We start from the raw sequence: 230686 nt of genomic DNA, 5'->3' as shown, positions 1-230686 counted from the left end.
CGATCGTCAGCTCCAGCGGGCCGCCCCGATGCCACAGCCACACCTCGTCCGAGCGCACCCGGTGCGGCACCGACTCCTCGCCCGGCTGCAGCAGGAAGTAGATGCCGGTCGCGCTGGCCCGCGTCCCGCCGTAGCCCTCCGGCCGGAACTCCACCCCCGACCGCCACGTCTCACGGAACCAGCCACCCTCGGGATGCGGCAGCAGGTCGAGCGCCCGGGCGATCGGCGGGCGCGCCACGAACCCCACGGGCGCGCCGGTGACGTCACGCCGCAGGAACCGCTCACCGTCGAGCACCAGTTGCCCGTCCAGGCCGCTCGCCAGCGCCTCGGCCTCGTCGGCGACCTCGACGACCGGGCCATCGGGATAGATCTTCAATTCCACCCGCCCGATCTTACGTACCCCGCTCTGCCGGCCGCCCCGGATCACCCTCACCACCGGAGTGGATCACGTCCCCGACCGGGGCGGAAATGTCGGTCCGAGTGGCTAGTGTGCTTCAGGTGATCGAACGGTGGAGCCGTGATCAGGTGCTCGCCCTCGCCCCCGACGCGCCCTCCCGCAAGGCCGCCCAGGAGGTCGCCGCACCCGGCTCGTGGACGTCCCGCGGCGTGGCGGGCGACGTGCTGTTCGGAGCCTGCGAGGGCAGCGGCCCCACGCCCTACGAGGCGCGCGTCGACCTCGCCGAGCCCGCCTACCGCTGCACCTGCCCCAGCCGCAAGCTCCCCTGCAAGCACGTGCTCGGGCTCCTCCTCCTCTGGTCCGCCGGCCACGTCCCCGCGACCTCCACCCTCCCCTCCTGGGCAGCCGACCGGCTGGCCCACCGCCCCGCACCCCCCACCACCCGACCGCAACCCCCGACCACCGCCCCCGAGGCCGCATCAGGGGCGGTGGCTGCAGCTGGCCCCGCGTCTGGGCCCGCGCCCGAACCTGGGCCCGCGTCCGGGTCTGCGCCTGATCCCGGGATCGCATCCAGAGCTGGCGCTGGGGCTGCGGCTGCGTCCGGAGCTGTGCGGCAGGGGCGGGTGGCGGCCGGGATGGCGGAGCTGGAGCGCTGGCTCGCCGACCAGATGCGGCAAGGGCTAGCCGGCGCCGGGGAGCACGACTGGGAAGGCGTGGCCAAGCGGCTCGTCGACGCCCAGGCTCCCGGAGCCGCCGGGGCCGTCTCCCGGCTGGCGCGCGTCAGGGCCATGGACGACTGGCCGGGGCGTCTCCTGGAGGAGTACGCCCTGCTCCACCTGCTGGCCGTCGCCTACCGCCGCCGCGCCGAGCTGCCGCCCGACCTGGCCGAGACGGTGATGATGCGCACCGGCTTCCCTGTCACCCGCGAGACGGTCCTGACCAGGCCGCCCGTCCGTGACCTGTGGGACGTGCTCGGCCTGCGCGACGAGACGCAGGACCGGCTCACCGCCCGCCGCGTCTGGCTGCGCGGCCGCGAGACGGGCCGGGCCGCCCTCGTGCTGTCGTTCGCGCCGCCGGGCCGCCCGCTGGACGACTCCCTGGTCACCGGTTCCACGATCGACGCCGACCTGGCCTTCTATCCGGGCGCCGCCCCCTTGCGCGCCCTGGTCGCCACCCACCACCCGGACGTCGCGGCCCCGGCCGAGCGGGTGCCGCCCGGGCTGACGCCGGACGAGGCGATGGGCGAGGTGGCCGCCGCCCTGGCCGCCGACCCGTGGACCGACTCCTGGCCCCTGGTCCTGGCCGGTGTGGTGCCGTACGCGCCCTCGGCAGGCACGTCGTCAGCAGGCACGTCGTCAGCAGGCACGTCGTCAGCAGGCACGTCCTCTGTAGGCACGTCCGCTGCGGGCGCGGCCTCGGTGGGCGCGGCCTCGGTGGGCGGCTTCCCGCTGCGGCGGGTCACCCGCGCCTGGTGGCGGCTGCTCGCCGTCTCCGGTGGCCGGCCGGTGACCGTGGCCGCCGAATGGACCCCGTACGGGCTCAACCTGCTCACCACCTGGGACGACGACGGAATGGCGGTGATCCTGTGACCTCGCCGGCAGATCGGGTGCACTGGGACGCCCTGACCTCCACCGCCCTCGTGGGCACCGACCGCAGGCCGTACCAGGGCGACCTGCTGGCCGACGCGGCCGTCGAGACAGCCCGCCGCCGCGCCGGCCGTCGCCCCACCCCCGAACCTCACACCCCAGAAACCTCCACCCCCGTACGGCCCGCCCCCGGAGCCTCCACCTCCGGCAGCCTCACCCCCGGACGGTCCGTTCCCGAAGCCCCCGCTGCCGGACGGCACGCCCCCGCCCCCGCCCCTGTACGGCCTGCCACCGAGGAGGAGGGACAGTCTCTCATCGGACGGGCAGCGGACGAGGGCGAGGCGGCCGGCGGGCAGCCCGCCCCTGAGGAGCAGGGCGTCGTCGGACGGCCAGCCCCGGAGAAGGGGCAGCCGGTCCCTATGCAGCAGGCCGCTATCGGGCCGCCAGCCCCGGAGGAGGAGCAGGCTGTCATCGGGCGGGCGGCGGCGGGGCGGTTGGTGCGGATCATGGGAGGTGAGCAGCGCAGGCTGCTGGGCGAATGGCTGGAGGCGGCGGCCGCCACCGGCCGCAGGGTGCCGCCTGCGGTGCTGCCCGAGCTGCTGGAGCACGGCCTGTCCGACCGGTCGATCCGCGCGCACATCGGCAGGCTCGCCGGCCGGCGCGGCAGGTGGCTGGCGGAGCGGGCCGAGCGGTGGGCGTACCTGCTGGAGGAGCCCACCGGCGAGACGTGGGAGCTCGGCAGCGCCGCCGACCGGCTCGCCTACCTGCGGCGGCTGCGGGCCGCCGAGCCCGGTGAGGCGCGGCGGCTGCTGGAGAGCACGTGGGAGCGCGAGACGCCGGACGACCGGGCGGCGTTCATGGCGGTGATGGCCACCGGGCTGTCGATGGACGACGAGCCGTTCCTGGAGGCGGCGCTCGACGACCGCAGGCGCGAGGTGCGCCAGGAGGCGGCCAACCTGCTCACCCGGCTGCCCGGCTCGAGGCTGGCCGGGCGGATGGCCGAACGGGCCCGCCGCTGCCTGACCGTCGGCCCCGCCGTCATCCACGTCGAGGCGCCCGAGGCGTGCGACAAGGCGATGGAACGCGACGGCGTACGCGCCAAGCCGCCGCGCGGCATCGGCGAGCGGGCGTGGTGGCTGCAACAGGTGATCGCCCGGGCGCCGCTGTCGACGTGGGAGCTGCCGCCGCACCGGATGCTGCGCAAGCGCATGCCCGAATGGCACGACGAGGTGCGGGCCGCCTGGGTACGCGCCGCGGTGCTGCAGCGGGACCCGGAGTGGGCGCGGGCGATGTTCGCCTGGGACCCGATCGCCGACCTGCTCGAGGCGCTGCCGCCGGACGAGCAGCAGGAGCTGGCGGCCGGGTTCGTCAACGACCATGACCCCGACGGCCAGCTGATCATGGTGCTGGGCGGCGTCGCGCCGTGCTGGCGGGAGCGGCTCGCCACCGCCGTCCTCCGCAAGATCGTCAGGGTGGCCGCCACCCAGCCGTGGAACCTCGGCGAGCTGGTCAGGCTCGCCGGCGAACGCATCGACCCCGCGCTCGCCGCCCTGGCCGAAGGGTTCTCGCCGGTGCCGCCCGTCCAGGAGGTCGCCGCCCTCCTGCGTTTCCGAGCCGACATGCTGAGGGAGCTCTCCCCATGACCGTCCTGCGCCCGCACGCCGAAGACCAGTACGCCGACGAGCTGGCCCTGCTCGCCAAGGAGGACGACCGGCCCCGGCCGCCCGGCTGGAAGCTGTCGCCGTGGGCCGTCACCGCGTACATCCTCGGCGACGGCGACCGCGTCACGCCCAAGTACGTGGGCGCCCGGCGGATCGTCGAGGTCGCCGTCGCCACCCTCGCCACCGATCGGGCGCTGCTGCTGCTCGGCGTGCCCGGCACCGCCAAGACCTGGCTGTCGGAGCACCTGGCCGCCGCCATCAGCGGCGACTCCACCCTGCTCGTCCAGGGCACCGCCGGCACCGCCGAGGAAGCCATCCGCTACGGCTGGAACTACGCCCGGCTGCTGGCCGAAGGCCCGTCCCTCGACGCCCTCACCCCGTCGCCCGTGATGCGCGCCATGGCCGAGGGGCGGCTCGCCCGCGTCGAGGAGCTCACCCGCATGCCGTCCGACGTGCAGGACGCGCTGATCACCGTGCTGTCGGAGAAGACGCTGCCGATCCCCGAGCTCAACCGCGAGGTCCAGGCCGAACGCGGCTTCAACGTGATCGCCACCGCCAACGACCGCGACCGCGGCGTCAACGAGCTGTCCAGCGCGCTGCGCCGCCGCTTCAACACCGTCGTGCTGCCGGTCCCCGCCACCGCCGAGGAGGAGGTCGACATCGTCACCCGCCGCGTCGCCCAGCTCGGGCGGTCGCTGGAGCTGCCCGAGACCGGCGCCGGGCCCGCCGAGATCCGCCGCGTCGTCACCGTCTTCCGTGAGCTGCGCGCCGGGGTCACCGAGGACGGGCGCACCAAGCTCAAGTCGCCCAGCGGCACGCTCTCCACCGCCGAGGCCATCTCCGTCCTGACCAGCGGCATCGCCCTGGCGGCCCACTTCGGCGACGGCGTCCTGCGTCCCGCCGACGTGGCCGCCGGCCTCGTCGGCGCCGTGGTGCAGGAGCCGGTGTCGGACCGGGTGGTGTGGCGCGAATACCTGGAGACGGTGGTCCGCGAACGCTCCGACTGGCGCGACTTCTACCGCGCCTGCCGCGAGGTGTCATGACGCCGACTCCACACCTTTCCCGAGACCCGTTCCCCGCCCCACGGGCGGCCCGAGGGCTGGCCGACCTGGGACCGGCACGGCTCCACGAGACGGCGCACCTTCCGAGGGGGACGCGACCCCGAGGGCCGGGGAGCCCGCCGAGGGGCCCGCAACCTCCTGGGGTGGCACGCCTGCCCAGGCCGGAGTGCCTTCCGAGGGATCCACGCCCTCCTGGGGCGGCGGGCTTTCCGGAGGTTGCGTGCCTTGCGGGGGTGGGGCGCTCGCTGGCGGTGGCTGGCCTTGCGGGGGTGGCGTGCTCGGTGAGGGGGTTGTGGGCTTCGGGGGTGGGGTGGTGTGGCGAGGGGGTGCCGGGGGGTTGGGTTCCGGGGGCGGTTCGGTGTGGGGAGGTGGGGGAGCGGTGGGGGTGACGGTTCTCGGGGTGCGGCATCACGGGCCGGGGTCGGCGCGGGCGGTGCGGGCCGAGCTGGAACGGCTGCGGCCCGGCGTGGTGCTGATCGAGGGGCCGCCGGAGGCCGACGGGCTCGCCGGGCTGGCGCCCCAACTGGAGCCGCCGGTCGCGCTGCTGGCGCACGTGCCGGGCAGGCCCGACGCGGCTGCGTTCTGGCCGTTCGCTGCGTTCTCGCCGGAGTGGCAGGCCATGCTGTACGCCGCCGAGGCGGGCATCCCCGTACGCTTCTGCGACCTTCCGGCGGCCTGCAGCCTGGCGGCGGACGAGGACGAGCGGCCCCGGGAGACCGATCCCATCGGCGCGCTCGCGGATGCCGCCGGGTACGACGATCCGGAGCGGTGGTGGGAGGACGTCGTCGAGCACCGGGGCGACACGCCGTTCGAGGTGATCGCCGAGGCGATGGCGGCCGTCCGGGAGGGGTACGTGCCGGCCGGCCGGGAGGCCAGACGCGAGGCGTACATGCGCAGGACGCTGCGCGCGGCCGTCAAGGAGGGGCACGAGCGGATCGCCGTCGTGTGCGGCGCCTGGCACGTGCCCGCGCTGACCGGGCCGCTGCCGCCGGTCAAGGACGACGACGCGGTCCTGCGCGGGATGCCGCGGGTGAAGGCCGCGCTGACGTGGGTGCCGTGGACGTACGGGCGGCTGGCCTGGTGGAGCGGCTACGGGGCGGGGATCAGCTCGCCCGGCTGGTACGACCATCTGTTCACGGTGCCGGACCGGCCGGTGGAGCGGTGGCTGGCGGGCGCGGCGGCGGTGCTGCGCGAGGAGGGGCTGGCGGTGTCGCCCGCGCACGTGATCGAGGCCGTACGGCTCGCGGAGGGGCTGGCGGCGTTGCGCGGCAGGCCGCTGGCCGGGCTCGGCGAGGTCACCGAGGCGGTCAGGGCGGTGCTGTGCGAGGGTGACGAGCTGGCGGTGGAGCTGGTGCAGCGGCGGATGGTCGTCGGCGACCGGCTGGGCCGGGTCACCGACGGGACGCCGATGGTGCCGCTCCAGCGTGACCTGCGTGACCAGCAGCGGGTGACGCGGCTGCGGCCGGAGGCGGCGGACCGGCGGCTCGACCTCGACCTGCGCAAGGCGCTCGACCTGGCGCGCAGCCGCCTGCTGCATCGGTTGCGGCTGCTCGGCGTGGGTTGGGGGGAGCCGGTGGAGGCGCGGGGGAAGGGGACGTTCCGGGAGTCGTGGGCGTTGCGGTGGCGGCCGGAGTTCGACCTGGCGCTCATCGAGCGGGCGGCCCTGGGCACGACCGTGGCGGCCGCCGCCTCGCGCCACGCCCGCGACCAGGCCACCACCCCCGGAGCCACCCCAGCCCCCGGGCGCGGACAAACCGGGCCCGCTCCCGGGGCTTTCCCCGCTCCCGCTCCTGGGCTTGGGGGGAGAGGAGGCGGTGGGCCCGCCCCCGCTCCCGGGCTCGCAGCCCGGGGAAGGGCTGGGGGCGTTGGGGGTGGGTTGTCGCTGGCGGGGTTGACCGGGCTGGTCGAGCAGTGCCTGCTGGCCGATCTGCCGGAGGCGTTGCCCGAGGTGCTGGGGGCGCTGTCGGCCAGGGCCGCGGTCGACACCGACGTGACGCACCTGATGGCGGCGCTGCCCGCGATGGCGCGTGCCCACCGTTACGGGGACGTGCGGGGGACGCCGGCGGAGGGGCTGGCGGTGATCGTGCGTTCGATGCTGGACCGGATCTGCGTCGGCCTGCCCGTATCGGTGGCCGCGCTGGACGACGGGGCCGCGGCTGCCCTGCTGGAGCATGTCGATGCCGTCCATGCCGCCGTGGCACTGCTGGAGGAGGACGGCGACGGGCAGGGGGAGGGGCCGCGGGGGCGGTGGCTGGCGACGTTGCGCGGCATCTGTGACCGGCCGGAGCTGCACGGCCTGGTGGAGGGCCGGTTGACCAGGATTCTGCTGGACGCGGGGGAGCTCGGCGACGCCGGTGACCGGATGTCGCGGGCCATGTCGCGGGGCGGGCCGCCGGCGCGGGCGGCGGCGTGGATCGAGGGGTTCCTGGCGGGCGGCGGGCTGCTGCTGGTGCACGATCCGCGCCTGCTGGGGCTGGTCGACGCGTGGCTGTCGGGGCTCGGCGACCAGCAGTTCGTGGAGGTGCTGCCGCTGCTCAGGCGGACGTTCGGCGGCTTCGCCGTACCGGAGAGGCGGGCGATCGGGGAACGGGTGCGGTCGGCGGGGGCGCCCGGCGGGCCGGAGGGGGAGCGGGAGCTGGACGCGGAGCGGGCGGCGGCGGCCGCCACGACGGTGCTGGCGATTCTCGGGAGGCGGCATGGATGACGAGCGGCTGCGCAGGTGGCGGCTGGTGCTGGGCGGCGGGGAGGCCGACGGGACCGGTCACCGGCTCGGGGGCGCCGACCTGGGCATGGACGGCGCGCTGGCGGCCGTCTACGAAGGGCGGGAGGGGCGCGGCGGCGGGCTGGGGGCGTCGGCGCCGAGGGTGGCGCGGTGGCTGGGCGACATCAGGACGTACTTCCCGGCGCCGGTCGTCCAGGTGATGCAGCGTGACGCGATCGAGCGGCTCGACCTGACGCGGCTGCTGCTGGAGCCGGAGATGCTGGAGGCGGTCGAGCCGGACGTGCATCTGGTGGGCACGCTGATCGCGCTCAACCGGGTGATGCCCGACCGGGCGCGGGAGTCGGCGCGGGCGGTGGTGCGGTCGGTGGTGGCGGAGCTCGAACGCCGGCTCGCGCAGAAGACCAGGGCGGCCGTGACGGGCGCGCTCGACCGGGCGGCCCGGACGCGCAGGCCGAAGCGGGTGGCCGACATCAACTGGAACCGGACGATCCACTCCAATCTCGGCAACTATCTGCCGGAGAAGGGCACGCTGGTGCCGGAGCGGCTCGTCGGGCACGCGCGCCGGCAGCGGGCGGTCGGGCGGGAGGTGGTGCTCTGCGTCGACCAGAGCGGGTCGATGGCGTCGTCGGTGGTGTACGCGAGCGTGTTCGGGGCGGTGCTGGCCTCGATGCGTTCGCTGAAGACGTCGCTGGTGGTGTTCGACACGGCGGTGGCGGATCTGACCGACCGGCTGCATGACCCGGTGGAGCTGCTGTTCGGCACCCAGCTGGGCGGCGGCACCGACGTCAACCGGGCGGTCGCCTACTGCCAGGGGCTGCTGACCCGGCCGGCGGAGTCGCTGTTCATCCTGATCAGCGACCTGTACGAGGGCGGGGTCAGGGAGGAGATGCTGCGCCGCGTCAACGCGATGACGCGGGCGGGCGTCCAGGTGGTGGTGCTGCTGGCGCTGTCGGACGAGGGCGCGCCCTCCTACGACCGGGAGAACGCGGCGGCGCTCGCGGCGATGGGGGTGCCCGCGTTCGCCTGCACCCCGGACGCCTTCCCCGGCCTGATGGCGGCCGCGATCGAGCGGCGTGATCTCGGCCGGTGGGCCGAGGTCAACCTGAGCGCCCCCGGGGGTGGGGCCGGGCCCTGAGGGGCAGCCCGAGCGTCGTCGGGCCGGTCGACGACGACGGCAGGGCCGCCCTAGGGCGAACGGCCTACGCCCTGCGCCCGATGTGCTGAGCAGGGGGTTCGCTATAGCTTCCGATCATGACTACTACCGTTGAATCGCCTCCCGTGAGCGTGGTCTCAGCCCGCTACCGGGCCGTCAGCGTCGGGCTGGTCGCGCTGGTGATGCTGGTGGCGTTCGAGGCGATGGCGGTGGCCACGGCCATGCCCGTGGTCGCCCGCGAGCTGGGCGGCATGCACCTGTACAACCTGGCCTTCAGCGCCACCCTGGCCGCCAGCGTGATCGCCACCGTGCTCGGCGGCCGGTGGAGCGACGTGCGTGGGCCGATGCAGCCCATCGCGACCGGCGTCGTCGTCTTCGTGGCCGGGCTGCTCGTCGCGGGTTTCGCGCCGACCATGGAGGTGCTGGTCGCCGGCCGGTTCGTGCAGGGGCTGGGTGCCGGGCTGATCCAGGTCGCGTTGTACGTGCTGGTGGCCCGGGTCTATCCCGGGGAGATGCATCCCAAGGTGTTCGCCCTGTTCTCGGCCGCGTGGGTGGTGCCGTCGATGGTCGGCCCCGCGATCGCCGGGCTCGTGGTGGAGAACGCCGACTGGCGGTGGATCTTCTGGGGCGTCACGCTCATCGTGATCCCCGCGGCGCTGCTGCTGTGGCGCGGCGCGGCCGGCAAGGCGGGCGGTGACGGCGCCGCCGGTCCCGCCCCCGGCCTGGGCGGCAAGCTCGTCTGGGCGACGGTCACGGCCGCGGCCGCCGCCCTCATCCAGTACGGCAGCGCGCTCCAGCTCACCGGCGTCCCGCTGCTCGCCGCCGGTGTGGTCCTGCTGGCCGTCGCCCTGCCCCGGCTGCTCCCGGCCGGGGCGCTGCGGGCCGCCCGCGGGCTGCCGACCGCGCCCGTGCTGCGCGGCCTGGCCTACGGCGCGCTCATGGCGGCCGAGGTGCTGATCCCGCTCATGCTCATCAACGAGCGCGGCCTGACGCCCACCGGCGCCGGGATCGTCCTCACGATCGGCGCGCTCGGCTGGTCCACCGGCTCGTGGATCAAGGGCCGCGGCACCATCAGCAACCTGACCGCGCTGCGCGGCGGCGCGCTCATGGTGGCCGCCGGCATCACGCTCGTGTCGTTCGTGCTCGTGGACGCGGTCCCCATCGCCCTGGCGTACGTGGCCATGGCCATCGCCGGGCTCGGCATCGGCGCCCTGCACCCGACGGTGTCCGTGATGGTGCTGGAGATGTCCAGGACCGGCGAGGAAGGCCAGAACAGCGCGGCGCTCGGCGTCGGCGAATCGGTGTTCACCGTCGTCGCCGTCGCGGTCACCGGCGCCCTGTTCACCGCGGCCGGAGAGGCGTACCTTGTCGGACTGGGCTTCACCGTCGCGCTCGCCCTCCTGGCCGCGATCCTGGCCCCGCGTTTTGCCCAGCCTGCCGGGGCGGGCACACTGGAGGGGACCGCGTCATAAAGGGGGGTACATGCCGCGAGTGCGCGAGCTTGAGGTGTTCCGTGTGGTCCTGCCGTTCGGCAGGCGCACGGAGAGCCTCCTGGTGAAGCTCACGGATCACGGCGGCATGATCGGCTGGGGTGAGGCCGTGAGTCCCGCCCCGAAAGCCTGGTCCCGCCTGGAGGAGACGCTCGGCGCCGAGCTCGTGGGCGTCGACTGGGAGCATCCCGACAGCGTCCCCGGCGACGATCCGGCCGTGGACCTGGCCTGCTGGGACCTGTGGACCCGGATGCGGGGCGTGCCGCTGGCGGACGCCATCGGCGGCACCCGCACCTCGCTGATGGCCACGGTCCGGCTCACGCCCGACGCCTCCCTGGAGAGCCTGGTCACCCGGGTCAACCAGCAGGTGTGCGCGGGCTACGGGCACGTCACGCTCGACGTGCGGCCCGGCTGGGACGTCGAGCCCGTCCGCGCCGTGCGCGCCGCCTATCCGGCGCTCACGCTGGCCGTCGACTGCGCCGGCTCCTACACCGACGACGCCCAGCTCGTGGCGCTCGACGCGTACGGGATCGAGGTCATCGAGCGGCCGTTCGCGGCCACCGACGTCTTCGCCCACGCCGCGCTCCAGGACCAGGTGACCGCCTCGGTGGCGGTCGAGCTGCGCACCACCGCCGACCTGGACGACTACCTGACGGTCCGGGCAGCCAAGGTGCTGCTGCTGCGGCCCTCGGCGTTCCCGTCGCTGAGCGAGGCGCGCCGCGCCCACGACCGCGCGTCGGCGGCGGGCTGGGACATCCAGTGCACCGGAGGCGAGGGCGCCGGTCCGTCGCGCGCCGCCACGGTCGCCGTCGCCGCCCTGCCCGGCTGCACGCTGCCGTGCGACGTGACGCAGCCGCCGCGCAACAACCAGATCGTCGAGCCGATCGTCGGCGCCAACGCCGGGGTGATCGCGGTCCCGTTCACCCAGCCGGGCCTCGGCCACGCGGTCGACGAGACCCGGGTGCGACGCCTGGCCAAGGACTACTTCCACGCCTGACCGCGGCCGGTTCAGCCTGACAGGGCGGCGTCCAGCAGGAGGGCGCCCGCGCCGAGCAGGGCGGCGTCGCGGCCGGCGCGGGCGGGGGCGATCTCCAGGTCGCGGGTGGCCAGCGGCAGGCACCGCTCGTAGACCGTGGCGCGGATCGAGGTGACCAGCGGTTCGGCGGCCGAGAGGCTGCCGCCGACGGCGACCACGTCAGGGTTGAAGAAGTTCACCAGCGCGGTCAGCACCTCGCCGATGCGCCGCCCGGCGCCGCGCACCAGGCTGGTGGCCTCCGGGACGGCGTCGTTGACCAGCGCCACGATGTCGGCGGTGCGCGCCACCTCGATCCCGGCGGCGGCCAGCGCCCCGGCCAGAGCGGCGCCGCTGGCGTGCACCTCCAGGCAGTCGGCGTGCCCGCAGGCGCACACGACGGTGGCGGCCGAGCGGACGGGGACGTGGCTGATGTCGCCGGCCGCGCCCCGGCCCCGGTGCAGGCGGCCGTTGACGATCATGCCGCAGCCGATGCCGGTCCCGGCCTTGAGCACCATCAGGTTCTCGCTGCCCGGCCAGGAGCGGGCCTCGCCGACGGCCATGAGGTTGGCGTCGTTCTCCACCAGGATCGGCAGGTCGTAGCGGGCGGCCAGGCTCTCGGCGACGGGGTAGTCGTTCCAGCCGGGCATGCGGGAGGGGTTGACGACGCGGCTGGTGGCGGGGTCGACGGGGCCGGGGATGCCGGTGCCGACGCCGCGCAGCGGCACGGTGGCGGGCACGTGCGCGGCGAGCAGGTCGTCGAAGGCGTCGGCCAGCCAGCCGAGCGTGTGCTCGGGGCCTTTGGCGATCTCGCAGGGCCGTTCCTCGACGACGAACGGCACACCGCTCAGGTCGAGCAGGCCGAGCCGGGCGTGGTGGGCGCCGAGGTCGGCGACGGCGAGCACGCCCGCGCCGGGGGACAGGCGCAGCCGCCGGGGCCGCCGCCCGCCGCGTGAGGGGCCGGAGCCCTCCTCGGCGAGCAGTCCCGCCTCGATCAGCTCCTCCACCCGCAGCGACACGCTGGAGGCGGCCAGCCCTGATAACCGGGCCAGGTCGGCGCGCGACTCGGCCTCGCCGAAGGCGACGAGCCTCAGCAGGTCGCCCTGCGCCCCGTGTACGGGCAGCCGCTGATCCATGAGCAGATGAATATCACGTGTCCCATAAGTTCGACAATCGCTTGACTTGCTCCGAAAAAGACCACTAGCGTCCGCGTTGTCTTCGATATCGAACGAAGATAGGAAGTGAGTTGGACATGAAGAGGATGGTCGCCGCGCTCGCCGTGGCCGTGTTAGGACTCGCCGCCTGCGGAGAGGCGAGCAGCCCCGCGGTGCCGGGGGCGTCGAAGAAGGCCGACGTGCTGGCCGGCGCGCCCGTGGCCGCCGCGGCCGACATCCTGCCCGGCTCCACGATGGAGAAGATCAAGAAGCGCGGCGAGCTCATCGTCGGCGGATCGCTGGACGCGCCGCTGCTCTCGCAGCAGAACCCGGTCACCGGCGAGATCGAGGGCTTCGACGCGGACCTGGGCAAGGCGCTGGCCACGTACATCATCGGCGAGCCCAAGGTGAAGATCGTCAACTCGGCGTCGGAGACCCGGGAGGCGCTGCTCGCCAACGGCACCGTGGACGTCGTCTTCCAGACGTACACGATCACGCCGGAGCGGGCCGAGCAGGTCTCCTTCGCCGGGCCGTACTACACCTCGGGCCTGACCATCGCGGTGAAGAAGGGCACCACCGGCATCACCAAGCCGGAGGACCTGAACGGCAAGAAGGTGCTGGCGGGCGCCAACACCCCGGCCATCCCCGCGATCAAGAAGCTGGCCCCGCAGGCCGAGATCATCACCTTCGGCAGCGACCCCGAGTGCATGCAGGCGCTCAAGCAGGACCGCGGCGTCGCCTACGTGCAGGACGAGACCCTGCTGGTGGCCAACGCGCAGAAGGACCCGTCGATCGAGATCGTCACCAAGCCGTTCACCGCGGACCCGTACGGGATCGGGCTCAAGCACGGGGACGAGGACTTCAAGAAGTTCCTCAACACGTGGCTGAAGAAGAGCCAGGACGCCGGGGTCTGGCAGCGGATCTGGAAGAACTCCATCGGCACCGTCGTCACCGGCGACGCGCCCGCGCCGCCGCAGATCGGCTCCGTGCCGGGGTCCTGATGTCCGTCCTGTTCGATCACCTGCCCGAGCTGTGGCGGGGCCTGATCGTGACGTTGCAGCTCACCGCCGCGTCCTTCGCGGGCGCGGCGGTGCTCGCCGTGCTCGTCACCGCGCTGCGGGTGAGCCCGGTACGCGTGCTGCGCGCGATCGGCACCGCGTACGTGGAGGCGTTCCAGAACCTGCCGCTGCTGGTGCTGCTCGTGCTGGCGGTGTTCGGCCTGCCCGAGATCGGCATCCAGGCCGGCCTGCTGACCACGGCCATCGTCGTCATCGCCGTGTACGAGGCCGCCTACCTCGCCGAGGCGCTGCGCTCCGGCGTGAACGCCGTGTCCAAGGGGCAGGGCGAGGCGGCGCGGGCGATCGGGCTGACGTTCTCCCAGTCGCTGCGGCACGTCATCCTGCCGCAGGCGCTCCGCACGGTCGTGCAGCCGATCGGCAACATCTTCATCGCCACCGCGATGAACACCTCGCTGGCCGCCGCCGTGGGCGTGGTCGACCTGACCGCCGCGGCCAACCGGGTCAACCTGACCGAGGCTCAGCCCATCCCGATCTTCGTCGGCGCGGGGCTCGCCTACGCGCTGATCGCCGCCTGCGCCGGATTCGTCACCGGGCGGCTCGAACGCAGGCTGGTGATCCTCCGATGAGCAGCACGGCGCTCTTCGACGAGCCCGGTCCCCGGGCCCGCCGCCGCATCCGCGTCGCCACCGTCCTCGGCGCCCTCGCCGCGATCGCGCTCGCCGCCCTGGCCGTGCGGCAGTTCGCCGCCAACGGGCAGCTCGAGGCCGCCCGCTGGCAGCCGTACGCGACCTGGCCCATGTGGCGCTACCTGCTCGACGGGCTGTGGTCCACGGCGCTGGCCGCCGTCGTCACCGCCGCGCTCGCCATGGCGGCCGGGATCATGCTCGCGCTCGGCCGGCTGTCGCACCGGCGCTGGGTGCGGCTGCCCGCCGCCGCCTACGTCGAGGTGGTCAGGACGATCCCGGCGCTGCTGCTGGTGTACGTGGTGCTGTTCGCGCTGCCCCGGTACGGGCTGGACCTGCCGCTGTTCTGGAAACTGGTGGTGCCGCTGGCGGTGTCGAACGCGGCGGCCTTCGCCGAGATCTTCCGCGCTGGCATCCTGTCGGTCGAACGCGGCCAGACCGAGGCGGGCCTGGCCGTCGGCCTCACCCGCTTCCAGACGATGCGCCTGGTCGTGCTGCCGCAGGCCGCGCGGCGCGTGCTGCCGTCCATCGTGAGCCAGTCGGTCGGCCTGCTCAAGGACACCTCCCTGGGCTTCGTCGTCAGCTACGCCGAGCTGCTCTACAGCGGCAAGGTGCTGGCCGCGTACAACGGGCTGCTGATCCAGACGTACCTGGTCGTCGCCCTCATCTACCTGCTGGTCAACCTGTCGCTGTCCAAGCTGGCCCGCACGCTGGAGGCCCGCCAGCGGCTCGCCGTACCGAAGAGGAGACTCGCCCGTGCCTGAACTCGCCGTCCTCGCCGAGGTCGTTCGCTCCGGCTTCACCGAGAGCGTCCACTACGGCGGCGCCGTCGGGCTGGACCCGTCGGGCCGCGCCGAGGTGGCGCTCGGCCCGGTGGAGGCGCCGGTGCTGCCGCGCTCGTCCGCCAAGCCGTTCCAGGCGCTGGCCTGCCTGACCGCCGGGGCGGCGCTGGCCGGGCCGAGCCTGGCGATCGCGGCCGGCAGCCACACCGGCGAGGACTTCCACGTCCGGCTCGTCGGCGAGCTGCTTTCCGCGTACGGGCTCGGCTTCGGCGCGCTGGCCTGCCCGGCGTCCTGGCCCGAGGACGAGGCCACGCTGCACGCGCTCGTCCGGGCGGGCGCCACGCCGTCACGCGAGCGGATGAACTGCTCCGGCAAGCACGCCGCCATGCTGGCCGCCTGCGTCGCCAACGGCTGGGACACCGCCTCCTACCTGGCGCCCGGCCACCCGCTCCAGCAGGCGGTCCGCGCGGTCACCGAGGAGCTGGCGGGGGAGAAGGCCGCGCACGTCGCCGTGGACGGCTGCGGCGCGCCGCTGTTCGGGCTGTCGCTGACCGGGCTCGCCCGCGCCGTGCAGGCGCTGGTGCGCGCCGCGCCCGGCAGCGCCCCGCGCCAGGTCGCCGACGCGATGCGCGAGCACCCCGAGTACGTCGGCGGCACCGGCCACCAGAACACCGAGCTCATGCGCGCCCTGCCCGGCGCGCTGGTCAAGGGCGGCGCGGAGGGCGTGCTGGTCGTGGCGCTCGGCTCCGGCCACGCGGCGGCGGTCAAGGTCATCGACGGCAGCCCGCGCGCCACCACCGTCATCGCCCTGGACGTGCTGCGCCGGATGGGCTGCGACGTGACGGGCGCCGCCGCGTTCGAGAGCGTGGACGTGCTCGGCGGCGGCGTGCCGGTGGGGCGGATCGTCACACCTTCCCGCACCCGTCCGTGAGCGCCCTGGCCGGGTCCTCGTCCTGCTGAGCCCGGGCGGTGCCGCGCTTCTTCGTCCTGGTGGGGGAGGGCGTCGCCGACGCCACGACCGGGGCGGCGCCGCTCGACTCGCGGATCTCCTTGCGCGTCAGGGCGCGGATCTTGTCCCAGTCGGGGTTGCCGGTGTGGATCAGCGGCGGCACGAACTGGATGCTCGTCACCTCGGCCTGCTGCACCTTCATCGCCAGCGGCACCAGGTGCGTGAGCATGTCACGCGGGATGTCGGTCTGGATCAGCTCCTTGGTCGCCGCCGCGACCTGGTTGAACCGGCTCAGCACGGTCGCCGGGTCGGCCTGGTCGAGCAGCGCGCCCAGCACGCAGCGCTGGCGGCGCATCCGCGTGTAGTCGTCGCTGTTGGTGCGCGAGCGGGCGTACCACATCGCGTCGGCGCCCTTCAGCCTGCGCGTGCCCGCCTTGACCAGGCCCTCGTTGTAGCGGCCGAACACCACGTCCTGCTCGACGGTGAGCGTGACGCCGCCGATCGCGTCGATCAGCCGGGCGAACCCCCACATGTTGACCAGCGCGTACCAGTCGACCTCCAGCCCGAGCGTGTAGCCGATGGTCTCCATCAGCACCCGGGCGCCCTGGTGCTTCCTGCCGCCGAAGATCTCCGGGTGCGCGTCGGAGTACTCCCACACGCTGTTGAGCAGGTCGCTGCGGCCGCCGCCGGGATCGGCGGGCAGCCGGAAGCCGTCGGGGAAGCGCTCGGCCATCGGCGTGCCGGGCTTGAACCGCACGTCCTCCAGGTTGCGCGGCAGGCTGATCAGCACCGTGTTGCCGGTGGCCACGTCGACGCTGGCCAGGTTCATGCTGTCGGTGCGCACGCCCGGCCGGTGGTCGTCGGCGTCGCCGCCCAGCAGCAGGATGTTGACCCGCTCCCGGCCCGCCCACGGGTCCTCGGGGCGCACCGGCTCGCCCTGCGCCCGGGGGTCGGAGGTGGGGTTCTTGAAGATGCTGTTGATCAGGTCGCGGGAGGTCCAGGCGTACTGCGCGGTCGCGCCGAACGGCACGATCACCGCCACGGCCAGCAGGCCGGCGACGGTGCCGGTGACGATCTGCTCGCTCTGGCGCAGCGTGCCCGGCCGCAGCACGACGAACGAGTGCACCATCATCGCGAACCACGCGACGCCCAGCACCGCGGAGCCGGCCGCGGCCACGGTGATCGAGGCGTCGTCGACGAGCGTGCCCACCAGCCCGGCCAGGCCGCCGGAGGTCAGCACCACCCACAGCAGGGCCAGCAGCAGCGCCGCGTAGCAGCTGAGCAGCACCAGGCCCGTCCTGCGCCACCCCGCGCGCAGGTGCGCGGCGCCCGGGGCCAGCGCGGCCAGCGCCAGCCACCCGAGAACCTTGACGGCACCCACCCGAATCCTTCCCTGGACCACACCATCCCCGCTTCCCCGACGGCCTCGCCGTAGGCCGAATCGAGGCGGCAGCCTACGGACAAAATACGAAATCTACGTTTATGAATGAGTGAACTTCTACGACCGAATAAGATTCGGTCCATGGCGTTCTCTGAGATCGAGTACGAGGTGGCGGACCGGATCGCGACAGTCACATTGAATCGCCCCGAACGCCTCAACGCGTTCACCTTGACCATGCGCGGTGAGTTGATCGAGGCGTTCGACCGCGCCGACGCCGACGACGAGGTGCGCGCCGTCGTCGTTACCGGCGCCGGCCGCGCCTTCTGCGCCGGGGCCGACCTCGGCTCGGGCGGCGGCACGTTCGGCCGCGTCAAGGACACGCCGGAGCTCGTCGACGGCCACCCGCGCGACGGCGGCGGCACCGTCGCGCTGCGGATCGCGAGCTCGCTCAAGCCCGTCATCGCCGCGATCAACGGTCCCGCCGTCGGCGTCGGCGTCACGATGACCCTCCCCATGGACGTGCGCCTCGCCTCCACGTCCGCGCGGTTCGGCTTCGTCTTCGCCCGCCGCGGCATCGTGCCCGAGGCCGCCTCCAGCTGGTTCCTGCCCAGGATCGCCGGCATCGCCCAGGCCATGGAGTGGGCCGCCACCGGCCGCGTCTTCGACGCCGACGAGGCGCTGCGCGGCCGGCTCGTCTCCCGCGTCCTCGCCCCCGGCGACCTGCTGCCCGCCGCCTACACCCTCGCCCGCGAGATCGCCGACCACACCTCCGCGGTCTCCGTCGCCGCCGTCCGCCGCCTCATGTGGTCCGGCCTGTCGGCCGCCTCCCCGTGGGAGGCGCACGCCGCCGACTCCCGCCTGATGGCCGAGCTCGGCCCGTCGGCCGACGCCGTCGAGGGAGTCACCGCGTTCCTGGAGAAACGGCCCGCCGACTTCCCCATGAAGGTCAGCCGCGACCTGCCCCCGGGCCTGCCCTCCTGGCCCGGCGATCTCTAGGCTGTCTGCCATGTACGAGACCACCGTCCTGCAGCTCCCGCCCGACTACGAGGGCGAGGTCGTCGCGACGCTGCTGTGCCGGCGCGCCGAGTCCTCCCGCAGGGCGGTCCTCTACGTGCACGGCTTCACCGACTACTTCTTCCAGGACCACCTGGCCGACCACTACGTCACCCGCGGCGTCGACTTCTACGCCCTCGACCTGCGCAAGTACGGCAGGTCGCTGCTGCCGCACCAGACCAGGGGGCTCATCAGGAGCGTCACCGAATACTTCCCCGAGCTCGACGAGGCCGTCCGGATCATCCGGCAGGACCACGACGAGCTCACGATCAACGCCCACTCCACCGGCGGCCTCATCGTCCCCCTGTGGGCCGACCGCGTCCGAGGCCGCGGCCTCGTGCAGGGCCTCGTGCTCAACAGCCCGTTCTTCGACCTCAACGTCCCGGCCCCCGTCCGGCTGGCCGCCGACCTGCTCAAGACCCCGCTGTCCTACGTCACCCGGCCGCTGCCGCTCGGCTCCAGCAGCGTCTACGGCCACTCCCTCCACCGCGACCACCACGGCGAATGGGACTACGACCTGGACCTCAAACCGCTCGGCGGCTTCCACGTGCACGCCACCTGGCTCGCCGCCATCCGGCGCGCCCAGCGGCGGCTGCACGCCGGCCTGGGGATCGACGTGCCCGTCCTCGTCCTGGCCGCCGCCTCAGGACTGCGCGTACGGGACTTCGTACCGGAGGCGCAGTCGGCCGACGTGGTCCTCGACCCCCGGCAGATCGCCCGCTGGTCCACCGCGCTCGGCCCGCACGTCACCTGCGTACGCTTCGACGGCGGCATCCACGACCTGGTGCTGTCGGCCGAGCCCGTACGCAAGCAGGTCTTCGCCGAGATCGACCGCTGGATGACCGCCTACGTCCACCAGGGGGATGCTCACCAGGGGAACGAGAACAGGCCGTAGTAGGCGGCGGCGACCAGCAGCAGGCCGGTGCCGCCCAGCACGCCCGCGATCGCCACGTGCTGCCAGCGGCTAGGCCGCATGCCCTCGCGCAGCCCCGACACCACCGCCGCCACGGCCGTGACCTCCTGGACGAGCATGAGCACGGCCAGCACCCGCACCACCAGCCAGCCGGCCAGCACCGCCGGCCACGCCCCGGCCTGGTTGATCGAGAACAGCACCAGCAGCATGATGAACGCCGCCACCGACACCAGCAGCCCGACGCCGGTCCACACCATCTTGGCCAGCCTGCGCCGGATCGGCGGCCACAGCCGGGCGTTCACCTCCGGCGTGTGGTGACGGCCGCGCAGCCGCACCACCATCGCCGCGACCGGCCCGGCCACGTACCCGACGGCCGCCAGGCAGATCGTCAGCCCCAGCATGGTGCCGCCCGCGTACCACGGAGCCGCCGGCACGTCGCTCGCCTCGAACCGCTGCACCGGCGTCGCGCCCGCCACGTGCACCGCCGGGACCGCCGTGCCCGGCAGGCCGAGGATCCAGTTGGCCATCGTCTCCAGGTAGCCGGCGGTGAACTCGCCGCCGTTGATCCGCATGGCGTGGTCGCCCCGGTCCATGAAGCGGATCGTGTACTGCTCGTTGCCCGCCGCCTTCATGGCCCGCATGAGCGCGTTGGTGGACTCCACGAACGGGATCGACGGGTCCGTGGTGCCGTAGAAGGCCAGCACCGGCTGGGTGATGCCGTTGAGCGCGGGCTGGGCGTCGTAGCGCAGGAAGTCGAAGCCGACCACGCCCATCGCCCGGGTCAGCAGGTCGCGTACGCCGATCGGGGCGCGCAGCCGCAGCAGCTGCTCGTTGAGCGCCCAGGCGACCTGCCGGAGGGGGGAGACGTTCGGCGACGACACCAGGATCACGAACCCGACGCTGTCGCTCTTGGCGGCGGCGATCGGCACCACCCAGCCGCCCTCGCTGACGCCCCAGATGCCGATCCGCGCCGGATCGACGTCGGGGCGGGTCTTCAGATACTCCACCATGCGCAGCACGTCGTCGGCCAGCAGCCCGAAGTCGCGGTCACGGAAGTTGTAGCCGACCGAGCGCTTGTCGAACGCCAGCGTCACCACGCCCGCCATCGACAGGAACTCCGCCTGCGGCTCGAACTCCGTCCGCGACCCGTTGCCCGACCCCGACACGAACACCAGCGCCGGATAGCGCCCCGGCGTCAGCGGCGCCCGTACGGTGCCCTCCAGCGTCTGCCCCTCCGCCGGGATCGCGATCGGCTCCTCGCCGTAGAGCGAGGACGCGTTCACGTGGCGCAGCTCCCCCTGGGGTTGCGGCGGCAGCGCCTGTAAAGCGGCATCGACCTTGAGCGGCGGCGGGTCGAACGCGGGAGGCAACACGTAACCCACCGACGCGAGAGCCACCAGTAACAGACCGGCGGCAACGCTCAAAGTGCCACGGCCAGTCCGCATCGGCCTCCCCATGTGCGTTGGTTTGCCCGCTGATCTTCCAGCCTACTCCCAGCCGGTGTGGCCACATGTGTCGGTGGGGCCTGTTAGCTTCCTGGGAATGCGGATCCTGCACACCTCCGACTGGCACCTGGGGCGCTCGTTCCACCGCGAGAGCCTGCTGTCCGGGCAGGCGGCGTTCGTCGACCACCTGGTCGAGACGGTGCGCGCCGAGGAGGTCGACGTGGTCGCCGTCGCGGGCGACGTCTACGACCGGGCGCTGCCGCCCGTCGACGCCGTGTCGCTGTGCAACGAGGCACTCGGCCGGCTGCGCGACGCCGGGGCCAGGACGATCCTCATCAGCGGCAACCACGACTCGGCGCGGCGGCTCGGGTTCGGCGCCTCGCTGTTCGACGCCTCGGGCGTCCACCTGCGCACCGACCCCGACCGGGCCTGGGAGCCGGTCGTCGTCGGCGACGTGGCCTTCTACGGCATCCCCTACCTGGAGCCCGAGCTGGTGCGCGGGCCGTGGGAGCTGGCCTCGCGCGGCCACACCGCCGCGATCACCCACGCCATGGACCGGGTGCGCGCCGACGCCGCCCGCCGCCGCCACTCCGTCGTCCTCGCCCACGCCTTCGTCACCGGCGGGCAGGCCAGCGACAGCGAGCGCGACATCAGCGTGGGCGGCGTCGCGCACGTGCCGCTCACCGCGTTCGACGGCGTCGGCTACGTCGCGCTCGGCCACCTGCACGGCCGCCAGCGCATGTCGGAGACGGTCCGCTACTCCGGCTCCCCGATCGCCTACTCCTTCTCCGAGGCCGGCCAGGTCAAGGGCATGTGGCTGGTCACGTTCGAGGACGGCGGCTTCACCGGCGCCGACTTCGTGCCCGCCCCCGTGCCCCGGCCCGTCGCCGTGCTGCGCGGGCGCCTCGACGACCTGCTCACCTCCCCGCGTCACGCCGACCGCGAGGACCACTGGCTGCAGGTCGTCCTCACCGACCCCGTACGTCCCCGCTCCGCCATGGACCGGCTGCGCGCCCGCTTCCCCCACACGCTCGCCCTGTCCTTCGACCCCGAAGGCGACCGCGCCGCCCCCGCCCCCGTGCGCCTCAGCGGCCGGCCCGAGGCGGAGGTCGCGCTCGACTTCGTCAGGGAAGTACGCGGCGAGCCTGCCGCACCCGACGAGGAACAGCTGCTAAGACAGGCGATCGAGGCATCCCGGGCAAAGGAGACGATGGCGTAGATGCGGCCGCACCGGCTCTCGCTGACGGCGTTCGGCTCCTTCCCCGGGTCCGAGACCGTCGACTTCGACTCCCTCGCGGAGTCCGGCCTCTTCCTCATCCACGGACCCACGGGCGCGGGCAAGACCACCGTTCTCGACGCGCTCTGCTTCGCCCTCTACGGGCAGGTTCCCGGCCAGCGCAACAGCGCCCGCAGCCTCCGCTGCGACCACGCCCCCGCCGGCACCGGGCCCTCGGTCGCCCTGGAGGTCACGCTCCGCGGCCGCCTCCTGCGCATCCGGCGCTCTCCCTCCTGGCAGCGCCCCAAGCTGCGCGGCACCGGCCACACCGAGGAGAAGGCCAAGGTCATCGTCGAGGAACGCACCGGCGCCGCCTGGCACGGCCTCACCACCCGCGCCGACGAGGCCGGCGACCTCGTCGGCGGGCTGCTCGGCATGAACGCCGACCAGTTCTGCCAGGTGGCCATGCTGCCGCAGGGCGACTTCGCCCGCTTCCTGCGCGCCTCCGGCGACGACCGCCACAAGCTCCTCGGCCGCCTCTTCACCGTCAAGACCTTCACCCAGGCCGAGACCTGGCTGGCCGACCATCGCAAACGCGCCTGGCGCGACCAGCAGGACCTGCGCCGGCAGGTCGACTACGCCGTCCAGCGCCTCGCCGAGGCCGCCACCGACCTGGCCCTCCCCTCGCCGTCCACCGAGGACCATGCGGCCCAGCTCGCCTCCTCCACCGGCGGCCACTCCGGGGCGGCCCCGGAGGACGCGGGCCGGGAGACGGCGCTGCCCGGACCCGAGGACGATCCGGTCGAGTGGGCCGGGGCGCTGCTGGCCGCCGCCCAGGCCGCCGTGCTGACCACCGCCGAACGGCATGCCGAGGCCGAACGCGCATGGCGTTCCGCGGGCGCCCGCTTCGAGGAGGCGTCCGCCCTCGCCGCCCGGCAACGCCGCCACGCCGAAGCCCTCACCCTGCGCCGCACCCTGGACGAACGCGCCGAGGAACGCGCCGAGCTCCAGGCGATCCTCGACGACGCCGCCCGCGCCGACCGCGTCGTCCCCCTGATCACCGCCGCCCGGCACCGCGCGGAGGCCGCCACCAAGGCCGCCACCCTCGCCGCCGACGCCCTGACCCGCGCCCACCCCCTCCTCCCACCCCCGAGCGCAACCCCCGCTGCGGGCAGCCGTGCCGTCACCGGGCCGCAGGTCGAGTGGCTTGCCGGGCTGGAGAGGCAGCGACGGGCCGAGAGCGCCCGCCTGTCGGAGCTGCTCACCGAAGAGGCCCGCCTGCTGGTCGTACGCCGTGACCTGGGCAGGGTCGAAACCGAGCTGGCCACCCTCGAACGCGACGACGAGGCCACCACCGCCCGCCTGGCCGAGCTGCCGCACCTCCTCCAGGAGGCCGAGACGCAGCTCGCCCGCGCCCGCGCCGACGCCGCCCGCATCCCCGCCGTGGAGGCCGTACGGGATGCCGCCGCCGACCTGATCGAGGTCGACGGCAGGCTGGCCCGCGCGGCTGCGGAGCTCGACGAGCTGGCCGAGCGGGAGGCCGAGGTGGGCGCCGCCGAGGCGGAGCTGCCCGCCCGGGTCGCCGAGGCCGCCGCGAGGCTCGACGGCGTACGGGCCGAGGCGGCGGCGATCCCGGCGGCCTCGGCGGCGCTCGACGCGGCGAGGGCGGCGCTGGCGGCGGCCCGGCGGCGTGACGCACTCGCGGCGGAGCTGGAGTCGGCGTCGGCGCATCACCAGACGCTGGTCGACCGGGCCCAGGGGCTGCGCGAACGATGGCTCGACATCCGGCAGGCGCGCATCGAGGGCATGGCGGCCGAGCTGGCCCGTGACCTGTCCGACGGGCTGCCGTGCGCCGTGTGCGGCTCCGACCACCACCCGCATCCGGCCTCCCCCACGGAGACCGCGCCCTCCCCGGACGACGAGCTGGCCGCCGAACGCGAGCACGAGGCGGCGCTGGCCGACCGGGAGGCGGCCGAGCGGACGCTGGCGTCGCTGGAGTCCCGCCTGGCCGACGCCGAGGACGCCACCGGCGGGCTCGACGCCGCCGAGGCGGAGGCCGCGGCGGCGCGGGCCGAGGACGAACTGGCCCGCCTGCACGCGATCGCCGACCGCGAGCCCGCGCTGGCCGCCGAGCTGGAGCGCATCGAGGCCGAACGCGACACGGTCAGGGACCGGGCCCGGGAGATCGGCGAGGCGCTGGCGGCGCACCGCTCCCACACCACCCACCTGCACGCCGAACGCGCCCGCCTCCGCACCCGCCTGGCCACCATCCACGTGCCCCTCGAACCCCCCGCGCCCATCCCCACCGAAACGACGGCAACCGACACCCACGACGGGCTCCCCACGCTCTCTTCGGAAGCGGAGGCGTATGAAGCGGTCGATTCGCCGACGCTCTCCTCGGAAGCGGAAGCGGAAGCGGAAGCGGAAGCGGAAGCGGAAGCGGAAGCGGAAGCGTTCGAAGGGGTCGAAGGGGTCGAAGGGGTCGAGCTCGATGCCGTGCGGGTGTTGGGGTGGGCCCAGGCGGAGTTGGGGCGGTTGCGGACGGCCGCTGCTGGGGAGGGGGAGCTGGCCGGGGCGGTGGCCGGGCTGGCGCGGGAGCGGGAGGCGTTGCAGGAGGACGCCCGGCGGGTGGCCGCGAGGCTGGCGGCGGGCCGGACACGGCAGGAGGAGCTGAGCGCCGACGCGGCCAGGCTGGCGGCGCGGCTGGACGAGGCGCGCGGCGGCGACGAGACGATCACGGCCCGCCTGTCGAGGCTGAACGACGAGGCGGAGCTGCTGCGGGAGGCGTGGGAGGCGACGCGGGCGGCGGCCGTGGCGGAGGGGGAGCGGTCCCGGGCGGCCGAGGCGGCGGAGGAGGCGGCGCGCGAGGCGGGGTTCGCGGACGCGGCGGACGCGGAGGCGGCGTCGCGCGGCGCCGCCGAGCGCGAGGAGAAGGCCGAGACGCTGCGCCGGCTCGACGCGGAGCATGCCGCGGTGACGAGCACGCTGGAGGACCCGGAGCTGGTGGCCGCGGCGGCGCGGCCGGCGCCGGACCTGGCGGGGCTGGCGGTGGCGCGGGACGAGGCGGAGCGCGTTCACACGGAGCTGGCCTCGGCGCGCGACCGCGCCGGGGCCAGGCACGCGCGGCTGCGGGAGCTGAAGGCGGAGCTGGAGGGCTGCGTGGCGCGGTGGCGGCCGGCGGCCGACCGGCACCGGCTGGCCGAGCGGATGGCGTCGCTGGCCAGCGGCACGTCCAGCGACAACCAGTGGAGCATGAGCCTGTCGTCCTACGTGCTGGGCGAGCGGCTGCGGCAGGTGGCCGACGCGGCGAACGAGCGGCTCGATCACATGTCCGGCGGCCGCTACCTGCTGCGGCACGACCTGGCGAAGACCGCCGGGTCGCGGGCGCGCTCGGGCGGCGGGCTGGGGCTGCGGGTGTACGACGGGTGGACCGGGGTGGAGCGCGACCCGGCGACGCTGTCGGGCGGCGAGAGCTTCATCACCTCGCTGGCGCTGGCGCTGGGGCTCGCGGACGTGGTGACCGCGGAGGCGGGCGGCGCGGAGATCGGCACGCTCTTCGTCGACGAGGGGTTCGGCACCCTGGACGAGGACACGCTCGACGGCGTGCTCGACATCCTCGACGGGCTGCGGGACGGCGGCCGGGCGGTCGGCATCATCAGCCATGTCGCCGAGCTGCGCACCCGCATCCCCGCTCAGCTCAGGGTCGCCAAGACCCGCACCGGTTCGACGCTGTCCGTCGTGGGGGGATAGTCACGAATCAGCAGGTGGTAGCGTTCACGTACCACTTCACAAGATGTAAGACCACATAGTGAGACGTACATGACGCAATCCCCCCGAAGTGAGGCCCCCAGCCGGACCCGGATCGCGGCCGCCAGCCTGGCCGGCACCGCCATCGAGTTCTACGACTTCTACATCTACGGCACCGCGGCGGCGCTGGTGCTGAACACCGCGTTCTTCCCCGAGATGGATCCGCTGGCCGGGAGCCTGGCCGCGTTCTCGACGTTCGCGGTGGCGTTCATCTCCCGGCCGCTCGGGTCGGCGCTGTTCGGGCACTGGGGCGACCGGATCGGGCGCAAGTCCATGCTGGTCGTGTCGCTGCTGGTCATGGGGCTGTCCACGATCGTCATCGGGCTGCTGCCCGGCTACACGGCCATCGGCGTCGCCGCGCCGGTGCTGCTGGTGCTGCTGCGGTTCACGCAGGGCATCGGGCTCGGCGGCGAGTGGGGCGGCGCGGCGCTGCTGGCCACCGAGCACGCGCCGCCCGGCAAGCGCGGCCTGTACGCGATGTTCCCGCAGCTCGGGCCGTCGGTCGGGTTCATCGCGGCCAACGGCCTGTTCCTGATCCTCGGCGCGACGCTCACCGACGAGCAGTTCGGCTCGTGGGGGTGGCGGGTGCCGTTCGTGGCGAGCCTGCTGCTGGTGGTCGTCGGGCTGTACGTGCGGCTGAAGATCTCCGAGACGCCGGTCTTCCAGGCGGCGATGGACGAGCGGCGGATCGCCAAGGTGCCGTTCGCCGGCCTCATGCGCCACCAGTGGCGGCGCGTCCTGCTCGGCGCCGGCGCGATGGTGATCGCGTACACGCTGTTCTACACGGCCACCACCTACTGCCTGGCGTACGGCACCGGCACGCTGGAGATCCCGCGCACGACCATGCTGGCGCTGACGATGATCGGCGTGGTGTTCATGGCGGCGGGCACCGTGGTGTCGTCGATCGTGTCGGACCGGCTCGGCCGCCGCCGCACGCTCATCACCGGCACGTCCGTGGCAATCGCGTGGGGGCTGGTGATGTTCCCGCTGATGGAGACCCGGTCGGTGCCGCTCGTCGGCGTCGCGCTGGCGGGCGCGCTGGCGCTCATGGGCCTGGTGTTCGGGCCGATGGGCGCCTACCTGCCGGAGCTGTTCCGCACCGAGTTCCGCTACAGCGGCGCCTCGGTCGCCTACAGCCTGGGCGGCGTGCTCGGCGGAGCGGTGCCGCCGCTGGTGGCGACCAGCATGCAGGCGAGCGGCGTCGGCGTGTTCGGCGTCGGCGTGTACGTCTCGGCGATGGCCGCGCTCAGCCTGCTCTGCATGATCGCCCTGCCCGAGACCGGCGACGAGACCCTGTAGACCCCCGGGAGACCCGGTCGCGTAGACCCCGGGAGACCCGGTCGCGGGCCGCTACACCGGCCCGCCGACCGGCTGGGCCGGCCGCTCCACGTAGGCGGCCAGCGCCCGCACCCGCTCGGCGTGCTCGTCGTGGCCGACGATCACCGGCGGCTCGTTGTACGGCATCGCGTCGGACGAGCGCCGCAGCTTGATGTACTGGCCGCAGGCGTCGATCGCGTACGGCTCCATGTCGTCCTGAAGCGCGCCGATCACCGTGATCCCGTACGTCTCGCCGATCCGCCGGAACAGCGCCACCGCCTCCCGGCGATGCTCCTTGCCCAGGTTGCGGCCCAGCTCGTCGAGCACCAGGCACAGGTGGCCGCCGCCGGAGGAGGCGATCGCCGCCGCGCACACCAGCTTGACCGCCTTCTCGTCCATGAGCGCGGTGTTGGCCCGCCGGTTGTACGGGACGAAGCCCTGCCCCTCGCCGCGCCGCCACTTCGGCGTCACCCGCCACTGCCAGCGCTGCTCCGGATCGGCCGGCGCGGGCGGCACCGGGAACTCCAGCGTCGCGCCGTAGCCGCCGTAGGAGGTGTCGAGCTTCTCGAACTCCTCCGCCACCCGCTGCAACCGCGCCTTGATCGCCGCCGTCAGCGCCGCCCGGTGCACCGCCGTCGACTGCGCCGCCTCCTCCGCGCCCTTGTCGGCCGCCGCCAGGTCACGCTGGCGGGACACGATCTGCGCCTCGATCTGCCGCCGCTGGTGCTTCTCGTACTCCTCCTGACCCCGCAGATAGGACGCCAAAGCACCGCACACCGCCGCGAACGTCGCCTGCTCGCGCGCCGTGCTGCCGCCCCGCTCGTCCAGCAGGAACCGCAGCTCCTCCGGGATCTCCGCGTCCTCCTCCGGGAACGTGTCACGCAACGCCTGGTCGAACTGCCGCTCCGCGGCCCGCCACCACTCGTCGGCGGTGCGGCCCCGCTCCTCCTCGGGCAGCGCCCGCACCCACTCGCCGGCCGTCTCGACGGTGCCGCCCCACTCGGCGGCCAGCGCGTCGAGCCGCAGCGCCTCCCGCTCGCCGCCGACCCGCGCCTCCTGCTCGCGGGCCTGCGCCCGCTCCGCCTCGTGCCGCTGCCGCCTGCCCTCCAGCCGCTCGATCTCCATGTCACGGGTGCGGGCCCGGAAGTCGAGCGAGGACGCCTGCCGCTCGGCCTCGGCGACCTGCGGCGTCAGCTCCTCCAGCGCCGCCGTCAGCTCGCCCAGCCTGGCCCGCCGCTCCGCCAGCCGCCCTTCGAGCTCGCCGAGCCGCACACCGGCCTTCGCCCCGTCGAGCCGCCGCTGCGCCTGCGCGACCGTCTCCTCCGCGTCGTGCACGGCCTGCGCGGCCGTCTCCTGTACGTCCATCGCCCGGTTCAGCCGCTGACCGGCGGCCTTGATGCGCGCCTCCCGGCCCGTCGCCACCCCGTCGAACGCCCCCACCACGCTCACCCCGGCGGCGCTGACCAGCACCGAACCGGGCAGACCGGACAGCGCCTCGGCGGCCTCGCCCAGCTTGGCGGCGTCGACGACCACCGCGTGCTCGCCCGGCCAGCCGCGCAGCTCGTCCACCCGCAGCGAGCCGCGGGCCTGCTCGGCCACGTCCAGCGCGTCCAGCAGGCCCGTCGCGCCCACGCCCGCCGCCGCCAGCGCGTCGAGCTGCGCGGCGGCCGGGCCGCCCTCGGCGTCGTCCAGCGCCGCCCGCGCCGAGGCCACCTCCTGGTCGGCCACGCCCAGCGCCTTGAGCGCCTCGTTCAGCCGCAGCCGCGCCGCCGCCAGCTCCCGCTCCGCCGCCGGCACGTCACGCCCGTCGGCGAAGCGCCGCGCCTCCTCCAGCGCCGGGATCATCCCGCGCAGCTCGTCGGCCGAGTTCTCCGCCACGGCCCGGTCGGCGTCGAGCTTGGCCGCCCGCGCCTGCAACGCCGCCAGCTCCCTGCGCGCCTCCGTCACGCCCCGGTCCAGCGAGTCGTCCTTCAGCGTCGCGATCTCCGCCTTCACCAGCGCGATCGCCTCCGCCGCCGCCTCACCGGCCGCCCGATGCCGCGCCAGCTCACCGGCCAGCGCCTCGTCCTTCGCGGCGGCGTCGGCCAGCTTGCGCGCCTGCCGCCCCCGCCAGCACCGCAACGCCTCGGCCAGTCGTACACGAGCCTGGTCACGCCGGTCGAACGTGGCCAGCAACGCCTTCGACTCCGCCTCGAACTCCGCCAGCCGCTCACCCGCCAGCACCGCCCGCACCCGCTTGGCGTGCTCGTCGCGCCGCGCCTCCCGCTCCTGCTCCAGCTCGGCGTCCAGCCCCGTCAGCGCCGCGATCGCCTCGAACACCCGCTCCGGCGAGATCTCGTTCAGCGGCTGCGACAGCAGGTTCGTCGCCACCTTGCTGCGCACGCTCGTCGACAGGAACGACACGCACCGCACCCGGTCGCCGTACAGCACCTTCGTCAGGTCACGCGCCACCACGTCCCGCCGCCCCGCCGACCGCGGCAGCGAACCCCACAGCTCGTCGGCCCGCGCCACCCGCTCCGCCTCCGACGCAGCCGCGGCCAGATGCACCCCGGCCCGCCACCGGATCTCCAGATGCGGAGCCTCCTGGTTGACCCGCAACCAGACCGTCACTGGCCCGCTGGAGTCGTCCGGCACCTCGAACAGCTCCCCGTCGTCCCCCGCCGCCGCCACCGGCTCGGCCGGAGCCGCGAACTCCCGCATCCCCGGCGGCCCGAACACGCCCACGATGTAGCCGTGATCGGCGCTCGCCCACTGCCGCGCCCCGGCCCCGCTGGCCAGCTCCGCGTTGAACAGCAGCTCCGACACCGCCTTCGCCCCCGACGCGAACCGCCACTGCTCGTCACCCAGCAGCGCCGTGATCGAGGCGATGAACGAGGACTTGCCCGCCCCGTTGGAGTCCTTCGGGCCCGCCCCCGCCACCACGATCAGCGTCCCCGGCACCGTCGGCACCGGATGGGTGGACAGGCGGGAGATGTTGACCGCTTGCACAGCGACCAGCACGCGATCCCCGACGACGTTCTCCACCTGCGCCACTTCAGCTCCCCGTAACCTTCCATGCGTCCTGATCCTCGACCTGACCCGCGCCCTGGTCCGCGTCCTGGTCCGCGTCCTGGTCCACGTCCTGGTCCACGTCCTGACCCACGGCCTGATCCGCGTCCTGATCCACGGCCCCGCCCGTCCGGCGGGCCGTCCCGCTCGTCACCTGGCCGTCCTCCGAGCCCGTACGGCCGCCGCCAGCGGGGTGTCGGGGCCCGCGGCCAGGATCAGCTCCTCCTGCAGCCGCCGCCGCGCCGCCGGGGTGAGCCGGTGGAACTGCGGGCCCGGAACGTAACCACCCGCCTCCTCACCGGCCTTCACCTGCGCCAGCAGCCCGGCGTGCCGCAACGTCCGCAACGCCGACTCCAGCTCGCCGATCGGCAACTGGGTGTGGCGGCGCAGCTCGTCCACCGGCGTCGGGTGCGGCGACAGCCACGAGTCCTCCGGCAGCAGGCCCTCGGCGCGCGGGATCGCCACCGAGTGCACCAGCACCAGCGTCAGCACCGCCCGCTCACTCTCCCCGAGCCCCTGTCCCGGCCCTTGCGCCCCGCTCCTGCCACCTCCGGCGTGCGCGGGCCGATCCGACCGCCGCCCGTCCACACCCGGCTCCGACGGCTCGGCGTCGGCGGGCTGCTCCGCAGCGGGGGCGCGGTGCAGCGCGGCGATCTCGTCGTCATAGCCGGAGATCCAGCGCTCACGGTGCTGGACCAGCACGCGACCCCGCCGGGCCAGCATCGCCGCCAGGGTGTGGCGCAACGCCGGATCGCGCAGGGCGGCGAACCTCGCCTCCTGCACGGGCTCGGCCGCATGCTCCACCACCATGAACGCGGCCACCAGCTCGGCCCGCCGCCGCTCGTCATAGGCGTCCAGCAGATCGCCGAACTCGGCCACCCCCGCCTCCACCCGCCCCCCGGCCCCGGCAACCCCCTCCACCAGAGAGCCCTCCGCCCTAAGCCGCACGTCCTGCGCAGGCTGGACATCCTGCGCGGGCTGGGCGTCCGGCACGGGCTGGGCGTCTCGCGCGGACTCCGCGTCCCGCACGGGTTGCTCATCCTGCGGAAGCTGCGGGTCCTGCGCGGGTTGTCCGGCCTGCGGAGGCTCAGCGTCCCGCCCGACCGGCGGGGACTGCCCGGCCCGCGGGGCCTGCGCGTCCCGTTCGGCCTGGACCGGGTGCTCGTCCTGCGGTTGTGTGTCCCGTACGGGCTGGTGGTCCTGTGGGGGGTGCCCGTCCTGCACCGCGTCCGGCTGCCCGGGCGGGGGCGGGTCGTGGGGCTCGGTCGTTTCGGGGGCGTCGTGGCCCGGGGTGGGGGTGGACGGTGTCCGCGCTGGTGGGGCCGTCGATAGCGGTACCGCTATCGACGGCGGCGCCGGGCGGGCGGCGGCGACGAGGTCGGCGTCGGCTACGACCGTGAGGGCCCGGCGTTCCGGCTCGGGGATGCGGCGGACCAGCTCCTGGAGGACGGCGTGGGACTCCACCGGCCACAGGGCGCAGCGCGGCCCCAGGGAGACGATGCCGTCGGACATCGACACCCAGGCCGAGTCGTGCAGGCGGCGCAGCGCGCCGATCGCCCAGTTGCGCATCAGGTCGTCGGTGCGGCCGATCAGCGCGCGGTAGGTGTCGAGCACGCGCTCCAGCGGCGCCGGGTCGCCCGGCCACGGGTCGGTCGTGTGGTCGTTCCAGCAGCACTTGAGCACGGCGGCGAGGACGCGGCGGGTCTCACCGGAGCGCTCCACGGGCATGGGCGGGACCTGGTGCTCCTCCAGCAGCGACGGCGTGACCCCGTCGGGCCAGACGGGGAGCGCCTGGCCGGTGGAGTCGGGCCTGGTCAGCCGGGTCATCCCGGCGGGGGCCGCCTCCGTGGCCCTCAACGTCAGCGGTCCCTCGACCCTGGCCCGCGCATGCGCCACCGCACCGGCTGTCACCTGCGACGCTGCCTTCAAGGCCGTGCCCCCAGCCCGGCGCCCCTCCCGAGGGAACGATCCGGCCGGCGCGCGGCGGCCGTCCTTGGAGGAGGGCCCCGCCAGGGGACGGCCCCCGTCCGGGGAAGGCGAGGGCGGCGTACGGCGCGGGTCCGCTGGGGAGGGGCCGGACGCGGAAGGGTGGGCCTCGGCGGCGGTGGGCGCGGAGAGCGTGCGGTCCGCGGCCGGGGAGGGCGGGTCCGACGGTGGGTGGTCGGCAGGGGGCCGGGGCGGGGTGGTCATGGGGTGCGCTCCAGGTGGCCGTGGGAGAGCCAGGCGGGCTCGCGGGACGGGTCGAGGGTGAGGCCGTCGGACCAGGCCAGCCGGTAGGGCAGTTCGGGACGCAGGTCGATGCTCGTCAGGTCGGCCAGCAGGCGCCGGGCCGAGGGCCAGTCGGAGTCGATGACGTCGGCCAGCGCGACCCGGGAGGCGCCGCCGAGCAGGGACTCGGCCAGGGCGGTCAGGCGTTCGGCGGCGGCCGTGGGTGAGGAGTCGAGCGAGCCTTCGGGGCCGGGGTCGGGCAGGGTGGAGCGCGGGGGAGTGGGCTGGGCGGGGGCGGGGCGCGGGGCCTCGTCGACGGCGCGGGCGATGGCGGCGGGGTCGTGCCAGGGCGCGGGGGCGTCGAAGAGGAAGCCGTCGAGCACGGCGGCGAGCCGCTCCCTGGACGCGGTCTGGGCGAAGGTGCGCCACGTCTCGGTGGGCAGGAGCGTGAGGTTGCGGGTGGTGCCGGCGGAGTCGGCGAGCCGGCCGGCGGCGCGGCGGGAGGCGTCGCTGTAGGAGTAGATGGCGGCGCGCAGGTCGGTGCAGACGCGGTCGAGCTCGGGCCAGCGGGTGAGGATGGTGCCGTGGAGGCTCTGGGCGCGGTGCGCGATCTCCTCGGTGCCCCACAGCTTGGGGGCCTGCTCGCGCAACTCCTCGATGGTGCCGGTGGTGAGCGTGATCAGCTCCAGCGCCCACAGGCGGAAGGCGCGGGCGAGGTTGACGGCGCTCTGCCGGGCTTCCTCCATGGTGGTGCGCGGGTCGGCGACGTTGAGGTCTTCGAGGGCGAGCAGCCGGTGCATCTCCGACTGGCCGCCGTCGTCCATCATGCGCCTGATGAACATGAGCCCGACGACGCTGGTGAACGACGCGCGGTAGCGCAGCTGGTTGGGTTTGGGGAAGACCTCGCGGATGGCGCCGAGCCCCTTGAGGACGCGCAGCCGGTTGTCGAACTGGTCGGCCGGGTGGGCGCGGCAGGCGAAGCGCATCTGGTCGTGCGTGAGCCATTCCTCGCCGGCTTCGGCGAACGCGGCGAACAGCGTCTCGGCGATGTCGACGAGCGCGGGGTCGTCGACCACGGCCCCGCTGTCGCGGGCCAGGGCCGCGAACATGCGGCGGTAGGTCGACAGCACCGCCTCGTCGGTGAGCGCGGAGTCGAGGGTCAGGGGCTGCTCTGGCACGCGCACTAAGGTACGGCCTCGCGCCGACATTCCTTGCCCGCATGCGCGTGCTACCGGGGCACGCTAGGGTGACCCCTGATACATACGGGGGCAAACGCACAGTAATCAGTACGACGGAGTGAGTAATCGCATGCGCGTACTCCGAGGCGATCGGGCGACGGCTCTGATCGCGGGGGCGGCGGCGGTCATCCTGGCTGGGGCGGCGGCGTTCTTCGGTGTGGGCGTGTCGAGCGCCAACCCGAAGCTGGCCGACGTCGGAGCCTGGCTGTGGACCGCCGCGCGAGGCAAGATCGTGCACGTCAACGGCCTCTCGGGGGAGGTCGACGGCTATCTCGACGACAAGGCGGGCAAGCAGCTCAAGGTTGTTCAGGACGGCTCGCACGTGCTGCTGGTCGACGAGCGCACCGGCTACGTGAGCCGGATCGAGCCCAGCCAGCTCACCGTCACGCAGTCGCGCGACTTCGGCGCGGCCGGCGTGCAGCTCGCGCTGTCGGGCGACACCGGTTACGCGGTGAACCCGAAGGGCGAGGTCCAGCGGATCGACCCGCTCACTCTCAACACCGTGGGCGCGCCGCTCGCGCTGCCCGGCCCGCTGGGCGCGGCCCGCATCGACGGCGCCGGCACGCTGTGGGTGCCCGTCACCGCGAAGGGCGAGGTGGTGCCGGTGTCCGGCGGCGTGGCCCGTACACCGGTGAAGGTCGGCGAGCCCGGCGAGGAGCTGGCCGTCACCATCGCGGGCTCGGTCCCGCTGATCGTCAACACACGCGCCGCCACGGCCACGCTCGTCGGCGCCGACGGCGGCGTGGGCGAGATCCTGCTGCCGAAGGAGGTCGCGCAGGCGGCCGAGGGCGGCGTGCTCACCCCGGCCAGCACCGAGGGCCCGCTGGTGCCGGTGCTGACGGCGGGCGACTCGGGGCTGCTCGTGGTGATCGACACCGCGTCCAACTCGGTGCTCACCACCCGGTTCGAGGCGTCCGACCCGGCCGCGCTCGGCGTGCCGCAGGTGCTCGGCTCCAAGGTGTACGTGCCGGACCGCAGCAGCGGCGCCCTGATCGTCTGGGACAGCGCCGACGGCGGCCGGCCCACCACCCTCCAGGTGGCGCAGGGCCCCGGCGAGGTGGACGTGTTCGTCAAGGACGGGCTGCTCTGGGCCAACGACGAGAACGGCGACAAGGCCATCGTCATCGACCCGGAAGGCCGCAAGCACGACATCGACAAGGACGACTCCGACGTCCCGGGCCCGACGAACACGCCCAGGCCCAAGACGCCGAAGCCGGAGCCCACGCAGACCCAGGAGCAGGAGCGGCCCGCCACGTCCGAGCCGGACCCGCGGCCCACCCGGACGGAGGAGGTGGAGGCCGAGCCGGACCCGGAGCCGACCCGTACGAGGACCAGGAAGCCGGTCGCGACGCCCACGCCGACCCCCACGCCCACGCCGGCGCCGTCCGCGACGCCGCCCGGCAAGCCGGGGGCCGTGACCGCCAGGACCGGGCCGGGCCGGGTGGACATCAGCTTCAGCCCGTCCGCGGGCGGCGAGGTGGAGCGCTACACGCTGAAGGTGGACGGCGGCGACGGCAGCGTCACGCCGCAGCAGGTGGACGCGGGCGGGCCGTTCCGGTTCGAGTTCACCGGGGGCGACTGCGCGGGCGAGTACACGTTCACCGTCGTCGCGCACTGGTCCGGCGGCGAGGTCGCGTCCGACCCGAGCGCCGGGGTCAAGCCGTGCGTGGCGCCTGGCCCGCCGTCGGGCTTCGCCGCCAAGGCCAAGAACCGGGGCGCCGACCTGACCTGGAGCGCCCCGGAGAACGCCGGCCAGGACGTCACGTACGTGCTGTCGGGCGCGGCGGACAAGGACGGCATCAGCGGCACCTCGTACGGGGTCGAGGGCCTGAAGAACAACCAGAAGCACACGTTCACGCTGAAGGCGAAGAACGCGGCGGGGGAGAGCCAGGAGGCCGTCACCGCCGAGGTGGACCTGGCCTACCCGAGGCACGCCTATCAGAACGCCTACAACGACGAGACCAACACCAAGATCAATTCGTGTGCCACGGGGAACTGCCAGATCGGCCAGATCGACAAGGGGAAGTACCTCAGCCTGACAGTGATCTGCCAGGTCAAGGGCATGTCGGTCAGCGAGAAGCAGTCCGGGGAGACCAGCGACATCTGGAACAGGATCGAGTGGAACGGCGGCGTCGGCTACATCAGCGACACCCTGATGAAGACGCCGCGCGGCGGCTTCCCGGCGGCCCCGCTCTACGAGTGCACCGACTGAGAAGGGGACTCGGTTGACGCATTACAGCCACCAGCAGCACGGTCACGAGCAGCCCGCGCAGCTCGCCGGCCAGTTCGCGCAGCGCTTCCAGCTGCTCGCGACCAACATCGAGCACGTCATCCGTGGCAAGCGCGAGGCCGTCGAGCTGGCGCTGATCTGCCTGTTCGCCGAGGGGCACCTGCTCATCGAGGACGTGCCGGGCACCGGCAAGACGACGCTGGCCAGGTCGATCGCGGCCAGCGTGGACGCCGAGTGGCGGCGCGTGCAGTTCACGCCCGACCTGCTGCCCAGCGACATCACCGGCGTGTCGATCTTCAACCAGGCGCACCAGAAGTTCGAGTTCCACCAGGGGCCGGTGTTCGCCAACATCGTGCTCGCCGACGAGATCAACCGCGCCTCGCCGAAGACGCAGGCGGCGCTGCTGGAGGTCATGGAGGAGCGCCGCGTCACCGTGGACGCCGAGCCGCACCCGGTGCCCCGGCCGTTCCTGGTGGTCGCCACGCAGAACCCGGTCGACATGGACGGCACCTACCCGCTGCCCGAGGCCCAGCTCGACCGCTTCCTCATGCAGATCTCCGTCGGCTACCCCGACCACGCGTCGGAGGTGCAGGTGCTCAAGGGCATGCCCACCGGCCCGCAGGTCGAACGGCTGCCGGTCGTCGCCCGCGCCTCCGACGTCGCCGGGATGATCGACTTCGCGACCCGCATCCACGTCGCCGACCCGGTCTACGACTACATCGTGGCGCTCTGCGCGGCCACCCGCACCAGCCCGCACCTGCGGCTCGGCGCGAGCCCGCGCGGCAGCCTGGCCCTGCTGCGGGCCGCCCGGGTCAAGGCCGCCGCCGCCGGACGCCACTACGTGGTGCCCGAGGACGTCAAGGCGCTGGCCGTGCCCGTGCTGGCCCACCGGCTGATCCGCACGCCCGAGGCCGAGCTGCGCGAGGTCACCGCCGCCGGGGTGCTCGGCGAGCTGCTCGCCGGGATGCCCGTGCCCCAGGCGGCCTAGTGCTGACGCCGCTCGGCTGGGGGACGCTCGCCGGCTCGGCCGCGCTGTACGCGGCCGGGTTCGCGCTCGGCTATCCGGAGCCCGTCGTGCTCGCCACCGGCGGCCTGCTCGCGCTGGCCGCCGCGCTCGCCTGGACCGCGCCCAGGCCCAGGCTGGAGGTGCGGCGCGAGGTGACGCCGCTGAAGGTGCCGCGCGGCGAGGCCGCCGTCGCCGTCCTGCACGTGCGCAACCTCGGCGGGCGAGGCCTGAGCGGGCTGCGCGCCCACGACCGGATCGGCGCGTCCGAGCACGCCGTGGACCTGCCCCGGCTGCCCAGGGGCGGCGCCAGGACCGTCTCGTACCCGCTGCCCACGCAGGTGCGCGGCGACATCCCGATCGGCCCGCTGACGCTCGTGCGGGCCGACCCGCTGGGGCTCACGCGCCGCGTCAGGGAGTACGGCGAGGCCGCGAGGCTCCTGGTCCGCCCGCGCACGGCCGCCCTCACGGTGCCGCCGTCCGGCAGGGCGCACCACCTGGAGGGCCCTGCTAGCGACAACGCGCCCAGCGGCACCGTCACCTTCCACACGCTGCGCGAGTACGTCGTCGGCGACGACCTGCGGCACGTCCACTGGCGCTCCAGCGCCCGCACCGGCACGCTCATGGTCCGCCAGCTCATCGACGCCAGCCTGCCCACGACCACGGTCGTCCTCGACACCCGCGACCTCACCGAGCTCGCCGTCGACGCCGCGGCCTCGGCGGCCGTCGCGGCGGCCGGGGCGGGGTTCCCCGTCCGGGTCGTCACCGGCGACGGGCCGGTGGCCGAGACCAAGTCCGACGGCGAGCTGCTGCTCGACCGGCTCGCCCTGGTCGGCCCCGGCACGACGGGCGTCACGGAGGCGATGCGGCTGGCGCGCGGTGGCGGCTCGCTCGTCCTCGTCACCGCCGACCCCGCCGAGGCGGGCCGCGTCGCCGGCGTCCGCCGCCGCTTCGACCGCGTCATCTGCGTGTACGTGGGCGCGGGAGCCGTCAGCGCGCCCGGCGTCACCGTGATCCCGCTGGCCGAGCTCGACGCGCTGCCGCTGCTGTGGGGGGCCAGATGACCCCGGCGACCGCGCGCACTTGGCACCGGCTCGCCGGTCTCGCGCTCGTCGTCGCCCTCGCCGGGACCGCCGGGTGGGGGTTCCACCGGGTGTTCGCCGGCACCGGGCTGATCCTCGCGATCGTGCCCGCCGCCGTCGCTCCCGCGCTGGTCGCGGCGCTCACCCGGAGCCGGCCGCTCTGGCTGGCGCTGCTGCTCGACGTGGTGCTGTGGTTCGCCGGGACGATCCCGCTCTACGGCGGCCCGGCCCCCGGGGTGTTCGCGGACGTGGCCAACGCCTGGCAGGGGCTGCTCACCACGCTGCTGCCCGCCCCGCCGGAGCCGCGCCTGCTCGTGCTGGCGCACACGCTCGTCTGGGCCGCCGCCGTCGTCGGCGCCGAGGTGCTCAACCGCACCCGCACCCGCCTGGCCGCCGCCCTCCCGGCCCTGGTCGTGTACGGGGTCGCGCTGCTGCTGGGCGTGGACGGCGAAGGCTCCAACCTGCCGGTGGCCGGCGCCCTCCTCGTCCTCGTCGTCGCCCTCGCGCTGGTCAGGGAGGGACGCCCGGCGCTCTGGCTGCTCGCGGGCGTGCCCGCCGGGGCCGCGCTGGCCGCGCTCGCCCTGGTCGCCGGGCCGCTGCTGCCCATCGCCGCCGAGCCGTACAACCCGCGCGAGAACGCCGAGCTGCCGCCGCCCCGCCGCGTCGACAGCGTCAGCCCGCTCGACCGCGTGTCGGCGTGGCTGCAGATGCCCGACCGCGACCTGTTCACCGTCAAGGCCGACAAACCGCTCAACTGGCGGCTGGCCGTGCTCGACCGCTACGACGGCGTCCGGTGGACGTCCGCCGCCCGTTTCCAGCCGACCGGCGGCCGGGTGCCCGAGGGCGAGTGGGACGGCCCGGCGGAGACCGTACGGCAGAGCGTCACGTTCAGCGGGCTGCCGGGCACCTGGCTGCCCGCGGCCGAGCGGCCGGTCGAGGTCACGGGGGTGCGCGGGCTGGCCGTCGACCCCGGCAGCGGCGCGCTGATCGCCGAGGTGAAGCCGGGCAAGGGGTTCGCCTACCAGGTGACCTCGCGGGTGGCCAAGCCGTCCAAGCAGGACCTGCTCGACGCCGCGCCCGTCGCCGACGCGTCGCTGACCGCCTTTCCCGCGGGGCCGCAGCGCAAGCTGTTCACGGAGCTGGCGCAGGAGGCGACCAAGGGCGCGGACGCGCCGATCAAGCAGGCGTACCGGTTGCAGAGCTACCTGCGGGCCAACGCCGGGTACGACGTCAAGGCGCCGCCGGGGCACTCGCTCAAGGGGCTGGAGTTCTTCCTGGAGACCACGCACCGGGGGACGTCGGAGCAGTTCGCGTCGGCGTTCGCGCTCATGGCCAGGACGCTCGGGCTGCCGTCGCGGGTGGTGGTGGGCTTCCGTCCCGGCGAGGCCGGTCCTGACGGCGTTTATCACGTTAAATCGGGACATGTGATGGCGTGGGCGGAGATCAAGTTCGACAAGCTCGGCTGGCGGCCCTTCTACCCCACACCCGGCCGGAGCGGCTCCAAGGACGACCACGACGTGGTGTCGTCCGCCATCCAGGAGAGCGAGAAGCTCGCGGGCGAGTTCACCCAGGGCGGCACCAGCAAGCCCAAGCAGTCGCGCCCGACCCGTACGGGGACCGGCGACGCGTCCGAAGGCGGCCTCCCGCTCTGGCTGATCGCCCCGGCGGTCCTCGCCGTGCTGCTGGTGGCGTACCTGGGGGTGGCGGCGGCGCGGCCGTGGTGGCGCAGGCGCGCCCGCCGCAACGCCCCCGCGCCGGGCCAGCGGGTGCTCGGCGCGTGGCGGCAGACCTGCGACGACCTGGGGCTGCGCGACGCGCGTACGCTGACCGCCGAGGAGGTCGTGGCCCGCTCCGGCGCCGTCAGCCCCGACCTCCGGCCGCTGGCCGACATCACCAACTTCGCCCGCTACGCCCCCGAGGACGTCGGGTCCGCCGCCGCCGACGAGGCCTGGCGGCGCAGCGACGCCGTACGCCTGGCCGTACGCGCCCGCACCCCCCTCACCGCCCGCCTCCGCGACCGGATCCTTCTACGATGACCGGCATGCGCAGCGTGGAAGCCCAGCTCCTGCACCGCCCGCCGGGACTCGGCGCCGGCGACGTCGTCCGGCACCTGCTCGCCGTGCAGGCCCAGGACATCGTCTCCGCCCTGCTGGCCTTCCGCGCCCGCTCGGCGACCCTCACCCGCGCGGACGTCGAGGCCGCCTGGCACTCCCGGGAGATCGTCAGGACGTGGGGGCCGCGCGGCACCCTCCACTTCGTCCACCGCGACGACCTGCCCTGGGTCCACGCGCTCACCCGCAACGACACCGCCGCGCGGCGCCGCCTGGCCCAGGAAGGCGTCACCGGCGACGACCTCCTCCCGCTGATCGGCCGCGCGCTCGCCGGCCAGGGCCCGCTCACCAAGGCCGACCTCGCCGAACGCCTGGCGGGCCGGGCGAGCGGCCAGGGCATCGTCCACCTGGTCGCGCTCGCCGCCCACCACGGCCTCGCCGTCCTCGGCCCGCCGCGCGGTGGCAAGCCCACGTACGTGCACGCCGCCGACTGGCTCGGCGCGCCCGTCACCCCCGAGCCGGACCGCGACCGCGCCCTCGCCGAGCTGGGCCTGCGCTACCGCCGCGCCCACCACCCGGCCGGGCCCGAGGACCTGGCAGCCTGGTCGGGCCTGTCTCTCGGCGCCGCCCGCGCCGCCTGGCGCGTCCCCGCGCCCGCCGCCCCCGCCCCGCAAGAGCCGGTGGTACGCCTCGCGCCCGCCTTCGACGAGTATCTGCTGGGCTGGAAGAGCCGCGACCCGATCCTCCCGCCCGAGCACGCCCGCGCGGTCTTCCCCGGCGGCGGCCTCCTGCGCCCCGTCGTCATCGCCGGCGGCCGGATCGCGGGCACCTGGACACGCAAGGCCGCCGCCGTCACGGTCACCCCGTTCGCCGGCCTCCTCGACCCGGGCTCCCTCGATGCGGAGATCGCCGACGTCCGCCGCTTCCTGGGCGCGGCGGGCTAGCTCGCCGGACGGGCGCCCCTGATGCAGGCGGGCTTGGACCAGGCCACCGTGCTGCTCTCCGCGATGTCCAGCGGGACGCCGACCACGAAGCAGTAGCCCTGGTCCGGGTCGAGGCCGCCGATGCGGGCCGAGGTGGCGCCCGCCTCCACCGGGGTGAGCGGCTGGCCGCCCTTCTCCACCGGCGAACGCTGCACCACCACCGGGTAGCGGCGGGCCTTGGCGGTCAGCGCCCACGACAGCTCGACCAGCGCGCCCCGGTCGGAGGTGACCTTCACCTGGCGGGGGGCCAGCGCGGCGACGCTGCGCCGGTCGATCGTGGGAGCCTCCGACTGTGACTGGGGCTCCGACGTGCCGGACCGGGCCGTGGGCAGCGTTGCCGGAGGGTCGGCGCGTTGCAGGGAGAGCCACACGGCCAGGACCGTGCCCGCCACGGCCACCGCCGTGACGCTCGCGGTCACCGCCACCTTGACGCCCAGCCGCGAGGTCCGCTGCGGGGGAGGGGGCTCGTACCCGGCGGGACGGGTGACGCGCGGGGCCGCCGACTGCTGCCACGCCGTCGCGCCCCCGGCCCCGCTCCCGGTCCCGGTTCCGCCCGGCGCCCCCGGACCCGCACCGGGCGGCGGACCGTACGACGCGAGCTGCGGGACGGTGGGCTGCGGGACGACGGCTTGGGGGGCGGCGACCTGAGGGACCGCAGGCTGAGGGACCGCAGGCTGAGGGGCGGCGGGCTGGGGCGCGGCGGGCTCGCCGAGCAGGTCCGTCACCGGCAGCCCGAGCTCCGCCTGCACCTGCCGCAGCCGCTGCCCGAACTCGCGCGCCGACCCGTAACGCAGCTCCGGCTGCTTGGCCATCGCGCGCAGCACCGTCCGCGTCACCACGGGCGGCACGTCGGGCCGGTCGATCGGCGGCGGCTCCGCGCTCAGCACCCGGTACATCAGCGGCGCGATCGACGGGTCCGTCGGGCTGTGGAAGGCGGGCTGCCCGGCCAGCAGGTGGTAGAGGGTCGAGCCGAGCGAGTAGACGTCGGTGGACACCGAGTGCGGCTGCCCGGTCAGCACCTCGGGCGCGGCGTGCAGCGGGGTGAACGCCTGCGAGGTAGCGGAGATCTCCGCCGAGTCGACGACCCGGGCCACGCCGAAGTCGGCCACGGCCGGCTCCCCGTAGCGGGAGATGAGGATGTTCTGCGGCTTGATGTCGCCGTGCAGGACGCCCGCCTCGTGCACGGCGGCGAGCGCGCCGGCGAGCTTGACGCCGGTGCGCAGCACCTCGGCCACCGGGAACGGGCCCTCGTTGCGGAGCTTGTCGCGCAGCGAGCCGTTCTCGAAGAAGTCCATGGCGATGTACGGCTTGCCGGAGCGGGTCACGCCGGTGTCGAAGACCGTCACCACGTTGGGATGGCCGGTGAGGCGGCCGGTGAGCTGGAGCTCGCGCTGGAAGCGGCGCATCGTGCGCTGGTCGACGCGGTCGACCGACAGCACCTTCAGCGCCACGACCCGGTCGAGGCGCTCCTGGTAGGCGCGGTAGACGACGGCGAACCCGCCCTGGCCGGCCTGATCGAGTACCCGGTAACCGGGCGCGTCCTCGACTGGCAGCACAACTTCCCCCCTGTCACGGGAGAGTTTAGTGTGAAATTTCGGGACGTCAGAGTGGATTCATCAAGTACCCGCCGGCCACCACCGACGCCCCTGCCACCAGGAGGAAGAAGAACACGTAGAACCCGCCGGGGAGGAACGTCAGCCGCGCGAGCTGGTCGGCGTCGGAGTCGCGCGCCTGCCGCCTGCGCCGCTTGCGCTGCAGCTCCACGATCGGCCGCACCCCGCCGAACAGCAGGAACCACGACACCCCCAGCGCCACGCCCTGCTGCACCCCGGCCGGCGCGTACATGACCAGCGCGAACACCGCCCCGCCCGTCACCAGCAGGATGAGCGCCCCGTACAGGTTGCGGACGAGCAGCAGCATGCACACCAGGAACGCGAGCATCCCCCAGACGAGCAGCGTGATGCGGCCCTGCTCGGTCAGCCAGGCGGCGGTCAGCCCGAGCAGCGACGGCGCGAGGTAGCCGGCCAGCGCGGTGAGCACCATGCCGGGCCCGGTGGGCCGCCCCCTGGTCAGGGTCACGCCGGAGGTGTCGGAGTGGAGCCGGATGCCCTCCAGCTTGCGCCGGGTGAGCAGCGCCATCACGGCGTGCCCGCCCTCGTGGGCGATGGTGATCAGCCCCCGGGACAGGCGCCAGGGCGCGGTGAAGGTGACGATCGCGAGTGCCGCCAGCCCGGAGACGGCCACGATCCACGGATCGGGGGCGTCCTGGACCTGGATCAGCTGAGCCCAGAGCTTGTCCATCGAGGAAAAACCCTATCCATGTATGGTCACGACTGTGCTCACAGAACATGATTCTGCGGTTCCGGGGTGGTGGCGGGCGCTCGGCCTGCCCGGCCTGGTGGACCTGCACGTGCACTTCCTGCCCGAGCGGATGGAGCGCCGGGTGTGGCACCACTTCACCCACGGCGGCCCGCTGATGGGGGACGGCTGGCGGATCACGTACGCCTGGCCGGTGGCCGAGCGGGTGGCCCGGCTGCGCGAGCTGGGCCTGCTCGCCTTCCCCGCGCTGGCGTACGCGCACCGCCCCGGCATGGCGGCCGACCTCAACGACTGGACGCTCGGCTTCGCCCGCCGCACGCCCGGCTGCGTCCCGTCCGCGACCTTCTACCCCGAGCCGGGGGCCGAGGCGTACGTGCGGCGCGCGCTGGAGGAGGGGGCGCGGATCTTAAAGGTGCACCTCCAGGTCGGCGGCTTCGACCCGCGCGCCCCCGAGCTGGAGGCGATCTGGGGGCTGCTGGCCGAGGCCGGAGTGCCGGTGGTCGTGCACGCCAGCGCCGTCCCGGTGCCCGGCGGCCACCTCGGCGCCGGGCCGATCGGCGACGTGCTGCGCCGCCATCCCCGGCTGCGGGTGGTGATCGCGCACCTCGGCATGCCGGACTACGCGGCGTTCTTCGAGCTGGCCGGGCGCTACGAGCGGGTGGCGCTGGACACCACGATGGCGCTGACGGACTTCGCGGAGTTGGGCATGCCGTTTCCTCGAAGACTTCTCCCGGCCCTGCGTGATTTCGGAATCGCTGGGAAGATTGTCCTCGGCAGTGATTTCCCGACCATCCCCCATCCGTACGCCCACCAGCTCCAGGCCCTCGACCGGCTCGACCTAGGCGACGACTGGCTGAGAGCCGTGTGCTGGAGCAACGGCCTGGCCATGATCTGATATCAGGGTGAACGATCCGCACGTGGCGCTGATCAGCGCTTTCTACGAGGCTCTGGGCCGCGCCGACTACGCGGCCATGCGACGGTGCTACCACCCGGACGTGAGCTTCGGTGACCCGATCTTCCAGGAGGTGGAGGGCCGCGAGCGCGTGATGGCGATGTGGCGCCTGCAGCTCGGCGTGCGCGACGGCCTGGCGTCCACCTACCGTGACGTGCGGGCCGACGAGTTCTCCGGCAGCGCCCACTGGACCGCCCGCTACACCTTCCACCGCACCGGGCGGCTGGTGGTCAACGAGATCGACGCGCTGTTCCGGTTCGAGGACGACCTGATCGTCCGGCATCATGACGAGTTCGACTTCAAGCGCTGGTCCAGGATGGCGCTGGGGCGGCCGCACGGCCTGCTGTTCGGCTGGACCCCCATGTGGCGCAAGACCATCAGGGACCGGGCCCAGCAGGAGCTCGACAACCTGCAGACCTAGGAGGTGGCATGGCGAAGGTGAAGGGGTTCAGACGCGGCGGGGGCCGCGAGGAGGCGCCCGAGCACTCCATGGACCCGCGAGCCGGGGAGGAGCCGCCCTACCAGCCCACGGTCATCAACAACACGATCTACCGCGACGGGCGGATCGTCGCCTGCCCGGCCTCGCTCGCCGACGCGTTCGCCCACCTCAAGGAGAACCCCGGCGACATGGCCTGGATCGGCCTGTACCGCCCGAAAGAGTGGGAGCTGGTCAAGCTCGCCGAGGAGTTCGAGCTGCACGAGCTGGCGCTGGAGGACGCCATCGTCGGCTCCCAGCGGCCCAAGGCCGACCGCTACGGCGACACCCTGTTCGTGGTGCTGCGCGCCGCCCGCTACCTCGACGACGTCGAGGAGGTCGCGTTCGGCGAGCTGCACGTCTTCGTCGGCCCCGACGTGGTGATCACCGTACGGCACGCCGAGGCGCCCGACCTCCAGGCCGTGCGCAAGCGCATGGAGTCCGACCCCGACCTGCTCCGGCAGGGCCCCCAGGCCGTGCTGTACGCCATCCTCGACGCGGTCGTCGACGGCTACGCCCCCGTGGTGGCCGGGCTGCAGACCGACATCGAGGAGATCGAGGCGCAGGTCTTCGGCGGCGACCCGGCCGTCTCACGCCGCGTCTACGAGCTGTCCGGCGAGGTCATCGAGTTCCAGCGGGCCACCGCGCCGCTGTCGCGGATCATCGACGGCCTCATCGCCGGGGCCGACAAGTACGGCCTCGACGACGAGCTGCGCAGCTACCTGGGCGACGTGAGCGACCACGCCATCACCGTCAACGAGCGGCTCGGCTCGTTCAAGCAGCAGCTCCAGAACATCCTGCTGGTCAACTCGACCCTGGTGAGCCAGGCGCAGAACGAGGAGATGGCCAGGATGACCCAGGTCAGCATCCAGCAGGGCGAGGAGGTCAAGAAGATCTCCGCCTGGGCGGCCATCCTGTTCGCCCCGACGGTGGTGGGCGGCGTCTACGGGATGAACTTCGACGTCATGCCGGAGACGCACTGGGCGTTCGGCTACCCGTTCGCGATGGCGCTCATGGTCGCCAGCTGCGTGACCCTCTACGTGATCTTCAAGAAGCGCGACTGGCTGTGAGCGCCACGGCGGCGTCGCGGCTGATCAGTCGGGGAAGGCCGTGAGCGCGCGCTGGGCCTCGGCCACCGTGCCGGCCAGCTCGGCCGCGAACACCGGCACCCGATCGGCGGCGAACCGCGTGGTCGGCACCGAGATCGACAGCGCCGCCACCGCCGTCCCGTTGCCGTTGCGCAGGACCGCGCCGATCGCCGACACGCCCTGCTCGGTGCCCTCGACGTTGAGCGCGTAGCCGCGCGCCCTGATCTCGTCGAGCTCCCGCAGCAGGGCGGCGCGCTCGGGCCCAGGCAGGTCCGGGTAGAGGCCGAGGACGTCGTCGCGGGGCAGCGTGGCCAGCAGGGCCTTGCCGCCGGACGCGCCCCGGGCGGGCAGGATCGTGCCCCTCCTGTCGCCCACGTGCAGGATCTGCGAGGACTCCACGCTGTCGAGGAAACGCGCCTCCGTGCCGATCCTGACCATGAGGTTCACCGTCTCCTGCGTCCGCGCGCACAGCGCCTCCATCGCGGGCCGCACCAGGGCGCGCAGCTCGCGCAGCGCCGAGTCGCCGGGGTGCGCCTGCCGGGAGGTGAGGAAGGGCCCCGGCAGATAGGTGTGATGCTCGTCCTGGACGGCGAAGTCGCGATAGACCAGCATGGCCAGCAGGCGGTGCGCGGTGGAGCGGGCGATGCCCAGCTCCCTGGCCACGTCGCTGACCTTGAGCCGCCCCTGGTCGCGCAGCATGTGCAGGATCAGCAGCACGTTGTCGACAGAGCCCAGCGGGTAGGCGGGCCTGTTCTTCATACCAGAATGCTAGTGCGGGACCCGGAATCCGGGGCCTAGCGTTGGGCCCGTTCGAGGGAGTGCCCCACGATCGGGAGGGAACCTGCGTGAAGCTCGCCACCCTGCGCCTGCCGCGTCGTACCGCCGCCGTGCGGATCGACGGCGATCTCGCCGTCGAGGTCGGCTCGCCCGACGTCGGCGCGCTGCTCGCGCACCACGACTGGCGCGAGCGGGCGTCGGCCGCCGACGGCGCCCGTCACCCGCTGACCACCGCCGACCTGGCGCCCGTCGTGCCGCAGCCCGGCAAGATCATCTGTGTCGGGCTGAACTACCGCGCGCACATCTTGGAGATGGGCCGCGAGCTGCCCGCGTATCCGACGCTGTTCGCCAAGTTCGCCGACGCGCTGATCGGCCCGTACGACGACATCGAGCTGCCGGCCGTCTCCGACGCGGTCGACTGGGAGGCCGAGCTCGCCGTCGTCATCGGCGCGGACGTCCGCCACGCCACGCCCGAGCAGGCCGGGGCCGCGATCGCCGGCTACGCGGTGTTCAACGACGTGAGCGTGCGCGACTACCAGAACCGCACGGCGCAGTGGCTGCAGGGCAAGACGTTCGAGGCCACCACGCCCTTCGGCCCCTACCTGGTCACGCCGGACGAGCTGGAGGGCGAGCTGGAGGAGGGCGGGCTGGCCATGCAGTGCGAGGTCGACGGGGAGGTGGTGCAGCAGGCCGACACCGCCGACCTGGTGTTCCCGCCTGCCGAGCTGATCGCGTACATCTCGGGGATCGTCACGCTGCGGCCGGGCGACGTGATCGCGACCGGCACGCCCGGCGGCGTGGGCCACGCCCGCCGGCCGCCGCGCTACCTGGGCGACGGCAGCAAGCTCGTGACCCGCATCGCCGGCCTCGGCGAGCAGGTCAACACCGCGCGCCGCCTCGGCTGACCCGGCGAGCCGGCGGCCGCGCGGCCGCCGGGGGGCGACGCGCTAGGGAACCGGGTCGCGGTCGCGGACGAAGCAGAGCAGGACCGCGCCCGCCAGCGGTCCCGCCGCCAGGGCCGCGAACGCCGCGCCGAACGAGCCGGTGGCCTGGAACACCGCGCCGATCACCACCGGCACGGTGACGCTGCCGAGCTGCCACAGCGCGTTCGCAGCCCCGGCCGCCGTGCCCGCCAGCCGGATGCCCGCCAGGTCGGGGACCATCGCCACCAGGAGCGGGCTGTAGAGGTAGGCGCCCAGCCCCAGGAAGGGCGCCGCCACCAGGAACTCCGCTGGCGTGCGCAACTGCCCGAACACCAGCAGCGCGACCACGAAGTACAGCAGCACGCCGATGGCCGGCTGCCTGCGCCCCTTGCCCATGAGGTCGGTGGCCAGCCCGACGAGCGGCTTGCACACCACGGCCACGACCGCGAACATCACGACCACGGTGCCCGCCGTGACCGGGTCGACCCCGCTGCCCTTGATCATGAGCGTGTTGGACCAGGTGACGAACCCGTACGTGCCCCACAGCGCGCCGAACCCGGCCAGCCCGAGCAGCAGCAGGTCACGGTCGGCCAGCAGCGGCCGGGGGTCCGGCCGCACCGCCCGCACCGCCCAGCCCGCCTGTCCCGCCGCCCCGTCGCGCAGGAACAGCGCGCACGCCACCGCCACCGCCATCGAGACGATCCCGAACAGCCGGTAGGAGAACTGCCAGTCGTACGCCCCGATCAGGCGCGGCACCACCGCGTTGGCGATCACCGTGCCGAGCGAGGTCGCCGTCAGGTACACGCCCACGGCCGTCCCGCGCTCCCGGCCGGGGAACCAGGTCGCGACGAGCTTCAGCCCCGCCGAGTAGTCGGCCCCGGCGAACAGCCCGATCAGCCCCTGGAGCGCGATCCCCGCGCCCGCCGACGGGCTCGACCCGAACGCCAGCATGCCGCCGCCGGCCACGAGCAGCGACCCCGACAGCACGGCCCGTGCCCCGACCCGGTCGGTCAGCGCCCCGCCCGCCACGTTGGAGATCACGTAACCGGCGTAGTAGGCGGTCGCGAACACGCCCAGCCCGGCCAGCGACACCCCCAGCCCCTCGCCCACCGCCACCGCCGCCGGCCCCCAGGCGGACCGGTCGAGCGACGTCATGGTGAACGACGCCCAGCACAGCAGGAGCACCACCCACCGATACCCGGGGGCGCGCGACAGCGAGCGGGCGATCACGCTGAGTCATTCTGCTATACCCGCAGGTCACAGGGGAGCGGCCGACCCGACGATCAGCTGAGGAGCTTGCGGGCCGCCTGTTCGATCTCCTCCTCCGACAGCAGGACGTGCCGGGCCGCGTCGCCGAGCGGGATGAAGCTGTCGGACGAGGTCACGCGGGCGATCTTGCCCTCGAAGCCGGCGTCGAGCAGCTCGGCCACGATGCCCTCCGACACGCCGCCGGTGTGCCGGGTCTCGTCGGCGATGAGCACCTTGCCCGTCAGCTCCGCCGCCCGCAGCAGGTCCTCCACCGGCAGCGGGGCCAGCCAGCGCAGGTCGAGCACCCGGCAGCTGAACCCCTCCTGGGTGAGCCGCACCGCCGCCCGCAGGCTCATCCGCAGCCCGTTGCCGAACGTGACGATCGTCAGGTCGCGCCCCTCGCCGTAGGAGCGGGCCCGGCCGATCGGCACGTGCGTCTCCGCCCAGCGCGACGGCGGCGCGTACGGGGCGAGCCAGCCGCCGTCGCCCTCGTCGAACAGGTCCTTGGTGTGGTAGAGCGCGATCGGCTCCAGGAAGACGCAGACCGATCCCTGGGTACGGGCCGCCGCCAGGCAGGTGCGCAGCATCGAGGCGGCGTCGTCGGGCCGTGACGGGGAGGCGATGACGAGCCCCGGGATGTCGCGCAGCGCGCCCACGGCGTTGTCGTTGTGGAAGTGGCCGCCGAACCCCTTCTGGTAGGCGTAGCCGGCCACCCGCACGACGAGCGGGTTCGGGAAGGCGCCCTGGGAGAAGAACGACAGCGTGGCCGCCTCGCCCCGGATCTGGTCGATGGCGTTGTGCAGGTAGGCCAGGTACTGGATCTCCGGCACCGGCAGCAGCTTCGACACCCCGGCGCCGAGCGCCAGCCCGAGCACGGCCTGCTCGTCCAGGTGCGTGTCGAACACCCGGGTGTGGCCGAAGCGCTTCTGCAGCCCCCGGGTGACGCCGTAGACGCCGCCCTTCTTGGCCACGTCCTCGCCGAAGACCATCATCTCCGGGTAGACGGCCAGCGCGTCGGCGAGCGTGCGGTTGATCGCCTGGCAGAGCGTCACGCCGCCCTCGGACTCCGGCAGCGTCCCGGCGAACGCCTTCTCGCGGATCGACGCCTCCGCCGCCACCGGGCTGATCTTCGCGATCAGGTCGGCCTGGCGGGGGGCGATCGGCGCCATGATGTCGCGGGCGGAGCCGAGCCGCGGGGTGCGGGTGGTCTCCAGCGCGATCCGCAGCACGTGCTCGCGCGACAGCTCGTAGCGCGACAGCAGCTCCTCGGGGGTGGCCTGGCCGGCTTCGACGAGCAGCCTGGCCGTGGCCACCAGCGGGTCGCGTTCCAGGTCGGCGCGAATGTCCCGCTGCGTGCGGTAGGCCAGCTCGACGTCGGAGCCCGCGTGCCCCATCAGCCGCACGGTGGACAGGTGCAGGAACGCGGGGGAGCGGTGGGTGCGCACGTGCTCGGCCGCCTGCCGCGCCACGTCGTACGCCTGCGCGAGGTCGCAGCCGTCGGCGGCGAAGTACGTGATGCCGGGGCGCCGGGCGGCGGCCTCCACCCAGCCCTTGGGGGTGCGGACGCTGATGCCGATGCCGTTGTCCTCGCACACGAACAGGATCGGCAGCGGCTGCCCCTGGAAGGTGGCGTAGGCGGCGGTGTTGAACGCCGTCAGCGCCGAGGCGTGGTTGGCCGAGGCGTCGCCGAAGCTGCACACGGTGATCGCGTCGTCCGGCCACGCCGAGGGGGCGCCGAGCGCGCGGGCCCGCTCGATGGCGAACGCCACGCCGACGGCCCGGGGCAGGTGGCTGGCGATGGTGGACGTCTGCGGGATGACCGCCAGGTCGGGGTGGCCGAACACCTTGTGCCGCCCGCCCGCGATCGGCTCGTCGGCCGAGGCGGTCAGGCCCAGCAGCACGTCGCGGATGCCCTGCTCGGGCAGCCGCCCGGCCTGCTCCGACCGGGTCAGGTAGAAGGCGCCGGAGCGGTAGTGGAGCAGGGCGGGGTCGCCGGGCCGCAGGGCCGCGGCGACGGCCGCGTTGCCCTCGTGACCGGCCGAGCCGATCGTGTAGAAGCCCTCGTCCTGCTCGCGCAGCCAGCGGGCCGCGATGTCGAGCAACCGGCTGTCGACCTGCCGCTTGTAGAGCCTGCGGCACTCCGCGCCGGTGAGCGTGGTGCCGTCGCGGACGGGGTCGGCGGGATCTCGCGCCGCGCCGCCCTCAAGAGCCGTAACCGCCTGGATGAAATGAGTCTCAACAGTGTCGCGCGCCACAAAGCCGATTATGTCTGTCCGCGTGGCGTCCGTCTGCCAGTCGGCGTGGACAGGTGCTGGACCGGTCCGATTGACCCCTTTCTATAACAGCTTGTCAGAATTCTGAACTTGGGGCGTCCGATCCTCGTCTACTGGTAGAAGCACGTGGCACCCTCAATGCCGCGTTGAAACCCCTGGGGTATCCAGAAAGGAACCCGAATGTTACAACGCACCCGCGTGGCCGCCGTCGCGCTCGCGGTCGGCGCCGGGGCTCTGGCCCTGACCCCGACGGCGTCGGCGGTCGCCGAAACCACGGCGGAGACCATCTCCCGGGTCGACGTCAGCCCGTCCCCCGTGGTGATCTTCGACAAGCCCGTCAAGGCGACGTTCACGTTCACCACCAAGGGCGCAGGAAAGGCCGAGCTCCAGCTCAAGGCCCCCGGCGACGCGGGCGTCTTCACGCCCGTCGAGGTCAAGCCGTCGCCTCACGGCCAGGAGACCAGGTGGACGGCCACCAAGGAGTTCACCGCCGCCAACGCCGGCGTCTGGAACTTCCTCGCCATCGCCGGAGACGCCTCCGCCAAGGGCACCTTCCAGGTGAAGAAGGCGCTCGACACCAAGGTGGTGGAGTTCGACGCCGACCCCGACCTGGTCGAGAAGGGTGACCGGCTCAGGGTCTCGGGCAAGCTCGAGGCCGAGGGCAAGGCGTACGGCGGGCAGAAGGTCACCATCACCTTCCGCGCCCGCGGCACCGACGCCTACCGGCACGTCACCACCGTCACCACCCGCCGCAGCGGCTGGTTCTCCGCCCACGTCCGGGCCGGGGCGACCGGCTGGTGGCGGGCGGAGTTCGGCGGCAACGCCGAGGCCAGGTCCTCCGTCAGCGACACCGACCGCGTCTCCGTGCGGTGGCGCGACCGGGACAGCCGCATCACCGGCTTCAACGCCTACCACGAGCCCGTCACCCGCGGTGACCGGCTCAGCTTCACCGGCACCCTCCAGGCGGAGGGCTGGCGCGACCTGCCGGGCGAGCGCGTGTCCATCATGTTCAAGGAGCACGGCTCCAGCCACTGGCGGCGCGTCACCAGCGACGTGACCGACAGGGACGGCCGCTTCTGGGCACGGGCCACCGCGTACGACTCCGGCTGGTGGCGCGCCGAGTTCGACGGCGCCCGCGGCGTCGACGGCTCGGTCAGCGGCACCGACTGGGTCCGCGTCGTCGAGCCCACCCCGCCGCCGGCGGTCAAGGCCGACACCCGCGTCATCTCCTTCAACGCCTACCCGGAGCCGGTCAAGCGCGGCAAGCACCTGAGGTTCCGGGCCAAGCTGCAGGTCGACGACGAGGGCGACTGGGACGGCTACAAGGGCAAGGTGCGGCTGTACTTCAAGCCCTCCGGGTCCGCGAAGTACTCCTACGTCAAGTCCACCTGGTCCAACAGCAGCGGCAAGATCTACACCAAGGTCAAGGCCTGGAAGTCGGGCCGCTGGAAGTTCGTCTATCAGGGCGACGACGACACCTACGGTGACACCAGCGGTTCGGACTACGTCCGCGTGAAGCGCTGACCGTCCGGCCCGTCCGACCGGCAGGCGCGAGGCCCGGGACCGCTGCGGTCCCGGGCCTCGTCCTTTGCCCAGAGTGTTAACGAGCGTTAACAGCGGCCTCCAGCGCCGCCCCGGCCATGGCGTGCAGCAGCGGGCGCATGGCCTCGCCCGGCAGCTCCCCGGCGCTGTGCGGCGTGGAGTTGAGCAGGCCGAACACCGCGTGCGTGGCGGCGCGCAGCCGGGCGGCCGGGCAGGCCGGGTGCAGCTCGGCCAGCACCGTCACCCACTCCTCCACGTACAGCCGCTGCAGCCGCCTGATCTGCCGCCGCTCCCGCTCGGGCACGTTGCCCAGCTCCCTGTCGTGCACGGTGATCAGCGCCGGCTGCTCGATGGCGAAGGTGATCTGCACGTGCAGCAGCGCGTCGAGCGTCTCGGCCGGGCCGGTCGAGGAGGTGACGACGGCCGCCGCCGACTCGCGCAGCCGGGAGCTGACGTCGAGCAGCATCTCCGCCAGCAGCGCCTCCTTGCCCGCGAAGTGCCGGTAGAGCGCCGGGCCCGAGACGCCCACCGCGGCGCCGATGTCCTCGATCGGCACGCCGTGGAACCCGCGTGCCGCGAACAGCTCTGCGGCGGCCCGGAGGATTTCCGCGCGCCTGTTTCCCCGATTGCGGGTAGGGGTCGGAGCAGTCGTCACGTCTCACATGCTAGACGATTACGTTAATGGTGACTAACATCGCGGCCATGACGAGAGGGGACACATGAGCGACTGGCCGGTGCTCAAGTCGGCCGCCGCCCCGGGGGCCGAGGCGTACAAGAGCAACGCCGAGCGCAACGAGCGGCTCGCGGCCGAGCTGCGCGAGCGCCTCGCCGCCGCCGCGCCGGGCGGCCCCGAGCGATCGCGGCAGCGTCACGTCTCGCGCGGCAAGCTGCTGCCGCGCGACCGCGTCGACGGCCTGCTCGACCCCGGATCGCGCTTCCTGGAGCTGTCGCCGCTGGCGGCCAACGGCCTCTACGACGACCAGGCGCCCGCCGCCGGGATCATCACCGGCGTCGGCCGCGTCTCCGGCCGCGAGTGCGTGATCGTGGCCAACGACGCCACGGTCAAGGGCGGCACCTACTACCCGCTGACCGTCAAGAAGCACCTGCGGGCCCAGGAGGTGGCGCTGCACAACCGGCTGCCGTGCCTCTACCTCGTCGACTCCGGCGGCGCCTTCCTGCCCAAGCAGGACGAGGTGTTCCCCGACCGCGAGCACTTCGGCCGCATCTTCTACAACCAGGCCACGATGTCGGCGCGCGGCATCCCGCAGATCGCCGCCGTGCTCGGCTCCTGCACCGCCGGCGGCGCGTACGTGCCGGCGATGAGCGACGAGGCGGTGATCGTGCGCGGCCAGGGCACGATCTTCCTCGGCGGCCCGCCGCTGGTGAAGGCCGCCACCGGCGAGGAGGTCAGCGCCGAGGAGCTGGGCGGCGGCGACCTGCACGCGCGCGTCAGCGGCGTCACCGACCACCTCGCCGAGGACGACGCGCACGCGCTGGCCATCGTCCGCGACATCGTCGCCACGCTCGGCCCGCGCGCCGAGCGGCCCTGGGACACCGTCGCCCCCGAGCCGCCGCGCCACGACCCGCGCGACCTGTACGGGCTGATCCCCGCCGACACGCGGCAGCCGTACGACGTACGCGAGGTCATCGCGCGCCTGGTCGACGGGTCGCGCTTCCTGGAGTTCAAGGCCGAGTACGGCACCACGCTCGTCACCGGGTTCGCCCATCTGCACGGCCACCCGGTCGGGATCATCGCCAACAACGGCATCCTGTTCAGCGAGTCGGCGATGAAGGGCGCGCACTTCATCGAGCTGTGCGACCAGCGGCGCATCCCGCTGGTGTTCCTGCAGAACATCAGCGGCTTCATGGTCGGCAAGGCGTACGAGGCGGGCGGCATCGCCAAGCACGGCGCCAAGATGGTCACGGCCGTGTCGTGCGCGCGGGTGCCCAAGTTCACCGTGGTGATCGGCGGGTCGTTCGGGGCGGGCAACTACGCGATGGCCGGGCGTGCCTACTCGCCCCGGTTCCTGTGGATGTGGCCCAACGCGCGGATCTCCGTCATGGGCGGCGAGCAGGCCGCGAACGTGCTGACCACCGTGGGCGACGCCGACGCCGACGCGATCCGGGCCCAGTACGAGCACCAGGGCAACCCCTACTACTCCACCGCCAGGCTGTGGGACGACGGGGTGATCGACCCGGTCGACACCCGCACCGTGCTCGGGCTGGCGCTCTCCGCGGCGGCCAACGCGCCGCTCGACCCCATCGGCTACGGCGTCTACCGGATGTGATCATGGCTGACTCGCTGTTCTCTCGCGTGCTCGTCGCGAACCGGGGGGAGATCGCGCTACGGATCATCCGCACCCTCCGGAAGCTCGGCATCGGCTCCGTCGCGGTGCACACCGCCTCGGACCGGGACGCCCCGCACGTCCACGCCGCCGACATAGCCCACCAGGTCCCGAAATATCTGGACATGGAGGCGATCGTGGAGGCCGCCCGCGCCACCGGCGCCGAGGCCGTCCACCCCGGCTACGGCTTCCTCGCCGAGAACGCCGCTTTCGCCCGCCTGTGCGCCTCGGCCGGGATCGTCTTCGTCGGCCCGCCGCCGGAGGCCATCGAGGCGATGGGCGACAAGATCCGCGCCAAGGCCACCGTGTCGGCCGCCGGGGTCCCCGTCGTCCCCGGCGCCGCCGAGCCGCACGACTCCCTCCTGGACTGGCCGCACTTCCCGGCGCTCATCAAGCCATCAGCCGGCGGCGGCGGCAAGGGCATGGTCCTGGTCCGCTCGGCCGCCGAGCTGCCCGACGCCCTGGAGTCGGCCCGCCGCACGGCCACCGCCGCGTTCGGCGACGGCACGCTGCTCATCGAGCGGTACGTGGCCAACCCGCGCCACATCGAGATCCAGGTCTTCGCCGACGCCCACGGCGGCGTCGTCCACCTCGGCGAGCGCGAGTGCAGCCTGCAACGGCGGCACCAGAAGATCATCGAGGAGTCGCCGTCCCCCTTCGTCGGCCCCGGCCTGCGCGCCCGCATGGGCGCCGCCGCGGTCGAGGCCGCCCGCGCCGTCTCCTACACCGGCGCCGGCACCGTCGAGTTCATCGTCGACGGCACCACCGGCGACTACCACTTCATGGAGATGAACACCCGCCTCCAGGTCGAGCACCCCGTCACCGAGATGGTGACCGGGCTCGACCTGGTCGAGCTGCAGCTCCGCGCCGCCGCCGGCCAGCCGCTCCCGCTCACGCAGGACGACGTGCGTCTCCAGGGCCACGCGGTCGAGGCCCGCCTGTACGCCGAGGACCCGGCGCGCGGCTTCCTGCCCACCGGCGGCCGGATCCTCGCCCTGCGCACCCCCGAGGGGGTGTCCGTACGCGTCGACTCCGGCATCGCCGAGGGCGGCGTCGTCGGCACCGAGTTCGATCCGATGCTCGCCAAGGTCATCGCCTGGGCCCCGGACCGGGAGCAGGCGCTGCGGAGCCTGGACCGGGCGCTGGCCGGCACCGTCGTGCTCGGCGTCACCACGAACGTGCCCTTCCTGCGGTCGCTGCTCGCCCACCGCGCCGTACGCGACGGCGACCTCGACACCGGCCTCGTCGAACGCGCCCTGCCCGAGCTGGACCTCGACGCCCCCACGCCCACCGAGGTGGCGGTCGCGGCGGCGCTGGCCTTCCACGACCGGCCGCGCGGCGCCGACCCGTGGGACGTCGCCGACGGCTGGCGGGTCGGCGAGCCCGCGTGGACCACCTGGCGCGTCGAGGCGCGTGACGGCGTCCACACCGTCCGGGTCAGCGGGCTGCCGCACGAGTCCGCGTACGTCCGCACCGGCGACGACGGCCCGCCCCAGCACGCGGTCCTGCGCGCCGACGGCTCCGGCCTGGAGGTGACCGCCGGCGGCCGGACCACCCGCTACGAGCAGGCCCGCGACGGCGACACGCTCTGGCTCGGCCGCGACGGCGCCGCCTGGGCGCTGACCCGGCACCGCGTCGGCGACCCCGGCGACCGGCCCGGAGCCGCCCTGGCGGGCGACGGCGTGGTGCGCAGCCCCATGCCGGGCACCGTCCTGGTGGTCAAGGCGCAGCCCGGCGAACGGGTCGCCGAGGGCCAGCCGCTGCTGATCGTGGAGGCGATGAAGATGGAGCACACCGTCACCGCGCCCCGCGACGGCGTCGTCGCCGAGCTGCCCGTGCGCGCGGGCCAGCCGGTCGACATGGACGCCGTCCTGGCCGTGGTCGCCGAGGAGGAGGAGCGATGAGCCCCGCCCACCCGATCGAGGGCCTGCCGAGGCAGGTCACCGTGTACGAGGTCGGCCCGCGCGACGGGCTGCAGAACGAGTCGGCGATCGTGCCCGTCGAGGTCAAGGCCGAGTTCGTGGACCGCCTCGCCGACGCCGGGCACAAGATCATCGAGACGACCAGCTTCGTGCACCCCCGCTGGGTGCCGCAGCTCGCCGACGCCGAGGAACTGCTCGGCAAGCTGCGCCGCAGGCCCGGCGTCCGCTACCCGGTGCTGGTCCCCAACGAGCGCGGCCTGGAACGGGCGCTCGCCCACGGCGTCGAGGAGATCGCCGTGTTCGCCAGCGCCACCGAGACGTTCGCGGCCAAGAACCTCAACCGCGGCCTGGAGAGCCAGTTCGAGATGTTCGAGCCGGTCGTCGCCGCCGCCGTCGAGAACGGCGTGCGGGTGCGCGCCTACGTCTCGATGTGCTTCGGCGACCCGTGGGAGGGCCCGACGCCCGTCAGCCAGGTGGTCGCCGTGGGCGAGCGGCTGCTCGGCCTCGGCTGCTACCAGCTCTCGCTCGGCGACACGATCGGCGTCGGCACCCCCGGCCACGTCGCCGCGCTCATCGAGGCGTTCGGCTCCCCGGACCGGCTCGCCGTGCACTTCCACGACACCTACGGCCAGGCGCTGGGCAACACGCTGGCCGCCCTGAGGGCCGGCGTCACGACCGTCGACGCCTCCACCGGCGGCATCGGCGGCTGCCCCTACGCCGAGTCCGCCACCGGCAACCTCGCCACCGAGGACCTGGTCTGGATGCTGCGCGGGCTCGGCATCGAAACCGGCCTCGACCTGGACAAACTCGTCTCCACCAGCACCTGGCTGGCCCAGCGGCTGGGCCGGCCCAGCCCGTCGCGCGTCGTCCAGGCCCTCTCGAAAGGCTGACCATGCTGACCCCTGAACACGAAGAACTGCGCAAGACCGTCGAGGCGTTCGCGCGCGACGTCGTCGCCCCGGTGATCGGCGACTACTACGAGCGGGAGGAGTTCCCGTACGAGATCTTCCGTCAGATGGGCGCGATGGGGCTGTTCGGGCTGCCGATCCCGGAGGAGCACGGCGGCATGGGCGGCGACTACTTCGCGCTCTGCCTGGCGCTGGAGGAGCTGGCCAGGGTCGACTCCAGCGTGTCGATCACGCTGGAGGCGGCCGTGTCGCTGGGCGCGATGCCGATCTACCGGTTCGGCAGCCCGGAGCAGCGCGAGCGCTGGCTGCCGAAGCTCGCCTCGGGCGAGATGCTGGGCGCGTTCGGCCTGACCGAGCCGGGCGGCGGCTCCGACGTGGCCGGCGGCATGCGCACCACCGCCGTGCTCGACGGCGACGAATGGGTGATCAACGGGACGAAGGCGTTCATCACCAACTCCGGCACCGACATCACCGGCGTCGTCGGCGTGGCCGCCATCACCGGCGAGCGGGAGATCTCCACGATCCTCGTCCCGAGCGGCACCCCCGGCTTCACCGTCTCCAAGAAGTACTCCAAGGTCGGCTGGAACGCCTCCGACACCCGCGAGCTGTCCTTCTCCGACTGCCGGGTGCCCGCCGCCAACCTGCTCGGCGAGCGCGGCCGGGGCTACGCCCAGTTCCTGCAGACGCTCGACGAGGGCCGCGTCGCCATCGCCGCGCTCAGCGTCGGCCTCGCGCAGGGGTGCGTGGACGAGTGCCTGAAGTACGTGCGCGAACGGCGCGCGTTCGGCCACCCGATCGGCCACTACCAGGCCATCCAGTTCAAGATCGCCGACATGGAGGCCCGGGCCCACACCGCCCGCCTGGCCTACTACCACGCGGCCGAGAAGATGCTGGCCGGGGTGCCGTTCAAGAAGGAGGCGGCGATCGCCAAGCTCGTCTCCTCCAACGCCGCCATGGACAACTCCCGCGACGCCACGCAGATCTTCGGCGGCTACGGGTTCATGAACGAGTTCCCCGTCGGCCGCTTCTATCGCGACGCCAAGATCCTGGAGATCGGCGAGGGCACCAGCGAGGTCCAGCGGATGCTCATCGCCAGGCAGCTCGGCCTCGGCGACCTGTGAGACGGCGCTGACGTGGGGAGTGGACGGGGCGTCGAGCAGGATCTAGGGTCACACGGCATGACGGCTGACGATCTTCTCATCCGGAGAGTCGAGGAGGCGGACGCGGACGAGGTGTTCGCGCTCGCGCGCGAGTTCGGGCTGACGTTCCGGCCCGAGCGCGACGCCTTCGACCGCGCGCTGCCCGCGCTGCTGCGCGACGACGACACGATGGTGCTGGCGGCCGTCGTCGACGGGCGGGTGCACGGCTACCTGCTGGGGTACGTGCACCTGACGCTGTTCGCCAACGGGCCCGTCGCCTGGGTGGAGGAGGCGATGGTGCGCAGCGGGAGCCGCAGGCAGGGCATCGGGCGGTCGCTGCTGGAGGAGTTCGAGACGTGGGCCAGGTCCCGCCAGGCCCGTTACGTGGCGATGGCGACCAGGCGGGCGCCGGAGTTCTACCACGCGCTCGGCTACGAAGCTTCCGCCACCTTCTACCGCAAGGTGCTCAAATGACGTGAAACCCAAGGTCCTAGAGGTAAAGCTGTCATAGCGGGATGGCATGCTTGGGGTGTGAGCATCCACACCGTGAGCCCCCAGTTCGTCGGGCGTGCCCGCGAGCTGGCCGCGCTACGCGGCGCGCTCGACGAGGCACGCGCCGGCGGGGCCTGCACCGTGCTCGTCGGCGGCGAGGCGGGGGTCGGCAAGACGCGGCTGGTCGGCGAGTTCACCGCCTCGGCCGGCGACGCCCTGACCCTCGTCGGCGGATGCATGGAGCTCGGCACCGAGGGCCTGCCGTTCGCCCCCTTCACCGCCGTCCTGCGCGACCTGGTCCGGCGGCTGGGCCGCGACGAGGTCGCCGCCCTCGTCCCCGGCGGTGACACGCGCGGGCTGGCCCGCCTGCTGCCCGAGTTCGGCCAGCCGGGCCCCGAAGGCCGCGAGGCCCGCGCCCGGCTGTTCGAGCAGGTGCTCGGGCTGCTGGAGCGCCTGGCCGAGGACCGCCCGGTCGTGCTCGTCGTCGAGGACGCCCACTGGGCCGACCGCTCCACCCGCGACCTGCTCTCCTTCCTGGTGCGCTACCAGCGCGGCGAGGCCCGCCTGCTCATCGTCGTCACCTACCGCTCCGACGAGCTGCACCGCGCCCACCCGCTCCGCCCGCTGCTCGCCGAGCTGGCCCGCGTCGGCTGGGTGACCCGGCTGGAGCTCGGCAGGCTCACCCGCAGGGAGGTCCTGGAGCAGGCCGCCGGCATCCTGGAGCGCCGCCCGTCGCCCGCCGACATGGACATGATCTACAGCCGCAGCGAGGGCAACCCGCTGTTCGTCGAGGCGCTGCTCGGCGACCCCGGCGGCGACACGCTCCCCGAGTCGCTGCGCGACCTGCTCCTGGCCAGCGTCGAACGGCTGCCCGACGAGACCCAGGAGCTGCTGCGCGTGGCCAGCGCGGGCGGCCAGCGCATCGAGCACGACCTGCTCGCCGCCGTCGCCGGCCTCGACGAGACCGCGCTCTCGGGCGCGTTGCGGCCCGCCGTCGCCGGCAACGTCCTCGTCGTCGACGGCGAGGGCTACGCCTTCCGCCACGCGCTCATCCGCGAGGCCCTGCACGACGACCTGCTGCCCGGCGAGCACACCCGCCTGCACACCCGCTACGCCGAGGCGATCAGCCGCGACCTGTCCATGCTGCCCGCGCCGCGCGGCGCCATCGAGCTCGCCCACCACTGGCACGCCGCCCGCGACAACACCTGGGCCCTCATCAGCGCCTGGGGAGCGGCCGCCGCCGCCCGCCAAGCCACCGCCTTCGACGAACAGCTCCGCATGCTGTCACGCGTGCTGGAGCTGTGGGACCGGGTGCCCGACGCCGCCAAGCGCATCGGCGCCCCGCACGCCGAGGTGCTCCGCCTCACCTCCGTCGCCGCCTACCAGGCCGGCGAGTTCGAGCGCGGCGCCGCCCTGGCCTCGGCCGCGCTGGAGGAGATCGACCGGCAGGCCGAGCCCGACACCGCCGCCCGGCTGCTGCGCCACCGCGGCCTCATCCGCTTCAGCCTGAGCCGCCCCGGCTACGTCGACGACCTGCGCGAGGCCGCCGGGCTGGTGCCCGCCGACCCGCCCACCAGGCTGCGCGGCCAGGTGCTGGAGACGCTGTCCCGCATGCTGACCAGGCCCGACCAGCTCGAGGAGAAGATCTCGACCGCCCGCCAGGCCATCGAGATCGCCCGCCAGGTGGGCGACGACTCCACCCACGCCCACGCGCTCATCGACCTCACCTGGGCCCAGTGCCGCTACACCGACGCCGAGGGCCCCATCGCCGGGTTCGCCGAGGCGCGGCGCATCGCCGACCGAGCCGGCGCGTACTTCGCGGTGATGCGGGGCACCATCTCCGAGTCCGACGCGCTGGAGGGCGCCGGCCGCCACGAGCAGGCCGCCCAGGTGGCCCGCGAGGGCATCGCGATCGCCGAGCAGTACGGCCTGGCGCGCTCCTCCGGCACCTTCCAGGCGATCAACCTGGCCGAGCCGCTGTTCTCGCTCGGCCGCTGGGACGAGGCGCTCGAAGTCATCGAGCACGCCCTCGCCCTGCTGCCGCCCGCCCCGCACCAGGCCAGCCTCCAGGGCCTGGCCGCCGACATCGCGCTGGCCCGGGGGCAGGCCGACCGGGCCGAGGCGCTGGTGGCCTCCTCCCGCAAGGTGCTCTCACGCGGCGCGTTCCGCTCCCAGTCGGTGCTGCCGCACGCCTGCCGCGAGATCGAGCTGCTGGAGGCCCGGGGCCGCCTCGACGAGGCACGCGAGGCCGCCGCGCGGGCGCTGCGCGAGCACGACCTGATGGACGACTCCCGCTACTCCTGGCACCTGCTCCTCACGCTCGCCCAGCTCGGCGGCCCGTTCCTGCCCGAGCTGCGCTCGACCGCCGGATGGGTCGCCGTCGAGGGCCGCCTCCAGCGGGCCCAGCGCCAGACCTTCCTCGCCCTCACCGGCCCCGCCCCCGGAGACGACGCCGAGGACACTGGCGCCTGGCGCCTGGCCGCCTGGCAGGCCGCCGCGTCCGCCTGGGCGGAGCTGAAGCAGCCCTACGCCGAGGCCAGGGCGTCGCTGGGGGCCGCGCACGCCGCGCAGGCGCTCGGCGACCGGCAGGAGGCCACCGCCCGGCACGCCCGCGCCCGTGATCTCGCCGAGCGGCTGGCGGCGGTGCCGCTGCTGGACCAGCTCGACGCGTTCGCCCGCCGCGCCCGGCTGGCCGTCGCCGACGGCGCCGCCCCCCAGGGGCAGCCGCTCGGCCTGACGGCCCGCGAGCTGGAGGTGCTGGAGCAGGTCACGCGCGGACGCAGCAACCGGGAGATCGCCGCGGAGCTGTTCATCTCGATCAAGACGGTCAGCGTGCACGTCTCCAACATCCTGGGCAAGCTCGGCGCCTCCACCCGGGGCGAGGCCGCCGCCAAGGCCCACGCGATGCGCCTGTTCGACCAGTGACGCGGCTCGCGGGGGCCCGGCTCAGCCGGTGAGCTGGGCCTCCAGCCTGTAGCCGTCGACCGTCACGTACACCTGGTCGCCAGGACGGGCGTTCAGGCGCATGAGCACCGGCTGGAGCGAGTCGAACACCGGCTGGTGGCCCTGCCACACGAGCACGATGGCGTTGTCGCCGGGACCGGTGACCGACAGCAGCGTGCCCGGCCGCATGCCGAGCTGCGCCGCGTAGCCCTCCGGGACCGGCACCGGGCCGCCGCGCAGGTGCTCGGGCGTGACCTCGATGCGCTGCCAGCGGCGCGGGTCCGACGACGGGCTCGGCAGCGGGGGCGGTGGCGTCGAGGGGGCGCCCGCCAGGCCGCCGCCGGGCAGCACCGGCGAACGGCCGCCCGACAGGGCCGAGAGCGTCGCCAGGGCCGCCGACGGGTCGATCGACCCGGCCGGGGCCGGCGGGATGGGCTGGCCGCCGCGATGGTGGTGGCCGTTCGCTCCCGGGGTACGGCGCGGCAGCGGCTGCGCCGGGGCCGAGGCCGCCGCGACCGGGTCGGCCGACTCCGACGGCAGCGCGTCCAGCCACGCCTTCGCCGAATGGGTGCGGATGCCGAGCTCCGCCAGCAGCTCCACCGGGTCGGCGTCCGGCGGGGCCGACGCCAGGAGCTGCCGGGTGCGGGCCTGGAGGCCGTGGATGTCGCCGACGACGAGCCAGCCGTCCTGCAGCCTGCGGTCGGGCATGAGCGTCACCAGCACCCGCCACAGCGGCGTGCGCAGGCTCGGCACCGTCACCGGGTGCGCCGGGTCGGCGCCGATCAGCTGATCCTGTGTCGCCGCCGCGCCCAGCCACTCCGTCAGGCGGAACATGTGCCCGGTCACCGGGGCCGACTCCGACGAGCGCAGCCAGTGCAGCACCCGCTCCTCGGCGGTGCGCTGCGCCTGGGACAGCACCTCACGCTCGACCAGCATCTTGTGCGCCAGCGTGCGCAGGCTGACCGGGTCCTCGGCGAACAGCCGGTGTACGGCGACGGCGAGTTCGAGCTTGTTGAGGCCGCGGAACAGGCCGTCCACGACCCGCACCATGGCGTGGTCGGTGTCGGAGAGCGCCGGGGTCGGGCGCGGCGCCCCCGGGGCGGCCGGCGGGCCCTGCGGGGGGCGGGACGCGGTGGGGCGCTGGGGGAGCGGGGTCCCGTTCTCGTTCACGGCGGGGAAGGAGCCGGTGCCGCGCTGGGGAGCGCTCTCCCCCACGGCGGGGAAGGACCCCGTACCGGGACCACCCGGGAACGCCGGGCTGCCAGGGAGGGGCGTGCCCGGCTGCGCGGGGCCTCCCGCTTGCGGCGGGCCGGGGTTGCCCGGCTGCGGCGCCCCGCTCCCGGGCGCGCCCGGTTGCGTCGGCCCGGCCGCCGGGAAGGGGCCGCTGGTGGGGCTGCCCGGGAACTGGTCGCCGCCCACGGCGGGGAACGGGCCGCTGCCGGGGCCGGCCGGTGCGTTCCCGCTCGTGGCGGGGAAGGAGCCGGTGTCGCGGTCGGAGGAGCCGCCGTCGGGCGGGAAGGTCGCGCCCGGGGGGACGGAGCCGGGGGCGGCGGGCGCGGGGAACGGGCCGGTGCCCGTGGGGCCGCCTCCGGGCGGGAAGCCCGGCGCGGACGGGCCGCCCGGGTAGGCGGCGCCTCCCTGCGGGGCGGCCTCCCCCTGGGCGGCGAGAGGCGCGGGCGTCTGCGCGGGGGGCGGGCCGGAGGGGCGCTGTCCCGGGTACGGACCGGGGACGGGGCCGCCGGGGACCGGACCGCCAGGTACGGGACTGCCCGGGACCAGACCTCCGGGGACGGGCCCGCTGGGGACGGAGCCGCCAGGGGTTCCCGGCGCGGGGCCGACGGCGGGCTGCGGGCCGGTGGCGGGGTGCGGGCCGACCGCCGGCTGCGGGCCGGTGACTGGGTGCGGGCCGGTGGCGTCGCGGCGCTGCTGGACCGGGCGGGTGATCTCGGGCGACTGGACGGCGCGGGCCGCCGACTCGGGCTGGGCCGCCAGGTGGCCGAGCACCTCGCGGAACACCGTGCCCATCACCGCTTCGGGCGTCGCCGACGGCGTCTTCAGGTCGGCGGGCGACAGGCGGCGCAGCCGGTGCCAGCCGCCCAGCCCGGCGATGGCCGTACGGGCGGGTTCGGGCCAGCCGGAGAGCCCCGGGTCGACGGGGTGCAGCGTCAGCGCGGGCAGCAGATCGCCCAGCGGCAGGTAGTCCCAGCGGGACGAGGCGAGCAGCGCCAGCCGGTCACAGATCCAGTCGAGCCCGGCCGTGCCCAGGGCTCTGGTCAGCGCCTGCGAGGACCACCAGGCGGCGGGCAGGCGCGGGTCGGCCAGGGCCTCCGCCACCTGCTGCGGCCGGCTCCAGCGCAGGGCAGGGACCAGGTCGCTCAGGCAGATCGATGACTCGACTTCCATCGGCGGACCTTATCCTCCCCAGTGAACCACGTGGCGCATGTGACTGTTGGTGCAGCCTACGCGGCAAGCTATCAATCGGTGTGAATAGGGTAAAGACGCTTCACGTCCAAACCGTACCGTGGCCGACCGCCTACCAGGGCCACGCACTCCGCCCCCGCACGGCATCCCGCCTCCAGAGCGGCCCTTTCGCCCGCGCCGTCGAGCGTGGCCGCGAGGAACCCGGCGGCGAACGCGTCGCCCGCGCCGGTGGAGTCGATCGTCTCGGTGTCGGCCGGGCCCGCCTCGGCGACGACCTGCCCGCCCGTGGCCACGAGGGCGCCCTGGGACCCCAGCTTCACCACGGCGGTCCCGTACCTCTCGCTGAGCACCTCGGCGGCGCGCTCGGGAGTGGCGGCGCCGCTGAGGAGGAGAGCTTCGTCACGGTTCGGGAAGATCAGGTGGGCCAGTGCCGACTCGTGCAGGAACCGTTCGACGCCGAACTCGCGCAGCGGGTTCGTGGAGGCGGGGTCGACGCTGATGGCGACGCCGGCGGCGGCCGCCTTGGCCATGGCGAGCCGGGCCAGGCCCAGGCCGGGCTCGCTGAACAGCAGGTAGCCCGACACGTGCAGGCGGCCGACGCCGTCGAGCAGGGAGTCGTCCCAGTCGGCCTCGGAGATCAGGCCGCCCGCGCCCCGGTTCGTCAGCATGGAACGTTCGCCGGACTTGTCCACCATGGCGATGACGACGGCCGTCGGGTTGTCGGCGTCGATCCGGACGTACGGGCGGACGCCCGCCTTGGCCAGCTCGGCGATGTGCCATTCGCTGCTGTCGTAGCCGCAGCGGGCCAGCAGGCCCACGTCGGCTCCCAGGGTGGCGGCCCAGGCGGCCGTGTTGGCGCCGGAGCCGCCGGGGCGGAGCACGATGTCGGCGGCGATCTCGGAGGCCGACATGACGGGGGCGCCGTGCAGCGCCACCACGTCGGTCACCACGTCGCCGATGACCAGGAGCCCCTTGTGGCTCACGATCGCGACCACGCCAGGGCGATGCGTGACGCCAGTGCCGTGTTGCCGCGTACGGCGGCCAGGTTCGCCTCCAGGGACGCGCCGGACGTGCCGCGCACGAGGTAGCCGAGGAGGAACGGGGTGATCGCCTGACCCGTGACGCCGCCGGCCTCGGCGGCGGCCAGCGCCTCGGCCAGCACGCGGTCGTGCAGCTCCGGGTCGAGCTGCTGGTCGACGGGCACCGGGTTGGCGACGATGAGCGCGGTCTCCTGGCCGCCGAACGCGTCCTGGCCGCGCATGATCGCGGCGGCGTCCTCCGGCGACTCGATCCGCCACTCCACGGGCTGGCCCGACGAGTGCAGGTAGAAGCCGGGGAACGTCTCCGTCCGGTAGCCGGCCACGGTCACGCCGCGCGTCTCCAGGCGCTGCAGGGTCGCGGGCACGTCCAGGATCGACTTGACCCCGGCGCACACCACGGTGATGCGGGTGCGGGCCAGCGTGTCGAGGTCGGCCGACTCGTCCTGCTCCTCGGTCCAGCCGCGGTGCACGCCGCCGAGCCCGCCCGTGGCGAACACCCGGATACCGGCCCGCGCCGCCAGGAACGACGTCGCCGACACGGTCGTCGCGCCGCTCGCCTTGAGCGCCGCCGCCACCGGCAGGTCGCGCTGGCCCAGCTTGCGCAGCCCCGACTCGGTGGCGATGCGCTCCAGCTCCACCTCGGTCAGCCCGATCCTGGCCACGCCGTCGAGCACCGCGATCGTCGCCGGCACCGCGCCGGCCGACCGGACGATCTCCTCCAGCTCCCGGGCGACCTCCAGGTTGCGCGGCTGCGGCAGCCCGTGGGAGATGATCGTGGACTCCAGCGCCACCACCGGCGCACCGGCGGCCAGGGCCTGGGCGACCTCGTCGGAAGGCTGGAGAAGGGAGTCGGCGGTGGCGCGCATGGTGGGTTTCTTGCTCCTCGGGTGGGTCCAGGCAGTGCCTAGGGTGAACGGCGTCTTTTGCAGACTTTGTTCCAAACTGAGCACGTTACGGCCGGACCGCTCGCACGTCCACTCGGAGATCAGATCAGCAGCGCCACACCCGCCAGCGAGACGCCCCCGACAAGCGCGGTGGCGATCCCGCCCAGCAGCACGGCCCGCCCGCCCTGGAGCAGTCTCCGCACGTCGATCCCGGTGCCCAGCCCGAACAGGGCGGCCGCCATCAGCATATTCGTCACCGAGGGCAGCTCCCGCGTCACGTCGTCCGGCACGACCCCGGTGGCCCGCACCAGCACCATCGCGAGGAATCCGGCCACGAACAACGGCACCACCGGCGGCCTCCTCCCCGCCCGGGGCCCGGAGCGCACGGACCGGCGAGCGGCGAGCGCCACCAGCGGCGCGAGCAGGATCACCCGGCCGAGCTTGACCGTGACCGCCACCGCCAGCACGCCTGTCGCCGCGCCGATCGCGGCGACCTGCGCCACCTCGTGCACCGCCGCGCCCGTCCAGATCGCGAGCTGCTCCCGCGACAGCCCCAGCCACGAGGCCACCAGCGGCACGACCACGATGGCCGCGCTCCCGTACAGCACCACCACGCTCAGCGCGCTCGCCGCCTCGTCGTCGTCGCCCCCCGCGCTGTCGCGCATGGCCGCGATCGCCGCCGCCCCGCAGATCGACACCCCGGTCCCCACCAGCAGCGACGTCCCCGGGCTCACGCCCAGGCGGCGGCCGATCAACGGCGTGAGCACGAACGTCACGCCCGTCGCCACCACCACGACCGCCATCGCCCGCCACCCCGTCGCCAGCAGCTGCGGCACCGAGATCTGCAGCCCCAGCAGCACGATCGCCACCCGCAGCACCCGCCGGGACACGAAGTGCAGCCCCGCCCGCGACGCGACGCCCACCCCTCCCGCCGCGGCCAGCCCCGCCCCCGCCACCACCGCGACGACGGCCGCGCTGAACGCCGGCACCACCGCGTTCACCCCCATCGCCACCCCGGTCCCCACCGCCGCGACCCCCACCCCCGGCCCCAGCGTCCGGACCCGCGACCACCCCTCGGACAGGCGGCCCCCACGCGACCGGACCGCCCCCTCGGCCCGCGCCCGGCCCTGGCCGGCCGCCCCTCCGCCCGGCCGCACCGACCCCGCGGACCACCGGCGCGACCGGACCCTCCGGCCCAGGCGCGACCCTTCCGACGCCCAGCTCGTCCGCGGTCCTTCCGACTGCCAGCTCGTACGCGGTCCTTCCGGCGCCCAGTTCGTCCGCGACCCGTCCGGCGCCCAGCTCGTACGCGGTCCCTCCGGCTGCAGGTGCGCGCGGGAGGAGGACGGGACGCCGGGCGACGGCAGGCGGACGGTGCGCGGGCGGCCGGGGACGGGACGGGACGGGCCCCGGCGGGGGAAGCGGAAACGGCGGCTGAGCGGCATGGTCCCAGTCTTCGGCGGGCCGGCGGGCGCCGGTAGCCGCGGCTTGGGTGGGAGGTCATAGCCTGGGGCTATGAGTGAGCTGCCTGACCTCGCGTCGCTGAAACTGCTGGTCGACGTCGGAGAACTCGGCAGCCTGGGCCGCGCCGCCAAGGCGGCGGGCATCGCCCAACCCTCCGCGAGCAAGCGCATCGCCCACCTCGAACGCCGCCTCGGCCTGCCGCTGCTGGAGCGGACGCCGCGCGGGTCCACGCTCACCGCCGAGGGCCGCATGGTGGCTGGATGGGCCGCCGAGCTGGTGTCCGCCGCCCAGGAGCTCGTACGGGCCGCGCAGGCCGTCCGGCACGGGGCGGCGGCGCACCTGCGGGTCGCGGCGAGCATGACCATCGCCGAGTACCTGGTCCCGCGCTGGCTCGGCGAACTCCAGAACCGCGAACCCGGCGTGCCCGTCGGCCTCGACGTGGTCAACTCCGCCGACGTGGCCGCGCGGGTGCTGGGCGAGGAGGTCGAGCTCGGGTTCGTCGAGGGGCCGAACGTGCCGGACGGGCTGGCCAGCCGCGTCGTCGGCACCGACCGGCTCGTGGTCGTCGTCGCGCCCGGCCACCCCTGGACCCGCCGCCGCACCGCGCTGCGAGGGCCCGAGCTCGCGGGCACGCCGCTCGTCGTGCGCGAACGCGGGTCCGGCACCCGCGAGACGCTCGACCGGGCCTTCCGCGAACTCCGCCAGGCCAGCCCCCGGCTGGAGCTCGGCTCGAACTCCGCCGTCAAGGGCGCCGCCCAGGCCGGCGCCGCGCCGGCCGTCCTCAGCGGCTACGCCGTCGAGGCCGAGCTCGCCACCGGCCGCCTCGTCGAGGTCCCCCTGGCGGGGATCAACCTCGTCCGCACCCTGCGCGCCGTCTGGCGCCAAGGCCGCCCCCTGACCCACCCGGCCGCCACCCTCCTCGCCATCTCCAGCCGCCCCTGACCCACCCCCGGCCCGACCCGCTGGCCCCCACCCTGGCCACCCACCCCCGCCTCTGTCCCCAGTCCCGACCCCCGACCCCCGACCCCGGCCCTCCGGCCCCGGCCCCGGCCCCACGGCCCTCGGCCCCGGCCCCCTGGCCCCGGCCCAGGCCCCCTGGCCCCGGCCCAGGCCCCCCGGCCCCGGCCCAGGCCCGACCCCGCCGCCCACCGGCCCTCACCCCGGCGCCCAGGCCGGCCGGCCTTCGGCGTACCGGTCTGCCCCGCATCGCCCTGGCCCCCGCCATCTAGCCCCGGTCGGCCCCGACCGGACCCGGAGGGTCGGGGCCGGGAGCAGGGGGCGGCCCCCGGCCCTCGGCCCCGGCTCCGGCCCGCCCCCCGTCCCGGGCGGCCCCCGTCCCGGCCCCCGGCCCCCGGGTCCCACCAGCCCGCTCCTCGGCTCGGCCCGGGCTGAGGCCCCACCGCTCCGTGGGGACGGGCGCCGCAGGGGCCCGCCGGGGGGTCGCCCGGGCGGTCGGCGGTGGCGCGTGCGGGTGGTGCGGTCGCCGGAGGCGTCGGGCGGGGCGTCCGGTGGGAGGTTGCGGCGCATCCGGGCGGTCGGCGGTGGCGCGCGGGTGGTTTGGTCGCCGGGCGCCGGGCGGGAGGTTGTAGCGCATCCGGGTGGTCAGCCCTCCGGGGGGCCTTCCCACGGCAGGTGCTCGGGGCGGACAAGCCGCTGGGGTGGCCTTCCAACAGCAGGTGCCTCGGGGTGGCCAAGCTGCTGGGGTGGTCTTCCAACAGCAGGTGCCTCGGGCGGAGGCGGGGTTGGGAGGGCGTGTCTCTGGGAGGTGGTGCGGGATATGGTGCCGGGATGGGTGCGTATGACGTGGTTGTGGCCGGTGGGGGTCACAATGGGCTGGTCGCGGCGGCCTACCTGGCGGGGGCCGGGCGGCGGGTGCTGGTGCTGGAGCGGCAGGACCACGCGGGCGGCCTGGCGATCTCCGCGCGGCCGTTCCCGGGCGTCGACGTACGCCTGTCGCGCTACTCGTACCTGGTCAGCCTCCTCCCGACGAAGATCGTCAAGGATCTGGGTCTCGGCCTGGAGTTGCGCAGGCGCCGGTATGCCTCGTACACCCCCAAGGGGGACATCGGGCTGCTCGTGGACGGCGGGGACGCTGAGCGGACGAGGCGGTCGTTCCTGGAGGTGACGGGCGGGGAGGCCGACCACACCGCATGGCAGGACTTCTACGGCATGGTGGCCCGTACCGCCCAGGTGCTCGCGCCCACGCTGCTGGAGCCGTTGCGCACTGCGGCGGAGGTCGAGCGCATGGTGGGCGCGCGGGCGTGGGATGAGCTGTTCGCGCGGCCCATCGGGGAGACGGTGGACGAGCGGTTCGGCGACGACACGGTGCGCGGGGTGGTGCTGACGGACGCGCTGATCGGGACGTTCGCCGATCCGGCCACCGACCTGCTGGCGAACCGGTGCTTCCTCTATCACGTGATCGGCGACGGCACGGGGGAGTGGAACGTGCCGGTCGGCGGCATGGGCGCGGTCTCGGGCGCGCTGGAGGACGCGGCCCGGCGCGCGGGCGCGGAGATCAGGACGGGCGCGGAGGTCGTCGGCATCTCGCCGTCGGGGGAGGTCACGTTCCGTACGGAGGGCGCCGAGCACACGGTGACCGGCGGGCACGTCCTGGTGAACCTGCCCCCGGCCGTGCTGGACCAGGTGCTCGGCAGGGCGCCAGAGCAGCCGGAGGGCGCCCAGCTCAAGGTGAACATGGTGCTCAGCCGGCTGCCCAGGCTCAAGGACGGGGCGGTCGACCCGGTCGCGGCCTTCAGCGGGACGTTCCACATCAACGAGGGGCGCGACCAGCTCGCCCGGGCGTACGCGCAGGCGGCGGCGGGCGTGATCCCGGAGCTGCCGCCGGCCGAGGTGTACTGCCACTCGCTCACGGACCCGTCGATCCTCGGGCCGGAGCTGCGGGGGAGGGCGGAGACGCTGACGCTGTTCGGCCTCCACATGCCCGCCCGCCTTTTCCGGGAAAATCCGGATAAGGCCAGGGAGGATGCCCTGCGCGCCACGTTCGCGTCGATCAACACGGTCCTGGCCGAGCCCATCGAGGACTGCCTCCTGCGCGCCCCCGACGGCACGCCGTGCGTCGAGGCCAAGACGCCGGTGGACCTGGAGAACGAGGCCGGGCTGCCCGGCGGCCACATCTTCCACCGCGACCTGAGCTGGCCGTACGGGGACGAGGGCGGCTGGGGCGTCGAGACCGGGCACGAGCGGATCCTGCTGTGCGGCGCGGGCGCCCGCCGGGGCGGCGGCGTCAGCGGCATCCCCGGCCACAACGCGGCGATGGCCCTCCTCGGCTGACCGGCGCCGCCAGCCCGCGTCCGCCGGCCCGCGTCCGCCCGCCCTGTCCGCCCGCCCGCGTCCGCCCGTACGACTGAACAGGGCCGGACAGGGCGGGCCGGTCGGGCAGGGAGCCGGACGGCGGACCAGACGGGGTGGCCGGGCGGGGAGGTCGGGCGGGTGGTCGCGTTCATCGCCTTCTCAGATTGCTCCTCTAGCGTGGTGGCATGAGTGAGCCCGCACGGTTGCTGGTGGTGGACGACGAGCCCGCGTTGCGCGAGGCGCTGCAGTCGAGCCTGGAGTTCGAGGGCTACCGGGTCGTCACCGCCGACGACGGGCAGGCGGCGCTGGAGGAGCTGGCCCGGCAGCCGTACGACGCGGTGCTGCTCGACGTGATGATGCCGCGGCTCGACGGGCTGACCGCCTGCCGCCGGCTGCGCGGGACCGGCAACCACGTCCCGGTGCTCATGCTGACCGCCCGGGACGCCGTCGGCGACCGGGTGTCGGGGCTGGACGCGGGCGCCGACGACTACCTGGTCAAGCCGTTCGAGCTGGACGAGCTGCTGGCCCGGGTGCGGGCGCTGCTGCGGCGCGGCGCGCTGAGCGCGGGCGAGCCGGAGCAGACGCTGGCCTTCGGCGACCTGCGCATGGACCCGGCAACCCGCGAGGTGACGCGGGGCGCCCGGCGGCTGGACCTCACCAGGACCGAGTACCTGCTGATGGAGCTGTTCCTGGCGCACCCCCGCCAGGTGCTGACGCGGGACCAGATCCTGGCCGAGGTGTGGGGGTTCGACTTCGAGCCGACGTCCAACTCGCTCGACGTGTACGTGATGTACCTGCGGCGCAAGACCGAGGCCGGCGGCGAGCCCCGGGTGATCCACACCGTGCGCGGCGTCGGCTACGTGCTCAGAGGCTCCTCGTGAGAAAGCGCAGCCTGCGCGCCCGCCTGACGCTCCTGGTGGCCGCGGCGGTGGCGATCGCGGTGGGCGTCTCGGCCGTCGGCACCTGGTACTTCGTCCGCAGGGAGCTGTCGTGGCAGCTCAACCAGTCGCTGCGGGAGACCGGCGAGCGCGTCCCCTTCGAACGCATGCAGAAGGCGACCCGGGAGTGCTCCGCCGAGCCGGTGAGCACGACCGGCTACGGCAAGTACCCGCCGTTCCCCGAGCCGATGCAGATCGTCTTCCCCGACGGCACCCGCTGCGTCATGGGCAACACCGCGATCAAGGTCACCCGCCGGGAGGAGGAGATCGCGAGCGGCTACCACGACCAGGAGCTCGTCTACGACGGCTACGCCGACGACGGCACCCCGCTGCGCGTGCTGGTCAGGAACGTCGACCGCGACGCCGCGTTCGTCATCGCCCGCCCCACCCACGAGCTGCAGAGCACGCTGCGCAGTGTGTCGATCCTGCTGGCGGCCGTGGCCGCGCTCGGCGTGCTCGTCGCCGCCACGGCTGGGCTGCTCGTCTCGCGCGCCGCGCTGCGCCCGGTGGGCCGGCTGACCAGGGCGGTCGAGCACATCGCGCAGACCGAGGACCTCGACACCCGCATCCCGATCGACGGCAGCGACGAGATCGCCCGGCTGAGCGCGTCGTTCAACGCGATGACCGCCGCGCTGGCCGGGTCGCGCGACCGCCAGCGGCAGCTCGTCGCCGACGCCGGGCACGAGCTGCGCACGCCGCTCACCACCCTGCGGACCAACATCGACCTGCTGCTGCGCAGTGAGCAGACAGGCCGCAGCCTCGACCCGGGCGCCAAGGAGCGGCTGCTGGTCAACGTCAAGGCGCAGTTCGCCGAGCTGTCCACGCTGGTCGGCGACCTGCTGCAGCTCGCCAGGGGCGACACCGACCACGAGCCGCACGCCGAGCTGCCGCTGCACGACGTCGTCACGGCCGCCGCCGGGCGGGCCAGGCTGCGCGGCGCCGAGGTCAGCACCGACCTGAGCCCCTGGTACGTGGTCGGCGGCGCCGCGTCGTTGGAACGTGCCGTGCTCAACCTCGTCGACAACGCCGCCAAGTTCAGTCCCGGCGGCCGGGTGGAGGTCGTGCTGCGCGACGGCGTGCTGACCGTGCGGGACCGGGGGCCGGGCATCGCGGAGGAGGAGCTGCCGCACGTGTTCGAGCGGTTCTGGCGCTCGCCGTCGGCTCGCTCGCTGCCGGGTTCGGGGCTGGGCCTGGCGATCGTCGCGCAGGCCGTGGCCGAGGTGGGCGGAGAGGTACGGCTCGGGAACGCGCCGGACGGCGGCGTGATCGCGACCGTCGAACTGCCGGGCCGCGCCACCCCGAGCTGACGGCTGTCATCCTGCTGCGGCCCAGGACTGGGCGTCCAGCCAAGCCGAGTCATCGTCGGGGCTTTGTGTTCGAAGCCATGAGGGGCCTCGCACCCAATTGACAGATTTTTCTGTCAATTGGCAGACTGTCGGCCATGAGATACCTCGAGGAGCCCGACCAGGTCCGGATGGCGCTGTCGCCGATCCGGCGGCGGCTGCTTGAGCTGCTGCGCGAGCCGTCGTCGGCGAGCCGGTTGGCCGAGGAACTCGACCTGCCCCGGCAGCGGGTGAACTACCACCTGAAAGAACTGGAGAAGGCCGGACTGGTCGAGCTGGTCGAGGAGCGGCAGCGGCGTGGGTTCACCGAGCGGGTACTGCAGGCCACCGGCGCCACGCTGGTAGTCGATCCCGCGGTGATGGGCCGCGCCTTCGATCGCATTCAGGACCAGTACTCGGCCGAGCACCTGGTAGAGGTGGCCGCCGGGACCGTGCGCGAGATCGCGCGGATGCAGGCCGAAGCCGACAAGGCCGGGCAACGGCTGCTGACCTTCACCGTCGAGGCCGAGGTCCGGTTCGCCGAGCCCGGCGACCTGCACCGGTTCGCCGACACCCTGGCCGAGGCCGTCCGCCGGACGGTGGAGGCGTTCGACTCTCCCGGCGGCCGCCCGTACCGATTGATCGCGGGCGCCCACCCGGCACCGCGCAAGCCACACACTGGAGGAGACAGCGATGACTGACACCCCGCGGATCCAGGTCACTGTGGCCGCACCGCCCAGTACGGTCCGGGGCGCGTTCCGGGACAGGGACAGGATCCGGCACTGGCACGGCTGGGAGTTCGACGGTGGCCCGGACGGCAGCCTGGACGAGGAGATCGAGCTCATCTACTTCACCGACGTGGCCGCCGACGATCGCGTGATCAACCTGAACGGCGGCGACCGAGTCGAACTCGAACCGGTCGAGAGCGGCACCCGGGTCACACTCACCCGCGCGGCACCCGGCGACGATCCCGACTGGGCCAAGTACTACGACGACATCACCGAGGGCTGGATCACCTTCCTGCACCAGCTCAAGTTCATGCTCGAGCGGCACCCCGCCGACGCCCGCCGGACCGTCTTCCTGTCAGGCACGGGCAAGACCTCACCGCTGACGGCGCTCGACACGGCGGAGCTGTCCCCCGGTCAGAGGTATCAGCTGGAGCTCCCGGGCGAGACCGCGACCGGCCAGGTCTTTTACCGCTCGCAACACCAGCTCGGACTGACCGTCGACGGCTGGAACGACGGACTTCTGGTCCTGAGCCACAATCCTGACAGCGGTGCGTGCATGGCCGTCCTCAGCCTGTATGAGGTCGGCGAGAGCCGCCACGCGGAACTGAGCAAGCAGTGGAACGACTGGTGGACGGAGACGGTGCTGTCCTGACCGTTGCGCCGCCCAGGGGGCCTGAGGCCACTTCCGGCTTCGTTCCCGTCGCTCCCCGTCAGGCGGGGAGGGCGGCCAGGAGGTAGGCGAGGCGGGCGGCGGCGGCCTCCACGTCGTCGGCCGTGCCGAGCCGGTAGCCCCACGACGTGACGAAGCTGCCGTCGTCGGAGCAGGTGACGTTCTCGGCCAGTGTGGTGGAGAAACGGTTGCGCACGCACACGAACGCCGGGTCGCTCGCCAGGGACAGGCTCTGGACGGACAGGTCGGCGTGACGACCCGCGAACCTCGCGAACTGCTCCAGGCAGAGCGCGGTGTCAAGCATCATGCGTCACCTCCGCATCGTCTCGCGCCAGAATTGCACGATCTTGAGGAGGAGGGCAAGCAATTGCGAGGATTAATGTGGGGATTGTTTGCGGTATTCGTTAAGAATCCGGATGATGGTGTCCCGCCCGGCTTCGCCGAACTCCGCGACTTTCGCGTAATCGTCGAAGGCGCGAACGTAGAACGCCACGTCGTCGGGATCGCGCAGCACCAGATCCTTCGTCATGGTGGCGACCCCGACCATGGCCTCGTTGTAGATCCAGAAGCCGTTGACCGGCGCCGACGGCAGCTCCTGGGTGAACGGGATCACGCCGAACTGCACGTTCGGCAGTGAGCTGACCGCGAGCAGCCGGTCGACCTGGCCGAGCATCACGTCGTGCGGGGCCAGCCGGGTGTGCAGCACCGCCTCCGGCACCACGAACCTGAACGTGCGCGTGCGGTCGTAGAGGATCTCCTGGCGCTGCATCCGCACCCGCACCGCCGCGTCGATCTGGTCGGCCGCGCTGTAGAGGCGCCTGACCTTGCGGAACACGTGGCGGGCGTACTCGGAGGTCTGCAGCAGGCCGGCCAGGATGCCCGGCTCGAACACCCGGAACAGCTTGGTGCGCGCCTCCAGGTCGCGCACGTCCTCCTGGAGGGCGGCCAGGCCGCTGCGGTGGCGCTGCTTCCAGCCGTCGTGCCGCTCCAGCAGGGCGATGGCCTGGGCGATCAGCTCGTCCGTGACCTCGGGTGGCGCCTTCACCGCCTGCGCCCACACCACGACGTCGTCCTCGGACGGGGTCTGCCGGGCGTTCTCCAGGCGGGAGACCTTGGACGGCTGCCAGCGCAGCCGTTCGGCCAGCTCCTTGCCCGTGAGGCGGGCCGCCTCACGCAATTGCCGGAGCTGCCCGCCGAGGTCGGCACGCGCCTGTTGAAACGACGTCACGACGCAAGAGGCTAGCCCCGGGCCGGTGGATCATGCCAGGCCCAGTCGCGCAATCGTGACCGGCCGGTCGCGGGGGGTGGTCACTTTCCCGATGTCCCGAGGCCGCGCGGGGCTGAGCAGGGGGTCAGGCGGGCAGGACCCGGCGGGCGATCTCCGTGATGAGCTCGCGGGGCACCTCGACCGCGGTCTCGCCGTCGAGCACGTCCCGCAGGTCGGCCAGGGCCTCGGCGTCGGTGACCTGGAGCCCCTGGATGACGATGGTGCCGCGGTCGGTCTCGTACAGGGTCGGGCAGGCGCCGGCGTCCGACGTGGAACCCAGGAACCGCATCCGCATGACGATCCTTCCCCGAACAACTGCAATTGCGCGCAATTGTAGGGGACAACTTCCTACTTGTGATCCTTTTTCGGAAAAATCGGGATATTGGGCTATGTGGGGGTTATGTCGAAATCGAGTCGCGCATGATGTGCCCGGCCCGTTCGAACAGCGACAGCGTGGTGGCGTGCAGCAGATCGCCGATGTCCTTGGGCGCCTTGCCGGCGAACGCGCGGGCGTGGGTGCCCTCCAGCACGATGCCGAGCTTGAAGCAGGCCATCACCGCGTACCAGTCGATCGCCGACAGGTCGCGGTCGGACAGCGCCGCGTAGCAGTCGACGATCTCCCGGGGCGAGGCCAGCCCCGGCACCAGCCCCGCGGCCTGCGGCCACATCGCCACCAGCCAGCCGAGGTCGACCAGCGGATCGCCGATCGTGCACATCTCCCAGTCGACGATCGCCGCCACCCGGGGGCCGTCGTGGGCGAACATCAGGTTGGCGAAGTGATAGTCGCCGTGCATGATCCCCGGCGTGAACGACGCGGGCCGGTTGGCCTCCAGCCACGCCGCCGTCTCGGCCAGCCCGGGAATCCGCGGCCCCGGGTAGCCGTCGAGCTCCCCGTAGGAGTCGAGCTCCCGCATCCAGCGCGGCACCTGCCGCTCCAGGAACCCCTCCGGCCGGCCGAACCCCGGCAGCACCCCCGGGTCGACGCGCCCGAGCTCGGCCAGCGCCGAGGCGGCCTCCAGGCCCATCCGGTGCCGGATCGCCGGGTCGGAGGCGTGCGGCTCGGGCAGCCCGGTCGACGGGTTGAAGCCGTCGACCGGCTCCATCAGGTAGAACACCGGCTCTTCCGCCGTCTGCGCGGCGACCAGCCGGGGCGCCGCGACGGGCGTGTCACGCAGCGCCGCCAGCACCCGCGCCTCGCGCCGCAGCACCTCGTTGCTCTTGGCGCGGGCGTGCTGCGGGGGCCTGCGCAGGATGTACGGGCGGCCGCCGCGCTCGAAGCGGACCATGACGTTCTGGGTGCCGCCGGGCACCGGCGCCAGGCCGGTGATCGGCCCTTCGGGCAGGCCCTGCGCGTCCATCCAGGCGCCGAGACCGGCGAGGTCGACGGCGTTGACGTCGATGTGGGTGGCGGACATGACGGCCCTTCGACAGAACGATATTCTGGTGATCGACCCTACGAGAGCGCCGATCCGCCGGTCAACCCAGCGCCTGCATGAACGGCAGGAACTGCCGCGCGCGGTCACCCGGCAGGTCGCCGCCGCGCACCATGAGCGACACCTGCCAGGGGGCGCCGATGCCGTGCTCGGCCGCCCAGCCGGCCAGGTCCTCCTTGGCCAGGTCGAGGTCCAGGCGCACCTCGCCGCCCACGTCGAGGGCCAGGTCGCCGATCAGCGCCCGCGCGGTCTCCTCGTCCCCCGCCACGACGGGGCCGATGACCACGTTGTCGTCGTTGCGCCAGCAGTGCCCGAAGCCGCCCTCGGCGATCCGCACCCGCTCGCCGAAGGTGAACATCCTGCGCAGCAGCGGCGACCGGTCGGTGCCGAACGCGTCGGCGTCGAGCGCCAGGATCGTCTCCAGGTCGGCCTCCGTCGCCGGGCGCGTCCGGCCGGAGTGCTCGCCGCCGAAGACGCCGGTCCGCTTGGCGACGTGCCCGACCGTGCGGAAGCCGAGCCGCTCGTACAGGGGGCGGCCGTTCTCGGTGGCGTGCAGCGACACGATCCGGTCGCCCGCCTGGGCGATCACGTGCTCCATCAGGCGGCGGGCCAGCCCCTGCCGGCCGTAGCGGGAGGCGGTCAGCACCATGCTGATCACCGCGTGGTCGTCGCCGTAGCGGGTCAGGATCGTGGTCGAGGCCAGGCCGTCGCCGTCGGGCGCGTCGATCCCGTAGACCTCGCCGACCTCGAACAGCAGCGTCCACTTGTGCCGCTCGGGCAGCCAGCCCCGGTCCTTGGCCAGCCGGCCGCAGGCGTCCAGGTCGTCGAGGGTCAGACGGCGTACGTGCATGGCCGCCATCCTCCTGTACGGCACCCCGGCGGCTCAAAGTGTTTTCCGTCACCGCGACCATGGAGGGATGCAATGCGTTATAGCGGTAGATGTCGGCGGCACCACCATCAAAGGTGGACTTGTCGCTCGTGACGGCACAATCCTCCACCATGAGCGCCGTCCCACCCCGCGCGCCGACGGCCCGGACCGCGTCGTCGCCGCCGTCTCCGCCCTCATCGCCGACCTCGCCGCCCGCCCGGGCGCCGCGCCCGAGGCCGTCGGCCTGGCCGTGCCCGGCCTCGTCACGCCCACCCACGCCGTCTACTCGGCCGCGATCGGCTGGCGCGACGTCCCGGCGGGCGCCTTCACCACCCTGGACCTCCCGCTCGCCCTGGGCCACGACGTCCGCTCCGCCGGGGACGCCGAGCTGACCTACGGCGTCACCGAGCGGACGCCCGGCCACGTGCTGTACGTGCCGATCGGCACCGGCATCGCCGGCGCGCTGGTGCTGAACGGCTCCCTGTACGGCGGCGCGTCCGGCTGGGCCGGGCAGCTCGGGCACATCCCGGTACGCCCCGCCGGGCCGTCCTGCGCGTGCGGCCAGCGCGGCTGCCTGACCCTGTACGCGTCGGCGTCGGCCATCGCCGCCCGGTGCGGCGAGTCGTCGGCGGCCGACGTGGTGCGCCGCGCGGCCGAGGGCGACCCAGTGGCGGCCGAGGTCTGGGACGACGCCCTGGCGGCCCTGGCCGCCGCCCTGGCCACCTGCACGCTGCTGCTGGACCCGGCGCTGATCGTCATCGGCGGCGGCCTCTCACGCGCCGGTGACGCCCTCCTGGGCCCGCTGCGCGAGCACCTGGCGGGCCGGCTGACCTTCCGCCGCCCGCCCCGCGTGCGCGCCTCGGCGCTCGGCGTGGACGCGGGGCTCCTCGGCGCGGCCCTGCTCGGCTTCCGCGCCCTCGCCTGACCGCGCCGAAGAACAGCCGTGCCGCCGCTCACTCCAGGAGGGACGCCGGGATCTCCACCTCCTGGGCGCGCAGCTCCTCGCCCAGCGCCTTGGCCTGCGGGTCGGGCCGGGCGCTGGCCGCGACACCCCTGCCCAGCAGGCCGTGCACGACGAAGTTCAGCGCGTTCAGGTTGGGCAGCTCGTAGCGGTCCACCTGGTGGGCGGCCAGCTCCGGCAGCAGCTCCTTCAGCCGCCCGACGGTCAGGTGGGCCGCCAGCCAGGCGTACTGCGCGGCTGTGGTGGTCCACACGCCCAGGTTCGCGTTGCCGCCCTTGTCGCCCGACCGCGCCCCGACCACCCGCCCCAGCGGGACCCGTACCGGCTCCCCACCGGCCACCGGCGCGTCCGGGACGGCCGGGACGGGCCGCTCGGGCGGGTCGGGGAAGGGCGGGGGCGGGCCGTCCGGGGGCAGCAGCTCGCCGTCCACGCGGACCTCCGGCGTGACCGCCGACGCCGGGACCAGCACCGGCCAGTAGACGCCGTACGGCGACGCCGCGCCGGGCGGGGAGAGCGCGTGGAAGCCCGGGTAGCTGGCCAGGCCCGTCTCCACCACGGCGGAGGAGAACGCCCGGCCCGCCCGGCCCGGGTCGGGATCCATGACCGTGATGCGCAGCAGCCCGTCCGCCCGGGAGACCTCCACCCGCTCGAACGACTCCTTGGGCACCCGCGCCCAGATGGCCTCCTCGGCGACCCGGGCCTTGGCCTCCTGGTCCAGGCCGGTCAGCACGAGCGTCATCGTGTTGCGGTAGCCCGCCGGGCAGGTGACCGCGACCTTGAGCGTGCCGGGCGGCGGATCTCCGCGCACGCCGCTGATGCGCACCCGGTCGGGCCCGTCGCCGGACAGCGTGATCGTGTCGAAGCGGGCCACCACGTCGGGCCCCGGATAGGCGGGCCCGGCGATCTCGTACAGGAGCTGCGCCGTCACCGTGCCGACCGACACCAGGCCGCCCGTGCCGGGATGCTTGGTGATCACGCTGGAGCCGTCGGCGTGCAGCTCGGCCAGCGGGAAGCCGCAGTGCGCCAGGTCGGGCACGTCGCGGAAGAACGCGTAGTTGCCGCCGGTGGCCTGGCAGCCGCACTCGATGACGTGGCCGGCGACGACCGAGCCCGCCAGCGCGTCCAGGTCGCCGGGCCGCCACCCGTAGCGCCAGATGCCCGGCCCCGTGACCAGGGCGGCGTCGGTGACGCGGCCGGTCACCACCACGTCCGCGCCCGCCGACAGCGCGGCGGCGATGGGCCGGCCGCCCAGGTAGGCGTTGGCGGTCAGCGGCGTGGCGGTCAGCCGTTCGCCGGTGTCGGCGTTGACCAGGTCGAGGTCCGTCCCGGTCAGGTCGTCGCCGGTCACGCAGGCGACGCTGGGGGACAGGCCGAGCCGGGCGGCCAGCTCGTGCACGGCCTCCGCGCAGCCCGCCGGGTCGAGGCCGCCGGCGTTGGCGACGATCCTGATGCCCCGGTCCAGGCACGGCCCGAGGACGTCCTCCAGCTGCCGCAGGAACGTGGGCGCGTAGCCGGGGCGGCCCTTGAGCCGGTTGCCCGCCAGGATGAGCATCGTCAGCTCGGCCAGCCAGTCGCCGGTCAGCACGTCGATGGGGCCGCCCTCGACCATCTCGCGGGCGGCCGAGAGCCGGTCGCCGTAGAAGCCGCTGCAGTTGGCCACCCGCAGCGGCCCGCTTCCAGCCCCGGCCCCGGTCACGGGACCCAGCGGGGCGGGCGCTTGGCGGCGAAGGCGGCGATGCCCTCGCGGCCCTCGTCGGAGGTGAAGCGCTCGGCCGACAGCTCCGTCATCCGGCTCAGCCCCTCCTCGAACGACAGCGCCGGCACCTCCCTGACCAGGCGCTTGGTGATGGCCAGCGCCTCCGGGCCGCCCTTGAGCAGCATGCCGGCGTAGTGGGCGACGGCCTCGTCCAGCTCCTCCTCCGGGACGGCGCGGGTCAGCAGGCCGATCTCCACCGCCCGGGCCGCCGGGAACACCTCGCCGGTCATCAGGTATTCGGCCGCCGCCCTCGGGTCCAGCCGCCGCAGCACCGGCACCGAGATCATCGCGGGCACCACGCCCAGCCGCACCTCGGTGAACGCGAACGACGCCGTCACCGGCGCGATCGCGAAGTCGCACGAGGCCACCAGCCCGAGCCCGCCCGCGCGGGCGGTGCCGTTGAGCCGGCAGATCACCGGCTTCGGGCTCTCCCAGAGGGTGGCCATCACCTGCGGGAACGCGGAGGTGACCGGCGCGTCGGAGCCCGCGGCCCGCTGCTCCTTCAGGTCGGCGCCGGAGCTGAACACGTGCCCGGTGCCCGTCAGCACGATCACCCGCGCCGACGGCTCGGCCAGCGCCCACTCCAGGCGGTCGGTCAGGTCGGCGAGCAGGCGGGTGGACAGGGCGTTGCGGTTCGGCGGCGAGTCGAGCGTGATCGTCGCGATGCCGCCGGACAGCTCCTTGTGGACCAGGCGCGTCATGATTCCCTTTCTTCGATGATCGCCAGTACGGCTCCCGCCTCGACCTGGCGGCCCTGGCGCGCGTGCACGGCCGAGACGACGCCGCCCGCCGGGGCGGTGATCAGATGCTCCATCTTCATCGCCTCCAGCACCAGCACCGGCTGGCCCTTCTCCACCCGGGTGCCCGCCTCGACCTCGACGCGCAGCACGTTGCCCGGCATCGGGGCCAGCAGCGACCCGGGGGCGACGTGCTCGGCGGGCTCCTGCAGCCTCGGCACCGGCGTCAGCGTGACCGACTCGTCCGGCCCGTCCACGTACACCTTCCCGCCGTCGTAGTGGGCCACCTCGAACGCCTGCCGCACCGTGCCGCGTTCCAGCACCACCCGGTACGCGTCGCCAGCGCGGGCGACCTCGGTCACCGTCACGCCCTCGGGCAGCGGGTCGTAGACCGCCTCGGCCTCCTCGAAGCGGGCCGTGCGCGGCTGCGAGCGGACGTTGCGCCACCCGCTGGGAAGGCCGCGCAGGACCGGGGCGCGCTCGCGGTTGGCGGCGGCCAGGGCCAGCGCGGCGGCCAGCACCGCGAGGTCCGACGGGGGCGCGGGGGCGGGCTCCGGATGGAGGTCGAGGAACCCGGTGTGCGTCTCCCCCCGCAAGAAGTCCTGATTTTTCAGGATGTGAAGGAGAAGATCGCGGTTCGTGGTGAGCCCGTGAATCCTGGCCCCGCGCAGCGCCCGGGCCGTCCTGCGCACCGCCTCGTCCCGATCGGCCCCGTACCCGACGATCTTGGCCAGAAGCGCGTCGTAGTGCGGCGGCACCGCCGACCCGCTCTCCACCCCCGCGTCGACCCGCACCCCCTCCGGCACCTCGAACCGGTGCAGAACCCCCGCCTGCGGCAGGAAGGCGCGGTCCTCCGCGTACAGCCGCACCTCCACCGCGTGGCCCGACGGGCGCGGCGGCCCCGGCGGCAGCGCCGCGCCCCGCGCCACCTCGATCTGCCATCGGACCAGGTCGATCCCGTGGACCAGCTCGGTCACCGGATGCTCGACCTGCAGCCGGGTGTTCATCTCCAGGAACGCCACCCGCTCGCCCCTGACCAGGAACTCGACGGTGCCCGCGCCGACGTAGCCGATCGCCCTCGCCGCCCGCACGGCCGCGTCCTCCAGCTCGGCCCGCAGGGCGGCGGTGACGCCGGGCGACGGGCACTCCTCGACGACCTTCTGATGCCGGCGCTGCACGCTGCACTCGCGCTCGCCCAGCGCCCACACGCCGCCGTGGCGGTCGGCCAGCACCTGCACCTCGACGTGCCGGGCGCCCTCCAGCAGCGGCTCGGCGAACACGCCGCCGTCGCCGAAGGCCGCCTCCGCCTCCCGCCGCGCCGACTCCACCGCCCGCGCCAGCTCGCCCGGATCGCGGACGACCCGCATGCCGCGCCCGCCGCCGCCCGCGCTCGCCTTCACCAGCAGCGGGAACTCCCACCCCGGGCCTGGCTCCCCGTCCACCGGCAGCGACGGCAGCACCGGCACGCCCGCCTCCGCCATCAGCCGCTTGGCCGCCGGCTTTGAGCCCATCGCGGCGATCGCCGAGGGCGGCGGCCCCACCCACACCAGCCCCGCGTCGAGCACCGCCTGCGCGAACGCCGCGTTCTCCGACAGGAACCCGTAACCCGGATGGACCGCGTCGGCCTCCGACGCCCGGCACGCCTCGATCAGCCGGTCGGCCGCCAGGTAGGTCTCGGCGGGCGTGACCCCGCTCAGCCGCACCGCGCGGTCGGCCTCCGCCACGTGCGGGGCGCGGGCGTCGGCGTCGGAGAAGACCGCGACCGTCTCGACGCCGAGCTCGCGGCAGGTGCGGAAGACCCGGCGGGCGATCTCGCCCCGGTTGGCCACCAGCAGACGTGTGATCACGGCCGGAACACCCCGAACCCGGCGGGCTCCGGCACCGGCGCGCTGTTGATCGCCGACAGGCACAGCCCCAGCACCGTCCGCGTGTCACGAGGGTCGATCACGCCGTCGTCGTAGAGCCGCCCCGACAGGAAGAACGGCAGCGACTCCGCCTCGATCCGCTCCTCCACCATCGCCCGCATCGCCGCGTCCGCCTCCTCGTCGTACGCCTGGCCGCGCGCCAGCGCCGACGCCCGGCCGACGATCGACAGCACCCCGGCGAGCTGCGCCGGGCCCATCACCGCCGACTTGGCGCTCGGCCAGCTGAACAGGAACCGCGGATCGTAGGCCCGACCGCACATCCCGTAGTTGCCCGCCCCGTAGGAGGCGCCCATCACCACCGTCAGATGCGGCACCGTCGAGTTGGACACCGCGTTGATCATCATGGCGCCGTGCTTGATGATGCCGCCCTGCTCGTACTCCTTGCCGACCATGTAACCCGTCGTGTTCTGCAGGAAGACCAGCGGCGTGCGCGACTGGTTGGCGAGCTGGATGAACTGCGCCGCCTTCTGCGCCTCCTCGCTGAACAGCACCCCGCGCGCGTTCGCCAGCACGCCCACCGGATAGCCGTGCAGCCGCGCCCACCCCGTCACCAGCGACGCCCCGTACAGCGGCTTGAACTCCTCGAACGCGCTGCCGTCGGCGATGCGGGCGATCACCTCGCGCGGGTCGAACGGCACCTTCAGGTCCTCCGGCACGATCCCCAGCAGCTCCTCCGCCGGATAGAGCGGATCGCGCACGGCGCCAGGCCGCGCGCCCAGCTTGCGCCAGCCGAGCGAGCGCACGATCCGGCGGCCGATCCGCAGCGCGTCGTGCTCGTCGGCCGCCAGGTAGTCGGCCAGGCCGCTCACCCGGGCGTGCATCTCCGCGCCGCCCAGCGACTCCTCGTCGGACTCCTCGCCGGTCGCCATCCTGACCAGCGGCGGCCCGCCCAGGAACACCTTCGCCCGCTCGCGCACCATCACCACGTGGTCGCTCATCCCCGGCACGTACGCGCCCCCGGCCGTCGAGTTGCCGAACACCAGCGCGATCGTCGGGATCCCCGCCGCCGACAGCCGCGTCAGGTCACGGAAGATCCGGCCGCCCGGGATGAAGATCTCCTTCTGCGTCGGCAGGTCCGCGCCGCCGCTCTCCACCAGATTGACGTACGGCAGGCGGTTGGCCAGCGCGATGTCGGCGGCGCGCAGCGTCTTGCGCAGCGTCCACGGGTTCGAGGCGCCGCCGCGCACCGTCGGGTCGTTCGCGGTGATCACGCACTCGACGCCCTCGATCACCCCGATGCCCGTCACCACGCTCGCGCCCACCGGGAAGTCGCTGCCCCACGCCGCCAGCGGCGACAGCTCCAGGAACGGCGAATCCGCGTCGACCAGCAGCTCGATCCGCTCGCGCGCCAGCAGCTTGCCCCGGTCGCGGTGGCGGCGCACGTAGCGCTCACCGCCGCCCGCGACCGCCTTGGCGTGCTCGGCGTCGAGCTCGGCCAGCTTGCCCAGCATCGCCTCCCGCCGCCGCGCGTAGTCGGGGCCGGACGTGTCGAGCGTGCTGACGATCACGACGCATACCGTAACCCGTCGCCCGGGTCAGCCGCAGTGGCTCCAGCCCGACTTCCAGGTCAGACCGGCCCAGGTGCCGCCCCAGATGACACACTTGCCCTTCCCGGGCAGCCGGACCGGGCCCGCGTAGGCGGTGAACTTGCCCGGGTTGCTGCCGGTCGAGCCGCCCTTCACCTGAAGGATCGCGTTCATCTGGACCTTGCCCGGATACACCAGGCGCGACATCGTCACCACGCAGTTCCGGCCCGCGCCGCTGTTGTAGAGCAGGTAGATCGTCGCCTTGGTGCCCAGCGCGCGCTTGTTGATCACCTTGTAGCCGGAGCCGCACACCCCGGCCGGCGTGTACGGGTTCGGCTTCAGCGGCGTCGGCTTCACCGTGGGCTTGACCGTCGGCTTCTTCGTCGGGATGCTCGTCGGCTGCTGCGACACGTCCGCCGGCGGCGAGCCCGTCGGCTCCGACTCGGGCTCGACCCGGTCCGCCGGCTTCTGCGTCGGCTCCTGGGTCCGCGTCTTGGTCTTCGTCGGCTCCGGGCGGCGCGTCGCCGGCTGCCGCGTCGGCTGCGTGATCGGGTCCGGCACCTGGGCCACGCCGTCGTCCTTCGGCCTGGCCTTCGTCTTCGTCGGCTTCGGCTCGTCGATGTCCAGCTCCGGGACCGTCGACGGGGCGACGCTCGGCGGGTTGACCACCTCCGGCGGGATCTGCGCGTCCGTGGTGGGGGAGGACACCGAGGTGTTGCCGACGGCCACCACGGTCTGCGGCTTGGAGTTCGCCTGGACCACCACGGCCCCGGCCACCACCAGCAGCGCCGCGGCCGCCGCGCCGGACAGCGCGAACGTCAGCGTCCGCCGCTGTCCCGGCTGCCCGCCCTTGGCGGGCTGCCCCTGCGGCCCGCCGGGTCCTTGCGCCATCCCCGGCCCCTGAGGCCCACCGGGCCCTCGCGGCGGCTGCGCGCCGCCTTGGCCGTGCGGCGGCTGCGCGCCGCCCTGGGCGTGCGGGGCGCCGTAACCCTGCGGGGCGGCCTGGCCGTGCGGTCCGCCGGGGCCGTGCGGGGGCCGGCCGTGCGCGGCGCCCTGCCCCTGAGGGCCGCCCTGCCCCTGAAGGCCGCCCTGGCCCTGCGGCTGGGCGGCGGCCTGGGGCTGGGCCCCGCCGTGCGTCCCGGCGGGCGCGGGCCCCGGCTGAGGACCGGCGGCAGGCGCGGATCCCGGCTGGCCACCGGCGGTGGGCGCGGGCCCCGCCTGGTGAGCGGCCGCGGGGCCGCTCGGCGTGGGGCGGCCGTACGGGCCGGTCTCCGGGACGGGGTTGTCGCCGCCCCGCCAGGCAGCCGCCTGGGGCGTCCAGCCCTGGGGAGCGATCTGGGCGGTGGGCCCCGTGAGCGGCTCGATGGCCGCGTTGGGGGCCGGCTGGCCGGTGAGGCGGACGATGAGCTGGTCGGCCGTGGGCCGCTGGGCGGGGTCCTTGGACAGGCAGGCCGCCACCAGCTCGGCGAGCGTGCCGTCCATGCCGCCGAGCTGCGGCTCCTCGTGGAGGATGCGGTTCATGACCACGGGGATCGAGTCGGACCCGAAGGCCGGCTTGCCCGTGGCCGCGTACACCATCGTGACGCCCCAGGCGAACACGTCGGCGGCCTCCGACACCGGGGAGGCGGCGGTGAGCTGCTCGGGCGCGAGGTAGGACGGGGTGCCCATCGCCATGCCGGTGGCCGTGGCGCCGGGGGAGTCGAGGGCGCGGGCGATGCCGAAGTCGATCACCACCGGGCCTTCGGGGCCCATGAGCACGTTGGCGGGCTTGAAGTCGCGGTGCAGGATGCCGGCCCGGTGGATGGCGGCCAGCGCGGTGGCGGTGCTGATGGCGAGCCGTTCGAGGGCGGCGCCGCGGCGCGGGCCCTCGTTGATGACGAGCTCGCGCAGCGACGGCCCGGGCACGTACTCGCTGACGATGTAGGGCCGGCTGCCTTCGAGGTCGGCGTGGAGCACGGGGGCGGTGCAGAAGCGGGCGACCCGCTGGGCGACCGCGACCTCGCGCAGGAAGCGGCTGCGCGCCTCGGGGTCGGCGACGAGCGCGTGGTGCAGGAGCTTGACGGCAGCCTGCTCACCGGACTCGGCCTTGCCCAGATAGACGACCCCTTGACCACCCTCGCCGAGCCGGGCGACGATCTCGTACTCGCCCAGCCGCCGCGGGTCGTCCGCCATCAGCGGCTGGAACTGATTCACCCCGGACCCCCATAACAGAACGATCTCTGGGGCGAAACGCTACCAGCGTGACACTTGGTACGTACGCCGACCTGCTAGATCATTCACCTTTACCCCCGCAAGTCAGGGTTTCTGCGCAGGTCGTGGCTCAGGTCACGGGTTGGTGAACAATAGCTGATCAGATGGCCTTGCCCGGGTTCAGCAGTCCCAGCGGGTCGAAGACGGCCTTGATCCCGTGCTGCACCTCGTGCGCCACCGGCCCCGACTCCAGGGCCAGCCAGCGCCGTTTGAGCACCCCGACGCCGTGCTCGCCGGTCAGCGTGCCGCCGAGTTCGAGCGCCCGGGTGAAGATCTCGTCCGCCGCCGCCCACACCTCGGCGGGCGGCTCGGTCGTCCCGTGCTCGAAGACGAACGTCGGGTGCAGGTTGCCGTCGCCCGCGTGCGCGACCGTGCAGATGCGCACGCCGTGCCGGACGGCGGCGGCCTCGATGGCGCCGATCATGTCGGGCAGCACCGAGCGGGGCACGCACACGTCCTCGACCAGGCACGCGCCGAGGCGCTCCTTGGCCTGGTAGGCCATCCGGCGCAGCCCGATCAGCTCCTCGGTCTCCTGCGGGCTGGACGACACGGCCACGAACGTGGCGCCGTTGTCGAGGCAGAGGCGTTCCATGCGGGCGGCCACCTCCTGGCTGTCGGCGGCGTCGGACTGCCCGATCAGCATCGCCATCGTGGCGGGCTCCAGGCCGATGTTGCGCCAGTCGTCGATGGCCTGGAGCGTGGCCCGGTCCAGCAGCTCCATCAGCGACGGCTGGCACCCCGCCGCCATGATCGCGGTCACGGCGGCGCCCGCGTCGCGCAGCGAGCCGAACTCGGCGGCGAACGTCGCGGGCGGCGCGACCGGCGCCCGCCGCAGCCGGACGGTGGCCGAGGTGATCACGCCCAGCGTGCCCTCGGAGCCGACGAACAGCCCGGTCAGGTCGTACCCGGTGACGCCCTTCACGGTCCGCCGCCCGGTCTGGAGCACCCGGCCGTCGGCCAGCACGACCTCCAGGCCCAGCGCCGAGTCGCGGGTGACCCCGTACTTGACGCAGCGCAGCCCGCCCGCGTTCGTGGCCAGGTTGCCGCCGATCGTGGAGATCTCGTACGAGGACGGGTCGGGCGCGTACATGAGCCCGTGCTCGCGCGCGGCCCTGTCGAGGTCGGCGGTGATCACGCCGGGCTCGACCACGGCGATCTCGTCCACCGGCGAGAGCTCCCGGATCGCGGTCATCCTGGCCAGCGACAGCACCACCGACCCGTCGGTGGCCGTGGCGGCGCCCGCCAGCCCGCTGCCCGCGCCGCGCGGCACCACGGGCACCCGGTGCTCGGTGGCCCAGCGCATGGTGGTCACCACGTCGTCGCGGGAGGCGGCCAGCACCACTCCCAGAGGCTTGCCCGGGGCCACGAACGTGCGGTCGCGGGCGTAGGAGTCGATCACGTCCGGGTCGGTGACGACACGGCCGCCGGGCAGGGAGTTCACCAGAGCGTCAATGGGTCTCACATGAGAAACCTTACGGTTTGCGTGGACGGTGGCTTACGGCCAGACTGCCCGGGTGGAAGTGAGCTGTCCGGTGTGTACGCAGGTCGACCAGGTCGTCTCGGTGCCCGGAGCGGTCGCGGCGGGGACCACGTACCGGATCGGCAGGGTACGCATGCCCGGCGACCGCCAGGTCGCCGATCTGCCCACCGGGTCCGCGCTGGGCGCGTCCAAGCACCAGATGAGCCGCACGCAGCTCGCCGTGTGGCTGTCGTTCCCCAGCCGCCACTACGCGCCCTGGTCGAGGAACCAGGGCTACCTGCTGCTGCTCGTCGCCGCACTCGCGCACCTGGTGGTGGGGCTGGTGCTGGCCATGGGCAAGCACTCCGGGTGGGCCGAGGTGCTGCTCGCGCCGTTCTGCCTGACGGGCGTGCTGTGGGGGTTCGGGATGCTGTTCGTGCTCGGCGCGCACGCGGCGCGCAAGCGCGACCTGGCCGAGGGGCCGGCCAGGGAGAAGGCGCTCGCCGTCTGGGAGGGGCTCTACTACTGCTCGCGCGACAACGTCGCGTTCGAGCCGGGGGTCGGCGTCTCGTTCCATCCGAGCGAGACGCGCGAGTACATCTTCGGCTTCCGCCGCTCCGGCGCCGCCTGACCGGTCACGTCACCGGCCGGGCGGTCACTCCGGGGCCGGGGTGCTTACGCGTGCTTACGCGTGCTCCTCGGCGACGAGGCGGACGCAGACGGCCAGGCCGGTGATGGCCTGCTCCAGCTCCTCCAGGCCGGGGTAGGTGGGCGCGATGCGGATCGTGCGGTCGTCGGGGTCCTGGCCGTAGGGGTGGGTGGCGCCGGCCGGGGTCAGCGCGATGCCCGCGGCCTTGGCCTTGGCCACCACCTCGGCGGCGTGCGGCACCTCCAGGCTGATGAAGTAGCCGCCCTTCGGGCTGGTCCAGGTGGCCAGGTCGCCGAGCTCCTTGGCGAGCACCCGGTCGACCACCTCGAACTTGGGCCCGATCAGCTCGGCGTGCTTGCGCATGTGCGCGGCCACGCCGTCGGCGTCGCGCAGGAACTCCACGTGGCGCAGCTGGTTGAGCTTGTCGGGGCCGATGGACTGCTTGCGCGTGTTGTCGAGGAACCAGGCGACGTTGGCCGGGGAGGAGCCGAAGAACGCCACGCCCGCGCCGGCCAGCGTCACCTTCGAGGTGGAGCCGTAGACGAAGGCGCGGTCGGGGTTGCCGTGCTCGGCGCAGAGCGCGAGCAGGTCGGCGAGCTCGGCCGGGGTGTCGGTCAGGTGGTGGACGGCGTAGGCGTTGTCCCAGAAGATGCGGAAGTCGGGCGCGGCGGCGGGCATGGCGGCCAGGCGGCGCACGGTCTCGTCGCTGTAGACGATGCCGGACGGGTTGCTGTACTTGGGCACGCACCAGATGCCCTTGACGCTCGCGTCCTCGGCGACCAGGCGCTCGACGACGTCCATGTCGGGGCCCTCGGCGTTCATGGGCACCGGGACCATCTTGATCCCGAACTCCTGGCAGATGGTGAAGTGCCGGTCGTAGCCGGGCACCGGGCACAGGAACGTGATCTCCGGCTCCTCCACCCAGCGGCGCCCGGCGCCGGGCACCTTGCTCAACAGCGCGTGCACGACGGTGTCGTGCATCATCGCCAGGCTGGCGTTGCCGCCCACCACGAGCTGCGCGGGCGGCACCTGGAGCAGCGGCCCGAACAGCTCGCGCAGCTCCGGCAGCCCCTGCAGGTCGCCGTAGTTGCGCGCGTCGAGGCCGCCCGCGGTCACGTGGGTGGTCGGGAGCTTGAGCATGTCGTCGGAGAGGTCGAGCTGGCGCGGTGACGGCTTGCCCCTGGTGAGGTCGAGCTTGAGTCCCTGCTGGACAAGGGCGGCATAGTCACGCGAAGCGTTCACGGGATTCTTCTCCTCCGATCGGGTCGCTACGAAGGATAGAAGACTTCGCCGCCGAGGCAGGCACGGGTCCGGGATGTGGATGTCTTTGCCCGGAACGACTTCACGGACGGCGGCCGGTGGCGTGGAATGGGGTGATCGGGGCAGGCCATACCTCTCGACCGGATGGAGCAGCCGTGACCAGCGTGCGCGAGACGTCGATCGAGCGGGTCAGGCGGCGCCGCACCGGGACCGTGCTCACGTCCTGGCTGACCACGACCGACCACAAGGTCATCGGGTACCTGTATCTGATCACCTCGTTCGCGTTCTTCCTGATCGCGGGCGTCATGGCCATGATCATCCGCGCGGAGCTGGCCCAGCCGGGGATGCAGGTCGTCAACCAGGACATGTACAACCAGCTGTTCACCATGCACGGCACGATCATGCTGCTGCTGTTCGCCACGCCGCTGTTCGCCGGGTTCGCCAACGTGGTCATGCCGCTGCAGATCGGCGCCCCCGACGTGGCCTTCCCCCGGCTGAACGCGGTGGCGTACTGGCTGTTCCTGTTCGGCGGGCTCATGGTGGTGGCCGGGTTCTTCACGCCGGGCGGGGCGGCCGACTTCGGCTGGTTCGCCTACACACCGCTGTCGTCCTCCGCCTACTCGCCGCAGGTCGGCGGCGACCTGTGGATCATGGGGCTGGCGATGTCGGGCCTCGGCACGATCCTCGGCGCGGTCAACTTCATCACCACGATCATCGGCATGCGGGCGCCGGGCATGACGATGTTCCGGATGCCGCTGTTCACCTGGAACGTGCTGCTGACCAGCATGCTCGTGCTGCTGGCGTTCCCGGTGCTGGCGGCGGCGCTGCTGGCGCTGGAGGCCGACCGCAAGCTCGGCACGCACATCTACGACCCGGCCAACGGCGGGCCGATCCTGTGGCAGCACCTGTTCTGGTTCTTCGGCCATCCCGAGGTCTACATCATCGCGCTGCCGTTCTTCGGGATCATCACCGAGGTCATCCCGGTCTTCAGCCGCAAGCCGATCTTCGGCTACATGGGGCTGGTCGGGGCCACGATCGCGATCGCCGGGCTGTCGATGACGGTGTGGGCGCACCACATGTTCCCCACCGGACAGGTGCTGCTGCCGTTCTTCTCGTTCATGACGTTCCTCATCGCGGTGCCGACGGGTGTGAAGTTCTTCAACTGGATCGGCACCATGTGGCGGGGGCATCTGACGTTCGAGACTCCGATGCTGTTCGCGATCGGGTTCCTGGTGACGTTCCTGCTCGGCGGGCTGACCGGCGTCATCCTGGCCTCCCCGCCGCTCGACTTCCACATCAGCGACACGTACTTCGTCGTCGCGCACTTCCACTACGTGGTCTTCGGCACCGTCGTGTTCGCCATGTTCGCCGGGTTCTACTTCTGGTGGCCCAAGATGACCGGCCGGATGCTCGGCGACCGGCTCGGCAAGGTGCACTTCTGGACGCTGTTCATCGGTTTCCACACCACGTTCCTGGTGCAGCACTGGCTCGGGCAGATCGGCATGCCGCGCCGCTACGCCGACTACGGCCCGGCCGACGGGTTCACCGCGCTCAACCAGCTCTCGTCGCTGGGCGCGTTCCTGCTCGGGCTGTCGACGCTGCCGTTCCTCTACAACGTCTGGAAGACCGCCAGGCACGCGCCCAAGGTCACGCTCGACGACCCCTGGGGCTACGGCAACTCCCTCGAATGGGCGACCTCCTGCCCGCCGCCCCGGCACAACTTCACGTTCATGCCGCCGATCCGCTCCGAACGGCCCGCCTTCGACCTCCACTACCCGCACGAGGACGAGACGGGCGAGCGGGCCGAACCCGGCGAACCCGGCGAACCCGGCGAGAAAACGTCCGACTGACCTTTCCCGGACCGGGCCGCGGTGCTTGTGTGGAGGTTACGTTTCGCCCATCTAAGGAGATCGGCGATGACAGGCGCCAAGAGCCCCTTCACCCCCGAGACCGCCCCCTGCGGCAAGAAGCACGGCGGTGAGCGTCTCCTCGACGACGACGGCTACGGCCTGGTGATCCGTGACCAGCTCTTCGACTGCGGCTGCCGCCGGATCCGGCACGAGTACCACGACGGCAGCATCCACCTGTCCGCCATCCGCTGCGACGGCAAGCGGGTGAAGGATCCGATCGAACCGGACCGCGGGAGCTGAACCGATGATCGACGTGCTCATCGTGGGAGGCGGCGGCGCCGGACTGCGGGCGGCCGTCGCCGTCGCCGAGAGCGACCCCTCCCTCAGCGTGGCGGTCGTGTCGAAGGTCTATCCGATGCGCAGCCACACGGTCTCGGCCGAGGGCGGCGCCGCCGCCGTCGTCGCCGACGGCGACACGCTCGACGAGCACTGCTACGACACGATCTCCGGCGGCGACTGGCTGTGCGACCAGGACGCGGTGGAGGCGTTCGTGGCCGAGGCGCCGCGCGAGCTCGTCCAGGTCGAACACTGGGGCTGCCCGTGGAGCCGCGAGCGCGACGGGCGCGTCGCGGTGCGCCCGTTCGGCGGCATGAAGCGGATGCGCACCTGGTACGCGGCCGACAAGACCGGCTTCCACCTGCTGCACACGCTGTTCCAGACCACGCTCAAACACCCCGGCATCGCGCGGTACGACGAGTGGTACGTCACCCGGCTCGTCGTCGACGACGGCCGCGTCCACGGCGTCGTGGCCATAGAGCTGCGCACCGGCCGCGTCGAGGCGATCCCCGCCAGGACTGTCGTGCTGGCCACCGGAGGCTGCGGCCGGGCCTTCCCCTTCACCACCAACGCCGCCATCAAGTCCGGCGACGGCATGGCCCTGGCCTACCGGGCGGGCGCCCCGCTGAAGGACATGGAGTTCGTCCAGTACCACCCCACCGGCCTGCCGTTCACCGGCATCCTCATCACCGAGGCGGCCAGGGCCGAGGGCGGCTGGCTGATCAACAAGGACGGCTACCGCTACCTCCAGGACTACGACCTCGGCACCCCCACCCCGGCGCCCCGGCTGCGCAGCATGGAGCTCGGCCCGCGCGACCGCCTCTCGCAGGCGTTCGTGCACGAGCAGCGCAAGGGCCGCACCGTCGACACGCCGTACGGTCCCGTCGTCCACCTCGACCTGCGCCACCTGGGCGAGGACAGGATCGACGCGCGCATCCCGTTCGTGCGCGAGCTGTGCCGCAGCTACCAGAACCTCGACCCGGTCACCGACCTCGTCCCGGTCCGCCCCGTCGTGCACTACATGATGGGCGGCGTCCACACCGACCTCGACGGCGCCACCCCGATCGCCGGCCTGTTCGCGGCGGGCGAGACGGCCTGCGTGAGCATCAACGGCGCCAACCGGCTCGGCTCCAACTCGCTGCCGGAGATCCTCGTCTTCGGCAGGCGCGCCGGGCTGGCCGCCGCCCGCTTCGCCCGCGGCCACCGCGACGGCGAGGCGGCCGCCGTACGCAGCCAGGGCGCCGACGAGCGGCGGCGGCTGGAGCGGGCGCGCGAGGGCGGCGGCGAGCGGATCGCCGTGCTGCGCGAGGAGATGCAGCACACGCTCGAAGGCGCCGCCGGCATCTACCGCACCGGCGACGTCCTCGCCAAGGCCGCCGACACCCTCGCCGAGCTGGGCGAACGGGCCGCCGGAGCGCTCGTGGACGACTCCAGCGCCGCCTTCAACACCGAGCTGGTCGCCCTGCTGGAACTGCACGCCATGCTCGACGTCGCGCGCACGATCGTGGCCTGCGCGGCCGAGCGGCGCGAGTCGCGCGGCGCCCACCAGCGCACCGACTTCCCGGCCAGGGACGACGCCGCCTACCTGGCGCACTCGCTGGTCCACCGGGCCCCCGACGGCAGCCCCTCGGTCGGCCTGCTGCCCGTGACGATCACCCGCTGGCCTCCCGGGGAAAGGGTGTACGGCCGTGACTGACTCCATCCGGCTGGAAGTGTCCCGCTACCGGCCCGGCCAGGACGACGAGCCGGTGTTCCAGGCGTACGACGTGCCGCTGCGCCCCGACTGGGCCGTGCTCGACGGGCTCGCCCACGTCAAGGACCGGCTCGACGGCAGCCTGTCGTTCCGCTGGTCGTGCCGGATGGGCATCTGCGGCTCGTGCGGCATGACCGTCAACGGCGAGCCCCGGCTGACCTGCGGCACCTTCCTCACCGAGTACGGCGCCGGCCCGGTCAGGGTCGAGCCGCTCAAGGGCTTCCCCGTCATCAGGGACCTGGTCGTGGACATCGACGACTTCCTGGCCAAGCTGTCGTCGGTGCGGCCGTGGCTGATCCGGGAGGGGGAGGAGCTGCCGCTCACCGCCGAGTACGCCCAGACGCCGGACCAGCTGGAGGCGTACAAGCAGTACAGCATGTGCATCAACTGCATGCTCTGCTACTCGGCCTGCCCGGTGTACGTGCTCGACCCGGACTTCCTCGGCCCGGCGGCGATCGCGCTGGCCCAGCGCTACAACCTGGACTCGCGCGACATGGGCGACCGCTTCGACGTGCTCAACCTGGACGACGCCGTCTGGGGGTGCACGTTCGTCGGCGAGTGCACCCGGGCCTGCCCCAAGCACGTCGATCCGGCCGAGGCGATCCAGCGCTACAAGCTGACCGCCGCGCTGCGCTCGGTGCTGCCGTGGAGCCGGCGATGACCGCGCCCGCCCGCCGCCCGCCCAGGGACCCGCTCTGGTTCGCCCGCAGCAGGCGCTACACGCTGTTCGTGCTGCGCGAGCTGACCAGCGTCTTCGTCGCCTGGACCGTCGCGTACCTGGTCCTGCTGGCCGACTCGGTGGTCGCCGGGACGTACGCGCAGTTCACGGCGCTAGCGGCGCGCCCGTGGATGATCGCGCTCAACGCGGTGGCGCTGGCGGCGACCGCCTACCACGCGATCACGTTCCTCAACCTCGCGCCGAAGGCGACCGTGGTGCGGCTGGACGGCTGGCGGGTGCCCGCCTGGATGATCCAGGGCGGCAACCACTCCGGCTGGCTGCTCGTCTCGGCGGTGATCGCGTACGTCGTCCTGCGGACGCCATGAGAAGCCGGGGGAGACGCCGTGAGAAGGACGCCTGAGCCGTATCTGTGGCTGCTGTTCAGCGGCGGGGGGATCGTCGCGGCGCTGGTGCTGCCGGTGCTGGCGCTGCTGTTCGGGGTGCTCATGCCGCTCGGCGTGATCGGCTGGCCCGACGCGGCGCACCTGGCCGCGCTGCTGGAGCCGCTGTGGGTGCGGGCGGGGCTGGTGGTGGCGGTGGTGCTGTGCCTGTTCCACGCGGCGCACCGGATCAGGTTCACCAGTGAGGAACTGCTGGGGATCGGGCGGTACGACGGGTTCATCGCGGTCGTCTGTTACGGGGGAGCAGTTACGGGCGGGATCATTGCCGCGATGCGGTTGTTGTGAAATGTCGTAGTTTGATCACATTTCCACAACCTACTTTACGCAATCTTTAGAAACGGTCTACCGTGCCGGTTTGCAAGACCCTATGGCCATTGCGCCCGGCGATCCCGGGCAGAAGGGGTTACTGGTGCCCAGCAAGAAGCGCCTATTAGCCACAATCCCGGCGGTAGCCCTCCTCGGCGCCGCCCTGACCGTACCCAGCGCTCAGGCCGACTCGGTCGCGTCATACCAGCCCAGCGCGTCTGACTACTACATTAACTACGCGCCACCCAGGGACGACGACCCGCCGGCCGAGCCGGGAGTCCCGGGCAAGAACAAGCGGTCGATCTCCGCCGCGAAGAAGATCGACCAGAAGTTCAGCAGCGGAAACCCGGCCGCTGCCCGGGTGCTCGCGGCCCGCGAGGCCGAGGCCATCCGCACCGGCCGAAACCCCGCTGAATGGATCTTCAAAAAGTCCAAGCAGACGAAGACCGCCAAGCTTCTCACGCTGCTGGTCGAGTTCAACGAGAACGCCAACGACGACTTCTCCGGCTTCAACCGCCTGAGGACCGTCGACAGCGCCCCCGACGACTGCGTCGTCGAGCCGGCCGGCACGCTCAAGAACGGCCCGCTGCACAACAACATCCCGAACCCGGCCACGCTGCCGCACAAGGACAACAACTCCTTCTGGGTCAAGGACTTCAGCCCCGAGCACTTCAACAAGATGCTCTACACGGACAAGGGCATCACCGAGCGCGTCCGCCCCGACCTGAAGGACCCGCGCGACGGCAAGCCCGGCATCGACATCTCCGGCCACACGCTGAAGAAGATGTACGAGGAGATGTCCAAGGGCGCCTACTCCGTCACCGGCTCCGCGGTCGGCTGGATCAAGGCTCCGCACTCCGAGGCGTGGTACGGCGCGGCCGCCTGCGGCGGGGTCCCGCAGGACATGTCGGGCCACCCGGACAACCCGCTCGGCGCCGGCCAGCTCGCCATCGACGCCGTCAACGTCCTGTCGCAGACCCAGCCCGACTTCCCGTGGGCCGACTACGACATCGAGGACGTCTCCGACGCCGACGGTGACGGCAACTTCGCCGAGCCCGACGGCGTGATCGACCACCTCGTGCTCGTCCACGCCGGCAAGGACAAGTCCTCCGACGGCGGCGCCGAGGGCACGTACGCCATCTGGGCGCACTCCAGCGCGGTCGCCGGCGGCTACCAGGTCCCCGGCACCGACAAGAAGATCTCCAACTACATCGTGCAGCCCGAGGACTCCGGCGTCGGCGTCTTCGCCCACGAGTACGGCCACGACCTCGGCCTGCCCGACCTGTACGACACCTCCGGCCAGGCCAGCTCCGCGGTGGACTTCTGGGACCTGATGTCCAGCGGCTCCCACTCCGGCCCCATCTTCCAGTCGATGCCCACCCACATGGGCCTCTGGGACAAGTGGGTGCTCGGCTGGGCGAACCCGAAGGTGTTCAACCCGGGTGACAGCAAGAAGCTCGTCACGGTCGGCCAGACGTCGCGCACGCCCCGCTTCACCGAGGACGGCGTCCGCGTCAACCTGGCCTCCGAGCCGCTGAAGATGATCGACCCGCACAGCGGCGCCAACGCCTGGTGGTCCGGCATGGACCAGGAGTGGGCCAACGTCTCGCTGGCCCGCGACATCCAGGTGCCCGCCGGGACCGACGTCCGCTTCTGGATGTGGAACAACTACGAGATCGAGGCCGACTGGGACTTCGGCTTCGTCGAGGTGTCCACCGACGGCGGCAACACCTGGACCCAGCAGAAGGTCTACGACGAGGCCGGCACCGAGATCACCACGCCCGACGGCTACCCGGACCCGAACAAGAACCTCGCCACGTTCGGCAACAAGAAGTACGGCATCACCGGCAACACCGACGGCTGGCGGCACGACTACGTCAACCTGACCCCGTTCGCCGGCCAGACGATCAAGCTGCGGCTGGCGTACAACACCGACGCCGCCTTCACGCCGCGCGGCTGGCACGCCGACGACTTCTCGATCACCAACGGCGGCGCCTCCGTGTGGAGCGACGACGTGGAGAACGGCGAGAACGGCTGGCGCGCCTTCGGCGGCACGTTCACCAACACCAGCGGCCAGGGCTGGACGATCAACAACGGCGAGCGCCAGATCGACCGGTTCTACCTCGCCGAGTGGCGCAACTTCGACGGCTTCGACAAGGGCCTGCAGTACGCCTACGACACCACGTACTCGCGTGACGGGGCGTGGAAGGTGGAGAAGGTCAAGTACAACGCGCCGGGCCTGCTGGTCTGGTACCGCGACTCGACCTACACCAACAACGTGCTGGCCAACAACCTCGAAGCGGCGCCGAGCATCGGCTCCAAGGGCAGCCTGCTGCTCGTGGACTCGCACTACGACCCGCTCCGCCGCACCGGCGAGGCGGCCGCGAAGGACCCGTCACGGCACAAGAACATGGAGGGCCGCTCGCAGACCTCCAACGCCGCGTTCTCCTTCAAGAAGACCTACCCGTTCAAGGAGTGCCTCGAGGCCGCGGACGAGCCGTTCAGCGAGTACTGCACGGACGTCCCCGCGCTGAAGGGCGTGCCGAGCTTCACCGACGCCAAGACCTGGTACCCGGGCCTTGAGCTGCAGGACGGCTCGCTGTACTACCGGGACTTCGACGCCTCCGTCGTCGTCCCGAGCAAGGGCGACCAGCCGTACAGCACCCGCGTGGTCAACGTCGACGGAACCCCGGCGACCGAGCTCTACGGCACCGACCTCGGCAACGGCCACGTCCTCGGCACCGGCAACCCCGGCGACGAGGGCAAGGCGCTGGGCGTCCAGTTCAAGCTGGTCACCCCGCTGCCGGGCAACCTGGGCGCGCTCGTCCAGGTGACCCCGCCGAAGAAGTGATCCAAGGGGCCGCCGGGCGGTGTCCCGGCGGCCCTAACATTGATGACCATGAGCGAATTGCGCACCAAGGCCGAGCACACCGAGGCGATCCGTCAGGACCGCAGGGTGGCGGTGGTGATCAACACTCGCTCACGCCGTGGCCGCCGCCACTACTTCGAGGTGATCGAGCAGCTGCACGAGCTGGGCTACGAGCCGCTGGCCGAGATCGGCGTCTACAACCCCAAGCGACTGCGCGACCTGCTCGACACGGCCCTGGCGACCGGGCCCGACCTGCTGATCGTCGGCGGCGGTGACGGCACGCTGTCCTCCGCCGTGCGCCACGTCGCCCACCGCGACGTGGCGCTCGGCGTTCTCCCGCTCGGCACCACCAACAACTTCGCCCGCAGCCTCGGCCTGCCGCTCGACCTGGCCGGCGCGATCCGGGTGTTCGACACCGGCAAGGTCGCCGACATCGACCTGGGCATGGCCGACGACCGGCCGTTCGCCAACCTGGCCAGCTTCGGCGTCTCCGTCGAGGTCGCGGGCAAGGTCAAGCCGTGGCTCAAGCGGGTGCTCGGCCGGCCCGCCTACCCGCTGACCGCGCTGACCGTGCTGCCGGGGCACCGGCCCTTCCGCGCCTACATCACCGTCGACGGGCAGCGCCACGAGCTGCTCACTCACCAGCTCAACATCGCCAACGGGCGTTTCCACGGCGGCTGGCAGGTGGCCCGCGACATCAGCATCGACGACGGCATGCTCGTGGCCTACCAGCTCGGCTCCGGCAAGAAGGTGCGCCTGCTCGTCGAGACGCTGGCCCGCGCCACGACCGGGCGCTGGCGCAGCCTGGCGGGCGGGCCGTTCGTCGTCGGCCGCGAGATGCTGCTGGAGACCGACCCGCCGATGGCCGCCGACGTCGACGGCGAGGTGCGGCTGCGCACCCCGATCCGGCTGCGCGTGGTGCCCAACGGGGTGCGCGTCATGGTGCCCGCCGACTTCGAGGACCGCTAACCCGCCCGGCCGGTCTCCTAACGCAGGCGGTCGTACAGCTCGGTCAGCGGCGCCGACAGGCCCGCCGGCGGCGGGAAGACGCGCAGCAGCAGGCCCGGCTCCACGGCGGACGGGCGGCGCTCGGGCCTGGCCGTGCCGGCGGGCGCGTAGAAGTCGGCGAGCCGGTCGGCGAACGGCACGTCCGCCACCTCCAGCGCGGCCCCGCCGCCCGCCGCCAGCGAGCCCAGCAGCTCCTCACGGGCGCGCCCCCGCCAGGCCAGCACCAGGAACGGGTCGTCGTCGAACGACTCGGCCAGCAGGTAGAGCACCGCCGACACGTGCTTGCACGGGAAACCCCAGTCGGGACACGAGCACGCCATGTCCAGATCGCGCGGGAACAGGTCGGCGCCCAGCGCCGCGAACAGCTCCTCGATCTCCTCCGGCATCTCCCCGGCCAGCAGCCTCGCCCGGTGGACGGCCTGCTCGGCCACCGCCCGCTCGACCGCCTGCCACAGCTCCTCGCCGAACACCTCGACGGCGATCGTCACCTCGTACGGCGCCGGGCGCGACCCCTGCACGGACGCCCTGGCCAGGCCCGGCGACAGGTCGATCGACAGCACCTGGCCCGCCCTGGCGTAGCCGCGCCCGCGCGACAGGCGGCCCTTGTCGCAGATCCGCTCCAGCACGTCGATGAACCGCCTCGACCACCAGGTCGAGCCGATCGAACCGCGCCGCGACCTGGCCCGGATACCGCCCTCGACGCTGATCGGGGTGCTCCAGCCCGGCACGTCAGCCCACCGCCCCGGCCGTCAGGCGGAACACCTCGCGCAGCTCCCCGGTCGACAGATCCGTCAGCCAGTCCTCGCCCGCGCCGACCACCCGCTCCGCCAGCGCCTTCTTCCGCTCGATCATCTCGTCCACCCGCTCCTCCAGGGTGCCCGCGCAGATCAGCTTGCGCACCTGCACGTTCCTGCGCTGGCCGATGCGGAACGCCCGATCGGTCGCCTGGTCCTCGACCGCCGGGTTCCACCAGCGGTCGACGTGCACCACGTGGCTCGCCGCCGTCAGGTTGAGCCCCACCCCGGCCGCCTTCAGCGACAGCAGGAACAGCATCGGCTCGTCGTCCTGCTGGAACCGGTCCACCAGCCGGTCACGCGCCTTCTTCGGCAGCCCGCCGTGCAGCCACAGCACCGGCCGGTCCAGCCGCTGCTCCAGATAGGGCTGCAGCATGCTGCCGAACTCCGCGTACTGCGTGAACAGCAGCGCCTTCTCGCCCTCGGCCAGGATCTCCTCCGCTAGCTGCTCCAGCCGCGCCAGCTTGCCCGACCGGCCCGCCAGCCGGGAGCCGTCCTTCAGCAGGTGGGCCGGATGGTTGCAGACCTGCTTCAGCTTGGCCATGGCCGCCAGCACCAGGCCGCGCCGCTCGATCCCCTCGCTGTCGTCGATCCTGCCCAGCATGTCGTCCACCACCGCCTGGTACAGCGACGCCTGCTCCGGCGTCAGCGTGCACCACTCCTTGACCTCCAGCTTCTCCGGCAGGTCGGAGATGATCGAGGCGTCGGTCTTGAGCCGGCGCAGGATGAACGGCCCCGTCGCCCGCCGCAGCGCCTGCGCGGCCTGCTCGTCCTGCCGCGCCTCGATCGGCTCCTGGAACCGGGTGCGGAAGCGCGCCTTCGGCCCCAGCAGGCCCGGATTGGCGAACTCCATGATCGACCAGAGCTCGGCCAGGTGGTTCTCCACCGGGGTGCCCGTCAGCGCCAGCCGGGTGCCCGCCGGGATCGACCGCACCGCCTGCGCCTGGAGGGTGCCGCTGTTCTTGATCGCCTGCGCCTCGTCGCACACCACCCGCCGCCACGGGACCCGCCGCAGCGTCTCCAGGTCGCGCTGCGCCGTCCCGTACGTGGTGATCACCAGGTCGGCGTCCGCGATGCGCGCCGCGTCCCGGCCGCTGCCGTGATGGACGTGCACGCGCAGGCCCGGTGCGAACCTCGCCGCCTCCCGCTGCCAGTTGCCCACCAGCGACATCGGGCACACCAGCAGCGTCGGCTCCGCTGCCCGCTCGTGCACGAGCAGCGCCAGCGTGGTGACCGTCTTGCCCAGCCCCATGTCGTCGGCCAGCACCCCGCCCAGCCCGAGCTCCGACAGGAAGCTCAGCCACGCCAGCCCGCGCTCCTGGTAGGGGCGCAACGTCGCGTCCAGGCCCGCCGGCGTCCCGATCACAGCCGGCCGCCCCTCCGACCGGCCCTCCGGCCGCCCCTCCGGCCGCCCCTCCGGCCGGCCCGACAGCAGCTCGCCCAGCACCCCGTCGGCGTCCACCTCCAGCAGCGGCAGCTCGTCGTCGCCCTGGACCACGTGCCGCAGCACCTCCGCCGCCGGGAGCACCCCGGCGCGCTCACCGCCGACCGCGCGCAGCGCCGCCGCGAGCTGCCGCTCGTCCAGCTCCACCCACTGGCCGCGCACCCGCACCAGCGGCACCTTCAGCCGGGCCAGCTCGGCCAGCTCCTCCTCGCCGATCGTCTCCCCGCCCACCGCCAGGTCAACCCGGAAGTCCACCAGCTCACGCAGCCCGAACCCCTGGCTCGCCGCCGCGCTCTGCGTCTTCGTCCGCGTCGTCACCTTCAGCCCCAGCCTCGCCCGGCCCGCCCAGCGGGGCAGCTGCACCCCGAACCCGGCCGCCTGCAGCAACGGCGCCGCCTCCCGCAGGAACGCGAACGCCCCGGCCGTGTCGAGCACCAGCTCCTCCGGCTCCGGCACCCGCAACGCCCGGTCCAGCTCCGGATACAGCCGCACCGCCCGGCCCAGCCCGGCCAGCAGCTCCCGCTCCGCCCCGGCCGGCAACCCGGCCACCGGCCCGCCGCCCCACACCTTCCCGGCGGGCACGTACAGGCTCGGGTCGTCGGCCGCCTGCACCGCCAGCTCCACCCGCCACCGGTGCTCCCCGGCGGGGGCCGGGGGGTCGACCGGCTCGGTGAGGCGGAAGCACACGCGGGTGGCGCCCTCGGCCGACTCCACGGAGCGGCGCCACTCCTCCAGTGCCCGCCGCAGGTCCGGGTCATCGGGGCAGGCGGCGTCGGGGGAGGCGGTGTCGGAGGAAGCGGTGTCGGGGGAGGCCAGTGCGGCCAGCCAGCGCCCCTGCACCGTGCCCGTGCCCGTGCCCGTTTCCGCTTGCGGGGGCCGGGCGTTCAAGGCGGTTCGGGCGAGGGTGTCGGCGAAGGCGTCCAGGGCCTGGCGCAGCACCTCGTGGGAGGGGCGCTCGACCGCCCAGGTGCGGCAGGCGGGGGGCATGGTGAGGGCGAGGTCGCGGAAGTAGGCGGCGTCGGCGCCGGTGACGACCGCGCGCCAGGCCGCCCGGGCCTCGCCGTCGGTCTCCGTCAGCTCCAGCTGGGGGACGACCCGGCCGCGGCGTACGAGATCCCGCGCGAACGCGGCGACGGCCCGCCAGTGCCGCACCGTGGCCCCCGGCACGGCGTCACCCCAGCCGGTGAGGCCGGGCCCGGCGGCGGAGCCAGAGCCGGCGTCGGTGCCGCGGCCGGTGCCGCGGCCGGGGCCGGAGGCGGCGTCGGGGGAGGGAGCGGAGTCCGGGCCGGCGGCAAGGTCGGGGCCGGTGTCGGGGTCGGGGCCGGCGGCGGGGTCAGCGGCTGGGGCGGGGGAGGGGGCGAGGAGGTGTATGGCGGCGGGCAGGGGCGGGACCACGGCGGGGACGCGCCAGGGGCGCAGCGAGGGGCGGGTGACCGCGGACAGGAGCCCGGTCTCGGGGGAGGGGAGCGGCTCGGCCGCGGACCCCGGCAGCAGGAGCTCCAGCGTGCGCGGCCCGCCCGCAGGGAGGCGCTCGACGGGCGCGGCCCAGGGATGGGCGCGCGGCGCCGGGCCACGGGCGGCACGCGGCGCGAGGGCGGTGTCCTCCGCCCAGAAGGCGACCCCGTCCCCGGCCCAGACCCCATGCACGACCAGCACCTCGGCAGGGTACCCGGGCCGGGAGGGGCCGGTGGCCCGCGTCCGCCGACGGCGCACTGGCCGGCTCCTGGGAAAAATCAGTGCAAGTCGTAGACTGGAGGCATGAATACTCCGGGATCGTGGTGCGAGCGGCCCAAGCCGCCGGCTCCGTCGTGCGAGCTCCCGTCCCCGTGGAGCGCCCCCAAGAAGCCGGACAACTGGTGCGAGGCGCCCAAGTCGCCGGTCGAGTCGCTGGTCGGCCTGCTCCTGCGCGCCGCCAAGCGGTAGGACCCGGCCCGGCGAAAAACCGCGGGGTGATAGAAGCCGGGCTCTTCGGGTAGGCGGGTTCGCGACGGAGGAGGCGACGTCGTGAACGACACCCACAAACTGGTCAACGACCTTTCCGAGCAGGTCTCCCGGCTCGTCAAGGACGAGTTGCGGCTGGCCAGGCTCGAACTCACGGAGAAGGGCAAGCGCGCCGGGTTCGGCGCGGGCATGTTCGGGGCGGCCGGGCTGGTCGCGTTCTTCGGCGGCGCGGTGCTCGTGGCCGCCGTGGTGATGCTGCTCGCGCTGGTGATGCCCGCGTGGGTCGCCGCGGCCATCGTCGGAGTGGTCCTGCTGATCGTGGCCGCCCTGCTGGGGCTGGCCGGCAAGAGCAAGGTGAAGCAGGCGACGCCGCCGGTCCCGACCGAGACCATCGCGAGCCTGCGGGCCGACGTCGACGCGGTCAAGGAAGGGGCGCGGCGATGAGCGAGACCGATCCGGGACGCAGCGACCAGCACGCCGGCACGGTCGGCGCGCGCCGGGCCACCGTCGGCACGCCGACGGACGCCGAGTCCATCAACGTGCCGCCGACCAGGCCGGGCGCGGCCGAGAACGCGCACGAGGCCGAGCTGGCCCGCGAGGAGCATGAGACCTTCATCCCCGAACCTCCCCAGGCCGACGACCGCACCGACGCGGTCAGGTCGCGCGCCACGGAGGAGGAGTCCCTGACCGGGGGCCGGGCCGCGAAACGGTCCGGGAGCGAGCACCGCACCCAGGGTGACGACGCGGACGCGGTCCGGGAGGACATCAGGCAGACCCGCCGGGAGCTCGGCGAGACGGTGAGCGCCCTGGCGCACAAGGCGGACGTCAAGAGCCGGGCAGCCGACGCGGCGGCCACGGCCAGAGGAAAGGCGGGCAGGATGGCAGGCACGGCCAAGGACAGGGCCACGGAGCTGGCGGAGACGGCCAAGGGCAAGACGGCCGAGATGACCGGCGCGGCCAAGGGCAAGGCGCACGAGATGACCGGCGCGGCCAAGGGCAAGGCGCACGAGATGACCGGCAAGGCGCACGAGGTCGCGGGCAGGGTCGGCGAAAGGGTCGGCGACGCCACGCCGGAGCAGGTCAAGAAGCGCCCCGTGTTCGTGATGGTCGCGCTCGGGACGGTGGTGGCCCTGGTCGTGCGCCGCATGATGAGGCGCAACCAGGCCAAGTGACGCGTGGAGGCCCCCGAAGGACCCGCCGAGCTGCCACGCCGGTCGTGGTGGCGGGTGATCAGAAGAACGTTCGCCGAGTTCAAGAACGACCGCGTCCAGGATCTGGCGGCGGCGTTGACCTACTACGCGGTGCTGTCGGTGTTCCCGGCGCTGATCGTGCTGGTGTCGCTGTTCGGCCTGCTGGGCCGCGACGACCTCGGCACGGTCGTGGGCTCCCTCGTCGTGCTCGCGCCGGAGGAGGCGCGCGGCCTGATCGCGGAGAGCGTGCGCGGGGTGCGCAGCACCGGCGGCGCGGGCCTGGTGGCGATCACCGGCCTGCTGGTCGCGCTCTGGTCGGCTTCCGGGTACATCGCCGCGTTCATCCGGGCGTGCAATGAGATCTACGACATCGAGGAGGGCCGCCCGTTCTGGAAGCTGACCCCGCTCCGGCTCGGCCTCACGGTCATGATGATGATCCTGCTGGTCGTGGGCGCGATCGCGGTCACGCTGACGGGCGAGCTGGCCGCCGCGGCCGGTGAGGCGCTCGGCCTCGGCGACGCCGCCGTGACGGCGTGGGACATCCTCAAGTGGCCGGTGCTGGCGCTCATCGCGGCCGGCCTGATCATGGTGCTGTACTGGGCGGCGCCGAACGTCCGCCAGCCGGGCATGCGCTGGATCACGCCCGGGGGCCTGCTCGCGGTCGTGCTGTGGGCGCTGGTCTCGGGCGGCTTCGCGCTGTACGTGGCGGGCTTCGGCTCCTACAACAAGACCTACGGCGCGCTCGCCGGGGTCGTGGTGTTCCTCATCTGGCTGTGGCTGTCGAACATGGCGCTGCTGTTCGGCGCCGAGCTGGACGCCGAGCTCATCAGGGAGCGCGCCGCGGCCCAGGGCCGGCCCCCCGGGCGGGAGCCGTACGCGGTGCCGCGCGACCCGCCGGAGCCGGATGATCTGCCGGGCTGAAAGTGAGAGGCTTCGCGCATGGACTTCATCCGCGTGCGCGCCTCCTCCGACGGCGCGGAGACGATCTCGTCGTGGACCGGCGACGTCTATGGCTGGGAGCCCGGCGGCGGGCCGCATCACCTGTTCGGGTTCGAGGGCGTCAACGTGGCCAGGGCGGTGCGCGGCGACGACGGCGGCTGGCTGCTGCTGACCCGGGAGGCCGCCCTCTACCTCGACCCGCGCACCCGCGAGGTGCTCGACGTGTGGGACAACCCGCTGACCGGCCGCCGCGTGGAGGTGCAGCACGTCTTCAACGACCCGGTCAACCAGCGGCTGGGCGGCTACCCGGTGCCGGTGACGCGGCTGGGCGAGCAGGTGGTGTTCAACGTGGACGTGCGCCTGGCCTACCCGTCGCCGCTGAAGGTGGCCGACTATCCGGACAACTCGGCGGACGACACGTACCGGGCGATGGAGCTGTTCCAGTTCTTCGCCCGGGCGGCCGACGTCGAGTCGGAGCTGCCGGACGTGCCGAGCGTGTTCTCCTGGTGCCGGGTGTCGCCGTGGCTGCCGTGGATGGCGATGGCGCAGCGGCCGGGCGGGCTCGTCTACCACTGCCGGGGCGGCAAGGGCGCCGAGGTGCCGCCGAGGCTGCGCGAGCGCGCCGGGGAGCGGTTCCTGCACGCGCCGCAGGAGTGGTCGGCCCCCAACGTGACGAGCTGGACCGCGTTCGCGGATAAGGTCGGCCGATGAGCACCGATCTGTTCTGCGAGATCGTCGCGGGGGAGCGCCCGGCGACGATCGTCGGCTCCGACGAGGTGTCCGTCTCCTTCCTCGACACCCGGCCCGTGTTCAAGGGGCACGTGCTCGTGGTGCCGCGCGCGCACGCCGAGACGCTCGCCGACCTGACCGGGGTGGGGCCGTTCTTCGAGAGCGTCCAGCGCATGGCCCGCGCCGTGGAGGAGGGCCTGGAGGCGGGCGGCACGTTCGTCGCGATGAACAACCGGATCAGCCAGAGCGTCCCCCACCTGCACGTGCACGTGGTGCCCCGGGTCAAGAAGGACGGCCTGCGCGGCTTCTTCTGGCCGCGCACCACCTACTCCTCCGCCGACGAGGCCGCCTCCTACGCGGAGCGGATCGCCAAGGCGCTGGGCTGAGCCGGGCCGCACGGTGGAATACCTGGTCGGCGTCGCCGTGGTGGCCGTGCTCGTCGGCGTGCCCGCGATCGTGCTGTGGCGGGTCATGCGGGGCCGCCGCGACCTGGGCACCAGCCCGGCGGAGCGGGCCACGTTCGAGACGCTGCACACCGCCTCGCTGGCGGGGCCGCCGCTGCGCGCCGGGCTCACCGCCGACGGCGCCCAGCGGGCCTCGCGCCATCTGCGCGAGCTGCTCGGCTCGGCCGCGCTCGCCATCACCGACGGCGAGCGGCTGCTCGTGTACGACGGCGCCGGCGACCATCATGCCGAGGACGCCTTCGAGCACGCGAGGGCGACCTTGCAGGACGGCCGCACCCAGGTCCTGGCGATCGACTGCGACCTGCTCGAATGCCCGGTCAGGAACGCCGTCGTGGTGCCGCTCACCACGGACGAGCGGGTCGTCGGGGCGCTGACCGCCTATGGCACGCACGCCTCCGCCGGGCTCGTCCGGGCCGCCCAGGAGGTCGCGGGCTGGGTCGACTCGCAGCTGGAGCTGGCCGAGCTCGACCGTTCGCGCACGCTGCTCATGGAGGCCGAGGTGCGGGCGCTGCGCGCGCAGATCTCGCCGCACTTCATCTACAACTCGCTGACGACGATCGCCTCGTTCGTCCGCACCGACCCGGAGCGGGCCCGCGAGCTGCTGCTGGAGTTCGCCGACTTCACCCGCTACTCCTTCCGCAGGCACGGCGAGTTCACCACCCTGGCCGAGGAGCTGCGCTCGATCGACCGCTATCTCATCCTGGAGCGGGCCCGCTTCGGCGATCAGCTCCAGGTCACGCTGCGCATCGCGCCCGAGGTGCTGCCGGTGGCGGTGCCGTTCCTGTGCCTGCAGCCGCTCGTGGAGAACGCCGTGCGCCACGGCCTGGAGAGCAAGGACGGCGTCGGCCGCATCTCCATCGTGGCGGAGGACGCCGGGGCCGAGTGCAGCATCAGCGTCGAGGACGACGGGCTCGGCATGGACCCCGACCGGCTGCGCCGCGTCCTGGCCGGGGAGACCGCCTCCGACGGCGGGATCGGCCTGGCCAACGTGGACGAGCGGCTGCGCCAGGTCTACGGCGACGAGTACGGGCTGGTGGTCGAGACCGGTCGCGGGGCGGGCACGAAGGTCAACGTCAGGTTGCCGAAGTATCACCCGGGCGTCTCGGCCCGTTGACCTGGATCTTCGTTGTCGGTTTTATCACTGTCTATGGCACAACTTCGGGTCCTCGCGGTCGACGACGAGCTTCCCGCCCTGGAAGACCTGTCGTACCTGCTGCGTGCCGACCCGCGGATCGGCGAGGTGGCGACCGCCAGGGACGGCTCGGCGGCGCTGCGGCTGCTGGACCGGGCGATCGCCGAGGGCAGGCCCATCGACGCGGTCTTCCTCGACATCCGGATGCGCGGCCTCGACGGGGTCGTGCTCGGCCGGCTGCTGTCGCAGTTCGCCAACCCGCCGCGGGTGGTGTTCGTCACCGCGTACGAGGAGCACGCCGTCGACGCGTTCGAGATCAAGGCCGAGGACTACCTGCTCAAACCGGTGCGGCCGGAGCGCCTGGCCGAGGCGATCCGGCGGGTGGCCGTCTCGGCCGACGTGCCCGCCGACGGCGGTGAGAGCGACACCATCCCGGTCGAGCTGGGCGGCGTGACCCGGTTCGTCTCCAGCGCCGACGTGATCTACGTGGAGGCGCACGGCGACTACGCCCGCCTGCACACCGCCACCGGCAGTCACCTCGTGCGCATCCCGCTCGCCACGCTGGAGGAGCGCTGGTCGGCGGCCGGGTTCGTGCGCGTGCACCGCAGCCACCTGGTCGCCGTCAAGCACATCGAGGAGCTGCACATCGACTCCGGCCGGTGCTCGGTCCGCGTCCACGACACCGAGCTGCCCGTCAGCCGCCGCCACACCCGCGAGCTGCGCGACCTGCTCGTCCGCCGCGCCAGGAAGGGACGGCACGAGTGAGCCCCGAGCCGCGGCCGGGCCGGCGCACCGCCGTCACCAGCCCGCGCACCGCCGCCGCCCGCCGGCCCCGCCGCCCGGCCACCCGGGAGATCGACGAGCAGACCCACCTCGGCGAGGTCTACATGCGCTCGCTGCTGCGCACCCAGTTCCGGCTGGCGCTGTTCGTGTGCACGGTGCTCGGCTGCGTCGTGGGCGGGCTGCCGCTGCTGTTCCTGCTCATCCCCGAGCTGCGCGACGCCCACCTGCTCGGCGTCCCGCTCCCGTGGGCGGTGCTCGCCGGGCTCATCTACCCCGCCTTCGTCATCGGCGCCTGGCTGTACGTCCGGCAGGCCGAGCGCAACGAACGCCACTTCGCCGACCTGGTCGACCGTTCATGAGCCTGGCCGCCGTCGTCGTCGTCATGGTCGCGGCCGTGCTCATCGGCGCCTTCGGCATCCGCTTCTCGCGCACCACCTCCGACTTCTACGTCGCCTCCCGCACCGTCAGCCCGCTGTGGAACGCCTCCGCGATCGGCGGCGAGTACCTGTCGGCGGCCTCCTTCCTCGGCGTGGCCGGGCTCATCCTCAGCTACGGCGTCGACATGCTGTGGCTGCCCGTCGGGTGGACCGGCGGCTACCTGGTGCTGCTCGTGCTGGTGTCCGCGCCGCTGCGCCGCTCCGGCGCCTACACGCTGCCCGACTTCGCCGAGGCGCGGCTGGAGTCGATGGTGGTGCGGCGCACGGCCAGCGTGCTCGTCGTGCTCATCGGCTGGCTCTACCTGATGCCGCAGTTCCAGAGTGCCGGCCTGGTGCTGCGCACGATCACCGGGGCGCCGGTGTGGGCCGGCGGGCTGCTGGTGGCCGTCGTGGTCGCGGTCAACGTGCTGTCGGGCGGCATGCGCTCGATCACGTTCGTGCAGGCGTTCCAGTACTGGCTGAAGCTGACCGCGCTGGCCGTGCCGCTGGTGTTCCTGCTGATGGCGTGGAAGGCCGACGGCGCCCCGGCGCTCGACCCGGTGGACGCCGCCGTCTGGCAGGTGCCGCTGGCCGGGGCCAAGGACTACGCCCTGTACTCGACGTACTCGCTGATCCTGGCCACGTTCCTGGGCACGATGGGGCTGCCGCACGTGCTCGTCCGCTTCTACACCAACCCCGACGGGCGGGCCGCCCGCCGCACCACGCTCGTCGTGCTGTCGCTGCTCGGCGCCTTCTACCTGCTGCCCGCGCTGTACGGCTGGCTCGGCCGCATCTACGCGCCCGACCTCGTCCGCACCGACGCCGTGGTGCTGACGCTGCCGGCCCGCATGGTCGGCGGCACGCTCGGCGACCTGCTGACGGCGCTGGTCACCGCCGGGGCGTTCGCGGCGTTCCTGTCCACCTCGTCCGGGCTGACCGTGTCGGTCGCCGGGGTGATCGCCCAGGACCTGCTCAAGGGCGGCGTGCGCTCGTTCCGGATCGCCACGCTCATGGCCGTCGCCGTGCCGCTCGGGCTGGCGCTGTGGGCGCGGGCGCTGCCGGTCGCCGACGTGGTGGGGCTGGCGTTCGCGGTCGCCGCCTCGTCGTTCTGCCCGCTGCTCGTGCTCGGCATCTGGTGGCGGCGCCTGTCCACCACCGGCGCGCTCGCCGGGCTGTTCGTCGGCGGCGGCCTGGCCTGCTCGGCCGTGCTCGCCACCATCACCGGCGGCCCGTACGAGGGCCTGGCGGGCGCCCTGCTGGCCCAGCCCGCAGCGTGGACGGTGCCGATCGCGTTCGCGGTGATGGTGTCGGTGTCGTTCCTGACGCCCGACCGGGTGCCGCTGGGCGTGGCCAGGACGATGGTCCGCCTGCACACCCCGGAGAACCTCGACCTCGACCGGGGCGACTGGCGGCCCCGGGGGTGACGGGCGGGCGCTGTCCTAGGGTGGGCCGTCATGGATGACGAGTGGATCTGCGCCCGGCTGGGCGAGGACGAGCCGTGGCAGCTCGGCGCGGTCAACCCGCCGGTGTTCGGCAGCAGCGTGTTCACCTTCGGCTCGATGGCGGAGCTCGGCGCGGCGATCAGGGACGAGGACGAGCGCTACGTCTACTGGCGGGGCACCAACCCGACCGTCGACCTGTTGCAGCGCAAGCTGGCCGCGCTGGAGCGGGCCGAGCGGGCCAAGTGCTTCGGCTCCGGGATGGGCGCGATCTCGGCGGCGATCTCGTCGCTGGTGTCGGCCGGGGACCACGTGCTGGTGCTGGGCGCCGTCTACGGGCCGACCACGCAGTTCCTGCGCTACCTGGAGAAGTTCGGCGTCACCCACACGCACGTGGCCGACCTGGCGGCGTGCGAGGAGGCGGTGCGGCCCGGCACCAGACTGCTGTACTTCGAGTCGCCCTCGTACATGCGTTACGAGATCTTCGACCTGGAGGCCGTCGCCGGGTGGGCGCGCGGCCACGGGCTAGTGACCGTGATGGACAACACCTGGTCGACGCCGCTGTTCCAGAAGCCGCTGACCAAGGGCGTGGACCTGGTCGTGCACTCGCTGTCGAAGTACGCGGGCGGGCACAGCGACGTGGTCGGCGGCGTGGTGGCGGGCCCGGCGCGGCTGATCAGGCCGCTGGCGCTGACCGAGTACCAGCTGTACGGCGCGGCCATGTCGCCGCACGACGCCGCCCGGGTGATCAAGGGCCTGCGCACGCTGCCCGTGCGGATGGCGGCGCACCAGGAGCGCGGCCTGGCGGTCGCCGCGTTCCTGGAGGGGCATCCGGCGGTGCGCCGGGTCAACCACCCCGGCCTGCCCTCGCATCCCGGCCACGGCGTCGCGCGCGGCCAGATGTCGGGCTTCTCCAGCCTGTTCAGCGTGGAGCTGGACACGGACTCGCGCGCCGAGGTGGGCGCCTTCCTCGACGGGCTGCGGCACTTCCGGATCGGCGTGTCGTGGGGCGGGTTCGAGAGCCTGGTCAACGCGCCCGCGCTGACCGTCGAGGAGAGCGTACGGGCCACCCTGGGCGTCCCCGTGGGTCTGGTGCGCCTGGCGGTCGGCCTGGAGCCCGCCGCCACGCTGATCGAGGACCTGGGCTGCGCGCTGGGCGGAATCGCCTGACCGTTCGTCGTACATAAGGGACCATTCACCGCAACCCCTGACCAGCTGAACGCCGTTCGGCGGCGGCTCGCCGAACAGCCCTGCGAGACCCCTCCACCGCGGGTAGGTTGCGCTCTTACCTTGTGCGTGATCCGCATCACAGTGGAGGTCTCGTGACGACCAGAGAACATGACGCGTCCGTTTACGAACAGGTGCAGAGGAGCAGCGAGTTCCAGGAGCTGAAGAGCCGCTTCAGGCGGTGGACGTTCCCCATGACGGCGGCCTTCCTGGTGTGGTACCTGCTGTACGTGGTGCTGTCGGGATGGGCCCGCGACTTCATGGGCATCAAACTGCTCGGTGACATCAACGTCGGGCTGATCCTCGGGCTGCTGCAGTTCGTGACGACGTTCCTCATCGCCTGGGCCTACTCCAGGCACGCCGGGAAGAAGCTCGACCCGATCGCCGACAAGCTCCGCCACGAGGTCGAGGAGAAGACCAAGTGAGCTCCACCACCCTCGCCACGATCCTCTTCCTCGTCTTCGTCGCGGCCACGCTCGGCATCACCTTCTGGGCCAGCCGCCAGACCAAGACCGCCGCCGACTACTACGCCGGCGGGCGCTCCTTCAGCGGCGTGCAGAACGGCCTGGCCATCGGCGGCGACTACATGTCCGCCGCCTCCTTCCTCGGCATCGCCGGCATCATCGCGCTGTCCGGCTACGACGGGTTCCTGTACTCCATCGGCTTCCTCGTGGCGTGGCTCGTCGCGCTGCTGCTGGTGGCCGAGCTCATGCGCAACTCCGGCAAGTTCACCATGGCCGACGTGCTGGCCTTCCGGATGAGCCCGCGACCCGTCCGCACCGCCGCCGGCGTCTCGACCATCGTCGTCAGCATCTTCTACCTGCTCGCCCAGATGGTCGGCGCGGGCGCCCTGGTCGGCCTGCTGCTCGGCATCACCTCCGAGGCCGGCAAGATCTGGACGATCGTCGCCGTCGGCGCCCTCATGATCGTGTACGTGGTCTTCGGCGGCATGAAGGGCACCACCTGGGTCCAGATCGTCAAGGCCGTGCTGCTGATGACCGGCGCCGCCCTGGTGACCGTGCTGGTGCTGGGCAAGTTCGGCTTCAACCTGTCGGCGCTGCTCGGCCAGGCCGCCGCCACCAGCGGACCCAAGGCCAACCCCGACAGCTTCCTCATCCCCGGCCTGAAGTACGGCACCGAGGCGCAGGGCATCGCCGGCAAGATCGACCTGATCAGCCTCGGCCTCGCCCTCGTGCTCGGCACCGCCGGCCTGCCGCACATCCTCATCCGCTTCTACACCGTCCCCACCGCCAAGGACGCCCGCAAGTCCGTCCTCTGGGGCATCGGCATCATCGGCGTGTTCTACCTGCTCACGCTCGTCCTCGGCTTCGGCGCCGCCGCCCTGGTCGGCAGGGAGGCCATCGTCGCCCAGGACCCCGGAGGCAACACCGCCGCGCCGCTGCTCGCGCTGCGGATCGGCGAGGAGATCTTCGGCTCGGTCGGCGGCACGCTGCTGCTGGCCTTCATCGGCGCCGTCGCCTTCGCCACCATCCTCGCGGTGGTCGCCGGCCTCACGCTCGCCTCCTCCTCCAGCTTCGCCCACGACCTGTACGCGCACGTCTTCCGGCGCGGCCAGGCCAGCGAGCGGCAGGAGGTCGTCGTCGCCCGGATCTCCGCCCTGGTCATCGGCGCCGTCGCCATCGGCCTGAGCATCCTCGCGCAGAGCCAGAACGTCGCCTTCCTGGTCGCCCTGGCCTTCGCCGTGGCCGCCTCGGGCAACCTGCCGGCGATCCTCTACAGCCTGTTCTGGAAGAGGTTCAACACGACCGGCGCCGTCAGCGCCATCTACGGCGGCCTGCTGTCCGCCCTGGTGCTGGTGATCTTCTCGCCGGTCGTCTCCGGCAGCAAGGCCGCCCTGTTCAAGGACGCCGACTTCGCCTGGTTCCCGCTCAGCAACCCGGGCATCGTCTCGATCCCGCTCGGCTTCCTGTGCGGCTGGCTCGGCACGATCCTGAGCAAGGAGTACAACGCGGCCAAGTACGCCGAGATCGAGGTCCGCTCCCTCACCGGGGTGGGGGCGGAGAAGGCCGCCGACCACTGACGGCCGCCGCGGGCCCGGCACCCCCTCCGCCGGGCCCGCCTTCCCCCTCCGCCCCGGCCACGCCATGATCGTCGGGTGAGCAGACACGGGTACGACCCCTTCGGCAGCGACGAGGCGATGGACGTCCAGGACCACCTGCACGGCCTGGCCGACCCGCTGCCCGTGCTTGTCCAGGTCCTGGAGGCGGTGCACGCCGAGGACAGCCTGATCCTGCCGGCCGTCGCCGAGGCGGGCCTGGCCGCCGCCGGCGAGGTGGCGCTGCTCCTCGACCCGGCCCTCGACCCGTCGTTCCCCCGGCTGCCCGTCCCCGTGGACGACCGGCTGCGCACGATCGCGCTGGAGGTCATGGAGTCGCTCGTCCAGCCGTGGGACCGGCGCACCGGCGCGTGCTGCCTGTACGGCCTGTGGCGCGACCCGGACGGGGACGCGCACTACCGGCGGGCGCTGGAGCCGTACCTGCGGGCGCTGGCCGCCGGGGCGCGCACCTGCCTCGACCCGCCGCACGATCCCGGCTACTCCTGGACGGGGCTGCCGCCCCGCGACGCCCGCCGGGCACGAGCCGACGACGAGGAGCGGCCGGGGCCCTTCGCCGGCAACGAGCGGCGGGCGGAGGCGGCGCGGCTGTCCGCCCTCGCCCACGCGCCCGCCGAGCAGGCGCTGGTGCGGCGGCTCGGCCTGCCCGCCCACGAGGCGCGCCGGCTCGCCGGGGCCTTCGTGCGGGCGGCCCGGACGCTGGCCGACGGCCTGCGGCACGACGCGGCGGCGCTCGGCGACGGCGCCCCGGCCGACGAGGGCCACCGCGTGCGCACTCTCGCCGAGCTCGGCCCGCACCGGGTGCGGGCCCTGGCCGAGCTGCCGTGGCCGTACGCCGGGGCCTACGACGCCGCCTTCACCCGCCGCTTCCTCGCCACGGTCGAGGACGTCGGCCACCGGCTGGCCACGAAGGGACGCCTGCGCCCCAAGACGGTCGCCGAGGACCTGGCGCTGCTGCTCGTGGTGCGCCACGCGGTCGAGCTCGCCCCGGTGTGCGAGCCGGAGCGGGCCGAGGCGGCGGCGGGCCCGGCCGGGCGGCTGTCAGGAGCCCTCGCCACCCCGCCGTCCGCCTACCGCCTGGCGCGCGTGCTGCCGCGGCTCGCGCACCTGAGGACGTTCCCGGAACCCGTACGGATCCCGCCGGACCGCTGGTTCAGCCCACCGGCTCGGCCCGCAGCCGGGCGGAGTGCTTCACCAGCGTGATGAGCACCTCCCGGCTGGAGTGCCGCCGCCGCGCGTCGCACAGGATGATCGGAACCGACGGGTCGAGCTGGAGCGCCAGCCGTACCTCGTCGACCTCGAACGTCGGCGCGCCGTCGAAGCAGTTGACCGCCACCACGAACGGCGTGCCGCGCCGCTCGAAGTAGTCGACCGACGGGAAGCAGTCGGCCAGCCGCCGCGTGTCGGCCAGGATGACCGCCCCGAGCGAACCCTCCGCCAGCTCGTCCCACACGAACCAGAACCGCTCCTGCCCGGGTGTGCCGAACAGGTAGAGGACGTACTCGTCGCCCAGCGTGATCCGGCCGAAGTCCATCGCGACCGTCGTCGTCCGCTTGGCCTCGACGCTCGACAGGTCGTCGACGCCGACGCCCCGGTCGGTCAGCACCTCCTCCGTGCGCAGCGGCCTGGTCTCGGAGACCGCGCCGACCAGCGTCGTCTTGCCCGCGCCGAACCCTCCGGCGATGAGGATCTTGATCGCCGTCGGCAGGCGCGGGCGGTCAGAGCGATCGAAGACCATCGAGCACCGCCCTGTACATCTTCATGTCACGCATGTCCACCTCGGATTGCGGTTCCTGGGCCGAGACGAGCTCCCTGTCGAACAGGTCGCCGAGCAGCACGCGGATGGTGCCCGCGGGCAGGTCAAGATGGGCGGCGATCTCCGCCACGGATTTCGGTTCGCGGCAGAGCCGGAGGATCGAGTGGTGCTCCGGGTCGAGCCCGGCCTCCGGCCCCGGCGGCGGCCCGACGGAGACCGCCATGGAGATCAGGTCGAACTTGCCGTGCACGGGCGCGGTGCGCCCGCGCGTCACCACGTACGGACGGACGATCTCGGGGTCGACCCAGTGCTCCTCGGTCACAGGTCGCTCCCGGCTCTGGCCCCGGACGTCAGGTACTGGCCGACGCGCGCCACCAGCATCGCCATCTCGTAGGCGACCAGGCCGATGTCGGCGCCCTGCCCGCACAGCACGGCCAGGCACGCCCGCTGCCCCGCCACGGTCACCACGAGAAACTGCGAACGCCATTCCACCACCGTCTGCTTGACCGGGCCGCCGCCCACGTGCTCGGAGACGCCCTTGGCCAGGCTCTGCAGGCCGGAGGCCACGGCCGACAGGTGCTCGCCGTCGGTCCGCTGCAGCCCGGCCGACGAGGCCATCAGCAGCCCGTCGGACGACAGCACGATCGCGTGCTCGGCGTCCTTCACGCGGCCGACCAGGTCGTCGAGAAGCCAGTTCAGGTCTGTGCCGGCACCCGGTGTCACGTATCGCCTCCTGCCCGCTCGTCCATGAGTTTGGCCGCCTCGGTCCTGCCGAGCCGGGTGCCCGACTGCAAAGATCCCATCCGCGCCCGGATCTCCTCCGGGGTCGGCTCGTCCTCGTCCCGCTCGGGCTCGGGCGGGGCGGCCGGGGCCTCCTCGCGCAGCGCCGGGGCCAGGTTCGCCTGCGGCACCCGCAGGGGGAGCCCGCCGGGCGTGAACCTCGCCGCCTCGCCGTCGCCTTCCGCGCTCCTGTCCGGCTGGGCGGTCGTGGTCGCCTCCCCTTCTGACGGCCCGGGGTCCGGCGGCTCGGCCTCCCGGGCGTCCTCCGGCGCCGCCGCCACCTTGAGCGGCCGCACGTTCTCCGTCGGCAGCGCCCGCACGTTCTCGCCGGGCAGCGGGCGGCCGGCGTCCGCGGGAGCGCGCCGCACGGCCGTGGCCGTGCCCGCGCCCTGACCCGCCGGGCCCGGCACTCCCGTCAGCGCCGCCGGGCGGCGGGGCAGGCTCGCCACCGGCTCGCCGCCGGGCTCCGGCCCCTCGCTCAGCTCCACCAGCTCCTGCGGCAGCAGCACCACCACCGTGGTGCCGCCGTACGGCGACGGCTTGAGCACCACCTGGATGTCGTGCCGCTCGGCCAGCCGGCTCACCACGTACAGCCCGAGCCGCGCCGTGCCCGTGATCCGGAACTCCGGCGGGTCGGCGATCCGCTCGTTGGCCGCCGCCAGGTCCTCGGGCTTCATGCCCAGCCCGCGGTCCTCGATCTCGACCACGTACCCGTTGGCCACCATCTGCCCGCTCACCTGCACGCTCGTGTACGGCGGCGAGAACGACACGGCGTTCTCGATGAGCTCGGCCAGCAGGTGGATGACGTCACCCACGGCCCGGCCGACGAGCACCACGTCGCCCATCGGCATGAGCGTGACCCGCGTGTAGTCCTCGACCTCGGCCAGCGCGCCGCGCACCACGTCGACCATCGGCACCGACCGCCGCCAGGTGCGGGCGGGGGAGGAGCCGGACAGCACGATGAGGTTCTCGGCGTTGCGCCGCATGCGGATGGCCAGGTGGTCCAGCCGGAAGAGCTCCTTCAGCTCCTCGGGGTCGGTCTCGCGGCGCTCCATCACGTCCAGCACGGTGAGCTGCCGGTGCACCAGGCCCTGCGTGCGGCGGGCCAGGCTGAGCAGGATGTCGCGGATGCTGCGCCGCAGCTCCGCCTGCTCGGCGGCGACGCTCACCGCGGTGCGCTGCACCGTGTTGAACGCCTGTCCCACCTGCCCGATCTCGTCGTCGCCGAAGTCCAGGTCGGGCACCTCGCGCGAGACGTCCACGACCTCGCCGTGCCCGATCCGCTCGACCACGCCGGGCAGCCGCTCGTCCGACAGCTCGTGCGCGGCGTCGCGCAGCTTCTTGAGCTGGGCCAGCAGCGACCGTGTCGTGGTGATCGACAGCACGATCGAGGCCACGACGGCGACCAGGCCGAGCCCGCCGGCCAGCAGCAGGCGGGCGATGACGCCGACCGCGCCGGGGACGGCCCGCTCGACCAGCCGGTCACCGCCGTCGACGATGATCTTCTCGATGCCCGCGCGGGCCGGCTCGGCGGTCGCCTGCCACTCGGCGGCGGTGACCGGCGGCGGCCCGGCGTTGTCGATCTGCGTGACGAGCCGCTGTTCCAGCTCCTGCAGCCGCAGCGCGGGCTTGCTCCTGGTCCACGCCTCGTACGCGGCCCGGTCGGGCGCGGGCAGCTGCTCGGCGGCCTGCTCCAGGTTGTAGCGGTAGATGCCGGTGCCGCGCACGAACGCGGTGTACTCGGCGGGCGTGAACTGCCCGCGCGCCAGCACCCGCGCCACCATCGCGTCGGTGCGGGCCAGGCTCTCGCTGGCCCGGCTGAGCGCCAGCATGGTCCGGGCGTCCTTGGCGATCTCCTTGTCGTCGAGCGAGGCCACCGAGTCGAACATGTCGTAGAGCGAGTCGATGATGTGGTCGTACGCGCTCGCCGCCGTCATGCGGCCGGGCCCGGCCGCGTCGATGGCCTTGCGCGTGGCGGGGAGCTTGGCGACGCTCGTGAGCGCCTCGTTCAGGCGGCCGGTCAGCACGTCGTCGGCCGCGAGCTGCACCAGGGTGCCGCCCGCGCTCTCCCGCAGGGCGGCGCCGGCGGCGTCGGTCCTGGCCCGCTGCTCGCGCAGGGCCTGGCCGGGCAGGGGGCCGCCCGTGCCGATGCCGGCCATGGTCAGGCGGCGCTCGCGCTGGAGCTCGGCCAGCAGCCGTTCGCTGGGCTGCACCGCCTCGCTGTCGACCGTGGTGGCGCCGACCAGGTTCACGCCTTCGCGCAGCGTCACCCATGCGGCGAACGCCCACAGCGCGACCAGGGACACCAGCAGTGCTGTCACCTTTGTTCGCACGCGCGTATTGCGCAAACGCATATAAGCCATCCAGGTAAGGGGATTGCGTCAAACTGGAAGTCAAGCTATAGAGCGATATTTCCGACATCCAGTGCCGGGCTTACCTTAGCAATGGCTCAAACCCACCTCAAGCCGGGTACCTGCCCGTTAATAGCGTTACGTCCGAATTTGTCCTGTCTTCGCCTTGGTCTCGCACAGGTGTAACGCCGCCAGGATCGCGGACCGTACGATCGCGAACGGCGTGTAAAGGTCCTTGTCATGCCACAACGGCGGATGCTCCGAAATATCCGCTACCGTGCGCAAATACCGATATCCACAGTCGACGGCAGACTCGTACTGCTCGTCCAGTTCCTTGTCGCACGCGAGCAGCGTCTGCAGCGCGTACGCGGTCTCCTCCAGCGTGCCCTCCCAGCGGCCCCACGACCCGTCCGGCCGCTGCGCGGACAGCACCCACGCGCGCGCCCGCCGGATCGCCTCCGCCCGCCCCGGCCCGCCGTACTCGCCGAGCGCCAGCACGCAGCTCAGCGTCGCGTAGAAGGGGGAGGCGTGCCAGCGGTCGTCCCAGCTCCCGTCGGGCTGCTGCCGGTCGGCCAGCAGCGCCGACAGCCTGCGCACCACCGGCGCGTACGCCCGCGCGCGGTCCGGGCGGCGTGCCGCGTACGCCCCGAACGCGTCCAGGACGTGCGCGTTCACGCTCACGGAGAAGCCGTCCTCGCCCTGCCAGGTGCAGAAGTGCGTGCCCACGTCGAACTCCAGCAGGCTCGCCGGATCGTGCGGCTGCCCCACCAGCGCCAGCGCGTACAGCGCCACGGACGTCGTGTCGGCGTCCGCCGGCAGCCCCGGACCGGCCGGCGTGCCCGCCGGGCCGATCGCCGCCCGCAGGTCCGCCACCATCTCCGGCGGCGCCGTCACCGGAACCCCGGCCCTGACCAGCCAGCTCAGCACCCAGCCGCGCTCGAACACGGTGATCGGGAACCCCACCGGCACCGGCCCCCCGTACCGGCTGACCACCGCCTCCAGGTGCGCCCGGACCACTTCCCCCTGCCCCCCGTCCGCACCGGGGACGAGGCCGCCGTCGAAGGAGGACGACCCCCGGGAGGCGGCCCCACCGGACCCCTCCGGAAGGTGGAGGTCCGCCGGTCCGGCCAGGAGGAGCGGCCCCGCCACCGTCGCCGGCCCCGTCGGGACCGGGCGCGCCGGGGCGTCGAGCAGGGCGGTCCTTCCCGCCGGCCCGCGGCCCGCGAGCGCGTGTACGGCGCCGAGCCAGGCGGCGGTGGCGGCGGGGGAGGCGCCGACGGTGCCGATGGGCGTCGGCCGCACCGCGTGCGCGTTGCCCGCGGCGGGCCCCGCCACCTCCAGCGCGTGCAGCAGCTTCTCCGGCAGCGCGGCCCCGGACCGGACGACGTGCCGGAGCCGTTCGACCCGCGCGAAGTCCATCCCGTCGGGCAGCGGCAGCGGCGCCCCCACCCCGTGCGCGTTGATGAGCGCGACCAGCGACGGCACGATCAGCTCCACCGCCGGCATGTCGGGCAGCTCCACCGGCCCGGCCAGCCAGGGCCGCAGCACCCGCAGCCCGCGCTCCGCCGCCTCCCGCAGCTCGGCGTCACGTTCGGCCCCGGAGGCGCCGCCCGCCGACAGCAGCGCCTCCGTGGCGCTCAGCGTCGGCACCAGCCCGTACCCGTCGGGCGCCCCCCACGACCCGTCGGGAAGCTGCCGCTCCAGCAGGTACGCGACCCGTTCGCGGTGCCCGGTGAGCCACGGCGCGAGCGTGACGAGGCGGCCCGTCTCGTAGATGGACGCCGACACCTGCCCCCACGGCAGCGCCATCAGCGTGGAGACCAGGGCCGCCGCCTCGCGGGCGACGTTCACAGCGCCCCCCAGAAGTCCGCCAGGCCGTAGAAGCCCGTGTTGAACGTCAACTGTCGCTCCAGGTAGAGGGCGGTACGCGGCGCGGTGTCGCGCAGCGGCTCGATGAGGGCGACGGCGCGCTGCGACAGCTCGCCCATCCGGGCCGTCACCTCGGCGTGCCCGGCGCCGAGCGTGAGCGCGTTCACGTCGCCCCAGCCGGCTTCGCGGTCGCGGGTGGCGAGGTCGTTCAGCAGCCGCAGGTAGCGCTGCACCTCGTCGCCGACGGCGCGGACGCGGTCGAGGTTGGCGAGCGTCCACGGGTCGCCGGTGGCGTTCCAGTGCGCGAGGTTGACGAACGAGGAGCCGGTGCTGTCGGCGTTGTCCAGGTACGTCGCCAGGTCCGGCCGGTCGCCGGTGCGCCAGTCCCATTCGCGGGCCATGGCGGCCAGCATGCGTCCGAGCTGGTCGCGCCAGGCGGGGGAGCCGGCCTCGTCGCGCAGCTCGGCGAGGAAGCGGGTGGCGGGGGTGCGCGGCTCGGCGCCGTCGGCCACGGCCAGGCAGGCGCCGACGAGGTCGGCCACCTCGTCGCGGGAGGTGGCGACGTGGTCGATGAGCAGGTCCACCGCGAACACCCACAGCGCCGCCCGGTTGACCGCGCGCAGCTCGCGGGCCGTCGCCCAGGGCGAGCCGAACGCGCCCACGAGCGCCAGCGAGTGGTAGAACCCGGCGTCGAACGGCTTGGCGGGGAACAGTTCGGGGTGCCGCCCGGCGTCGCGGGCCAGCTCGCGGGCGCACTCGACGGCCAGCGCGCAGGTCCGCCCCAGCTCCGCGCCGCCGACGGCGGGCATCGACCCGTCGATCCCGCTCGTCCGGCTGGTCCCGCTGTCCGCGATCATGACCGTGCCGCCGGGACGAGCGTCATCGTCAGCCCCGCCGTGGGCCGCAGCGTCGAGGCCAGCCGGGGCGCCACCGGCCCGGGCGTGTGCAGCACCGGCCGGTACGAGCGCAGGATCCCGGCGAGCAGCAGTTGCGCCTCCATCATGAACAGGTGCGGCCCCACGCACGAGTGCGGCCCGGCCGCGAACGGGAAGTACGCGTACCGCGACCGCCGTCTCTCGTTCCCCAGCGCGAACCGTTCGGGGTCGAACTCCAGCGGGCGCTCCCACACCTGCGGCAGCCGCTGCGTCAGGAACGGGCTCAGCACCACCGTGGCGCCCGCCTCGATCGCCACGCCGTCGATCACGTCGTCCGCGAGCGCCTTGCGCGGCAGGATCCAGCCCGGCGGGTACAGCCGCAGCAGCTCGCTGAGGAACATCCGCAGGTACGTCAGCGCGGGCAGGTGGCCGACCGTGACGGGGCCGTCGCCGACGACCCGGGTGATCTCCTCGTACACCTTGGCCGCGATCTCCGGGTGCGCGTCGAGCACCGGCCACACCCAGGTCAGCGCCGTGGCGGCGGTCTCGGTGGCGGCGCCGTGGATGGCCACCATGTCGTCGCGCACCCGCCGGTCGCCCTTGTCGGCGTACGGGGCCCGGCACAGCGCCGAGACGACGTCGCCCGCGCCGTCGCCGCTGCCCTCGCGCTGCCGAGCGTGCTCGATGCGCGGGTACACGACCTCGTCGATGGTCGCCACGGCCCGGCCGAACGCCCGGTCGCCGGGCATCGGGCAGCGCTGCGGCACCGACGGCAGCACGAGCCTGATGGCCCGCGCCGTCACGCCGGTGTCGTAGGCCGGGGCCAGCCGGTCGATGTCCGCGCCGGAGATCGACTCGCCGAAGAACAGCCGCACGGTCGTCGCGTGCACGATCGCGGACATGGCCGCCGCCACGTCGAACGGCCGCCCCGGCGTCAGCGTCCCGTCCACCAGCTCGGCGATGATCGCGGCCATCCGCTCGCCGAGCCCTTCGAGCTGCCGGGCGGTGAACAGCGGCTGCACGATGCGCCTGCTCTCCGCCCAGTCGGGGCCGTCTGACAGGATGCCCTTGCCGATCAGCGGCGCCAGCGGGTCCCAGAACATGCCCTCGCGCACGTAGTTGGGCTGGTTGCCGCGTAACACGTGCTGGACGTGATCGGGATGGGTGATCAGGTACGGCTGGAACGGTCCCATGTTCAGACGGACCAGCTCGCCGCCCGCCCGGGCGCCGGCTTCCTCGAAGGCGTCGATGGGGGAGCGGTGGTGCCTGGCCAGCGCGCGGAGGAAGGGGAGGATCCTGGCTCGTCTGGCGGCTTCGGTCCCGGTGGACACGCGGCTCTCCTCCATGTCCGTCTCAGCTGTCGGACATCTCCTGACAAAAGTTAGTGATCAGGGTGGAGTATCACATGATGCTGCATATAGATTCAAGATCGTACGTTGGGTAGGAGAAGTCATGACCGTCGGCCAGTCCGCGGCCCCCGGCCCCGCCGGCGACGCGATCGCCCGCTGCCGCCGGCTGCTGGAGCCCGCGCTGCGGGAGGCCGTGTCGGGCCTGCACCCGTGGGGCGCCAGGATGGCCGCGTTCACGCTCGGCTGGTCCGACGTGGACGGGCGACCGGCCGACGGCGACGGCGGCAAGCACCTGCGGCCCGCCATCGCGATGCTCGCGGCCGAGGCAGCCGGAGCGCCGCTGGAGGCCGGGCTGCCGGGCGCGGTCGCGGTGGAGCTCGTGCACGCGTTCTCGCTGGTGCACGACGACATCATGGACGCCGACGAGCGGCGCAGGCACCGCCAGGCGCTGTGGAAGGCGTACGGCGTGGGGCCCGCGCTGCTGACCGGCGACGCGCTGCTCGCGCTGGCCGTCGCCCGGCTGGCGGGGACCGGCGAGCCCATGCGCCACCTGTCCAGGGCGCTGGTCGAGCTCGTCCAGGGGCAGACGCGCGACCTGGCCTTCGAGAGCCGCCCCTGGCTCGGCCGCGACGCCGTCACCGTCGCCGAGTACGAGGTGATGGCCGCGGGCAAGACCGGCAGCCTGCTCGCCGCCGCCGCCGCGACCGGCGTCGCGCTCGGCGGCCGGCCCGAGCTCGCCGAAACCGCCTGGGACATGGGCTGCGCGTTCGGCGTCGCCTTCCAGATCTACGACGACGTGCTCGGCATCTGGGGCGACCCGGCCGTCACGGGCAAACCCGTCCACAGCGACCTGCGGCGCGGCAAGAAGACGCTCCCCGTCCTGGCCGTCCTGTCCGCGGGCGGCCCGCCGGCCGCCGAACTGGCCGCCGCCCTCGACGCCGCCGCCCTGGACGGCCCCGCCTCGGGTGACCCCGCGCCGGGCCACGCGGCCCCGGACGACGACGCCGTACGGCACGCCGCCCGGCTCGTCGAGCACGCCGGAGGCAGGCGGGCGGCCCTCGACCTGGCCGCCCGGCACGCCGCCTCGGCCCTGGAGCTCATGGACGCCTGCCTCCCCGGCGACACCGCCCTGCGCGCCCTCTGCCTCGCGCTCGTCGACCGCATCCACTGACCCCGGGCGAGGCCGTACCGGCTGACACCCGCCGACCCCCCCGAACCCCGCCGACGCCCGTCGAACTCCGCTGAACCTCGCCCCCGGATGCGGCGGAAACAGTCAGGGGCGGGAGGCCTCGTCGAGGAGGGCGAGCTCGTCGTCCGACAGCGTCAGCTCCGCCGCCGCCACCAGCGGCCCGAGCTGCGTGAGGTCACGCGCGCTGGTGATCGCCGAGGTGATCGTCGGCTGGGCGGCCAGCCACGCCAGCGCGACCGTGGCGGGCTTGACCCCGCGCTCGGCGGCCACCTTGGCCAGCGCCTCCAGCGTGCGCAGCCCGTACTCGAACTTCAGGTAGCGGGCCGCCTGGGCGGCGCGCGGGCTGTCGACGGTGACGCCCGGCGCGTACTTCCCGGTCAGGAAGCCGCGCGCCAGCCCGAAGTACGGCGTGCTGGACAGCCCCTCGCGCTCCACGACGTCACGCAGCTCGCCCTCGTAGCCGCGCTCCACCAGGTTGTACGGCTGCTGGAGGGCGACGTACGCCGGCAGGCCCTCCTCCCGCGCCACCTTCAGCGCCTCGGCGAGCCGGTCGGCGGCGTAGTTGGAGGCGCCGACGTGCCGCACCTTCCCCTCGGTGACCAGCTCGCCGAACGCGCCCAGCGACTCGGCCAGCGGCGTGTCGGTGTCGTCCACGTGCGCCCAGTAGAGGTCGATCCGGTCGGTGCGCAGGCGGCGCAGCGAGTTCTCCACGGCGGTGCGGATCGTGCGCGGGGCCAGGCCCTTCAGCCCCTCCAGCGTGCCGACCTTGGTGGCGAGCACGAGCGTGTCACGGTTGCGGCGGGTGGCCATCCACTCGCCGATGAAGGACTCCGACGTGGACTCGCCGGTGACCCAGTACGGGTAGACGTCGGCGGTGTCGATGAAGTTGCCGCCGGCCTCGGTGTAGGCGTCGAGGATCGCGAACGAGGTCTCCTTGTCCGCCGTCCAGCCGAAGACGTTGGTGCCGAGCGCTATGGGGTGCACGGACAGGTCCGTGGTGCCGATCGATCTCATCTCGTCATTATCGGCACGTCCGGCCCGAAGATCGGGGAGCCGCGCGAGCCGCGGGGCTAGCCGGAGGCCGGGGCGGCGGCGTCGCTGTAGGCGTCGGCCTCGGCCGCCATGCCCTCCAGCAGCTCGTCCAGCGCCGCCCGCAGATGCCCGGCCAGGCTCCACACATCGGACATGCGCTCCGGGCACGCCACCACGCCGAAGTCGAGCATGCCGTCGTAGGAGAAGCACGTGATGCTGACGCCGCCCGTCATGTCCGTCAGCACCGACATCGGGTAGTACGACAGCACCCGCCCCCCGCACAGGTAGAGCGGGAACTGCGGGCCGGGGACGTTGCTGATGATCAGGTTGATCGGCGGGAACGCCACCGACGCCAGCCGGAAGATCGCCGGAGTCGCCAGGGCGGTGACCGGCGCGGGCAGCATCGAGCACAGCTCGTCCAGCCACCGCGCGGGCGCCACCGCGAACCGCCGCTTGGCCGCCGCCATCGCCGCCCCGACCGCGCGCAGCCGTACGCGGGCGTCGGGCTCGTGCGTGGGCAGCGGGGCGATCAGCGCGGAGATCTGGTTGCCGACCGCGTCCCGCGCCTCCGGCTCCCGCACCGCCACAGGCACCGCCGCGACCAGCGGCCCCTCGGGCAGCGCGTCCCGCTCCGACAGCCACGACCGCAGCGCCGACGTGCACAACGCCATGACCACGTCATTCACGCTCAGACCGTGCGCGCGGGCGACCGTCTTCACGTCCTTGAGCGACACCGACCCGAACGCCAGCCGCCGCCCCGCGCTGATCGGGCCGTTGAACGGCGTCCGCGGCGCGATCACCCCCGGCCCCTCCGGCACCTCCGGCCGGGGCCGCCGATCACCCGCCAGCGCCCGCGCCGCCCTGGCCACCAGCCGCGCCCCGGGCAGCGCCCCGGCCAGCGGGATCACGTCCAGATCCGTGGCCGCCCGCACGAGCGCCCCCGCCGCCCGCACCGGCTGCCCCGCCACCCGCGCCACCGCCCCGGCCAGCATCCCCACCACCCCGGGCTCCCCCTCCCACCCGTACGCGCCCCCGTCGCCAGCAGCCGCCGAGGAGCCAAGCCCCTCACCGCCGCCCCCAGCCAGGGACTCGGAGCACGCCACGCCCCCGTCGGTAGCCAAGGGGCTGAGCGTCCCGCCGCCGACACCCCGAGGCTCGGGGCGCGCCGCGCTTTCGTCGGCAGCCGCCGAGGGGCCGAGCCCCTCGCCGCCGACCGCCGCCCCGGGTTCGGAGCAGGCCCCTACCCCGTACGCGCCCCCGTCGGCGCGGGCTGCCGGTGCGTTGCCGGTGGGGAGGTGCCCTGGCAGCGGGGAGGCGCCCGAGCCGGTCGGCGCGGGGCCCTGACCGGCCGGGCCTCCCGGGGTCATGGACGCCGACTCCCCACCAGGGGACGCCGACCCCCGGGTGGGGGAGGTCGTGAGGCCGGTGGGCAGGGGGCCGTCGGGGGTCAGGTCGAGGAGGGCGGCCAGGGTTTCGGCGCCCGAGACGCCGTCGATGGCCGCGTGGTGGACCTTGGTGTAGACGCCGACCAGGCCACCGGCGAGCCCGTGGATGAGGTGCATCTCCCACAGCGGACGCGCCCGGTCCAGCCGCCGGGCGTGGATCCGCGCCACCGCCTCCGCGAGCTGCCGATCCCCGCCCGGAGCCGGGAGCGTCAGCTCGAACAGGTGCCGGTCGAGGTCGAGCTCCGCATCGGTGACCCAGTAGGGCCGGTCCAGCCCGAACGGCACCTCGGCCAGCCGCAGCCCCAGCGCCGGGGCGAGGTGGAGCCGCCGCCGCAGGAGGCCGGCGAGCGCCTGCCGGTTGAGCCGCCCGCCGGCGGGGTCCACGATCGCCAGCCCCGCCACGTGCGCGGCGGTCGTCGCGGACTCGACGTTGAGGAACTGCGTGTCGAGCGCGGTCAGCTGGCGCATCTGCTCTCCTTTTCCCCAGCGACTTCCCCAGCGACTTCCCCAGCGACGAAGCCGACGATCGCGCAGAAGAATTTCCCGGACGTTTCCGCGAAAGTCTTACAGATGAATTCGGCGGCCCCGTGCGGCCCATTCGCTGATTGGCCAGCTCAGCGCGCTTCCGTGACATTTCCCTAACCGAGGACCACCTGCACCGGATGCCGAACGACGGCGCCGAACCCGTAGCCCTGCGGATGCCACGGCGCCTCCATCGGCTGGGTCGCGCCGGTCTCGTCCGTCGCCCTGGCCATCAGCACGTGCCGTCCGGGCCGGCTCGGCGCCCACTCCACGTGCCACGGCAGCCAGGCTCTGACCAGGTGGTGGCCGTGGTGTTCGGCGGTGCGCCAGGTGGCGCCGCCGTCGACGCTGACCTCCACCCGGACGACGCGGCCGTGCCCGGACCACGACCTGCCGTGGAGCACGAGCGGCAGGCCCGCCGGCAGCGTCGCGTCCCAGGGGAGCTCGAACGCGCTCTTCACGGGGAGTTCGGTGACGTCGCGGTAGAACTCGGTGTTCCACGGCGTGAATATCGGCCGGGTGAGAACTTCGATGTCGCCCAGCCACTTGATGGACGCTATTCCCGCCCATCCCGGCACCACCAGGCGCACCGGAAATCCGTGGTCGTGCGGGAGGGGCTCGCCATTCATCTCGTACGCGACGAGGACGTCGTCCATCGCCTTGTCCGCGGGCAGCGGCCGGCGCACCCGGCCGTAGTGCTCGAACGGCGCGTCGAGTCCCTGGGCGAGCACGTCCACGGCCTCGCGCCGGATGCCGGACGCCTTCAGCAGGTCGCGCAGCGGCACTCCCCGCCACCGCGCCACCCCGACGGCGCCGAGGCCCCACGGGGTCCCCGGCGCGGGCTCGCCCTGCTGCGTCTCGTAGAAGCGCCGCCCGTTGCCCGCGCACTCGATGGCGGCGTCGATCGTGCGCGACGGCATGGCGAGCAGGTCGTCGTAGGAGTAGCCGGCCGCCTGCCGCAGCCCTTCGCCGTGCACCCGCAGCCGCCAGGTGGCCGCGTCGATGATCGGCGTGTAGGTGTGGTTGCGTACGAAGAACCGGTCGGTGGGCGTGTGGTAGCCCTGGCCCGCCATGCCTTCCCAGCGCATCTCCGCGCCGCTGTCGCGCAGCACGAACAGGCTTGCCGGCACCGGCTTCACCATCGTCACCAGCGAATGCGCCATGCCTGACCTCCCGCCTTTCCCCATCCACATTTCCTACCTGTTAACCATGTAATCGGCCGCAGCGCAAGCCACGCCCTCCTCCTCCGATCGATTTCCCCTTCACCGATCCATGCCCAACGGTGACAACCGGTAACATCCCGCCCCCTCCCCGGGCGGCCCGGGGGAGGACGGTGGCGTGAGGCAGGCAGGCCCAGGGCCGCCCGGTCAGCGGCCGAGGAAGGCGAGCAGCCGGTCGAGCGGCCAGGCGTTGATCACGTCGTCGGCGGTGAGCCAGGCGCGCTGCGCGATGCCCACGCCGAACCGCTGGTGCGCCAGGTGCGGGATGGCGTGCGAGTCGCTGTCGACGGAGAACTTGACCCCGTGGTGCTTGGCCAGCCGCACCAGGTCGGAGGGCAGGTCGGAGCGGTCGGGGTAGGAGTCGATCTCCATGGCGGTGCCGGTGCGCGCCGCCGCGCGGAAGATCGCGTCCCAGTCGGCGTCGACCGGCTCCCGCTTGCCGATCTTGCGAGTGGTGGGGTGGCCGATGATGTCCACGTACGGGTTCTCGCAGGCGGTGATGAAGCGCCGGGTCATCTCGTCGCGCGGCATCGAGAAGTGGGAGTGGACCGACGCCACGCACACGTCGAACGTGCGCAGCACCTCGCCGGGCCAGTCGACCGACCCGTCGGGCGCGATGTTGAGCTCGGTGCCGTGCAGGATGCGCATGCCGGGATGGCGCGGCTGCAGCGCGGCGACGCGCTCGCGCTGCTCCAGCGCCTTGTCGAGGGTCATGCGCTGCATGACCAGGTCGGGGGCGTGGTCGGTGACGGCGTAGTAGGAGTAGCCCCGGGCGGCGCCGGCGGCCACCATGTCCTCCAGGGAGGCGATGCCGTCGGTCAGGTCGGTGTGCGTGTGGAGGTCGCCGCGCAGGTCGGCCAGCTGGAGCAGCGCGGGCAGCTCGCCGCGGAGCGCGGCCTGCACCTCGCCGCCGTCCTCGCGCATCGGCGGCGGCACGAACTGCATGCCGAGCGCCGCGTAGATCTCCTCCTCGGACTCGGCAGCGATCACCCGCTCACCGTCGAACAGCCCGTATTCGGACAGCTTCCAGCCCTTCTTCACCGCCATCTCCCGGATGGCCACGTTGTGCTCCTTGGAGCCGGTGAAGTACTGCATCGCGGCGCCCCACGAGCCCGCCGGCACCACCCGCAGGTCGACCTGCATGCCGGAGGTGGTGCGCACGGACGTCTTCTTGTCGCCGGCCGCGATGACCTCGGCCACGTACGGCTGGGCGCGGAAGGCCGTCATGACGGACTCGTCGGCCACGGCCAGGATGTCGATGTCGCCGATCGTGTCCTTCATCCGGCGCAGCGAGCCCGCGTAGCCGATGCGCTCGGCCTCCAGCGAGCCCATGACCTGCTCGGCCAGCGCCATCGCGACGCCGATGTGGACGCGGCGCCCCGACTGCTCCAGCTGCTCGATGCCCTTGGCGAGGTTGGCCAGCGTCTTGGGGCCGAGGCCCTTGACCCCGTCGAGGCGGCCGGCGGCGATCGCCTCGCCGAGCGCGACGGGCGAGTCGATGCCGAAGTCCTCGAACAGCATGATCGCGGTCTTGGGCCCGAGCGAAGGCACCCGGGTCAGCCGCCGCACCCCGTCGGGCACCCGCCCGCGCAGGTCGTCGAGCTGCCGGAAGCTCCCGCGCTGCAGGAACTCCTCCATCTTCTTGGCGATCGCCTCGCCCACGCCGGGGACGGCGCGCACGTCGACGGCGGCGATGTCGTCGGGGTAGCCGGCGATCGCCTTGGCCGCCTTCTGATAACTGCGCACCCGGAACGCGTCGCCCCCGGTGAGCGCGAACAGCTCCGCGTATTCCTGGAGGGCGGCCGCAGCCTCCTCGTTTGCCCGTGCCATGGCCCCAAGCTTAGAAGCCCGCACCGACAGTCCCGGAGGTCAGCTGCGCCCGTTGCGCCGCAGCACGTCGACGGCCCGCACGGTGGCGGCGCCGCGCCACTCCAGCGCCCCCGCCGGGGAGATCCGGGCGTAGTCGACGCTCCACCCGCCGTCGTCCTGCTGCCCGGCCGCCAGCCGGTCCAAGTCGGCCGCGATCACCTCGGGCGCGAACAGCGTGCGGGCCGGCCGGTCCGGGTACGGCGCGACGTCGAGCGGCCTGAGCACCTCCCCTTCGGCGCCGCCAGCCACCGGCAGCACGCCCTCGGCGGGGAAGTGCCCGCCCAGCCGCTCCAGCAGCCGCGCCGCCTCGCCGCGCAGCTCCGCCACGGACTCGTGCACGGCGTCCAGGAACTGCACCGCGAACGACAGCACGTACGCGTGCGGATCGGTGAGCTCCTCGATGGCCTCCAGGCAGTAGCCGGTCGCCCGCCCGAGCCACGGATGGGCGGCCACGGCCGGGTCGTGCGCGGCGACGCGGTACGCGGCTGCCGCCGACACGGCGGTGATCTGCAGCGACGAGACGTCGTGGGGAGCGCCCGCCCACCACGGCGCGGTCGCCGCCGGGACGGCCAGCGGCAGCGCGAACGGCAGCCCGCCGTCGGGCAGCGTCACCGAGGCCAGCCAGTCGCACAGCGCCACCGCGTGCGGCGAGGTCGCGGGCGCGATCTCCGCGAACACCTCGAACGCGTGCAGCGCGGCCCCCGGCTGGCTCTCGGGCGAGCGCAGGTCCGGCTCCAGGCCCCACCCGTAGCCGCCGTCGGGATTGCGGTAGGCGTCCAGCGCGGCCAGCACGCCCGCCCGGTCCCCGCCGCCCCACAGCAGGTCGAAGCGGCGCCGGTCGAGAACTCTCGCGTGGCCGGCCATGAACGCGGCGGCCACGGAACGGTCGAAGGTCATACGGCCATCCTGCTACGCCGGCGACCTGCGGTCTTGTAGGTTCCGGCCAACCGGGGAGCGGGTCACGGCACGCGCCGGACGGGGGCGAAGAAGACGGGGTCGGCGCGGGCGACGGCGTGCGACATGAGCCCGCGCAGGAACAGGCCGTGGCCGTGGGCGCGGCCGATGTCGTACTCGCCGTCGTGCCAGCCGCGCGCCGTGTTGCCGATGATCTCCGTCTTGCCGTGGTGATGGTTCTCCAGGTAGAAGCGGAAGAACGACACCGGCAGGCAGACCACCCCGAACCGCCCGTCCGGCCCGTACGCCTCCGACGCGACCCCCCGTGACTGGCCGGGCGCGGCCTTGGCGGCGCTGTCGGACCAGGTCACGTCGTCGAGCTTGACGTCGGCCCGGTCCGTCCACGCGGCCCCTCGCGGCACGGGCGAGGCCAGGCACTGGGCGTAGTGGCTGCGGTAGGCGGTGTAGACGTACGCGCGGGCGCGGCGGTTGAGCGTGGCCCACTGCCGCACCCCCTCCCACATCCGGGCCAGCTCGGGCAGCCGCTGCTCGTCCTTGTCGCCGAGGTTGACGTCGAAGGCGTTGATCTGCATCAGGTGCTCGGTGAAGAACGGCGTCCCGCTGACCTGGCGCATCAGCGCGACGAGCCGGTCGCCGCTGCGGCTGTAGGCCGACAGCATGATGCCGCCCACCTTGCCGGTCGGCGCCGGCCCGGACAGCAGGGCGGCCAGCGCCGTGTTCACCTCGGTCAGCGCGCCGAGCAGCCCGCCGGGCGTGATCAGGTCGGACAGGTTGCCGCTCAGGTCGGCGATCGGGACGACGTAGGCCAGGTTCGGGTCGCGGGCGGTGACGGCCATGACGTGGTGGGCGACCGCCCGGAAGTCCGTGGACAGGTAGCGCGCGCCCAGCCGCACGTAGTAGGGCACCCCGTCCGAGGGGTGCTTGCCGGTCCAGTACGGGCGGCTCTTCACGTAACTGTCCAGGTAGGTGGGCGTGTGGAAGATGACGTGGAAGTTCAGCGGGCCCGTCATCGTGCCCTTGGCCAGCCGGTCGGCCAGCGCGCTCGGCAGCCACACGAAGAACAGCCTGGTGGTGCCCGTGTCGCGTTCCAGCGCGAAGGCCCGCCCGGCCACGACGGCCCGGTTGGCCTCGCTGATCGAGGCCGAGCCGAACGGGACCGGCGCGTATGTGATGCCGTCGGGCATGCTCGCGTCGAGCACCTTCCAGCCGAACTTGCGCAGCTCGCCCCCGCCGAGCAGGGCGCGCGGCTCCGTCTCGGCGGCGCCGCCCGGCCCGGCCCGGAACGGCTCGCCGGGGTGGAGTTCCAGGACCCGGCGGCTGACGTCCCGCATCGCCATCGGTCAGGCGATCGTGGAGAGGTTGGACGTCACGGCGATGTCGGTGCCGGACGACGGCGTGTACTCGTGCCATTCGGCGATGAGCGCGCCCTTCTCGCCCGGTTGCAGGATCGGCACCGGCGCCTGCGAGCCCCGGTGCGCGAAGTCGAGCCGGGCGACGGTGATGCGCGTGTTGTCGGGGATCGCGGTGACGACCTGGGCCTCCTGCACGCGCCGCTCGTCCTCGGAGTCGATGACGACCGGCAGCCCGACCACGAACCCGGCGCTGCTCGCCACCCTGATCGTCACCGGGGCCGCGCTGGGCGCCAGGTCCGCCGTCGTGGTGGTGAAGACGGCGTCCTGGAGGTGCACGGCCTCCTTGCCGGGGTTCGCCGGCGGGATGCCCGGATAGTTGCGGTCGTCGTAGGCGGCGATCTCCCTGGCGATCGTCAGGTAGGGGCCGGGGACGGGTGCGCCGACCCCGCCGCCCTCGGCGAAGCGCATCCACCGCTCCTCCCAGCCCTTGCGGACGGTGAGCACGATCCGCGCGCTGCCCGCGCGCAGGAACGCCTGCCGGTTGGGGTCGGGATGGCGCAACTGCCGGATGAACGCCCAGCTCGGCGGCACGTCCCAGAAGTACGAGTAGAGGAACGTCACCACGTTCTCCCACTCGATCGCCTGGTTGATGAAGCGGATAAGGTCCTCGTGCTGGCGCAGCAGCGTCCACTGGTCCTGGCTCAGCCCGAGGCCGGGCCCGTCGAAGCCGATGCCGTGCTGGAGGTCGACGCCGGCGGCGACGAAGGCGGCCAGCACGTCGGCGGGCATGAAGTCGAAGTCGGTGCCGAGGACGAACCGCAGCACGCTCTTCATGATCTCGTCGCTCTCCTCGCGGCGCAGCGTCAGCGTGTCGACGCTGGACAGCCGCTCCTCGATGGCGGCGATGCGCGCGGCGACCTCCTGCTGCTGGGCGAAGTAGCGGGCCTGGGCGGCGCCGTGCAGGGCGTTCCACACGTCGGCCCGCCACTGCTCGATCGTCTCCGGCATGAGCTCCCGGTGCACGGTCAGCCCGACGAACACCTGCTCGGCGTGGTGGAAGAAGAACGTGATCTTGTGTCGTCCGGTGAAGCCCGCCATGAACGGCCGGTCCGCGCCGACCGACATGATCCGGTGGTTGCGGATGATCAGCGCGCCGGTCTGCCCGTTCCAGCCGGGCTCGTGCCGGGCGCCGAGCACGTCGAAGTTCATCCGGTCGTCGGAGTCGTCCTTGCCGATCTGCGCGTCCAGGATGATCTCCCGCACGCGGGTGCCGCCGGGCACGTCGAACTCCAGGCCGAGGAAGAACCAGCCGCCGCCGGTGTCGGCCGTCGAGCTCGCCGTCAGCGGCGTGGGCGGCTCCGGATGCGGCCGGACCGTCACGCCGTGCCGGTCGGCGAGCCACTGGTACTTCGGCTTGCCCGTGGGCGACGGGTTGCCGTGCTCGTCCACGAGCTCGGTGGTCACGTCGGAGAGCTTCACGCCGAACGTGAACGGCCCCTGCTGGGCGCGCAGCGTCTCCAGCTCCGCGTACGCCCGCCGCATCGCCGCCCCCGGCTCGGGCACCACGATGTCGTACGTGAGCCGCAGCCCGTAGCGGTAGAGCCGCACCCGCCATTTGCGCATCATGCTGAAGTAGTCGATCCGGATGGGCTCGCGGCCCGGGTTCTTCAGGACGCGCGTCGAGGTCGACGACGTGCCGGTGACGGTCGTGGTCGAGATCGTCACCTTGTGCTCGCGCCGCGACCGCGACGACGCCTTCTGCGTCGTGGACCGGGCGTGCTTGATGCTCTCGGTCGCCGACTCCGACTGCGACCCCTGCGAGGTGAACCCGGTGGTGCTCGACCCGGAGATGATCGGGATGCCGCCCTGGACCGTGCCGGTGATGTTGAACTGGTTGGAGTGCTGGCTCTGCGACGACGTCGACTGCGACAGGTCCGTGTTGTCCGTGACGCCGGTCTCGCTGACCTCCTCCAGCGCGTCGGTGACGATCGTGGTGAACTCCCGCGAGGTCACCGACCACTCCGTCTGGGTGACGGCGGTCTCCTCGCCGGGCGCCAGCGGCACGGTCGCCACGAGCTCGCCGCGCTGGATGCCGATCGGCACCATCTCGATCCGTTCGAGGTTGAGCAGGCCGATCGGCGGCGTGGCGGTGGCGGCGCGCAGCCCGCGCAGCGCGACGACCGCCGTGTTGAGCGCCTGCGCGGCCGGCCCGGCCTCGTCCGGGGAGCGCCGCTCCTCGGCCTCGCGCAGGCGTTCGGCGCGCAGCTCCACCAGCGTCTCGGCGAACGCCGCCAGCTGCCGGGCGGGAATCCGCGCCAGCGCCTCCGGGTCGGGCCTGAGCGAGGGCACCAGCGGCCGGGCGAACGCGCCGAGCAGGTCGAACGCGCCCGCCGACACGTTCACGGCGTCGTGGGCGCCGAGCCTGCGGCGGACCTCCTCCGCCTCGCCGGGCGCCAGCGCGAGCTGCCGGACCGCGCCCAGCTTGACCAGCCCGCCGCCCGGCTCGTCCTGAGGGACGTCGACCCGGACGGGAACGAGCGTGCCTTTCAGCACCTCACGCGCTGAGTTCTCGAGGATCGGCGCGGAATTGTCGGGTGATGACGGCATGACGAAACCCCCTTGCGGTTACGAGGGGGTTCGTGACGCGAGGCCCCAACAGTAGACGAGCCGGGGCCCCGTGCCCAGCCCTCTCCCGGCTAGAAACGCACCTCGCGGGGGCGATACGGCTCGGACAGGAAGGTGAGCTCCTTGTCCGACAGCCGGACGTCCACCGCGGCCACCGCGTCGTCGACGTGGCGGTCCTTGGTGGCGCCCACGATCGGCGCCGTCACGCCGGGCCGGTGCAGCAGCCAGGCGAGCGCGACCTGCGCCGGTGGCAGCCCGCGCTCGCGCGCCACCTCGGCCACCCGGTCCACGATGGCCTGGTCGGCGTCCGGCTCGTACAGGTAGCCGATGCGCTCGTCGGAGCCGGCCCGCGAGGTCGCCGAGGCCGACCCGGCGCGCGCCAGCACGCCGCGCGCCAGCGGGCTCCACGGGATCACGCCCACCCCCTGGTCGGCGCAGAGCGGCAGCATCTCCCGCTCCTCCTCCCGGTAGAGCAGGTTGTAGTGGTTCTGCATCGAGACGAACTTCGTCCACCCGTTGCGCTCGGCGACGTGCTGCGCCTTGGCGAACTGCCACGCCCACATGGAGGAGGCGCCCAGGTAGCGGGCCTTGCCGGCCTTGACCACCTCGTGCAGGGCCTCCATCGTCTCCTCGATCGGCGTCTCGTCGTCCCAGCGGTGGATCTGGTAGAGGTCGACGTGGTCGGTGCCGAGGCGGGTCAGCGAGGCGTCGACGGCGGCGTGGATGTGCTTGCGCGACAGCCCCCGGTCGTTGACGCCGCGCCCCATCGGGAAATAGACCTTGGTGGCGAGCACGTAGTCCTCACGCCGCGCGAAGACGCGGCGCAGCAGGTTGCCGGTCACGACCTCGCTGGCCCCGGCGCTGTAGTAGTCGGCGGTGTCGAAGAACATGACCCCGGCGTCGGCCGCGCGGCGCACGATCGGCTCGGCCTGCTCCTCCGTCAGCGCCCACTCCTGCTTGGCCGGGTCGCCGTAGCTCATCATGCCGAGACAGACCCGCGAGACCTTCAAGCCGCTGTCACCCAAGCGCATGTATTCCATGCGGCCCACACTAGGGCTCGGGGCAGAGCGGCTGGGCGGGCAGACCCGGGAAGTGCTGGGACCACTCGTCGGCGGTGATCGGCGGGCTGGCGGTCGCGCAGATCCGCGCCGCCGTCCGCTCCGGGTCGGTGGCCCACAGCTTGGCCGTCCAGTCCTCGCCCGCCGTGACGAGCGTCCGCCCGTCGGGGGCGTACGCGACGGCGTCGACCGGCTTGGCGTGGCCGCGCAGCGTCGCCAGCCTGGCGCGGCCGGCCACGTCCCACAGCACGGCGGTCCGGTCGGAGCTCGCCGCCGCCAGGACGCGGCCGTCCGGGCTGAACGCGACCGACTTGACCGCGTCCGTGTAGCCGTCGAGCACCGCGACGCGCCTGGGGGCGGCGGGGTCGGCGACGTCCCACAGCATGACGCGGCGGTCGGAGCCCGCGGTGGCCAGCGTCCGGCCGTCGGGGCTGAACGCCACGGACTTGACCGCGTCCTCGTGGCCGTGGGTGAACGAGAGCAGCCGTCCCGAGACGTCCCACAGGCGCACGCTGTGGTCGGCGCTCGCGGTGGCGACGAGGCTGCCGGTCGTCGCCACGTCGTTGACCGGCCCGGCGTGCCCGCGCAGCGTGATCAGGCGGGCGCGGGCCGGGACGTCCCACAGCGCGGCGGTGCCGTCGGAGCTCGCCACGGCCAGCAGCCGGCCGCCGGGGCCGAACGCCACCGACTCCACCGCGTCCGGGTGCTCGGCCAGCACGGCCGAGGTGCGTTCGCGCAGGTTCCACAGCCGGGCCGTCCCGTCGGCGCTCGCGCTGGCCAGCGTCCGGCCGTCGGGGCTGAAGTCCACCGCGTTGACCGGGCCGTCGTGCCCGCGCAGCACCCGTGAGGTGCGCTCGCGCGCGCTCCACAGCCGGATCGTCCGGTCGTAGCCGCCGGTCGCCAGGGTGCGGCCGTCGGGGCTGAACGCCGCCCCGTAGACAGAGCTGCGGTGGCCCGTGAGCGTGTCGCCCGGCAGGTCCCACAGCCGCGTCGTCTGGTCCGCGCCGGCCGTGGCCAGCGTGCGCCCGGCGGAGGCGGCGGAGGTGACCGCGCCGGTGTGCCCGGCGAGCACGGCCAGCTCGCGCACCTCGCGCGGGTCGCCCACGTCCCACACCCGCACGGAGGCGTCGGCCCCGCCCGACACGAGCGCGTCGCCGGTGAACGCCAGCGAGCGCACCGCGTCGGTGTGGCCCTCGGCCGTCGCCAGCGGGCGGCCGTCCAGGTCCCACAGGCGCACGGTGCGGTCCTCGCCCGCCGTGGCCAGCGCGGACCCGGTGAACGCCACCGCGTGGACCGCGCCGGTGTGCCCCGCCAGCACGACCGGCGTACGGGTCCCGAGGTCCCACAACCGGGCGGTGCCGTCGGCCCCGGCGGAGGCGAGCGTGCGCCCGTCCGGGCCGAAGGCCAGCGCCGTCACGCCGCCGGAGTGGCCGTCGAGCGTGACCGGCTCGCCGCCGTCCAGGTCGTGCAGCCGGACGGCCCCGTCGGCGCCCGCGCTCGCCAGCGTCCGGCCGCCCGGGGCGAAGGCGACCGCCCCGGCCCCGGCCTCGCCCGCCAGGCCCGGCAGCGGCGCGGGCCTGGCGGGATCGGTCGTGTCCCACAGCAGCACGGCGTCGCCGGCGCCCGCCGCCAGCGTGCGGCCGTCGGGGCTCAGCGCCGCCGAGGCCGCGTCGGCGGTGAGGGCGGCCAGCGGGCGCGGGTGGCGCGGGTCGCGGGTGTCGGTGAGCCTGATCGTGCCGTCGGCGCCCGCCGTGGCGGCCAGCCGCCCGTCGCCGCTGAGCGTCACCGCCGTCACCGCGTCACCGTGCCCGGTCAGCCGGGTCGCGTACGGGGTGCCGAACGCGCTGAGCAGGCTGCCGCGGGTCACCTCGTTCGCCGACAGCCGGTAGGCGGCCAGGCTGAGCTGCGCGGCCAGCGCCGGATCGGTGGCGCGCAGCGCCGCCGCCCGCTCGGCGACCCGCTGGGAGGTGGCGGTGTTGCGCTCGCGGGCCGCCTGCCGCTGGGCCGCGACGGCGACGGCGCTCGCGGCCACGGCCAGCACCAGCAGCGCGCTGAGCAGCACCACCAGCCGGCGCAGCCGCCGGACGCCGCGCCGGGCCGCCTCCTCCTGCGCCGCCTCGGCCGCCCGGCTCGCGGCCAGGAACTCGCGTTCGAGCGCGCTCAGCCTGCCGCCGGCCTCGGTCGCCGCCTCCAGCCGGACGCCCCGGTAGAGGGCGCTCGGGTCGCGGTCCAGCTCCCGCCAGGTCTGCGCGGCCTCGGTGAGCCGCCGGTGGGCGCGCAGCGCGTCGCGGTCCTCGGTCAGCCAGCCGTGCAGGCGCGGCCAGGAGCGGATCAGCGCCTCGTGGGTGAGCTCGACGGCGCCGTCGTCCACGGTGATCAGCCGCTGCGCCGCCAGGCGGCCGAGCACCACCTCGGTGCCGGGGTCGCCGGTGTCGAGCTCGGCCAGGGTGACGCGCCGCCGGGTGTCCTCGGTGCCCTCGCCGAGCGCGGTGAGCCGCAGGAACAGGTCCCTGGCCAGCTCCTGCCCGGCCGGTCCGAGCCGGCCGTAGACGCGTTCGGCGGTGTGGGCGAGCGCGCCGTCGATCCCGCCCGCCGCCTGGAAGCCGGTCAGCGTGAGCGTGTTGCCGCGCCGTCGCCGCCACGTCTCCAGCAGCGCGTGCGACAGCAGCGGCAGGACGCCGACCCGGCCGCCGGCCTGCGCCACGAGCTCGACCAGCAGCGCCTGCTCGACCACGCAGCCGGCGCGCGTGGCGGGCGTGGTGATGGCCCGCCGCAGCTCGCCGGGCGTCATCGGGCCGAGCACGAGCGGGCGGTCCAGCTCGCCGCGCAGGGCCGGATGCCCGGCGCAGTGGGCGTGGAAGTCCGAGCGGACGCCCAGCACCACCCGGCACCGCGAGTTGCCCGCCCGCGCCGCCGTGACCAGCGCCTCGGCGAACCGGGCCCGCTCGGTCTCGTCGCGGCACAGGGTGAAGACCTCCTCGAACTGGTCGACGACGACCAGCAGGTCGCCCGGCGGGTCCCCGGCCGCCTGGCACGCGAACAGGTGCAGGGCGCGCGGCCCGGCGGCCAGGTCGGCGCGGATGCGCGCCGGGGACGCGCCCGTCAGGCGGGCGAGCTGGACGGCGCACTCCTCCAGCGGGTGCGCGCCGGGCGTGAGGATCATCGACCGGTGCGGCCAGTGCGCGAGCAGCCCGGCGCGCAGCAGCGACGACTTGCCCGCCCCCGAGGCGCCGAACACCGCGACGAGCCGATCGGCCTCCAGCCGCGTGGTCAGCTCGTCGGCGAACCGCTCCCGGCCGAAGAACAGGTCGGCGTCCTCCTCCCGGAACGCCGACAGCCCCGCATAGGGCGCCCGCAGGTCCGGCTCGGGATCCTCGGCGGAGGCCAGCTCGGCCGCCGTGGCGTGCCAGCGCTTCTCCCACTCTGCGGCGTCGCCCCCGCACGCCGTCACGTAGGCCAGGGTCACCGCGAGGCTCGGCAGCCGCTGCCCGCTCGCCGCCCCCGACAGCGTCGCCAGCGAGTAATGGGCCCGCTTGGCCAGCTCCCGGTAGGTCGGCCCGCCCGCGCGCCGGCGCAGCTCACGCAGGTCCGCCGCGAACGTCACCAGCGTGTCGTCGCCGGGCGGCAGCGGGAGCTCACCTCGTGGCACGCCCACCCCCGTAGAGCCGGTCAAACCATTCTGCATCAGGGCCCTTTGTTCGTCATGTGTTTGTTCGGCGCCCGCCACCGACACCGAACAGGCCCCGCCGCGATAGGACCGGAGCGAACGGCCACGGCGACACGGGGAAACGGGGGTTCGGGGCCATGAGAGGCGTGCTCATCGCCTGTTGCGCGGTCATGGCGGCCGCCGCGATCGGATGCTCGGGCGGGGCGGCGGCGCAACCGCCCGCGCCGGCGCTGACCTGGCGGCAGGAGCTGCGGATCGCCGACGCCCAGCAGCGGCTGATCCGGCAGTGCATGAACCGGCACGGCTTCGGCTACCGGGAGGACCGGGAGCTGACGCTCCAGGAGAGCCGCCCGGTGCGCTACGTCCAGGACGACGTGGCCTGGGCGCGTGCCTACGGGTACGGCAGCCGGATCGGCGGCAAGGACGGGGACGACCCCAACGCCGCCTACCGGCGCGGCCTGACGGAGGCCAGGCGCGCCGCGTTCGACGCCGCGCTCGACGGGGGCCGCGGCGCCCGCCTGCTCACCGTGCGGCTGCCGGGGGGCGGCGAGATCCGCAAACGCCTCGGCGGCTGCGGGGAGGAGGCCGACCGCGAGCTGTACGGCGACCCCGCCGAGTGGTTCCGCGTCAGCAAGGTCGCCATGAGCCTGGGCGCGCTCTACGGCGACGACCTCATGCGGGACGCCCGGCTCACCGCGGCGATACGGGCCTGGTCCCGGTGCATGAAGGCCGCGGGGCACCCGTACGCCGACCCCCAGCAGGCCCGGGACGCCGTCCTGGGCCGTGGTCCCAGCGGCTTCGCGGCCGAGCGCGAGACCGCCGTCGCGGACGCGACCTGCGCCCGCGCGACCTCCCTGCGCGCCGTGGCCACGGCGCGGGAGGAGCACTACCGCGACCGCCTGCGCGACCGGTTCGGCGCCGACCTCGACGCCTACCGCAGGCTCGGCCTGCGGGCCTACGAGCGGGCGGTGCGCATCGTCCCGGAACGCCGCTGACCTTCACCGTCCACGCACCACCCACCCAATGAGAGGAAAGCACCATGCGCAAGATCACCATCTCGGCGATGCTCCTCGGCCTCGCCTGCCTCGGCGTCACCGTGCCCGCCACCGCCGCGCAGGCGGCGGGCGGCTGCGACGACGACTGGGGGCCGCGCAACGGCTACATGTACGCCTGGCAGGACCTCAACTGCGAGGGCACCCGGCTGATCGCCACCGCGGGCAACAGCTCGTACTGGGGCGCCGGGGCCACCGACAAGGCCTCGTCCGTGATGAACCGGGGCTTCACCGGCGGGCGTGACGCGGTCAAGTTCTACCAGGACATCAACCACGGCGGCGGCCACACCTGCCTGCTGGCGGGCGAGCTGTACGCCGACAACCTGACCGACAACCGGTTCAGCAACGGCGTCATCGTGAACGACAGGATCACCTCGCACAAGTGGGTGACTCCGGGCGAGTGCACGACGATCCTGACCTGACCTGAACACGGCCGGGCGGTCCGGGGCGTCCCGGGCCGCCCGTCCGGCGTACGGGCGGGCCACGGGTGACAGATCGCGATCGGCGGTATGAGATGAGACGCAGCGCTGATCGACGAAGGAGTGCCCGACATGGACGTGACCGAGGCTTACAGGGCGAGCCGGGACCTGTTGCTGTCGCTGCGCGGTGAGCACGAGCGGGCGGTGGCCGAGTTCCGCTGGCCGGAGCTGGGCGACCGGTTCAACTGGGCGGTCGACTGGTTCGACGCCGTCGCCCGGGGCAACGACCGGCCGGCCCTGGTCATCGTGGAGGAGGACGGCACCGTCACCGAGCGCGGCTACGAGGAGATGTCCCGCGCCTCCGACCGGCTGGCGTCGTGGCTGGCGGCCCGCGGGGTGTCCAAGGGCGACCCGGTCATGCTCATGCTGGGCAACCAGGTCGAGCTGTGGGAGTCGATGCTGGCGGTGATGAAGCTGGGCGCGGTCATCCTGCCCGCCACCACCGCGCTCACCACCGCCGACCTGGCCGACCGGATCGAGCGCAGCGGCGCCCGGCACGTCGTCTGCAACGCCGCCGACACCGGCCGCTTCGCCGGCGTGCCCGGCGGCTACACGCGCATCAGCGTCGGACCGGCCGACGGCTGGGCCGACCTCAGGGAGGCCGCCGCGCTCACGTGGGAGCCGATCCCGCACCCCGGCACCGCGACCGGCGACCCGGTGCTGCTCTACTTCACCTCCGGCACGACGTCGCGGCCGAAGCTGGTCGAGCACACGCAGGTGTCGTACCCGGTCGGGCACCTGTCCACCCTGTACTTCATCGGCGTGCGGCCCGGCGACGTGCACCTCAACATCTCGGCCCCGGGATGGGCGAAACACGCCTGGTCGTGCTTCTTCGCGCCGTGGATCGCCGAGGCGACGATCTTCGTCTACAACTACGGCCGCTTCGACGCGGCGGCGCTGCTCGCCCAGCTGCGCGAGCGCGGCGTCAACACCTTCTGCGCGCCGCCGACCGTGTGGCGCATGCTCATCAACGCCGACCTGGGGGAGCGGCCCCCCGGCCTGCGCGAGGTCATCGGCGCGGGCGAGCCGCTCAACCCGGAGGTCATCGAGCAGGTGCGCCGGGCCTGGGGGCTGACCATCCGCGACGGCTTCGGCCAGACCGAGACCACCGCCCAGGTCGGCAACACCCCCGGCTCGCCGGTGAAGCCCGGCTCGATGGGCCGCCCGCTGCCCGGCGTCCCCGTGGTGCTGGTCGACCCCGTCACCGGCCGGCCGCTGGACGGGCCGGGCGAGGGCGAGATCTGCCTCGACCTGGCGCGCAGGCCCGTCCCGCTCATGCGCGGTTACCAGGGCGACCCCGGCCGCACCGCCGAGGCGATGGCCGGCGGCCACTACCACACCGGTGACGTGGCGACCGTGGACGAGGACGGCTACATCTTCTACGTGGGCCGCACCGACGACGTGTTCAAGGCCAGCGACTACAAGATCAGCCCGTTCGAGCTGGAGTCGGTGCTCATCGAGCATCCCGCGGTGGCCGAGAGCGCCGTCGTCCCGGCCCCCGACCCGGTCCGCACGGCCGTGCCCAAGGCGTACGTCACGCTCGCCCCGGGCTACGAGCCGACCAGGGAGACCGCGTACTCGATCCTCAAGCACGCCCGCGACCACCTGAACCCGTTCCAGCGCGTCCGGCGCCTGGAGTTCGCCGAGCTGCCCAAGACGGTCTCAGGGAAGATCCGCCGCGTCGAGCTGCGGACCCGCGAGGCCGAGCTGCCCGGCGGCGCCGCCACGGAGTGGCGTGACGACCAGTTCCCCGAACTGAAGGGCTGAGCACGACCTGAGGTGTGCAACACCGGCCTGGTCGGGTCCGATGGGTAAAGAGGCGGGGGTGGTGGGCGCTCTCGCGACGGTACGGTCCTGTCGGGTCAGCCGCATGGCGGGAGACGGGTGGAAGAGACACGTAGCGTTCGCCGGTCGCGCTCCTGGACGGCCGGCCCCTCGTCCCCGCTGTGGACGGGCGGCATCGGGCTGACGGCCGGGCTGCTCGGCGTCTCCGTGGCGGTGCAGTCGAGCCTGGCGGGGACCGGGCGGGAGCTGGCCGGGTCGGTGACCTTGCTGGTGCTGCTGGCCGTGCACGCCAGGTTCGTGCTCGGGCTGCTGACCGGCGGCAGCCCGGGGTGGTGGGCGGCCGGGCTGCAGTCGTGGCTGACCTACCTGCCGCTGCCGCTGTTCGGGGCGGCGTGGACGCCCGTGTGCGGGCTGCTCGCCGGGGCGCTGCTGCTGGCCGCCGACCGGATCCGCTCGTTCGTGCTGGTCGCGCTGGCGCTGGTCACCGGCCCGCTGCTGCTGGCCGCGCCCGACCAGGCGTCGGTGGACCTCGGGTGGGCGGTCTCCGCGCCGGTGGTCGGGCTGGCCGAGTTCGCGGTCGTGAGCCTGGCCGTGCGGGCGCACCGCCTGTCGGAGGCGCGCACCGAGATGATCGGCAAGGCCGTGTCGTTCGAGCGCCGCCGCTTCACCCGCGACCTGCACGACCTGGTCGGCCACCGGCTCACCGTCCTGGTGCTGAAGGTGCAGCTCATCCAGCGGCTGCTGCGCGACGACCTGGACAAGTGTGAGAACGAGGTGCACGAGACGCTCGCGCTGGCGCGCGGGCTGGCCGCCGACGTCCGCGCGGTCGCCCACGGCGTACGGCGCTCGTCGCTGGAGCGGGAGCTGAGCTCGGCCCGCGCGCTCCTGGAATCGGTCGGGGTGCGCTGCCAGGTCAAGGTGTCGTGCCGTGAGCTGCCGTGGGAGGTCGCCGAGGCGCTCACCCACGCATTGCGCGAGGGCGTGACGAACGTGCTGCGCCACGCCACCGCCCGCGAGTGCGTCGTGCACCTGCTGGAACGTGACGGCCTGGTGCGCCTGTCGATCCGCAACGACGGCGTCGGCCCGCCGCGGAAGCCGGGAGACGCCGGCCAGGGGCTGCTCAACCTGGCCGAACGCGTGTCGGTGCTCGGCGGCTGGCTGGAGGCCACGGCCCTGCGCAGCGGCGAATTCACATTCACCGTATATCTCCCGCGCGCCTTATAGTGAAAAATTCACAAATGCGAATTAAATTGCCACACATCAGTCATGTTATGTGTTACTAGACGCAATCCGGGCTTGGCGGGCAATCTCTAACGCATGGATCAGTATGAGCTGTACTGCCTGGCCGACAGATTGTTCTACGACAATCTCGACCACAGCGCAGCCGATGGCGCGGAATTCCCCCGCCGGCCCGTGCCGGAGGGCTGGTTTCATGACACGACCGACACCTGGTGCTATTACGCCCCCACTGGTGAGCCGCCCCTGCCCGCCCAGGGCTGGAAGATCCACGTGTCCGCCCGCGCCGACGACGCCGAGCGCGCCATAGCCGCCGTCTGGGACTACTGCGTCCCGCGCGGCATCGCGTTCAAGTTCCTGCGCGGCGCGCCCGTCCTGATCATGCTGAACTCCAAGGCCGCCTCCCGCGCCTCCAGCGGCAAGCTCGTCACGATCTACCCGCGCGACGAGGGTCAGCTCGAACTCGTCCTGAAGGAGCTCGACGAGCTGCTGCGCGGGGTGCGGGGCCCGTACATCCTCAGCGACCTGCGCTACGGCGACGGCCCGCTGTACGTGCGCTACGGCGGGTTCGCCGAGCGGCACTGCCTGTCCGGCTCCGGCGAGCGCGTGCTCGCCGTCGAGGACGGCGGCGGCAAGCTCGTGCCCGACGTGCGCGGCGCCACCTTCACGGTGCCCCCCTGGACGACGCTGCCCGGCTTCCTCGAACCCCACCTGGCCGCGCGCAACGCCGTCACCACGAGCGGGCTCCCGTACACGATCGAGAGCGTCCTGCACTTCTCCAACGGCGGCGGCGTCTACCTGGCCCGCGACACCGGCACCGGGGAGCGGGTCGTCCTCAAGGAGGCCAGGCCGTACGCCGGGCTCGACGCCGCCGGCCGCGACGCCGTCGCCCGCCTGGAGCACGAACGCGACATCCTGGAACGCCTCGACGGCCTCAGGGCCGCGCCCGGCCTGCGCGGCTACTTCACGCTCGGCGAGCACCACTTCCTCGTACAGGAGTTCGTCGACGGGACGCCGCTGCAACGCCGGCTCGTCCACCGCTACCCGCTCACCCGCGCCACCTGCACCGACGCCGACCTCGCCGACTACACGCGCTGGGCGCTCGACACCCTCGACCAGGTCGAGGCGGCCGTGGACGAGCTGCACGGGCGCGGCGTGGTCTTCGGCGACCTGCACCCGGACAACATCCTGCTCACCGACGACGGCCGGGTCGTGCTCATCGACTACGAGGTGGCCACCCTCACCGGCGACGGCGCCCGCGCCGCGCTCGCCCACCCCGCCTTCGCCGCGCCCCCCGACCGGCAGGGCGCCGACGTCGACAGGTACGCGCTCGCCTGCCTGCGGCTCGGCCTGTTCGCCCCGCAGTGCACGATCATGCTGCCGCTGCACCGGCCCAAGGTCGCCCACCTCGGCGAGCTCGTCACCGAGACCTTCCCCGTGCCCCGCGAGAGCGTGACCCGCGCCGTCACCACGATCCTCGGCGGCGAAACCGAGACCCCGCCCCCGCCGCTGCCCGGCGTCACCCCCTGGCCGCACCTGCGCGACGCCATGGTCAAGGCCATCCGCGCCAGCGCCACCCCCGGACGCGACGACCGGCTCTTCCCCGGCGACGTGGCCCAGTTCAAGCCCGGCGGCGGCCTCAACCTCGCCACCGGCGCCGCCGGAGTCCTGTACGCGCTGGAGGCCACCGGCGCCGGCCGCTTCCCCGAGTACGAGGAGTGGCTGCTCGCCCGCGCCCTGCGGCCCGCCCCCGGCTCCGGCCTCGGCCTCTACGACGGCCTGCACGGCATCGCGTACGTCCTGGACCGGCTCGGCCACCGCCAGACCGCGCTCGACACCATCGGCATCAGCCTGCGCGAGCACTGGGAAGGACTCGAACCGGCGCTGCACTCCGGACTGTCCGGCCTCGGCCTCACCTTCTTCCACCTCGGCTTCCCCGACGAGGCCCGCCGCGCCGTCGAACTGTGCGCCGACCGGCTCGGCGGCCCCGACGACGTGCCCGAGCTCAGCGGCGGCGACAACCCACGCGCCGGCCTCATGTACGGCTCGTCCGGGCCCGCCCTGCTCTTCCTCCACGCCTACGAGCGCACCGGCGACACCGCGCTGCTCGACCTGGCCGCCACCGCGCTCCGCCAGGACCTGCGCCGCTGCCGCCGCGCCGAGGACGGCTCCCTCCAGGTGAACCAGGGCTGGCGGCTGCTGCCCTACCTCGACGAGGGATCCGTCGGCATCGCCCTCGTCCTCGCCCGCTACCTCACCCACCGCCCCGGCGACGAACTCGCCGGCGAGCTGGACGCGCTGCGCCTCGTCGCACGCTCCGGCTTCTTCGTCCAGTCCGGGCTGTTCACCGGCCGCGCCGGCATCGTCGCCGCGCTCGCCGGAGACCCCCTGGCCGACGCGCACGTCAAGGCCCTGAGCTGGCACGCCCTGCCCCACGCGGGCGGGCTCGCCTTCCCCGGCGACCAGCTCCTGCGCCTGTCCATGGATTTCGCGACCGGAACGGCCGGCGTCCTGTTCGCCCTCGGCACCGTGCACGGCACGGGGCACGCGGAGCGGACCGTCCGACTGCCGTTCCTTGAGGCCGCACCCGAGCGGCCTGTCCCCGACGAGCCTCGGAAGGAGGTGTCTTCACATGGTTCTTCTCGACCTGCAGGGTCTTGAGGCTCCCGCGGCCAGCGACGTGGCCAGCGGCGGCAGCACGCTCACGGTTCTCACGTGCCACTCCGGCAAGCCCAGCAACCTGAGTGTCGCCATCTGCCACTAGATCCTGTGGCACGGGTCCCCGCACCGCAGGTGCCGGCGCGGGGACCCGCTCACCTTCATGCCCCCCGAGGAGACGACGGATGCAGGCCGCAGACCGGCTCGTGCTCGACACGGTACGGCGCGGCGGGCCCTGGCCCGCGATCCTCGCCGTCACCGCGATCACCGGCGCCGCCGCCGAACTCGCCCTGCCCTACCTCGTGGGCCGCACCGTCGACGCCTTCACCGCCGCCGCCCCCCAGCAGACGTTCTGGCTCGCGCTCAGCGCCGCCGTCGTCGCCGCCGTCATGCTCTGCGAGAGCCTCGGCGTCTGGGCCCGCGGCGCCAGCGCCGCCCACGCCGCCGCCGGACTCCGCCTGCGCCTCCTGCGCCACGTCCTCGCCGCCGGCCTGCCCGTGACCCGCCGCTACCCCGGCGGCGAGCTCGTCACCCGCACCGGGCTCAACACCGAGGAAGTCGGCCGCGCCCCCGAAGCCGTCACCGGCGCCCTCACCCCGCTCGTCCCCACCGTGGGCGCCCTCGTCGCCCTCGTCCTCATCGACCCCCGCCTCGCCGCCGCCCTCGCCGCCGGCGTGGTCGCCATCCTGCTCGTCCTGCGCGCCTTCCTGCGCACCACCACCGCCGTCGCCGGCGGCTACCAGGAGGTCCAGGGCGAGATCGCCGCCCGCCTCGTCGACGCGCTCGGCGGCGCCCGCACCATCACCGCCGCCGGCACCGCCGACCGCGAGGCCCGCCGCGTCCTCGGCCCCCTGCCCCGCCTGCGCGCCCGCGGCCTCGGACTGTGGCGCGCCAACGCCACCGCCGGCGTCCAGGCGGGCCTCGTCGTGCCCGTCGTCGAGATCGCCGTCCTCGCCGCCGGCGGGCTCCTGCTCGCCGCCGGCGACCTCACGATCGGCGAACTCTACGCCGCCGCCCGCTACGCCGTCCTCGGCGCCGCCCTCAGCGGCGCCCTCGGCTACCTCGGCGGCCTCGCCCGCGCCCGCTCCGCCGCCGCCCGCGTCGCCGAGCTCTTCACCCTCCCCACCCCCCACTACGGCACCCACCCCTTACCGCCGTACCCTCCCAAGCCTTCCGGCACGGCCGGCGGGGCCGCCTCCGGCCGCACCCCCGGCACCCTCGAGTTCCGGTCCGTCACCGCCGCCGGGCTCGCCGTCCCCGAGCTGGTCATCCCCGGCGGCACCGTCACCGCCGTCGTCGGCCGCTCCGGATCAGGCAAGTCCCTGCTCGCCGCCCTCGCCGCCCGCCTCGCCGACCCGTCCGGCGGCGCCGTTCTCCTCGACGGCGTCCCCCTCACCGAACTGCCCCGCCGCACCCTGCGCCGGGCCATCGGGTACGCCGTCGAACGCCCGGTCCTGACCGGCGACACCATCGCCGACGCCCTCACCCCGTACCCCGGCCCCTCCGGCGACGACCTGCCCGAGCACGTCGCCGAGGCGGCACGCGCCGCCTGCGCGGACTCCTTCGTACGGCGGCTGCCGGACGGCTACGACACCCCGCTCGCCGACGCCCCCATGTCCGGCGGCGAACGCCAGCGCCTCGGCCTCGCCCGCGCGTTCGCCCGCGGCGAGCGGCTCCTCGTGCTGGACGACGCCACCTCCAGCCTCGACACCGTCACCGAACGCCAGGTCGCCCGCGCCCTCACCGAGGACCCGCGCGGCCGCACCCGCCTCATCGTCGCCCACCGCCTCGCCACGGCCGCCCGCGCCGACCAGGTCATCTGGCTCGACAACGGCGCCGTCCGCGCCACCGGCCCCCACCGCGACCTCTGGCAGGACCCCGCCTACCGAGCCATCTTCCAATCCACCCCCCACGCCACGGACACCGCCGCCTCGGGCAAGCACCACCCCCCACCCCCGCCCCGCGCGGGGACCCCTTCGGCCCCCGCTCCCCGCCGGGACGGCCACCTTCCGGGTGGCGCGCCCGTCACGGGGGAGGACCGGGCAGCGCCCGCTCCCCGCGCGGGCGAGGGCCGCGCGGGCGGTCCTCCCGCCCCCGCTCCCCGCAGGGACGGCCACCTTGCGGGCGGTCCTGCCGCCTCGGGGGAGGGCCGGGCGGCGCCCGCTCCCCGCCGGGACGGTCACCTTGCGGGCGGTGCTCCCAGCTCGGGGGAGGACCGGGCAGCGCCCGCTCCCCGTCAGGGGCAGGGTGGGCTGGCGCCTCGGCAAAGCGAGGGGTTCGGTGGTGGGCGGTGAGGGGGGTGGTGTGGGGGGCGCTGCGGCGGGAGCCGCGGCTGCTGGTGAGGATCGGCGTGTGGTCGCTGCTGGAGGCGGCCCCGGCGGTGCTCATCGGGCATGCCGTCGCGCGCGCCATCGAGGACGGGTTCGCCGCCGGGAGTCCCGGGACGGGTCTGGTGTGGCTGGCCGCGCTGGGCGCCGCGTGGGCGCTGGCGGCCGTGGCCGCGCGCCAGGTGGTGCTCGCCGTCGCCGGGATCGCCGAGCCGTTCCGCGACGACCTGCTCACCCGGGTCGTCGAGGACGCCGTGCACGCCCGCGAGCCGCGCGACAGCGCGGCCGTCGCGCGGGCCGGGCTGCAGGTGGAGCTGGCCAGGGACGCGTTCGCCGCCGTCGTCACCACCGTGCGCGGGTTCGCGTTCACGGTGGCCGGGGTGGTGGTCGGCCTGTCGACGCTGGTGCCGGGCGCGCTCGTGCTGGTGCTGCCCGCGTTCGTGGCGGGGCTGACGCTGTTCCTGGCGTCGCTGCCCGCGCTCGCCCGGCGGCAGCGCGCGTTCCTGGTGGCCGACGAGGAGCTGTCCGACGCGATGACCGGCCTGGCGGGCGGCCTGCGCGACATCGTGGCCTGCGGGGACGAGGACCGCGCCGACGCCCGTCTGTCCGCGCGCGTCGCCCGGCAGGCCGCCGCGGCCCGGTCGCTGGCCAGGATGACGGCGGTGCGCACCGCCGCGCTCGCCGTCGGCGGCTGGCTGCCGGTGGTGCTCGTGCTCGCCGGGACGCCCCGGCTGCTGGCGGGCGGCGCGGGCGCGGGCGTCATCGTCGGCACGCTCGCGTACGTCACCCAGTCCCTCGCCCCCGCCCTGAACGGCCTCATCCAGGGGCTGGGCGTCAGCGGCGTACGGCTCGCGGCGACGCTGGCGCGCATCACCGCCGCGGCCCCGCCCCGCCCACCCGTCTCGGCCCGCCTCACGCCGCCGGGCGCCGAGGTGCGGCTGCGCGGGGTCACGTTCGCGTACGGGCCCCACTCCGAGCCCGTCGTCGACCGTCTGGACCTGCGCATCCCGGAGGGCGACCACCTGGCCGTCGTCGGGCCGAGCGGCGCGGGCAAGTCCACGCTGGCGGCGCTCGTCGCCGGAACCCTGCGGCCCGGCGCCGGCGAGGTCCTCGTCGGCGGCATCCCCGCCCCGGACGTCCACCCGGCCGCCCGCGTCCTCATCCCGCAGGAGGCGTACGTCTTCCGCGGCACCCTCCGAGACAACCTCACCTACCTCCGCGAACCCCCCACCGAAGAGGCGGAGACCCCGGCGGGCGCTGCTGGGGAAGTGCGGGGGGCCGGTTCCGGCGGGGGCCACGAGGTGGACGCGGTGCTGGACCGGGCGGTGGCGGAGCTGGGGGCCCGGGAGCTGGTGGAGGCGGTGGGCGGCTACGGGGCGGTGGTGGATCCGGGGGCGTTGCCGGCGGGGCAGCGGCAGCTCGTGGCGCTGGTCCGGGCGTACGTGGCGCCGGCGCGGCTGGTGATCCTGGACGAGGCGACGTGCCATCTGGACCCGGCGGCCGAGGCGCGGGTGGAGCGGGCGTTCGTGCGGCGGGGCGGGACGCTGGTGGTGGTCGCGCACCGGCTCACGTCGGCGTTGCGCGCCCGGCGGATCCTGCTGCTGGACGGCGGGCGGGCGATCGTGGGCGGGCACGACGAGCTGGTGGCCGCCTCACCGTTGTATGCCGATCTGGCCGGACATTGGGAACCGGAGACCGTGTCATGACAAAAATCGTGAAATATCCAGAAGCGTCCTACTTGCCCCTCGTCGAGAACCTGCACGGCCACGAGGTGCGCGACCCGTACCGCTGGCTGGAGGACCCCGCCAGCCCCGACACCCGCGCCTGGCTGGCCGAGCAGGACGCGCTGTGGCGTGCGGCCCGGCCGCCGCTGCGCGAGCGCTTCCTGGCCCGGCTGACCGAGCTGAGCCGCGTCGGCCTGGTCACCGCCCCGGTGTGGCGCGGCGAGCGGCGCTTCCACCTGCGGCAGGACGCCGGGCAGGAGCACCCGGTGCTGTACTGCGACGACCGGCCGGTGCTCGACCCGATGGAGCTCGACCCGACCGGCCTGACGACGCTCGACGACTGGCAGCCGGACCCGGCGGGGCGCCTGCTGGCGTACCAGCTCTCGCGCAGCGGGGACGAGCGCGCGGACCTGTACGTGGGCGACGTCGCCACGGGCGAGCGGGTCGACGGCCCGATCGGCGGCTGCCGCTACTCGCCGGTGGCCTGGCTGCCCGGCGGCGACGCCTTCTACTACGTACGCTTCCACCAGGGCGTCTACCTGCACCGGATCGGCGAGGCTGAGGACGTGCCGGTGTTCGAGCGCGGCCCGGTCTCCTACGGGCTGACGATCAGCCCGGACGGCCGCTGGCTGCTGATCTCGGCGGGCGCCTCGTACCACGACGTCTGGCTGGCGGACCTGGCGCGCGGCGGGGAGCCGCGCGCGGTGCAGGAGGGCGTGCGGGCGCGCACGGCCGCGGGGGTGGGCCCCGACGGGCGGCTGTACCTGCTGACGGACCGGGACGCGCCGCGCCGCAGGCTGTGCGTGGCCGATCCGGAGGCCCCGGAGCGGTGGCGCGAGCTGGTCGCGGAGGATCCCGAGGCGGTGCTCGGCTCGTTCACCGTCCTTCAGGGCGGCAGGCTGCTGCTGTCGGCGACCCGGCACGCCGTGGGCGAGATCGGCGTGCACGACGCGGAGACGGGGGAGCGGCTGGGCGAGGTGCCGCTTCCCGGGCTCGGCTCGATCGGGCCGCTGACGTCACGGCCGGGCGGCGGGCACGAGGCGTGGTTCAGCTACACCGACGCGGTCACGCCGCCGCAGGTGTGGCGCTACGACGCGCGCCGGGGCGAGGCCACGCTGTGGGCCACCCCGCCGGGGCACGTGCCGGCGCCGGACGTGGAGAGCCGGCGCCTGGAGTACACCTCGGCCGACGGCACCCGGGTGCGGATGCTCGTCGTGGCCCGCCCGTCCGGCGGCGGCCCCCGGCCGGCGATCCTGACCGGCTACGGCGGCTTCGGCATCCCCCTGCTGCCCGGCTACGCCAGCGACTCGCTCGCCTGGGTGGAGGCCGGCGGCGTGCTGGCCGTCGCCGGGCTGCGCGGCGGCGGCGAGGAGGGCGAGGCTTGGCACCGCGACGGCATGCTGGCGCGCAAGCAGAACGTGTTCGACGACTTCACGGCGGCGGCCGAGAAGCTCGTCGCCGACGGCTGGACCACCCCGGACCGGCTGGCCGTCTGGGGCGAGTCGAACGGCGGCCTGCTCGTCGGCGCGGCCGTCACCCAGCGGCCGGACCTGTTCGCGGCGGCGGTGTGCTCGGCCGGGCTGCTCGACATGGTCCGCTATCACCGCAGCGGCCTCGGCCCGTCGTGGGTCGGCGAGTACGGCGACCCCGACGACCCCGAGCAGCTCGCGTGGCTGCTGGCCTACTCGCCCTACCACCGGGTCCGCGACGGGGTGGGCTACCCGGCGACGCTGTTCACGGTCTCGGCGGCCGACACGCGGGTGGACCCGATGCATGCGCGCAAGATGTGCGCGGCGATGCAGCGCGCCACCGGCGGCGACCGGCCGATCCTGCTGCGCCATGAGCCGGACGTGGGCCACGGCGCGCGGGCGGTCAGCAGGTCCATCGCGCTCGCGGCCGACGCGCTGGCCTTCCTGGCGGAGCACACCCGCTCAGATCCACCCGGCTTCGCGGGCGATGCGGATGGCGTCGATGCGGCTGCGCGCGCCCAGCTTGGACGTGCTCCGGTGCAGGTAGTTGCGGACGGTGCCCTCGGCCAGGAACAGTGACGCGGCGATCTCCGGCACCGAGGCGCCCTCGGCCGCCGCGCCGATCACGTCCAGCTCCCGCTGGGTGAGCGGCGCGTCGGACGGGCTCATCGCGGCGATCGCCAGCTCGGAGTCGATCACCCGCTCGCCGGCGGCCACCCGCCGGATCGCGTCGCCGAGCCGGCCGGGCGGCGCGTCCTTGGCCATGAAGCCGCGCACGTGCACGTCCAGCCCGCGCTTCAGCAGGCCGGGCGTGCCCACTCCGGTCAGGATCAGCACCCCGACCTCCGGTAACTCGCGGTGCAGCTCGGCCGCGGCCGACAGCCCGTCCTGGCCGGGCAGCGCGATGTCGAGCACCGCGACGTGGGGCTTGCAGGAGAGCGCCGTGGAGAGGATCCGGTCACCCCGGTCCACCTCCGCGACGATCTCGATGTCCTCCTCGTAGGCGAGCAGGGCGACGAGCGCCCCCCTGACGAGATGCATGTCCTCGGCCAGCAAGGTTCGGATCATCGCGTTCCTCGTGGTCAGGCGGGCAGTCACACAGGGCGTCTCATCCTTACCCAAACGCGCCCCGCTGAAAAGCGGCCATGTCAGATAGGGAATCCGGGTGTGATCATGGTGACGCCGGGGACGGAGCCGATCGAGGCCAGCGCCTTGCCGGCGTCGGCCAGGCCGATCGTCCGGGTGACGAGCTGGTCGGGCTGCAGCAGCCCGGCCCTGATCATCTCCAGCATCGGCGGGTAGGCGTGCGCGGCCATCCCGTGGCTGCCCAGCAGGCTCAGCTCCTGGGAGATGACCCGGTCCATCGGCACCGGCGTGGGCCCGCCGGGCAGCAGCCCGACCTGTACGTGACGGCCGCGCCGGCGCAGGCTCTCGACCGAGGCGGCGCACGTCTGCGGGCTGCCGAGCGCGTCCAGCGACACGTGCGCGCCGCCCCTGGTCAGCTCCCTGACCTGGGCGGCGGCGTCGCCCGCCGAGCCGTCGACGAAGTGGGTGGCGCCCGCCTGCTCGGCCAGGTGGAGCGCGTCGGCGCTGATGTCGACGGCCACCACCCGCGCCCCCGCCGCCGTGGCGATCATGATGGCGGACAGCCCCACGCCGCCGCAGCCGTGCACCGCCACCCACTCGCCCGGCCGCACCCGCCCCACCTGGGCCACGGCCCGGAACGACGTGGCGAACCGGCAGCCGAGCCCGGCAGCGGTGACCGCGGCCATCTCCTCCGGGATCGCGATCAGGTTGACGTCGGCGTGGTCGACGGCCACGAGCTCGGCGTAGGAGCCCCAGTGGGTGAAGCCCGGCTGCGTCTGCCGTTCGCACACCTGCTGGTCGCCGGTGGCGCAGGCCGTACAGGATCCGCAGGCGCACACGAACGGGACCGTCACCCGGGCGCCGGGACGCCAGCCGCGCACCTCGGCGCCGACGGCCTCCACCACGCCCGCCAGCTCGTGGCCGGGGACGTGGGGCAGGACCCGGATGTCCGGGTCGTGCCCCTGCCAGCCGTGCCAGTCGCTGCGGCACAGACCGGTCGCCTCGACCCTGATCACCGCCCCGTGCGGGGCGGGGGCGGGGTCGGGCAGCTCGCGCACGTCGAGCTCTCCACCGAAGACGTCAAAGGCAACCGCTCGCATCTCATGAGCTTAGGGTCAACTGCCGCGGCTCGCGCAAGGGCAGGTGGGAGCCGTGCCCGGCCCCCTACGGCCACAGGTGGACGGGCAGGCCCGACAGCGCCAGCTCGCGGTAGCGGCGCACCAGCCGCTCCCGGTCGCCGCCGAACGCCTTCAGCGTCTCCCGCTGCCAGGCCGCGCCGGTGCGGCGCAGCCGCGTCCGCTGCTCGATGATCTCGAACGCGTCCTCCACGTCCCTGGCGGCCACCCCGGCGCCCAGCAGCGCCGCCCGCGCCTCCGGCAGCAGGCTGAGCACCAGGTCGGCGGCCTCGAACTCGCCGTCCCTGCCCGGCCACGACAGCTTGGCGTCCAGCCCGTGCATGGCCGCCCGGTAGAAGTTCTGGTACGCCTGCGCGAACCGGTAACCGGTCAGGTCGCGCTCGGCCTGCGCCAGCGTCAGCCCGAGCAGGAACGCCGTGTTGGCCGCCATGTCCGCGCACGACGGCCCGGCCGGCAGCGCCCGCATCTCGATGCGCAGGTGGCCGCCGTCGGCCGGGTCGTAGACGGGCCGGTTCCACTGCCAGATCGTGCCCTGGTGCAGCCGGAGCTGCGGCACCTCGGCCGGATCGCCCGCCGCCGTCAGATCGGGCACCACCGGGTCGTAGTCGCGCACGTACCGCTCGAACACCTCGTAGGCGCCCTCCTTCACCCAGTCGGAGCCGAACGTGACCCGCCCGTCTTTGCGGTACAGCCGCTCCACGTCGCGGTCGTCGGCCGCCTCCTCGAACAGCGCGATCCGCGTCTCCTCCCACAGCGTCCGGCCCAGGAACAGCGGCGAGTTGCCGCACACCGCCAGCACCGGGCCGATGGCGAGCTGCGCGGCGTTGAACAGCCGGGCGAACCGGCCGGGCGGCGTGCGCAGGTGCACCTGCCAGGAGGTGTTGGCGCTCTCCAGGATCACGTTCTCCACCGACAGCTCCAGGTCGTCGATCTTGACCAGGAACGGTTCCAGCCGCAGCCGCCGGATGCCCCGGCTCAACGCCTCGTACCGGTTCTCGTCACTGATCGCGTCCGGCGTGAAGTCGTCGGCGTCGAGCGTGGGCAGGATGCCGATCGGCAGCGCCCCGCCCCCGTCGACGGCCGCGTCCACCTTGCGCAACGTCTCCTGGATCTCCGCGCCGAGCCGCTCGAACGGCTGCCCGGCCAGCGGCAGCGGCGTCAGGTTCACCTCCAGGTTGAACCGGCCCAGCTCCAGCACCACGCGCGGGTCGTCGAGCGTCGCCCGGACCTCGCTGTTGCGCGGCAGCGGCCGGCCCGCCTCGTCGACGAGGAACAACTCCAGCTCGGCGCCGATCGTGACCGGGCCCTCGCCGAACCCCGGCCGCTCCAGCAGCCCGCGCAGCACGCCCAGCTGCTCCTCCAGCCGTTCGCCGAACAGCCGGAACTCTTCCTCGGAAAAACGCGCCTTGTGCAGATCCCGTCCCATCACCCCCCTCTGTCCTGGGGGAGCGGGTTGACACCTCCCGCGGCGGCGGACCCTGCGGGGGGACCGGATCGCCGATACCCCCCTGAAAGCCCCGCCACATCAGCCAGACTGGGAACATGGTTCCCACGGACGAGACGCCCTTCACGTTGCGCCGGGCGACCGGCTCGCTGGCCGAGGGGGCGGCCAGGCTGGCCGGCGAGATCGGCGCCGCCTCGGTGGAGGCGGTGCTGGAGGCCGCCAACCGCGACGCGGTCCGCCGGGGCGCCCGCGCGGCGCTCGGCGCGATGAGCCCGCGCCCCGCCGAGTGGTACGCCTTCGACGCCGGCGACCAGGACACCCTCGACTGGTACCCGCAGGGCCTGACCAGCGGCGACGACTCGGGCTCGATCGGCGTGCCGGTGTTCGTGGCGACCTGGTACTACAAGCCGGAGCGGGGGGAGCGGGGCATCAGGGCCACGTTCTTCAGCCCGCGCACGCTGAAATACCGGCACGCGCTGCTCGTGGAGGCCAAGCCCGACGGCGCCTACGCGCCGATCGACATCCACGCGGGCGGCGTCACCTGCCACGGCGACCTGCTGTACGTGGCCGACACCACCAGAGGGCTGCGCGTCTTCGACCTCAACCACGTGCTCGACCTGCGCACCGTCCAGGACGACCTGGGTGACGGCAACCGGGTGGGCCGCCACGGCGGCCGGCTGCACGCCTTCGGCTACCGCTACGTGATCCCGCAGAGTGACTTCTGGCGGGTGGCGGACAAGGGCGCGGTCTTCTCCTTCGCCGCCGTCGACCGGACCTCGGGCACGCTCATCTCCGGCGAGTACGACAACGGCCCGGGCGGCCGGGTCGCCCGCTGGGACCTGCCGCTGGACGGCACGCCCAAGGACGCCCACCTGCTGGGCCACGAGAAGATCCAGGGCGCGCTCTCGCAGGGCGACACCTGGTATCTCAGCCAGTCGCGCGGCAGCTCCGGCAACGGCAGGCTGCTCGTGGACCGCGGCGGCGAGGTGACCGCCAGGCCGTACCCGGTCGGCCCGGAGGACCTGACCGTGCACGACGGCAAGCTGTGGAGCCTCACCGAGTTCCGCGGCAAGCGGGTGATCTTCGGGGTCAGTCTGTGAGGTGCCGTTCGAGCAGCCGCCGGTAGCGGCGGTCGAAGGCGTCGTAACGCTCGCGCAGCTCGCCGCCCGGCCACCCGGGCGGCAGCAGCTCCGGCGGCAGCAGCGGGTCGGCGAGCAGGTGGCGCAGCACCGCCGCCGACACCAGGAACCCCTCGGCCAGCCCCTCGGCGCGGCCGAGCGCCCCCTCCAGCCTGCGGGCCTCGGCCGCCCACCCCTCCAGGTCCCACAGCAGCGGGGTCGGGTCGCCGTGCGGGCGGCCGTCGATCAGCGTGCACTGCGCGGTCACGCTGCCGGGCCAGTCGCGCAGCAGGTTGGCGGGCCGCATCCAGGTGCCCTCGCGCAGCTCGGCCAGGCGCAGCGCGGTCATCGTGTGGCGGAAGGCCGCCCGGTCGGCCGGCGCCCGCCGCTCGGCGGTCACCACGGCGATCTCCCACGTGCCGTCCCACGGCCGGGTGTGCGGGGCGCGGCTCTCGTCCTGCCGGGCCTGGCGCTCCACCAGCCGCTCCGACAGCGTGTAGAGGCCGCCCTCCTGGGTCAGGTCGCCCGCGCCGACCATGCGTGACAGCGCCACCCGCACCGTGCCCTCGGCGATGCCGAACAGCGCGCCGATGCGCACCAGCCGGCGCGCGGGCAGGCTCGGCGGATGGCTGCCGAGCAACGCGCTCAGCACCGCCGACCGGGCACTCAGTCCATTACGCTCTTCCATCGCGTGTCGAGTATATGTAACACTCCGGAGTATGCGCCGCTATCTCACCGAACCGTTCGACGGCAGCGACCGTTACGCCACCGAGCGCTACCAGGGCGCGGCCGGGCGCAACTGGTGGCGCTGCGACCCGGCGCTGCGCCTGCTCATGCGGCGCCACCTGGGCGACGGCTACGCCTGGGCCGAGCCGCACCTCGACCGGCTCGGCGCGCTCATGGGCGGGCTGATCGCCGAGTGCGCCGAGGAGACCGACCGCAACCCGCCGCGCCTGGAGAAGTACGACGCATGGGGGCGCGACATCAGCGAGGTCGTCATGCCGCCCTCCTTCCACACGGCCCGGCGCGCCCTCCTGGCCGACAACTTCACCTCCCCGGCCTTCGCCGAGCAGGCCCGCGCCCACGGCGCCGACCCCGCCGCGCTCGCCGCCGCCTGGACCTACCTGCTCGACCAGGCCGACATCGGCATGGGCTGCGCGCTCGGCACCGGCGGCGACATGGTCGTCTCCCTCGCAGAACGCCACGCCCCCGACGACGTCAAGGAACGCGTCCGGCAGATCTTCGCCGACGGCCACTACTCGGGCGAGGCCGCCCAGATGTTCACCGAGCGGACCGGCGGCTCCGACCTGGCCGCCCTGGAGGCCACCGCCGTCCCCGACGGCGACGCCTGGCTGCTCACCGGCCTCAAATGGTTCGCCTCCAACGCCAACGGCTCGGCGTTCGTCGTGCTGGCCCGCCACGAGGACACCGTCGCGCCCTTCCTCGTCCTGTGGGAGCGCCGCGACGGCAGCCGCAACGGCGTGCGCATCCGCCGCCTCAAGGACAAGCTCGGCACCCGCTCCGTCGCCTCGGCCGAGGTCGAGTTCACCGGCGCGGAGGCGTTCCTGCTGGCCGGGCCCGGCTCCGGCTCCGGGCTCGGCACCATGATGAAGCTCACCAACGCCTCCCGGCTCGGCGTCGCCATGATGGGCGCCGGACTCGCCAGACGCGCCCTCGTCGAGGCGCTCTGCTACACCCGCGCCCGCGAGGCCTTCGGCCGCCCGCTCATCGACCAGCCGCTCATGCGCCGCAAGCTCGCCGAGCTCATCGTCGAGACCGAGGCCGCCCAGGCGCTCGTCTTCGACGGCCACGTCGGCCCCCGCCTGCGCCTCGCCCCCGCGCTCATCAAGCTCCGCGCCGCCCGCCTCGGCCTCACCGCCGCCAGCGACGCCGTCGAGGCGCACGGCGGCAACGGCTACATCGAGCAGTGGCCCGTCGCCAGGCTGCTGCGCGACGCCCAGGTCAACCCCATCTGGGAGGGCGGCGACAACATCCTCTGCCTCGACGTGCGCCGCGCGATGCTGCGCGAGAACGCCCACGAGCCGTTCCTCGACCGCCTGGAGGCCGCCCTCCAGTCGCCGCCTTCAGGCGACTGGTCGCTGGTACGGGGGCGCGTCGAGGACCTGCGCAAGGCGATCATCGCCTGGTCCGCGCTCGACCCCGCGGTGGCGGAGGCCCGGCTGTATCCGCTGGCCCAGTTCATGGCCGACGTGTACGCCGCCGCGCTGCTGGTCGAGCAGGCGGGATGGGAGGAGCGCGCGGGGCACGGGACGCGCAAGGCGCTGGTGGCCCGGCTCTACGCGGACGCCTACCTGGCCGACCACGGGCCGCTGCGCGGGCTCGACCGGGCGGCGGCGGACGACCTGGAGCACTTCGACGACCTGGTCGCCGGCACGTTCACCGCCTGACCCCGCGCGAGAGCCTGGGATCACCGGGGGCGGCGGCCCTTCTTCTGCTGCCCGGACTTCTGTTGTGTGGTCTTCTGCTGCGTCGTCTTCTTCTGGGCGGCCTTGCCCCGGGCCGGCTGCCGCGCTTCCGGCTTCTTCTTCGGCTTGCGCGCCGGCTCGGCCGGGGCGCGGCCCCGCGAGCTGTTGGCCGTCCGCCCCCGGACGATCCCGATGAAGTCCTCCACCAGGTCCGTCGTCGCCTCCGTGAGCCAGGCCAGCCCCACCTGCGACTGCGGCGCGTCGGTCACGGGCCGGTAGGTGAGGTCACGCCGGTGGTGCAGCCGCGCCAGCGACTGCGGCACCAGCAGCAGCCCCGCCCCCGACGCCACCAGCTGGACCGCGTCCGCCGTCGTGGCCGGACGCTCGAACGCGGGCACCCCCGGCCGCACCGCCCACTCCAGCGCGTCGTCCAGCGGATGGAACACGTCCTCGTCGGCCAGATCGGCGACGGTCACCTCGTCGGCCGCCGTCACCGCGTGGTCCTTCGGCACCACGACCACCGTGGTCTCCACGTACAGCGGAATCACGCTGAGCCCGTCACGCTCGACCGGCAGCCGCACGAACCCCGCGTCGGCGCCGCCGTCACGCAGCAGCGGCACCACCTCGGCCGCGGGCGTCGCGACCAGCGTGAGCGGCACGCCGGGCACCCTCTCGGCCCAGACGCCGGCCCATTTCGCGGGCGTCACCCCGGGCGAGTACGCCAGCCGGAACGTCTCCTCATGAGTCACCCCCACAGGGTACCGATGTCAAAGGAACCGCCCCGTACTGACTACCCTTGACCCCATGACCTCGCCCAAGCCCAAGACGCCCCAGACGATGAAGCCCGCGACCGCGGCCAAGAAGCTGGGCATCCTCCTCTCGGCCACCCCCGCCGAGTTCCAGGAGGGCGTCGTCTCCCGGAGCGAGCTCAACGCGATGCAGTCCTCCCCGCCCGCGTGGCTCGCCGACCTGCGCCGCAACGGCCCCCACCCCAAGCAGGTCGTCGCCGCCAAGCTCGGCGTGTCCGTCTCCGGCCTGATCAGGGGCGGCATCACCGACCCGCTCACCACGGCCGAGATCGACGCCCTGAAGGCGGAGAACCCGGCGTGGCTGGAGCACGAGCGCTCCGTCCAGGCCGAGGTCCGCAAGGAAGCCCAGCGTCTCAAGCAGGCCTGACCCGCCCGCCGCCCGGCGCGGTAGGTTGACGGGATGCGTCCGGCAACCGAGCTGCGGCAGCGCTGGCTGGAGACCCTCCCGTTGATGATGAAGCGGGCCGGCATGTACGCCTCGGACGGCCCCCAGATGGAGACCGTCGCCAGGATGCTCCTGGAGAACCTCTGCTTCCTCGATGAGCGCGACGAGGACTTCGCCGCCGTCCGCCAGACGCTCGGCGACCGCTACGGCGCATGCGGCGTTCCCGGGGCGTTCGCCCAGGCGTTCGGCTCCGGCAGCAGGTGCGTGGAAGAGGTCGCGTCGGTGTACGCCGAGCAGTTCCACCGCCTGGGCTACCTGGAGGTCGACGGGACGCTCGGCGAGAGCGAGTGGGCCGCGCTGATCGAAGAGGCGCGGACCTGGTCCGGGCAGCGGGACGTACGCCGTGACGAGGTCGAAGCGGCCTTCGGCCCCCCTGACTTGGTCGTCGGCCTGCGCGTCCTCTGCTACGTCTCCACGGCGGGGGAGTGGGCGTTCTTCGACTGCTGGGAGGAGACCGTCAGGCGGTACGCGCCAGGGAAGGGCGGCTGCGAGCCCGTCCCCGGCGACGGGCCGCTGGTCCGGTCGGTCCGGGTGCCCGCGCCGGATTTCCGGAGCGGGCTGGTGCTGACGCTCTTCGGCTCGTGGGTGCACCGGTCGGCATGAGCGGAGGCGATGACGCCTGGGTGGGGCGGGTGCGCGGGCTGGTGCTGGGGCTGGCGCTGGGTGACAGCGTCGGCCGCGGGGCCGTTCCGCCTGCCGGGCCGCTCCTGGCCGGGGTCAGCACGCAGCTCGCCGCCTTCACGATCGAGGGCGTCATCCGCGCCTGGGTCCGAGGCGAGCACAGGGGCATCTGCCATCCGCCGTCGGTGATCTGGCACGCGTACTGCCGATGGGCCGCCCTGCAGGGCATCGAGACGCACGAGCGGCACCGGCGCTGGGCGGCGGGCACGGCGCGCTGGCCGGACGGCCGGCTCGCCGACGTGCCGGAGCTGCGGGAGCGGCGCGGCTCGGCGCCCGCCACCGTACGGGCGCTGAACCGGCCCGAGCAGGGCGGCATCGAGCGGCCGTCCACTCAGAGCCGGGGCTGCCATGCTCTCACCCGTTCCCTCCCGCTGGCCGTACTGTCCGGAAATGTCGCCCCCGACGCGCTGGCCGAGTTCGCCCAGGACGTGGCCGCGCTGACCCACGGCGACCCGGGGGCGTACCGGACGACGGCGGCGGCGGCGATCCTGGCGGGCCGCTGCCTGACGGCGGGCTCCCTCGCGGACGCGGTGGCATCCGGGCCCGGGCTGCCCCGGCTGCCGGAGGTGTCGGAGATCCTGGACGAGGCCCGTACGGTGTGCGCGGCGGCCCGGCAGGAGCCCCGGGACCGGGCGCGGCTGGCGGCGATCGCGCCCGACGCCACCGCGCTGTCGGCGCTGTCCGGCGGCCTGTACGTCGCGGCGTCATGGCCTGGTCCTGGCGAGGCGGTGGACCCGGTGGACCCGGTGGACGCGGTGGACGCGCTGGCGTTCGCGGCGACGGCGCCCCACGGGCAGTCCGTCGCCGCCGTCACCGGCGCGCTGCTCGGGGCGCTGCACGGCGCCGGCGTGTGGCCGGACGGGCTGCTCAACAGGCTGGAGCTGGGGGCCATCATGGACACGCTCGCCCGGGACCTGGTGGCCCAGCTGACCGAGAGCCCGTCCGGAGGCGCGTACGGGCGGCCGAAGGATCCCACCTGGCTGACCCGCTACCCCGGTTGGTGACGCCCGCCCGTTGCCCGGCCCGGCATTTCGGATCATCATCAAGGCGGGATCGACCGGCCGAGCGAGGGGACGCCCCGCTGAATGATCGACGACATCGTCACGCGGGCCTGCGGCAGCGGCCTCCGGGCCCGGGCGGCCCGCCGGTGGATCTCCTGGCAGGTCCGGCGCGGCAACCGGACCGCGATCCGGGCGCTGTGGCAGGGCTGGCGCCGGCGCGGTGACCCGGTCCTGTGGGGACTGCTCGAACGCACCGGCCGGCTGAGCGCCACCGACGCCCTCACCGGGGACGAGCTGGTCCAGGCGGTGTTCGCCCGCCTCGACGGGGTGCGCGCCATCGCGTTGCGGACCGTCGTCGCGCGGGGGCGCCCGGCGGAGATCGACAGGGTGTACCGGGAGAGCTGGGGCCGCCCGGACGACGAGGCCGCCGCGTGGCTGCGCGAACTGACCGATCACGGCCTGCTCCCCGCCGACCCCGCGCTGCGCGCCCGCGTCCTGCTGGCCGTGGGGGACCGCGACGGCTACCTGGACCTCGACCCCGACGGCGCCCACCTCACCCAGGACCCCGGCACCGACGGCAAGGTGCTCCGGGTCGCGCGGCACCTGAGGGCGCTGGAGCTGGAGGAGTGGTTCCTGCGCCGTCTCGCCGAGCGCGACGACGCGTACCTGTGCAGCTTCCTCTCCTGGACCACGCCGCACGAGGTTCTTCCTGCGGTGCCGCCCGATGTCGTCCAGGCGGCCCTGCGCAGCCGGGTCCCCGGCACCGTGGCCCTGGCCGAGCGACGCTGCCGCAACGCGGGCGGGGAGGAGCTCACGGCACTGTGGGCGCAGGCGCTGTCCAGCGGCCGGACCTGGCCCGAGCTCCTCGGCAACCCCCATGACCTCGATCCCGAGGCGAGCGCCTACGGCTGGCGGCTGTGGCTGACCGACCCCGGCGACGCCCTGCTCGACCACCTGCAGGCACGTGGCACCCCGCTCACCGAGCACACGCTGGACGCGATCGTCGAGCCCACCGCGCACGAACTGCTGGCGTTCGCCCTGCTCTCACCCCGGCTGCCGAGGCCGCTGCGCACCCGGATCGAGCGCATGCCCGCCCTGCGCGGTCACGTTTTCCTCAACCTGCTGTCCGGCCGGCTCAACCGCCTGGACGTCGAGAAGCTGGCCGCCTGCTACCGGCACGAACCCCTGCGCGAACCCCTGCGCCGGGCATTACGCCCGCTGCGCGGCCTCGACCTGCCGGCGATCATCGGCCACGAGCGCGAGGAGGACCGGCTCTTCGTCGCCCAGACCCTGGCCGCGTGGCGCGACTGGCCCCGGCTGCGCGACTACCTGCTCGCCCTGCCCCTCCTCGACGTGCTGACCCTGGCCCCCCACCTGGCCTCCCCGCCGGCCCCTGGCGCCGTCCCTGAGCTGGGCGCGCTCGCCCCCGCCCTGACCCTCGACCACGCGTTGGCGCGCTACGCCCGGGTGACCCGTTCGCCCCGGATCAAGCCGATCCTGCGCCTCCCGCTCGCCGAGATGACCGGCGACGACCTGGCCGTGCTGCGCTGGATCCAGCGCAGCGCCCGCGACAACCCCAGACTCTGCGCACTCGCCCACACGGTCGAACGCTGCCTGATCGCGGCAGCACCGCCCGACTGACTGAACCCGGGGGGCAGCCCGATGCGTACAACCTGGCGTCCGCGCGTCGCGAAGCCGGGAAAGTCCATGCTGTTACGTTATGCGTCCCCCGTGAGGAGCCCTGTGCCAGGGGATAATCCGGCTGTTCTCGACCGTGCCGGAGACCCGAGATGACGACCCCGTCGCCGAATCCCCAGCCGTCACCCGAGCGCCCGCCGGACCGGCCCCCGGCCCGTTCCGACACGACCCCGGCACAGCCCTCCCGCACCCCACCGGCCATCACCCAGCCCCCGGACTCCCTGGAAAACCTCGGCCTGGACACCTCCCGCCTGACCGCGTTGCGCGTTCGACGAGAGCCCGTACACCGCACTGCTCGGGAGACATCCAGCCCGGCTGGACGCCTAGCGGAAGTGACCTTACGACGGATTCGTCGGTGTAGTACCGGATCCGGGTGCGCGATGAGTCGCGCCTGGGCTTCGAGGATGACAAGGCGGAGCACATGTGATGAGGACAACCTCACGCACCAAGTGGCTCGTGCTGCTGTGCACGCTGCCGCTGCTCGCCGCGTGCCGGCAGGAAGAAGACCCGCCGATCGACACGAGGCCGCTTCCATCAGTAGCCGCCTCCCCGTTCGTCTGCGACCTCGTTCCGCTCGAAGCGGTGCGGCTCATGACAGGACTCCGTGATCCGATCATCAAGGGAGCCTTCGACATGACCGTGGGGCAACAGATCGACAAACTGGACTATGGCACGGGCTCATGCCGCGTCTACCAGCCCACCGGCAACAAACCGAAAGTGCTGCAGATAACCCTCTCCCCGGCCGGATCGGAGCACGAGGTCGAGTGGGAGATCAGCCAAGGGGCCCGGCGTCTGCCGGAAATAGTCCCTGGCGGGATCGGCTCCTACGGGCAGAACGGCCCCGCCGATGACGCTCGTGCCGCCGCGATGCTGGTGCACGGCTACGACCGGGTCATTGTGGAGCTCGTCCACGGCGTCAAAGGCCGGGACAACGCCGCCGACGTGGTCGCGATGATGAAACTCATCGCCCCGAAGCTGATCCTCGACGCGACCCCCGCTCCCGAGCAGACCAAGGACTGACCGATGGCCGCCATGGTGCGCAACCCGCTGCACGAGGCGCTCCAGCAGGCCGTCCGCACGATCGGCCCGATGCTCGAACAGATCGACGCGGACGTCGACCGTCCCACCCGGATGTTCCGCACGGGCAAGGTGTGGACCGGACCGGCCGCCAAGCAGTTCGACGCCCAGATCGCCCAGTTCAGCTCCCGGGCCCGCAGCTCAGGGCAGGCCATCATGGACGAACTGCGCCAGGTCCTGAGCCGGACGCCCACCGAGGTGACCGAGGAGGAGGCCGCCTCGATCAAGCGAAAGTACCGCCTCAGCTGACGCCGGTGATGGAAGGTGACCCGGACTGCTTCGGCTCAGTGCATAAACCTGATTTCAGGAATTCCCAAAGAAGCGCCCGCAAAATGTGTGAATGTCATCCCCCTTATAGGGACGGCCATAGCAATAGCGTCGGGCTCGCAGCATTTCGCTTCATCCCCACCGTGCCGACGGCTACCATGTCCTCGACCCCGTTATCTCCCGAGATCGGGCGGCAATGGCGACAAAGGAAGAGATCGAAGCCGCTCGACGGCACATCGAGCGACTACGCGAAGAGCATGCCAATGACCTGATCGCGCTTGTTCGCCTGGTCGACGGCGGCGCGCTCAAAGGCGAAGCCGGGGACCGGCTCATCACCGACCTGCGCGGCTGGGACCGGGCGTTCAAGGACCTTTTCGCCAAGGCTCTGGCGTTGCTCGACTCCGTCCAGCCGTCCGATCCGACCAGGGGAGCGCCTGCCGGATGAGTCCCATGGTCGGCATCAACCCCACGTTGATGACCCAGCTCATCAACGGCATGAAGCGGGCCGGCGACACCCTGCCGGACGTCGGCCGCCAGGTGGAACGCGCCCTGACCTCCCTGGACATCCCCTTGTGGGGACCGGGCCCCCTGCAGGCCATCGGCCGTCAGCTGAGCGACCAGATCCCCTCGCTCCAGGGCCGCCTCGACCTGATCCTCGCCGAGCCGGACCGGAAGTCCGGCAAGGGCGGCATCCTGTGGGCCAACGAATCAGCCTGGCTGTCCAAGTCGCCCGCCGAGGGCGCGGCCTCGGCCAAGACCCTGGCCACGAAGCTCCGCGACCAGATCAAGAGCCACTCCCTCGACGCCAAGACGGTGGCGGAGCTCGAACGGCACAAGAACGATCCGTACTTCGCCGTGGCCTTCGCCAAGGAGATCCCGCCCCGCGAGCTCAAAGCCCTGATCAACAGGGCGTACGGGGCAGGACTCCCGCCCTCGGGACGCCCCTCCCAGCGCGACGTCGCGACCCAGGACAGGCTCGCCACCATGCTCAGCAAGATCCTGGGCACGGCCTCACGCGGGGTCGGCCAGATGAAGCTCCCCGACAACTACGCCGACCAACTGGTCGACGGCATCGAAAGCCCGCAGGACGCGTTCGCCGTCAAAAGACTGCTCCAGGACGGCGAATTCGACCACGGATTCCTGCTCTCGGTGGTCCAGAAGCTGTACGACAAGGACGTGGCCCACCCGCCTGACCCGAGCCTTCCGCGAGATGTCTGGACCATGCCCGGCCCCAAGGACATCTCGCCCGGCGACCTCAGCCCCATGGGCACCGCCCTGGTGGCGCTGGCACACCATCCCGCCGTCGCCCAGGACTTCTTCACCGACCCGCAGCGCAGACCGCTGGCGTACCTGATGCGGAAACACCACTGGGACGGCGACGCGAACGCGGAACTCGGCTGGGCCATCCAGTCGGCCAGCACCGAGTTCCGCGATCACGACCTGCCTCCCGGCAGTTCGCGCGGCTACAAGTCCGCGCTCATCGCCTCCTGGGCGGTCCACTTCTGGAAGGACCCCAAGGTCCAGGCGAACCTGCCCGACACCCGCACCCACCTCGGCAACGTCCTGGCCCAATACATCGGTGACGTGCACCGTGCAACACGGTCCTTCAGCGAGGAAGTGCCAGGCGTGGTGACGGATCAGAACGCGGACAAGAATATGAGCGGCGTGGAACCGTATGGTGCCTTGTTGAATGCAAACGACGTCAAGAAGGTCATGACCTGGGCGTTCGCTGATACCGACGCGTTTCAGACGGTGACCGCCGCCCACGGGATCTATGCCGCCAAGATGCTTGACGAAGTGGCCGGCAAGGTGGCCGCAGAGGTCAGAGCTGACTTCGCGACATGGCAGGCGGCGCATCCTCAGGCCACACCACAGCAGATCGAGGCTGCACGGCAGGACATTCTCGAAGAACGCATGAGCCGCAGCGGAGGTGCCGAATTCGCCCGGGCCGCGCGAGCTCTCAGCAGAACAACCTGGGCGATCACCGATGCTGCGAACATCTCCGCCATCGAAGCAGCGAAGGCCGACGACGCGCGCTTCGCGGCATTCAAGTCAATGGCCGAAAAGGTCGTCGGCCTGGCGCCAGGTCCCCAAGGTAAGTTCGTCGGTCTCCTGGTGGACGAGGCAAAGGCCACGATTTTCGGAAAGATCGGGTCCAGCCGCGAAGAGCAGGCGCGGGAGGATGCGGATACCGCAACCGGCTTGGCCAAGCATATGTTCGCCGACCTTACGGCAGCTACGATGATGCGCCATGGGCTTTTCGGTGACCCGGCCGCCCAGGCCAAGACCCACCCGTACAGTCACAAGGACTTTTCCCCTGGCGCGGACGGTCATTTCATGGTCGACGGAAAAATCAAGCCGTGGTCGGATATGGACTCAGATGAGCGTAGGTCTTACAAGGACTGGCTGTCCTTGAACGAGACCGGCCGCGTCTTCGGTGCGCCGGACACAGCCATCGAGACCGGGTTCGAGAGTGCGAAGAAATACTACTCCAAGAGCGGCTCATGAGAATAAAGCGATCGATTGCACTCGCTGTTGCCCCTCTTTCCCTGCTCGCGGCATGTACGTCTTCTGAACCGCCACCGGACACCCGGCCGCTGGGGAACGTCACCCAGGCACCCCTGGAATGTGACCTGATCTCGGCGAACGCCATCCAGATCGCTACGGGGTTGGACGACTACAAGGCTTTCGGCACGAAGATGGACATGGGGCGGCGCTTCGAATCCTGCACCGTGAGTGAGAAACCGGACCAGGAAGACGACCGAGGACTCATGATTGAAATCTTCGAACCGTCTCCCACCAGCCCGGAAGGGCTGGAGAACACCAAGGTGTCCGCTCAGGGGAAGGACCTGCCTGGCGGATTGGGGCCGGGCTTCGCGGCTAGACGGAAGAACGAACAGGATCAGACGATCGCGTTCGTCTACGGGTGGACGCCTGACCACAAACGCCTTCTCAGCATCAACATTATCGAGGGTGCGCCGGGCCGCGACTCCCTGGCGGATGCGACCGAATTCTTCCGCCAGCTCAAGCCAATCCTCCTGGACAAGCCCGCCTGATCGGCCACGGCCACGTGATTCGGCAACTGGGTGCCCTTCTGTAGGGACGAATCGGCCTGGTATGGCGTCGGCTTCCGCCGTAGCGTGAGGCGTGGCGAGGGATCCAGGGAGGCACCCATGACCGTACGAGTGGAGCGCGACGGCCCCGTCACCACCGTCGTGCTCAGCAGGCCCGGCGTACGCAACGCCGTCGACGGCAAGACCGCCGCCGCGCTGGCCGACGCGTTCCGGGAGTTCGACGCGTCCGACGCCGCCGTGGCCGTGCTGTGGGGGGAGGGCGGCACGTTCTGCTCGGGCGCCGATCTCAAGGCGCTGGACAACCACGTCGGGGAGGACGGCGACGGGCCGATGGGGCCGACGCGGCTGCGGCTGACGAAGCCGGTGATCGCCGCCGTCGCCGGGCACGCCGTCGCCGGCGGGCTGGAGCTGGCCCTCTGGTGCGACCTGCGGGTGGCGGAGGAGGACGCGGTGTTCGGCGTGTTCTGCCGCCGCTGGGGCGTGCCGCTCATCGACGGCGGCACCGTACGGCTGCCGCGTCTCATCGGGCAGAGCCGGGCGATGGACCTGATCCTCACCGGCCGCCCCGTCCCGGCGCGGGAGGCGTACGAGATGGGGCTGGTCAACCGGTTGGTGCCGGGCGGGACGGCACGGCGGCACGCCGAGGAACTGGCGGGAGAGATCGCCCGGTTCCCGCAGGAATGCCTGCGGGGGGACCGGATGTCAGTGCTGGAGCAGCACGGGCTGCCCCCGGCGGAGGCGATGCGCAACGAGGTACGCCGCGGTCTCGTCTCGCTGCCGGGTGCGGCCGGAGGCGCGGCCCGGTTCCGGGCCGGGGCCGGGCGGCATGGCGACTTCGGCCACTTCTGACCTTAGGCGAACAGGTCGTCGAGGGTTTGGATGGTGGCTGCTCTGGTGGCCCAGGTTTCCAGCTGGTTGAGGTCTTTGCAGGTGGTGATCTGGGTGTGCGTTTGGTCGGGGAGGGTGAAGCCTCGGGCGGTGAGTACGAGGATGACCAGCTTGGCGGCTTCCTCGGCTTTGCCTTCCTCCCGTCCCTCGTCCTTGCCGCGGCCGAAGTGTTCGCGGGCGAAGGGGCTGTAGACGGGCCAGGTGGTGGACGTCATGATCTCCTCCGTCCGGGGCTGCGGCAAGGCGGTGGCGAACTCTGAGGCCCTTAGGCGAACAGGTCGTCGAGGGTTTGGATGGTGGCTGCTCTGGTGGCCCAGGTTTCCAGCTGGTTGAGGTCTTTGCAGGTGGTGATCTGGGTGTGCGTTTGGTCGGGGAGGGTGAAGCCTCGGGCGGTGAGTACGAGGATCACCAGCTTGGCGGCTTCCTCCGCTTTACCCTCTTCGCGGCCGACTTCTCGGCCTTCTTCCTTGCCGCGGCCGAAGTGTTCGCGGGCGAAGGGGCTGTAGACGGGCCAGGTGGTGGACGTCATGATCTCCTCCAGGAGCTGGCGAATCTCCGGCGCGGACATGCTGTAGGCGTATTCATAGTACTGCGGAGCGTGATCGTCGGCGGTGTCGGTCAGGGCCGTGGCGAAGGCTTCGATGACCTTGCGGTTGCGGCCGTGGACCATGACGGACATCGTGGCGAGGTCGAGGTGGGCGGTGGCTTCTTTGGCGTCGGTGATGGCGGGGATGGAGTCGGGGCCGAGGACGCAGGGGTGCAGGCGGTAGCCGGTCAGCCCGGAGTCGACGGGACGCATGTAGTGGGCGGCGGTGGCCCGGTTGGGGCAGACGACCAGGACGGTGGCGTCGCAGTGCATCATCAGCCACAGCGAGGCGGCGTAGCGGGCCAGCTTCCTGGGGTCCTTGGAGGTGTCCTGCTGGATCTCGACGACGATGGCGTGGGCCGGGGACTGCGGCGGGCCCATGGAGAGGACGAGGTCGGCGTCGAAGTCGTCGGAGGGCCGCGTGTTGAACGTGTTGGGCTCCACCCGCACGAGAGGAGTCTCTGGGAGCTGTTTCCCGATGAGGTCGCGCAGGATCTCCACCGCCAGTTGCGGCCGGTCGCGGAACATGGAGACGAGCGCGTCATGTGGAGGGGACGGCATGAAGCTCATTGTTACATGATGAACACGTAACGTGACGGCAATTCATGGAGTCCAGAGGTGCGGCGGAAGGAATGTGCCGGGAGGCGGCGGCGTTCAGCGGCACGTGATGATCATCGCAGCGTCTCCGGTGCTCCCGCGCCGGGTGCGGATCACACGGTAGGCAGGGGGTACGTCGTGACCGTCAAGCCCAGAACGTTCCGCTTCGGTGTGCCGTGGGAGGACGCATACGGCTACAGCCAGGCGCTGCAGGCCGGCGACACGCTGTACGTCTCGGGGCAGCTCTCGCACGACGCCGCCGGCGAGTTCGTCGGCGCCGGTGACTTCGAGCTGCAGATGAAGACCACGCTGGCCAACCTCGACCTGGTGCTGGCGCATTTCGGCGCCACCCGCGGCCAGATCGTGGAGACGACCGTGCTGGTCAGGAACCTGAGGGAGAACTTCGACACGACCGCGCGGCTGCATGCCGAGTACGTCGGGGAGCACCGTCCGACGAGCACGGTCCTGGGGGTCTCCGACCTCGCCCTGCCGGACCAGCTCGTCGAGATCGGCGCGCTGGTCCGGCTGGACGTGCGGGCGTAGCGCGGTCGAAAGCCGGGGAGGGGGCGGGCGACCAGCCCGCCCCCTCCCCACCCGGACGGCGCCCGTCACCGCCCGCACCGCTTCCCCGTCGGCCGAAGGAGGCTCAGGCCGGCTCCGCGATCCCGAAGCGGGGGATGGGCAGGTCCTCGGTCGCCAGGTGCACGATGTGCGACTCGGTGTAGACGTCGATGCTGTGCCGCCCGCCCTCCCGGCCCAGCCCGCTGGCCTTCACCCCGCCGAACGGGGTACGCAGGTCGCGCACGTTCTGCGAGTTGACCCAGAGCATCCCCGCCTCGATGCCCTGCGCGAGCCGGTGCGTGCGGCGCAGGTCGTTGGTCCACAGGTACGCGGCCAGCCCGTAGCGGGTGGCGTTGGCCAGCTCCAGCGCCTCGGTCTCGGTGGCGAACGGGGTGACGCACACCACCGGCCCGAAGATCTCCTCCTGGAAGATCCGCATGCCGGGGGTCACGTCGGCGAACACCGTGGCGGCCAGGAAGTTGCCGTCGGGCAGCGCTTCGGGCCGTGAGCCGCCCGCCACGAGCCGGGCGCCCTCCTCCACGCCGGTCCGCACGTACTCCATCACCCGGGCGTGGTGCTCGGGGTGGATGAGCGCGCCCAGCTCCGTGGCGGGGTCGTCCGGCGATCCGACCCGGACGCGCGAGGCCCGCGCCGCCAGCCGCGTCACGAACTCCTCGTACACCGTGTCCTGCACCAGGACGCGCGAGCTGGCCGTACAGCGCTCGCCGTTGAGCGAGAACACGCCGAAGACCGCGGCGTCGAGCGCCCGCTCCAGGTCGGCGTCGTCGAACACCACCAGCGGCGACTTGCCGCCCAGCTCCATCGACAGCGTCTTCAGCCCGTCGGCGGCCGCGCGCATGATGGTGCGGCCGGTCCCGGTCTCGCCGGTGAACGAGATCACCGGCACGTCGGGGTGCGCGACCAGTGCCGCGCCGGCCTCCTCGCCGATGCCGTGCACCAGGTTGAACACCCCGGTGGGCAGCCCGGCCTCCTCCATGATCTCCGGCAGCAGGCCGGCCGACAGCGGGGACCACTCGGCGGGCTTGAGCACGACCGGGCAGCCTGCCGCGAGCGCGGGCGCGAGCTTCCAGGTCTCCAGCATGAACGGGGTGTTCCACGGCGTGATCAGCCCGGCCACCCCGACGGGCTTGCGCACCACGTAGTTGAGCTGGGCCGAGCCGACCCGGTAGACGTCCTCGCCGAGCGTGGTGATCACATCGGCGAAGAAGCGGAAGTTCTGCGCGGCCCGGCGGGCCTGGCCGCGTGCCTGCGCGATCGGCAGGCCGGTGTCGCGGCACTCCAGCGCGGCGATGCTCTCGTCGCGGGTCTCGATCGCGGCGGCGATCGCGCGCAGCACGGCGGCCCGCTCCTCGCCCGTCATCCGGGGCCACGGCCCGTCGGTGAACGCCTTGCGCGCGGCCGACACGGCGGCGCTCACGTCCTCGGGACCGCCGGCGGCGACCGTCAGGTAGGGCCGGTTCGTGGCCGGCTCCAGCGCGGTGAAGGTCGCGCCGGACACGCTCGGCACGGGCGCGCCGTCGATGTAGTGCTCAAGGTTCATCGGACGACTTCCTCGCTCTGTGCCAGCAGTTCCTCGATCCGGGCGGCGCCCGCCTCGGTCGGCGTGATCAGGGGCGGCCGGACGTGCCCGGAGGCGATCAGCCCGCGCCGCTCCAGCACCCACTTGGCCGGGGCCGGGTTCGTCTCCACGAACAGCAGCTCCACCAGGGGATGCAGGGCGTAGTGCAGGTCCAGGGCGGTGCGGTGGTCGCCCTCGGTGTAGGCGGTGTACATGCGGGCCACGGCCGCCGGGGCGAGGTTGGCCGCCGCGCTGACGAAGCCGGCGCCGCCGATCGCCAGCAGCGGCAGGCACAGCAGCTCGATGCCCGACCACATCAGGAAGTCGCGCCCGCACCGGTGCAGCACCTGGGAGAAGTGCTCGAAGTCCTTGGTGGTCTCCTTGATGCCCACGATGTTGTCGTGGGCGCGCCGCAGCCGGGCGACGGTCTCGGGCGCGATGTCCACCGCCGTGCGCGAGGGCACGTTGTAGATGACGATCGGCAGCCCGGGGAACTCCGCCGCCACCGTCGCGTACCAGCGGAACAGCGCCTCCTGCGTCGGGCGCGCGTAGTAGGGGGTGATGACGAGCGCCGCGTCGGCGCCCAGCCGCTCGGCCTCGGCGGTGAGGCGCAGCGTCTCGTCCAGTTTGGCCGAGCCGGTGCCCGGCAGGAACGGCACGCGGTCGGCGGTCTCCTCCGCCACCGCCGTCATCGCGGCGATCCGCTCCTCGACGCTCTGCGCCCCGGGCTCTCCGGTGGAGCCGCCGGTGGAGATGCCGTGCGAGCCCCGGTCGAGCTGCCAGCGCACCAGCGCCTGCAGCGAGTCGACGTCGAGCTCGCCGTCCTCGGTGAACGGGGTCACCACCGGAGCGATGGACCCGCGGATGGCCGCCGGATCCGAACGGAACTTCATGTGATCACTCCTTGCTGCACGATCAGACCTGCGCGCGCGGTCGTCACCGGGCGTCACGCCACGCCTGGTACGCCTCCCGCGAGGCTTGGTTCATCGGGTAGAGCCCGTCGACGGACGCGCCCGCGGCCACCCGTTCGTAGATGAAGCGCTCCTCGTCCTCCTGGCGGGCGGCGTCGCGCGCCACCTCGGCCGCCAGGCCGGGCGGGATGACGACCACGCCCTCGGCGTCGCCCACGAGCACGTCGCCGGGCATGACCAGCACGCCGCCGCAGGCCACCGGGACCTGCGAGTCCATCGGCACGTGCCGGCGGCCCAGCACCGCGGCGTGCGGCACGGCGTAGTAGGCGGGCAGGTCCAGCGCCCCGAACGACGGGCTGTCGCGCAGCCCGCCGTCGGTCACCACCCCGGCGGCGCCCCGGCGCAGCGCCCGCAGGGCGAGGATGTCGCCCAGCGTGCCCGCGCCGTGGTCGCCGCGCGCCTCGATCACCAGGACCTCGCCGGGGCGGATCTCCTCCACGGTGCGCTTCTGGGCGTTCATGCCGCCGCCGATCTCGGCGAACACGTCCTCGCGCAGCGGCACGTACCGCAGCGTCCGCGCCACGCCGACCATGCGCAGGTCGGGCCGGGTGGGGCGGACGCCCTCGACGAAGTGGTGGTCGATGCCGCGCCTGCGCAGCTGCGACGACAGCGTGGCGGTCGACACCGACCGCAGCGCCGCCGCGGTCTCCTCGCCGAGGGCTCCCGTACGGGGAGCCGCGGCGGATCCGAAGGCGGCGGCGCGGGTCTCGCCGGTGGCGCGGGGCTGCGCGCCCCAGGCGGGCAGCGGCTCCGGGTCGGCGACGATCTCGTTGCGCAGCCGGCCCGCGCCCTCCAGCTCCACCTCCACCACGTCGCCGGGCCGCACGACCGTGGAGCCGGCCGGGGTGCCGGTCAGGACGAGGTCGCCGGGCTCCAGCGTCATGAGCCGCGACAGGTCGGCGATCAGCAGGTCGAAGCCGAACAGCAGCTCGTCCGTGCCGGCGTCCTGGACGAGCTCGCCGTTCACGTACGTGCGCAGCCGCAGCGCGGCGGGGTCGGCGCCGGTGAGGATCGCGGGGCCGACCGGCGTGTAGCCGTCCTGCCCCTTCGCCCGCAGGTTGGAGCCCTGGTCGGCGTGCTTGAAGTCGTAGACGCCGAAGTCGTTGGCCGCGGTGTAGCCCGCCACGCAGCCGAGCGCCCGCTCGCGGGGGACGCGGTGGGCGCGCTCGCCGATGACGAGCGCGATCTCGCCCTCGAAGGCGAGCAGGTCGCACCCGGCGGGCCGGACGACGGGCCGGCCGGACCAGGACAGCGAGGACGGCGGCTTGAGAAAGTAGGAGGGGACGGCCGGGGTGCGCCCACGTTCGGCCGCGCGGCTGCGGTAGTTGAGGTGGACCGCGATGATCTTGGATGGCGTCAGGCCGAGCGGGTGTGCCACATCAGCTCCCAAATCATATAGGACATCGTGAATGATATCCGAGGGATCAAGGGAGAGCTATAGACAAAGATATTTGAATTCGTACATGATTGGCCATGCCCGGCAGGGCCCCGGAGCGGCCACGAGGCCGCCACCTGGGCCGGGAGACGGGACCCGTACCACCTGGAGGGGCGTGATGGGAGAGATCGTCCTGGCGGCGAAGATCACACATGTGCCGTCGATCTGGCTGTCCATCCAGCCGGGTGAGCACTTCGGCATCCGCAGGCCCGCCGAGCTGGCGCTGACCGAGGTCGGCGAGCGGGCCCGCGAGCGCGGCGCCGACACCTTCCTCGTCGCCGACACCCACTGGATGAACAGCATCGGCTTCCACCTCAACGGCAAGGAGCGCCACCGCGCCTCCTACGTCAGCCATGAGCTGCCGCACTTCATCCACGACCTGGAGTACGACTATCCCGGCGACCCGGAGCTGGCCGAGCTGATCCGCGAGGAGATCGTCGCCGGCGGCCAGAAGGCCCGCGTCCACACCTACAAGGACCTCGGCCTGGAGTACGCGACGCTGGTGCCGATGTACTTCATGAACGGCGACCCGGCCGTCCGCGTGCTGCCGATCGGCTGCAACATCTACTCCTCGATCGAGGAGAACCGCCGCATCGGCGAGGCCCTGGCCCGTGCCGTGCGGCGCAGCGACCGCAAGGTGGCCTTCCTGGCCAGCGGCTCGCTGTCGCACGCCTTCCCGCCCAACGAGATCGCCGAGTCGCTGCTCAACGACGTGAGCAGCGAGATCAACCGGAAGGTCGACCTGTCGGTGCTCGACATGTGGACCGAGGGGAGGATCGCCGAGTTCCTCAGGATGCTGCCCGACTACAACGAGCGCTGCACGGGGGAGGGCGCGATGGCCGACACCGCGATGCTCTTCGGTCTGCTCGGCTGGGACCGCTACACGGGCAAGGGCGAGCAGCTGTGCCCGTACTTCGGCAGCAGCGGCACCGGTCAGGTCGTGGTCGACTTCCCGGTGCCCGAAATCGTGAACTGAGACCGTTAAGCTACGATCCGATATCGTATGCGAAAGTTGGCGGGGAAAGGTGTGAAGCGATGGGGGACCGTGCCGGCCTGGCCGTGCGGGTGTTCACTCCCGATCGGGCCGCGGACGCGCCGCCGGTGCTGCTCGTGCACGGCTTCGGCTCCGACGGCGGACGCGACTGGGCCGAGACGGGCATCGCCGGCGCGCTGACCGCCGCCGGGCGCGTCGTCGTGGCGCCCGACCTGCCCGGCCACGGTGACAGCCCGGCCCCCGCCTCGCCCGCCGACGCCGGCGCCAAGGCCGTCGCCGCGGCCCTGGTGACCGCCCTCGACCAGGCCCTGGCCGGGGTTCCGGCTCCGGCCGGGGGCGCGTTCGACGCGTTCGACGTGGTCGGCTACTCGCTGGGGGCGCGGCTCGCCTGGGAGCTGCCCGAGGCGGCCCCGGGCCGCGTGCGCCGCGCCGTGCTCGGCGGGCTCAGCCCCGTGGAGCCGTTCGCGGCCGTCGACGTGGCCGCCCTGCGCCGGGCCGTCGCCGGTGAGGGCGAGCCCGCCGACCCGCTCACCTCGGCGATCGCCGGCCTGGCGCGGGCCGCCGGCGACCGCGCCGCCGGGCTGGCGCTCTGCGTCGAAGGGCTGCGCGACACCCCGTTCGAGCCCCGCGCGTGGGGCGGCGAGCGCCCGCCGGTGTTCGTGGTGGGAAAAGACGACGTGATGAGCGACGGGATCGGGCGTATCGTCGAGTTGGCCGGCGCCACGGAGCCGGTCACGGTTCCCGGCGACCACTTCCAGGCCCTCGCCGGCGCCGGGTTCCGCGACGCCGTCCTGAGGGTGCTCCTACAGTGATCAAGCAGAGAACGACCGGCGGAGCAGGCGCCGGCGTCCGGCCGCCTGCCGCCGGTCGTCCGTGGTGGCCCAGCGTCCGGCCGAGAGTGAGGGGACATCGGTGAGTTCCGCGAAGGGGTCCGCGCGGGCCAGGGCCTCCAAGGCCGAGCTGAGCTATGAGCTGCTCCGCTCGCGCATCATCGACGGCACGTACGGGCCGGGCTACCGGCTCGTCATGGACCAGCTCGCCCGCGAGACCGGGGTCAGCACCATCCCGCTGCGCGAGGCCGTGCGGCGGCTGCAGTCCGACGGGCTGGTCGAGATCGTGCGCAACATCGGCGCGCGGGTCGCCATGTTCGACTCCGCCCAGGTGGAGCACTCGCTGCACGTCCTGGCGCGGCTGGAGGGCTACGCCACCGCGATCTCCGCGCCGCGCATGAAGGCGTCCCACCTCAAGCAGTCACGCGAGATCAACGCGCGGATGGTGGCGGCGCTGGAGGAGTTCGACCCGCCGTCGTTCACCGCGCTCAACCGCGAGTTCCACTTCTCCATCTACCAGCACTGCCCCGACGAGCACCTGCGGGCGCTGCTGGAGGCGGAGTGGGCGCGGCTCGACCACATGCGGCGCTCGTCCTTCGGCCACGTGCCTGGGCGGGCCCGCCGCTCGGTCGAGGAGCACGAGCACCTGCTCGACCTGATCGCCGCGGGCGCCCCCGGGGCCGAGATCGAACGGGTGGCGTGCGCGCACAAGATCGCGACCGCCGACGCGCTGCACAACGCGCACCTGTCGCCGCAGTCCCTCTGACCCACCCGTGCGGCCCTGACCCACGCGTACGGCGCACCCGCCCGCGTGGCCCGGTGCGCCGCACGCGCGTTCTCAGACCAGGAGCTGCCCGCCGTCGACCTGCACCACCACGCCCGTGATGTGCCGGGCGGCGGGCGAGGCGAGGAACACCACGAGCGGCGTCACGTCGCCCGTCTCGGCGATGCGGCCCAGCGGGATGCGCGCCTCCCAGGCCGCGCGGGCCTGCGGGTCGGCCATCAGCCCGGCCGTCATCGGCGTGTGCACCGGGCCCGGGGCCACGCCGTTGACCCGGATGCCGTGCCCGGCCAGCTCCAGCGCGCCGGTGCGGGTCAGCGCGTCGACACCGGCCTTGGTTGCCTCGTAGTGGCCCAGGCCCGCCGTGGGCTGGCGGGCGCCGATCGAGCTGATGTTGACGACGCAGCCGCCCCGGCCGGCCGCGATCATCTGGCGGGCGGCGGCCTGCGTGACGGTGAACGTGCCGCGCAGGTTGACGGCCACGACCCGGTCGAACACCTCCAGCGGCAGGTCCGTGAGCGGGCCGCCGCCCGCGACCACGCCCGCGTTGTTCACCAGCACCTCGACCGGGCCGAGCCGCTCGGCCACCACGGCCAGGCCGTCGGCGACCGACGCGGCGTCGGTGACGTCCATCGTCACGGCGAGCGCGCCCAGCTCGCCGGCCGCCGCCTTGGCGGCCACCCCGTCGGCGTCGGCGATCACGACCCGCTCCCCGGCCTCGGCGAACGCCCCGGCGACGGCCCGGCCGATCCCACTGGCCGCCCCGGTCACGACGACCACCCGCCCCCCACCCGCGCCGCTCCCCGGGCCTGCGCCGTTCATCGGGCCTCCGCCACGATGACGCGCGGGCTGCCCGGCAGGGTCCGCGTCTCGACCGGCTCCCAGCCGGCGGCCCGCAGCCAGCCCCGCACCTCGTCGTCCGGGTAGACGACGGTGCCGTCGATGACCAGGTATTCGGCGGCGTGCAGCGCGTCGAGCGGCCGCTGCCGGTCGTCGGAGTCGAGGAAGAAGTCGAGCAGCAGGAGCGTCGCCCCCGGCGTGGCGGCCCGGCGGGCACGCTCGGCGATGCGCAGGTTCTGGGCGGCGTCGTAGCGGTGCGCGACGTGCTCCAGCAGCACCAGGTCGAAGCCCTCGGGCACGTCGCCGTCGAGCGGGTCGCCGTCGACGACCTCGGCCCGGTCGCCCACCCCGGCGGCGACCAGCGTGTTGCCGGCGTGCACGGCCAGGTCGCCGCCGGAGAAGAACGCGCCCCGCAGCCCCGGGGCCGCGCGCAGCGCCTCGGCCAGGAACGACCCGGACAGCCCGCCGAAGTCGATCACCCGCTCGTGCCGGGAGAAGTCGTAGTGCCCGGCGAGCATCCTGGCGTGCAGCGCGTTGTAGGTCATCACGCCCGACAGGAACACGCGCGTCCGGTCGCCGCCCAGGTCGAGCTGGGCGGGCTTGGCGGTGCGGGCGCTCTCGCCGAAGCCGAGCCAGTGCCCGTAGCTGATCGTGTCGAGGAACGTCAGCCAGGGGCCCAGGTCGACGTCGTCGCCCGACCCGGCGAGGTAGCGGGCGGCGGCGGGGCCGTTGGAGTAGCGGCCGTGGTCGCGCTCCAGCAGGCCGAGGCCCGCCATCGTGTCGGCCAGGACGCGGGCGGTGCGCTCGGGCAGCCCGGTCGCGGCCGAGAGCTCGGCGACGGACGCGGGCCCTGCGGCCAGGGCGCGGAACAGGCCCGCCTCGCTCGCCGCGAAGAGCTGCTTGGCGGCCATGTAGCCGGTGGCCACCTGCACGATCCGCTCGGGGCCGTTGAGAGATGACATGGGGGATGCACTCCTTGTACGGCAGAAGGATATGGGGAATGCTATACGATTCAGCGGACGGCGGCCAGGGGGCCGCACCCACCCCCAAGGGAGGCAGGCGTGGAATTCTCAGGTCAGGTGCCCCGGCGCAGGCTCGGCGACGGCGGCCCGGAGGTCCCGGTCCTCGGCCTCGGCTCGTGGAACACCTGGGACCGCATGCCGCGCGAGCAGGTGGCCGAGCTGATCGGCACGGCCGTCGCGCGCGGCGTCAACCTGTTCGACGTGGCCCATTACGACTTCGGCCCGCACGCCGAGAACGCCGTCACCGACGTGATCTTCGGCCAGGCCGTCAGGGAGGCGGGCGTCGCCCGGGAGGACTACCTGCTGTGCGGCAAGCTCTGGCTGTGGGACTACCCGGCGCTCTCCTTCGCCGGGCAGGCGGAGGTCGCGCTCGACCGCATCGGCACCGACCGCGCCGACCTCGTCGTCCTCGGTGACTTCGCCGGCGAGCTCGACCTGCGCGCCGTGGTGAGCGACGTGTCCGAGCTGGTGCGGGCCGGGCGGTTCGGCTGCTGGGGGGTCAACAACTGGTCGGCCCGCGACCTGCGCCTCGCCCGTGACTTCGCGCTGGCTGAAGGGCTGACGCCGCCCGCGTTCGCGCAGCTCAAGTACAGCGTGGCCCGGCGCTCGGTGCCCGACGGCGAGCCCTACGGCCGGCTGTTCGCCGACGGGCTCGAGCTGCAGGCCTCCGACGTCTTCGAGGGCGGCATCCTGGCCGGCAAGCTCCACCCCGAACGCAAGATCGGCGCCGACCCGGGCGGCATCCGCGACCGGATCCGCGCCGCCTACCCCGAGCTGCGCCGGGTCGCCGAGTCCTTCGGGGCCACGCCCGCGCAGCTCGCCATCGCGTTCTGCCTGGCCCACCCGGCGGCGGCCAGCGTGCTGGTCGGGGTCAGCGGGCGGGCCCAGCTCGACGACAACCTCGGCGCGCTCGCCCTGCTGGAGCGGCACGGAGACGAGCTGCGCGCCGCCGTGGCCGGGCTCTGGATCGACCGCGACGTCGTGCACCCGGAGGCCGCCTGGGGCGCCGACGCCCGCTGAGCGGGCGGCGGCCGGGCGCGAGGGCGTGGCAGGCGGCGTTGCGGCGGCGCTCCTACGCCTCGTGGACGACGCGGCCGTCCACCACCGTCATGCGGACCGAGACCTGCGGCAACGCCCCGGGCTCGGTCCGCAGCAGGTCTCCGTCCAGCACGCACAGGTCGGCGACCTTGCCGGGCTCCAGCGACCCCTTCCACGCCTCCGCGCCGTCCTGCCACGCCGGCGTGATCGTGTACGCGCGCAGCGCCCGCGCGAGCGCCACCCGCTGCGCCGCCCCGCGCACCCGCCCGTCGGGCCCCTGCCGGGTGACCGCCGCCGCGACGCCCGCCCGCCAGTCCGGCGTCAGCACGGGCGCGTCCGAGCTGAGGCAGAGCGGCACCCCGGTGGCCAGCGCGTCACCCACCGGCCAGGCGTACGCCGCCGCCTCGCGGCCCAGCGCGGCCACCAGCAGGTCCTCGGTGGCGACCGGGATGCCCGCCTGGGTGTTGAGCCCGATCCCGGCGGCCGCCATCGCCTTCAGCGTTGCCGGGTGCAGCAGGTCGCCGTGGATCAGATAGTGGCGGGCGTCCCGGCCGTCGCGGGCGAGGGCGGTGGCCAGGGCGCGCGTGACGACCCGCGTCGCCCGGCTGCCCGTCGCGTGCACGCCGATCTGGTGCCCGGCCGCGTGGGCCGCGTCGATCATCGCGACCAGCCCGGCCTCGCGTTCGTCGTCGGTGCCGCCGTCGACCAGCAGACTCCCGTACGTGCCGTCCTCGTACGGCTCGTCCGTCCAGGCGGTGCGCATCGGCGGGATGCCGTCGGCGAAGACCTTCACCCCCGCCACCCGGAACCATCCGGGCACGGCGGCGGGCGGCGCGAAGCCGCGCAGGCCCTCCAGCAGGGCGGCGGGCGAGCTCGCGCCGTCGAGCTCGCCGAACAGCGTCAACGCGGTGACGCGCGCCGTCAGCAGGCCCTCGGCGGCCAGGTCCGCGTAGTCGCGCAGGGCCGCCGAGCCGAAGCAGCCGCTCGGCCCGTCGTCCTCGCCGGGGCCCAGGCCGGGCTCGGTGTAGCTGGTGATCCCGAGCGTCGCGAGCAGGGCGCCGGTGCGCAGGATCGCGGCCCGCCGGTCGGCGCTCGTCTCCAGGCGCGCGGGCGCCGCCGGAGGGTCGCCGTGACCGCCTCCGGTGAGCTGGTCCATGAGCAGGGACGGCCACATCGTGCCGAGCCACACGCCGTGCAGATGGGAGTCGTTGATGCCGGGCAGCACCGACGCGCCGCGCAGCGGGACGACGCGGGTGCGGCGCCCGATCAGCGGGGCCACCTCCCCGGCCGTGCCGACACGGGCGATCGCGCCGCCCCGGACCGCGATCGCCTCGGCGACCCGGTCGGCGGCGTCGACGGTGTGGACCTGACCCCCGGTCAGCACCAGGTCGGCCTCGTCCTGGGATTCGTTGCGCAACATCTTCCTCTTCGCTCTAGACATCGCCGATCGGCTCCGAATAACGTACACGGAATCGGATACGATTTTCGAGTGCCTGAGCGAGGCACCCGGGCGATCGGAGGTAACGATGCCGCTGCATCCCGAGGCGCAGTCCATCATCGACCGCATGAGCGTCGCTGACCAGGGCCCGGTCGTCGCATTCGACGCTCAGGCCATGCGCGAGGGGTTCCGGAGCGCCTGGCGGATGCCCGAGCGGCTGCAGCCCGTGGGCGCCGTCGCCGACACCGTGATCCCGGGCCCGGCCGGCGACCTCCCCGTCCGCGTCTACACCCCCGAGGGCGACGGGCCCTTCCCCGCGCTCGTCTGGTTCCACGGCGGCGGCTGGACCATCGGCAGCCTCGACGAGAACGAGGTCGCCTGCCGGGCCGTCTGCGCCGGAGCGCAGGCCGTCGTCGTCTCCGTCGACTACCGCCTCGCCCCCGAAAACCCCTACCCGGCCGCCGCCGACGACTGCTACGCCGCCGTGCGCTGGGTCCACGAGCACGGCGAGCGCCTCGCCGCCGACCCGGCGCGCCTGGCCGTCGGCGGGGAGAGCGCCGGCGGCAACCTGGCCGCCGTCGTCGCCCTCAAGGCCCGCGACCTCGGCGGCCCCCCGATCCGCCTGCAGGTCCTCGTCTCGCCCGTGGTCGGCCACCCCGGCGACGGCTACGCCTCCTACGACGCCTACGCCGACGGCTACTTCCTGTCCAGGGCCAGCATGGAGTGGTTCTTCACCACCTACCCGCGCGACGTCAAGGACCTCGACGACCCCTACCTGCTGCCGCTGCGCGCCGCCGACCTGTCCCGGCTGCCCCGCGCCCTCGTCCTGGGCGCCGAGTGCGACGTGCTGCGCGACGAGGGCGAGGAGTACGCCCGCCGCCTCGCCGACGCCGGCGTCGACGTCGAGCTCGTCCGCTACGACGGGCTGATCCACGGCTTCTTCGGCCTGCTCGCCACCGAGCTGACCGACTCGCGCGACGCGCACGCCCGGGTGATCGCCGCCCTGCGGGCGCTCTGATGACCGCCCCCGTCCTCAGCCTCCGCGGCGTCGGCGTCAACCGCCGCGAGGTCCCCGTCGTCCACGACGTCTCGCTCGACGTCGCCCCCGGCGCCGTCACGGTCGTCCTCGGCGCCAACGGCGCCGGCAAGACGACGCTCATGGACGGCATCGCCGGGCTGGCCCCGGTGACCTCCGGAACGGTCCAACTCGACGGCCGGCCCATCGGCAAGCTGCCCACCTACCGGCGCGCCCAGGCCGGCCTCGGCTACGTCGAGCAGGCCCGCACCGTCTTCCGCACCCTCACCGTCGAACAGAACCTGCTCGTCGCCGGGGGCGACCTCGGCAAGGTGTACGACCTCTTCCCCGAGCTGGGCAACCGCCGCGGCCTGCAGGCCGGGCACCTGTCCGGAGGCGAGCAGCAGATGCTGGCGCTCGGCCGCACCCTCGTCTCCGGCCCGAAAGTCGTCCTCATCGACGAGATGTCCCTCGGCCTCGCCCCCGTCGTCGTGCGCCGCCTCATGGACGCCGTCGGCGACCTGGTCGGCCTCGGCATCGCCGTCCTCCTCATCGAGCAGTTCGCCAACCTCGCCCTGGACATCGGCACCCACGCCTACGTGCTGCGCAAGGGCCGCGTGGTGCACGACGGGCCCTGCGCCGAGCTGCGCGGCCGGAGCGAACGGCTGCACGAGTTCTACTTCGGCCTGCCGCCGGCGCCGGTCGCCGCCGCGGCGGAGAGCGAGACGCGATGACCCTCGTCGACAGGCGCGCACTCGGCCTCGGCCTCGGCGCCGCCCTGGTGGCCTGCCTCGCCGTGCCCGCGCTGCTGCCGCCCTACTGGATCTACCTCGCGATCACCGCCGTGGTCAGCGCCGTGATCATGCAGAGCTACGGCGTGATCGTCGGACGGGCCGGCGTCATGTCCCTGTGCCAGATGTCGTTCGCCGCCATCGGCGCGTGGGTCGTGCTCCGGCTCAACCTCGCCGACGCGCCCGGCGGCTTCCTGCTCTGGCTGCTGCTCGGCGGACTCGCCGCCGTCCCCGTCGGCGTCGCCATCGGCCTGCCCGCCCTCCGCATCCGCGGCGTCAACCTGGCCATCGTCACATTCGGCTTCGCCGTCTCGGCCGACATCGTGCTCAACGCCAACCAGTTCCCCGGCACCACCGAGCTGAAGACGCTCACCAGGCCCTCCCTGTTCGCCACCAACGGCGCCTACTTCGTCCTCGCCGTCCTCGTCTTCACCCTGCTGGCCGTCGGGCTGGCCCTGTTCAACCGGACCCGGCTCGGCATGTCGCTGCTCGAACTGCGCCACTCCGAACGCGCCGCCGCCTCCCACGGCATCTCGGTCGCCCGCAGCAAGCTCACCGCGTTCGCGATCAGCTCCTTCATCGCCGGCATCGGGGGCGGGCTGATGGCCGGACAGCTCGGGCTCGTCGTCTCCAGCAACTTCGCCATGGGCCAGTCGCTGGCGCTGTTCGCCGTGGCGATCCTCATCGGGCCGCACCACCCTGAAGGGGCCGTCATGGGCGGCGTCTTCGGCGCGGCCATGGCGACCCTCATGGAGAAGCTCAAGCTGCCCCAGGACCTCGGCGGGATGCTCTTCGGCCTCTTCGCCATCCTGGCGTTACGCGGCGGCGTCAGCCAGACCGACCTGACCCGCGGCCGCAGACGCGAAGCCGCCGCCCGCAAACTCCTCACCTCCAGGGAACCCCCCACCCCGGACACCGCCCCCATCACCGCGAGCGCCCCTCCCGCCGACCTCGTGAAGGACACCCCCCGTACGGAACACGTACAGGAGCCCGCGCCGGCGGCCCGCCCGGACGCCGCACCGGGCGGGGCGGATGCGACCCCTCGCGCCGGGGATGCCGCCTCCGGCGCTGCGGGTGCCGTCGGTGGCGGGTCCGCCTCAGCCGCCGCAGGCTCGGCGACCGGCGATGGCCTCCCGGACGACGTCGCCCGTACGGAGCACGTACGGGAGCCCGTGCCGGAGGCTCGTGTGATCGCCGCAGGCGGGGGCGAGGCCGTGCCCACGGCGCAGGAGGGTGCCGCAGCGGGGGACGCCGCACAGGCCGGGAGGTCCCCGGGTGCTCGCCACGCGGGGTTGGCGGTGCGGGGGTTGCGGGTGCGGTTCGGGGAGGTGGTGGCGCTCGACGGGGTCGACCTGACCGTGCCCGACGGCGCCGTGGTGGGGCTGATCGGGCCGAACGGGGCGGGCAAGTCGACGTTCATCGCCGCCGTGACCGGCTTCGTCGCCGGTTACGAGGGCACGGTGACGCTGGCCGGGCAGCCGATCGACCGGCTGGCCCCGGCGGCGCGGGCCCGCCGGGGGCTGCGCCGCACGTTCCAGACGACGGTGATCGCCCCCGAGCTCACCCAGTACGAGTATCTGACGATCGGCGCCGGCCGGCGGCTGCCCAGGCGGGAGGCGGACGAGCTGCTGGAGTTCTTCGGCTGCCCGCCGGGCGAGGTGCCGGTGTCGATCGTGGACGTCGGGACCCGGCGCCTGCTGGACGTGGCCGCGGCGGTCGCGGCGCGGCCGAGGGTGGCGCTGCTCGACGAGCCCGCCGCCGGGCAGTCGGCGGCGGAGTCCTTGAAGCTCGGCGCGTGCCTGGTGGAGGCGCCGAGACGCTTCGGGGTGTCGATCCTCCTGGTCGAGCACGACATGGAGCTCGTCCGGGCCGCTTGTCAGGAGGTGACGGTGCTCGACTTCGGGCACGTCATCGCCTCGGGGCCCACCGGTGACGTCCTCGAGGATCCGGCCGTGATGGCCGCCTACCTCGGCGCCGCGGACGTGCCGGTGCCCTGAACCCCCCACCCCTCCAGACGAAGGATGTGCCTCACATGAAGCGTTCGCATCTGGCCGCGGCGGCCGCCGCCGTCCTGGTTCTCGCCTCCGCCGCCTGCTCGGGGGAGGGCGGCGGGGCCGACGGCCCGATCAAGGTGGGCTCGATCAACGGCATCACCGGCCTGTTCCAGACGCCGGAGGTCCCGCAGGCGGTCAAGGCGGTCTTCGACGAGGTCAACGCCGCGGGCGGCATCGGGGGCCGCAAGCTGGAGCTCATCAGCAAGGACGACGCGATGAACCCGCAGCGTTCGACGGAGGCGGCGATCGAGCTCATCGAGTCGGAGGAGGTGGTGGCGCTCGTCGGCTCGTCGAGCGCGGTCGACTGCGGTCTCAACCGGGCGACCTACAGCAACGCCGGCATCGTGTCCGTCCCGGCGATCGGCGTCGACCCGGCCTGCTTCACCAGCCCGAACATCGCCCCGGTGAACCCGGGCCCGTTCAAGCTGCTGACGGCGATGCTCTACTACGCCTCCGAGACGCTCAAGCACGACAAGGTCTGCATGTTCTACACGACGCTGCCCGGCAGCGGCGGCGGCATCGACGCCGCGATCAAGGAGTGGAGCGACCTCACCGGCAAGACGCTCACGGTCAAGGACACCTCGGTGGGCCAGGGCGACCCGACGCCCTACCTGGTCAAGGCCAAGGGCGCGGGCTGCCAGGCGGTGCTCTACAACGCGCAGGTGGGCCCGTGGTTCGCGCAGGCGAAGACGCAGGGCATGCAGGACGTGGACTTCATCATGGGCGCCAACAGCTACACCGACGCCAACGCGGAGGTCATCCCGGAGGGCATGAACGCCTACGCCGGGACGGAGTGGCAGCCGTACACGGACGAGACGCTGCCGGGCAACGACCGCTGGGCCAGGGTCGTCGACGGGAGCAAGATCCAGAAGACGGCGTTCAGCCAGGGCGCGGTGATGGCGGCGGACGTGTTCGTCCAGGTGCTCAAGACGGTCAAGGGCCCGATCACCCGGGAGTCGGTGACGCAGGCGTTCAAGACCATGCGGCCGATCGACTACCCGATGGTCGGCACCCCGTACGTCTTCGGCCCCGGCGACGCGCACAACCCGATCGAGGGCAGCCGGTTCGTCAAGGTGCAGGACCGCAAGTGGCAGGTGCTGCCGGAGGACTTCATCGTTCCGGGCCGGAAGTGACCGGCCAGGCCCGCCCAGGAGGTGCTCGATGCTGAATTCCGTGGTCGCCGGGCTGACCAGCGGCGGCGTGTACGCGCTGCTGGGGCTGTGCGTCGTGCTGACCTACCGGCTGGTCGCCGTGGTCAACTTCACGATGGCGGCCGTCGGCGCGATGGGCGCCTTCGTCATGGTGTCGCTCATGGACGCCGGGCTGGGCGTGTGGCTGGCGCTGCCGCTCGGCGTCGCGGCGGGGGCGGCGCTGTCGGCGCTGCTGGGCGCCGTGCTCGTCCGCTGGTTCGGCGACCACGACGAGCGCACCAAGGCCGCCGTCACCGTCGCCGTGTACGTGGCCGTCATGGCGATCGGCCTGCGGCTGTTCGGCGGCACGACGACGGGGGCGCGCCGGTTCCCCGCGCCGTTCGACACGCCCGCGTTCACCGTCGGCGGCGTCGTGGTGCCCCAGTCGGTGCTGGTGTCGCTGGCGTTCGCGGTGCTCATCACGGTGGGCGTCGGGCTGCTGCTCAACCGCACGCTCGTCGGCCTGCGGCTGCAGGCGCTGTCCGAACGCCCCGCCACGGCCGAGGTCGTCGGCATCCCGGCGCCCAGGCTCGCCGTCGGCGTGTGGGCGGCGATCGGCGCCGTCACCACACTGGTGATCCTCCTGGTGGCGCCGAGGCTCGGCGGCGACTTCTCCACGCTGGGCAACCTCATCGCCACCGCCTTCGCCGTCGCCATGGTCGGCGCCTTCCGCAGCCTGCCGCTCACGCTCGCCGGCGGCCTCGTCCTCGGCTGCCTGGAGGGCCTGTCGGCGTCGCTGAGCGCGATCCAGCAGTACCGGGGCGTCGTCCCGTTCCTCGTGATCGTGGTGCTGCTGTGGTGGCGCAGCCGGCACGAGGTCTGGGACACCGCCCACAGCAGATGACCCAAGAGGAGAGCAGAGCATGACCGTTCCCGCCTCCACCCGTGCCGCCGTGCTGCGCGCGCACGGCGAGCCGCTGGTGATCGAGGAGCTGCCGCTGCCCGGCGAGGTCGAACCGGGCGCCGCGATCGTCAGGATCACCTGCGCGACCCTGTGCGCCACCGACGTGCACCTGTGGAACGGCGCCATGTCCTGGCCCGGCATGCTGCCGATGGTGCTGGGCCACGAGATGACCGGCACCGTCGAGGCCGCCGGTCCCGGCACCGTCGACGCCCTCGGCCGTCCTGTCAAGGCGGGCGACCGGATCGGCTGGTCGGAGTCCGTCTGCGGCCGCTGCTACGGCTGCACCGTGCTGCGCGCCCCCGTCGCCTGCGCGGACCGCGGCTACGGGTTCCGCCAGCGGGCCGACCGCTGGCCGTACGCCACGGCGGGGCTGGCCGGGCACGCCTACGTCACCCCCGGCGCGCTCAAGGTCGTGCTGCCCGACGACGTCGCCGACACCTGGGCCGCCGCGGCCGGCTGCGCCGTCAAGACCGTCCTGCACGCCTTCGAGCGGGCCGGGAGCGTACGGCCCGGATCGAGCGTGGTGGTGCAGGGCGCCGGCGCGCTCGGGATCATCGCCACCGCCGTCGCCCGCACCGCTGGGGCGGGCACCGTCATCACCGTCGGCGCGCCCGGCAGCCGGCTGGAGCTGGCCCGCCGGTTCGGCGCCGACGTGGTCGTCGGGCTCGACGGCGACGCGGCGAGCCGGGTCGCCGCCGTCCTGGACGCCACCGGCGGCCGGGGCGCCGACCTCGTCCTCGACCTGGCCGGCGCGCCCGGTGTCGGGGCCGAGGCCGTCGACATGGCGGCCTGGGGCGGCCGGTTCGTCGTCGTCGGCAGCACCGGCCCGCGCCCCGACCCGGTCCCGCTCGGCACGATCATGGGCAAGGAGCTGACCGTGCTCGGCTCGCTCAACGGCGACGTCGGCGACTACTACCGGGCCGTCGAGTTCCTGCGCGCCTTCCGTACGCGCTTCGCCTGGGACGAGCTGTTCAGCGAGCCGGTCGGGCTCGGCGGGGCGAGCGCCGCCCTGGCGTCGATGGCGCGGCTCGACCAGGTCAAGGCCGTCATCCACCCGTGGCTGCCCTGACGAACCCCCCATACCTACGAGGAGACAGATGTCCACCGTGCCGCGCCGCAGGATCGGAACCTGCGGCCCCGAAGCCTCCGTCCTGTCCCTGGGATCGTGGCACACCTACGACCGGATGGATTTCGCCGACGCGGTCGCCCTCGTGCGCCGCGCCGTCGACCTGGGGATCAACCTGTTCGACGTCGGCGTCTACGGCTTCCCCGGGCACCCGCCGGTCTTCACCGACGTGCTGTTCTCGGCGATCGTGCGCGCCGCCGGGATCGCCCGCGACGACTACCTGCTGTCGGAGAAGCTCTGGCTGGAGGGCTACCCCGAGCAGCCGCTGCGCGACCAGCTCGAACGCGCCCTGTTCCGCGTCGGCGCCGACCGGGCCGACCTCGTCGTCCTGGGCGACATCCGGCGCGCCGACCTCGACCTGCGGCGGCTCGCCGCCGACCTGGCCGACCTGGAGGCCGCCGGGCTCGTCGGCTGCTGGGGCGTCAACAACTGGTCGGCCACCTCGGTCCGCACGCTGCGCGACCACGCCCTGGAGGCGGGCTCGCCGGGGCCGCAGCTCGCCCAGCTCAAGTACAGCCCGTGCCGCCGCTCCATCCCCGACGGCGAGCCGTTCGCCGCGCTGTTCTCCGAGGGCATCTCGCTGCAGGCGTCCGACGTCATGGAGGGCGGCATCCTGGCGGGCCGGGCGACGCCGACCCGCGAGATCGGCCGCGACCCCGGCGGGATCCGCGACCAGATCATGGCCGCCGCCAAGGGGCTCGCCGAGGTCGCCGCCGACCTGGAAGCCACCCCGGCGCAGCTCTGCGTCGCGTTCACGCTCGCCCACCCGGCCACCTGCACCGTGCTGTTCGGCGTCACCCGCATGCGGCAGCTCACCGACAACGTCGGCGCGCTGGCGCTGCTCGAACGGGTCGGCGCCGAGCGGCTGCGCGAACTGGTCGAACCGTTCTGGGCCGACCGCGACGCCGTCGACCCCGAAGGGCCCTGATCCCGCGCACGCCGCCCCGGGAATGTCGGGCCGCGCGCGTATCGTGACCTCATGCCCGACATCGAGGTCGCCGGCCGCGAGGTACGCGTGACGAGCCCCGACAAGGTGGTGTTCCCGCAGGCCGGGATCACCAAGCTCGACCTGGTCCGCTATTACGAGCGGGTCGGCGAGGCGGCGCTGCGCGGCGTCCACGGCCGGCCGATGGTGCTCAAGCGGTTCGTCAAAGGCATCGAGGAGGAGCCGTTCTTCCAGAAGCGGGCCCCGGCCAAGCGGCCCGCCTGGATCGAGGTGGCCGAGCTGCGCTACCGCTCGGGGCTCAGCGCCGAGGAGGTCGTCTGCACCGACCTGGCGCAGCTCCTGTGGGTGGTCAACCTGGGCTGCGTCGACCTCAACCCGCACCCGGTCCGCGCCGACGACCTGGCCAGCCCGGACGAGCTGCGCATCGACCTCGACCCGGTGCCGGGCGTCGGCTGGGCCGACGTGCTGGCCACCGCCCAGGTCGCCCGCGAGGTGCTGGCCGACCACGGGCTGACCGCCTGGCCCAAGACGTCCGGCTCGCGCGGCTTCCACGTCTACGCCCGCATCGAGCGGCGCTGGCCGTTCGCCCAGGTGCGCAAGGCGGCCGAGACCGTCGCCCGCGAGGTCGAGCGGCGCGCCCCCGGCCTGGCCACCAGCCGGTGGTGGAAGGAGGAGCGCCACGGCGTGTTCGTCGACTTCAACCAGAACGCCTACGACCGCACCGTCGCCTCCGCCTACTCCGTGCGCGCCGTGCCCGACGCCCGCGTCTCCACCCCGCTCACCTGGGACGAGGTGCCCGGCTGCGACCCGGCCGCCTACACGGTCGCCACCGTGCCCGCGCGGCTGGCCGAGCTCGGCGACCCGTGGGCCGACATGGACGCCCACCCCGGCTCCCTCGACGGCCTGCTGGAGCTGGCCGAGGAGCTGGGCCCGCCGCCCAAGCCGCCCAAGGGCAGCGGGCGCCGCGTGCAGACCCGGCCCGTCATCGAGATCGCCAAGGCCCAGCACAAGGACGAGGCGCTGGCCGGGCTGGAGCGCTGGAAGGCCCGCCACCCCGACGTGGCCGCCCTCCTGGAGCCCGCCGACGTGCTCGTCGACGGCATGCGCGGGCGCAGCAGCGTGTGGTATCGGATCCGCGTCAACCTGCAGAACGTGCCGGAGGACCGGCGGCCACCGCAGGAGCCCCTGGAGTCCGACTACGACCCCTGGACCTGACACCGCCGTCCTCACACGCCCGCCGTCATGCGACTTGTCGTCACTCGTCCGCGGTGATGACCTGGGACGCCTGGTAGGCGGCCTCGCGGGGGCCGTCGGCGCGCACCTGGCGCAGCAGCGCCCGCCACGGCTCCGGCCAGCCCGCCCGCGGCCCGCACTCCGCCGCCAGCCCCACCGCCAGCAACGCCGCCACCTCGGCCGCCACCTCGGCCGCCACCTCGGCCGCCACCTCGGCCGTCACCTCGGCCGTCACCTCGGCAGTCACCTCATCCGTCCCCGCATCCGGAGGCTGAAGGGCGGCGAGGCGCTGGGCGTGGGGGAGGACCCGGTCGGCGGGGACGTCGTCCGCCGACCGGGCGAGGGCGTGGGCCGTCGTGACGGCGGCCAGGACGCCCGGGACCGTCCGGGTCAGCCGGTCCAGCACGGCGTGCGGGTCGTCCCAGTCGACGGTGGCGGCCAGGAGTTCGGCGGCGAGGTGGGCGGGCAGCTCGGCGGCCACCTCCGCGACCACCGCCGCCGCCGGCTCGCGGTCGGCGCGGTGCGCCTCGCACAGGTCCGACACGACGGCGGCCAGCCGCTGGGCGGCCGGACGGTCGCGGTCGGCGCCCGCGTCGGGCTCGGCCGGTGCGGCGGCCAGCGTCCGTACGGCCGCGCGCAGCTCGGCCGTCCCGTGCCCGGAGCACGCCGCGCTGACCAGCCCCCGCGCGGCGGCCCTCCAGTCGGCGGTCTCGTCCAGCCCGGAGAGAAGCCCGGCCAGCCGCTCCACGGCCTCCGGCGCGTACGCGGCCCAGCGGGGCAGCGTCTCGACGGCGATCAGCCGCGTCCGCCGGTCCCGCGCCCGCGTCGCGGCCACCACCAGCCCCCCGTACGCGACCCGCCACCGCTCAGGCACCGCCAGCGGATGCACCCCGAGCACCGGAGCCGCCACATCCCCCGCCCCACCGTCACCCACGGCGCCCTCCGGGAAGGCCGAGGTGGCGCCGGCCGTACGGTCCTCGGGGGAGATTGGGGTGTAGGCCGCCGGGCCGCCGGCGTTCGTGCCGCCCTCCAGGGAGGCTGAGGGGGCGCCCGCCGGGCCGTCGGCCGTCGCGCGGTCCGCGGGGGAGGGCGGGGGGTCGCTCGCCGGGGTGCCGGCCGGGGTGCCTACGGCTTCGCGTAGGAGGGGCCAGGCTTCCGGGGCGGGGAGGAGGCCGAGGGTGGCCGAGACGATGGCCACGCGGACGTCCTTGTGCTGCCCGTCGGCGTGCCAGAGGTCCCGCAGGATCCCGATGGCGCCGGGGGCGCGGTGGCGGGCGAGGAGCCGGACGGCTTCCTTGCGCGCGGTGACCTTGCCCCCGGCGAGCACCGGCTCCAGGGCCGCCGCCAGCTCGGCGGGTGGGGTGAACCGGGCCGCCCGCGCCGCCGCGTACACCGCCACGTGCGCGTCGTCGCCGCTCGCGCGGGCGAGCAGGGCGGCGAGCACGTCCTGGGGCCGGGCCGTCCACGGGAGCGCGGTGAGCGCGGCCCGCCGCAGCAGCGTCTCGTCCGACTCCAGGTGGCGGCGGAGGCGCCCGGCCTCGACGCCGGGGATCTCGCCCAGCGACCGCACGGCGTGCGCCCGCTCGCCGGTGGGCAGGCCGCCGTGGTCCGCGACCTGTTCGAGCAGCTTCACGTACGCGTCGCGCTGCCGGGCGGTCCACCGCAGGACGGCCCGGCGGGGGACGTGGCGCACCTGCCGCACGTCGCTCCTGGCGAAGCGGCCGGAGGGGGCGCGCCGGCCGAGGACGGCGTCCAGCAGGTCGGTGCGGTGCCACACCAGCGCGGCGAACACGCTGCCCACGGCCACCGTCGACGGGTCGGCGGCCAGCAGCCCGGCCACGCGCTCGCCGCGGGTGCGGGGCGGCTCCAGCCAGAGGTCGATCGCCTCGATGGCGGTGAGCTCGCTGACGGCGGTCAGGGCACGTCGCAGCGCCTGTTGCAGCTCGGGCAGGTCGTGGCCGCGCCGCCCGAGCGCGTTGGCGAGCAGGAAGGCCAGCTCGTGCCGGTCGCGGCGGCCGCCCGCCTCCAGGTGGGGCGCGAGCCGCCGCACCAGCGTGACCTCCTGGCCGCGCCGCAGCACGCGCGACAGGTGGCTGAGCGAGGCGGTGCCCACGTATCCGGTCAGCCGGTCGAAGGCGCGCAGCCCGTACTCCAGCAGGGCGGGGTCGTCGCGCGCGGCCCCCTGTTCGAAGACGCGGGTCGCCAGGCGGGCCAGGGCGAGCCGGGTGTGGTAGGAGCAGTCGCGGGCGGCCAGCGCGTCCTCGACGAGCCGGTCGAGGCCGGGCACGTGCTCGGCCGCGAACAGCCGGGGCGGGACGGCGGCCAGTGCGGTGAGGGCGGCCTGGCGTACCGGGTCCTGTTCGTTGCGCAGCCGCCCGAGCGCGGCGAGCAGGCGGGTGAACACGGCGGGGTCGCGGTCGCGCCCGGCGCAGGCGATCAGGTGGCCATATCCGATGGCCCGGTCGGCGCCCTCGGACCGGCGGGTCGAGGCCAGCAGGGCGGGCTCGGCGTCGGCGTAGGGCAGGAAGGCGGTGGTCTCCAGGGTGCGCGCCGGGTCGTCGGCGACGGCGCGCAGCCCGAGCATGCGCCGGGCCTCGGCGACGCGCGGGCGCAGCGGCAGCACGTTCAGCAGGAAGGCCGACGGGAGCGCCCGCGACCGGTCCACGCCGGCGGTCGCCGCGTCGAACACGGCCTCCCTGCGGCCCGGCGCCACCGCCCGCAGCAGGTTGATCAGCGAGGGCTCGTGGTCGCGCACCGCCCGCCCGGCCTCGCCGAGCCGGTCGTCGGGCAGCGCGGCCAGCCGCCGCCGGATCGCGGCGCGCCGCAGCAGCCCGGCGAGCTGCGCCTGCCGCCCGGGGACCAGGTAGAGGGCGAGCGTGCGGTCGGGGTCGGCCTTCAGCAGCAGGCTCACGCACCGGGCGCCGCGCGGGCTCCAGTGCCGCTCCAGCAGGGTGATCACGCGTCCGGGGGCGTGCGCGGCGGCGGCCTCGACGCCGGGGCCGCGCGTGAGCCACCACGCCGGGCGGAGCGGGAGCGGCAGCCCGGCGAGCGCCGATTCGGCGTGCCCGAGCACGAGCAGGGGGTGCCGCCTGGCCAGCGTGCGCCAGTTGGGCACGGCGTGCTCGAGGCCGGGCAGCAGGGCGGCGGCCAGGTCGGCGGGGCAGGCCGGGAGCAGGCTCGCCGCCTCGCGGTCGCCCCACCGCTGCCGCACCTCGTCGATGAGCAGCGCGGCCAGGTCGCCGCGGCCGTGACGCCGGATCGCCCGGTAGACCTCGGCCCGCCGGGCGGCCGGGCCGGTGCGGACGATCCGCGCGACGACCTCGTCCGGGGCGCCGAGCTTGACCGCCGAGACGATCGCGTAGCGGCCGACGTCGGGGTCGGGGTCGCCGGTGGCCCGGGCGATGTGGGGGAGGTCGCGGGCCGCCGCCGCCAGCCGCACGGCGAGGAAGCGCTCGTACGGGCCGAGCCGGGCCAGGCCGTCGAGCAGGGCGCGCAGCTCGGGCCGGCCGGTCAGCCGCCGCCCGTGCTCGGCCAGGCGGCGGCACCGCTGCCCGTGCGCGAGCTGTTCCACGTCCTTGATCAGAGCATGAGGCCGCATAACTGCCCCATTATGGGGGCTTGCGGCGTCAGCCGCGGGTCGGCCGCTGGTAGCCCTCGTCGCCGCCGTAGACGTGCCGGTCGGGGTCGCGTTCGGGCTGGTTCGCCGGGCTGGTCGGTGACGCGGTGTGCTCCTCGGCGAAGTCCTCCGACGGCATCGGCGGCGGGTTCAGGTAGTCGTGCCAGGTGATCCGGCCCCTCGGCATGGCGTCGGTGGTCAGCGCGCCCTTGCGCTGGGCGGCGGCGACCTTGCCCGGGTAGCGCAGGGGCGGGCAGAGCCGCCGCAGCCCTCGGGCGGTCAGCCAGGCCCTGACCAGCTCGGGCGTGGCCAGCACGTGCGGCCCGCCGTACTCGGTCACGGCGCGGCCCGGCCCGTCGGCGAGCAGGCCGGTCACCCGGGCGGCGGCCTCGCCCGCGTCGAGCGGCTGCCACGGCAGCGACCGGTCGACCGGCAGCACCGGGGAGCCGGCCAGCCCGCGCAGCACCTGGTCGAGCCGCTGGTGCAGGTGGGTGACGCGGAGGATGGTGAAGGGCAGGCCGCTCTCCCTGACGAACCGTTCGGCCTCGGCCCGGCGGCGCATCGGCCCGGCCCGCCCGGCCCCGACGGCGGAGACGTGCAGCAGGTGCGTCACGCCCGCCTCCTGGGCGGCGGTGACGAGCGCGCGGGTGCCGGTGGCGTCGACGGTCAGCGCGCCGGGCGCGGTGCCGGGCCGCGACAGCAGGTCGCCAGCCGTCGCGCGGTCCAGCGCGGCCAGGTGGACGACGGCGTCGCAGCCGGCCACGGCCTCGCGCACGCCGTAGCCCGTGGCCAGGTCGCCGCGCACCCAGGTGACGTCACGCCGGGGCTGCTCCTCCCGGCTCAGCGCCCGGATCTCGTGGCCGGCCCTGAGGAGGGCGGGCACCGCGGCCCGGCCGAGCGTGCCGGTCGCGCCCGTCAGCATGATGAGCATGTCCAGCACCTACCCACCAGGCCCCGGACATGCCCGTCAGCCCCCGGCCGGCGGGGCGGCGGCGCGGGCGATGCCCGCCGCGGCCGCGCGCAGCGGCTCCACGAGCCGGGGCAGCTCGCGGGCCCGCCGGGCGGCCAGCACGATTCCGACCGCCGCGATGGCGCGGCCCTCCACGAGCACCGGTGCCGCCGCCGAGCACGACCCGGCCGTCATCTCCTCGTACGTGAGCGCGTGGCCCTGCGCCCGCACGGCGGCCAGCTCGCGCGCCAGCCGCCCCGGCTCGGTGATGGTGTGCGCGGTGGGGCGTTCGAGGGTGCGCGCCAGGTAGGACTGCACGAACCAGTCGGGCTCGTGCGCCAGCAGCGCCTTGCCCACGCCCGTCGGGTGCATCGGCAGCCGCCCGCCGGTGCGCGACACGATGGGCACGGCGCGCCTGCCGTACACCTTGTCCACGTACAGGACCTCCATGCCGTCGCGGACGGCCAGGTGCACGTTCTCGCCGGTGCTCGCGAACAGCTCCTGCAGCCACGGCTGCGCGACCTCGCGCAGCCGTCCGGGCGCGAGCTGGCCGAGCTCCCACAGCCGCAGCCCGACGCGCAGCCGCCCGCCGGGGTCGCGGCTGAGCGCCTGCCACCGCTCCAGCTCGCCGACCAGCCGGTGCGCCGTCGCCAGGGCGACGCCGCTGCGCTCGCTGATCTGCGTGAGCGTGAGCTCGCGGTGGGTGGCGTCGAACGCGCCCAGGATGGCCAGCACCTTGGAGGTGACCGTACGGCCCGGCTCGCGGGCGCCGCCTGACATGTCACCATTCTTCCACTGAGCGGAAGCCGGTTCTCGATCCGGGGCCCGGCGGGCAGCATGCTGTGCTCATGCGAACTCAGGTAGGGATCATCGGCGCCGGACCGGCCGGCCTGCTTCTTTCTCATCTGCTCCACCTGCGCGGCATCTCCTCGGTGGTGCTGGAGAAGCGCAGCCGCGACTACGTCGAGCGCCGGGTGCGCGCCGGCGTGCTGGAGCAGGGCACGGTCGACACGCTCGTGGAGGCGGGCGTCGGCGGGCGGCTGCTCCGCGAGGGCCTGCCCCACCACGGCATCGAGCTCCGCTACGGCGGCGCGGGACACCGCATCCCGTTCGAGAAGCTGGTGCCCGGCCGGGCCATCACCGTGTACGGCCAGCAGGAGGTGGTCAAGGACCTCATCGCCGCCAGGCTGGAGGCGGGCGGCGACGTGCGGTTCGAGGTCGAGGACGTGGCGATCCACTCGCCGGAGGACCGGCCGTACCTGACGTTCGGCGGCGAGCGGCTGGACTGCGACGTGATCGCCGGGTGCGACGGGTTCCACGGTGTGTCGAGGCCGTCGGTGCCGCCGGGCGTGCTGCGGACCTACGAGCGCGACTACCCGTTCGCCTGGCTCGGCATCCTGGCCAGGGTGGCGCCGTCGTCGGAGGAGCTGATCTACGCCAGGAACGAGCGCGGCTTCGCCCTGCACAGCATGCGCACGCCCGAGATCAGCCGCTTCTACCTCCAGGTGCCGCCCGACGCCGACGTGGCCGAGTGGCCCGACGAGCGGATCTGGGCCGAGCTGAAGGCCCGGCTGGAGACGGTGCCCGGGTTCGCGCTGACGACCGGCGAGATCATCGAGAAGGGCGTCACGCCGATGCGCGGCTTCGTCACCGAGCCGATGCAGTACGGCCGCCTCTACCTGGCCGGGGACGCCGCCCACATCGTGCCGCCGACCGGCGCCAAGGGGCTGAACCTGGCCGTGGCCGACGTGCGGGTGCTCACCGAGGCGCTGGCCGCGTTCTTCCACGACGGCTCCACCGGCCTGCTCGACGGCTACTCCGAGGCGTGCCTGAAGCGGGTGTGGCGGGCCCAGCACTTCTCGTGGTGGATGACGACGCTGCTGCACACGTTCGACTCCGACGACGACTACGGGCGCCGGCTGCAGCTGTCCCACCTGGACTACGTGACGTCCTCGGAGGCCGCGGCCACGACGCTGGCGGAGAACTACGTGGGACTGCCCTTCCCCTGAGCCGGCCGCCCGCCCGGACGTGGGCGGGACGGGTAAAGGGGTTTTGGCATGGTTTAGGGTTTAATGGTGCTTTTTGCGGATGGATGGGCGGCTGCGCCGCTGCGCTCGGTCATGCAGACCCTCGGGCAGGACCAGCTCGCCAGGATGGCCACGGACCCCGGTCTCGTCGCCGCGGTGGATCAGCACGCCGCGGTGCTACGGGACGCGATCCCGCTGGATCGCGAGACGCTGGGCGACTACCTGCTCGGCTTCCTCGACGAGCTGCGGCACCGGGGCTGGGCGTTCAGCGGCGAGCCGGACGCCGCCGCCCTCCGTCTGACGGCGGTGTGCTGGCTCGCCCGCGAACGGGGCTTCCTCGAGGGGGAGCTCCCCGCCTGACGCGCCGGGACCGGCCGGGCGGCCGGTCCCGTGAGGCACGTCAGGGTTCCCGGTAGTCGGACCGGGTGGCGCCGCCCGACTGGACGTGCGGAGCCTCCTCGGTCATCTGCTGGGCGTCCCCGCGACCCCGCTGGTACGCCTCCGCGTGCGCCCTGGCCTGCGGCGCCTCCTGCTCGATCCGGCCCAGCCAGCGTTCCCACCGCTGCTGCATCGGCCGGACGAGACCGCCGCCCACGCCGATGGCCGCGATGGCGCCGAGCGTCGCCAGCACCGTGATCAGCACCGGGATCGTGACCGCGGTGGCCACCCCGATCTGGTTGAGCGCGGCGATGATGCCTAGGGCCCAGATGAACACGGCGGCGGCCGTCGCCAGCCAGCGGCCGTACGAGAGCTCGCCGAGCGCACTGGAGATGATGTCCCGGACCGCCTTGGCGATGGCCCCGGTCACCACGATGATCACGATCGCGACCACGGCCAGCGGCAGCCAGGCCACCACGCCGGTGAGCAGCGTCGAGATCGGGTTCGGCCCGAACACGCTGAAGGCGATCTGCAGCGTGATCAGCAGCAGCGCGTAGTACAGGAGCTTCGACAGCAGCCCGCTGGCGCCGTAGCGGCTGCGTTCCTGCCACCGCCCGGCGGCGCCGCTGCGTGCCACCGCGCGGTCGAAGCCGACCCGGTTCAGCAGCTTGCCCAGGACCTTCGCCAGCACCTTGGCCACGATCCAGCCGATAATGAGAATGACGACGAATGCGACAAGCTTCGGAACGAATGTCGCGATCATCCGCCAGGCATCGGATATGCCTTGGCCTATGTTGATGTCCACGGTTTCCTCCTCCGAGGAGCCAATGCCTGCGCGCTACCCGCTCAGCGCCCCGATATACACGGAGAGCGACGATAAATGCCGGTTTTTGGCATATTTGGTCAACGGAGAGTAATGGCATGGCTGGGCGGAGGCCGGGAATTCGGATGACAAGCCTGTCGCCGTGCGCCTAGGGTGCCGCGCATGGATCAGTGCGACTGCGGCGCGGACGCCGGCCCCCTCGGCCTGTGCGAGGACTACTACTACGCGATCCTGGGCGAGGAGCAGGGCGACCCGGAGATGTACCGCTGGCACGCCCCCGTCGTCTGCGCCTACCTGCTGCAGCACCCCTCCCGGGGGCACGCCAAGTACCTCGACACCCAGTTCCGCCTGTTGCAGCTCTGCCTGGACCAGGGGATCGAAGCGCTGCTGCGGGTGGCGTCCCACCAGGTGGCGCGCAACCGGCACGGGGTCCGGTCGGGATACGACATGGCGCCGCTGGAGCCCTACGCGCCGCTCCCGGAGGGGCCGCCGGAGCGGTTCCGCACCGGGTTCGCCGCCCTGCCGTGCGACGACGGCAGCTTCGTCGCCCGGGGCCACGAGGACTACGGCCGCCGCATGACGGCCATCGCCCAGGCCACCGTGGACGCCTGGTTCGGCCGCCCCGCCGGATGACGAAAGAGCCCCGGTCCTCCATCGGGACCCTGTTGGCGAAGTAGATAAGACGGAAGCGCCCCCGGGATCACCGCTGTGATCTCGGGGGCGTATCACGTGTCGGAGGACGTGTGCCTGGCCAGTTTCACCGCTGAGACCACACATACCAAGAACGGTGGAAGGGGATCCTAGAGATCATTTCTCCCTGGACAGGTAATCAAGGGGCTGTTGAGGTCATTACCTGGCGTGGACGATTCACAAGCACGACTCACCGCGCTGTATGAGGAGCACTACCGCAGCGTGCTCAGCTACGTGCTGCTGCGAGCCGATCAGGAGACGGCCGAGGACATTGCCAGCGAGACCTTTGTGATCGCGTGGCGAAAACTCGGCCGCCTACCGGAGCCGCCGCTGCCGTGGCTGCTCGGCGTGGCTCGCAACTTGGTACGGACGCAACGCCGCACCACTGCGCGCAGGCACAATCTGGTCGCGCGGCTCGCCGAACTTGCCCCTGCTGACGACGTGGCCGAGCAGGTGGCCGAGCGGCAGGCGGCGCTGACAGCGCTTGCGGAGCTATCCGAGCTCGATGCCGAGGCCGTGCTGCTGGCCAGCTGGTACGGGCTCACCCCGGCCGAGGCCGCGAAGATCGCCGGTTGCTCGGCTCGCACCTTCAACGTACGGCTGCACCGCGCCCGACGCCGTCTCACCTACGCGCTCAACCTCACCCAGCCCACGTTCCTGGAGCAGTCATGAACGACCTCAACGGCCTTATCACCTCCTTGCGCCCCAACACTGACGACGCCTACCAGCGCCGCCGCGAAACCGACCTCGCGCGCGCCTTCGCCACCCGTCGCCGTCGCGGCTTCTCCCTCCGGTTGCGGCTTGTGGCCGTGGCCGCACCTGTCGCCCTCGCCGGCATCGTGGCCGCGGTCGCACTGGCGCCCAGGGCTGCCCCGTCGCCGGATCACAGTGCCGCAACAGATCACGACGTCAGAGCGTCGAGCCTGCAGCAGTTCGCTCTGATGAGCGCGAAAGAGCTGGGAATCAGGGTTTTCCTGTGCAAGCACGACGACATCGAGGCCGCGTGCGGAGGCAGCACGGGCAACAGGAACACCCCGGCAGGCGGCGGTACGGCGGCCACCGAACAGCAAAAGGCGGACATCGACCGGATGCTGAACGAACTACCGGGTGTCGAGAGCGTCACCTTCGAGGATCAGGCCGGCGCACTCGCCAGATTCCGCGCATTCGCTCCCCATATGACGGGCGTGGAGGCCAAGGACATGCACGCGTCGTTTCTTGTCATCATGGAACCCGACGCGGACTACAGTCCCGTGCTTGCGAGCGCGAAAAGCATGCCCGGGGTCTCGAACGCCTTCAAGCGGGTTCCTGTTCCGCAGACGCCACCGCTGTCCACAAGCCCGCCAGCTGAGTGAAACCGTCCTCCCTGCGCCTGCCGTGCGGCCTCCAGTTCCGTGGGAACTGTAGGAAGGACTCCCCGACCGCTCCGAACCTGTGGTTCACATCGCCATGATCGACCTCATGACCCGCCGCCTCACGAGCGAACACCCCCACCTGGCGCGGCCACCTGACCCGGGAGCAGACAAGACGAAACGCCCACCCATCATGCTGCTGGGGGTATCACTCTAGGTGTGGAAATGATCACCGAATGCAGACGGAAGTCTAAAACGATCATTTACCATCTCGGGGGAGAACACGATCATGTCCACGACACGGGGAAGAACCGCGCTGGCCGCGGCTGAGCACCGAGTAGTCAAAGCCGGCGTCGGTCAGCTCCAGCCCGAGCGCGTACTTCCAGTCGATCCGCGCTCGCACGGCCTCGGCCGCCTGCCGGTCTAACAGACCCTCGCCGAACTGCATAATCGGCACCAGTGCCAGCCGAGCTGGAGACAGCGCCGGGCGGCCACGGGCAGAGAACGCCGCGGCCAAGTCCTGCCCGGGCTACCGCCAGGGTGGCCGCCGGGATCTGATCTGGACCAGTCGAACGCAGCGGCACCCACGGCTCCATCTGCGAGCAAGAACGACAATAGCGGCCCCATGATCACAGACGTGATCATGGGGCCGCTATTTTTTGACCTACTTCGCCAACGGTGTCTCCATCGGAGGCCGGGGCGTTTTCGCGTTCGGTGGTGGACGATACTGGGATTGAACCAGTGACCTCTTCCGTGTCAGGGAAGCGCTCTCCCGCTGAGCTAATCGTCCGGGATTGAGTTGTCTCAGAGCGGAAGACGGGATTCGAACCCGCGACCCTCACCTTGGCAAGGTGATGCTCTACCACTGAGCCACTTCCGCATGGCGTTGCACTTACTTTAGCCGATCCTGACGAGTCCGCCGAACCGCACCGAGGTGGAGACGGGATTTGAACCCGTGTAGACGGCTTTGCAGGCCGCTGCCTCGCCTCTCGGCCACTCCACCAGGAGTTGAACTCCGAGCGGAAGACGGGATTCGAACCCGCGACCCTCACCTTGGCAAGGTGATGCTCTACCACTGAGCCACTTCCGCGTGTTTCCGGCACTGAACCGGCCACGGGAAAACCATATCGCCTCCTGGGAGTGCCCGTGCGCACTGTGAGGCCTCTGTGGCGAAAATCAGCGGATGACACGGACGTCGTCCGCCCGGACGAACGCCACCCGGTGGCCGAGCTGGATCTGGTGGTAGCGCAGCCGTCCCTTGACCGTGACGTGCCGGGCCGGGTCGAACGAGCGGGCCGAGTGGTAGCCGCCCGTCAGCGACTGGCCGAGCGCGTACGTCTGGCCGGGGGCGAGCGTGTAGGGCAGGGGGGCGTGCTGCTGGACCGGGGCGCGGGTGCCCGCATAGGCCGACCTTTCAGGGAAGGCGCGGCCGTACACCTTGACGCCCGGGCGGACCGGCGTGACCAGCGGCCCCCGCGCCGCCACGGACGTCGGGCGCGCGGACGGGTCGTGGAACCAGGCCTTCTGGCCGAGATACCAGATGGCCGTCCAGTCGCCCCGCCGCTCCGCCAGCCCGAACCGCTGCCCAGCCGACGCGCGGGCGCTGTGGTCGTAGACGCTGTACGTGCTCGGCGCGCCGGGCCGCTTGCCGGCGTCGTCGACCAGCGGGGCGTCCTCGCGCGGCTCGGTGCGCAGCCACACCGCCGACGCGCCGTGCCGCGGGCACCGCCCGGCCGGCCTGGCCTTCACGCAGCCGGTGAACCTGGGCCGGTGCTCGTCGTACGACGGCAGCACCAGCACCGACCCCGGACCGCTCCCGTCGCCCGCGAACCCGCCCGCGAACCCGCCCGTCAGCTCGTACGCCGGCCCGTCGTGCCCCGGCCGCTCGAACGGCTTGCCGAGCAGGTCGAAGTAGTGCGCCCAGTCCCAGTACGGGCCCGGGTCGTCGTGCATCTGCGGCAGCGTCTTCGCCGACGTGCCGGGGACGTTGTCGTGGCCCAGGACGTGCTGGCGGTCCAGCGGGATGCCGTGCCGGTCCGCCAGGTAGCGCACCAGCTTGGCCGACGCCCGGTACATCGCCTCGGTGTACCAGGTGCCGCCCTGCGCCAGGTAGCCCTCGTGCTCGATGCCGATCGAACGGGTGTTGACGTCCCAGTTGCCGGCATGCCAGGCGATGTCCTTGTTCCGCACGTGCTGGGCGACATGCCCGTCGCGGGAGCGGATCGTGTAGTGCCAGCTCACGTACTTCGGGTTGCGCACCAATGACGGGATCCCGGCGTAGGTGCCCTCGGTGTCGTGGATGACCACGTAGTCGATGCGTCGGGCGCGGTCCAGGCGGTCGTGGTTGCCGTGGTCGCCCTTGCCGGTGCGCGCGTACGCGGCGGGCATCCACTCGCAGGCCAGCGTGTGCGGGCACTCGGCGTGCCCCTTCGCCCGGCGCAGCGGCGCGGGGCCGGGCAGGCGGGGGTTCGCGGGCAGCCGCACCACCGACCCGTCGTCGGTGACGCGCTCCACCCCCGAGCGCATCACCGACACCACCTCGTCGGCGAAGGCCCGCGACCCGGCGTACCGCGCGATGGCCTCGTACCAGGCGGCCGGATCGGCGCCGGGCCGCTGCTGGTAGGAGGCCAGCAGCGCGGCGCCGCCCCGGATGTTCGCCGCCGGATCGCTGCGCAGTCGCTCCGTGCTGACCCCGGTGAGCCGTCCCGCCTCGGCCAGCGTCGCCCCGGCGGCCGGGGCGTTCCCTTCCCCGGCGTCCTCGTGGTGAACAGGCGCCTGCGACAGCGGGCGGGCCGGGTCGCCGCGGCGGTCGGCGTGGGTGTGGCCGGGGCCGGGCCGGGCGGCGGCGGGGTCGAGGAGGTGCATGGGGCCGTAGCCGCCGGCGGTGCTGGGGGCGCCGCCGTGGGCGTCCCAGCGCGACTGCAGGTACGACACGCCGAGCAGGACGCTCTCCGGCACCCCGTACGCGCGGGCGGCGGCGGCGAAGTCCGCCTGGCGGCCGTCCGGGTGGCCGGGCGCGACCAGGGCGGTGGCGGCGGCGGCGACGGCGGCCCACAACAGCATGACAACCCCCACGGAATGGCACACAATGAATACTCACCGTAACCATTCCCAGATGGGGATGTGCCAGACGGGACAGTTGAGGGAGATGTGACTCATGGTGATCTCCTCCCTCATGGCAGAAGATGGAGGTAAATCCTGCCCGATATCGGGCAGGAAGTTGAAGTGTCTCGTTCCAGCTGCGTAATGTCCTCGACTGTGTCCACGGCACGGCATCCCTACGAGGACCTCATCGCCCACCTCACCAGGAGCACCCCGCTGGGGCCCGGTGAGGCGGCGCGCGTGGTGGCCGACGTTCTGGCGTACTTCTCCGAGCCGGTCGAGGAGTTCGTGCGGCGGCGTCACGGCGAGCTCAAGGCTCGCGGCCTGACCAATGACGAGATCTTTCCCAGGATCGCCGCGGAGCTGCGCGGCCGCCGGGTGGCGGCCCCCGAGCTGTCGCTGCGTCAGCTGCGCCGGATCGTTTACGGATAGGAGACCTCGCATGTGCGGAATCGTCGCGTACGTGGGGCCGCAGGACGCGGCGCCCATCCTGCTCGAAGGGCTGCAGCGGCTGGAGTACCGCGGCTACGACTCGGCCGGGGTCGTGGTCTCCAACAAGGGGCTCAAGCTGCGCAAGGTCAAGGGCCGGGTGGCCGATCTGGCCAAGGTGGTGCCCGCGCGGTTCAAGGGCACGCTGGGCATCGGCCACACCCGGTGGGCCACGCACGGCGTGCCGAGCGACGTGAACGCGCATCCGCACCTGTCGTCCGACGAGCGCGTCGCGGTCGTGCACAACGGCATCATCGAGAACGCCGACGAGCTGCGCGCCAAGCTGATCGCCGACGGCGTGGGCTTCCGGTCGGAGACCGACACCGAGGTGCTGGCCCACCTGATCGCCCGCGCGGTGGACGAGAACGACACGCTGGAGGAGGCCGTGCGCAAGTCGCTCAAGAGCGTCGTGGGCACGTACGGCATCGCGGTGATCGACGCCGAGCGGCCGGGCGAGGTGGTCGTGGCCCGTAACGGCAGCCCGATCGTGCTCGGCATCGGCGAGAAGGAGATGTTCGCCGCCTCCGACGTGGCCGCCCTGGTCCGCTACACCCGGCAGGTCGTGCACCTGGAGGACGGCGAGCTGGCGGTGCTGCGCGCCGACGGCTTCCACACCTTCGCCAGCGACGCCCGCGAGACGGCCAAGGAGCCGCTGACCGTCGACTGGGACGCTGGCCACTACGACACCGGCGGCTACGAGCACTACCTGCTCAAGGAGATCTCCGAGCAGCCGGAGACCGCGGCCCGCACGATGAGCGGCAGGCTCGACGAGCGCTTCCACGTCGCGCACCTGGGCGGGCTGAACATGGACGCTCGCGAGACCCGCTCGTTCCGCCGGGTGAAGATCATCGGCTGCGGGTCGGCCTACTACTCGGGCCAGATCGGCGCCCAGCTCATCGAGGAGCTGGCCCGCATCCCGGCCGACGCCGAGCCTGCCAGCGAGTTCCGTTACCGCAACCCGGTCGTCGACCAGGACACCCTCTACGTGGCGATCAGCCAGTCCGGCGAGACGTACGACACGCTGGCCGCCGTGCAGGAGCTCAAGCGCAAGGGCGGCCGGGTGATCGGCATCGTCAACGCGGTCGGCAGCGCCATCGCCCGCGAGGTCGACGGCGGCGTCTACCTGCACGCGGGGCCGGAGGTGTCGGTCGCCTCGACCAAGGCGTTCACCTCGACGGCGGTGGCCTTCGCGCTGCTCGCGCTGCATCTGGGCCGGGTGCGCGACCTGTCGCCCGCCGACGGCAGGCGCATCTGCGAGGGCCTGCGCCGGCTGCCCGACCAGATCGAGGAGATCGTCGCGCAGAGCGACAAGATCGCCGAGCTGGCCGGCAAGTACGCCAAGCACGCGAGCATGATGTTCGTCGGCCGGGTGCGCGGCTACCCGGTGGCCCGCGAGGGCGCGCAGAAGCTCAAGGAGATCTCGTACGTGCACGCCGAGGCCTATCCGGCGAGCGAGCTCAAGCACGGCCCGCTCGCGCTGATCGGCCCGGAGATGCCGACGGTGGCGATCGTGCCCGACGACGAGCTGCTGGACAAGAACCTCACCACGCTCGGCGAGATCCGCGCCCGCGGCGGCCAGGTGCTCATGGTCGGCCACCGCGAGCCCGACGCCAAGCTGGCCGACGACGCGATCGTGGTGCCGAAGAACGAGATCGAGCTCGACCCGATCCTGCTGACGATCCCGCTGCAGCTCCTGGCCTACCACGCCGCGGTCGCGCTGGGCCGTGACGTGGACAAGCCGCGCAACCTCGCCAAGAGCGTCACAGTGGAGTGACCCGAGGGCAGGAAATGCTTACCGTCGGAGGGGTCACAGTGGGAATCGGCCCCCTGTGGCCCTTGACAGTGAGCGCCTAGGGTCGAATTGTGTCCCAGTTCGACCCACGCACTCCCAATCTTGCCCGGATGTACGACTACCTGCTCGGCGGCACGGACAACTACGCGGTCGACCGCGAGGCCATCGACAGGCTGTCGGACCTGATCCCGGAGGCCGTGCCGCTGGCCAGGGCCAACCGCGGCTTCCTCCAGCGCGCCGCCCGCTACGTCGCCGCCGAGGGCGTCGGCCAGTTCGTCGGCCTGGGCAGCGGCCTGCCGACCCGGGGCAACGTGCACGAGGTCGTGCCCGGCGCGAAGGTGGTCTACGTCGACCACGACCCGGTCGTCGCCGAGCACGCGCGCGAGCTGCTGGCCGACGAGCCCCGCGCGGTGTTCGCCGAGGCCGATCCGCTCGACGCCGGCGAGGTGCTGGCCCGGGCGAAGGGCTTCCTGGACCTGTCGCGGCCGGTCGCCGTGTTCCTGGTGTCGATGCCGCACGGCGGCCGCGACCCGGGGCCGGCGCTGTCCCGGCTGCGGGAGGCGGTGGCGCCCGGCAGCTATGTGGCGCTCACCCACGCCGCCTCCGGCGACCGCCGGGACGGCACCCGCAGCCCGGCGGAGATCCGCGCGTTCTTCGGCGACTTCGCGCTGGTCCCGCCGGGTCTGGTGCAGGCGGCCGAGTGGCGCCCGGACCGGCCGAGGCTGGTCGGCGGCACGCCGCTGCCGTCGTACCTGCTGGCGGGGCTCGCGATGAAGAAGTAGCAGCAAATCGGATTAACTATGCGTGATGCGTCAATAACCTGAGGTAACTGCGCTCGGGGGAGGCGGGTCATGCGGCGGAGACGCTTTCTCGCGGCGGGCCTCGGAATGGCCGCCGCCGTGGCCGGCTGCGGCACCGAGCGCTTCCCTGCGGGCGCCGGGGACGCACGCGGCGCGTACGAGATCGTCGCGGGCGGCGAGCGGTGGGAACGCGTGACCCGCGCGTTCGCCGGCGCGGCGGGCGAGGCCGGGTTCGCCGGGCGGGGGCCCGTGCGGATCACCGTCACCGGGCTGCCCGCGCTCGCCGCCGCCGAGCTGAACCACGGCGAGTCGCTGATGGACACCGCGACGCCGCTGGCCAGGCTGGCCGGCGAGGTCGTGGTCGTGGTGGTGCCCGCCACGTCCCGCTTCCGCAGCTTCGACGAGTTCGGCGCCCACCTGCTGGCCAGGCCGGGGGAGACGCCGCTGGCCGGCGGCCCCCAGGGCGAGCCCGACCACCTGCTGTTCGGGCTGATCGCCAAGGGGCTGGGCGCCGACACCCGCCAGGTCGACTACACCGGCTACCGGAGCAGCGCCGAGGCGGCCACCGCGCTGCGGGCCGGCCGGGCCGCGGCCGCCGCCGGCGCGCTCGCCGACTGGCGCGGCCCCATCCGGCGCGGCGCCGTACGGGTGCTGGCCGTCTCGTGCGCCAGGCGCTTCCCCGGCGTGGACGCGCCCAGCCTGCTGGAGAGCGGCATCCGCGTCGACTTCGCCAACTGGTGCGCCGCCGTCGGCCCCGGCGCCATGCCGGAGGACAGGCGCGCCTCGGCGGTGCGGATGTGCGAGGAGGTGACCGGGTCGCCGTTCTGGCAGCGCGCCTGCGAGGCGGGCGGCTGGGTGCGCATCCCGCTGGCCGGCGACGACTTCCGCGCCTGGCTCGACTCCGAGGTGCGCAGGACCAAGGCCGTGCTCCGCGATCTCGGCCTCGTCGAGACCAGCGGCGGCACAACATGCTGGGGTAGTTGCGGAAACGGCCACTAGATGTAGGATCCTGGTCGTCGCTGGTTCGCCTCTCGGGGCGGAGTGAAAGGGAACCCGGTGCGAATCCGGGGCTGCCCCGCAGCGGTGAGCGGGAACGACCGCCGTCACACGCACTGGAGAGATCCGGGAAGCGACGGCCAGTAGGAGTGCGCGTTGCGCCCGCGAGCCCGAAGACCTGCCAGCGGTTGTCTTGTCCAGGGCCTCGAGGGAGGGCCCGGGGGCGTCGCGCGGCCGGGGATCGAGGCGAGCCGCCGTGCTCTCGCGTGCCCTCACGGGGGAAGCTCGCGAGGAGAGAGCACGTGACACAGATCGTTGAGGGTGACCGCCGCCTGGCCATCGAGGAGGCCGCCGCGCGGGTGATCACCGACCCGGCCAACTCGCGCGTCGCCGCCCGGCTGCTGGCCGAGGAGATCGCCGAGGAGGCCGCCGGGCACGGCGTGCGGTCGTTCGCCGAGTCGGTCGCCGCCACCCACGCCGCCGGGCTGCTCCAGGACTCGCTCGCCGCCTTCGTCGCCGCGCACGCCGCCGAGCTGGACGCGCTGATCGACGACGGCGCCGACGAGCGCTTCGAGTACTTCGGGCTGCGCACCGTCTACGACCGCTACCTGCTGCGCCACCCCGTCACGCGGGCCGTGCTGGAGCGGCCCCAGCACTTCTTCCTGCGGGTGGCGTGCGGGCTGTCGGAGACCGTGGCCGAGGCCGCCGAGCTGTACACGCTGATGTCGGCGCTGGCCTACCTGCCCAGCTCGCCGACGCTGTTCAACGCGGGCGCGCGCCGGCCGCAGCTCTCGTCCTGCTTCCTGCTCGACTCGCCGCGCGACGAGCTGGAGTCGATCTACGACCGCTACGGCCAGGTGGCCCGGCTGTCGAAGTACGCGGGCGGCATCGGCATCTCGTGGACCCGGGTGCGCTCGCGCGGGTCGCTGATCCGGGGCACCAACGGGCACTCCAACGGCATCGTGCCGTGGCTGCGCACGCTCGACGCCTCCGTGGCCGCGGTCAACCAGGGCGGCAGGCGCAAGGGCGCGGCCTGCGTCTACCTGGAGACCTGGCACGCCGACGTCGAGGAGTTCCTGGAGCTGCGCGACAACACCGGCGAGGACGCCCGCCGCACCCACAACCTCAACCTGGCCAACTGGGTGCCGGACGAGTTCATGCGTCGGGTGGAGGCCGACGAGGTCTGGTCGCTGTTCGACCCCAAGGAGGTCCCCGACCTGACCGACCTGTACGGGGAGGAGTTCGACCGCGCCTACCGCGCCTACGAGGCCGCCGGGCGGTTCGTCCGCCAGATCCCGGCCCGCACCCTCTACGGGCGGATGATGCGCACGCTCGCGCAGACCGGCAACGGCTGGATGACGTTCAAGGACGCCGCCAACCGCACCTCCAACCAGACCGGCCGCCCCGGCAACGTCATCCACCTGTCGAACCTGTGCACCGAGATCCTGGAGGTCACCGGCGACGCCGAGACCGCGGTGTGCAACCTGGGCTCGATCAACCTCGCCGCCCACGTACGGGACGGCGACCTCGACTGGGAGCGGCTGCGCGGCACCGTCCGCACCGCCGTGCGCTTCCTGGACCGCACGATCGACCTCGGCTTCTACCCGACGCCCGAGGCCGAGACGGCCAACAAGAAGTGGCGGCCGATCGGGCTCGGCGTCATGGGGCTGGCCGACGTGTTCTTCGCGCTGCGGCTGCCGTTCGACTCCGGCCCGGCGCTGGCGCTGTCGACCCGGATCGCCGAGGAGATCGCGCTGGCCGCCTACGACACCTCCGCCGACCTGGCCGCCGAGCGCGGCAGGCACCCCTCCTACGACGACACCCGCGCCGCCGCCGGGGTGCTGCACCCCGACCACTACGGCGCCGCCGCCACGCCGCGCTGGGACGCGCTGCGCGCCAAGATCGCCGTCACCGGGCTGCGCAACTCCCTGATGGTCGCGATCGCGCCGACGGCCACGATCGCCTCCATCGCCGGCTGCTACGAGTGCATCGAGCCGCAGGTGTCCAACGTGTTCAAGCGCGAGACGCTGTCGGGCGAGTTCCTCCAGGTCAACCGCTACCTCGTGGCCGACCTCCAGGCGCGCGGGCTGTGGACGCAGCCGGTGCGCGACGCGATCAAGCGCGCCGACGGGTCCGTGCAGGACGTGCCCGGCGTCCCGGACGACCTCAAGACCCTCTACCGCACCGCGTGGGAGCTGCCGCAGAAGGCGCTCATCGACCTCGCGGCGGCGCGGCAGCCGTACATCGACCAGTCGCAGTCGCTCAACCTGTTCATGGCCAGCCCCACCATCGGCAAGCTGTCGTCGATGTACGCCTACGCGTGGAAGAGCGGCCTCAAGACCACCTACTACCTGCGCTCGCGCCCGGCCACCCGGATCGCGCAGACGACCGTCCCCGTCGCCGAGGCCGTCGCCTGCTCGCTGGAGAACCCGGAAGTCTGCGAAGCCTGCCAGTAAAGGACGGACCCCATCATGCTGCTCGACCCCGGAATGGACCTCACGCTCCGCCCGATGCGCTACCCGGACTTCTACGAACGCTACCGGGCCGCCATCCGCAACACCTGGACGGTGGAGGAGGTCGACCTGCACAACGACCTCGCCGACCTGACCAGGATGACGCCGCAGGAACGCCACCTGATCAACCGCCTGGTCGCCTTCTTCGCCACCGGCGACTCCATCGTGGCCAACAACCTCGTGCTCAACCTCTACCAGCACGTCAACGCCCCCGAAGCGCGCCTCTACCTGAGCAGGCAGCTGTACGAGGAGGCCGTGCACGTGCAGTTCTACCTGACGCTGCTCGACACCTACCTGCCCGACCCGGACGAGCGGGTCAAGGCGTTCGCCGCGATCGAGCACATCCCGTCCATCCGGGACAAGGCCGAGTTCTGCTTCCGGTGGATCGACTCGATCAACGGCATCCAGCGGCTGGAGAGCGCCGCCCAGCGGCGGCAGTTCCTGCTCAACCTCATCTGCTTCGCCGCCTGCATCGAGGGCCTGTTCTTCTACGGCGCCTTCGCCTACGTCTACTGGTTCCGCTCCCGGGGGCTGCTCGACGGGCTGGCCGCCGGGACGAACTGGGTGTTCCGCGACGAGTCCATGCACATGGAGTTCGCCTTCAGCGTCGTCGACACCGTACGCTCCGAGGAGCCCGAGCTGTTCGACGACGACCTGCGCGACCAGGTCACCCGCATGCTGGAGGAGGCGGTCGAGGCGGAGCTGGCCTTCGCCCGCGACCTGTGCGGCGACGGCATGCCGGGGATGAGCGTCGAGCAGATGCGCGCCTACCTGGAGTACGTCGCCGACCAGCGGCTGGCCAGGCTCGGCATGCCCGGCCGCTACGGCAGCGCGAACCCGTTCGCGTTCATGGAACTGCAGGACGTGCAGGAGCTGGCAAACTTCTTCGAGCGGCGCGTCTCCGCGTATCAAGTTGCGGTTGAGGGCAATGTGACCTTTGACGAGACGTTCTAGAACATTTGGGGGAGTAGCGCGTGCAGCCGACGTCCAACTGGCTGATCATGGCCGTCTCCGTCGCCGGGGCGATCCTCGGCGTGGAGCTGGCCAGGCGGGTGCTGTCACGGGTGGGCCGCAAGTACGCGCTCGCCCGGCACCTGGTGGAGCACTGCACATGGGCCACCTTCGCCATGGCGGCCGTCCTGGCCTGCAACATCGTGTTCGGGCCGTGGATGATGGGCGACACGCGGCAGGAGCGCCAGCTCGGCGAGTCGATCGACCGCGTCATCGGCCTGCTCACCATCGCCACCGTCACCTGGCTGATCATCGGCGTCACGTACGCGCTCACCGACGTCATCCTCGACCGGCTCGTGCTGATCGAGGGCGAGCGCAACCGGCGGGCCCGGCGCATCATGACCCAGATCGCGCTGGTCCGCCGGATCGCCGCCGCCACCGTGATCGTCGTCGCGGTCGGCGCCATGCTCTTCTCCTTCCCGCAGGTGCGGGCCCTCGGCGCCGGACTGCTCGCCTCCGCGGGCATCGCCGGCGCCGTCGTCGGCATCGCCGCCCAGCCCACGATCGGCAACATGCTCGCCGGGCTCCAGCTCGCCTTCAGCGACGCGCTGCGCCTCGACGACGTGGTGGTGGTCGAGGAGGAGTGGGGCCGCATCGAGGAGCTCACGCTCACCTACGTGGTGCTGCGGCTGTGGGACGAGCGGCGGCTCGTGCTGCCCGTCTCCTACTTCACGCAGAACCCGTTCGAGAACTGGACCCGGCACGGCTCTCGCGTCCTGGCCGTTGTCTATTTGCGGGTCGACTGGTCGGTGCCGGTCGACAAACTGCGCGAGGAACTGTACGCGTTCATCCAGGAAAGCCCGCTGTGGGATCAGAAGGACTGGACGCTCCAGGTCACCGACGTGCTCCCCAACGGGCTGGTGGAGCTGCGCGGCCTGATGAGCGCCGCCGACTCGGCCTCCGCCTGGGACCTCAAGTGCGACGTACGCGAGCACCTGGTGAAGTTCGTCCGCGAGAACTACCCCGACGCGCTGCCCCGCTTCCGCGTCGAGACCCCCGAGACCCGGGCCGGGGTCCCCTGGTCGGCGGGCCGCGACACCGCCGCCAAGGGCACGCAGGGCGCGTCGGGCCGCGACGACCCCGGCGACGCCTGAGCCCTCAGCGGCGCCTCAGCCGCCAGAGCGCTCAGCGGCGCCTCAGCCGCCAGAGAGTGACCCCGGCCAGCGCCACGGCCGCCACCCCCACCAGCGCCAGGTCGGGCACCCGCACCGACGCCGCCGCCTCCTGCAGCCACGCCTCCCACTCCTCCGGGAACGGCGCCGCCAGCCCGCGCGTGCCGTCGGAGACCAGGAACAGCACGCCCAGCCCGGCGAACACCAGCCCCGACAGCAGCGACGTGGTGTGCACCCGCAGCTTGCCCATCCGCAGCCCGCGACCCCGCAGCCACCGCCGCCGGCCCAGGTCGAAGCGCTCCCACAGGGCCGCGAGCAGCAGCAGCGGCGCCGCCATCCCGGCCGCGTAGACCGCCAGCAGCACGCCGCCGCGCAGCGCGTCGCCGGAGGCCGCCGCCACCGTGAGCACCGCGCCCAGCACCGGCCCGGCGCAGAACCCGGCCAGCCCCGACACCAGCCCCAGCGCCAGCACGGCCCCCGCCGAATCGCCGCGCACGTGCGCCCGCAGCCGCTCCAGCGGCCCGATCGTCCACCCCTGCCCGGCGACCTGCGCCACGCCCAGCGCGATCAGCAGCCACCCGGCGGCCGTCACCAGCAGGTCCTGGTGGCCGTAGAACAGCCGGCTCGCCTGCGCCGACCCCATGCCGAGCGGCACCAGCACCAGGCACAGCCCCAGGTAGAACAGCAGCGTCCGCCCGGCCAGCCGGCGCCCGCCCGGGAACGCGTAGCCGAAGAACGCCGGCAGCAGCAGCGCCCCGCACGGGCTCAGCAGCGAGAACAGCCCGCCCAGGAACGCGGCGGCGTAACCGACGCCGCTCATCCGCCCCGGCGCGCCTTCTCGATCGCCTCCCGGAACGCCGCCACCGGCTGCGCCCCGAACAGCAGCTCCCCGTTGACCAGGAACGCGGGCGTGCCCGGCAGGCCGAGCTGGTAGGCGAACGCGGTGTCGTGGTCGACGGCCTCCCGCACGGCCCTGCCCCGGCGGTCGCGGTCGAATTTGGCCACGTCCAGCCCGGCCGTGACGGCGGCGGCGCGCAGCCGCGCGGGCGTCACCCGCGTCCCGCCCGCGAACAGCGCGTCGTGGAACTGCCAGAAGCGGCCCTGCAGCGACGCCGCCCGCGCGGCGTAGGCCGCGTCGACGCTGGCCTGGCCCCTGATCGGATAGTCGCGCCAGAAAACGCGGACGACGCCGGTGCCGATGTAGTCGCGCTGGAGCACGGGCTCGATCTCGCGGGCGTAGCGGCGGCAGTTGGGGCACTGGAAGTCGCCGAACTCGACGATCGTGACGGGCGCGTCCTGCGATCCCTTGGCCAGCTTCAGGTCCACGGGCGGCGGCGTCGGCCCCTCCCACACGGCCACGCCCGGGCTCTCGGCCGGAGTGGCCTCCGGGGTCACCGTGGGGGCCGTGGAGGCCGGGGGAGCGGTGGCCGTCACGGCGGCTTCGTCGTCGCGGTCGAGGGCGGCGACGCCGAGGACCGCCAGCACCGCCGTCCCGGCCACGGCGCCGAGCACCGCCCTACGTCTCGATCCTGCGTCCATCTGCCCCATCATCCCAGCCCCGGGGCCCGGTGCGGCCTCCCGGGAGGCCGCACCGGCCCGGTCACCGGGTGCCGACGGGGCTCTCCGCCGGCGCCGGGCTCCCGGACGCGGGGACGGGCAGCCTCGGCCACCAGACCCGCCAGTCCAGCAGCAGCGCCACCCCCGGCACCAGCACCGAGCGCACCAGCAGCGTGTCGAGCAGCACGCCGAACGCCACCAGCAGGCCGAGCTCGATCATGAACACGAGCGGCAGCGTCGCCATCGCGCCGAATGTCGCGGCCAGCACCACGCCCGCCGACGTGATCACGCCGCCGGTCGTCACCAGGGCCCGGACCACCCCGCGCGGCGTGCCGATCCGCGCGCTCTCCTCCCGCGCCCTGGTCATCAGGAAGATGTTGTAGTCCACGCCCAGCGCCACCAGGAACAGGAACCCGAGCACGACCAGCGTGGGATCCAGCCCCGGCAGGCCGAGCACCTGGACGAACACGAACGTCATCACGCCCAGCGCCGCCGCGAACGAGACCACCACCGTGGCGATCAGCACCAGCGGCGCCACCACCGAGCGCAGCAGCAGGCCCAGCACCAGCGACACCACGAGGAGGATGAGCGGGATCAGCCTGCGCTCGTCGGCGGCGGCGGCCTTGATCGTGTCGAGGTTCTGCGCGCTCGGCCCGCCCACCCGGGCGCTCGGGTCGACGGCCGCGATCCGGGCGCGGAGCGTCTCGATGGCGGCGTACTCCGGCGGGGTGTCCGGCTTGTGCCGCAGGAGCACCGCGAACTCGGTCAGCCCGTTGCCGAGCTGGCCCTTGGTGATCTGCGAGACGCCCGGCGTGGACTGCGCGGCGGCCCGCAGCCGGTCGCCCGTCTCCGCCTTGCCGATCACGATGAGCGGCTGCCCGCCGAGGTCGGGGAAGTGCGCGGGGATCTGCTGCAGCCCGCTGATCGACTCCGGCTTGTTGACGAACTGGTCCATCTGGCGCAGCGGGCTCGCCGGGGTCAGCAGGCCCAGCGCCATGACGCCGAGCAGCAGCAGCGACCCGGCCACGGCGGTCACCCGGCGGCGCGCCACCGCCTCGCCCAGCCGCGACCACAGGCTGGACGCGCTCGGCCCCGGGTCGCCCAGGCGCGGGATCCTCGGCCAGAACGCGGGCCGCCGCAGCAGCACCAGCACCGCGGGGAACAGCGTCAGCATCGCGGCGAGCGCGCTCAGGATCGCCACCGTGGCGACCGGGCCGAGCCCCTTGAGGCTGTTCATGTCGGCCGCGAGCAGGCACAGCAGCCCGGCGATCACCGTGGCGGCGGAGGCGACGACGGCCGGGGCGCTGCGCCGCAGCGCGGTGCCCATGGCCGACAGCGGCTCGTCCTGGAGGCGCAGCTCCTCCCGGTAGCGGGCGACGATCAGCAGCGCGTAGTCGGTCGCCACCCCGAACACCAGGATGATGAGGATCGCCGAGTTCTGGTCGCTGACCGTCAGCCCGAACGCCTCCACCAGCAGGTACGCGCCCGCCTGGGAGAGCACCACGGCCGCGCCCGCGCACAGCAGCGGGATGAGCCACAGCAGCGGGCTGCGGTAGGTCAGCACCAGGATCAGGGCCACCACGATCGTGGCCGCGATCAGCAGGCTCTCGTCGATGCCGTCGAAGACCGTGTCGATGTCGGCCTCGATCCCGCCGGGGCCCGACACCTTCACGTCCAGGCCGGCGGGCCGCTCGGCCACGACGGCGCGCATGCCGTCGATGTAGGTCGCGGGCGCGCCCCGCTCGGACGGGACGGACGCGATGGTGAACGCCGCCTTCCCGTCGGGCGACAGGTCCACCTTGCCCTCGTTCGGCGGGGGCACGCCCGGCTTGCCGAACCGCGCGATCAGCGTGTCGAGATGCCGCTTGACCGTGTCCTTGTCCTCCTGGGTGAGCCCGCTGTCGCGCACGTACACGATCAGGAACTCGTAGTCCTGGCCGCGCGGGAGCCGCGTCTCCAGCGCGGTCACCTGCGTCGACTGGGCGCTGGACGGCAGATAGTCCACGACGCTGTCGCTCTTGACGCCGTCGAGTCTGGCCGCCAGCGGCAGGGCGCCCGCGACCAGGGCCGCCCAGATAATGATCATCACCCAGGGCAGTGCCTTGCGGGTGCGGTTCATCGGTGGAACTCCTTCGTCGGTGACGCCGGTCATCCGGACCTGCGCCGGAACCGGTGGATGGCGAGCGGCGCGAAGAGCGCGGTCAGGGCGGCGATCCACACGGCCGACCACATCAGCGGCCGGGCCACCTCCCCGCCGAGCAGCAGCCCGCGCATGGTGTCGGCGACCGACGTGACCGGGTTGAGGTTCACCCAGACCTGCAGCCAGCCGGGCATGGTCTCCGTCGGCACGAACAGGTTGCCGGTGAACGCCAGCGGAAGAATGATCAGGAACGCGAACTCCGACGCGCTCTCCGCCGCGCGCACGGTCAGCCCCAGCAGCGCCGACCCCCACGACATGGCGAAGCCGAAGCACAGCAGCACCACGACCGCCGCGAGCGTCTCCAGGACGCCGGTCTGGATGCGGAAGCCCAGCAGCATGCCGACGACCATCAGGACGACGATGGACAGCAGGTAACGGACCATCTCGCCGAGGATCGCCCCGGTCAGCGGGGAGAAGCGGGCGATCGGCAGGCTGCGGAACCGGTCGTAGACGCCCTTCTTGAAGTCGGTGCCGAGCGCGGTGCCCAGCCGCATCGTGGCGAACAGCGTGGCCTGCACGAGCATGCCCGGCAGCGCGAACTGCAGATAGTCGCGCCAGTCGCCCTTGATCGCGCCGCCGAACACGAACGTGAACAGCAGCACGATCACGATGGGCTGGACGACCAGCTCGATGATCTCCTCGGGGTTGGTCTTCAGGTGCAGCAGGCTGCGCCGGGTCAGCGTCAGCGTCTCGCGCGCGCCGGCGACGGGAACGGTGGTCATCGGGACTCCTCGGTGGATGCGGGCCGGCTCACGGCTCGGCGCGACCGGCGGCGGCCTCGCGCGCGGCGGCGGCCGTGCCCGCCGGGCTCGCTGGGCTCGTCGTGCCTGCCGGGCTCGTCGTGGCCGCGCGGTGCCCGGTCAGGGTCAGGAACACCTCGTCCAGGCTCGGCCGCCGCAACGCCAGCTCGGCCACCTGGACATCGGCCAGGTCGAGCCTGAGGACCACGGCCCGCAGCACGTCCGGGTCGGCGACGGGCACGCTCACCCGCCGGTCCTCGACCGTGGCCGGGCCGCGCGCGATCTCGCCGAGGATCGTGGCGACCTCCCCGAGGTCCCGCTCGTTCACCGGCCACACCTCCAGCACCTGGCCGCCGATCTTGCTCTTCAGCTCGAACGGGGTGCCGTCGGCGATGACGCGGCCGTGGTCGAACACCACGATCCGGTCGGCGAGCTGGTCGGCCTCCTCCAGGTACTGGGTGGTCAGCAGCACCGTCGTGCCGTCGGCCACCAGGGCGCGGATCACGTCCCAGAGACCGTCGCGCGCCGCCGGGTCCAAGCCCGTCGTCGGCTCGTCCAGGAACAGCACCTGCGGCCGGCCGATGAGGCTCGCGGCCAGGTCGAGCTTGCGCCGCATGCCGCCCGAGTACGTCCCCGCCGCCCGCCTGGCCGCCTCCGTCAGGCCGAACTGCTCCAGCAGCTCGAAGCTGCGCAGCCGCGCGGTCTCCCTCGGCAGGCCGAGCAGCCGGCCGATGACCAGCAGGTTGTCCAGGCCGCTGATGATCTCGTCCACGGCCGCGTACTGGCCCGTCAGGCCGATGACCTTCCGCACCTTCGCGGCCTGCCTGACCACGTCGAACCCGCCGACCTCGGCGACGCCGCCGTCCGGGCGGGTCAGCGTGGCCAGGATGCGGACGGCCGTGGTCTTGCCGGCGCCGTTCGGGCCGAGCACGCCCAGCACCTCACCCGCTCGCGCGGCGAAGCTCACGCCGTCGAGCGCGCGCGTGGAACCGTACCGTTTGCCGAGGTCGTCGGCCCGGATGGCGTAGGTCATGGCCACCTCCTTACGTGTGTCGGTGTGATCTGAGACGAGGATCGTCGGCGGCCCTGTCCCCGCCCGCACCCCGTGCTGTCCCGGGGCTGTCCCGGTGCTGTCCCGGTCCTGTTACGGCGAGCCGAGCCGGTGGAAGGCGCGGTTGAAGTAGATGAGCGGGTCGCCGTGGCGGAAGCGCACCCAGGTGACCCGGCCCAGCAGGAGCATGTGGTCACCGGCGTCGTAGCGGTCCTCGATCGCGCACTCGACCACGCACATCGCCGCCTCGACCGCCGGCAGCCCGGCCGGGGTCTCGCGGGCGACGCCCGACCCGAACTTGTCCGCGGCCGTGTTGGCGAAGCGCAGCGCCACCTCGTCCTGGCCGTCGCGCAGCATGCTGACGGCGAAGCTCTCGCACGCGGCGAAGACCGGGTAGCAGTTGGCCGACTGGGCCAGGCACACCAGCAGCAGCGGCGGGCTGAGCGAGACCGAGCAGAAGGACGTGGCGGTGAACCCGTACGGCTCGCCGTCCCCGCCGACGGTGGTGACCACGGTCACGCCGCTGGCGTAGGCGGCCATGGCCGAGCGGAAGGCGTCTGACGAGGTCATGGAAGGTGCACGACCTGTCCGGCGTAGTTGAGCCCGGCGCCGAACCCCATGAGCAGCGCCGCGTCACCGGACGCCGCCCGCCCCGAGCGCAGCAGCGCCTCCATGGCCAGCGGGATGGACGCCGCCGAGGTGTTGCCGCTGACGACCACGTCGTCGGCGACCGCGACGTGGTCCGGCAGGCCGATCCTGGCCGCCAGGATCTCGATCATGCGCAGGTTCGCCTGGTGCGGGACGAACGCGGCCAGGTCACCCGGGGCCAGCCCGGCCAGCTCCAGCGCCCGCCGCCCGGCGGGCACCGCGTGCTCCACCGCCCACCGGAAGACGCGCCGGCCGTCCATCTTCATCCTCGGCGGCGGCAGCGTCGGGTCGGCGCGGAAGGCGCCCCACCCGGTGTTCATGCGCAGCGCGTCCCGCGACGACCCGTCCGCGCCGCGCACCACCGGGCCGATCCCCGGCGCCGCCGACGGCCCCACCACGACCGCGCCCGCGCCGTCGGCGAACAGGAACGCGACGCCCCGATCGGTGGGGTCGACGATGTCGGTCATCCGCTCCACCCCGGCGACCAGCACGTACCTGGCCTGCCGGGTCGAGACCATGTCACCCGCGATCGCCAGCGCGTGACAGAACCCCGCGCACGCCGCCGACACGTCGAACCCCGCCGAGCCCGTCGCCCCCAGGTCGGCCGCCACCGTGACGGCCAGGGGCGGCGTCTGCACCAGGTTCGACATGCTGGCCACGATCACGCAGTCGACCTCGCCCGCCCCGACGCCCGCGTGCCGCAGCGCCGACCGGGCCGCCGACACCGCCATCACCGCGAGCGTCTCGTCCTTCTCGGCGAAGCGGCGGCTGCGGATGCCGGAGCGGGTCTCGATCCACTCCTCCGTCGAGTCGATCCACTCGCAGATCTCCTTGTTGCTGACCACGCGTCGCGGCCGGTGGACGCCCACCCCGAGAATCCGGCTGTGCGTCCGCGGTGCCGCCAGAAGCTGGCTGGTCATGGCAGTCTCGGACCTCCTTGCGTCGGTGTCGGGCGCATGCTCGCGAGCTCCGGTGGAGGGCAGATCGAGGACCGCTGGAGGAAGCCCGCCTCCAGCCCGTCTCCAGAGGTTCTCCAGCGCCGCCGGTCAGCCTGGCCGGCATGACGGAGTTCACCTTCGACGACCTGAAGCGCGTCGTCAGCACCTGCCTCGGCACCACGGAGGCGGCCGACCTCACCCCCGAGTCCGCCGACACCCCCTTCGAGGAGCTCGGCCTGGACTCGCTGGCCCGGTACGAGGTGGCCACGGTGCTCCAGGAGCAGCTCGGCCTGCCCATCCCCGACGAGGACATCGACCGCATGCTCTCCCCCCGGCAGACGCTGACGTACGTGAACGAGAGGCTGGCCGCCGCCGCGTCCTGACCGATCGGCGGTGTCCTAGAGTCGCCCTGTGGAGTTTCGGATCCTGGGTCCGCTCGAAGTGCGGCGCGACGGCCAGCTGATCGAGGTCAGAGGCGCCCGGCTCCGGGCGCTGCTCGTCGTCCTCGGCCTCAACGTCGGCCAGGTGGTCCCGGCCGACCGGCTGATCGCCGAGCTGTGGGCCGACGGGGCGCCGGTCGACGCCGTCAACGCGCTGCACTCCCTGGTGTCGCGGCTGCGCTCGGCCGTCGGCCGCGACACGATCGACTCCCGGCTCGGCGGCTACGTGCTGGCGGCCGACCCCGACGACGTCGACGTGCGCCGCTTCGAGCGGCTGGCCGCCGCCGGGCAGGCCGCGCTCGCCGCGCAGGACCACTCCACCGCCGCCGACCTGCTCGGCCGGGCCCTGGAGCTGTGGCGCGGCGCCGCGCTCCTCGACGTCGCCGACGCCATGTTCGCCCAGGGCACGATCGCCCGGCTGGAGGAGCTGCGGCTGTCGGCCACCAAGGACCGGATCGAGGCCGACCTCGCGCTCGGCCGGCACGCGGCGCTGCTGCCCGAGATGGAGGCGCTCGTCGCCGCCCACCCGCTGGACGAGCGGCTGCGCGCCCTCCAGATGCGCGCCCTGTACGCCGCCGACCGCCAGGTCACCGCGCTGGAGGTCTACGAGCAGACCAAGCAGGCGCTGGCCGACGAGCTCGGCATCGACCCGTCGCCCGAGCTGGAGACCACCTACCTGGCCGTGCTCCGGCGCGACCCGCTCGTCCGCGGCCGCCGCCAGGAGCGGCGCACCAACCTGCGGGCGGCGCTCACCTCGTTCGTCGGCCGCGACGCCGAGGTCGAGCTCGTCGAACGCTGCCTGGCCGAGCACCGGCTGACCACGCTCGTCGGGCCGGGCGGCGCCGGCAAGACCCGGCTGGCCCAGGAGGTCGGCGCGCGGGCCGTCCCCCGCATGCGCGACGGCGTCTGGCTGGTGGAGCTGGCCGCGCTCACCGACCCGGCCGACCTCCCGCAGGCCGTCGCCTCCGTCCTGCACCCGACCGAGGGCATCCTGCTGACCGGCTCGCGCGACGGTGAGCCGCCCGCCGTCGGCATCGGCCACCTCGTCTCCATGCTGGCCTCCCGCCAGCTCCTGATCGTGCTCGACAACTGCGAGCACCTGATCGACGACGTGGCCCGGCTCGCCGAGACGCTGCTCGGCTCCTGCCCCGGGCTGCGGCTGCTGGCCACCAGCCGCGAGTCGCTGAACATCGCGGGCGAGCGGCTCGCCCCGGTGCCGCCGCTCACCGTCCCGCCCGAGGTCACCGGCCCGCCAGGCGCGCTCGCCGCCCCCGCCGTGCGGCTGTTCGCCGACCGAGCCCTGGCCGTCCTGCCCGGCTTCGCCGTCACCGAGGACAACGTCGACGACGTCGTACGAGTGTGCCGCAGGCTCGACGGGATGCCGCTGGCCATCGAACTGGCGGCGGCCCAGATGCGCGTCCTGTCGGTCGACCAGCTCGCCGAACGCCTCGACGACCGCTTCCGGCTCCTCGTCGGCGGCAGCCGCACCGCCTTCCCCCGCCACCAGACGCTGCGCGCCGTCGTCGACTGGAGCTGGGAACGGCTGGAGCCCGCCGAACGGGCGCTGCTGCGCAGGCTGGCGGTGTTCGCGGGCGGCGCCACCCTCGAATCCGCCGAGCGGGTCGCGGGCGCCGACGTGTTACCGCTGCTCGGCGCCCTGGTCGACAAGTCGCTGCTGCACGTGTCCCGCGAGCCCGCCGGCGTCCGCTACCGCATGCTGGAGACCGTACGCCTCTACGCCCTCGAACGCCTGGAGGAGTCCGGCGAACGCGAACGGCTGCGGCGGGCGCACGCCACCCACTTCACCGAGGTCGCCGAACGCGCCGAGCCCGGACTGCGCGGCCCCCGCCAGCTTGACCTGCTGGCCCGCCTGACCGCCGAGCACGACAACCTGCGGGCCGCGCTGCGCCAGGCCATCGAGACCGGCGACGCCGCCACCGCCGTGCGGCTGGTGGCCGCGCTCGGCTGGTACTGGCGGCTGACCGGCTCACGCGGCGAGGGCGCCGAATGGACCAGGCAGGCCCTGGCCGCCGGGAAGGACGCGCCGCCCCGCGCCACCGTGCTCGCCCTCCTGCTCGGCGGCCTCGACGCCGGCCGCGAGCTGGCCGGCCGGGCCCGCGCCGCCGTCGCCGCCTGGCGCAACGAGGGCGAGCCCGGCGGCCACCCCTACCTCACGCTCGTGGAGCCCGCCCTGGCCATCGCCATGAAGGAGCCGCCGGGCCGCATCGTGGCGCTCGCCTCCCGCCACACCGGCGACCCCGACCCGTGGACCAGGGCCACCGCGCTGCTGTGGCGCGGGCTGCGCCGCCTGGACGACGCCGACGAGCAGGCCGACGCCGACCTCGCGGCGGCGCTGGAGGCATTCCGGGCCGCGGGCGACCGGTGGGGCATGGCCTCCGCGCTGCGCGCGACCGCCGAGATCGCCTCCGTACGCGGCGAGTACGCCCGCGCGCGGGCCGCCTACGCCGACGCGCTGCGGCTGTCCGACGAGCTCGGCGCCCGCCACGAGCGCCCCGCGCTGCTCTACCACCTGGCCGCGATCCAGCTGGAGAGCGGCGACCCCGACGCCGGGCTGGCCTGCCTGAGCGAGGCCCGGGAGATCGCCGAGGAGCTGGGGCAGCCCGCCACCGTCGCCGGGGTGCACCTGCTGCTGGGCAACCTGGCCCGCCGCGAGGGCGACCTCGCCCGGGCGCGCGACGAGCTGGCCGCCGCGCTCGCCATCGTCGACGGCAGCGGGCTCGACCTCATGGAGCTGCGCTCGCTCGTGATGACCTCCCTCGGCCTGCTGCACGCCCGCGAAGGGCTGCTGGAGCAGGCCGAGGAGTCGCACGGCCGGGCCCTGAGCGCCGCCGTGGGCAGCGCCGACGTGCCGATGATCGGCGCCGTGCTGGTCGGGTGCGCCGACCTGGCCGCCCGGCGCGGCGCCCCCGAGCGGGCGGCCGTGCTGCTCGGCGGGGCCGCCGCGATGGCGCCCGGCCCCGGGCTGTCGCGCCACGACCTGTCCGCCGTCACGCGCGTCGCCGCCGACCGGCTCGGCCGCCCCGCCTTCGACCGCCTCTACTCCCAGGGCCGCACCATGGACCGCGAGGAACTCATCGCCTACGGCCGCGCCACCCTCTGACCGCCCGGCCCGTTTCCGGAAACGCGCGGCCCTGTCCTCTCCAGCGGCTCGCGCGTCCCCGCCCTCCGGCTGCCCCTCAGAGAGGGCGCGTGTCCCGTACGGGACGGAAGGGGCGTACGCGGAGGAAGGGGTCAGGGGACGATCTCGCAGAGGACCGCGCCGCCCGCGACGGTCTGGCCCACCTCGGCGGCCAGCCCGCGGACCACGCCCGCCTGGTGCGCGGTGAGCGCCTGCTCCATCTTCATGGCCTCCAGGATGACCACCCCGTCGCCCTCCCGCACCGAGGCGCCGTCGGCGACGAGCACCCGGACGACCGTCCCCTGCATGGGGCTGACCAGCGCGTCCCCGCCCGCAACCGGCTTGCGAGCGGGCCTGCGGCGCTTCGGCTCGCCCGGCCGTGCCTGGACGGCGGGCGCGGCGGCGGACGGGACGGCGGGCGGGACGGTCAGCCCGGCGGGCAGCGACACCGCCACGCGCCGCCCGGCCACCTCGACGGTGAGCCGGTCGCGCGGCGCGGGCGCCGCCTGCTCGGGCGCGGCCTCGTACGGCGGGATCAGGTTGACGAACTCCGTCTCGATCCACCGCGTGTGCACCGCGAACGGCGCCGCCGGATCGGCCGGGGCGAACGCCTCGTCGTCCAGCACCGCCCGGTGGAACGGCAGCACGGTCGGCATGCCCTCGATCTCGCACTGCGCCAGCGCCCGCCGCGCCCGCGCCAGGGCCTCCGCCCGGTCGCGGCCGGTGACCACCACCTTGGCCACGAGCGAGTCGAACGCGCCTGGCACGGTCATCCCCTCGTCGTAGCCGGGATCGACGCGCACCCCCGGGCCGGTGGGCAGCCGCAGCCGGGTCAGGGTGCCCGGCGCGGGCAGGAAGCCGCGGCCCGGGTCCTCGGCGTTGATCCGGAACTCGATGGAGTGCCCGTGCGGGACCGGGTCGCCGTGCTCCAGCCGCCCGCCGGCCGCGATGCGGAACTGCTCGCGGACCAGGTCGACGCCGGAGACCTCCTCGGTCACCGGATGCTCCACCTGGAGCCGCGTGTTGACCTCCAGGAACGTGACCGTCCCGTCCGCGCCGAGCAGGAACTCGCAGGTGCCGGCGCCGACGTACCCGGCCGCGCGCAGGATTGCCCGCGACGCGGCGGTGACCGACCCGGCCTGGGCGGGGGTCAGGAACGGCGCGGGCGCCTCCTCCACCAGCTTCTGGTGACGCCGCTGGAGCGTGCAGTCGCGGGTGGAGACCACCACGACCGTGCCGTCGGCGTCGGCCAGGCACTGGGTCTCCACGTGCCGGGGCCGGTCCAGGTAGCGCTCGGCGAAGCACTCGCCGCGCCCGAACGCGGCCGCCGCCTCCCGCACCGCGGACTCGTACAGCTCCGGGATCTCCTCCAGCGTCCTGGCCACCTTCATGCCGCGCCCGCCGCCCCCGTGCGCGGCCTTGATCGCGACCGGCAGCCCGTGCTCGCGGGCGAACGCGACCACCTCGGCGGCGCCGGACACCGGGCCGGGCGTGCCGGGCACGAGCGGCGCGCCGACCTCGCGGGCGATGCGGCGGGCGCTCACCTTGTCGCCCAGCAGCGTGATCGCCGACGGCGGCGGGCCGATCCACGTCAGGCCCGCGTCGAGGACGGCCTGCGCGAAGCCGGCGTTCTCGGCGAGGAAGCCGTAGCCGGGGTGGACCGCGTCCGCGCCGGCCCGCAGCGCCACGCCGATGACGCGGCCGGCGTCCAGGTACGTCTCGGCGGGCGTCCGGCCGCCCAGGGCGTAGGCCTCGTCGGCCACCCGGACGTGCAGCGCGTCGAGGTCCTGCTCGGCGTAGACCGCGACGCTGGCGAGCCGGGCGTCGCGGCAGGCGTGGGCCACCCGCACAGCGATCTCGCCCCGGTTGGCGATGAGCACCTTACGCACGTGTTCTCCATGATCGTGGTGATCGGTAGCCGGTCTCCCAGGCGCGCGGGACGGGCCGCCGGGCGGCGGCGGGTCCGGCGGGCGGGGCCGGGCTGCGGGCGACGAGCGCGACGATCAGGGCGGCGAGCTCCTCGTCGGTGAGCTCGGCGCCCTCCACCTGGATCGCGCCCGCCATCAGAACGGCGGGTTCCCGTGCTTGCGCGACGGCAGCGGCTGATGCTTGGCCGCCAGCATCTCCAGCGAGCGGATGAGCGTGCGCCGCGTGTCGGCCGGGCTCACCACGTCGTCCACCAGGCCGCGCTCGGCCGCGTAGTAGGGGTGCATCAGCTCGCGCCTGTACTCGGCGATCCGCTCGGCGCGCACCGCCTGCGGGTCGGCGGCGGCGGCGATCTCCCTGCGGAAGATCACGTTCGCCGCGCCCTCCGCGCCCATGACCGCGATCTCGTTGGTCGGCCAGGCGTACGACAGGTCCGCGCCGATCGAGCGGGAGTCCATGACGATGTACGCGCCGCCGTACGCCTTGCGCAGGATGAGCTGGACGCGCGGCACGGTGGCGTTGCAGTAGGCGTACAGCAGCTTGGCGCCGTGGCGGATGATGCCGCCGTGCTCCTGTTCGACCCCGGGCAGGAAGCCGGGCACGTCCACGAGCGTGACGAGCGGGATGTTGAAGGCGTCGCAGGTCTGGACGAAGCGGGCGGCCTTCGCCGAGGCGTCGATGTCCAGCGCGCCCGCGAAGGACGCGGGCTGGCTGGCCACCACGCCCGCGACCCGGCCGCCGAGGCGGGCGAAGGCGCAGATGACGTTGGTGGCCCAGCCGGCGTGCACCTCCAGGAAGTCGCCGTGGTCGACGATCTCCTCGATGACGTCGCGCATGTCGTACGCCCGGCCGGGGTCGGCGGGCACCAGGTCGAGCAGCCGGTCGTTGCGCCGGTCGGCCGGGTCCTCCGGAAGCTGCTCGGGCGGCAGCTCGCGGTTGTTGGACGGCAGGAACGCGAGCAGGTCGCGCACCGTGGCCAGGCACTCCTCCTCGTCGTCGCAGGCGAAGGCCGCCACGCCGGAGACGCCCGCGTGCACGTCGGCGCCGCCGAGCTCGGCGTGGGTCACGCTGGCCCCGGTCACGGCCTCCACCACGTCGGGGCCGGTGATGAACATCTGGGCGATGTCGCGGACCATGAACGTGAAGTCGGTCAGGGCGGGGGAGTAGGCGGCCCCGCCCGCGCACGGCCCCATGATCACGCTGATCTGCGGCACCACCCCGGACATCCGGGCGTTGCGCTGAAATATCCCGCCATATCCGGCGAGGGCGGTGACGCCCTCCTGGATCCGCGCCCCGGCCCCGTCACAGAGCCCGACCAGCGGCGCGCCCGCCGCCTCGGCCAGGTCCATCAGCTTGTGGATCTTCTGCGCGTGCGCCTCGCCGAGCGCGCCCCCGAACATGCGGAAGTCGTGCGCGTAGGCGAAGACCGTGCGCCCGTGCACCTGACCCCAGCCCGTCACCACGCCGTCGGAGTACGGGCGCTTGCCCTCCATGCCGAACCCGCGCGCCCGGTGCCGCCGCAGCGGCTCCACCTCGGTGAAGGAGTCCTTGTCGAAGAGCAGGTCGATGCGCTCGCGCACGGTCAGCTTGCCCTTGCGGCGCTGCAGGCCGGTCTCCCGGTCGCCGGGCCCCTCCAGCACCCGCGCCTTCAGCCGGGCCAGCTCGGCGTCCCGCTCCCGCATGCTCCCGTCCGCGCGCCCGGCCGGTCCGCTGTCCGGTCCGCTGTCCGATCCGCCGGTCGGTCCGCCGGGCCGTTCGTCGAGTGCCGTCATCCCGTCTCCCCCTCCCCGAACCAGGTGCGCAGCGCCCCGGTGAGCGCCTCCGCGCGGTACGCCGCCCCCTGCGGCAGCACCCAGGCCACGCAGCCGTCGGGCCTGAGCAGCATCGCGTCCACCCCGTCCACCTTGGCCCGCGCGGTGACGGTCCCGACGCGGGCGGACCAGGGCGCGATCCCGGCGCGCACCTCGGCCCGCCCGGCCAGGTCCAGCAGCAGCCCCCGCCCCCTGCCCAGCCGGTCGCGCAGCGTGGTGGCCGCTCCGGCAGCCGAGCCGTCCAGCGGCAGGTCCGGGCAGAGGGTGCCGGCCAGCGGATGGTCGTCGCCCACGGCGTAACGGACCGACTGGCCGGTCTTCATGTCGACGATGCGCCGGGTGACCGGCTCCAGTCCGGTGAACTCGGCGAACAGCTCGCGCAGCGCCCGGCTCTGCGGGTCCGGCCGCATGAGCGCGGCCTGGGCGCGGGTGTTGTCCAGCAGCCCGGCGGCCACCGGGTGCCGCTCGGCCGTGTAGGTGTCCAGCAGCCCCGCGGGAGCCCAGCCGTGGACCTGGGCGGCCAGCTTCCAGCCCAGGTTGGCGGCGTCCGCCAGGCCGACGTTGAGCCCCTGGCCGCCGAACGGCGCGTACACGTGCGCGGCGTCGCCCGCCAGCAGCACCCGGCCCCGGCGGTAGGTGGTGGCCTGCCGCGCCTCGTCGGTGTAGACGAACCCGGACAGCAGCTCGTCGATGACCACCTCGACCCCGCTCACCCGGCGCACGCTGGCCTCCAGGTCCGCGAGCGTGAGCGGCGCCGCCGGATCGGCGGGCGGGCCGTCGAACTCGACCGACGCCACCCGGTCGGCGCCGAACCCGGCGAAGACGAACACGCCGCGCTCGGTGTGGTGGAAGCCGCGCGGCAGCGCCCGCCTGGCCTCCTCCGACAGCCGTACGACGCCGTCGCGGCCGGTCAGGCTGCCCGGCGTGCCCGCGAAGCCGAAGCCCGCCAGCTCGCGCACGGTGCTGCGCCCGCCGTCGCAGCCGGCCAGGTAGGCGCAGCGCAGCCGCAGCGCCCCGGCCGGGGTGGCCACGTCCACGCTCACGCCGTCGCCGTCCTGGGACAGGCCGGTGACCTCGTGCTCGCGGCGCACGTCCACGCCCAGGCTCCTGGCGTGCCGGGCGAGGATGTCCTCCAGCGCCGGCTGGTCGACGCGGACCCGGCGGCGGTCGGGGTCGGAGGCGAGCGACGGGTCGAGGAAGATCCCGCCGAAGTGCTCGCGCGGGCCGCCCGGCTTGCCGGTGAGCCGCAGGTCGCGCTCGTTCGCGGCCTCCTCGGCGGCGCGCAGCTCCGCGCCCAGGCCCAGCCCGCGCAGCGCCTCGGCCGCCAGCGGGCCCATCGAGCCGGCCTTGACCGCCCGCTCGGGCCGGGCCCGCCGCTCCAGCACGAGCACCGCCACCCCGGCGGCGCGCAGCTCGCAGGCGAGCATGAGCCCGACCGGGCCGCCGCCCGCCACGACCACGTCGAAGTCGTTGGTCATCTCAGCTCCTCAATCGTCTAGATCACGGTCACGGCGTCGTCGAACTCCAGCCTCGGCAGCCGGGGCGGCGGCGTGCCCGGCGCGGGCCTGCCCAGGTTCAGCACGGCCAGCGTGGTGTGCCTGCCGTCGCCGAAGAACTCCTTGTCGAGCCCGCCGGGGTCGAAGCCCATCGTGGGCGCCGCCGCCAGCCCGGCGGCGCGCACGCCGAGGATCAGGTACGCGATCTGCAGGGCCGCGTTGAAGCGGGCCGACTCCTCGCGCACGCGCGGGTCCTCGAACAGGCGCGCCGCGTCCGGCCGGCCGGGGAACAGCTCCGGCAGCCGCTCGTGGAAGCACAGGTCGGCGGCCAGCAGCGCGGTCAGCGGGGCCGCCGCCGTCCTGGCCCTGCCGGGCCCGGACATCCACCGGACCGCGTTCGCCCTGGCCTCGGCCGAGCGCAGGAGCACGATCCGCAGCGGCTGCTGGTTCATCGAGGTGGGCCCGTACCGGACCAGGTCGTAGACGGCCCGGACCAGGTCGTCGCCGACGGGCTCGCCGGTGAACACGTCGACCGTGCGGGCCTCGCGGAACAGCAGGTCCTGCGCGGCCCGGTCGAGCAGCAGCCCGAAGGCGCCCTCAGCCATCGCCGAACCACCTGGCCAGCGCCGAGAGCAGCCCCTCGTACGGGCGCCCGTCACCGGCCGGCAGCACCCAGGCCACGCAGCCGTCGGGCCTGACCAGCGCCGCGTCGATCCCGTCGAGCCCGGCCCCGGC

At 73.5% G+C, this 230686-nt stretch carries 190 protein-coding genes, 4 tRNA genes, 1 pseudogene and 1 riboswitch (2 of these 196 cut by a window edge); of the genes and pseudogenes, 111 read left to right on the top strand and 84 right to left on the bottom strand.

Annotation, left to right across the window (positions count from 1 at the left end):
• Positions 1 to 382, bottom strand: partial view of a cupin domain-containing protein gene (locus tag AB0J53_RS05730; RefSeq protein ID WP_308126059.1) — the 5' portion only. 164 nt of this gene lie to the left of the window's left edge; 382 of the gene's 546 nt are visible here — the first part of the coding sequence; the start codon lies at positions 380 to 382; its stop codon lies beyond the left edge, outside the window.
• A 116-nt stretch (positions 383 to 498) separates the two neighbouring features.
• Here AB0J53_RS05730 and AB0J53_RS05725 point away from each other — a divergent pair, with 116 nt between their 5' ends.
• The 7 genes from AB0J53_RS05725 (at position 499) to AB0J53_RS05695 (ending at position 11067) form a co-directional block, all read left to right on the top strand.
• The gene (locus AB0J53_RS05725) at positions 499 to 1986 is read left to right on the top strand and encodes an SWIM zinc finger family protein (protein ID WP_364168898.1); all 1488 of its coding nucleotides are present in this window, start codon (positions 499 to 501) and stop codon (positions 1984 to 1986) included.
• Positions 1983 to 3626, top strand: a complete 1644-nt coding sequence (locus AB0J53_RS05720; RefSeq protein WP_364168896.1) for a DUF5691 domain-containing protein — start codon at positions 1983 to 1985, stop codon at positions 3624 to 3626. The genes AB0J53_RS05725 and AB0J53_RS05720 overlap by 4 nt, the downstream gene beginning before the upstream one ends.
• Complete coding sequence (locus AB0J53_RS05715) at positions 3623 to 4687, top strand: AAA family ATPase (protein ID WP_219517345.1); 1065 nt, start codon at positions 3623 to 3625, stop codon at positions 4685 to 4687. The genes AB0J53_RS05720 and AB0J53_RS05715 overlap by 4 nt, the downstream gene beginning before the upstream one ends.
• 397 nt (positions 4688 to 5084) lie before the next feature.
• Positions 5085 to 7409, top strand: coding sequence for a DUF5682 family protein (locus AB0J53_RS05710; RefSeq protein ID WP_364168894.1), 2325 nt, complete (start codon positions 5085 to 5087; stop codon positions 7407 to 7409).
• A complete protein-coding gene (locus AB0J53_RS05705) occupies positions 7402 to 8562 on the top strand; it encodes a VWA domain-containing protein (protein ID WP_357590821.1) in 1161 nt (386 codons plus the stop codon). Before AB0J53_RS05710 ends, AB0J53_RS05705 begins: the two co-directional genes overlap by 8 nt.
• A gap of 143 nt (positions 8563 to 8705) precedes the next feature.
• Positions 8706 to 10052: an MFS transporter gene (locus AB0J53_RS05700; RefSeq protein ID WP_364168891.1), complete on the top strand. Its 1347-nt coding sequence runs from the start codon at positions 8706 to 8708 to the stop codon at positions 10050 to 10052.
• 10 nt (positions 10053 to 10062) lie between these two features.
• The gene (locus AB0J53_RS05695) at positions 10063 to 11067 is read left to right on the top strand and encodes an enolase C-terminal domain-like protein (RefSeq protein ID WP_364168889.1); all 1005 of its coding nucleotides are present in this window, start codon (positions 10063 to 10065) and stop codon (positions 11065 to 11067) included.
• A gap of 11 nt (positions 11068 to 11078) precedes the next feature.
• Here AB0J53_RS05695 and AB0J53_RS05690 read toward each other — a convergent pair whose 3' ends face one another.
• Positions 11079 to 12218, bottom strand: a complete 1140-nt coding sequence (locus AB0J53_RS05690; RefSeq protein WP_364168887.1) for an ROK family transcriptional regulator — start codon at positions 12216 to 12218, stop codon at positions 11079 to 11081.
• Positions 12219 to 12334: 116 nt separating this feature from the next.
• Here AB0J53_RS05690 and AB0J53_RS05685 point away from each other — a divergent pair, with 116 nt between their 5' ends.
• Genes AB0J53_RS05685 through AB0J53_RS05670 form a run of 4 tightly spaced genes read left to right on the top strand, consistent with a single transcriptional unit; the run spans position 12335 to position 15651 of the window.
• Entirely contained in the window at positions 12335 to 13237 is a 903-nt protein-coding gene (locus AB0J53_RS05685) for a glutamate ABC transporter substrate-binding protein (protein ID WP_219517353.1), read from the top strand.
• Positions 13237 to 13881 carry an amino acid ABC transporter permease gene (locus AB0J53_RS05680; RefSeq protein WP_219517356.1) on the top strand — a complete coding sequence of 215 codons (645 nt, stop codon included), beginning with the start codon at positions 13237 to 13239 and terminating at the stop codon, positions 13879 to 13881. Before AB0J53_RS05685 ends, AB0J53_RS05680 begins: the two co-directional genes overlap by 1 nt.
• Entirely contained in the window at positions 13878 to 14702 is an 825-nt protein-coding gene (locus tag AB0J53_RS05675) for an amino acid ABC transporter permease (RefSeq protein ID WP_219517358.1), read from the top strand. The genes AB0J53_RS05680 and AB0J53_RS05675 overlap by 4 nt, the downstream gene beginning before the upstream one ends.
• The gene (locus AB0J53_RS05670; RefSeq protein ID WP_364168884.1) at positions 14695 to 15651 is read left to right on the top strand and encodes an asparaginase; all 957 of its coding nucleotides are present in this window, start codon (positions 14695 to 14697) and stop codon (positions 15649 to 15651) included. The genes AB0J53_RS05675 and AB0J53_RS05670 overlap by 8 nt, the downstream gene beginning before the upstream one ends.
• On the opposite strand, the gene AB0J53_RS05665 is transcribed toward AB0J53_RS05670, so the two are convergent.
• The gene (locus tag AB0J53_RS05665) at positions 15626 to 17050 is read right to left on the bottom strand and encodes an LCP family protein (protein WP_364168882.1); all 1425 of its coding nucleotides are present in this window, start codon (positions 17048 to 17050) and stop codon (positions 15626 to 15628) included. The two genes, AB0J53_RS05670 and AB0J53_RS05665, sit on opposite strands and share 26 nt — an antisense overlap.
• A 141-nt stretch (positions 17051 to 17191) precedes the next feature.
• Between AB0J53_RS05665 and AB0J53_RS05660 the strand changes: the two genes are divergently transcribed.
• Together AB0J53_RS05660 and AB0J53_RS05655 are read left to right on the top strand one after the other, a co-directional pair.
• Positions 17192 to 18046: a crotonase/enoyl-CoA hydratase family protein gene (locus tag AB0J53_RS05660; RefSeq protein ID WP_364168880.1), complete on the top strand. Its 855-nt coding sequence runs from the start codon at positions 17192 to 17194 to the stop codon at positions 18044 to 18046.
• A 10-nt stretch (positions 18047 to 18056) separates the two neighbouring features.
• Positions 18057 to 18998 carry an alpha/beta hydrolase gene (locus tag AB0J53_RS05655; RefSeq protein WP_357590812.1) on the top strand — a complete coding sequence of 314 codons (942 nt, stop codon included), beginning with the start codon at positions 18057 to 18059 and terminating at the stop codon, positions 18996 to 18998.
• Here AB0J53_RS05655 and AB0J53_RS05650 read toward each other — a convergent pair.
• Entirely contained in the window at positions 18971 to 20413 is a 1443-nt protein-coding gene (locus tag AB0J53_RS05650; RefSeq protein WP_364168878.1) for a prolyl oligopeptidase family serine peptidase, read from the bottom strand. The two genes, AB0J53_RS05655 and AB0J53_RS05650, sit on opposite strands and share 28 nt — an antisense overlap.
• 145 nt (positions 20414 to 20558) lie before the next feature.
• Between AB0J53_RS05650 and AB0J53_RS05645 the strand changes: the two genes are divergently transcribed.
• The 3 genes from AB0J53_RS05645 to AB0J53_RS05635 all read left to right on the top strand — a co-directional run bounded on the left by AB0J53_RS05645 (position 20559) and on the right by AB0J53_RS05635 (position 26783).
• Complete coding sequence (locus AB0J53_RS05645; protein WP_364168876.1) at positions 20559 to 21680, top strand: exonuclease SbcCD subunit D; 1122 nt, start codon at positions 20559 to 20561, stop codon at positions 21678 to 21680.
• Positions 21681 to 25427 (top strand): SMC family ATPase, encoded by a 3747-nt coding sequence (locus AB0J53_RS05640; RefSeq protein ID WP_364168874.1) that lies wholly within the window; start codon positions 21681 to 21683, stop codon positions 25425 to 25427. It abuts the gene before it with no gap.
• A gap of 69 nt (positions 25428 to 25496) precedes the next feature.
• Positions 25497 to 26783, top strand: coding sequence for an MFS transporter (locus AB0J53_RS05635; protein ID WP_364168872.1), 1287 nt, complete (start codon positions 25497 to 25499; stop codon positions 26781 to 26783).
• A 51-nt stretch (positions 26784 to 26834) separates the two neighbouring features.
• On the opposite strand, the gene AB0J53_RS05630 is transcribed toward AB0J53_RS05635, so the two are convergent.
• The 4 genes from AB0J53_RS05630 to AB0J53_RS05615 form a co-directional block, all read right to left on the bottom strand.
• Complete coding sequence (locus tag AB0J53_RS05630; protein ID WP_364168870.1) at positions 26835 to 29834, bottom strand: chromosome partitioning protein ParA; 3000 nt, start codon at positions 29832 to 29834, stop codon at positions 26835 to 26837.
• A 1-nt stretch (position 29835) separates the two neighbouring features.
• Positions 29836 to 30003: a hypothetical protein gene (locus AB0J53_RS05625; protein WP_364168868.1), complete on the bottom strand. Its 168-nt coding sequence runs from the start codon at positions 30001 to 30003 to the stop codon at positions 29836 to 29838.
• Entirely contained in the window at positions 30000 to 31706 is a 1707-nt protein-coding gene (locus AB0J53_RS05620) for a hypothetical protein (protein ID WP_364168867.1), read from the bottom strand. Before AB0J53_RS05620 ends, AB0J53_RS05625 begins: the two co-directional genes overlap by 4 nt.
• 329 nt (positions 31707 to 32035) lie before the next feature.
• On the bottom strand, positions 32036 to 33235 hold the full coding sequence (locus AB0J53_RS05615; RefSeq protein WP_364168865.1) for a hypothetical protein: 1200 nt from the start codon (positions 33233 to 33235) through the stop codon (positions 32036 to 32038).
• 130 nt (positions 33236 to 33365) lie between these two features.
• Here AB0J53_RS05615 and AB0J53_RS05610 point away from each other — a divergent pair, with 130 nt between their 5' ends.
• From AB0J53_RS05610 to AB0J53_RS05590, 5 genes are read left to right on the top strand one after another with little or no spacing between them, the layout of a single operon-like run.
• A complete protein-coding gene (locus AB0J53_RS05610; RefSeq protein ID WP_364168863.1) occupies positions 33366 to 35507 on the top strand; it encodes a hypothetical protein in 2142 nt (713 codons plus the stop codon).
• Positions 35508 to 35520: 13 nt separating this feature from the next.
• Positions 35521 to 36513, top strand: a complete 993-nt coding sequence (locus AB0J53_RS05605; protein ID WP_364168861.1) for a MoxR family ATPase — start codon at positions 35521 to 35523, stop codon at positions 36511 to 36513.
• A complete protein-coding gene (locus AB0J53_RS05600) occupies positions 36513 to 37592 on the top strand; it encodes a DUF58 domain-containing protein (RefSeq protein ID WP_219511696.1) in 1080 nt (359 codons plus the stop codon). Before AB0J53_RS05605 ends, AB0J53_RS05600 begins: the two co-directional genes overlap by 1 nt.
• Entirely contained in the window at positions 37589 to 39646 is a 2058-nt protein-coding gene (locus AB0J53_RS05595) for a DUF3488 and transglutaminase-like domain-containing protein (RefSeq protein ID WP_364168859.1), read from the top strand. Before AB0J53_RS05600 ends, AB0J53_RS05595 begins: the two co-directional genes overlap by 4 nt.
• A 5-nt stretch (positions 39647 to 39651) precedes the next feature.
• Positions 39652 to 40605, top strand: a complete 954-nt coding sequence (locus tag AB0J53_RS05590; protein WP_364168857.1) for a winged helix DNA-binding domain-containing protein — start codon at positions 39652 to 39654, stop codon at positions 40603 to 40605.
• Here the strand turns inward: AB0J53_RS05590 and AB0J53_RS05585 are convergent.
• Positions 40602 to 42200, bottom strand: coding sequence for a serine/threonine-protein kinase (locus AB0J53_RS05585; protein WP_364168855.1), 1599 nt, complete (start codon positions 42198 to 42200; stop codon positions 40602 to 40604). The two genes, AB0J53_RS05590 and AB0J53_RS05585, sit on opposite strands and share 4 nt — an antisense overlap.
• Before the next feature lie 46 nt (positions 42201 to 42246).
• Positions 42247 to 42945 (bottom strand): M50 family metallopeptidase, encoded by a 699-nt coding sequence (locus AB0J53_RS05580; protein ID WP_364168853.1) that lies wholly within the window; start codon positions 42943 to 42945, stop codon positions 42247 to 42249.
• Positions 42946 to 42979: 34 nt separating this feature from the next.
• Here AB0J53_RS05580 and AB0J53_RS05575 point away from each other — a divergent pair, with 34 nt between their 5' ends.
• From AB0J53_RS05575 to AB0J53_RS05565, 3 genes are read left to right on the top strand one after another with little or no spacing between them, the layout of a single operon-like run.
• Positions 42980 to 43858 carry an amidohydrolase family protein gene (locus AB0J53_RS05575; protein WP_364168851.1) on the top strand — a complete coding sequence of 293 codons (879 nt, stop codon included), beginning with the start codon at positions 42980 to 42982 and terminating at the stop codon, positions 43856 to 43858.
• 7 nt (positions 43859 to 43865) lie between these two features.
• On the top strand, positions 43866 to 44336 hold the full coding sequence (locus AB0J53_RS05570) for a nuclear transport factor 2 family protein (RefSeq protein WP_308126079.1): 471 nt from the start codon (positions 43866 to 43868) through the stop codon (positions 44334 to 44336).
• A gap of 8 nt (positions 44337 to 44344) precedes the next feature.
• A complete protein-coding gene (locus tag AB0J53_RS05565; protein ID WP_219511708.1) occupies positions 44345 to 45460 on the top strand; it encodes a magnesium and cobalt transport protein CorA in 1116 nt (371 codons plus the stop codon).
• Positions 45461 to 45484: 24 nt separating this feature from the next.
• On the opposite strand, the gene AB0J53_RS05560 is transcribed toward AB0J53_RS05565, so the two are convergent.
• Positions 45485 to 46237, bottom strand: a complete 753-nt coding sequence (locus AB0J53_RS05560; protein WP_364168850.1) for an IclR family transcriptional regulator — start codon at positions 46235 to 46237, stop codon at positions 45485 to 45487.
• Between the two features lie 86 nt (positions 46238 to 46323).
• Between AB0J53_RS05560 and AB0J53_RS05555 the strand changes: the two genes are divergently transcribed.
• Positions 46324 to 47160 (top strand): fumarylacetoacetate hydrolase family protein, encoded by an 837-nt coding sequence (locus AB0J53_RS05555; RefSeq protein ID WP_364168848.1) that lies wholly within the window; start codon positions 46324 to 46326, stop codon positions 47158 to 47160.
• 42 nt (positions 47161 to 47202) lie between these two features.
• Here the strand turns inward: AB0J53_RS05555 and AB0J53_RS05550 are convergent, their stop codons facing one another.
• Positions 47203 to 48408, bottom strand: coding sequence for an MFS transporter (locus AB0J53_RS05550; RefSeq protein WP_364168846.1), 1206 nt, complete (start codon positions 48406 to 48408; stop codon positions 47203 to 47205).
• Positions 48409 to 48461: 53 nt separating this feature from the next.
• Positions 48462 to 50681: a thiamine pyrophosphate-dependent enzyme gene (locus AB0J53_RS05545; RefSeq protein WP_364168844.1), complete on the bottom strand. Its 2220-nt coding sequence runs from the start codon at positions 50679 to 50681 to the stop codon at positions 48462 to 48464.
• Between the two features lie 198 nt (positions 50682 to 50879).
• On the opposite strand from AB0J53_RS05545, the gene AB0J53_RS05540 reads away from it, so the two are divergent.
• Positions 50880 to 52223, top strand: a complete 1344-nt coding sequence (locus AB0J53_RS05540) for a hypothetical protein (RefSeq protein ID WP_364168842.1) — start codon at positions 50880 to 50882, stop codon at positions 52221 to 52223.
• A 76-nt stretch (positions 52224 to 52299) separates the two neighbouring features.
• On the opposite strand, the gene AB0J53_RS05535 is transcribed toward AB0J53_RS05540, so the two are convergent.
• Positions 52300 to 52896, bottom strand: a complete 597-nt coding sequence (locus AB0J53_RS05535) for a TetR/AcrR family transcriptional regulator (protein WP_219511721.1) — start codon at positions 52894 to 52896, stop codon at positions 52300 to 52302.
• A 64-nt stretch (positions 52897 to 52960) separates the two neighbouring features.
• On the opposite strand from AB0J53_RS05535, the gene AB0J53_RS05530 reads away from it, so the two are divergent.
• From AB0J53_RS05530 to AB0J53_RS05505, 6 genes are read left to right on the top strand one after another with little or no spacing between them, the layout of a single operon-like run.
• Positions 52961 to 54529: a carboxyl transferase domain-containing protein gene (locus tag AB0J53_RS05530; protein ID WP_364168840.1), complete on the top strand. Its 1569-nt coding sequence runs from the start codon at positions 52961 to 52963 to the stop codon at positions 54527 to 54529.
• Between the two features lie 2 nt (positions 54530 to 54531).
• A complete protein-coding gene (locus tag AB0J53_RS05525) occupies positions 54532 to 56490 on the top strand; it encodes a biotin carboxylase N-terminal domain-containing protein (protein WP_364168838.1) in 1959 nt (652 codons plus the stop codon).
• A complete protein-coding gene (locus AB0J53_RS05520) occupies positions 56487 to 57398 on the top strand; it encodes a hydroxymethylglutaryl-CoA lyase (protein WP_364168836.1) in 912 nt (303 codons plus the stop codon). The genes AB0J53_RS05525 and AB0J53_RS05520 overlap by 4 nt, the downstream gene beginning before the upstream one ends.
• A gap of 2 nt (positions 57399 to 57400) precedes the next feature.
• The gene (locus AB0J53_RS05515) at positions 57401 to 58537 is read left to right on the top strand and encodes an acyl-CoA dehydrogenase family protein (protein WP_364168834.1); all 1137 of its coding nucleotides are present in this window, start codon (positions 57401 to 57403) and stop codon (positions 58535 to 58537) included.
• A gap of 57 nt (positions 58538 to 58594) precedes the next feature.
• Complete coding sequence (locus AB0J53_RS05510) at positions 58595 to 59029, top strand: GNAT family N-acetyltransferase (RefSeq protein WP_219511737.1); 435 nt, start codon at positions 58595 to 58597, stop codon at positions 59027 to 59029.
• 57 nt (positions 59030 to 59086) lie between these two features.
• Positions 59087 to 61972: an AAA family ATPase gene (locus AB0J53_RS05505; protein ID WP_364168832.1), complete on the top strand. Its 2886-nt coding sequence runs from the start codon at positions 59087 to 59089 to the stop codon at positions 61970 to 61972.
• A 21-nt stretch (positions 61973 to 61993) separates the two neighbouring features.
• On the opposite strand, the gene AB0J53_RS05500 is transcribed toward AB0J53_RS05505, so the two are convergent.
• The 4 genes from AB0J53_RS05500 to AB0J53_RS05485 all read right to left on the bottom strand — a co-directional run bounded on the left by AB0J53_RS05500 (position 61994) and on the right by AB0J53_RS05485 (position 67780).
• Positions 61994 to 64393, bottom strand: coding sequence for a hypothetical protein (locus AB0J53_RS05500; protein ID WP_364168830.1), 2400 nt, complete (start codon positions 64391 to 64393; stop codon positions 61994 to 61996).
• Positions 64394 to 64464: 71 nt separating this feature from the next.
• On the bottom strand, positions 64465 to 65406 hold the full coding sequence (locus AB0J53_RS05495) for a PfkB family carbohydrate kinase (protein WP_308126080.1): 942 nt from the start codon (positions 65404 to 65406) through the stop codon (positions 64465 to 64467).
• On the bottom strand, positions 65391 to 66317 hold the full coding sequence (locus AB0J53_RS05490) for a pseudouridine-5'-phosphate glycosidase (RefSeq protein WP_219511742.1): 927 nt from the start codon (positions 66315 to 66317) through the stop codon (positions 65391 to 65393). The genes AB0J53_RS05495 and AB0J53_RS05490 overlap by 16 nt, the downstream gene beginning before the upstream one ends.
• A 119-nt stretch (positions 66318 to 66436) precedes the next feature.
• Entirely contained in the window at positions 66437 to 67780 is a 1344-nt protein-coding gene (locus tag AB0J53_RS05485; protein WP_364168828.1) for a putative sulfate exporter family transporter, read from the bottom strand.
• 70 nt (positions 67781 to 67850) lie between these two features.
• Between AB0J53_RS05485 and AB0J53_RS05480 the strand changes: the two genes are divergently transcribed.
• From AB0J53_RS05480 to AB0J53_RS05455, 6 genes are all read left to right on the top strand, one after another.
• A complete protein-coding gene (locus tag AB0J53_RS05480) occupies positions 67851 to 68741 on the top strand; it encodes a LysR family transcriptional regulator (RefSeq protein ID WP_219511747.1) in 891 nt (296 codons plus the stop codon).
• An 846-nt stretch (positions 68742 to 69587) separates the two neighbouring features.
• The gene (locus AB0J53_RS05475) at positions 69588 to 71090 is read left to right on the top strand and encodes an NAD(P)/FAD-dependent oxidoreductase (protein ID WP_364168826.1); all 1503 of its coding nucleotides are present in this window, start codon (positions 69588 to 69590) and stop codon (positions 71088 to 71090) included.
• Between the two features lie 206 nt (positions 71091 to 71296).
• Positions 71297 to 71992 (top strand): response regulator transcription factor, encoded by a 696-nt coding sequence (locus AB0J53_RS05470; RefSeq protein WP_364168824.1) that lies wholly within the window; start codon positions 71297 to 71299, stop codon positions 71990 to 71992.
• Positions 71989 to 73356, top strand: coding sequence for a HAMP domain-containing sensor histidine kinase (locus tag AB0J53_RS05465; RefSeq protein ID WP_364168822.1), 1368 nt, complete (start codon positions 71989 to 71991; stop codon positions 73354 to 73356). Before AB0J53_RS05470 ends, AB0J53_RS05465 begins: the two co-directional genes overlap by 4 nt.
• A gap of 134 nt (positions 73357 to 73490) precedes the next feature.
• A complete protein-coding gene (locus AB0J53_RS05460; RefSeq protein WP_364168820.1) occupies positions 73491 to 74072 on the top strand; it encodes a helix-turn-helix domain-containing protein in 582 nt (193 codons plus the stop codon).
• On the top strand, positions 74065 to 74751 hold the full coding sequence (locus AB0J53_RS05455; protein ID WP_364168818.1) for a hypothetical protein: 687 nt from the start codon (positions 74065 to 74067) through the stop codon (positions 74749 to 74751). The genes AB0J53_RS05460 and AB0J53_RS05455 overlap by 8 nt, the downstream gene beginning before the upstream one ends.
• A gap of 58 nt (positions 74752 to 74809) precedes the next feature.
• Here the strand turns inward: AB0J53_RS05455 and AB0J53_RS05450 are convergent, their stop codons facing one another.
• From AB0J53_RS05450 to AB0J53_RS05430, 5 genes are all read right to left on the bottom strand, one after another.
• The gene (locus tag AB0J53_RS05450) at positions 74810 to 75076 is read right to left on the bottom strand and encodes a hypothetical protein (protein WP_364168817.1); all 267 of its coding nucleotides are present in this window, start codon (positions 75074 to 75076) and stop codon (positions 74810 to 74812) included.
• Positions 75077 to 75145: 69 nt separating this feature from the next.
• Positions 75146 to 75997, bottom strand: coding sequence for a helix-turn-helix transcriptional regulator (locus AB0J53_RS05445; RefSeq protein WP_219507467.1), 852 nt, complete (start codon positions 75995 to 75997; stop codon positions 75146 to 75148).
• A gap of 124 nt (positions 75998 to 76121) precedes the next feature.
• Positions 76122 to 76331, bottom strand: coding sequence for a hypothetical protein (locus AB0J53_RS05440; RefSeq protein ID WP_357590763.1), 210 nt, complete (start codon positions 76329 to 76331; stop codon positions 76122 to 76124).
• A 103-nt stretch (positions 76332 to 76434) separates the two neighbouring features.
• Complete coding sequence (locus tag AB0J53_RS05435; protein WP_364168814.1) at positions 76435 to 77451, bottom strand: phosphotransferase family protein; 1017 nt, start codon at positions 77449 to 77451, stop codon at positions 76435 to 76437.
• A 61-nt stretch (positions 77452 to 77512) separates the two neighbouring features.
• On the bottom strand, positions 77513 to 78319 hold the full coding sequence (locus tag AB0J53_RS05430) for a GNAT family N-acetyltransferase (RefSeq protein WP_364168812.1): 807 nt from the start codon (positions 78317 to 78319) through the stop codon (positions 77513 to 77515).
• Positions 78320 to 78386: 67 nt separating this feature from the next.
• Between AB0J53_RS05430 and AB0J53_RS05425 the strand changes: the two genes are divergently transcribed.
• The gene (locus tag AB0J53_RS05425) at positions 78387 to 79262 is read left to right on the top strand and encodes an ROK family protein (protein ID WP_364168810.1); all 876 of its coding nucleotides are present in this window, start codon (positions 78387 to 78389) and stop codon (positions 79260 to 79262) included.
• Positions 79263 to 79290: 28 nt separating this feature from the next.
• Here AB0J53_RS05425 and AB0J53_RS05420 read toward each other — a convergent pair whose 3' ends face one another.
• From AB0J53_RS05420 to AB0J53_RS05395, 6 genes are all read right to left on the bottom strand, one after another.
• Positions 79291 to 80994, bottom strand: coding sequence for an acyclic terpene utilization AtuA family protein (locus AB0J53_RS05420; protein WP_364168809.1), 1704 nt, complete (start codon positions 80992 to 80994; stop codon positions 79291 to 79293).
• On the bottom strand, positions 80991 to 81755 hold the full coding sequence (locus AB0J53_RS05415) for an enoyl-CoA hydratase-related protein (RefSeq protein ID WP_364168808.1): 765 nt from the start codon (positions 81753 to 81755) through the stop codon (positions 80991 to 80993). The genes AB0J53_RS05420 and AB0J53_RS05415 overlap by 4 nt, the downstream gene beginning before the upstream one ends.
• Positions 81752 to 83638, bottom strand: coding sequence for a biotin carboxylase N-terminal domain-containing protein (locus AB0J53_RS05410; RefSeq protein ID WP_364168807.1), 1887 nt, complete (start codon positions 83636 to 83638; stop codon positions 81752 to 81754). Before AB0J53_RS05410 ends, AB0J53_RS05415 begins: the two co-directional genes overlap by 4 nt.
• Entirely contained in the window at positions 83635 to 85167 is a 1533-nt protein-coding gene (locus tag AB0J53_RS05405) for a carboxyl transferase domain-containing protein (protein WP_364169835.1), read from the bottom strand. Before AB0J53_RS05405 ends, AB0J53_RS05410 begins: the two co-directional genes overlap by 4 nt.
• Positions 85168 to 85251: 84 nt before the next feature.
• Complete coding sequence (locus AB0J53_RS05400) at positions 85252 to 87435, bottom strand: protein kinase (RefSeq protein WP_364168805.1); 2184 nt, start codon at positions 87433 to 87435, stop codon at positions 85252 to 85254.
• 157 nt (positions 87436 to 87592) lie between these two features.
• A complete protein-coding gene (locus AB0J53_RS05395; RefSeq protein WP_308125851.1) occupies positions 87593 to 88954 on the bottom strand; it encodes an FAD-linked oxidase C-terminal domain-containing protein in 1362 nt (453 codons plus the stop codon).
• A gap of 70 nt (positions 88955 to 89024) precedes the next feature.
• On the opposite strand from AB0J53_RS05395, the gene AB0J53_RS05390 reads away from it, so the two are divergent.
• Complete coding sequence (locus AB0J53_RS05390) at positions 89025 to 89582, top strand: hypothetical protein (RefSeq protein WP_219507455.1); 558 nt, start codon at positions 89025 to 89027, stop codon at positions 89580 to 89582.
• A 54-nt stretch (positions 89583 to 89636) separates the two neighbouring features.
• Here AB0J53_RS05390 and AB0J53_RS05385 read toward each other — a convergent pair whose 3' ends face one another.
• Complete coding sequence (locus tag AB0J53_RS05385; protein ID WP_219507454.1) at positions 89637 to 90842, bottom strand: aminotransferase class I/II-fold pyridoxal phosphate-dependent enzyme; 1206 nt, start codon at positions 90840 to 90842, stop codon at positions 89637 to 89639.
• A gap of 173 nt (positions 90843 to 91015) precedes the next feature.
• Here AB0J53_RS05385 and ctaD point away from each other — a divergent pair, with 173 nt between their 5' ends.
• From ctaD to AB0J53_RS05345, 8 genes are all read left to right on the top strand, one after another.
• Entirely contained in the window at positions 91016 to 92710 is a 1695-nt protein-coding gene (ctaD, locus tag AB0J53_RS05380) for a cytochrome c oxidase subunit I (RefSeq protein WP_364168802.1), read from the top strand.
• A gap of 66 nt (positions 92711 to 92776) precedes the next feature.
• Positions 92777 to 93010 carry a hypothetical protein gene (locus AB0J53_RS05375; protein ID WP_219507452.1) on the top strand — a complete coding sequence of 78 codons (234 nt, stop codon included), beginning with the start codon at positions 92777 to 92779 and terminating at the stop codon, positions 93008 to 93010.
• Positions 93011 to 93014: 4 nt separating this feature from the next.
• Positions 93015 to 94742 carry a fumarate reductase (quinol) flavoprotein subunit gene (frdA, locus tag AB0J53_RS05370; protein WP_364168799.1) on the top strand — a complete coding sequence of 576 codons (1728 nt, stop codon included), beginning with the start codon at positions 93015 to 93017 and terminating at the stop codon, positions 94740 to 94742.
• The gene (gene sdhB / locus AB0J53_RS05365) at positions 94735 to 95460 is read left to right on the top strand and encodes a succinate dehydrogenase iron-sulfur subunit (RefSeq protein WP_357590744.1); all 726 of its coding nucleotides are present in this window, start codon (positions 94735 to 94737) and stop codon (positions 95458 to 95460) included. The genes frdA and sdhB overlap by 8 nt, the downstream gene beginning before the upstream one ends.
• Positions 95457 to 95843, top strand: coding sequence for a hypothetical protein (locus tag AB0J53_RS05360; RefSeq protein ID WP_357590742.1), 387 nt, complete (start codon positions 95457 to 95459; stop codon positions 95841 to 95843). Before sdhB ends, AB0J53_RS05360 begins: the two co-directional genes overlap by 4 nt.
• A gap of 18 nt (positions 95844 to 95861) precedes the next feature.
• Positions 95862 to 96203, top strand: a complete 342-nt coding sequence (locus AB0J53_RS05355; protein ID WP_219507447.1) for a hypothetical protein — start codon at positions 95862 to 95864, stop codon at positions 96201 to 96203.
• 124 nt (positions 96204 to 96327) lie between these two features.
• Complete coding sequence (locus tag AB0J53_RS05350) at positions 96328 to 99075, top strand: immune inhibitor A domain-containing protein (protein WP_364168797.1); 2748 nt, start codon at positions 96328 to 96330, stop codon at positions 99073 to 99075.
• A gap of 48 nt (positions 99076 to 99123) precedes the next feature.
• Positions 99124 to 100062 carry a YegS/Rv2252/BmrU family lipid kinase gene (locus tag AB0J53_RS05345; protein WP_219507443.1) on the top strand — a complete coding sequence of 313 codons (939 nt, stop codon included), beginning with the start codon at positions 99124 to 99126 and terminating at the stop codon, positions 100060 to 100062.
• A gap of 17 nt (positions 100063 to 100079) precedes the next feature.
• Here AB0J53_RS05345 and AB0J53_RS05340 read toward each other — a convergent pair whose 3' ends face one another.
• Positions 100080 to 100829: an SWIM zinc finger family protein gene (locus tag AB0J53_RS05340; protein ID WP_364168795.1), complete on the bottom strand. Its 750-nt coding sequence runs from the start codon at positions 100827 to 100829 to the stop codon at positions 100080 to 100082.
• A gap of 1 nt (position 100830) precedes the next feature.
• The gene (locus AB0J53_RS05335) at positions 100831 to 103995 is read right to left on the bottom strand and encodes an SNF2-related protein (protein WP_364168793.1); all 3165 of its coding nucleotides are present in this window, start codon (positions 103993 to 103995) and stop codon (positions 100831 to 100833) included.
• Positions 103996 to 104097: 102 nt separating this feature from the next.
• Between AB0J53_RS05335 and AB0J53_RS05330 the strand changes: the two genes are divergently transcribed.
• From AB0J53_RS05330 to AB0J53_RS05265, 14 genes are all read left to right on the top strand, one after another.
• The gene (locus AB0J53_RS05330; RefSeq protein ID WP_219507439.1) at positions 104098 to 104262 is read left to right on the top strand and encodes a hypothetical protein; all 165 of its coding nucleotides are present in this window, start codon (positions 104098 to 104100) and stop codon (positions 104260 to 104262) included.
• Positions 104263 to 104343: 81 nt separating this feature from the next.
• Positions 104344 to 104724, top strand: coding sequence for a phage holin family protein (locus AB0J53_RS05325; protein WP_219507438.1), 381 nt, complete (start codon positions 104344 to 104346; stop codon positions 104722 to 104724).
• The gene (locus AB0J53_RS05320; protein ID WP_364168790.1) at positions 104721 to 105452 is read left to right on the top strand and encodes a DUF3618 domain-containing protein; all 732 of its coding nucleotides are present in this window, start codon (positions 104721 to 104723) and stop codon (positions 105450 to 105452) included. Before AB0J53_RS05325 ends, AB0J53_RS05320 begins: the two co-directional genes overlap by 4 nt.
• Positions 105453 to 105506: 54 nt before the next feature.
• Positions 105507 to 106391, top strand: a complete 885-nt coding sequence (locus tag AB0J53_RS05315) for a YihY/virulence factor BrkB family protein (RefSeq protein ID WP_308125849.1) — start codon at positions 105507 to 105509, stop codon at positions 106389 to 106391.
• A gap of 18 nt (positions 106392 to 106409) precedes the next feature.
• Entirely contained in the window at positions 106410 to 107120 is a 711-nt protein-coding gene (locus AB0J53_RS05310) for a DUF1838 family protein (protein WP_357590730.1), read from the top strand.
• A complete protein-coding gene (locus tag AB0J53_RS05305) occupies positions 107117 to 107524 on the top strand; it encodes an HIT family protein (protein ID WP_364168788.1) in 408 nt (135 codons plus the stop codon). The genes AB0J53_RS05310 and AB0J53_RS05305 overlap by 4 nt, the downstream gene beginning before the upstream one ends.
• A 13-nt stretch (positions 107525 to 107537) precedes the next feature.
• Positions 107538 to 108716 (top strand): histidine kinase, encoded by a 1179-nt coding sequence (locus tag AB0J53_RS05300; RefSeq protein WP_364168786.1) that lies wholly within the window; start codon positions 107538 to 107540, stop codon positions 108714 to 108716.
• A 33-nt stretch (positions 108717 to 108749) separates the two neighbouring features.
• Positions 108750 to 109499, top strand: a complete 750-nt coding sequence (locus tag AB0J53_RS05295; RefSeq protein WP_219507432.1) for a LytTR family DNA-binding domain-containing protein — start codon at positions 108750 to 108752, stop codon at positions 109497 to 109499.
• Positions 109496 to 109876: a hypothetical protein gene (locus AB0J53_RS05290; protein WP_219507430.1), complete on the top strand. Its 381-nt coding sequence runs from the start codon at positions 109496 to 109498 to the stop codon at positions 109874 to 109876. Before AB0J53_RS05295 ends, AB0J53_RS05290 begins: the two co-directional genes overlap by 4 nt.
• Entirely contained in the window at positions 109873 to 111357 is a 1485-nt protein-coding gene (locus tag AB0J53_RS05285; protein WP_364168783.1) for a cation acetate symporter, read from the top strand. Before AB0J53_RS05290 ends, AB0J53_RS05285 begins: the two co-directional genes overlap by 4 nt.
• 30 nt (positions 111358 to 111387) lie before the next feature.
• Positions 111388 to 112542 (top strand): PLP-dependent aspartate aminotransferase family protein, encoded by a 1155-nt coding sequence (locus AB0J53_RS05280; RefSeq protein ID WP_364168781.1) that lies wholly within the window; start codon positions 111388 to 111390, stop codon positions 112540 to 112542.
• A 152-nt stretch (positions 112543 to 112694) separates the two neighbouring features.
• Positions 112695 to 113024 carry a DUF485 domain-containing protein gene (locus AB0J53_RS05275; protein WP_219507426.1) on the top strand — a complete coding sequence of 110 codons (330 nt, stop codon included), beginning with the start codon at positions 112695 to 112697 and terminating at the stop codon, positions 113022 to 113024.
• On the top strand, positions 113021 to 114640 hold the full coding sequence (locus AB0J53_RS05270) for a cation acetate symporter (protein ID WP_219507424.1): 1620 nt from the start codon (positions 113021 to 113023) through the stop codon (positions 114638 to 114640). The genes AB0J53_RS05275 and AB0J53_RS05270 overlap by 4 nt, the downstream gene beginning before the upstream one ends.
• 75 nt (positions 114641 to 114715) lie before the next feature.
• Positions 114716 to 115876, top strand: coding sequence for a hypothetical protein (locus AB0J53_RS05265; RefSeq protein ID WP_364168778.1), 1161 nt, complete (start codon positions 114716 to 114718; stop codon positions 115874 to 115876).
• Here the strand turns inward: AB0J53_RS05265 and AB0J53_RS05260 are convergent.
• The 7 genes from AB0J53_RS05260 to AB0J53_RS05230 all read right to left on the bottom strand — a co-directional run bounded on the left by AB0J53_RS05260 (position 115827) and on the right by AB0J53_RS05230 (position 123635).
• The gene (locus AB0J53_RS05260; RefSeq protein ID WP_219507421.1) at positions 115827 to 116411 is read right to left on the bottom strand and encodes an ATP/GTP-binding protein; all 585 of its coding nucleotides are present in this window, start codon (positions 116409 to 116411) and stop codon (positions 115827 to 115829) included. The two genes, AB0J53_RS05265 and AB0J53_RS05260, sit on opposite strands and share 50 nt — an antisense overlap.
• Positions 116392 to 116751, bottom strand: a complete 360-nt coding sequence (locus AB0J53_RS05255) for a DUF742 domain-containing protein (RefSeq protein ID WP_219507419.1) — start codon at positions 116749 to 116751, stop codon at positions 116392 to 116394. Before AB0J53_RS05255 ends, AB0J53_RS05260 begins: the two co-directional genes overlap by 20 nt.
• Entirely contained in the window at positions 116748 to 117152 is a 405-nt protein-coding gene (locus AB0J53_RS05250) for a roadblock/LC7 domain-containing protein (RefSeq protein ID WP_219507418.1), read from the bottom strand. The genes AB0J53_RS05255 and AB0J53_RS05250 overlap by 4 nt, the downstream gene beginning before the upstream one ends.
• Positions 117149 to 119542 (bottom strand): nitrate- and nitrite sensing domain-containing protein, encoded by a 2394-nt coding sequence (locus AB0J53_RS05245; protein ID WP_364168775.1) that lies wholly within the window; start codon positions 119540 to 119542, stop codon positions 117149 to 117151. The genes AB0J53_RS05250 and AB0J53_RS05245 overlap by 4 nt, the downstream gene beginning before the upstream one ends.
• A gap of 156 nt (positions 119543 to 119698) precedes the next feature.
• Positions 119699 to 121411, bottom strand: coding sequence for a prenyltransferase/squalene oxidase repeat-containing protein (locus AB0J53_RS05240; RefSeq protein ID WP_364168773.1), 1713 nt, complete (start codon positions 121409 to 121411; stop codon positions 119699 to 119701).
• Positions 121408 to 122286 (bottom strand): terpene synthase family protein, encoded by an 879-nt coding sequence (locus AB0J53_RS05235; protein WP_364168771.1) that lies wholly within the window; start codon positions 122284 to 122286, stop codon positions 121408 to 121410. Before AB0J53_RS05235 ends, AB0J53_RS05240 begins: the two co-directional genes overlap by 4 nt.
• On the bottom strand, positions 122283 to 123635 hold the full coding sequence (locus AB0J53_RS05230) for a cytochrome P450 (protein ID WP_364168769.1): 1353 nt from the start codon (positions 123633 to 123635) through the stop codon (positions 122283 to 122285). The genes AB0J53_RS05235 and AB0J53_RS05230 overlap by 4 nt, the downstream gene beginning before the upstream one ends.
• Before the next feature lie 121 nt (positions 123636 to 123756).
• On the opposite strand from AB0J53_RS05230, the gene AB0J53_RS05225 reads away from it, so the two are divergent.
• A complete protein-coding gene (locus AB0J53_RS05225) occupies positions 123757 to 124824 on the top strand; it encodes a polyprenyl synthetase family protein (RefSeq protein ID WP_364168767.1) in 1068 nt (355 codons plus the stop codon).
• A 102-nt stretch (positions 124825 to 124926) separates the two neighbouring features.
• On the opposite strand, the gene AB0J53_RS05220 is transcribed toward AB0J53_RS05225, so the two are convergent.
• The 9 genes from AB0J53_RS05220 to AB0J53_RS05180 form a co-directional block, all read right to left on the bottom strand.
• A complete protein-coding gene (locus tag AB0J53_RS05220) occupies positions 124927 to 125856 on the bottom strand; it encodes an aldo/keto reductase (RefSeq protein WP_364168765.1) in 930 nt (309 codons plus the stop codon).
• Positions 125857 to 125912: 56 nt separating this feature from the next.
• Positions 125913 to 127787 carry a wax ester/triacylglycerol synthase domain-containing protein gene (locus tag AB0J53_RS05215; protein ID WP_364168763.1) on the bottom strand — a complete coding sequence of 625 codons (1875 nt, stop codon included), beginning with the start codon at positions 127785 to 127787 and terminating at the stop codon, positions 125913 to 125915.
• Between the two features lie 170 nt (positions 127788 to 127957).
• Positions 127958 to 129004, bottom strand: coding sequence for a sulfite oxidase (locus tag AB0J53_RS05210; RefSeq protein WP_364168762.1), 1047 nt, complete (start codon positions 129002 to 129004; stop codon positions 127958 to 127960).
• Between the two features lie 204 nt (positions 129005 to 129208).
• Entirely contained in the window at positions 129209 to 130891 is a 1683-nt protein-coding gene (gene polX, locus AB0J53_RS05205; RefSeq protein ID WP_364168760.1) for a DNA polymerase/3'-5' exonuclease PolX, read from the bottom strand.
• A gap of 39 nt (positions 130892 to 130930) precedes the next feature.
• Positions 130931 to 131827 (bottom strand): hypothetical protein, encoded by an 897-nt coding sequence (locus AB0J53_RS05200; RefSeq protein ID WP_364168758.1) that lies wholly within the window; start codon positions 131825 to 131827, stop codon positions 130931 to 130933.
• Positions 131828 to 131889: 62 nt separating this feature from the next.
• A complete protein-coding gene (locus AB0J53_RS05195) occupies positions 131890 to 133182 on the bottom strand; it encodes a hypothetical protein (protein WP_364168756.1) in 1293 nt (430 codons plus the stop codon).
• Positions 133183 to 133185: 3 nt separating this feature from the next.
• Complete coding sequence (locus AB0J53_RS05190) at positions 133186 to 135804, bottom strand: hypothetical protein (protein WP_364168754.1); 2619 nt, start codon at positions 135802 to 135804, stop codon at positions 133186 to 133188.
• Positions 135805 to 135893: 89 nt separating this feature from the next.
• On the bottom strand, positions 135894 to 136862 hold the full coding sequence (locus tag AB0J53_RS05185) for an aldo/keto reductase (RefSeq protein ID WP_357590701.1): 969 nt from the start codon (positions 136860 to 136862) through the stop codon (positions 135894 to 135896).
• A gap of 10 nt (positions 136863 to 136872) precedes the next feature.
• The gene (locus tag AB0J53_RS05180) at positions 136873 to 140529 is read right to left on the bottom strand and encodes a hypothetical protein (protein WP_364168752.1); all 3657 of its coding nucleotides are present in this window, start codon (positions 140527 to 140529) and stop codon (positions 136873 to 136875) included.
• Positions 140530 to 140684: 155 nt separating this feature from the next.
• Between AB0J53_RS05180 and AB0J53_RS05175 the strand changes: the two genes are divergently transcribed.
• The 9 genes from AB0J53_RS05175 (at position 140685) to AB0J53_RS05135 (ending at position 153856) form a co-directional block, all read left to right on the top strand.
• The gene (locus tag AB0J53_RS05175) at positions 140685 to 141542 is read left to right on the top strand and encodes a hypothetical protein (RefSeq protein ID WP_364168750.1); all 858 of its coding nucleotides are present in this window, start codon (positions 140685 to 140687) and stop codon (positions 141540 to 141542) included.
• A 44-nt stretch (positions 141543 to 141586) separates the two neighbouring features.
• Positions 141587 to 142021 (top strand): peptidase inhibitor family I36 protein, encoded by a 435-nt coding sequence (locus AB0J53_RS05170; RefSeq protein WP_219507399.1) that lies wholly within the window; start codon positions 141587 to 141589, stop codon positions 142019 to 142021.
• Between the two features lie 129 nt (positions 142022 to 142150).
• Positions 142151 to 143845, top strand: coding sequence for an AMP-binding protein (locus tag AB0J53_RS05165; RefSeq protein ID WP_364168748.1), 1695 nt, complete (start codon positions 142151 to 142153; stop codon positions 143843 to 143845).
• Positions 143846 to 143962: 117 nt separating this feature from the next.
• Positions 143963 to 145087 carry a histidine kinase gene (locus AB0J53_RS05160; protein ID WP_364168746.1) on the top strand — a complete coding sequence of 375 codons (1125 nt, stop codon included), beginning with the start codon at positions 143963 to 143965 and terminating at the stop codon, positions 145085 to 145087.
• Positions 145088 to 145180: 93 nt separating this feature from the next.
• Positions 145181 to 147760, top strand: a complete 2580-nt coding sequence (gene lanKC / locus AB0J53_RS05155) for a class III lanthionine synthetase LanKC (RefSeq protein ID WP_364168744.1) — start codon at positions 145181 to 145183, stop codon at positions 147758 to 147760.
• Positions 147732 to 147863, top strand: a complete 132-nt coding sequence (locus AB0J53_RS05150) for a SapB/AmfS family lanthipeptide (RefSeq protein ID WP_156325919.1) — start codon at positions 147732 to 147734, stop codon at positions 147861 to 147863. The genes lanKC and AB0J53_RS05150 overlap by 29 nt, the downstream gene beginning before the upstream one ends.
• Positions 147864 to 147942: 79 nt before the next feature.
• A complete protein-coding gene (locus AB0J53_RS05145) occupies positions 147943 to 150051 on the top strand; it encodes an ABC transporter transmembrane domain-containing protein (RefSeq protein ID WP_364168742.1) in 2109 nt (702 codons plus the stop codon).
• Complete coding sequence (locus AB0J53_RS05140) at positions 150048 to 151790, top strand: ABC transporter ATP-binding protein (protein ID WP_364168740.1); 1743 nt, start codon at positions 150048 to 150050, stop codon at positions 151788 to 151790. Before AB0J53_RS05145 ends, AB0J53_RS05140 begins: the two co-directional genes overlap by 4 nt.
• Positions 151787 to 153856: a prolyl oligopeptidase family serine peptidase gene (locus AB0J53_RS05135; protein ID WP_364168738.1), complete on the top strand. Its 2070-nt coding sequence runs from the start codon at positions 151787 to 151789 to the stop codon at positions 153854 to 153856. The genes AB0J53_RS05140 and AB0J53_RS05135 overlap by 4 nt, the downstream gene beginning before the upstream one ends.
• Here the strand turns inward: AB0J53_RS05135 and AB0J53_RS05130 are convergent.
• The 3 genes from AB0J53_RS05130 to AB0J53_RS05120 all read right to left on the bottom strand — a co-directional run bounded on the left by AB0J53_RS05130 (position 153740) and on the right by AB0J53_RS05120 (position 156925).
• A complete protein-coding gene (locus AB0J53_RS05130; protein WP_364168736.1) occupies positions 153740 to 154345 on the bottom strand; it encodes a response regulator transcription factor in 606 nt (201 codons plus the stop codon). The two genes, AB0J53_RS05135 and AB0J53_RS05130, sit on opposite strands and share 117 nt — an antisense overlap.
• An 80-nt stretch (positions 154346 to 154425) precedes the next feature.
• A complete protein-coding gene (locus AB0J53_RS05125) occupies positions 154426 to 155463 on the bottom strand; it encodes a zinc-dependent alcohol dehydrogenase family protein (RefSeq protein ID WP_364168734.1) in 1038 nt (345 codons plus the stop codon).
• A 64-nt stretch (positions 155464 to 155527) separates the two neighbouring features.
• Positions 155528 to 156925, bottom strand: coding sequence for a glutamate--cysteine ligase (locus AB0J53_RS05120; RefSeq protein ID WP_357593146.1), 1398 nt, complete (start codon positions 156923 to 156925; stop codon positions 155528 to 155530).
• Positions 156926 to 157041: 116 nt separating this feature from the next.
• On the opposite strand from AB0J53_RS05120, the gene AB0J53_RS05115 reads away from it, so the two are divergent.
• Positions 157042 to 158043, top strand: a complete 1002-nt coding sequence (locus tag AB0J53_RS05115) for a hypothetical protein (RefSeq protein WP_364168732.1) — start codon at positions 157042 to 157044, stop codon at positions 158041 to 158043.
• Here AB0J53_RS05115 and AB0J53_RS05110 read toward each other — a convergent pair.
• Positions 158033 to 158749: a PaaX family transcriptional regulator C-terminal domain-containing protein gene (locus tag AB0J53_RS05110; RefSeq protein WP_357593150.1), complete on the bottom strand. Its 717-nt coding sequence runs from the start codon at positions 158747 to 158749 to the stop codon at positions 158033 to 158035. The genes AB0J53_RS05115 and AB0J53_RS05110 overlap by 11 nt on opposite strands.
• A gap of 31 nt (positions 158750 to 158780) precedes the next feature.
• On the opposite strand from AB0J53_RS05110, the gene AB0J53_RS05105 reads away from it, so the two are divergent.
• Positions 158781 to 160469 carry an acyl-CoA dehydrogenase family protein gene (locus tag AB0J53_RS05105; protein WP_364168730.1) on the top strand — a complete coding sequence of 563 codons (1689 nt, stop codon included), beginning with the start codon at positions 158781 to 158783 and terminating at the stop codon, positions 160467 to 160469.
• Positions 160470 to 160489: 20 nt separating this feature from the next.
• Here the strand turns inward: AB0J53_RS05105 and AB0J53_RS05100 are convergent, their stop codons facing one another.
• Positions 160490 to 161236 carry a LysR family substrate-binding domain-containing protein gene (locus tag AB0J53_RS05100; RefSeq protein ID WP_364168728.1) on the bottom strand — a complete coding sequence of 249 codons (747 nt, stop codon included), beginning with the start codon at positions 161234 to 161236 and terminating at the stop codon, positions 160490 to 160492.
• Positions 161237 to 161291: 55 nt separating this feature from the next.
• On the opposite strand from AB0J53_RS05100, the gene AB0J53_RS05095 reads away from it, so the two are divergent.
• The 10 genes from AB0J53_RS05095 (at position 161292) to AB0J53_RS05050 (ending at position 170388) form a co-directional block, all read left to right on the top strand.
• A complete protein-coding gene (locus tag AB0J53_RS05095) occupies positions 161292 to 161663 on the top strand; it encodes a DUF5997 family protein (RefSeq protein ID WP_219517953.1) in 372 nt (123 codons plus the stop codon).
• Positions 161664 to 161696: 33 nt separating this feature from the next.
• Entirely contained in the window at positions 161697 to 162344 is a 648-nt protein-coding gene (locus tag AB0J53_RS05090) for a hypothetical protein (RefSeq protein ID WP_364168726.1), read from the top strand.
• Positions 162341 to 163426, top strand: coding sequence for an ADP-ribosylglycohydrolase family protein (locus tag AB0J53_RS05085; RefSeq protein ID WP_364168724.1), 1086 nt, complete (start codon positions 162341 to 162343; stop codon positions 163424 to 163426). Before AB0J53_RS05090 ends, AB0J53_RS05085 begins: the two co-directional genes overlap by 4 nt.
• Before the next feature lie 81 nt (positions 163427 to 163507).
• Positions 163508 to 165064 (top strand): hypothetical protein, encoded by a 1557-nt coding sequence (locus AB0J53_RS05080; protein ID WP_364168722.1) that lies wholly within the window; start codon positions 163508 to 163510, stop codon positions 165062 to 165064.
• Between the two features lie 513 nt (positions 165065 to 165577).
• Positions 165578 to 166141: a hypothetical protein gene (locus tag AB0J53_RS05075; protein WP_364168720.1), complete on the top strand. Its 564-nt coding sequence runs from the start codon at positions 165578 to 165580 to the stop codon at positions 166139 to 166141.
• 3 nt (positions 166142 to 166144) lie between these two features.
• Positions 166145 to 166447 carry a hypothetical protein gene (locus AB0J53_RS05070; RefSeq protein WP_364168718.1) on the top strand — a complete coding sequence of 101 codons (303 nt, stop codon included), beginning with the start codon at positions 166145 to 166147 and terminating at the stop codon, positions 166445 to 166447.
• Positions 166448 to 166661: 214 nt separating this feature from the next.
• A complete protein-coding gene (locus tag AB0J53_RS05065; protein ID WP_364168717.1) occupies positions 166662 to 166910 on the top strand; it encodes a hypothetical protein in 249 nt (82 codons plus the stop codon).
• 5 nt (positions 166911 to 166915) lie between these two features.
• The gene (locus AB0J53_RS05060) at positions 166916 to 168973 is read left to right on the top strand and encodes a hypothetical protein (protein ID WP_364168715.1); all 2058 of its coding nucleotides are present in this window, start codon (positions 166916 to 166918) and stop codon (positions 168971 to 168973) included.
• Positions 168970 to 169521 (top strand): hypothetical protein, encoded by a 552-nt coding sequence (locus AB0J53_RS05055; protein ID WP_364168714.1) that lies wholly within the window; start codon positions 168970 to 168972, stop codon positions 169519 to 169521. The genes AB0J53_RS05060 and AB0J53_RS05055 overlap by 4 nt, the downstream gene beginning before the upstream one ends.
• A 117-nt stretch (positions 169522 to 169638) precedes the next feature.
• A complete protein-coding gene (locus AB0J53_RS05050; RefSeq protein WP_219511056.1) occupies positions 169639 to 170388 on the top strand; it encodes a crotonase/enoyl-CoA hydratase family protein in 750 nt (249 codons plus the stop codon).
• A 2-nt stretch (positions 170389 to 170390) separates the two neighbouring features.
• On the opposite strand, the gene AB0J53_RS05045 is transcribed toward AB0J53_RS05050, so the two are convergent.
• Entirely contained in the window at positions 170391 to 170642 is a 252-nt protein-coding gene (locus AB0J53_RS05045) for a hypothetical protein (protein WP_364168712.1), read from the bottom strand.
• A 50-nt stretch (positions 170643 to 170692) separates the two neighbouring features.
• A complete protein-coding gene (locus tag AB0J53_RS05040; RefSeq protein WP_364168710.1) occupies positions 170693 to 171583 on the bottom strand; it encodes a hypothetical protein in 891 nt (296 codons plus the stop codon).
• Positions 171584 to 171748: 165 nt separating this feature from the next.
• Here AB0J53_RS05040 and AB0J53_RS05035 point away from each other — a divergent pair, with 165 nt between their 5' ends.
• Positions 171749 to 172153 carry a RidA family protein gene (locus tag AB0J53_RS05035; RefSeq protein ID WP_364168708.1) on the top strand — a complete coding sequence of 135 codons (405 nt, stop codon included), beginning with the start codon at positions 171749 to 171751 and terminating at the stop codon, positions 172151 to 172153.
• A gap of 103 nt (positions 172154 to 172256) precedes the next feature.
• On the opposite strand, the gene hpaE is transcribed toward AB0J53_RS05035, so the two are convergent.
• From hpaE to AB0J53_RS05020, 3 genes are read right to left on the bottom strand one after another with little or no spacing between them, the layout of a single operon-like run.
• Positions 172257 to 173732: a 5-carboxymethyl-2-hydroxymuconate semialdehyde dehydrogenase gene (gene hpaE / locus AB0J53_RS05030; RefSeq protein ID WP_364168706.1), complete on the bottom strand. Its 1476-nt coding sequence runs from the start codon at positions 173730 to 173732 to the stop codon at positions 172257 to 172259.
• On the bottom strand, positions 173729 to 174643 hold the full coding sequence (gene dapA, locus AB0J53_RS05025) for a 4-hydroxy-tetrahydrodipicolinate synthase (RefSeq protein ID WP_364168704.1): 915 nt from the start codon (positions 174641 to 174643) through the stop codon (positions 173729 to 173731). Before dapA ends, hpaE begins: the two co-directional genes overlap by 4 nt.
• 43 nt (positions 174644 to 174686) lie before the next feature.
• Positions 174687 to 176099, bottom strand: a complete 1413-nt coding sequence (locus AB0J53_RS05020) for a fumarylacetoacetate hydrolase family protein (protein ID WP_364168702.1) — start codon at positions 176097 to 176099, stop codon at positions 174687 to 174689.
• 175 nt (positions 176100 to 176274) lie between these two features.
• Between AB0J53_RS05020 and hpaD the strand changes: the two genes are divergently transcribed.
• From hpaD to AB0J53_RS05005, 3 genes are all read left to right on the top strand, one after another.
• Entirely contained in the window at positions 176275 to 177132 is an 858-nt protein-coding gene (hpaD, locus tag AB0J53_RS05015; RefSeq protein ID WP_219511068.1) for a 3,4-dihydroxyphenylacetate 2,3-dioxygenase, read from the top strand.
• A 59-nt stretch (positions 177133 to 177191) separates the two neighbouring features.
• Complete coding sequence (locus AB0J53_RS05010) at positions 177192 to 177962, top strand: alpha/beta fold hydrolase (protein WP_364168700.1); 771 nt, start codon at positions 177192 to 177194, stop codon at positions 177960 to 177962.
• A 100-nt stretch (positions 177963 to 178062) separates the two neighbouring features.
• Positions 178063 to 178746, top strand: a complete 684-nt coding sequence (locus AB0J53_RS05005) for a GntR family transcriptional regulator (RefSeq protein WP_364168698.1) — start codon at positions 178063 to 178065, stop codon at positions 178744 to 178746.
• A gap of 72 nt (positions 178747 to 178818) precedes the next feature.
• Here the strand turns inward: AB0J53_RS05005 and AB0J53_RS05000 are convergent, their stop codons facing one another.
• Both AB0J53_RS05000 and AB0J53_RS04995 read right to left on the bottom strand, forming a co-directional pair.
• A complete protein-coding gene (locus AB0J53_RS05000; RefSeq protein WP_364168696.1) occupies positions 178819 to 179583 on the bottom strand; it encodes an SDR family oxidoreductase in 765 nt (254 codons plus the stop codon).
• Positions 179580 to 180563: a methyltransferase gene (locus tag AB0J53_RS04995; RefSeq protein WP_364168694.1), complete on the bottom strand. Its 984-nt coding sequence runs from the start codon at positions 180561 to 180563 to the stop codon at positions 179580 to 179582. Before AB0J53_RS04995 ends, AB0J53_RS05000 begins: the two co-directional genes overlap by 4 nt.
• Before the next feature lie 99 nt (positions 180564 to 180662).
• Here AB0J53_RS04995 and AB0J53_RS04990 point away from each other — a divergent pair, with 99 nt between their 5' ends.
• Positions 180663 to 181643, top strand: coding sequence for an aldo/keto reductase (locus AB0J53_RS04990; protein WP_364168692.1), 981 nt, complete (start codon positions 180663 to 180665; stop codon positions 181641 to 181643).
• 52 nt (positions 181644 to 181695) lie between these two features.
• Here AB0J53_RS04990 and AB0J53_RS04985 read toward each other — a convergent pair whose 3' ends face one another.
• The gene (locus AB0J53_RS04985) at positions 181696 to 183081 is read right to left on the bottom strand and encodes an amidohydrolase family protein (protein WP_364168690.1); all 1386 of its coding nucleotides are present in this window, start codon (positions 183079 to 183081) and stop codon (positions 181696 to 181698) included.
• 145 nt (positions 183082 to 183226) lie between these two features.
• On the opposite strand from AB0J53_RS04985, the gene AB0J53_RS04980 reads away from it, so the two are divergent.
• The 8 genes from AB0J53_RS04980 to ligD are packed head-to-tail and all read left to right on the top strand — an operon-like array spanning position 183227 to position 192340.
• A complete protein-coding gene (locus AB0J53_RS04980) occupies positions 183227 to 184117 on the top strand; it encodes an alpha/beta hydrolase (protein WP_364168688.1) in 891 nt (296 codons plus the stop codon).
• Positions 184117 to 184848 carry an ABC transporter ATP-binding protein gene (locus AB0J53_RS04975; RefSeq protein ID WP_219511084.1) on the top strand — a complete coding sequence of 244 codons (732 nt, stop codon included), beginning with the start codon at positions 184117 to 184119 and terminating at the stop codon, positions 184846 to 184848. Before AB0J53_RS04980 ends, AB0J53_RS04975 begins: the two co-directional genes overlap by 1 nt.
• Positions 184845 to 186902, top strand: coding sequence for an ATP-binding cassette domain-containing protein (locus tag AB0J53_RS04970; RefSeq protein WP_364168686.1), 2058 nt, complete (start codon positions 184845 to 184847; stop codon positions 186900 to 186902). The genes AB0J53_RS04975 and AB0J53_RS04970 overlap by 4 nt, the downstream gene beginning before the upstream one ends.
• Positions 186903 to 186937: 35 nt before the next feature.
• Entirely contained in the window at positions 186938 to 188092 is a 1155-nt protein-coding gene (locus tag AB0J53_RS04965) for an ABC transporter substrate-binding protein (protein WP_364168685.1), read from the top strand.
• Between the two features lie 28 nt (positions 188093 to 188120).
• Positions 188121 to 188993, top strand: a complete 873-nt coding sequence (locus AB0J53_RS04960) for a branched-chain amino acid ABC transporter permease (protein WP_219511087.1) — start codon at positions 188121 to 188123, stop codon at positions 188991 to 188993.
• Between the two features lie 19 nt (positions 188994 to 189012).
• A complete protein-coding gene (locus tag AB0J53_RS04955; RefSeq protein WP_364168682.1) occupies positions 189013 to 190122 on the top strand; it encodes a zinc-binding dehydrogenase in 1110 nt (369 codons plus the stop codon).
• A 28-nt stretch (positions 190123 to 190150) separates the two neighbouring features.
• Complete coding sequence (locus AB0J53_RS04950; protein ID WP_364168680.1) at positions 190151 to 191107, top strand: aldo/keto reductase; 957 nt, start codon at positions 190151 to 190153, stop codon at positions 191105 to 191107.
• Between the two features lie 51 nt (positions 191108 to 191158).
• Entirely contained in the window at positions 191159 to 192340 is a 1182-nt protein-coding gene (gene ligD / locus AB0J53_RS04945; RefSeq protein WP_364168678.1) for a non-homologous end-joining DNA ligase, read from the top strand.
• 40 nt (positions 192341 to 192380) lie between these two features.
• Here ligD and AB0J53_RS04940 read toward each other — a convergent pair whose 3' ends face one another.
• Genes AB0J53_RS04940 through AB0J53_RS04930 form a run of 3 tightly spaced genes read right to left on the bottom strand, consistent with a single transcriptional unit; the run spans position 192381 to position 197703 of the window.
• On the bottom strand, positions 192381 to 195956 hold the full coding sequence (locus tag AB0J53_RS04940) for a hypothetical protein (protein ID WP_364168676.1): 3576 nt from the start codon (positions 195954 to 195956) through the stop codon (positions 192381 to 192383).
• A gap of 28 nt (positions 195957 to 195984) precedes the next feature.
• Positions 195985 to 196905 carry an NAD(P)H-binding protein gene (locus AB0J53_RS04935; protein ID WP_364168674.1) on the bottom strand — a complete coding sequence of 307 codons (921 nt, stop codon included), beginning with the start codon at positions 196903 to 196905 and terminating at the stop codon, positions 195985 to 195987.
• 36 nt (positions 196906 to 196941) lie between these two features.
• Positions 196942 to 197703 (bottom strand): IclR family transcriptional regulator, encoded by a 762-nt coding sequence (locus tag AB0J53_RS04930; protein WP_364168672.1) that lies wholly within the window; start codon positions 197701 to 197703, stop codon positions 196942 to 196944.
• A gap of 68 nt (positions 197704 to 197771) precedes the next feature.
• On the opposite strand from AB0J53_RS04930, the gene AB0J53_RS04925 reads away from it, so the two are divergent.
• Both AB0J53_RS04925 and AB0J53_RS04920 read left to right on the top strand, forming a co-directional pair.
• On the top strand, positions 197772 to 198932 hold the full coding sequence (locus AB0J53_RS04925) for a 4-hydroxybenzoate 3-monooxygenase (protein WP_364168670.1): 1161 nt from the start codon (positions 197772 to 197774) through the stop codon (positions 198930 to 198932).
• 66 nt (positions 198933 to 198998) lie between these two features.
• On the top strand, positions 198999 to 199310 hold the full coding sequence (locus AB0J53_RS04920; RefSeq protein ID WP_364168668.1) for a DUF6401 family natural product biosynthesis protein: 312 nt from the start codon (positions 198999 to 199001) through the stop codon (positions 199308 to 199310).
• A 40-nt stretch (positions 199311 to 199350) separates the two neighbouring features.
• Here the strand turns inward: AB0J53_RS04920 and AB0J53_RS04915 are convergent, their stop codons facing one another.
• Positions 199351 to 200133 carry a hypothetical protein gene (locus AB0J53_RS04915; protein WP_364168666.1) on the bottom strand — a complete coding sequence of 261 codons (783 nt, stop codon included), beginning with the start codon at positions 200131 to 200133 and terminating at the stop codon, positions 199351 to 199353.
• Between the two features lie 180 nt (positions 200134 to 200313).
• Here AB0J53_RS04915 and AB0J53_RS04910 point away from each other — a divergent pair, with 180 nt between their 5' ends.
• From AB0J53_RS04910 to AB0J53_RS04900, 3 genes are all read left to right on the top strand, one after another.
• On the top strand, positions 200314 to 200784 hold the full coding sequence (locus AB0J53_RS04910; RefSeq protein WP_364168664.1) for a DUF5946 family protein: 471 nt from the start codon (positions 200314 to 200316) through the stop codon (positions 200782 to 200784).
• Between the two features lie 225 nt (positions 200785 to 201009).
• A complete protein-coding gene (locus tag AB0J53_RS04905; protein WP_327587142.1) occupies positions 201010 to 201513 on the top strand; it encodes a sigma-70 family RNA polymerase sigma factor in 504 nt (167 codons plus the stop codon).
• Positions 201510 to 202193 carry a permease-like cell division protein FtsX gene (locus tag AB0J53_RS04900; RefSeq protein ID WP_364168662.1) on the top strand — a complete coding sequence of 228 codons (684 nt, stop codon included), beginning with the start codon at positions 201510 to 201512 and terminating at the stop codon, positions 202191 to 202193. The genes AB0J53_RS04905 and AB0J53_RS04900 overlap by 4 nt, the downstream gene beginning before the upstream one ends.
• A gap of 322 nt (positions 202194 to 202515) precedes the next feature.
• On the opposite strand, the pseudogene AB0J53_RS04895 reads toward AB0J53_RS04900, so the two are convergent.
• The 6 genes and pseudogenes from AB0J53_RS04895 to AB0J53_RS04870 all read right to left on the bottom strand — a co-directional run.
• Positions 202516 to 202686 (bottom strand): annotated as a pseudogene (locus AB0J53_RS04895) (transposase); the annotation flags it as partial.
• A gap of 219 nt (positions 202687 to 202905) precedes the next feature.
• Positions 202906 to 202980: transfer RNA gene (locus tag AB0J53_RS04890), tRNA-Val, on the bottom strand.
• A gap of 18 nt (positions 202981 to 202998) precedes the next feature.
• Positions 202999 to 203070, bottom strand: a tRNA-Gly gene (locus AB0J53_RS04885).
• Positions 203071 to 203122: 52 nt separating this feature from the next.
• Positions 203123 to 203193: transfer RNA gene (locus AB0J53_RS04880), tRNA-Cys, on the bottom strand.
• A gap of 15 nt (positions 203194 to 203208) precedes the next feature.
• Positions 203209 to 203280, bottom strand: a tRNA-Gly gene (locus AB0J53_RS04875).
• Between the two features lie 86 nt (positions 203281 to 203366).
• The gene (locus AB0J53_RS04870) at positions 203367 to 205253 is read right to left on the bottom strand and encodes an N-acetylmuramoyl-L-alanine amidase (protein WP_364168660.1); all 1887 of its coding nucleotides are present in this window, start codon (positions 205251 to 205253) and stop codon (positions 203367 to 203369) included.
• Positions 205254 to 205436: 183 nt separating this feature from the next.
• On the opposite strand from AB0J53_RS04870, the gene AB0J53_RS04865 reads away from it, so the two are divergent.
• The 7 genes from AB0J53_RS04865 to AB0J53_RS04835 all read left to right on the top strand — a co-directional run bounded on the left by AB0J53_RS04865 (position 205437) and on the right by AB0J53_RS04835 (position 213987).
• Entirely contained in the window at positions 205437 to 205724 is a 288-nt protein-coding gene (locus tag AB0J53_RS04865) for a hypothetical protein (protein WP_219511110.1), read from the top strand.
• 10 nt (positions 205725 to 205734) lie between these two features.
• Entirely contained in the window at positions 205735 to 207555 is a 1821-nt protein-coding gene (glmS, locus tag AB0J53_RS04860; RefSeq protein WP_219511112.1) for a glutamine--fructose-6-phosphate transaminase (isomerizing), read from the top strand.
• A gap of 89 nt (positions 207556 to 207644) precedes the next feature.
• A complete protein-coding gene (locus AB0J53_RS04855; RefSeq protein ID WP_364168658.1) occupies positions 207645 to 208355 on the top strand; it encodes an SAM-dependent methyltransferase in 711 nt (236 codons plus the stop codon).
• Positions 208356 to 208424: 69 nt separating this feature from the next.
• Positions 208425 to 209372 (top strand): tripartite tricarboxylate transporter substrate-binding protein, encoded by a 948-nt coding sequence (locus AB0J53_RS04850; protein WP_364168656.1) that lies wholly within the window; start codon positions 208425 to 208427, stop codon positions 209370 to 209372.
• A 4-nt stretch (positions 209373 to 209376) separates the two neighbouring features.
• Positions 209377 to 209570: riboswitch (cobalamin riboswitch) on the top strand.
• 101 nt (positions 209571 to 209671) lie between these two features.
• Complete coding sequence (locus AB0J53_RS04845) at positions 209672 to 211825, top strand: ribonucleoside-diphosphate reductase subunit alpha (RefSeq protein WP_364168654.1); 2154 nt, start codon at positions 209672 to 209674, stop codon at positions 211823 to 211825.
• A 15-nt stretch (positions 211826 to 211840) separates the two neighbouring features.
• Positions 211841 to 212836, top strand: a complete 996-nt coding sequence (locus AB0J53_RS04840; RefSeq protein ID WP_219511119.1) for a ribonucleotide-diphosphate reductase subunit beta — start codon at positions 211841 to 211843, stop codon at positions 212834 to 212836.
• Between the two features lie 20 nt (positions 212837 to 212856).
• Complete coding sequence (locus AB0J53_RS04835) at positions 212857 to 213987, top strand: mechanosensitive ion channel domain-containing protein (protein ID WP_364168651.1); 1131 nt, start codon at positions 212857 to 212859, stop codon at positions 213985 to 213987.
• 31 nt (positions 213988 to 214018) lie between these two features.
• On the opposite strand, the gene AB0J53_RS04830 is transcribed toward AB0J53_RS04835, so the two are convergent.
• The 7 genes from AB0J53_RS04830 to AB0J53_RS04800 form a co-directional block, all read right to left on the bottom strand.
• A complete protein-coding gene (locus AB0J53_RS04830; RefSeq protein WP_364168649.1) occupies positions 214019 to 214825 on the bottom strand; it encodes a cytochrome c biogenesis protein CcdA in 807 nt (268 codons plus the stop codon).
• Complete coding sequence (locus AB0J53_RS04825; RefSeq protein WP_364168647.1) at positions 214822 to 215544, bottom strand: thioredoxin domain-containing protein; 723 nt, start codon at positions 215542 to 215544, stop codon at positions 214822 to 214824. The genes AB0J53_RS04830 and AB0J53_RS04825 overlap by 4 nt, the downstream gene beginning before the upstream one ends.
• A gap of 61 nt (positions 215545 to 215605) precedes the next feature.
• Positions 215606 to 217681 carry an MMPL family transporter gene (locus AB0J53_RS04820; protein WP_364168645.1) on the bottom strand — a complete coding sequence of 692 codons (2076 nt, stop codon included), beginning with the start codon at positions 217679 to 217681 and terminating at the stop codon, positions 215606 to 215608.
• A gap of 29 nt (positions 217682 to 217710) precedes the next feature.
• Positions 217711 to 218484, bottom strand: coding sequence for an ABC transporter permease (locus AB0J53_RS04815; protein WP_364168643.1), 774 nt, complete (start codon positions 218482 to 218484; stop codon positions 217711 to 217713).
• 28 nt (positions 218485 to 218512) lie between these two features.
• On the bottom strand, positions 218513 to 219535 hold the full coding sequence (locus AB0J53_RS04810) for an ATP-binding cassette domain-containing protein (RefSeq protein WP_364168642.1): 1023 nt from the start codon (positions 219533 to 219535) through the stop codon (positions 218513 to 218515).
• Positions 219536 to 219646: 111 nt separating this feature from the next.
• A complete protein-coding gene (locus tag AB0J53_RS04805; RefSeq protein ID WP_219509724.1) occupies positions 219647 to 220123 on the bottom strand; it encodes a flavin reductase family protein in 477 nt (158 codons plus the stop codon).
• A complete protein-coding gene (locus AB0J53_RS04800; RefSeq protein ID WP_364168640.1) occupies positions 220120 to 221121 on the bottom strand; it encodes a beta-ketoacyl-ACP synthase 3 in 1002 nt (333 codons plus the stop codon). The genes AB0J53_RS04805 and AB0J53_RS04800 overlap by 4 nt, the downstream gene beginning before the upstream one ends.
• A gap of 140 nt (positions 221122 to 221261) precedes the next feature.
• Between AB0J53_RS04800 and AB0J53_RS04795 the strand changes: the two genes are divergently transcribed.
• Both AB0J53_RS04795 and AB0J53_RS04790 read left to right on the top strand, forming a co-directional pair.
• Entirely contained in the window at positions 221262 to 221522 is a 261-nt protein-coding gene (locus tag AB0J53_RS04795; RefSeq protein ID WP_219509727.1) for an acyl carrier protein, read from the top strand.
• Between the two features lie 28 nt (positions 221523 to 221550).
• Positions 221551 to 224700, top strand: coding sequence for a BTAD domain-containing putative transcriptional regulator (locus tag AB0J53_RS04790; RefSeq protein WP_364168638.1), 3150 nt, complete (start codon positions 221551 to 221553; stop codon positions 224698 to 224700).
• 131 nt (positions 224701 to 224831) lie between these two features.
• Here AB0J53_RS04790 and AB0J53_RS04785 read toward each other — a convergent pair whose 3' ends face one another.
• From AB0J53_RS04785 to AB0J53_RS04760, 6 genes are all read right to left on the bottom strand, one after another.
• Positions 224832 to 226607 carry a biotin carboxylase N-terminal domain-containing protein gene (locus AB0J53_RS04785; RefSeq protein WP_364168636.1) on the bottom strand — a complete coding sequence of 592 codons (1776 nt, stop codon included), beginning with the start codon at positions 226605 to 226607 and terminating at the stop codon, positions 224832 to 224834.
• Positions 226600 to 226782: an acyl-CoA carboxylase epsilon subunit gene (locus tag AB0J53_RS04780; protein WP_219509730.1), complete on the bottom strand. Its 183-nt coding sequence runs from the start codon at positions 226780 to 226782 to the stop codon at positions 226600 to 226602. The genes AB0J53_RS04785 and AB0J53_RS04780 overlap by 8 nt, the downstream gene beginning before the upstream one ends.
• On the bottom strand, positions 226782 to 228326 hold the full coding sequence (locus AB0J53_RS04775; protein ID WP_364169832.1) for an acyl-CoA carboxylase subunit beta: 1545 nt from the start codon (positions 228324 to 228326) through the stop codon (positions 226782 to 226784). The genes AB0J53_RS04780 and AB0J53_RS04775 overlap by 1 nt, the downstream gene beginning before the upstream one ends.
• A gap of 86 nt (positions 228327 to 228412) precedes the next feature.
• A complete protein-coding gene (locus tag AB0J53_RS04770; RefSeq protein ID WP_364168634.1) occupies positions 228413 to 229933 on the bottom strand; it encodes an FAD-dependent monooxygenase in 1521 nt (506 codons plus the stop codon).
• A gap of 17 nt (positions 229934 to 229950) precedes the next feature.
• Complete coding sequence (locus AB0J53_RS04765; RefSeq protein WP_364168632.1) at positions 229951 to 230556, bottom strand: malonic semialdehyde reductase; 606 nt, start codon at positions 230554 to 230556, stop codon at positions 229951 to 229953.
• Positions 230549 to 230686: the final stretch of an FAD-dependent monooxygenase gene (locus AB0J53_RS04760; protein ID WP_364168630.1), read on the bottom strand. 1443 nt of this gene lie beyond the right edge of the window; the window shows 138 of its 1581 coding nt (coding positions 1444–1581); the start codon falls outside the window, past its right edge; the stop codon is at positions 230549 to 230551. The genes AB0J53_RS04765 and AB0J53_RS04760 overlap by 8 nt, the downstream gene beginning before the upstream one ends.

The sequence above is a fragment of the Nonomuraea sp. NPDC049725 genome (assembly GCF_040674795.1).
Classification (GTDB): domain Bacteria; phylum Actinomycetota; class Actinomycetes; order Streptosporangiales; family Streptosporangiaceae; genus Nonomuraea; species Nonomuraea ceibae.
Note: the sequence above shows the minus strand (reverse complement) of the source record. Positions and strands in the feature narration are given on the sequence as shown.

Excerpts from the sequence above, each read along its gene's own strand:
- AB0J53_RS05715 (WP_219517345.1), top strand. The coding sequence starts at position 3,623 with ATGACCGTCCTGCGCCCGCACGCCGAAGACCAGTACGCCGACGAGCTG.
- AB0J53_RS05705 (WP_357590821.1), top strand. The coding sequence starts at position 7,402 with ATGGATGACGAGCGGCTGCGCAGGTGGCGGCTGGTGCTGGGCGGCGGG.
- AB0J53_RS05695 (WP_364168889.1), top strand. The coding sequence starts at position 10,063 with ATGCCGCGAGTGCGCGAGCTTGAGGTGTTCCGTGTGGTCCTGCCGTTC.
- AB0J53_RS05690 (WP_364168887.1), bottom strand. The coding sequence starts at position 12,218 with ATGGATCAGCGGCTGCCCGTACACGGGGCGCAGGGCGACCTGCTGAGG.
- AB0J53_RS05685 (WP_219517353.1), top strand. The coding sequence starts at position 12,335 with ATGAAGAGGATGGTCGCCGCGCTCGCCGTGGCCGTGTTAGGACTCGCC.
- AB0J53_RS05680 (WP_219517356.1), top strand. The coding sequence starts at position 13,237 with ATGTCCGTCCTGTTCGATCACCTGCCCGAGCTGTGGCGGGGCCTGATC.
- AB0J53_RS05675 (WP_219517358.1), top strand. The coding sequence starts at position 13,878 with ATGAGCAGCACGGCGCTCTTCGACGAGCCCGGTCCCCGGGCCCGCCGC.
- AB0J53_RS05660 (WP_364168880.1), top strand. The coding sequence starts at position 17,192 with ATGGCGTTCTCTGAGATCGAGTACGAGGTGGCGGACCGGATCGCGACA.
- AB0J53_RS05655 (WP_357590812.1), top strand. The coding sequence starts at position 18,057 with ATGTACGAGACCACCGTCCTGCAGCTCCCGCCCGACTACGAGGGCGAG.
- AB0J53_RS05645 (WP_364168876.1), top strand. The coding sequence starts at position 20,559 with ATGCGGATCCTGCACACCTCCGACTGGCACCTGGGGCGCTCGTTCCAC.
- AB0J53_RS05640 (WP_364168874.1), top strand. The coding sequence starts at position 21,681 with ATGCGGCCGCACCGGCTCTCGCTGACGGCGTTCGGCTCCTTCCCCGGG.
- AB0J53_RS05635 (WP_364168872.1), top strand. The coding sequence starts at position 25,497 with ATGACGCAATCCCCCCGAAGTGAGGCCCCCAGCCGGACCCGGATCGCG.
- AB0J53_RS05610 (WP_364168863.1), top strand. The coding sequence starts at position 33,366 with ATGCGCGTACTCCGAGGCGATCGGGCGACGGCTCTGATCGCGGGGGCG.
- AB0J53_RS05595 (WP_364168859.1), top strand. The coding sequence starts at position 37,589 with ATGACCCCGGCGACCGCGCGCACTTGGCACCGGCTCGCCGGTCTCGCG.
- AB0J53_RS05590 (WP_364168857.1), top strand. The coding sequence starts at position 39,652 with ATGCGCAGCGTGGAAGCCCAGCTCCTGCACCGCCCGCCGGGACTCGGC.
- AB0J53_RS05580 (WP_364168853.1), bottom strand. The coding sequence starts at position 42,945 with ATGGACAAGCTCTGGGCTCAGCTGATCCAGGTCCAGGACGCCCCCGAT.
- AB0J53_RS05565 (WP_219511708.1), top strand. The coding sequence starts at position 44,345 with ATGGCGAAGGTGAAGGGGTTCAGACGCGGCGGGGGCCGCGAGGAGGCG.
- AB0J53_RS05560 (WP_364168850.1), bottom strand. The coding sequence starts at position 46,237 with ATGAAGAACAGGCCCGCCTACCCGCTGGGCTCTGTCGACAACGTGCTG.
- AB0J53_RS05540 (WP_364168842.1), top strand. The coding sequence starts at position 50,880 with ATGTTACAACGCACCCGCGTGGCCGCCGTCGCGCTCGCGGTCGGCGCC.
- AB0J53_RS05530 (WP_364168840.1), top strand. The coding sequence starts at position 52,961 with ATGAGCGACTGGCCGGTGCTCAAGTCGGCCGCCGCCCCGGGGGCCGAG.
- AB0J53_RS05525 (WP_364168838.1), top strand. The coding sequence starts at position 54,532 with ATGGCTGACTCGCTGTTCTCTCGCGTGCTCGTCGCGAACCGGGGGGAG.
- AB0J53_RS05520 (WP_364168836.1), top strand. The coding sequence starts at position 56,487 with ATGAGCCCCGCCCACCCGATCGAGGGCCTGCCGAGGCAGGTCACCGTG.
- AB0J53_RS05515 (WP_364168834.1), top strand. The coding sequence starts at position 57,401 with ATGCTGACCCCTGAACACGAAGAACTGCGCAAGACCGTCGAGGCGTTC.
- AB0J53_RS05510 (WP_219511737.1), top strand. The coding sequence starts at position 58,595 with ATGACGGCTGACGATCTTCTCATCCGGAGAGTCGAGGAGGCGGACGCG.
- AB0J53_RS05500 (WP_364168830.1), bottom strand. The coding sequence starts at position 64,393 with ATGGAAGTCGAGTCATCGATCTGCCTGAGCGACCTGGTCCCTGCCCTG.
- AB0J53_RS05490 (WP_219511742.1), bottom strand. The coding sequence starts at position 66,317 with ATGCGCGCCACCGCCGACTCCCTTCTCCAGCCTTCCGACGAGGTCGCC.
- AB0J53_RS05485 (WP_364168828.1), bottom strand. The coding sequence starts at position 67,780 with ATGCCGCTCAGCCGCCGTTTCCGCTTCCCCCGCCGGGGCCCGTCCCGT.
- AB0J53_RS05480 (WP_219511747.1), top strand. The coding sequence starts at position 67,851 with ATGAGTGAGCTGCCTGACCTCGCGTCGCTGAAACTGCTGGTCGACGTC.
- AB0J53_RS05475 (WP_364168826.1), top strand. The coding sequence starts at position 69,588 with ATGGGTGCGTATGACGTGGTTGTGGCCGGTGGGGGTCACAATGGGCTG.
- AB0J53_RS05470 (WP_364168824.1), top strand. The coding sequence starts at position 71,297 with ATGAGTGAGCCCGCACGGTTGCTGGTGGTGGACGACGAGCCCGCGTTG.
- AB0J53_RS05460 (WP_364168820.1), top strand. The coding sequence starts at position 73,491 with ATGAGATACCTCGAGGAGCCCGACCAGGTCCGGATGGCGCTGTCGCCG.
- AB0J53_RS05455 (WP_364168818.1), top strand. The coding sequence starts at position 74,065 with ATGACTGACACCCCGCGGATCCAGGTCACTGTGGCCGCACCGCCCAGT.
- AB0J53_RS05450 (WP_364168817.1), bottom strand. The coding sequence starts at position 75,076 with ATGATGCTTGACACCGCGCTCTGCCTGGAGCAGTTCGCGAGGTTCGCG.
- AB0J53_RS05440 (WP_357590763.1), bottom strand. The coding sequence starts at position 76,331 with ATGCGGATGCGGTTCCTGGGTTCCACGTCGGACGCCGGCGCCTGCCCG.
- AB0J53_RS05435 (WP_364168814.1), bottom strand. The coding sequence starts at position 77,451 with ATGTCCGCCACCCACATCGACGTCAACGCCGTCGACCTCGCCGGTCTC.
- AB0J53_RS05430 (WP_364168812.1), bottom strand. The coding sequence starts at position 78,319 with ATGCACGTACGCCGTCTGACCCTCGACGACCTGGACGCCTGCGGCCGG.
- AB0J53_RS05425 (WP_364168810.1), top strand. The coding sequence starts at position 78,387 with ATGCAATGCGTTATAGCGGTAGATGTCGGCGGCACCACCATCAAAGGT.
- AB0J53_RS05415 (WP_364168808.1), bottom strand. The coding sequence starts at position 81,755 with ATGACGCGCCTGGTCCACAAGGAGCTGTCCGGCGGCATCGCGACGATC.
- AB0J53_RS05405 (WP_364169835.1), bottom strand. The coding sequence starts at position 85,167 with ATGCTGGGCAAGCTGGCCGAGCTCGACGCCGAGCACGCCAAGGCGGTC.
- AB0J53_RS05375 (WP_219507452.1), top strand. The coding sequence starts at position 92,777 with ATGACAGGCGCCAAGAGCCCCTTCACCCCCGAGACCGCCCCCTGCGGC.
- frdA (WP_364168799.1), top strand. The coding sequence starts at position 93,015 with ATGATCGACGTGCTCATCGTGGGAGGCGGCGGCGCCGGACTGCGGGCG.
- AB0J53_RS05360 (WP_357590742.1), top strand. The coding sequence starts at position 95,457 with ATGACCGCGCCCGCCCGCCGCCCGCCCAGGGACCCGCTCTGGTTCGCC.
- AB0J53_RS05345 (WP_219507443.1), top strand. The coding sequence starts at position 99,124 with ATGAGCGAATTGCGCACCAAGGCCGAGCACACCGAGGCGATCCGTCAG.
- AB0J53_RS05330 (WP_219507439.1), top strand. The coding sequence starts at position 104,098 with ATGAATACTCCGGGATCGTGGTGCGAGCGGCCCAAGCCGCCGGCTCCG.
- AB0J53_RS05320 (WP_364168790.1), top strand. The coding sequence starts at position 104,721 with ATGAGCGAGACCGATCCGGGACGCAGCGACCAGCACGCCGGCACGGTC.
- AB0J53_RS05310 (WP_357590730.1), top strand. The coding sequence starts at position 106,410 with ATGGACTTCATCCGCGTGCGCGCCTCCTCCGACGGCGCGGAGACGATC.
- AB0J53_RS05305 (WP_364168788.1), top strand. The coding sequence starts at position 107,117 with ATGAGCACCGATCTGTTCTGCGAGATCGTCGCGGGGGAGCGCCCGGCG.
- AB0J53_RS05295 (WP_219507432.1), top strand. The coding sequence starts at position 108,750 with ATGGCACAACTTCGGGTCCTCGCGGTCGACGACGAGCTTCCCGCCCTG.
- AB0J53_RS05285 (WP_364168783.1), top strand. The coding sequence starts at position 109,873 with ATGAGCCTGGCCGCCGTCGTCGTCGTCATGGTCGCGGCCGTGCTCATC.
- AB0J53_RS05280 (WP_364168781.1), top strand. The coding sequence starts at position 111,388 with ATGGATGACGAGTGGATCTGCGCCCGGCTGGGCGAGGACGAGCCGTGG.
- AB0J53_RS05260 (WP_219507421.1), bottom strand. The coding sequence starts at position 116,411 with ATGGTCTTCGATCGCTCTGACCGCCCGCGCCTGCCGACGGCGATCAAG.
- AB0J53_RS05235 (WP_364168771.1), bottom strand. The coding sequence starts at position 122,286 with ATGATCGCGGACAGCGGGACCAGCCGGACGAGCGGGATCGACGGGTCG.
- AB0J53_RS05225 (WP_364168767.1), top strand. The coding sequence starts at position 123,757 with ATGACCGTCGGCCAGTCCGCGGCCCCCGGCCCCGCCGGCGACGCGATC.
- AB0J53_RS05220 (WP_364168765.1), bottom strand. The coding sequence starts at position 125,856 with ATGAGATCGATCGGCACCACGGACCTGTCCGTGCACCCCATAGCGCTC.
- AB0J53_RS05215 (WP_364168763.1), bottom strand. The coding sequence starts at position 127,787 with ATGCGCCAGCTGACCGCGCTCGACACGCAGTTCCTCAACGTCGAGTCC.
- AB0J53_RS05210 (WP_364168762.1), bottom strand. The coding sequence starts at position 129,004 with ATGGCGCATTCGCTGGTGACGATGGTGAAGCCGGTGCCGGCAAGCCTG.
- polX (WP_364168760.1), bottom strand. The coding sequence starts at position 130,891 with ATGGCACGGGCAAACGAGGAGGCTGCGGCCGCCCTCCAGGAATACGCG.
- AB0J53_RS05200 (WP_364168758.1), bottom strand. The coding sequence starts at position 131,827 with ATGACCTTCGACCGTTCCGTGGCCGCCGCGTTCATGGCCGGCCACGCG.
- AB0J53_RS05195 (WP_364168756.1), bottom strand. The coding sequence starts at position 133,182 with ATGGCGATGCGGGACGTCAGCCGCCGGGTCCTGGAACTCCACCCCGGC.
- AB0J53_RS05190 (WP_364168754.1), bottom strand. The coding sequence starts at position 135,804 with ATGCCGTCATCACCCGACAATTCCGCGCCGATCCTCGAGAACTCAGCG.
- AB0J53_RS05185 (WP_357590701.1), bottom strand. The coding sequence starts at position 136,862 with ATGGAATACATGCGCTTGGGTGACAGCGGCTTGAAGGTCTCGCGGGTC.
- AB0J53_RS05175 (WP_364168750.1), top strand. The coding sequence starts at position 140,685 with ATGAGAGGCGTGCTCATCGCCTGTTGCGCGGTCATGGCGGCCGCCGCG.
- AB0J53_RS05170 (WP_219507399.1), top strand. The coding sequence starts at position 141,587 with ATGCGCAAGATCACCATCTCGGCGATGCTCCTCGGCCTCGCCTGCCTC.
- AB0J53_RS05165 (WP_364168748.1), top strand. The coding sequence starts at position 142,151 with ATGGACGTGACCGAGGCTTACAGGGCGAGCCGGGACCTGTTGCTGTCG.
- lanKC (WP_364168744.1), top strand. The coding sequence starts at position 145,181 with ATGGATCAGTATGAGCTGTACTGCCTGGCCGACAGATTGTTCTACGAC.
- AB0J53_RS05150 (WP_156325919.1), top strand. The coding sequence starts at position 147,732 with ATGGTTCTTCTCGACCTGCAGGGTCTTGAGGCTCCCGCGGCCAGCGAC.
- AB0J53_RS05145 (WP_364168742.1), top strand. The coding sequence starts at position 147,943 with ATGCAGGCCGCAGACCGGCTCGTGCTCGACACGGTACGGCGCGGCGGG.
- AB0J53_RS05135 (WP_364168738.1), top strand. The coding sequence starts at position 151,787 with ATGACAAAAATCGTGAAATATCCAGAAGCGTCCTACTTGCCCCTCGTC.
- AB0J53_RS05130 (WP_364168736.1), bottom strand. The coding sequence starts at position 154,345 with ATGATCCGAACCTTGCTGGCCGAGGACATGCATCTCGTCAGGGGGGCG.
- AB0J53_RS05125 (WP_364168734.1), bottom strand. The coding sequence starts at position 155,463 with ATGCGAGCGGTTGCCTTTGACGTCTTCGGTGGAGAGCTCGACGTGCGC.
- AB0J53_RS05120 (WP_357593146.1), bottom strand. The coding sequence starts at position 156,925 with ATGGGACGGGATCTGCACAAGGCGCGTTTTTCCGAGGAAGAGTTCCGG.
- AB0J53_RS05115 (WP_364168732.1), top strand. The coding sequence starts at position 157,042 with ATGGTTCCCACGGACGAGACGCCCTTCACGTTGCGCCGGGCGACCGGC.
- AB0J53_RS05110 (WP_357593150.1), bottom strand. The coding sequence starts at position 158,749 with ATGGAAGAGCGTAATGGACTGAGTGCCCGGTCGGCGGTGCTGAGCGCG.
- AB0J53_RS05105 (WP_364168730.1), top strand. The coding sequence starts at position 158,781 with ATGCGCCGCTATCTCACCGAACCGTTCGACGGCAGCGACCGTTACGCC.
- AB0J53_RS05095 (WP_219517953.1), top strand. The coding sequence starts at position 161,292 with ATGACCTCGCCCAAGCCCAAGACGCCCCAGACGATGAAGCCCGCGACC.
- AB0J53_RS05090 (WP_364168726.1), top strand. The coding sequence starts at position 161,697 with ATGCGTCCGGCAACCGAGCTGCGGCAGCGCTGGCTGGAGACCCTCCCG.
- AB0J53_RS05085 (WP_364168724.1), top strand. The coding sequence starts at position 162,341 with ATGAGCGGAGGCGATGACGCCTGGGTGGGGCGGGTGCGCGGGCTGGTG.
- AB0J53_RS05080 (WP_364168722.1), top strand. The coding sequence starts at position 163,508 with ATGATCGACGACATCGTCACGCGGGCCTGCGGCAGCGGCCTCCGGGCC.
- AB0J53_RS05070 (WP_364168718.1), top strand. The coding sequence starts at position 166,145 with ATGGCCGCCATGGTGCGCAACCCGCTGCACGAGGCGCTCCAGCAGGCC.
- AB0J53_RS05065 (WP_364168717.1), top strand. The coding sequence starts at position 166,662 with ATGGCGACAAAGGAAGAGATCGAAGCCGCTCGACGGCACATCGAGCGA.
- AB0J53_RS05060 (WP_364168715.1), top strand. The coding sequence starts at position 166,916 with ATGGTCGGCATCAACCCCACGTTGATGACCCAGCTCATCAACGGCATG.
- AB0J53_RS05055 (WP_364168714.1), top strand. The coding sequence starts at position 168,970 with ATGAGAATAAAGCGATCGATTGCACTCGCTGTTGCCCCTCTTTCCCTG.
- AB0J53_RS05050 (WP_219511056.1), top strand. The coding sequence starts at position 169,639 with ATGACCGTACGAGTGGAGCGCGACGGCCCCGTCACCACCGTCGTGCTC.
- AB0J53_RS05045 (WP_364168712.1), bottom strand. The coding sequence starts at position 170,642 with ATGACGTCCACCACCTGGCCCGTCTACAGCCCCTTCGCCCGCGAACAC.
- AB0J53_RS05040 (WP_364168710.1), bottom strand. The coding sequence starts at position 171,583 with ATGAGCTTCATGCCGTCCCCTCCACATGACGCGCTCGTCTCCATGTTC.
- hpaE (WP_364168706.1), bottom strand. The coding sequence starts at position 173,732 with ATGAACCTTGAGCACTACATCGACGGCGCGCCCGTGCCGAGCGTGTCC.
- dapA (WP_364168704.1), bottom strand. The coding sequence starts at position 174,643 with ATGAAGTTCCGTTCGGATCCGGCGGCCATCCGCGGGTCCATCGCTCCG.
- hpaD (WP_219511068.1), top strand. The coding sequence starts at position 176,275 with ATGGGAGAGATCGTCCTGGCGGCGAAGATCACACATGTGCCGTCGATC.
- AB0J53_RS05010 (WP_364168700.1), top strand. The coding sequence starts at position 177,192 with ATGGGGGACCGTGCCGGCCTGGCCGTGCGGGTGTTCACTCCCGATCGG.
- AB0J53_RS05000 (WP_364168696.1), bottom strand. The coding sequence starts at position 179,583 with ATGAACGGCGCAGGCCCGGGGAGCGGCGCGGGTGGGGGGCGGGTGGTC.
- AB0J53_RS04995 (WP_364168694.1), bottom strand. The coding sequence starts at position 180,563 with ATGTCATCTCTCAACGGCCCCGAGCGGATCGTGCAGGTGGCCACCGGC.
- AB0J53_RS04985 (WP_364168690.1), bottom strand. The coding sequence starts at position 183,081 with ATGTTGCGCAACGAATCCCAGGACGAGGCCGACCTGGTGCTGACCGGG.
- AB0J53_RS04980 (WP_364168688.1), top strand. The coding sequence starts at position 183,227 with ATGAGCGTCGCTGACCAGGGCCCGGTCGTCGCATTCGACGCTCAGGCC.
- AB0J53_RS04975 (WP_219511084.1), top strand. The coding sequence starts at position 184,117 with ATGACCGCCCCCGTCCTCAGCCTCCGCGGCGTCGGCGTCAACCGCCGC.
- AB0J53_RS04970 (WP_364168686.1), top strand. The coding sequence starts at position 184,845 with ATGACCCTCGTCGACAGGCGCGCACTCGGCCTCGGCCTCGGCGCCGCC.
- AB0J53_RS04965 (WP_364168685.1), top strand. The coding sequence starts at position 186,938 with ATGAAGCGTTCGCATCTGGCCGCGGCGGCCGCCGCCGTCCTGGTTCTC.
- AB0J53_RS04960 (WP_219511087.1), top strand. The coding sequence starts at position 188,121 with ATGCTGAATTCCGTGGTCGCCGGGCTGACCAGCGGCGGCGTGTACGCG.
- AB0J53_RS04955 (WP_364168682.1), top strand. The coding sequence starts at position 189,013 with ATGACCGTTCCCGCCTCCACCCGTGCCGCCGTGCTGCGCGCGCACGGC.
- AB0J53_RS04950 (WP_364168680.1), top strand. The coding sequence starts at position 190,151 with ATGTCCACCGTGCCGCGCCGCAGGATCGGAACCTGCGGCCCCGAAGCC.
- ligD (WP_364168678.1), top strand. The coding sequence starts at position 191,159 with ATGCCCGACATCGAGGTCGCCGGCCGCGAGGTACGCGTGACGAGCCCC.
- AB0J53_RS04940 (WP_364168676.1), bottom strand. The coding sequence starts at position 195,956 with ATGCGGCCTCATGCTCTGATCAAGGACGTGGAACAGCTCGCGCACGGG.
- AB0J53_RS04935 (WP_364168674.1), bottom strand. The coding sequence starts at position 196,905 with ATGCTCATCATGCTGACGGGCGCGACCGGCACGCTCGGCCGGGCCGCG.
- AB0J53_RS04930 (WP_364168672.1), bottom strand. The coding sequence starts at position 197,703 with ATGTCAGGCGGCGCCCGCGAGCCGGGCCGTACGGTCACCTCCAAGGTG.
- AB0J53_RS04925 (WP_364168670.1), top strand. The coding sequence starts at position 197,772 with ATGCGAACTCAGGTAGGGATCATCGGCGCCGGACCGGCCGGCCTGCTT.
- AB0J53_RS04910 (WP_364168664.1), top strand. The coding sequence starts at position 200,314 with ATGGATCAGTGCGACTGCGGCGCGGACGCCGGCCCCCTCGGCCTGTGC.
- AB0J53_RS04900 (WP_364168662.1), top strand. The coding sequence starts at position 201,510 with ATGAACGACCTCAACGGCCTTATCACCTCCTTGCGCCCCAACACTGAC.
- AB0J53_RS04870 (WP_364168660.1), bottom strand. The coding sequence starts at position 205,253 with ATGCTGTTGTGGGCCGCCGTCGCCGCCGCCGCCACCGCCCTGGTCGCG.
- AB0J53_RS04865 (WP_219511110.1), top strand. The coding sequence starts at position 205,437 with ATGTCCTCGACTGTGTCCACGGCACGGCATCCCTACGAGGACCTCATC.
- glmS (WP_219511112.1), top strand. The coding sequence starts at position 205,735 with ATGTGCGGAATCGTCGCGTACGTGGGGCCGCAGGACGCGGCGCCCATC.
- AB0J53_RS04850 (WP_364168656.1), top strand. The coding sequence starts at position 208,425 with ATGCGGCGGAGACGCTTTCTCGCGGCGGGCCTCGGAATGGCCGCCGCC.
- AB0J53_RS04840 (WP_219511119.1), top strand. The coding sequence starts at position 211,841 with ATGCTGCTCGACCCCGGAATGGACCTCACGCTCCGCCCGATGCGCTAC.
- AB0J53_RS04830 (WP_364168649.1), bottom strand. The coding sequence starts at position 214,825 with ATGAGCGGCGTCGGTTACGCCGCCGCGTTCCTGGGCGGGCTGTTCTCG.
- AB0J53_RS04825 (WP_364168647.1), bottom strand. The coding sequence starts at position 215,544 with ATGGACGCAGGATCGAGACGTAGGGCGGTGCTCGGCGCCGTGGCCGGG.
- AB0J53_RS04820 (WP_364168645.1), bottom strand. The coding sequence starts at position 217,681 with ATGAACCGCACCCGCAAGGCACTGCCCTGGGTGATGATCATTATCTGG.
- AB0J53_RS04815 (WP_364168643.1), bottom strand. The coding sequence starts at position 218,484 with ATGACCACCGTTCCCGTCGCCGGCGCGCGCGAGACGCTGACGCTGACC.
- AB0J53_RS04810 (WP_364168642.1), bottom strand. The coding sequence starts at position 219,535 with ATGACCTACGCCATCCGGGCCGACGACCTCGGCAAACGGTACGGTTCC.
- AB0J53_RS04805 (WP_219509724.1), bottom strand. The coding sequence starts at position 220,123 with ATGACCTCGTCAGACGCCTTCCGCTCGGCCATGGCCGCCTACGCCAGC.
- AB0J53_RS04800 (WP_364168640.1), bottom strand. The coding sequence starts at position 221,121 with ATGACCAGCCAGCTTCTGGCGGCACCGCGGACGCACAGCCGGATTCTC.
- AB0J53_RS04795 (WP_219509727.1), top strand. The coding sequence starts at position 221,262 with ATGACGGAGTTCACCTTCGACGACCTGAAGCGCGTCGTCAGCACCTGC.
- AB0J53_RS04780 (WP_219509730.1), bottom strand. The coding sequence starts at position 226,782 with ATGGCGGGCGCGATCCAGGTGGAGGGCGCCGAGCTCACCGACGAGGAG.
- AB0J53_RS04775 (WP_364169832.1), bottom strand. The coding sequence starts at position 228,326 with ATGCGGGAGCGGGACGCCGAGCTGGCCCGGCTGAAGGCGCGGGTGCTG.
- AB0J53_RS04770 (WP_364168634.1), bottom strand. The coding sequence starts at position 229,933 with ATGACCAACGACTTCGACGTGGTCGTGGCGGGCGGCGGCCCGGTCGGG.
- AB0J53_RS04765 (WP_364168632.1), bottom strand. The coding sequence starts at position 230,556 with ATGGCTGAGGGCGCCTTCGGGCTGCTGCTCGACCGGGCCGCGCAGGAC.